The organism is Microbacterium sp. ZXX196 (assembly GCF_009709595.1).
In the GTDB taxonomy this organism is placed as follows: Bacteria; Actinomycetota; Actinomycetes; order Actinomycetales; family Microbacteriaceae; genus Microbacterium; species Microbacterium excoecariae.
The window spans coordinates 1-225,180 of the sequence record NZ_WMEE01000002.1; the positions used below are offsets into that span (position 1 = coordinate 1).

Here is a 225,180-nt window from a genome sequence, read left to right on the forward strand (position 1 = left end):
GAGAAAACCCCCGACTAGGCGGGGGTTTCTTGTGGCTCCGACCGGCGTCGATCCGGTGACCTTTCGATTTTCAGTCGAACGCTCTACCAACTGAGCTACAGAGCCGCACGGCACATTTGCCGCGTCCTACACGAAGAGCCTTCCCGAAAGAAGGCCCGTCGCTTGGAGCGACCCTGACGGGACTTGAACCCGCGACCTCCGCCGTGACAGGGCGGCACGCTAACCAACTGCGCTACAGGGCCAGATGTGCTGATGCACAATATTCAATTATATCAGGTCGTGTGACCCCAACGGGATTCGAACCCGTGCTACCGGCGTGAAAGGCCAGCGTCCTAGGCCGCTAAACGATGGGGCCGTGTGGCGAACCCGGAGGCTCTCGCGCCAACTGTTAAATCTTACGCATGGGCGGGATCGATTCGCAAAATCCTGGCGCGCCCCGCGTGTCTCGGGCGTGTCGCCGGGTCAGAATGGGTGGTCCCGGGTGTTCGAACGCGGCGGATCCGCCCCGGAATCTGTTGCGTATGTGTTGTGTGTTGTTACTGTGACGGATGTGACTATGCCCCCCGAAGTGTCCGCGCGCGCGTCCGTGGAGGACTGCGACTGCGCCCCCACCGCCGAGGAGAGGCGAGCCCTCTGGGGCCCCGTCACGAGGCGCTCCGCGCTCGCCGTGGGCGCGCTCGGCGTCGCCGCGCTCGGAACCTTCGGCGCGATCCGCGGCGCATCCTCGGCGTCGGCCGTCACCTACGACCCCTCCGACTACCCCTCGTGGGATGACGTCGAGAAGGCTCGACAGAACGAGAGCGACAAGGCCGCCCAGGTCTCGCGCATCGAGGGTCAGATCGCGCAGCTGAAGTCCGCCGTCGCGGCCGCCCAGGCCGAGGCGGAGAAGGCGGCCGACGAATACTTCCAGGCGCAGCAGGATCTCAACGAAGCGGCCTATCGCGTCGAGCAGCTGCAGGGCCAGGCCGACGAGGAGGCCGAGCGGGCCACCGAGGCCGCGGACGCCGCGGCGAAGGTCGCGTCCCAGCTCGCGCGCTCGGGCGGGGAGAACACGCCGTACGAGCTACTGTTCGCGGAGTCCTCCGGCGACGCGGACGAGCTGCTGTCGAAGCTCGGGCAGATGGACAAGCTCGCCCAGCGCAACGACTCCATCTACGCCGACGCGATCGCGGCGCGCGATTCCGCGCAGGCCCTCAGCGACCAGGCGGAGGAGGCGCGCAAGGAGCGCGACCGGCTTCAGAAGATCGCCGAAGAGAAGATGGTCGCCGCCCAGGAGGCGCAGGCCGCGGCCGAGCAGGCGCTCGCCGACCAGGAGGAGCACCTCATCACGCTCGAGCAGCAGCTCGCGGCGCTGAAGGACACGACCTCCAAGACGGTCTCGTCGTACCAGGACGGCGTGGAACAGCGGAAGGCCTACGAGGCCGAACAGGCCCGCCTCGCGGAGGAGCGCCGCCAGCGGGAGGCCGAGCGTCGCGCCGCTGAGGCCGCAGCGGCTGCCGCCGCCGCGCAGCCGAGCGGAGGTTCTTCCTCCGGTTCGAGCGGATCCAGCGGATCGAGCGGATCCAGCGGATCCAGCGGATCCTCGGGCGGCGGATCCGCCTCCAGCGGGTGGGCGCGCCCGAGCTCGGGATACCAGACCGCGGGCTACGGGTATCGCTCGCAGATCTGCGGCGAGAGCTACTGCTCGTCGAGCTTCCACGAGGGCGTCGACCTCGCGGCCGGGTGCGGCGCGGGCATCTACGCCGCGACCAGTGGCACCGTCGTGTACGCCGGCTACTACGGCGGCTACGGAAACTACGTCCGCATCGACCACGGCGGCGGCGTCGCCACGGGGTACGCGCACATCGTCAACGGCGGCATCCTCGTCGGCTACGGCCAGCAGGTATCGGCCGGCCAGACGATCGCGTACGAGGGCAATACCGGCAACTCGTTCGGCTGCCACGTGCACTTCGAGGTCTACGTCGGTGGCGCGACGGTCAACCCCACGACGTTCATGGGCGCGCGCGGCATCTCCGTCTGACCCCGCCCACGCGAGAGGCCCCGGTTCGGGATGAACCGGGGCCTCTCGCGTACGTCGCGTTAGTTGCGGGTGTCGGGGAACTCGCCCTCGCCCTGCGTGCGCGTCTCGTGCTCGGCGGCCTCGAAGCGCGCGAAGGCCTCCTCGACGAGGCGCTCGGCCTCGGCGGCGCCCGCCCACTCGTCGACCTTGACCCACTTGTTCGGCTCGAGGTCCTTGTAGTGCTCGAAGAAGTGCGCGATCTCCTTGCGGGTGTACTCCTGGAGGTCCCCGACGTCCTGGATGTGCTCCCAGCGCGGGTCCTTCGCGAGCACCGCGATGACCTTGTCGTCGCCGCCGGCCTCGTCGCTCATCTTTAGCACGCCGACGGGGCGGACCTTCGCTCCGACGCCCGGGAAGACCGAGTGGTCCATGATCACGAGGACGTCGAGCGGGTCGCCGTCCTCGCCAAGCGTGTTCTCGAAGAACCCGTAGTCGGACGGGTAACCGAACGTCGTGTACAGCACGCGGTCCAGGAACACGCGGCCCGTGCCGTGGTCGACCTCGTACTTCACGCGGCTCCCGCGCGGGATCTCGATGACTGCGTCGTACGCGCCCATACCTGTGCTGCTCCTTGAATCCGGGGTGAGGGACGCCTCACACCCTAATCGCTGGCGGTGACAATCGCGGAAGCGATTACCGTGGACCCGTGCTCGATCCCGCCATCGCCGCCGTCCGCCTCGCCGTCCGCCGCGCGCTTGTGCCCTGGCGCGGATCCGGAGCGACGGTCCTCGTCGCGCTCTCGGGCGGGGCCGATTCCCTCGCGCTCGCGGCGGCGGCCGCGCACGAGGCCGCCGCGGCCGGCGTCGAGGTCGTCACCGCCACGATCGACCACGGGCTGCAGGACGGATCCGCGGAGGTCGCCGGCCGCGCCGCCGACGCGGCGCGCTCGGTGGGCGTCCGCGACGCCCGGGTCCTCCGAGTCGAGGTGGGGGACGACGACGGCCCGGAGGCCGCGGCCCGCGCGGCCCGGTACCGGGCGCTGACCCGCGCCGCGCGCGAGGAGGGCGCGGCCGCTGTTCTCCTCGGTCACACCCTCGACGACCAGGCCGAGACGGTGCTGCTGGGCCTGGCACGCGGATCCGGTGCCGGGAGCCTGCAAGGCATGTCGCCGCACCGCGTCGACGACGGCGGGCTCGCGTGGATCCGCCCCCTGCTGGAGCTGCGCCGGGGCGACACGCGCGCCTTCTGCACCGCCTCGGGCCTTGCGCCGTGGACGGATCCGCACAACGCGGATCCGCGCTTTACCCGCGTGCGCGTCCGCGAGAGGGTGCTGCCCGTGCTCGAGCGGGAGCTCGGCCCTGGCATCGCCGAGGCCCTCGCCCGGACCGCGGAGCAGCTGCGCGAGGACACGCAGGCGTTCGCGGACATGATCGACGAGATCATCGAGGACATCGTCGAGCCCGCCGAGGCCGGCATCGCGGTGTCGGCCGCCGCGCTCGCGGCCAACCCGCCGGCCCTGCGCCACCGCATCGTGCGGCACGTCGTCGCCAGCGAGTTCGGCGCGAGCCTCACGCGCGCGCAGACGCTTGAGGTCGCGCGCCTCGCGACCGACTGGGCGGGCCAGGGTCCGATCGACCTACCCGGGTGCCGCGCCACGCGCCACGGGGGGCTCGTCGTCATCGCGGCCCGCGGCGCGCGGGATGTGCCCTCCCGCGCGAGCGCCTAGGCTGAGGACATGCGCGCCGCAGACATTTCGGACGACCTCGACCGCGTTCTCGTCACGGAGGAGGAGATCCACGCCAAGCTCGACGAGCTCGCGGCGCGGGTCGACGCCGACTATGCGGGCAAGGACATCCTCCTCGTGGGCGTGCTCAAGGGCGCGATCATGGTCATGGCCGACTTCGCGCGCCGCCTCACGATCGACGCCCCCATGGACTGGATGGCCGTGTCGAGCTACGGATCCTCCACCAAATCGAGCGGCGTCGTCCAGATCCGCAAGGACCTCGACACCCCCCTCGAGGGCAAGCACGTGCTCATCGTCGAGGACATCATCGACTCGGGGCTCACCCTGCACTGGCTGATGGACCACTTCGCCACGCGCGGCGCGGCATCGATCGAGGTCCTCACGGCCTTCCGCAAGCCGGATGCGATGAAGGTCACGATCGACAGCCGCTACGTCGGATTCGACATCCCGAACGACTTCGTCGTGGGATACGGCCTCGACTACGCCGAGCGCTACCGCGGCCTCCGCGATGTGGCCGTCCTCGCGCCGCACGTGTACTCCTGACCCGCGCCGTTCCGCCCAGGGCGAATCACAGAGCGCCCATAACCACGGGCCGGTAGCCTGAGACGATCCGCGCCGGGCCGGGCCCTGCGCGTCGACCGTCAGGAGGAGGCGGGACGCCCCGCACTTATGAACGCCAAGAAGATCTTCCGCCACCCGCTGGTGTATGTGCTGCTGATCGCGGTCGTCCTGATCGCGGGGTTCTCGCTGTTCACGAGCTTCAGCGGCCCGAGGCAGGTCACGACGCAGGAGGGGCTGCAGCTCCTCGAGGACGGGCGCGCGAGCGAGGTGCTCATCACGGACGGCGACCAGCGCGTCGACCTGACCCTCGCGGACGAGTACGAGGGCGCGTCGAGCGTCCAGTTCTATTACGTCTCGGCGCGCGCGGAGGAGGTCGTCGAGGCGGTCGCGGCCGCCGAGCCCGCCGACGGCTATGACGACGCGGTGCCGCAGGCGTCCTTCTTTGGCAGCCTCCTGTCGATCATGCTCCCGATCCTCCTGCTCGGGCTCCTGTTCTGGTTCCTGCTCTCGAACGCGCAGGGGGGCGGCAAGATCGCCCAGTTCGGGAAGTCCCGCGCGAAGAACGTCACGAAGGAGCACCCCGAGGTCACCTTCGCCGACGTCGCGGGTGCCGACGAGGCGGTGGAGGAGCTCCACGAGATCAAGGAGTTCCTCGCGGATCCGTCCAAGTTCCAGGCGCTCGGGGCGCGGATCCCCAAGGGCGTCCTGCTGTACGGCCCTCCCGGGACGGGCAAGACGCTCCTCGCCCGCGCCGTCGCCGGCGAGGCGGGCGTGCCGTTCTACCCGATCTCGGGATCCGATTTCGTGGAGATGTTCGTCGGCGTCGGCGCGAGCCGCGTGCGCGACCTCTTCAGCCAGGCGAAGGAGAATTCGCCCGCGATCATCTTCATTGACGAGATCGACGCGGTCGGTCGCCACCGCGGCGCCGGCATGGGCGGCGGGCACGACGAGCGCGAGCAGACGCTCAACCAGATGCTCGTCGAGATGGACGGGTTCGACCCCAAGGCGAACGTCATCGTCATCGCCGCGACGAACCGCCCCGACATCCTCGACCCCGCGCTCCTGCGCCCCGGCCGCTTCGACCGCCAGATCGGCGTCGACGCCCCGGACATGAAGGGCCGCCTGCAGATCCTCGGCGTCCACGGCCGCGGGAAGCCGCTCGCCGAGAGCGTCGACCTCGAGGACGTCGCGCGCAAGACGCCCGGCTTCTCGGGCGCCGATCTCGCCAACGTTCTCAACGAGGCCGCGCTCCTCACGGCGCGCTCGGACGCGCAGCTCATCGACAACCGTGCCCTCGACGAGGCGATCGATCGCGTGATCGCCGGGCCCCAGCGCCGCACCCGCGTGATGAAGGACAAGGAGAAGCTCATCACGGCGTACCACGAGGGCGGGCACGCCCTCGCCGCGGCGGCGATGAACCACACGGATCCGGTGACGAAGATCACGATCCTCCCGCGCGGCAAGGCGCTCGGTTACACGATGGTGCTGCCGGTCGACGACAAGTACTCCGTGACCCGCAACGAGCTTCAGGACCAGCTGACGTACGCGATGGGCGGCCGCGTCGCCGAGGAGATCGTCTTCCACGATCCGACCACGGGCGCGTCCAACGACATCGAGAAGGCGACGGACATCGCGCGCCGCATGGTCACCGAGTACGGCATGACGAGCGACATCGGCCCGGTCAAGCTTGCCGGCTCCTCGGGCGAGGTGTTCATGGGCCGCGACATGGGTCATGGGCGCGACTACTCGGACACGATGGCCGAGCGCATCGACCGTCAGGTCCGCGGCCTCATTGAGCAGGCCCACGACGAGGCCTACCGGGTGCTCAACGCCAACCGCTCGGTGCTCGACCGCCTCGCGGGCGAGCTGCTCGAGAAGGAGACGCTCGACCACCGCCAGATCGCGGAGATCTTCCGCGACGTGGAGAAGCTGCCCGAGCGCCCGCAGTGGCTCTCGAGCGACGACCGCCCCGTCTCCGCGCAGCCCCCGATCCCCGTCCCGCCCGCCCCGAACCCCGCCGACGCGGGCCTGGCGCACGCCGATGCGGACGGCTCCGGCGCCGAGGCGCAGGGGCGCCCCGCGCCGGGCGGATCTGCCCGCCCCGCGACCGCGTAACCGGGAGGTGTGATGGCCGTCGACACGCAGCGCGTCGCCTGGCTGACCCGCGAGCTGCTTCTCGCGATCGGCGAGGATCCGGATCGCCCCGGCCTCCGGGAGACCCCGGAGCGCGTCGCGCAGGCCGCCGCGGAGTTCTACGCCGGCATCGACGCGGACCCGCGCGCCCCCCTTGCGCACGCGATCGACGTGTCCCGCGGGCCCGCGCCGGACACGGTCCCCACGGGGGCCGTGCTCGTGCGCGACGTGCTGTTCCGTTCGACCTGCGAGCACCACCTCCTGCCGTTCGAGGGGCGCGCGCACATCGCGTACCTGCCGGGGGACACGGTCGTGGGCCTCGGATCCCTCGCCAAGGTCCTCGACATCGCGGCGGCCCGTCCGCAGGTGCAGGAGCGCCTCGGCGAGCAGGTCGCCGAGGCCATCGAGCAGGGCGTCGGCGCGCGCGGCGTCTTCGTCATGCTCGACGCCGAACACCGGTGCCTCACGGCGCGCGGCGCCCGTCGCCCCGGCGCGTCGACCGTGACGATCGCGGCGCGCGGAGAGCTCGCGAGCGAGGCGGCCCGCGCCGAGATGGCGGCGTACATCATCATCGGCGTGCAGAACCGCGCGACCGAGGCGGATCCGGGCGTCGCGGGGCGCGACGCGTGATCGAGATCATGGGCGTCGTGAACGTCACGCCCGACTCGTTCAGCGACGGCGGCGAGCACTTCGGGGTCGAGCAGGCGGTCGCCCACGGCGCGCGCCTCGCCGCCGATGGCGCCACGATCCTCGACGTCGGAGGGGAGTCGACGCGGCCCGGATCCGAGCCCGTGGGCACCGAGGAGGAGCTGCGCCGGATTCTGCCGGTCGTCGAGCGGCTCGCGGCCGCGGGCCACGTCGTGAGCGTCGACACCTATCGCGCGGACGTCGCGCGGCGCGCGGCGGCGGCGGGCGCGGGCTACATCAACGACGTCTCGGGCGGCCTCGCGGACGCAGGCATGGCCGACGCCGTGGCGGGTACGGACGCCGCCTTCATCGTCGGGCACTGGCGCGGGCCCTCGGCCGACATGTACGCGCGCGCCGAGTACTCCGACGTCGCGGCCGAGGTAGCGGGCGAACTCTCGCAGCGCGTGGAGCGGGCGCTCGCCGCGGGGGTCCCGGAGCGCCGGATCCTCCTGGATCCGGGCGTCGGGTTCGCGAAGGCCGGGCCGCAGAACTGGCGCGTGCTGAAGGGGCTGGGCGCCGTCGTGGAGCTGGGGTTCCCTGTGCTCGTCGGCACCTCGCGCAAGCGCTTTCTCGCGAGCGCGCTCGGGGAGGACGCCTCGCGCGCGCGGCGCGATGCCGCCACGGCCGTGACGAGCGTGCTCGCGCAGCGCGCGGGCGCCTGGGGGGTCCGGGTGCACGACGCCGCGGCGACGCGCGACGCGCTCGCGGTTCTCGACGAATGGGATGGCGCATGACGAGCCTCGACACGATCGACCTCCGCGGGCTCACGGTGTTCGGGCACCACGGCGTGTTCGCGCACGAGCGCCGGGATGGGCAGGACTTCACGATCGACCTGCGCCTCGCGCTCGACACCCGCCCGGCGGCGGCCTCGGACGACGTCGCCGACACCGTGCACTACGGGGAGCTCGCCGAGCGCGTCGCCGCGATCGTCGCGGGCGAGCCCGTGGACCTGATCGAGACCCTCGCGCACCGGATCGCGGACGAGGTGTTGGCTGACGTGCGCGTGGCGCGCGTGGCGGTCACGGTGCACAAGCCGCACGCGCCGATCGCGGTCGCGTTCTCCGACGTCTCGGTCACCGTCCACCGGGAGCGCGCGTGAGCCGCCTGCTCGCGGGCGGCGCGGGCGCCGCACCCACCCCGCGTCCCGCGGTGCCGGCGCGCGCCGTCGTCGCGCTCGGCGCGAACCTCGGCGATACCTCCGCGACGCTCCGGGAAGCGGTCGCCGAGCTATCCGCGCTTCCCCTGACGGACCGCGTCGTGTGCTCGGATCCGATCGCCTCGGTCGCGGTGACGCTCGACGGCCCGGATCCGACGAAGCCCGGCTATCTCAACGCGGTGGCCCTCCTCGACACCCGGCTCGCGCCGCACGTGCTCCTCACGTTCCTGCAGGCGATCGAGACCCGTCACGGGCGCGTCAGGCGCGAGCGGTGGGGCGATCGCACGCTCGACCTCGACCTCGTCGCGTACGGGGAGATCGAGAGCGACGACCCCCGGCTGACGCTGCCGCACCCGCGCGCGCACGAGCGCGACTTCGTGCTCGGCCCCTGGGCCGAGGCGGATCCGGACGCGGTGCTCCCGGGCCGGGGGCGCGTGGCCGATCTGCTCGCGGCGCTGCGGGGTGACGCGTGAGGCGGACCTCGGCCGTCACGCTCGTGGCGTGCGCGGCCGGTGGGATCGTCGCGGGATATGTCCTCGATCTGACGCTGGTGAGCGCGGGGCGGTCGACCTTCTCTCCGTCGGTGATGCTCCCGATCCTCCTCGTGCTGCTCGGCGCGGCATGCGTGGGTTTCGCCTGGAGCGTGCGGCGCGCCGTCACGTCGCCGAAGGCGCCGCGCGTGGATCCATTTCGCGCCGTCCGCATCGCGGTGCTGGCGAAGGCCTCGAGCATGGTCGGGGCGCTCGTCGCGGGGGCGGCGGCGGGCCTGATCCTCTTCCTCCTCACCCGGCCGGTCGTCCCCGGGATAGGGTCGATGGCGCCGGTGATCGCCACGGCGATCGGGGGAGCCGTCCTCGTCGTCCTTGCGGTGATCGCCGAGTACCTCTGCACCCTTCCGAAGGATCCCGATGACCGCGAATCCGACTCCGCCGAGCCCGAGTTCTGACGACGGCGTCCCGGGCCGGGAGCCCTCGGCGTTCCCCGTCCCGGCCCCGCCCGCTGCGGGCGCGTCGGCGCCGCACGAGCCCCCGCCCGCCGCGGGGGAGGGCGACGCGGCGGGGCCGGTCGACGGCGCGGCCCCGCCCGCCCCCGACGATCCGACGGACCCCGTCATGGCCAAGCCGCGCCCGCCGATTCCGGCGCCGCCCGAGCTCGACGAGGGGACGTATGAGGAGCTCATCGAGCCGCGCGGGGCGGGGCTCGCCCTCGACGGGACCTGGCACCAGATCTCGCCGAAGTACGTCGCCTCCCAGTTCGTCCAGGAAGGCCTCGGGCTCGTGGCCGTCGCGGTGGCCGCCGCCGTCGCGCACGCCCTGCTCGAGCAGCCCTGGGTGTGGATCGGTGCGGGGGCGTTGCTCGCGTTCCAGCTCGTGAGTCTCGTCATCATGCCGCGCCAGGCGCGCGCGCTCGGATACATGCTGCGGGGTGACGACATCGTGTTTCGCAAGGGGATCCTGTGGCAGCGCATGGTCGCGGTGCCGTATGGCCGGATGCAGTTGATCGACATCACGCACGGCCCGCTCGATCGCCTGTTCGGGATCTCCAAGCTCAAGATGGTCACGGCGGCCGCGACGACGGGCGTCGAAATCCCGGGGCTGTCGCAGCCGGCGGCCGAGGCGCTGCGGGACACGCTCATTGAGGTCGCCGAGACCCGGAGGACGGGCTTGTGACCGTGTCGGCAGGCGGCGCGCGGCCGGTGCTGCCCGAGGGGGGATCCTCGTCGCTCGCCGACGGCGCGTGGCACCGCATGCACCCCCTCACGCCCCTGTTCAAGGGCGGCCTCGTGCTCGTGGTTGTCGTCGGCATCCTGATCGCGAACATGCGCGATCGCCTGATCTACCTCGCCGTCGGCCTGTTCGGGCCGGAGGATGTGCGCGGCATGGACGTCGATTCCGACGACCCGGTCTCCTGGGCGATCGACTGGACCGTCGGGCACGGGCTCGTCGCGGCCGCCATCGCGGCCGTGTTCGGCGTCGTCGTGCTTGTTGTCGCGGGGTACTGGGCGGTGTGGCGGTTCCACCAGTTCCGCATTACGGGCGAGAACGTGGAGGTCCGCAAGGGCATGATCTTCCGTTCGCAGCGCCGCGCGCCCCTCGACCGCGTGCAGGGCGTGAACCTCACGCGCCCGTTCCCCGCGCGGCTGCTCGGCATGGCCAAGCTCACGCTCGAGGGCGCGGGTTCCGGCGCGGACGTGGCGCTCGAGTTCCTCGCGACGGCCCGCGCCGAGCAGGTGCGCGCGGACATCCTGCGGCTCGCCTCGGGGGCGCGGCGGGCGCGCGACGAGGCGCGTCAGCGCGAGCCGGGCGCGGATCCGGGCATTGCGCGGGCCGTGAGCGAGGGCGTCGCCCACCTCATCGAGGGCGTCGACCGCGACGACGTGGTCCCCGAGAGCGTCGTGCGGATCCCCGTCGGGCGGCTGATCGGATCGCAGGCGATCACGGGCGCCGTGTGGCTGCTGTTCTTCCTCGTCTTGATCGGGGCGTTCGTCGTGGCGCCGATCCTGGTGTTCGAGGACGGGCCGGACAAATGGTTGATTCTCGCCGGCGCGGCGATCGGATCCGGCGTGCCGATCCTTTTCGCGACGATCGCGGTCGTCGGGAGCGCGCTCCAGAAGGGCTTCCGCTATCAAATCGCGCCGACGCCCGATGGGGTGCGCGTCTCGAACGGCCTCCTCACGACGGTCACGCGCACGATCCCGCCGGGCCGCGTGCACGCGGTCGAGATCTCGCAGAGCATCCTCTGGCGCCCCTTCGGCTGGTGGACCGTTCGCATCAATCGCCTGGGCGGGACGAGCGCGTCGCAGCAGAACTCGAGCGGGGCGCAGGCGGCCGCGATCGTCCTGCCGGTGGGCACCCGCGCCGACGTCGATCGCGTGCTCGCGCTGCTGGTGCCCGACGCCCCCGAGCGCGACGCCACCATGACCTGGGAGGACGGCGTCGAGGGCCCCCGCGAGGCGGATCCGTTCACGACCGTCGCGCCGCGCGGCGTCGTGTGGCACCCGATTCAGCGCCGGCGCCTCGGCGTGCGCGTGACGGCGTTCGCCGTGCTGCTGCGCCGCGGCCGGCTCGTCCGGCGCCTCGCGATCTTCCCGCTCGCGCGCCTGCAAGGCGTCTCGCTGCGGCAGGGCCCGCTTGCGCGCGCGGCCCGCCTCTCCGGGCTGCGGGTCCACGTCGTGCCCGGGCCGATTTCCGGATCCCTGAGCGCGCTCGATCGCGACGAGGCGCTGCGGCTCGCGGAGGTCGTTACGCGCGGCGCGCTCGCCGCGGCCGCCGCCGACCACTCGCACCGCTGGGCGGCTGAGCAGCCGACCTCGTAGCGCCCGCGCGTGTGCGACGCTGGGGGGATGCAGCGCGAGGGCCGTCTGGGCGTCGGAATCGTCGGAGCGGGCCGGGTCGGCCCTGTCATCGGCGCGGCGCTCGCCGGCGCCGGCCACCAGATCACGGGGATCACCTCCGGGGCGGACGACGACCGCGCCGGCGCGATCCTGCCCGGCGTCCCTGTCCTCACGACTCCCGAGGTCCTGCGCCGGAGCGAGCTCGTCGTCCTGGCGGTTCCGCGCGAGGAGCTGCCGGGCCTCGTGGCCGGCCTCGCCCAGGCCGGCCACTGGCAGATGGGGCAGCTCGTGCTGCACACGGACGCGGCTTTCGGCATTGAGGTCCTGCGTCCCGCCGCCGAGCGCGGCGCGATCCCGCTCGCCGTGCATCCCGCGATGGCGTTCACCGGCACCTCGATCGACCTGCGCCAGCTCGCGGCGACGTACGCGGCGGTCTCGGCGCCCGCGCCGGTCCTCCCGATCGCCCAGGCTCTCGCCGTCGAGCTGGGGTGTGAGCCGGTCGTGGTCGCCGAGGAGGACCGGGCCTCCTACGCGGAGGCGATCGAGACGGCCAGCGCCTTCTCGCGCCAGATCGTGCACCAGGCGACGGGGATCCTGCGGGGGATCGGCGTCGAGAACCCGGGCGGGTTCCTGTCGTCCCTCGTGCGCTCGACCGTCGACCAGGCGCTCGCCGAGGCGAGCCCCGCGATCCCGGATCTGCCGCCGGACGACGGCGCGTAGTCGCCCGCCCGCGGTCAGCGAGCGCCCGGGCCGGATCACTAGACTGTGAGCGACGTTTCCCGCTTCACCCCGAGGATCTCCCGCATGCCTGATACCCCCGAGACGACCGCCGCGCCGGAAGAGGACATCTTCGAGCAGAAGGCCGTGCGTCTGGCGAAGCGGGAGCGCCTGATCGGCGAGCGCGCGTCGGCCGCGGGCGGGGCGTATCCCGTCACCGTCCCCGTCACGGCGACGATCCCGCAGCTGCGCGCGGAGTATGGCGAGCTGGAGTCGGGCGCCGAGACCGGCGTGACGGCCGGCGTGGCCGGGCGCGTGGTATTCAGCCGTAACACGGGCAAACTCTGCTTCGCGTCTCTGCAGTCGGGCGACGGATCCCGGATCCAGGCGATGGTGTCGCTCGCGAAGGTGGGCGACGAGCGCCTCGCCGCGTGGAAGGAGCTCGTCGACCTCGGCGATCACGTCTTCGTCTCCGGCGAGATCATCTCGAGCCGCCGCGGCGAGCTGTCGATCATGGTCGACGAGTGGCAGATCGCGGCGAAGGCCGTCATGCCGCTGCCGAACATGTACGCCGACCTCAGCGAGGAATCGCGCGTGCGCCAGCGCTACCTCGACCTCCTCGTGCGCGATCAGGCGCGCGAGACGGTGCGGGCCCGGGCGACGACCATGCGCAGCCTGCGCGAGACCTTCGACGCCGACGACTTCCTCGAGGTCGAGACGCCGATGCTGCAGGTGCAGCCCGGAGGCGCGACGGCGCGGCCGTTCGTGACGCACTCGAACGCCTTCGACACGGAGCTCTACCTGCGCATCGCGCCCGAGCTCTACCTCAAGCGGGCGGTGGTCGGCGGCATCGACCGGGTCTTCGAGATCAACCGCAACTTCCGCAACGAGGGCGCCGACTCGACGCACAGCCCCGAGTTCGCGATGGTCGAGGCCTATCGCGCCTACAGCGACTACAACGGCATCGCCGACCTGACGCAGCGCCTGATCCAGAACGCGGCCGTCGCCGTGTCCGGATCCACGACGGTCACGTGGGCCGACGGCACGCAGCACGACCTCGGGGGCGACTGGGCGCGCATCTCGATGTACCCCTCGCTGTCGGAGGCGGCCGGTGTGGAGATCACCCCGGAGACGCCGCTTCCCGCGCTCGTCGCGCTCGCCGAGAAGAACGCGGTCGACGTGCCGCCGCACGCGACGCACGGCAAGCTCGTCGAGGAGCTGTGGGAGCACTTCGTCAAGGCGCACCTGACCGCGCCGACGTTCGTCATGGACTTCCCCGTGGACACGAGCCCGCTCGTGCGCGAGCACCGCTCGATTCCCGGCGTGGTCGAGAAGTGGGATCTCTACGTCGACGGGTTCGAGCTCGCGACGGGGTACTCGGAACTCGTGGACCCGGTCATTCAGCGCGAGCGATTCGTGGAGCAGGCGAAGCTTGCGGACCGCGGCGACGACGAGGCGATGCGCATCGACGAGGACTTCTTGCGCGCGCTCGAGCACGGGATGCCGCCGACAGGCGGAATGGGCATGGGCGTGGACCGCCTGCTCATGGCGATCACCGGGCTCGGGATCCGCGAGACGATCCTCTTCCCCCTCGTGAAGTAGCGCGCTCACAGCGCGTCCCGCGCCGTGCCGTCCTCGGCATAGACCCACTCCGGCAGCATCCCGCCGTCGGTCATGCGCAGGATGAGGTCGGCGAGGCTGAGGAGCGGATCCTCGGCGAGCGCCTGCTCGGCGTAGGCCGCGGCGTGCGTGCTCGCCCCGAGCGCCCACGAGAGCCAGGCGCACGCGACGAGGCACGCGCCGCGCGGGGCTCCGTCGGCGAGGGCCGTGAGCTCGCGCGCGAAGCCGAGCGCCGCGCGGAGTCGGCGCGCGTCCGGCCGTCGGCCCTCGCCGCCCAGGCGCAGCGGAAACGTCGGCGCCTCGGGGGCGCCCTCGTGCCACGCGCGTTGCCACGCGAACGTGCGCACGGCCTCGGCGCGCCCGCCCGCCCACTGCGTCAGCACGATGTCGCGGAGCGCGGGGGAGGCGAGCACCCAGTGCCAGAGCGCGGCCCTCCGCGGGGCGGGCGGCTCGCCCGCGAACGCGCTCTCGAACAGGTCGTGCGGCGCGCGAACCAGCATCGCGAGGTCCGGATCCTCGCCCGGCTCCGTCAGAAGAAACGGATCCCCGAGGAGGCCGAGGCGCGCGTGCCGCTGCCGGGCCTCGGTGCGCTCGAGGAGCGGTCCGGGCGGGATGGTCGTGCCTTCGTGCTGGCTGGCTGCGGCCGGGCGGTCGCCCGCGATCTCCACGAGCGGCCGCGGGGCGGGATCGTCGTAGGGGGCCCACCCGTCGTTCGCGACGCACAGCTCGCCCATCACGCCCAGGCCGCACGCGTCGGCGCGCTCGCCGATCGCGGCGACGAAGGCGTCGTACGCGAGCCCGTCGCCGTCGCGGAGGGGCGCGTCCGTGTACACGATGACGATCATCGCGTCGGCCTCCGCGACGCGGCACACGTGTCCCACGGCCGTCGCGGCGACGGCGTCGAGGTCGACCGGGCCGGGGAGGTCCAGCCGCAGGAATCCGCGGGTCTCGTGCCCGACGAGCGGCGCGATGACGACGCTGTCGCGCGGGTGGAAACCGAGGGCGGAAGGCACGGCGGCCAGGAGCGTGGGGACGAAGGAGCGGGAGATCGTATGGGTCATGCCCACGATCGTCGCGGCGGCGCGGGGCGGGGCGGGCGTCATGCACAGGGCGCGGGCGCGAATTCTGCCTGTGGACGAGGCCGCGCTACCAGGGCTCTCGCGGGACGGCGCGCAGTAGAATCGGCGACATGGACGACTTCTGGACCGCGGCAGCATGGTCGCTCGCACCGACGATCGTGATCGCCGTCCTGTTCTTCTGGGTCCTGCGAAACATCCTGCGCTTCGACCGCACCGAGCGCCGGGTCTACTCGGAGATCGAGGCCGAGGAGCGCGCTCGCCGCGGGCTGTCCGCGCCGAACGATTCCCCCCGCGCCTGAGCGGGTGTCGGACCCGTCCGGCAATATGCTGAGCCTGCGGGCGAGGCTCGCCGGGAGAGGAAGACATGGAGTGGTTGACCTGGTCGAGCGCGTGGACGGTGTTCGTCGTCGCCCTCGACGTCATCATTCGCGTCGCCGCGGTGTTCTTCGTCCCGCCCGGGCGGCGTCCGACGTCGGCGATGGCTTGGCTGCTGCTGATCTTCTTCTTCCCCATTCCGGGAGTGCTGTTCTTCCTGCTCATCGGCAACCCGCGCCTGCCCAAGAAGCGGCGCGACGTGCAGGCCGAGGTGAACGAGTTTCTGCGCGACGCCAACGAGCATCTCGAGTTGGGGACGCTGCTGCCGAACCCGCCCGAGTGGTTCGAGCCGATCGTGAGGATGAACCGCGACCTCGGCGCGCTCCCGCTGTCCGGGGATAACGGCGCGCAGCTGATCTCCGAGTATCAGGAGAGCCTCGACACGATGGCGGAGGCGATCCGGGGCGCGAAGCGCTACGTCCACGTCGAGTTCTACATCCTGAAGGCCGATGCGGCCACGGAGGGCTTCTTCCAGGCGCTGGAGGACGCGGTCCAGCGCGGCGTCGCCGTGCGGGTGCTCATGGACCACTGGGCGAACCTGTCCAAGCCCCTCCACAGCGCGACGAAGGAGCGGCTCGAGCGCATCGGGGCAGACTGGCACCTGCTGCTTCCGCTGCAGCCGCTCCAAAAGAAGTTCCAGCGGCCCGACCTGCGCAACCACCGCAAGCTCGTCGTCGTCGACGGGGACGTGGCGTTCATCGGATCCCAGAACCTCACGGATCCGTCCTACAACGTCCCAAGGAACATCCGTCGCGGCCTGCAGTGGATGGACCTCATGGTGCGGCTCGACGGCCCGGTCGTGCGGTCGGTGGACGCGGTGTTCCTCACCGACTACTACAGCGAGACGGGGACGATTCCCGAGGGCATCGACCTCTCGGAGGAGAAGCCCGGATCCGACGACTTCGATTGCCAGGTCGTGCCCTCGGGCCCCGGCTTCGACAGCGAGAACAACCTCCACCTGTTCCTTAGCCTGCTGTACGCGGCGCAGGACAAGGCGATCATGATCAGCCCGTACTTCGTCCCCGACGAGGCGCTCTTGCGCGCGGTCGCCGCCGCGTGCGCGCGAGGCGTGCAGGTCGAGCTCTTCGTGAGCGAGATCAGCGACCAGGCGATGGTGTACCACGCGCAGCGCAGCTACTACGAGGACCTGCTCCGGATGGGCGTGCGCATCTGGATGTACGAGCCGCCGTACATCCTCCACACCAAGGCGCTGTCGATCGACTCGGAGACCGCCGTGATCGGCTCGAGCAACATGGACATGCGCTCCTTCGGCCTGAACTTCGAGGTGTCGCTGCTCATCCGTGGCGCCGAATTCGTGAGTCAGGTGCGTCGCGTGGAGGACGCGTACCGCGAGCACAGCCGCGAGCTCACGCTCGACGAGTGGCTCCAGCAGCCGCTCCGCTCGCGTGCGCTCGACAACCTCGCGCGCCTCACGAGCGCGTTGCAGTAGCGAGGGAGTGCCCCGCCGGCACCGCGACGACGAGGCCCCCGCGGTCGATTTCGCAGCGGATCCGCTCCGCGCGCCCGAACTCGTCCCCGTCGAGCTCGACGGGGACGAGATCCGGGGCGCCGGCCTCCACGCCTGTGCCCGAGAGATAGCGGATCGACTGGTTGCGGGTGCGCGCCACGACCCGCCTGCCGAGGCGGGTTCGCCGGAGGACGGAGTTGTCCCACCACAGCTTGCGCCACACGCCGAGCCAGCCGAACAGCCCCGTCGGCTGAATCAGCGCGACGTCGAGCAGGCCGTCGTCGACCCGCGCGCCTGGGACGAGATCGATGCCGGCGGGGAGCGCGCCGCAGTTCGCGAACAGCACGCTGTAGGCCTTCGCGGAGTGCAGGCCGTGGCCGTCGAACTGGTAGGCCATCCGGAACGGCGCGGCGCGCGGCAGCGAGCGGGCGGCCCCGTCCACGTACGCCACCCACCCGAGCTGGCGCTTCATGCGCGGGTTCGTGTGCGCGATCATGGCGGCGTCGAGCCCCATACCCGCCATCACGACGAACGCGTGCGATTCGCGCGCCCCGTCCGCGCGGGTGAGGGTCGCGACGCCGATGTCCACCGCGAGTGCGTCCCCCGAGAACGCGGCCTCGACCATCGGATCCATGCGGTCGAGGGGAAGGCGCAGGTTTCGGGCGAGGAGGTTCCCGGTGCCGCTCGGCACGATCGCGAGCGGCACGCCGGATCCGCGCATCGCCTCCGCGACCGCGCGCACCGTCCCGTCGCCGCCCGCGACGAGCACCGACGTCGCGCCCGCGCCGAGCGCCTCCGCCGCCGCGGCCTGCCCCGCGTCGGCCACCGTCGTCTCGAGGATCAGCGGATCCGCCCACCCCGCCCGCGTCGACGCCGCCCGGACGGATGCCGCAAGCGCGGGGACGCTGCGCACCTTGATGGGGTTTACCACGAGCGCGGCGCGGTCGGTGACCCTGGCCCGATCGTCCATGGGCCCACTCTAGGGCGATCGCCAGGGGCGGCCGCGCGGCCGCGCCCCGCGCCCGCATAGACTTGGCGCGTGATTGATCCCGTGCTGCTCCGCGAAAATCCTGAGGCCGTCAAGCGCTCGCAGATTGCGCGCGGCGGTTCGCCCGACGTCGTCGACGACGCGCTCGCCGCGGAGGCAACGCGCCGCCTGTCGCTCACGGCGTTCGAGGAGCTGCGCGCCGAGCAGAATGCGTTCGGCAAGCAGGTCGCGAAGGCGCCGAAGGAGGACAAGCCGGCGCTCGTGGCCGAGGCCAAGATGCTCGCCCACCGCGTGAAGGATGCACAGGCGGCATCGCAGGACGCGGAGGCCGCGTACCGCGGGGCGATCGACAAGATCCAGAACGTCGTGATCGACGGCGTCCCCGCCGGCGGCGAGGAGAACTTCGTCACGCTGCGCGAGGTCGGTGAGATTCCGACCTTCGACTTCGCGCCGCGCGATCACCTGGAGCTCGGCGAGATGCTCGGCGCGATCGATATGGAGCGCGGCGCCAAGGTGTCCGGGGCCCGCTTCTACTTCCTCAAGGGCATCGGCGCCCGGCTCGAGCTCGCGCTCATGAACTACGCGCTGAACACGGCGCTCGAGAACGACTTCACGCCGATGATCACCCCGACCCTCGTGCGGCCCGACATCATGGCCGGCACGGGCTTCCTCGGCGCGCACGCCGACGAGATCTACCACCTCGCCGAGGACGACCTGTACCTCGTGGGCACGAGCGAGGTCGCGCTCGCCGGCTACCACTCCGACGAGATCCTCACCTTCCCCGAGAGCGGATCCGTGAAGTACGCGGGCTGGTCGACGTGCTACCGCCGCGAGGCGGGCTCGCACGGCAAGGACACCCGCGGGATCATCCGCGTGCACCAGTTCAACAAGCTGGAGATGTTCGTCTACTGCCGCCCCGACCAGGCCGAGGCCGAGCACGAGCGCCTGCTCGCGCTCGAGGAGAAGATGCTCGGGTCGCTTGGGCTCGCCTACCGGGTCATCGACGTCGCCGCGGGCGACCTCGGCTCGAGCGCGGCCCGCAAGTACGACACGGAGGCCTGGGTGCCCACGCAGGGCGCCTACCGTGAGCTGACCTCGACCTCGAACTGCACGACCTACCAGGCGCGCCGCCTCGACGTCCGCCACCGCCCCGAGGAGGGCGGCCGCACGCAGCCCGTGGCGACGCTGAACGGCACGCTCGCGACGACCCGCTGGATCGTGGCGCTCCTCGAGACGCACCAGCGCGCGGACGGATCCGTGTGGGTCCCGGAGCCGCTGCGCCCCTACCTCGGCGGGCTCGAGGTCATGGAGCCGATCGCATGACGTCGCCCGAGGCGGGCGCGGCCCCCGTCCCGATGACGGAGCGGGCGGGCGCCCGTCTCGTCGCGCTCGACATCGACGGGACCGTCCTGCTCGAGGACGAGTCCTTCAGCCCCGGCGTTGAGTCCGCCGTCTCGGAGGCCGTTTGGCGCGGGCACATCGTGACCCTCGCGACCGGTCGCAGCTGGGAGGCGACGCACCCCGTGCTCGTCCGCCTCGGGCTCGACCCGGAGTTCGTCGTCTCGGCGAACGGGGCCACGATCATGGAGCGCGACCCGGCGGAGGAGACCGGGTACCGCCGCCACACGATCGAGACCTTCCAGCCGGCCGAGGTGCTCACGCACCTCGAGCAGCACCTGCCGGACGCGAATTACATGGTGGAGCTCGGCGACGGGACGCGGCTGTTCACGAGCTTCATGGACGACTGGGACCTGTCGCGGCCGAACGCCCGCCAGGCGACGATCGCCGAGATGAAGGAGCACGAGGTCACGCGCGTCGTGGTCGTCTCACCCGACCACGACAACGGCCAATTCGTCGACTTTGTCGAGGAGATGGGCCTGCACCAGGTGTCCTACGCCGTGGGATGGTCGGCGTGGCTCGATATCGCGCCGCAGGGCATCGACAAGTCGACCGCGCTCGAGCAGGTGCGGGGTATGCTCGGCGTCCCGCGGGAGAGCGTCGTCGTCATGGGCGACGGGCGCAACGACATCCAGATGCTCGAGTGGGCGCGCGACGGGGGCGGCGCGGCCGTCGTGATGGGCCAGGCGGTCCCCGAGGTCGCGGAGTGCGGATCCTTCCTCACGGGCGACGTGCACGAGGGCGGCGTCGCGCAGGCGTTCGCGCGCCTCGGACTCGCGGGCTGATCGGCCGCGTTCATCGGCTTCCCCTACCGCGCGCTCAGCGTGGTGCGAAACAATCACGCATCACTTCCTCGGTTAGACTCGACCGCTGTTGACGGGATGTTCCCGGCAACGGAGGGTTGTCCGAGCGGCCGAAGGATCTGGTCTTGAAAACCAGCAAGCAGAAATGCTTCGTGGGTTCGAATCCCACACCCTCCGCTGGATGGGCCAGTCCGCCAGAAAGGACACGCGTGACAAGGACGCCGAAGCACGGCCTAAGGGGGCCGGTCGCCCGACACACGAAGTTGCGCTCTGCGGGGCTGATCAGCGGATCCCTCAAGGGGATCGCGTTCGTCGTCTCGGCGGTGATGGTGTCGGTCGCGGGCGTGGCCGCCTACGCGTACACCGACTTCGCGAGCACGCTGCAGAGCAACGCCGTCACGCTCGACGGGCAGGACACGGAGCCGCCGGCGGTCGAGGTGCTGCCGAACGAGGACGTGAACATCCTCATCACGGGCGTCGACATGTGCGAGGCCGAGTACCTGGACTACTTCGGCGGGCGCTGCACGGAGGAGATGGCCGCCGCGCAGGAGGATTCCTACTCCGGCATCCTCAACGACGTGAACATGGTGTTGCACGTCTCCGCCGAGCCGCGGAGCGTGACGGTCATCAGCATCCCGCGCGACATGATGACGTCGCGGCCCGCGTGCACAGACGCGGACGGCAACGAGACTTCGCCCGCGACGGTGGCGGCCTTCAACGAGGCGTACGGCGTGGGCGGCCTCCCGTGCGTCGTCAACACGGCCGAGGAGCTCACGGGGCTCGAGATCGACCACGCGGCGATGATGACGTGGGGCGGCGTGATCGACATCACCGATGCGATCGGCGGCGTCGACGTGTGCGTCGCGGAGCCCATTAACGACCCCACGAACACGGGCCTCGTGCTCGACGCTGGCAACTACACGCTCGAGGGCGTGCAGGCCCTCCAGTTCTTGCGCGTGCGGCACGGCGTCGGCGACGGATCCGACCTGTCGCGCATCAGCAACCAGCAGGTGTACATGGGGGCGCTCGTGCGCAAGCTCGTGAGCGACGAGACGCTGTCGAACGTCGGCGCGCTGCTCCGGCTGTCGAACGCCGTGGTCGACAACGCGACGCTCTCGACGGGGCTGGCGGATCCGATGGCCATGGTGCAGATCGCGAGCGCCGTCGCCGGCGTTCCGCTGTCGGACTACGCGTTCATCCAGTTCCCGGTCGTCGACTACCCGCTCGACACGAACAAGGTCGCGCCGGACACGGCCGCGTGGGCGCAGGTCGCGGCCGCGCTCGAGGCCAACGAGCCGATCGTGTTCGAGGAGGAGGACACCGCGACGGAGACGCCGGCGCCCGAGGAGACGACGGATCCGACGGAGCAGATCGAGGCGTCGCCGACCCAGTCGCCGGAGCCGACGGAGTCTGCGACGGTCGAGCTACCGAGCAACCTCAGCGGGTCCAACGCGGACGACGCGCTGTGCTCGAACCAGTCCGCGCTGTTCTGACACGCGGCCGGACACGCCGTTTCGACGTGCGTCGTGCGACCGGGTAGGATGGACGAACGTGCCCGCGCGAGCGTGCACAAGGAGACGTGCCGGAGCGGCCGAACGGACTTCACTGCTAATGAAGGGTCGGGCTAAAACTCGACCGGGGGTTCAAATCCCCCCGTCTCCGCCATGTGATGTCTCGGGACATCGTGAACGGATGAACCCCCGGCCCCGGGGGGTCATCCGTTTTTTCGTGGGGCGATGGACGCGGATCCGCCAGCAGCGCGCACGCGCCGGGCTTGCCGGGCCGGGTGACCCCCGGGGTGAGAGGGTGTCGCGCGCGGGCGGGGCGCGGTCTGGTTCGAGACCGCGCACGAGTCGGGATTCGCGGGCAACGGGTGGGGCGAGCTGTCGCCCGGCGGCTTCGGCATGCTCGGCGCGATCGTGGTCGAGGTGCTGTTCATCGCGATCTTCCTGTTCATCATCCTGGACGGCGAGAAGTCGGCCTGACGCGTCATGTCGCGCCCGCCATCACGACGCGCAAGGCGAGGTGTGTCTCGAGCCTCCGCGGCGACGCATCCCAGCCCGGCCCGAGTAGCGACCCGATGCGCTCGAGGCGTTGTCGGACCGTATTGCGGTGGACATGAGCCAGCTCGGCCACGCGCGCCACGTGACCGTCGCACTCGAGGAAGAGGAAGGCCGTACGCGTGAGAGCGGTTCCGCGCGCGCTGTCGTAGTCGCGGAGCGGTCGCACGGGATCCGTGAGGCTCGCGGGGAGCTCGCCGCGGCGCGACAGGTCGAGGAGCGCGGCGAGCATCCCGAGCTCCGCGGCGTCGACGACCCCGTCGCGCCCGAGCGTGGCGAGCGAGCCGTGCGCCAGGAGCGCCCGCGAATGCGCGTCGGCGAGCAAGCGCACGTCGTTCACGGGCCCTCCGACGCCGGCTCGGAGGGACCACCCGTGCGCGCGGAAGAGCGCGTCGGCGCGCTCGCCCCAGTCGGCGTCCGGCGTCGCGAAGCACAGGTGGTCCTCGTGGTCGGCGAGGAGGACGGCACCGGCGCCGAGCGCGCGGAGGGCGTGGACGCGCTCAGACCGGCCCTCCGCCGGGGCGTCCACGACGACGACCCGCAGCGCGGCGCCAGCCGGAATGCCCCACCGTCGCAGCCACCTCGCCGCGTGGGGGTGCGGCGCATCCGGTCGGGCGAGGAGGTCGCCGAGCACCTCCGTCTGTAACCGCAGCTCGGCGTCGTCGCGGGCGTGCTCCAGGAGCAGCGCGAGCGACACGTATGCGGCGACGCGCTCCGCAAGTGAGCGCGCGGCGTCGTCGAGTGCGCCGTCGACGTGGAGCGTCCCGAGGCTCTCGCCGCCCGCGGCGATCGCGATCATTGTCGGCTGCGCGACGATGCCGGTCATGGCGAGCGGCGCCCCGGCCGCGTCCCGGACCTCGAGGTCGCGGGCGAGCGCGCCGCGACCGACATCGAGGATCCGCGGCAGCGCCGGTGTCACCGTGACCGCGTCGATGAGCGCGCTGTCGAGCGCCAGCATGTCCGTGATGAGGGCGAGTTCACGAGCGCGCTCCACGCGCTCCGCCTCGAGGTCGGCGGCCGTGCGGGAGAGCTCGGCGAAGCGCATGGACCGATCGAGGGCGACTGCGGCGTGCCTGCCAAGGAGGTCCACGTCGGAGATCTCTTCCGGGGTAAAGACGCGCGGCTGGCGCTCAGCGACGACGAGCGCCCCGAGCGCCCGGCCGCCGACCGTGAGGGGGACGCCCATGATCGCGCGCACGCCCTCCTCGCGCACGATGCGATCGATGCGATCGATGCGATTCAGGCGCGGGTCCACGAGGTAGTCGCGCGTCTGGGCCGGCGCGATCCCCCGGGCGATCTGGCCGAGAACCCCCGTCCCGAGCGGCTGACGGAGCGTGCGGTAGCCGTGCGTCGCCACGCCGTCCGTTTGTCGGATGTAGGTTTCGTTGCTGCGAGCGTCCGTGAAGCTGATGTAGGCCATGTCGGTGCCGAGGAGCGCGCGCGTGCGGCGCACGATTGCCTGCAGGACATCCTCGACGTCGTCGAGCGCGAGGATGTCCGTCGCGGTGTCGAGCAGCGTTGCCAGCAGGTCCTCGCGTGAGCGCCGCGGCGGCGATGGCGTCATGTCCATGGTGCACATCATCCTTCCGCACATATGGCTTGCTGTACATCAACGGGGAGCGCTCGGCCGGATAGCGTCTGTTCGTCAGTTGAGCGACGCGGACCGCAAGGAGGCACCCGTAGCGGCGGCCCGCTCTGTCAGGGAGGAAGGGCGCCATGCGTATCACCGGAGCCGTGCTCGAAGAGATCGGTCGTGCCCGCCCGTATGCGGCGACCACACCGTTGGTCGTGTCGGACCTCGACCTCGGCGAGCCCGGTCCGACCGAGGTCCTCGTCCGCATCGAAGCGGCCGGCCTGTGTCACTCCGACCTGTCCGTCGTCGATGGAAATCGCGTGCGCCCGACGCCGATGCTGCTGGGGCACGAGGCCGCCGGCCGCGTGGTGTCGACCGGCGTCGCCGTCACGGATCTGGCGCCCGGCACACGCGTGACGATGGCGTTCCTACCGCGCTGCGGAGAGTGCGCGGGGTGCCGCACCGACGGCCGGCTCCCCTGCGAGCGGGGGACCGCGAGCAATAACGCGGGGACCCTGTTGCACGGATCCACCTTGTTGAGCCGCGACGGCGAGCCCGTCGCCCATCACCTGGGGGTGTCGGGGTTCGCGACCCACGCGGTCGTCGATCGCGCCTCCCTGGTCCCGGTGGGCGACGACGTTCCGCCCGAGGTCGCGGCCGTGCTCGGCTGCGCCGTGCTGACGGGAGGCGGGGCGCTCCTCAACGCCGTCGCCCGTGCTGAGGGAGAGTCCGTCATGATCGTGGGCCTGGGAGGCGTGGGCGTGTCCGCGCTGATTGCCGCGGTGGCGGAGGGCACAGGCCCGGTGATCGCGGTCGACGCCGTCCCCGAAAAGCTGCAGCTCGCGCGCGAGCTTGGCGCCGACCTGGCACTGACCCCCGCCGAGGTGGCCGCGGACGGTGTCCGCGCGGACCACGCGCTCGAGTGCGCGGGTCATCCGCGCGCCTTCGAGACGGCGTTCGCGGCGACCTCTCCGGGCGGTCGCACCGTCACGGTCGGCCTGCCGCACCCGGACGCCCGCGCCGAGATCTCGCCGCTCACGCTGACAGCGGAGGCGCGAACCGTGATCGGCAGCTATCTCGGATCCGCCGTCCCCGCTCGCGACATCCCGAGGTTCGCCGAGTGGTGGCGCGCCGGGCGCCTCCCGGTCGAGCGTCTCATTAGCCGCCGGATTCGCCTCGACGAGGTCAACGCGGCCATGGACGACCTGGCGGATGGCAAGGCCGTCCGCCAGGTGATCCTCTTCGACTAATCGCGCACCCCTGACCCGTGCGGCAGAGCCGCCGCACCCAACCCAAGGACAGATATCGATGTCACGTTCCTACGCAGCACCCTGGAAGGCCGGTCCCTTCGACGTCCGCCTTCCGTTCGTCCATTACCGATTTGAGTGGCGCGACTACACGCAGGGCCTCGTCATGTGCGCGGTCGACCTGGGCGCGATCCCGCTCATGCAGGAGCTCCTGGGGATGCCCTTCGAGGCAGCGCTGGCGATCGTCGTCCTCAACGGTCTGCTCTACCTGCTCCACCACATGCTCGGGGATCCGGTGATCCCAGGATGGATCACGCCCGCGATCCCGTTGCTCACGCTCTACCTCAACGAGTTCCCCGTCGAGCAGCGCGTTCACGCGCTCATCTCCTTCCAGCTCCTCCTTGGCGCGTTCTCGATCTTCATGGGGGCGACGGGGCTGGCGGCGCGCGTCGTCCGCTTCGTGCCCAACGCGTTGCGCGCCGGCATTGTCATCGGCGCCGGCCTGGCAGCCGTGCAGGGCGTGTTTGCGGCGGGGGGTCGGTTCGAGACCTTCCCGTGGACGATCACGATCGCCGTCGGCATCGCCTTCTTCCTCATGTACTCGGGCGCGTTCAAGCGCCTGCAGGCGCGCAGCCGTGCCGCGGACTTCATCGGGAGCCTCGGTATCCTGCCCGCCATCCTCCTCGCCGTGGTCATCGCGCCGCTGTTTGGCGAGGCGCCCTGGCCCACGATCGAGTGGGGCGTGTCGACGCCGGACTTCGTGACGATGTTCACCGAATACACGGTCTTCGGCGTTGGCCTGCCGCCGCTCATGATGTTCGTGACGGCCGTCCCCACGGTGCTCGCGGCGTACATCGTCGTGTTCGGCGACGTGATCCAGGCGAAGTCCGTTCTCGCCGAGGCGGACGCGTACCGACCGGACGAGAAGGTCGTCTACAACCCCAACCGTGCCCACCTCATCTTCGGCGGACGAAACGTCCTGATGAGCATCTTCGGCCCCGACAACGCGATGTGCGGCCCGCTGTGGGCGGCGATGCACGTGACGACGACCGAGCGCTACAAAAAGGGCCCGGCGTCGATGCAGTCGATCTTCGGTGGCGCGGGGTGGTTCCGCTGGGGGACGAACACGGGGCTCTTCCTGCTGCCCATCGTCTCGCTCCTGCAGCCCATCCTCGGCGTCGCCCTCGCGCTCACGCTGCTCATCCAGGGCTTCGTGTCGATCCGCGTGGGGATCATGGAGGCCGCCAGCCGGACGGACCTCGGCGTGGCGGGGATCATCGCCGCCATCCTCGCGGTCAAGGGCGCCGCGTGGGGTTTCGCCGCCGGCATCATCCTCTGCCTGCTGATCTACACGGTCGACTTCTTCAAGAACGACAGCGACGGGCTCTTCGCCGACAAGCCCGCGTCCGAGGGTGCCCCGCGCGTCTGACGCCTCGCCCCCTGCGCGCCTCGGTTCCGCTTACCGCGGGCCGGGGCGCGCGGTCGTTCGGGAACTGTCACGCCTGCGGTACGGCGGCGACACCCGCGCGAAACAGACGCTTCCTAGCGTGTGAACTAATCGATTCACCTGGTGGATCCCCTTCGCTCGCAGGAAGCCGAGGCCCCGATGACTCTCGCACCCCCGCACGGCGCGCACGACGCGGCGACGGCCGCCGGATCGCGCTCCGCGGTCCGCATCTCGGGCGCCGACAAGCAGTTCGCCCTTGGCCGCGGCAAGACCCTCACCGCGCTCGAGGCGGTCGATCTCGAGATCGAGGAGGGCGAGTTCGTCGCGATCATCGGCCCGTCGGGCTGTGGCAAGTCCACGATCCTGCGCCTGGCGGCGGGGCTCGAGGAGCCCACGAACGGATTCGTCGAGATCTTCGGTGCCGCGCCCGAGAAGCTCGCGGCGGAGCACCGCCTCGGCGTGGCCTTCCAGGAGCACGCGCTGCTGCCCTGGGCGTCCGTGCGCCAGAACATCGCGCTGCCGTTTAAGGTCGCGGGGCGCAAGGTGGACGACCAGCGCGTCGACGGGCTCATCGAGCTCGTCGGCCTGAGCGGGTTCGAGAAGGCCCGGCCCAAGCAGCTCTCGGGCGGCATGCGCCAGCGTGTCTCCATCGCGCGGGCCCTCGCGCTCAGCCCCGACCTCCTGCTGCTGGACGAGCCCTTCGGCGCGCTCGACGCGGTGACGCGGCGGCGGATGAACGCCGAGCTCGCCCGCATCTGGGCGGAGGAGCGGATCACGACGATCCTCGTCACGCACGACGTCGACGAGGCGCTGATCCTCGCGGATCGCGTCGTCGTCATGACGGGGCGCCCGGGACGGGTGCGCACGGTGCGGCCCGTCGACTTCCCGCGGCCGCGCGACCGCGACGTCACACGCCGGGACGACTTCCACGCGATCGTCGACGAGATGACGGGGTTGCTCGACGGGGCCGCGGCGTGAGGCGCCGCCGGGGCGTGGCGGCCGCGTACGTCGTGGCCGGATCCGTGCTCCTCGTCGTGGGCGCCGAGCTGATCGGCCGCCTGGAGCTCGCGGGGCGCGCGTGGCCCCCGCTCACGGACGTCGTGGCGTACGTTGCGACGCCCGCGGGCGGCAGTCTGCTGTGGCGCAACCTCCTCGTGACGCTGGAATCCGCCGCGAAGGGCTTCCTGCTCGGTGCGGCGGTCGCCCTGCTCGGCGCGGCGCTCGCGCTCGTGGTGCCGCTCCTTCGGCCAGGGCTCGACCGGTTCTCCGCGATCCTGAACGCGGTCCCGACGATCGCGCTGGCGCCGCTGCTCATCACGACCGTCGGCCGCGAGGACACCCCCGCCGTCATCGCCGCGCTCAGCGTCGGATTCCTCATGTTCGTGACCATGACCTCGGCGTTCTCGAACGCCAGCGAGGTGTACACCGACGTCTTTACGGTGTTCGGCGCCTCTCGGCTCACGCGGCTTGTGCGGTTCGACCTGCCGCGATCCGTGCCCGCGTTCTTCGACGGCCTGACGCTGTCGGCGCCGGCGGCCGTCCTCGGCGCGACGATCGGCGAGTGGTTCGGCGCGCCGGCCGGGCTGGGGCTGCTCCTCGTGAGCGCGATGCAGAACTATCAGATGGCTCTGCTGTGGGCGGCGGCCATTTCGGCGACGCTCGTCTCGCTCGCCGCCTACCTTCTCTGCACGCGCCTGCAGCGCGTCGTCGCCCGGAGGTTCGCATGACGCGCGCGAAGCGGATCCTCGCCGGCATCGCCCACCTCTGGCCGATCGCGCTCGTCGTCGTGGCGTGGGACCTCTGGGTCGTGCTCAACGGGTACACCTCGACCGTGGCGCCGCGGCCCTGGGCCGTGTTCGCCGACATGATCACGGGGGTCACGGCGTATCTCGCCCCCGCGGCATACACGTTGGGGGTGTCGCTGGTGGGCCTCGTCGGCGGGACACTGGTCGGGTTCGTGTGCGCCATTCTCGTCTGGACGTCGGCCGCGCTGTCGGGCGTCGTCACGCCGGCGGCCCTCATCATCCGCTCCGTGCCGATCACCGCGATGATCCCGATCATCGCCCGGATCGTCGGGTACGGCGATCCCGCCGTGATCGCCTCGACGGTGCTCATCTGTTTCTTCCCCGCCTTCGTCTTCACCCTCTCCGGCCTCGCGTCGATTCCCGACAGCAGCCGCGACCTGTTCCGCGTGCTCGGGGCGGGGCGAGCCCAGTTGCTGTTCCGCCTCGGCGTTCTCTACGCGCTGCCCCAGATGATGGTGTCGGTCCGCATCACGGCGCCGACCGCCGTCCTCGCGGCCATGCTCGCGGAGTTTCTCATGGGCGCCGACGGGCTCGGCGCGATGTTCTCGACGTCGCGCAGCTATTCCGACATGGAGCGCGCGTGGGGCACGGCCCTCGTGGCGACCATCGTCTCTGTTCTTGTGTTCGTGGCCGCCCGTGGCCTCGAACGCCGGGTCGTCGCGCGCGTCGCGTGATCCGCATCGTCCTGCTCCACCCCTTCATCACGTCCCCCAAGGAGACACCATGAATCGCTCGTCCCTGCGCCGCGCTCGAGTCGTGGCCGCGACAGGAGCCACGCTCGTCACCGCCGCCGTCCTCGCCGGGTGCTCCGGCACGTCCGCCGAGGAGGAGACCGCCGAGGGGCTGACGACGGTGCGCGTCGCCCTCGGATGGATCTCGAACGTCGAGTGGGCGGGCTTCTGGATAGCCGATGCCGAGGGCTACTACGAGGAGGAGGGGCTGGACATCGAGTGGATCGGCGGCGGCCCCAACGCCCCGACCACCATGCAGTCGGTCGCGGCGGGCGACGCGGACCTCGGCATCAACGCCGGCGGCGAGCAGTGGATCTCCTCCTTCGCCGACGGCAACGACTGGACCGCGGTCGGCGCGCTGTTCCAGGAGAGCCCGGGGGCGATCGTGTCGCTCGCCGACGATCCGGTGACCTCCGCCGAGGATCTCGTCGGCGAAACCGTCCTCGGCCAGGAGGGTACGCAGATCATCTACGACGCCATGTTCCGCCTCGAGGGCCTCGAGCCCGACTACGAGTTCCTGCCCGTCGGCTTCGACATCGCCCCGCTCGTCGAGGGCCAGGGTAAGACCTACACCGCGTACGCGACGAACCAGCCGATCATGCTCGAGGAGCAGTACGACATGTCGCCCGACGACTACGTCGTGACGATGTACTCCGACATGGGCATGCCGATGTACGGGAACATCGTCTACGGCGACTCGTCGTACGTCGAGGAGAACGGCGACGTCATGGAGGGGTTCCTCCGCGCCTCGATCCGCGGGTGGCAGGAGAACGGCGACGACCCGGCCGTCGGCGCCGAGCTGGCGGTAAACGAGTACGGCGCCGACCTCGGCCTCGACCTCACGCAGCAGACCAAGGAGAACGACCTGCAGCAGGAGCTCGTCGTCGGCTCGTACGGGGACCCGCTGTTCTGGATCGACACGGACCGCCTCGGCGGGGAGATGTACGACGGCATGACCGCGGCCGGGTACGAGGGTATGCCCGACCCGGAGAGCTACGTCGACCTCAGCTACCTCGAGGCCGCCTACGAGGGCCTGGGGGAGTGAGCCGCGCATGACGATCGCGCAGACGGCGGAGACCGGATCCGCCACCCCCACGCGCGACCTGCGCGCGCTGCCGAAGGGTCACCTCCACCTGCACATGGAGGCGGGGATCCGGCCCGCCACGCTCGCCGAGCTGCGCGAGGTGCACGGCGTGCCCGAGAGCGACGTGACCGACTACGAGGGCTTCACGGCCTTCTCCGCGATGTACCGCACGCTCCTCGACGTGATGCCCGACGACGACAGCGTCTCGCGCCTCGTCGACGAGATCTTCGAGGACAGCGCGGCCGACGGCGTCTCGTGGCTGGAGCTCAACGTCAGCCCGGCGTTCTACGCCCAGCGCCTCGGGTCCCTCGAGGCCGCGATTGACATGCTCATCGCGGAGTCGACGGCAGCCTCGCGGCGCCACGGGGTCGCCTTCGGGCTCATGGTGACGGCCGACCGCACGGCGGGCCTCGCGCCCGCCGTCGAGCTCGCGCGGGCCGCGGCGCCCTACGCGGGCCGGGGCGTCGTCTCGATGGGGCTCGCGGCCGAGGAGCGCGGGTTCCCCGCCGCCGACTTCGGGCCCGCCTTCCGCATCGCGAAGGACGCGGGCCTGCAGATCACCCCGCACGCGGGCGAGCTCGTCGGGCCCGAGTCCGTGCGAGGCGCGCTCGACGTCCTGGGCGCCGACCGCGTCCTCCACGGCGTGCGCTCGCTGGAGGATCCGGAGCTGATCGCCGAGCTCGTGCGCACGGGGATCCCCCTCGACGTGTGCCCCACGTCGAACCTCGTCCTCGTGGACTCGGTCACCGATCTCGCGCGGCATCCGATCCGCGAGCTCCTCGACGCGGGCGTGCGCTGCTCGATCAACGCCGACGACCCGATCCTGTTCGGCCCCGGCATCCTCGACGAGTACGTCACGTGCCGCGAGGTCATCGGCCTGAGCGATGAGCAGCTCGCGGACTGCGCGTGGACGTCGATCGAGACGACCCTCGCGCCGGCCGACGTCAAGGCCGACGCGCGCGCCCGGATCGACGCCTGGCTCGCGTAGGACTCTCATGGCGCCGGCCGCGACCGGGAGCGCGGCCGGCGCCCCCCTTTCTCCCGGTGTGAGGAGCATCCCGATGAGTACGCTGCGTTTCGGAGTCTTCGAGGTCATGGGGCCGCAGGTGGGCGGCACCTACAGCTGGGCCCATCCGCTGAGCGCGGGCGAGCGCTACGCGGATCCGGACCATTGGATCCGCTTCGCCCGCGCGACGGAGGAGGCGGGCTTCGACTTCCTCTTCTTCGCGGGAGGATACGGGTACCCGATCATCGACGGCGATCTGTCCGAGATCGCGGCCCTCCGGGGCATCAACTTCGGCGGGATGGACCCGGACTACCTGATCCCGCTCCTGGCGCACGCCACGTCGCACCTCGGGTTTGTCGTCACGATGCCCACCGGCGTCGACCACCCGGTCCAGCTCGCGCGTCGCTTCACGACGCTCGACCACCTCACCGGCGGGCGCGTCGGCTGGAACATCGTCACGGGCGCGTCGCAGAACGCGGTGGCGGACGTCTTCGGCCACGCCGAGATGGTGTCGCACGACACCCGCTACGCGATGGCCGCCGAGTTCGTCGAGCTCGCCGTGCGCATGTGGGAGACGTCCTGGGACGACGACGCGCTTGTGATGGACCGCGCGACCGGGGTGTTCGCGCTCCCCGACCGGATCCATCCGCTCGACTTCGCGGGCGAGCACTACGCATCGCGCGGCTACTTCAGCGCGCCCCCGTCGCCGCAGCGCACGCCGGTGCTGTTTCAGGCCGGCACCTCGCCGACGGGCCGGGCGTTCGCGGCCGGCAACTCGGAGTGCGTGTTCGTCCAGGCGACGACGCCCGAGCGGACGGCCGCCGCGGTCGCCGACATCCGCCGCCGGGCGGACGAGGCCGGGCGCGACGGCGCCGCGCTGCGGCTCATGGCGGGCATGACGGTGTTCGTCGCGGACACCCCCGAGCGGGCGCGGGAGCTTGCGGCCGAGTTCGATGCGCTCCAAACCGACGAGATCGTCGCGTCGCTGTACGCCGGGAACACGGGCATCGATCTGCTCGCGCTTGACCCGGACCGCACGCTGCACCAGGTGCTCGACAAGGGCGGGCCCGTCGGCCAGATGGGGACGAGCAACATCGAGCGCTTCCTCGGCGACGACGCGCCCACGGTGCGGGAGATCCTCGACCAGCTGCGTGGGCTCGGCACGCGCGGATTCCGCGTCGTGGGGGACGGCGTCCAGGTCGCCGATCAGATCGAGGCGCTCGCCGCGGCCACCGGCCTCGACGGTTTCCTCATCGAACCCGCGTTCGACGCGTACGACATCGAGGCGTTCGGTCGGCTCGTGACCCCAGTCCTCCGCGCGCGCGGCCGCATCGCGGATGGCGCGCCCGGCGAGACCCTCCGCGCGCGCATGTCGGGCGTGCCCGGGGCAGCCCGGCTCGGTGGATCCCACCCCGTGCTGTCCGCGGTGTCCGCCTGACGCGGAGCAATATCCTGGGGTAATGACACAGACGTCCGAGCGCGACCGGCTCCTCGGCCTCGTCGCGGACCTGATCCTCCGCGACGGGATGATCGGCGTCAGCCTCAGCGCCATCGCGCGCGGGGTTGGCTCGAACAACCGCATGCTGCTGTACTACTTCGGATCCAAGGAAGAGCTCCTGACGGAGGCCTCCGTCACCGCGTTCAATCGGTTCCCCCGGCTCCGCTCGCTGTTCGCCCAGCTCGCGACGCCGGGGGATCTCGGGACGAAGCTCCTGGCGGTGTGGGAGGACATCGCCGCACCCGAGCACGAGGGGTTCCTGCGCGTCTACTTCGAGCGCTTCGGCGTCGCCGTCAGCGAACCGGACCTCTGGAGGACGTTCATCGAGCAGTCGAGCCGCGACTGGCTGGCGCACACGACGTCCGCGCTCGTCGCGCGCGGACACGCCCCCGTCGTCGCGCGGAACGTGGCGACGTACCTCGTCGCGGTGTGGCGCGGCCTGCAGATGGGGCTCCTCACGGGAGAGGCGCGCGATCAGCTCGCGGCCGCGAACGCCCTCGCCGTCACGGGTGCGGTCGCGGCGCTGGCGGAGGCGCCGCAGACCGCGGCCTGACGGGCCGGTCGCGCACGCGCGGCGAGAGTTCTCGCCCGCGTGACACGGCCGAAACATGTCGCTCGTACCGTATGAACTGATCAGTTCAGATTCGGACGAAGGGCACCCCGTGGCAGAACCGTGGAAGATCGGCATGTTCCAGTGCGCCGGCCTGATGGGCTCGTGGAAGCTGCCCGAGAACCGCTCGACGCAGTTCCTCGATCTGGGCCACTGGATCCGCATGGCCCAGCAGCTGGAGGACGCGGGCGTCGACTTCCTCTTCTTCGCGGACGACTACGGCTACCCGGTCGTTGACGACGGGATCCCGGCCACCGCGATCCGCGGCGGCGTCCAGTTTCCCAAGGGCGACCCGACGATGATCCTCCCGGCGCTCGCGGCCGTGACCTCCCGCCTCGGGCTCGTCACGACGCTGTCGACCCAGGTCGAGCTGCCGGCCATGGTGGCCCGCAAGATGTCCACACTCGACAACCTCACGGGCGGGCGCATCGGCTGGAACATCGTCACGGGCGCGGGGCAGAACGCGTCGGCGCGGCTGTTCGGCCGCGCGCTGACCGACCACGACAAGCGCTACGAGATCGCGGACGATCACGTCGACCTCAGCCTCAAACTGTGGGAGGGGTGCTGGGACGACGGCGCGCTCCGCAAGGATCGCGAGGGCGGCGTCTACGCGGATCCGGAGGGTGTCCGCGAGATCGTCCACGAGGGGCCGCACTTCCGCTCGAACGGCGTGCTCCAGGTCCCGCCGGGGCCGCAGCGTACGCCCGTATTGTTCCAGGCGGGCGCCTCGGCCCCGGGGCGCGCGCTCGCCGCGAAGTACGCCGAAGCGGTTTTCCTGGCCGCCGAGGTCGATGCGCTCACCGCGCAGATCGCGGACATCCGGCGCCTCGCGGACGCGAACGGCCGCGACGGATCCGCGATCTCCTGCCTCATCGCCGGGACGTTTGTGGTCGCCGAGACGACCGAGGAAGCCGAGCGGATCCGTGCCCGTCAGACCGCGACCAAGAGCCTCGACGACGCGGCCGCGCAGTACGCGTTCTTCACGGGGCTCGACCTGTCGAAGATGGACCCCGACCGCCCGCTCGACCCGAGCGCCGGCCTGACCCAGACGGGGCGCACGAACGTGGAGCGCTTCCTCGGGCCCGACGCGCCGACGGTGCGCGAGATCCTCGAGGAGTTCCAGGCCAACAGCGTCATGGGCAAGCCGTTCGTAGGCACGCCCGCCGAGGTCGTCGACCAGGCGGCGGACGTGCTCGCCCGCACGGGGGCCAACGGCTTCCTCGTACAGCCCGACCACACGGGCACCTTCGACAGCTTCGTGGAGCTCGTCATGCCGGAGCTCCGTCGCCGGGGCCTCGCGGGGCACCAGGAGGAGGGCGAAACCCTGCGCGAGCGCCTCACGGGCGGTTCCGCGCACCTCGCGCCGTCCCACCCGGGCGCCGCGTACCGCCGATCCACGGCGCTGGTGTGAGCCGGCGCGCCGACCTTCATCACGCGAGGAGATGACCATGACGGACGAAAAGCCACAGATCACGGAGGCGGAGGCGCGCGCGTTCCGCGACGCCATGGGCGCCTACGCCTCAGGCGTGACGGTCGTGACGGGCCACGACGGCGACGAGCCGATCGGCTTCACCTGCCAGTCCTTCTCGAGCGTGTCCCTCGACCCCATGCTCGTCTCGATCTGCGTCATGAAGTCCTCGACCACGTATCCGCGGATCCGCGAGACGGGCCGCTTCGCCGTGAACGTGCTCACGGACCGTCAGGCTGAGACCTCCACCCGGTTCGCGCGACGGGGGACGGACAAGTGGGCCGGGACGACATGGAGCGCGTCGGGCGCAGGCAACCCGCTGCTCGACGCGGCGCTGATGTCGGCGTGCTGCACCATCTGGCAGGAGCTGGACGCAGGGGATCACTGGATCGTCCTGGGCGAGGTGCGCGAGCTCATCACGAGCGGCGACGCCGCGGATCCGCTGCTCTTCTACCGCGGCGCCTACCGCCGTCTGGCGGCGATCGAGGCCGCCGCCTGAGCGTGCGACACGCCCGGGTGTGGGCGGGAGTTGGCGCGGGGTTTACGTCCGCGTAATGTATTCACTTGTCGCCGCCAAGCGGTGAGGTTGAGCCGGAAGGTTCCTTCGCCCCAGGTCGTGTGACGAACATCACTTTTCTTCTCAGTTCGGGCTCAGGTTCGGGTGGGTAGGTTTGTGGCTTGTCTTCCTGGTCTGGTGTCGGGTGTGGCGGGTTGTGGCTTTCGGGTTACGGCGTGTCGGATTTGACAGTGAGATTCGGACTGATAAGATAGAGAAGTTGCCCCGGAGGGCTCAGCTGGGAGGCTGAGGGCCGGGTGCGTCTGATCCTTGAGAACTCAACAGCGTGCACTTGTCAAATGCCAAATTATCCTCGGCACCTCTTTGTGGGGTGTTTGAGAATTCCTTTGGATCATTTGATGTCAGATGACATCACATTGGTCAGTTTCAAACTCGCTGGTCACACGTTTTCCCGTGTGGTTATGCATTTTTTCTTTTTGGAGAGTTTGATCCTGGCTCAGGATGAACGCTGGCGGCGTGCTTAACACATGCAAGTCGAACGATGAAGCTCCAGCTTGCTGGAGTGGATTAGTGGCGAACGGGTGAGTAACACGTGAGCAACCTGCCCCGAACTTTGGGATAACAGTTGGAAACAGCTGCTAATACCGGATATGCACCGCGAAGGCATCTTCTGCGGTGGGAAAGATTTTTCGGTTCGGGAGGGGCTCGCGGCCTATCAGCTTGTTGGTGAGGTAATGGCTCACCAAGGCGTCGACGGGTAGCCGGCCTGAGAGGGTGACCGGCCACACTGGGACTGAGACACGGCCCAGACTCCTACGGGAGGCAGCAGTGGGGAATATTGCACAATGGGCGCAAGCCTGATGCAGCAACGCCGCGTGAGGGATGACGGCCTTCGGGTTGTAAACCTCTTTTAGTAGGGAAGAAGCCTTCGGGTGACGGTACCTGCAGAAAAAGCGCCGGCTAACTACGTGCCAGCAGCCGCGGTAATACGTAGGGCGCAAGCGTTATCCGGAATTATTGGGCGTAAAGAGCTCGTAGGCGGTTTGTCGCGTCTGCTGTGAAAACTGGAGGCTCAACCTCCAGCCTGCAGTGGGTACGGGCAGACTAGAGTGCGGTAGGGGAGATTGGAATTCCTGGTGTAGCGGTGGAATGCGCAGATATCAGGAGGAACACCGATGGCGAAGGCAGATCTCTGGGCCGTAACTGACGCTGAGGAGCGAAAGAGTGGGGAGCAAACAGGCTTAGATACCCTGGTAGTCCACTCCGTAAACGTTGGGAACTAGTTGTGGGGGCCTTTCCACGGTCTCCGTGACGCAGCTAACGCATTAAGTTCCCCGCCTGGGGAGTACGGCCGCAAGGCTAAAACTCAAAGGAATTGACGGGGACCCGCACAAGCGGCGGAGCATGCGGATTAATTCGATGCAACGCGAAGAACCTTACCAAGGCTTGACATATACCGGAAAGGTCTGGAGACAGATCCCCCCTTGTGGTCGGTATACAGGTGGTGCATGGTTGTCGTCAGCTCGTGTCGTGAGATGTTGGGTTAAGTCCCGCAACGAGCGCAACCCTCGTTCTATGTTGCCAGCACGTAATGGTGGGAACTCATGGGATACTGCCGGGGTCAACTCGGAGGAAGGTGGGGATGACGTCAAATCATCATGCCCCTTATGTCTTGGGCTTCACGCATGCTACAATGGCCGGTACAATGGGCGGCGATACCGTGAGGTGGAGCGAATCCCAAAAAGCCGGTCCCAGTTCGGATTGAGGTCTGCAACTCGACCTCATGAAGTCGGAGTCGCTAGTAATCGCAGATCAGCAACGCTGCGGTGAATACGTTCCCGGGTCTTGTACACACCGCCCGTCAAGTCATGAAAGTCGGTAACACCTGAAGCCGGTGGCCTAACCCTTTTGGGAGGGAGCTGTCGAAGGTGGGATCGGTAATTAGGACTAAGTCGTAACAAGGTAGCCGTACCGGAAGGTGCGGCTGGATCACCTCCTTTCTAAGGAGCTTCGATGGCAATTATTCTTTGGGGTGGTTGTTCAGAGAGCCCGTTCTCCGGCGAATGTTCGGAGCGGGTAGCTCATGGGTGGAACATTTGACAAGAGCCTGATTGGTGCTGTGGTTTGTGAGTACGTCGCTTCGGTGATGGGAAAGCGGATCGTGGGGCTGGTCGGGCTATGCACGTTGTTGGGTCCTGAAGGCTCAGCCGCCTTTTGGTGACTGGGTTTTCTGCCCTCATGCTGCATGCTCCTTTTGGGGTGTGTGGGTGGGGTGCACCCGTACTTTGAGAACTACACAGTGGACGCGAGCATCTTAAAGAAGCGAACATGAATAGATTTTTTCTGTTTGTGGCTCATGTGATTTCAAGTCTTTAAGAGCAAACGGTGGATGCCTTGGCATCTGGAGCCGAAGAAGGACGTAGCAATCTGCGATAAGCCTTGGGGAGCCGATAAGCGGGCTGTGATCCGAGGATTTCCGAATGGGGAAACCCCGCCAGACGCTTTTGTGTTCTGGTGACTCCCGCCTGAATGTATAGGGCGGGTTGAGGGAACGTGGGGAAGTGAAACATCTCAGTACCCACAGGAAGAGAAAACAACAGTGATTCCGTGAGTAGTGGCGAGCGAAAGCGGATGAGGCTAAACCGTGCGTGTGTGAGAGCCGGCAGGCGTTGCACGTGCGGGGTTGTGGGACATGCCTATCATGACTGCCGTTGTGGTGGCCGTACAGAAGCGTATAGACGAATCGGTTTGAAAGCCGGACCAGAGAGAGTGCCAGTCTCGTAGTCGACATGCGTGTTCTGCGGTGGTGTGTATCCCAAGTAGCACGGGGCCCGTGAAATCCCGTGTGAATCTGTCAGGACCACCTGATAAGCCTAAATACTCCCAGATGACCGATAGCGGACAAGTACCGTGAGGGAAAGGTGAAAAGTACCCCGGGAGGGGAGTGAAATAGTACCTGAAACCGTTTGCTTACAAACCGTCGGAGCCTCCTTGTTGGGGTGACGGCGTGCCTTTTGAAGAATGAGCCTGCGAGTTAGTGATACGTGGCGAGGTTAACCCGGGTGGGGTAGCCGTAGCGAAAGCGAGTCTGAATAGGGCGATTCAGTCGCGTGTCCTAGACCCGAAGCGAAGTGATCTATCCATGGCCAGGCTGAAGCGACGGTAAGACGTCGTGGAGGGCCGAACCCACTTAGGTTGAAAACTGAGGGGATGAGCTGTGGATAGGGGTGAAAGGCCAATCAAACTTCGTGATAGCTGGTTCTCTCCGAAATGCATTTAGGTGCAGCGTTGCGTGTTTCTTGCCGGAGGTAGAGCTACTGGATGGCCGATGGGCCCCAACAGGTTACTGACGTCAGCCAAACTCCGAATGCCGGTAAGTGAGAGCGCAGCAGTGAGACGGTGGGGGATAAGCTTCATCGTCGAGAGGGAAACAACCCAGACCACCATCTAAGGTCCCTAAGCGCGTGCTAAGTGGGAAAGGATGTGGAGTTGCTTAGACAACCAGGAGGTTGGCTTAGAAGCAGCCACCCTTGAAAGAGTGCGTAATAGCTCACTGGTCAAGTGATTCCGCGCCGACAATGTAGCGGGGCTCAAGCACGCCACCGAAGTTGTGGCATTGACACTATCGACAAGCCTTCGTGGTTCAGTCGTGTTGATGGGTAGGAGAGCGTCGTGTGCCGGGTGAAGCGGCGGAGTGATCCAGCCGTGGATGGCACACGAGTGAGAATGCAGGCATGAGTAGCGAATGACGTGTGAGAAACACGTCCTCCGGAAGACCAAGGGTTCCAGGGTCAAGCTAATCTTCCCTGGGTAAGTCGGGACCTAAGGCGAGGCCGACAGGCGTAGTCGATGGACAACGGGTTGATATTCCCGTACCGGCGAAGAACCGCCCAAGCTAATCCAGTGGTGCTAAGTGCCCGAATCCATCCATCGTCACCTTCGGGTGGCACCGGGTGGCCTAGCGCACGACCCCATGCTGGTGCGGTTAGCGTATTAACAGGTGTGACGCAGGAAGGTAGCCCAGCTGGCAGATGGTGTCCAGTGTAAGCGTGTAGGCCGAACCATAGGCAAATCCGTGGTTCATGTGGCTGAGACGTGATGCGTATCAAGTGGGTGATCCTATGCTGCCGAGAAAAGCATCGACGCGAGGTTCTAGCTGCCCGTACCCCAAACCGACTCAGGTGGTCAGGTAGAGAATACTAAGGAGATCGAGATAATCGTGGTTAAGGAACTCGGCAAAATGGCCCCGTAACTTCGGGAGAAGGGGCGCCCAGCACTTATAGAAACTTGCTTTCGAAAGGGTGTGTGGGCCGCAGAGACCAGTGGGGAACGACTGTTTATTAAAAACACAGGTCCGTGCGAAGTTGCAAGACGATGTATACGGACTGACGCCTGCCCGGTGCCGGAAGGTTAAGAGGAAGGGTTAACCCTCGGGTGAAGCTCTGAATTTAAGCCCCGGTAAACGGCGGTGGTAACTATAACCATCCTAAGGTAGCGAAATTCCTTGTCGGGTAAGTTCCGACCTGCACGAATGGCGTAACGATTCCCCAACTGTCTCAACCACGAACTCGGCGAAATTGCATTACGAGTAAAGATGCTCGTTACGCGCAGCAGGACGGAAAGACCCCGTGACCTTTACTACAGCTTGGTATTGGTGTTCTGTGTGGCTTGTGTAGGATAGGTGGGAGACTGTGAAGCGATCACGCTAGTGGTTGTGGAGTCGTTGTTGAAATACCACTCTGGTCACTCGGGATATCTAACTTCGGACCGTGATCCGGTTCAGGGACAGTGCCTGGTGGGTAGTTTAACTGGGGCGGTTGCCTCCCAAAGAGTAACGGAGGCGCCCAAAGGTTCCCTCAACCTGGTTGGCAATCAGGTGGCGAGTGTAAGTGCACAAGGGAGCTTGACTGTGAGACTGACAGGTCGAGCAGGGACGAAAGTCGGGACTAGTGATCCGGCAGTGGCTTGTGGAAGCGCTGTCGCTCAACGGATAAAAGGTACCTCGGGGATAACAGGCTGATCTTGCCCAAGAGTCCATATCGACGGCATGGTTTGGCACCTCGATGTCGGCTCGTCGCATCCTGGGGCTGGAGTAGGTCCCAAGGGTTGGGCTGTTCGCCCATTAAAGCGGTACGCGAGCTGGGTTTAGAACGTCGTGAGACAGTTCGGTCCCTATCCGCTGCGCGCGTAGGAAGTTTGAGAGGATCTGACCCTAGTACGAGAGGACCGGGTTGGACGAACCTCTGGTGTGCCAGTTGTTCCGCCAGGAGCATCGCTGGTTGGCTACGTTCGGGATGGATAACCGCTGAAAGCATCTAAGCGGGAAGCCGGCCTCAAGATGAGACTTCCATCACCTTCGGGTGGAGAGGCTCCCAGCAGACTACTGGGTTGATAGGCCAGATGTGGAAGCGCAGTAATGCGTGTAGCTGACTGGTACTAATAAGCCGATGACTTGATAACACTTCGTCTTTTGATGTTGTTCGCGTCCACTTTGTGGTTCTCAGGGTACGGTTGTGCTCTGGGGGCTGGTGATAAGTAAACAGTGTTGTGCTGTTGAAACACAGGTTTACCCGCGCCTTTTGGGGTGTGTGGTTGGTAGGTGTTTCGGTGGTTATAGCGAGAGGGAAACGCCCGGTCTCATTCCGAACCCGGAAGCTAAGCCTCTCAGCGCCGATGGTACTGCACCGGGGACGGTGTGGGAGAGTAGGTCGCCGCCGGACTTCACTTGGTCGAAAGGGCCGCCCAACGCTGGGCGGCCCTTTTGCATTTCTCTGGGCGTGCGGACGCGCCCGCCGGGCGAAAGGGCCCGCGAACCGACTCCGCGCTGACGCGCAGAGACGCTTCGCGGGCCCTTTCGCGCGTCTAGGAACAGACGTCGATCCAGGAGGCCGCCGCCGTCTCGCGGGCGGCGTCGGGCGACGACGGGTGGAAAGCTCCGGCGCGCACGTCGCGGGAGATCCGCTCGAGCTCGTGCCCGCGCCGGTACGCTCCGCCGCCCGCGACCAGCAGCGCGTCCTCGACGACACGGAGCGCGGTCGAGGCGGCGCGGTCCTTCATCCCCGCCAGCAGGCGGAAGGTCGCGGCGCCGTGGTCGGCCCCCGCCTCGACGTCCGCCGTGAGCGTGGCGAGCGCGAGCGGCAGCGCGTCGTACGCGATCGCCATGTCGCCGATTCGCGCGCGCACGAGCGGATCCTCGCTGCGCGCGGACGCGCCCGCGCGCCCGGGGCGTGCGCGCGCCGCGTCCACAGCGAGCTCCAGCGCGCGACGCGCCAGGCCCGTGTAGACGGACGCGACGAGCAACTCGAAGGCGGCGAAGATCGCGACCTGGAGGGGATCGGGGCCGTCGAGCACGCGGCGCACGACGCGATCCGCCGCCGCCTCGGCGCCGGTCAGCACAGTCGTGCGGCTCTGCGTGCCCCGCATGCCCTGCACGTCCCAGTCGTCGCGGGTCTCGATCGCCGGCCCGCGCCCGACGAAGGCGAACACGAGCGCGGGGGCGTCGGGGTTGCTGTCGTCGCGGCCGTGCAGGCCGAGGGACGTCCACACGGGCGCGAGGGAGGTGAAGATCTTCGTCCCGGTGAAGGAGTATCCGCCTCCCGGTAGCGGGCGCGCGGCGGTGCGGCTGTCGAAGAGCACGCGGTCGTTGCCGGGCTCGCTGATGCCGAACGCGAAGATCTCGCCGCGGGCCGCGCCGTCGAGGACGAACGCGAGGGCATCATCGCTCTGGGCCGCGAGCTGCCGCGCGACGGCCGTCCACACGAGGTGCATGTTGACCGCGAGCGCGGTGGACGGCGAGGCAGTCGCGAGGCGCTGCTGGAGAATCGACGCCTGCGGGAGGGTGAGCCCGGCCCCGCCACGGTCTGCGGGCACGAGGATCCGGAGGTACCCGGCCGACGCGAGGTCCGCGAGGTCCTCGTGAGAGAAGGACCCGGATTGGTCGACGGCGGCCGCGCGGGCGCGGATCCGCTCGATGAGCTCGGCGGGGAGGTGGGTGGTCGGATCGAACGCGGCGGTCATGCGCTCAGCCTACGAGCGCCGCCGCGCCCGGCCGGTCGGGCGCGACACGCCGTCGGAGCGGATGCGCAGGATTCCGATGTCGGTGGCCCCGCGTAGCGTCCGGGGTGTGGAAAGCCGGCCCCTTCGCGGGGGCGGAACCGCGCGGTGGTGCCGATCGCGACGGGTGCCGCTTCGGCGGATCCTGTGCACGAATCGGTGGATAACCCTGTGGACGCGGCGGGGAAAGCGGTGGAAAATGACACGTGTGTAACTACTAGCCCTTGTGGTGACCCCGGAGGGGAGCACCTATATGTAGTATTGAGGTCCCGGCGGCGCACCGCTGGACACACCTAGCTTCTGGAGGGGAAACCATGGCGATCACGGTCTACAGCAAGCCGTCCTGCGTGCAGTGCAACGCGACCTACCGCGCGCTCGACGCGAAGGGTATCGAGTACCAGGTGACCGACGTTTCCGAGGACGCCGCGGCGCTCGAGCAGGTCAAGTCGCTCGGCTACCTGCAGGCGCCCGTCGTCGTCGCCGACGAGGAGCACTGGTCGGGCTTCCGTCCCGACAAGATCGACGAGCTCGCCGCTCGCCTCGTCTGATCCGTCGCTGACGCGGCGAGAGAGGAAACGATCATGTCCGCGACAGCGACGCCCTCGCTGCCCGCCCGGCCCGGTTCCGCATCCGCGGAGGCGGGCCGCACGTCCGCCCCGCTCGTGGTCTTCTTCTCGAGCGTGTCGGGCAACACGGCTCGCTTCGTCGAGAAGCTGGGGATGCGCTCCGCGCGCATCCCCCTCTTTCGGGGCGACGGTCCGCTCGAGGTAAACGAGCCGTTCGTGCTCGTGCTCCCGACCTACGGTGGGGGCAACGGAGAGGGCGCGGTGCCGAAGCAGGTCATCCGCTTTCTGAACGACGAGAACAACCGCCGGTGGATCCGCGGGGTCATCTCCACGGGAAACACCAACTTCGGCGAGGCGTACTGCATCGCCGGAGACATCATTAGCCGGAAGTGCCGCGTGCCGCACTTAGACCGGGTCGAACTCTTTGGCACACCCGACGACGTGCTCCGCGTGAGCGAGGGATTGGAAAAATGGTGGAAGCAGCAGTGACCACGCAGCTGGTGGACTACAAGCACAACGCGGCGTTCGAGGGGCTGGACTACCACTCCCTCAACGCGATGCTCAACCTCTACGACGCCGACGGCCAGATTCAGTTCGACGCCGACAAGCGCGCTGCGCGGGAGTACTTCCTGCAGCACGTCAACCAGAACACCGTCTTCTTCCACTCGCTCCGCGAGCGCCTCGACTACCTGGTCGAGAAGGAGTACTACGAGGGCGAGGTCATCGAGAAGTACGACTTCTCCTTCGTCGAGCGCCTGAACGACTTCGCCTACGCGAAGAAGTTCCGCTTCGAGACGTTCCTCGGCGCGTTCAAGTACTACACGAGCTACACGCTCAAGACCTTCGACGGCAAGCGCTACCTCGAGCGCTTCGAGGACCGCGTCGTCATGACCGGCCTCGCCCTCGCGGACGGCGACGAGGACCTGGCGTGGAAGCTCGTCGACGAGATCCTGTCCGGGCGCTTCCAGCCGGCGACGCCGACGTTCCTCAACGCCGGAAAGGCCCAGCGCGGCGAGCTCGTCAGCTGCTTCCTGCTGCGCATCGAAGACAACATGGAGTCGATCGCGCGCGGCATCAACTCGGCGCTGCAGCTGTCCAAGCGCGGCGGCGGCGTCGCCCTGCTCCTGTCGAACATCCGTGAGGCCGGCGCCCCGATCAAGCAGATCGAGAACCAGTCGAGCGGGATCCTCCCCGTCATGAAGCTGCTCGAAGACAGCTTCAGCTACGCCAACCAGCTCGGCGCGCGCCAGGGCGCGGGCGCGGTGTACCTCAACGCGCACCACCCCGACATCATGCGCTTCCTCGACACGAAGCGCGAGAACGCGGACGAGAAGATCCGCATCAAGACGCTGTCCCTCGGCGTCGTGATCCCGGACATCACGTTCGAGCTCGCGAAGAACGACGAGGACATGTACCTCTTCTCGCCGTACGACGTCGAGCGGGTCTACGGCCTGCCCTTCGGCGACATCTCCGTCACGGAGAAGTACCGCGAGATGGTCGACGACCCGCGCATCAAGAAGACCAAGATCAACGCGCGCAAGTTCTTCCAGACGATCGCGGAGATCCAGTTCGAGTCCGGCTACCCGTACGTCATGTTCGAGGACACGGTCAACGACGCGAACCCGATCGCGGGCCGAATCAACATGTCGAACCTCTGCAGCGAGATCCTGCAGGTCAACACGCCGACGACCCTCAACGTCGACCTGTCGTACGACCAGATCGGCAAGGACATCAGCTGCAACCTCGGGTCGCTGAACATCGCGCTCGCGATGGACTCGCCCGACTTCGCCCGCACGGTCGAGACCTCGATCCGCGCCCTGACCGCGGTCAGCGACCAGAGCCACATCACGTCGGTGCGCTCGATCGAGGACGGCAACGACCGCTCGCACGCGATCGGCCTCGGCCAGATGAACCTGCACGGCTACCTGTCGCGCGAGCGGATCTTCTACGGATCCGACGAGGGCGTCGACTTCACGAACATCTACTTCTACATGGTGCTGTTCCACGCGCTGCGCGCGTCGAACGCCATCGCGCGGGAGCGGGGCGAGACGTTCGAGGGCTTCGAGAACTCGACGTACGCGTCGGGCGCGTTCTTCGACAAGTACATCGACGCCGAGTGGGCGCCCGCCACCGCGCGCGTGCGCGAGCTGTTCGCGGGCCACCACATCCCGACACAGGCCGACTGGGTCGACCTCAAGGCCGCGATCCAGGAGCACGGGCTCTACAACCAGAACCTCCAGGCCGTCCCGCCGACCGGGTCGATCTCGTACATCAACAACTCGACGAGCTCGATCCACCCGATCGCGTCGAAGATCGAGATCCGCAAGGAGGGCAAGCTCGGCCGCGTGTACTACCCGGCGCCGTTCATGACGAACGACAACCTGGAGTACTACCAGGACGCGTACGAGATCGGCTACGAGAAGGTCATCGACACGTACGCCGCGGCGACGCAGCACGTGGACCAGGGACTCTCGCTCACGCTCTTCTTCCCGGACACGGCGACGACCCGCGACATCAACCGCGCGCAGATCTACGCCTGGCGCAAGGGCATCAAGACGATCTACTACATCCGCCTTCGCCAGATGGCGCTCGAGGGCACTGAGGTGGAGGGCTGCGTCAGCTGCACGCTGTGACGCCGCCGTCCCGAGAATCTGAGAGAACTTCACGCGATGACTGAAAAGCTTCAGCTCCTGGATCACGTCCAGGCGATCAACTGGAACCGTATCCAGGACGACAAGGACGTCGAGGTGTGGAACCGCCTCACGAGCAACTTCTGGCTGCCCGAGAAGGTGCCGCTGTCGAACGACGTCCAGTCGTGGAACACGCTCACCGAGGAGGAGCAGCGCCTCACGATGCGCGTGTTCACGGGCCTGACCCTGCTCGACACCGTGCAGGCGACGGTCGGCGCCGTGTCGCTGATCCCCGACGCGACGACGCCGCACGAGGAGGCCGTGTACACGAACATCGCGTTCATGGAGTCGGTGCACGCCAAGAGCTACTCGTCGATCTTCTCGACGCTCAGCAACACCCCCGACATCGACGCCGCCTTCCGCTGGTCCGTGGAGAACGAGAACCTGCAGAAGAAGGCCCAGATCGTCATGGAGTACTACCGGGGCGACGAGCCGCTCAAGCGCAAGGTCGCCTCGACCCTGCTCGAGAGCTTCCTGTTCTACTCCGGGTTCTACCTCCCGATGTACTGGTCGAGCCACGCGAAGCTCACGAACACGGCCGACCTGATCCGCCTCATCATCCGCGACGAGGCCGTGCACGGGTACTACATCGGCTACAAGTATCAGAAGGGCCTCGAGAAGGTCGACCAGGCCAAGCGCGACGAGCTCAAGGACTACACGTTCTCGCTGCTGTACGAGCTCTACGACAACGAGGTGCAGTACACGCAGGACCTGTACGACACCGTCGGCCTGACCGAGGACGTCAAGAAGTTCCTGCACTACAACGCCAACAAGGCGCTCATGAACCTCGGCTACGAGGCCATGTTCCCCTCGAGCGTCACGGACGTGAACCCTGCGATCCTCTCCGCGCTCTCGCCGAACGCCGACGAGAACCACGACTTCTTCTCGGGGTCGGGCTCGTCGTACGTCATCGGAAAGGCCGTGTCCACCGAGGACGAGGACTGGGACTTCTGATCCCGACACACTGACCCGACACGGCGGGCGAGAGGCCCGGATCCGCAGGCACCTGCGGATCCGGGCCTCTTCGCGTCCCACGCACCGTCAGCGCCGAGGGGGTGCGGGGAGGCGGGGGCGCAGCACGATCGTCTCGACCTGCGCGTTGGTCGGTGCCGAGATCGCGTATCGCACGGCGTCCGCGAGCTCCTGCGGATCTAGATAGGTGTCCGCGCCGCCGCCCGATCGCCCGGCCTCTTCGCGTAGGCGCTCTCCCATGTCGGTCTTCACGAAGCCGGGGTGGAGGGACGTGACGCGCACGCCGTCGGCGCGAAGCTCCTCGCGGAGGCAGTCGGCGAGGGTGCGGAGCGCGAACTTCGTGCCCGTGTAGACGGATCCGTGCGGGTAGCTCATGAGCCCCGAGCCCGAGTTGATCATGACGATCGTGCCGCGGGCGGCGGTCAGCGCGGGCAGGAGGCGCGAGGTGAGATCGGCGACCGCGAACACGTTGGTCTCGAACGAGTCCCGCCAGTCCTGACGCGTGAACTCGGCGAACCGCCGCTCGTCCGCCACGCCGGCGCTGTGCACGAGCACGTCGAGGCGCTCGATCCCCGCGGCCGCCACGGCCCGCGCCAGCTCATCCTCGTCGGCGAGGTCGGCGATGAACGGCGCGGACCCGGGGATCGCGCGCAGCGCGTCAGCGGCGGCCTCCCGGGTGCGCGCGCCGACGAGCACGCGGTGCGTGGGGGCCAGGGCGGCGGCAATGGCCCGCCCGATGCCACGCGAGGCGCCGGTGACGAGGGCGGTCGGGGTGGTCTCCATGGGGTCCTCCGGGTGCGCGGCCGCTCCGCGCTCATTTAGCTAACGTCTCACGACTTGTATTTCGTATACGTTAACTGTCTTGCAATGCGCGCGGAACCCTCCCTAATGTGCTCTCATGCCTGAAACTGTCATCGTCATCGGCCTAGGCGGCGCCGGATCCTTCGCGGCCGCGAAGCTCGCCGAGCAGGGCCTCGCCGTCATCGGCCTGGAGGCCGACGATCTGATCCACACGCGCGGGGCCTACTCGGGCGAATCGCGCCTGTTCCGCGCCGCGTACCACGAGGGCGCCGACTACGTGCCGCTCCTGCTGGAGTCGCGCGCCGCCTGGCTCGAGCTCGAGCAGGCGGGCGGGCGCCGACTGTTTCACGAGACGGGCGTGCTGTCGATCGGATCCGCGGCCGCGCCGCAGATGGAGCAGGTGCAGCGCTCGCTCGCGCACGCCGGGCTGGCGCACGAGGTGCTCGACACGGAGGAGCTCCGCCGTCGCTACCCGCAGCACAGCGACCTGACCGACGAGATCGGCGTCCTCGACCTCCTCGGCGGCGTGCTGCGCCCCGAGGCGGCGATCTCGGAGATTCAGCGCCGGGCCCGCCTCGCGGGCGCCGACCTGCGCGGCAACCAGCGCGTGGCGGCCATCGACGAGGACGCGCACGGGGTGCGGGTCCGCCTCGCGTCGGGGGAGGAGCTCCGCGCGGACAGGGTCGTCGTCACGTCCGGCATCACCTCCGGCGGGCTCCTGCCGGACCTCGCGCCCCACATGCAGATCCTGCCGATCGCGCTGACCTGGTTCTGCCCGGAGAACCCCGCCGACTTTGCCCCCGACGTCTTCCCCGCGTTCATCCGCGACCAGGGCGACGTCCACATCTTCGGGGCTCCCACGCTCGACGGATCCCTCGTCAAGGCCGGATACGACGCCCGCTTCGGCGCCATCGCCGATCGCTCCGAGCTCCCGCGCGAGCTCGCGCCCGAGGACCGCCACCGCATCGCGCGGGACGTGCATCGCCTGGTCGGGGGCCTCCCGCCGCACATCGCGCGCGAGTCCCTGCACTGCGACATCTTCACGGCGGACAAGCGCCCCATCCTCGGGCGCGTGAGCGAGCGCATCGTGGTCGGCACGGCGTTCTCGGGCCACGGATTCAAGCTCATCCCCGCGTACGGATCCGCGCTCGCCGCGTTCGTGACCGGGGCGCCGCAGGCCCACGACCTCAGCGCGTTTTCGCCCGCGCGTTTTGCCTGAGCGCCGCCACGTCGATGAGCGAGATCACCCTCAAGCAGCTGCGGTGCTTCGTGGCGGTCTACACGGAGCGGAGCTTCACGAAGGCCGCCCAGGTGCTGGACCTGAAGCAGTCCCCGGTCTCCCAGGCGATCGCGGCGCTCGAGCGCCAGCTGGGCGCGCAGCTCTTCGACCGCGGCGGGCGGGAGGTCACCCCCACGGCCGCGGCGGTCGCGCTGTTCCCGGAGGCCGTCGAGATGCGGCGCCGCGCCGAGTCGCTGCCGCAGCTCGTGGCGGCGGCGAAGGCGGGGGACGCCAAGCCGCGGATCCGCCTGGGCGCGGCCAGCTCGGCGTTTCCCCACCTCGTCACGAGCGCGCTCGGCGTGCTCGAGGACTTCGCCGTGGTCGTCTCCGACGGATACAGCGCCCCGCTCCTGCGGGCCCTCGACAACGGCGACATCGACGTGTGCCTCGTGCGCGATTTCGGCGACGACCGCGAGGAGGAGCGCGTGGCGTTCCGGGAGCGGTTCGTCGTCGCCGTCGCGTCCGGCCACCCGCTGGCGTCGCGCGAGGAGGCGACGATCGACGAGATCGTGCGCGAGCCGATCATCACCTTCCGCCGGGAGGTGGCGCCGATCGCGTTCGACCTGATGGCCAGCACCTTCCTCCAGGCGGGCGCCCCCATGCGGGTCGCCTCCTACCTGTCCAGCGAGCAGGCGATGCTCGGCCTGGTCGCCGCCGGCGGCGGGGTCACGCTCGTCCCGCAGACGGTCGGCCTCGGCGACTGGCATGGCGTCACGTTCGTCCCCATCGCCGGCGCGCCCGCCAACTACCCGCTGACCGTGCGCACGTCCCCGGGCGATCCGCTCGGCCTGCTTTCTCCCGTCACCCGCGCCCTCCAGGACTGGGCCCGCGCGGTCGGCATCTCCTGACCTCCCCTCCCGAAAGGAACCCCGGATGGAATTCTCCCCCTGGTCCCTGCTGGTTGACGCCGGCCTCATCGGCGCTCTCCTCGCGATCGGCACGCTCCTGCGCGCCACCTTCAAGCCCCTGCAGGACATGATGATCCCGGCCGGCGTCATCGCCGGCGTGCTCGGCCTGATCCTCGGCCCGAACGTGCTCGGCTGGCTGCCGTTCTCGGACCAGCTCGGCACGTACGGATCCGTCCTCATCGCCGCCGTGTTCGCATGCATGGCGCTCACGAGCGACTTCAACCTGACGAAGATCGGCCGCTCGGTCGGCAGCTTCGCGGCCTATGGCGTGCTGATGTACGCGGCGCAGGTCGCCGTCGCCATGGTGCTCGTCCTCCTCGTCCTCGGCCCGCTCCTCGGCTCGCCCGACTACCTCGGCATCATGCTCTTCGCGGGCTGGGCCGGAGGGTTCGGATCCGCCGCGGCCGTCGGCTCCGCGCTCGGCGACGCCGGCTACCCGGAGGCGGCGTCGATCGCCTTCACGTCGGCGACCGTGGGGCTGCTCGTCGGCGTCGTCGGCGGCATCATCCAGACGCGGTGGGGCGCCAAGCACGGCCACGCCCGCGCCTACGCGGGCACGAAGGAGATCCCCAAGGACCTCCGCACGGGCGTCCTCGACATCGTCGACGGAAAGCAGACCCAGCCGATCGGCAACCACCTCTTCTCGGGTGGCACGATCGAGTCGCTGACGTTCCAGGTCGGCCTCGTTGCGGCCGTCGCGGCGGGTGCCTACGGCCTCAACACGCTGCTCGGGCAGTGGATCCCCGCCGTGGCGTTCCCGCTGTTCACGATCGCGTTCGTCGTGGGCCTCATCGTGCGCGGGCTGTTCTCCGCGGCGCGGGCGTCGCGCTTCATCGACCAGGACTCGATCAACTCGCTGTCCGGTACGGCGACCGACCTGCTCATGGTGTGCGGCATCGCCTCGGTCGTGCTGAGCCTCGTGGCCGACCAGTGGCTCGCGCTCACGATCCTCTTCGTCGTCGGCCTCGCGCTGTGCCTCTTCCTCGGCCTCGTTCTGGCGCCGCGCGTGCTGGGCGAGGGCTGGTTCGAGCGCCAGATCTTCACGTGGGGCTGGTCGACCGGCGCCGTCGCGACGGGCGTCGCCCTGCTGCGCATCGCGGATCCGAAGCTCAAGTCGCGCACGCTGGAGGACTTCTCGGTCGCCTACCTGCCCGTGCTCCCGGTCGAGATCACCGCGGTGACGTTTGTGCCGCTGCTCGTCATCGCGGGCGCGGCCTGGGCGGTCGCGGGGATCTGGGGCGCGATCACGGTCGCGGCGCTGATCGTGTCGTTCGTGTTCCTGCGTCTGAACGCGAGGGACGGCGCGAGGGCGGGGCTGGTGTCCGCCTCCCGCTGACCCGGACACTCGGGCGGACGGGCCGCGCCGCGGGTCATGCGCCCGCGGCGCGGCCCGCGAGCGGTTCCGCGACGTCGACGATCGCTGTCTCGCCGATCTCGACGCCGAGCGCGCCCGAGCTCCACGCCGCGACGTCGGCCGCGAGGGGCGCGAGCTGGTCGGGCGGCGCCCATACGCCGAGCCGGGCCGCGTGGCCGTACTCCGGATCCGCGAGCACCGCGTCGCGCGCGGACGCCCACTCGCGCAGGAGGTTCTCGATCCGCCCCGCGTCGGCGTGCGGGGCCTCGATCACCGCGTGGGTGAGCGCGCGGCGGCGCACGAGCTGCGCGCGGTCGAGGGCCTCCGACACGGCGTTCCCATACGCCCGTACGAGCCCGCCGGCGCCCAGCTTCACGCCGCCGAAGTATCGCGTGACGACCGCGACGACGTCGGTCATGCCGCGGCGCCGAAGCACCTCGAGCATCGGCACGCCCGCCGTCCCCGACGGCTCGCCGTCGTCCGAGGAGCGCGCCTGGTCGCCCGAGACCCCCGTCACCATCGCGACGCAGTTGTGGCGGGCGTCCCAAAATTCCTTGCGGATCCCGGCGATCGCCGCGTCCGCGTCGTCGACGGACGAGACCGGCACGAGGTGCGCGAGGAAGCGCGAACGCTTGATCTCGATCTCGTGATCCACGCGCCGCGCGATCGTCGCGGGGTATTCGGCCATCCCCCGAGCGTAACCGCGCCAGGCCGCGCGCAGCGGCCTGGCGCCCGGCGCCCAGGCGGATCGGGCAGACTCGAGGGGATGCCTTCCCTCCTCGACGCCGCCCGCTCCGCCGGATCCGATTCCGATGCCCTCTACGACGCGTTCCTGGAGTGGACGCTCGAGCGCGGGATCGAGCTGTACCCCGCGCAGGACGAGGCCGTCATGGAGCTCGTGCAGTCGGCGAACGTGATCCTCGCGACGCCGACGGGGACGGGGAAGTCCCTCGTGGCGCTCGCGGCCCACGCGATCGCGCTTGGGCGCGGCGGGCGGACGTTCTACACGGCGCCGATCAAGGCGCTCGTCAGCGAGAAGTTCTTCGCCCTCGTCGAGGCGTTCGGGGCCGAGAACGTGGGCATGGTGACGGGGGATTCCTCCGTTAATCCCGACGCGCCGATCGTGTGCTGTACGGCCGAGATCCTCGCCAACCTCGCCCTGCGCGAGGGGGCGGACGCCGAGGTCGACCAGGTCGTCATGGACGAGTTCCACTACTACGGGGATCCGCAACGCGGCTGGGCCTGGCAGATCCCGCTCCTGCTGTTGACCCGCGCGCAGTTCCTCCTGATGTCGGCGACGCTGGGGGACACGACGGCGATCGAGTCCGACCTCTCGCGGCGCACAGGCCGCCGGACGGCGCTCGTCGCGGGCGCCGAGCGGCCCGTCCCGCTGCACTTCAGCTACGAAAAACGCCCCTCCCACGAGGTCGTCGAGGGCCTCCTCGAGGCGTCGGAGGTTCCCGTCTACATCGTGCACTTCAGCCAGGCGCAGGCCATGGAGCGGGCGCAGGCGCTCGCGAGCATCCAGGTCGCGACCCGCGCCCAGCGTGACGCCATCGCGGAGGCGCTCGGCGACTTCCGGTTCACGACGAACTTCGGCAAGACCCTGTCGCGGCTCGTGCGCGCGGGCATCGGCGTGCACCACGCGGGCATGCTCCCGCGTTACCGGCGCCTCGTCGAGACGCTCGCGCAGCGCGGGCTCTTGCGGGTGATCTGCGGCACGGACACGCTCGGCGTCGGTATCAACGTGCCGATCCGCACCGTGCTCGTCACCGCCCTGTCGAAGTACGACGGCACGCGCATGCGGCGCCTCGGCGCGCGCGAGTTTCACCAGATCGCCGGGCGCGCTGGCCGGGCGGGCTACGACCCGTACGGCAACGTCCTTGTGCTCGCGCCCGAGCACGAGATCGAGAACGAGCAGGCGCTGAAGAAGGCCGGCGACGACCCGAAAAAGCGCAAGAAGGTCCAGAAGAAACAGGCGCCGAAGGGCTTCGTGAGCTGGAGCGAGCAGACCTTCGAGAAGATCATCGAGGCGGATCCCGAGCCCCTCGCGCCCCAGATGCAGATGACGTCGGCGATGCTCATCAACGTCATCGCGCGCGGCGGCGACGTCTTCGCGAACGTGCGCGCGCTGGTCTTCGACAACCACCAGCCTCGCCGCGAGCAGTACGCGCTCGCGCGCCGTGCGCTCGCCATCTTCCGCACGCTGCGGGATGCGCAGCTGGTCGAGGTGGGTCCGGCGGGAGAGATCCGCCTGTTCGTCGACCTGCAGCCGAACTTCGCGCTCAACCAGCCCCTGTCCCCGTTCGCGCTCGCCGCGCTGGACCTGCTGGATCCGGAGGGCGGTCCCGGATCCGCCGGCACGGGTCACTACGCGCTCGACGTCGTGAGCATCATCGAGGCGACGCTGGACGACCCGCGGCAGATCCTCGGGCAGCAGGAGTTCGCGGCGCGCGGCGAGGCCGTGGCGGCCATGAAGCGCGACGGCATCGAGTACGAGGAGCGGATGGAGCTGCTCGAGCAGATCACCTATCCGAAGCCGCTCGCGGATCTGCTCGCGCAGGCGTTCGAGACGTTCGCGTCGTCGCAGCCGTGGGTCCGCGACTTCCAGTTGGCGCCGAAGAGCATCGTGCGCGACATGTACGAGCGCGCGCTCAGCTTTGCCGACTTCGTGCAGGTGTACCAGCTCGGTCGAAGCGAGGGGCTCGTCCTGCGATACCTGTCGGACGCGTTCCGCACGATCCGGCAGACGGTGCCCCCCGAGGCGCGGACCCCCGAGCTCGACGACATCGTCGAGTGGCTGGGCGAGATGGTGCGGCAGGTCGACTCGAGCCTCGTCGACGAGTGGGAGACGCTCTTGGCCGGCCTCGACCAGCCGGACGGCGACGGCCCGGTCGTGCCGCCCTCGCCGCCATCCGTCGTGCAGAACCGGCGCGCGTTCACGGTACTCGTGCGCAACGCGCTATTCCGGCGCGTTCAGCTCGCGGCGCTCGAGCGCGACGCCGAGTTGGTCGCGCTCGACCCGGACGCGGGGTGGCCGGAGGCGCTGGACGCCTACTTCGACCAGCACGACGAGATGCTCGCGGGCGCCGCGGCGCGCTCGCCGCGACTGTGCGCGATCGACGACTCCGAGCCCGGCGTCTGGCGCGTCGAGCAGACCATCGACGACACGGCCGGCGATCACGACTGGCGGATCCGCGCCGAGGTCGACCTGGAGGCCTCGGCGGAGGCGGGCGAGGCCGTCCTCCGCGTCGCCGGCCTCGTGCGCCTCTAGCCCCACCAAGTCCACAATTCTCCGATAAGTCTCACCGGTTCCCGGTGAGACTTATCGGAGAATTGTGGACTTAGGCGCCCGGGGCTTACGCGCCGCCCGCGAAGCCCCGGGCGATCGCGGCGGTGGCGGCGAGCCACGCGCGCTGCGTCGCCGGGCGGAGCGCGCCGTAGTGCAGGTAGCCGTCGATCATCGCCGGGTCGAACGGGATGTGCACGACGTCGCGCGTGAGCTTGCGGTAGCCGTCGACCACCCGGCGCACCTCGTTCATGGGCGCCTTCTGGTCGGCCTGGTTGACGACCGTGACGGCGTTGGCCGCGAGCTGCGCCGAGCGCTCGTCGCGATCGGCGAGCGCCTCGAGCAGCAGCGCGCCCGCCTCGGCGTGCTCGTCGCGCGTCGTCGTGGCGACGACGAGCTGATCCGTGTGGTCGATCATGCGGCGCCACAGCGGATCCGACTCGTCGTTGCCGGAATCCATGACGATCAGCCGGTAATACCGGGCTGCGACGGCGTGGATCCGGTCCACTTCCTTCGCCGAGACCCGCTGCTCCTCCGCGAGCGCGATCGGCTGCGAGCGCAGGACGTCGAAGCGGTCCTGGCGCTGGTGGTGCACGAACTGCGCGACATCGGCGGCCTGCGCGTCGGCCGAGAGCAGGTGCGGCGCCGACTCGAGCATGTCGTGCAGCGTCGCGTCGTGCGGACCCTGCTCGGTGCGCCATCCGAGGGTGCCGCGCGTCTGGTTGTTGTCCCAGGCGAGCACGCCCGCGCCGCCGAAGCGGGCGAACACGGCCGCCGTGAGGATCGTCGTCGGCGTCTTGCCCGACCCGCCCTTGCCGTTCACGACGGCGATCGTCCGCGGTCCGGGCCAGTGCTGGGCGACCGCCATCTGGTCGGACCGCTCCGAGCGCTCTGCGGCGCCCGGGGCCATCTTGATGCCCATGCGCGTCATCGTCCCGCGGAAGCCGCGCGTCGCCGGCTCCTCGGAGTCCTCCCCGCCGCGGTCCGACGTGAGGAAGGTCTCGCGCTGCGCGCGGCGGTCGGCGAACTCTCGGCTCGAGACCTGGGGGGCGGATCCGCTCGCCGGCGCCGAGGCGTCCGGCTCGGCGGGGGCGGCGGGCTTGGACGCCGCGGGCGAGGGGTCGATCGTCGTCATCGCGGGGCGCGACGGCGCCGCCGCGTAGGGGCGTGCGGCGGCCGGGCGCGGCTCGCCGTCGGTCGCGGCGTACTCGACGTGCTCCTCGCCGTCGACGATCAGCGGCCATTCACCATCGGGCTCGCGGACGACGACCCGCGTGGGCTGGCCGAGCTGGCGGGCGATCTCCGCCGTCAGGCGCACGATCTCGCGACGCGCATCCTCCGCGTGGCTCGTGGCGATCTGGCGCGGCGTCTCGTCGATGACGAGGACGGCGGAGCCGTCCGGATGGATTGTGGCGTTGAGCCCGTCGTCGGTCGAGCTGTCGCGCATTGCGCCCCCTTGGTGCCGGAAAGCATCGTGGCCGTCGCCCGTGTGGCGACAGTCTCCTCCAGCTTACCGAGCGGGCGGATCCGCGCCCCCGCGCGCCGCGCTTGCCCAGAGCGAAAGAAAAGGGCTTCTTGTGGTCAGAACGCGCGGAAAATCGCTCCCACGCCGCCATACGCTCGATTCGCCACCAGCCACGCGGGCGAGGACGCCCGCCCAACGTCAGGAGCATTGCCGAGTGAGCAACACGTATGACGAGAGCCGCGCCGAGTGGATCGCGCGCGAGGAGCTGGCCGAGCGGATGATCCCGTTGATCGGCCTCCTCTACCGCCGCGACGGGATCGTGCCGTCGGTGCTCGGGCGCCGCCTTCTCCACCTCTCGCCGATCGAGATCCTGAAGGCCCACCGGTTCACCCGCCGGCTCGGGGTGCAGGCGCTCGAGCCGGAGAAGACGATGGCCGTGCTCGAGTCGCTCTGGCGGATCCAGCCCGGCCCCGCGTCCCTCGACGTCGCGCGCCTCGTGAGCCGCTTCGACGAGGCGGGCGGGACGTACGACGCCGCCTCCCTCGACGCGTTCCTGCGCGGCGAGCTCGCGGGTGTCATGGCGCCGCCTGCGTCGGTGCCCACCGATGTCATCCTCTACGGCTTCGGGCGCATCGGCCGGCTGCTCGCGCGAATACTCATCGCCCACCAGGGCACGGGGCAGGGGCTCAACCTCCGCGCGATCGTCGTCCGCCGCGGTGGCGAGGGGGACCTGCACAAGCGCGCGAGCCTCCTCCGCCGCGACTCGGTGCACGGCGCGTTCGAGGGCACGATCGACGTCGACGAGGGACGGGGCACGATCCTCGCCAACGGCACCCTCATCCAGGTGATCTACGCCGACGACCCGGCGGGCATCGACTACACCGCGTACGGGATCCGCGAGGCCATCGTCGTCGACAACACGGGGCGCTGGCGCGACGAGGAGGGGCTCGGCCAGCACCTGCGCTCCCGCGGCGTCGCGCGGGTGCTGCTGACCGCGCCCGGGAAGGGCGCGATCAAGAACATCGTCTTCGGCGTCAACGGCGACGACATCGCGCCCGAGGACCGGATCCTCTCCGCCGCCTCGTGCACGACGAACGCGATCACGCCGGTCCTCGCGGCGGTGGACGGGGCGTTCGGCGTCGTGCGGGGACACGTCGAGACGGTGCACTCCTTCACGAACGACCAGAACCTCATCGACAACTTCCACACCGGCGAGCGGCGGGGTCGCTCGGCCGCCCTCAACATGGTCATCACGGAGACGGGGGCCGCGAAGGCCGTCGCGAAGGCGCTCCCGCGGCTGACGGGGAAGCTCACGGGCAGCGCGATCCGCGTTCCCACGCCGAACGTGTCGCTCGCGATCCTGGGGCTCGAGCTGGAGCGCGCGACCACGCGCGAGGAGATCTGCGCGTTCCTGCGCCAGACCGCCCTCACCTCGCCGCTGCGGCAGCAGGTCGACTACAGCGAATCCCCCGAGGCCGTCTCCACGGACTTCGTGGGGAGCACGCGGGCGGGCGTCGTCGACGGGCTCGCGACCATCGCGACGGGCGACGAGAACGTCGTGCTCTACGTCTGGTACGACAACGAGTTCGGATACTCGTGCCAGGTCGTCCGCGTCCTCGAGCGGATGGCGGGGGTGCACCCCACGATCCTCCCGGAGCGCGAGCCCGTACGCGTCGCGGAGGCCGTCGCCGAAGAGCTGGCCGCCGAGGCCGAGGCGGCGCTCGCCTGACCCGGGAGGTGCCGTTCCCGTCGTCCCCACCCTCAGCGCATTAGGCTGGTGGGGACGACGGGGAGGTGTCGTGCGACGGAACGCGGAGGCGATCGAGGAGGGCGTGGCCATCGCCCTCGCCGCGGCGCGCCTGCAGGTGAAGAACCGCATCCTCGTCGACACGATCGCCGACGGCGACGACTTCGCGCCCGAGGTGTTCGGCGGCGACGCGCGCGAGGCGCTCCTCGGGCTCGCAGCCGAGCAGGACGAGGCGGCCGCGTCCATGAGCAAGCTGCGCCTCAAGGCGTGGGGGCGCCACAGCGATCCCCACGGCACGCACGACTATCGCGACCGCGACGTGCGCAACCTGCGCCGCCGCGCGAAGCAGTACGCGGGTGTCGCGAAGCGACTCCGCCTCCTCGCCGAGTCCGACGACGAGGTGCACCGCCTCGTCGAGGACGCGCGCGACGCCGCCTGGCACGACGTCGAGGTCAACATCGACAGCCGCCTGCGGATCGAGGCGATGCGGCCGGACGACGACCCCGAGTACGCGCGCATGCGCGAGGCGCGCATGCAGGCCCTGCGCATGGTCGACCTCGAGCGGCTGGCGAGCGAGACGAAGAAGCGGCGCAAGCGGGCGGAATCGTCCGACTGATCCGCGCATCGTTCTCACAGACACGCCCGGGGTGTGCGCGCCGATTTCCTCTCCGCGCACGAGCGTTGTAGGGTAGATGAGTTGCCGCGGCAACGAACGATGCGCCCCTAGCTCAATGGATAGAGCATCTGACTACGGATCAGAAGGTTGGGGGTTCGAGTCCCTCGGGGCGCACCACAGAAACGGCCTCCACTTCGGTGGGGGCCGTTTCCGCGTTCGTGGCAGTTCGTCCGCCCCACCCTCTCAGTTCGGCCGTTCGTCGGAACGTCGCTATCTTGGGGCTCATGTCCTCTCCCACCCCCACTGAGACCCTCGACCTCGTCGGCCGGCTCGAAGCCGAGCAGGAGATGCCCGAGCGCATGCGCGCCGACGTCAGCCTCCTCGGCTCCCTCCTCGGCCAGGTGCTGCGCGAGAGCGGATCCGACGGGCTCTTCGAGGATGTCGAGCGCCTGCGGGCGGCGACGATCGAGGCCTACACGGACCCCGCCTCCGACGCGTTCGATCGCGCCGTCGCCATTGCCGACGGGCTCACGCCGGTGCGCGCCGACGAAGTCGCCCGCGCCTTCACCTGCTATTTCCACCTCGTCAACCTCGCCGAGGAGCGCCACCGCGTGCGCGTGCTGCGCGAGCGCGGCGGCGTGACGGGCCGGGACCCGCGTGGCACGATCGCGGGCGCCTACGAGGCGCTGGCGGGAGAGATCGGCGAGGACGCGGCGCGCGAGCGCCTCGACGGCCTCGTCTTCCACCCCGTCTTCACGGCGCACCCGACGGAGGCGCGTCGCCGCGCCGTCTCGACGAGCATCCGCCGCCTGTCGGGCCTCGTGGACGACCTGTCCGCCGAGCCGCGCGGGGGTGCGGCGGAGGGGCGCACGCGTCGCCACATGCTCGAGGAGATCGACACCCTGTGGCGGACCTCGCCCATCCGGCCCGAGAAGCCCTCGCCGTTGGACGAGGTGCGCACGGTGATGGCCGTGTTCGACGACACGCTGTTCACCTCGGTTCCTGAGGTTTACCGCCGCGTCGACGACGTGCTGCAGGGCGCGTCCGCCGGCGCCGTCCGGCCCGCCGTGCGCCCGTTCGTGCGCGTCGGCAGCTGGGTCGGCGGGGACCGCGACGGCAACCCGTTCGTCACGGCCAAGGTCAGCCGCAAGGCGGCGGGGATCGCGAGCGAGCACGTGCTGCTCGGCCTCGAGCGCGCGGCCCAGCGCGTCGGCCGCAGCATCACGCTGGGGGAGGGATCCACGCCCCCCAGCTCCGAGCTGACCGGCCTATGGGACCGCCTGCGCAGCGCGGACGAGGAGGCGGCCGCCGACGTTGCCAAGCGCTCGCCGGGCGAGCCCCACCGCGCGACGCTGCTCTTGCTCGCCAGGAAGATCACCGCGACGCGCACGCGGAACGCCGACCTCGCCTACCGCGACCCGGAGCACCTCATCGCGGATCTCCGCACCGTGCAGTCGTCGCTCGTCGCGGCGGGCGCCGCGCGCCAGGCGTACGGGGAGCTGCAGAAGCTCATTTGGCAGGTGGAGACGTTCGGGTTCCACCTCGCCGAGCTCGAGGTGCGCCAGCACTCGGCCGTGCACCGCAAGGTCCTCGCGGAGCTGGCGGAGGGCGGTCCCCGGAGCGAGCTGACCGAGGAGGTTCTCGAGGTCTTCCGCGCGGTCGCCTTCGTGCAGGACCGCTTCGGCCCGCGCGCCGCCGGCCGCTACATCGTCTCCTTCACGCAGTCCGCGGAGGACCTCGCGAACGTGCACCGCCTCGCGCGGTACGCGGTCGGCGAGGGGCAGACCCCGCCCGTGCTCGATGTGATCCCGCTGTTCGAGACGTTCGACGACCTGCAGGCGGCGCCGGGGATCCTCGCGGAGATCGTGGATCACCCCGAGTTCCGGTCGCGCCTCGACGCCACGGGGCGCCGCCTCGAGGTCATGCTCGGATACTCCGACTCCTCGAAGGACGTCGGGCCCGTGGCGGCGACGCTCGCCCTCTACGAGGCGCAGGCGAAGATCGCCGAGTGGGCGCGCGCCGAGCGCATCGAGCTCACCCTTTTCCACGGCCGCGGCGGCGCCCTCGGCCGCGGGGGCGGGCCCGCCAACAGCGCGATCCTCGCGCAGCCGCCGCACTCGGTGGACGGCCGCTTCAAGCTCACCGAGCAGGGCGAGGTCATCTTCGCCCGCTACGGAGACCCCGATATCGCGATGCGCCACATCGACCAGGTCGGCGCCGCGATCCTGACCGCCTCCGCTCCCTCCAACGAGGAGCGCAACCGCGGGGCGGCCGACCGATTCGCGGACGTCGCGGCCCGGATGGAGACCGCCTCGCGCGCCCGGTTCTTCGACCTCGTCAAGGCCGATGGCTTCGCGCCGTGGTTCGCGACCGTGACGCCGATGGAGGAGGTGGGCCTCCTCGCCCTCGGGTCCCGCCCGGCGCGCCGCGGCCTCTCCGTGTCCTCGCTCGAGGACCTGCGCGCGATTCCGTGGGTGTTCGCGTGGACGCAGGCGCGCATCAACCTCGCGGGCTGGTTCGGCCTCGGCACCGCTCTCGACGCCGTGGGCGACGAGGCGCTGCTGCGCGAGGCCTACGCCGACTGGCCGCTGTTCCGCACGATGATCGACAACGTCGCGATGAGCCTCGCGAAGACGGACGAGCGGATCGCGCGTCAGTACCTCGCCCTCGGCGACCGGGACGACCTCGCGGGCCTCGTGATCGACGAGATGGCGCTCACGCGCGACTGGGTCGTGCGGATCGTGGGCGGCGACGGCCTGCTCGCGAACAAGCCCGTCCTGCAGCGCGCGGTGAAGCTGCGCAGCCCCTACGTGGATGTCCTCTCGCTCCTGCAGCTGCGCGCACTGCGCGCCCTCCGCGATGCCCCCGAGGGGGCGCCCGCGGACCCCGACCTGCAGCGCCTGCTGCTCCTCGCCGTCTCCGGCGTGGCCGCGGGCCTGCAGAACACGGGCTGATCGGATCCGCAACACGGCACGGCGGGCGGGCGCGAGGCGCCCGCCCGCCGTTCGTTGCGCGTGCGGGGAGGAGAATGTGAGGCATGACCCGCTCCCCGCGCCGCCGCCTCCGCATTCTCGCCTGGACGGGCGGCGCGCTCGGCGCCCTCGTCCTCCTGGCCGTCGCCGGCACGCTCGTCTGGACACAGGTCGGCGTGATGGCGGCCGAACCGGGCCCGCTCGCGGAGGTCACCTCGGACCCCGAGATCGTGTTCGAGGACCTCCCGGAGGCCGTCACGCTGACGCCCACGGACGGCGCCTCGGGAACGGGGCTCGTCTTCGTCCCCGGCGCGAAGGTCGAGGCCGCCGCGTACGCCGCGCGGTTGGCGGACCTCGTGCGCGAAGACGGGGTGACGGTCGTGATCACGAAGCCCGTCCTGAACATCGCCTTCTTCGACCTGCGGCCGCTCGAGACCTTCACGGAGCTTGCCCCGGGCGTAGAGACGTGGGCCGTCGGCGGGCACTCGCTGGGCGGTGTGCGCGCGTGCCAGCTCGCGCCCGATGCCGACGCGCTCGTCCTGTTCGCGTCCTACTGCGCGAACGACCTCTCGGGCAGCGAGCTCCCCGTGCTCAGCCTCGCCGGTTCGGAGGATGGGCTGTCGACGCCCGAGAAGGTGGCGGACGCCCGCGACCTGCTCCCGCCGGGCGCGGACATGGTGGAGATCGCGGGAGCCGCGCACGCGTCCTTCGGCGACTATGGGCCGCAGCCGGGCGACGGGGTGGCGACGATCGACGATGAGGATATGACGGCGCGCGTCACGGACGAGGCCGGCGGACTCCTCGCCTCGCTCGCGAACCGGCCGGCGGGCTGAGCGACGCTCAGCCGCGCCCGCGGAGTTTCTCGGTGAGCGCGTAGAGCGCGGCGAGCTCGTCCGCGGAGAGCACGGCCATGCGGTCCGCGATCCGCTTGCCGTGCTGCACGGCCACGGCGCGGAAGGTTCGCGCCCCGTGCTCGGTCGCGCTGATGAGCGCCCCGCGCCCGTCGTCGGGGTCCGAGCACTTGGTCACGAGCCCCCGCGTCACCATCTTGTCGACGAGGCGCGAGACGCTCGGCTGGCTGATGAGCATGTTCGCCGTGATGTCGCGCAGGCGCGCGGTCTGCTCGGGCCCACGGACGACCGTGAGGAGCACGTCGTACTCCGCCTGGAGGAGGTCGGATCCCGCAAAGTCGCGTTTGACCTCGTCAAAGATCTCGTGCTGGGCGCGAAAGAGGCTCTCCCAGGCGTCAACGGCGAGGCGGCGATCCGACATGCATGCAAGTGTATGCGTCCGGTGTGTCGAAATCGCGAGGCACGCAGAGGGGCCCGGTCGGAAGGACGTCCGACCGGGCCCCATGTCCCTTGCACCAAGAGTGTCCCTGCAATCACATGCCGGTGACCGCCACAGCAAAACGATCACCGTGCTTCGCACTCTATAACGGCGAGGTAACGGCGAACAAGAGCCCGTCGTTACTTTTCCGTTATTCAGGACCGACGCATAAGCGGCTGCCAGGAACCGCGTCGGGCGGGGTCAGGCGAGCGGCTCGCCGTTGTCGCGCGTGCGGCGCTCCGTGATCTGGTCGCCGCTCGCCGGATCCCGCGTCACGCGCTGCTGGGTCACCGTGCTGCGCCGGCGCATGACGAGCACGAGGCTGATGAGGAAGACGACGACGCCGGCCGCCATGAGGATGTAGCCGATGAGGTCGAGGTTGACGGCCCCGCCGAGGTCGACGTTGAGAGCGAAGGCGATAATCGCGCCGATCGCGACGAGCGCGATTCCGGTTCCGATACCCATGAGATGCCCCTTTCGGTAGGCGTCGTGCCGCGGCGCCCGTTCGGGTGTGGCCGGCGCGCGGTGGTGCCACCGTAGTGGAGCCCGGTGCGCGCCGCGAGGGCCCCGTCCGAGCATTCCGGGATCCGTCCGGGTCGATAGAGTTCCCCTCGGGAAGAAAAGGGCACATGCGGAAGCGGTGGGCGGCGTACGTGCGCCGCGACCTCAAGGCGGACACCACGGCCGGGCTCGTGCTGGGCGTGGAGAGCGTGCCCGACGGGCTCGCGTCCGGGCTCTTGGCAGGGCTGAACCCCGTCGCGGGCCTGCATGCGCACCTCTTCTCGGCGCTCAGGGTACCCGCGTCAGGCGCGGCAGGAGCACCGGCGTGCGCTCGCGGTAGGCGACGTAGGCCGGGTCGTCGCCCCAATTCCGCTCCGCCTTCTTCTCGAGCAGGGGGATCCCGCTGACGCGCGTGAGGAGGAGCGTGACGAATAGCGGCGAGATGACGGCGACCCACTGCCAGCCCGACAGCGCGGGGGCGGCGACGAGAAACACGCCGATCCACAGGAGGATCTCCCCGAAATAGTTCGGGTGCCGCGAGCGCGACCACAGGCCCGAGGAGATGAAGCGGCCCGCGTTGCCCCGATCCGCCTTGAACGCCGACTTTTGGGCGTCGGCGACGATCTCGATGAGCATCCCCGCGACCCACACGATCGCGCCGGCCACCCCGAGGGCACCGAACGGCTGCGGCTCGTCGGAGGCGATGGCGATCCAGGCGGCCGAGGCCGTCAGGGAGACCCACGCGCCCTGGAGCACCCAGACGCGGAGGAACCGCACGGGGTTCGCGCGGATCTCGTCGAACCGGTCGTCTCCGCCCGACTCCTGCACGCGCAGGAAGAGGAAGGTGCCGAGGCGCAGGGCCCACAGTACGACCATCCCGCACAGCACGAAGGCCGTGGTTCCCGGGGCGGGGGCGGCCAGGAGCACGCCGATGGACACGGCGGCGAACGTCGCGCTGCCGGTCAGGTCGAAGAAGTGCTCCGTCTGGGCGATCTGGGACGGGATCCACACGAGCACCTGGATGGCGAAGGCGGCGGCGACGGCGAGAGCGAACAGTGGCGCGCCGCCGAGGGTGGCGCCGCCGGCGCTCCCCGCGGCGCCGACGCCCGCGCCGAGCAGGACGGCGATCACGATCGCGACGAGGGAGGCGCGGGTTTCGGAGGTCATTGGGGGCCTTTCGGTGTCAGCGATACAGGGCGTCGACGACGGTCGCGGCCCGGCTCAGGAGCTCGCGCCGCTTGATCTTCATGGTGGGGGTGATGAGTGCCGGATCCGCGAGGTCGACCGAGACGAGGGCGACGCGCCGGACCTGCTCCGCGCCGGAGACGCGGGCGTTGGCCGCGTCGACGAGCGGCTGGAGGTGCGCGCGCAGGTCGGCGTCGGCGACCTCGGTCACGGCGCCGGTGCGGGGCGCGGCCGGGGCGTGGCCGGACCACTCCGCCAGGCCGTCGGGGTCGAGAACGAGGAGGGCGGACAGCGACGAGCGCGCCTCGCCCACCACGACCGCGTGGGCTACGAGCGGGCTCGACGTCACGCGCGCCTCCCAGGCGTGCGGCACCACGGTCTTGCCGGTGCTCGTCACGACCACGTCCTTCAGCCGGCCCTCCAGGATGACGCGGCCGTCGGCGTCGAGGCGCCCGAGGTCGCCCGTCCGGAACCAGCCGCCGACGAACGCCTCGGCCGTGTGCCGGCGGTCGCGGTAGCCCGCGAACACGCCCACGCCGCGGGCGAGGATCTCGCCGGCGTCGCTGATCCGCACGGCGGATCCGGGGAGCGGGAACCCGACGGTGCCGGAGCGGATGTCGCGGGGAAGGTTGCCCGTCAGCGGCGCCGTGGTCTCCGTCAGGCCATACCCCTCGATGACGGGGACCTCGAGGCCGCGGAACAGGAGGGACAAGTGGGGATCGAGCGCGCCGCCGCCCGAGAGGATGTACGCGAGGCGCCCGCCCATGAGAGTGCGCAGGCGGCGGAAGAAGAGGCGGTCGAACGCGGCGTGGCGGATCCGGAGCCCCGCGCCGGGCACGCGCCCCTCCTCCCGCACGCGGCCGACGGCGATGGCGGTGCGCATCGTGGACCGCCACACGGGGCCGAGGTGCGCGGCGGCCGCGCGCTTCGCCGCCGCCTCGCGGATCCGCTCCAGCACGCGCGGGACGACGACGAGGAACGTCGGTCGCAACTCGGCGAGGCTCGGCACGACCTGGGCGGTGTCGGAGACGTGGGCGATGCGCATGCCGCTGGCGAGGCAGATGAGCTGCAGGCCGCGCGCGAGCACGTGCGCGAGGGGTAGGAAGATGACCGTGTTGCCGCCCTCGTGGACGACGTCGCGGTAGGCGGCGGCGATGTTGCGCACCTGGCCGACGAAGTTGCTGTGGGTGAGGACCGCGCCCTTGGGCTCGCCCGTCGTGCCCGAGGTGTAGACGATCGTCGCGGGGTCGTCGGGGCCGGCGTGCGTGCGCCGCCGCTCGAGCTCGGCGTCGACGATGCCGGATCCGGCCGCGGCGAGCGCGGCCAGGTCGCGTTCCCCGGCGTCCATCGTCCGGACTCCGAGCCCCGTGCGGACCCGGCCGATCGCGTCGCGGAGCATCTCGGCCTCCCGCTCACCGCCCCCGATCCCGACGCGCACGCCCGCGTCGGCCGCGATCGCGGCGGCCTGATCCGCGGAGGCCGTGTCGTACACCGGGACGACGACGCCGCCGGCGAACCACACGGCGAGGTCGGCGACCGCCCACCCGTAGCGGCTGGGGCCCATGATCGCGACGCTGTCGCCGGCACCGAGCCCCGCCGCGATCAGGCCCTTCGCGACGCCGCGCACCTCGGCCAGAAACTCCGCGGTGGTCACAGCCGCCCAGGGGCGAACCGGGTCGCCGGTGGGGACGTCGAACGCGGCGTGGGCCGGCGCCTTGTCCGCGCGCCGCACGAGCAGGTCCGTGACGTTCCGGTGGTCCTCGATCGTGGCCAGGGCAGCCGTCGCGCGTTCGTTCACGGAGATCTCCTCCGTTCACGGAGATCTCCTCTCGGCGCGCCCCGCCCGGGGCCGCTCGCGAGAGATTCGGAGCGCCGGCCGAATCGGATGTCGCGTGCTCCGACGGTAGCGGCCGTGCGCGGATATCGGGCGGGGCGCGCGGTGTCGCTACCATGGGGCTCGGCGAAACGGGGGCAGCATGGCGCGGACGGGGCGCGCGACCGGCGTGGTCGCGATCGCGATCACCGCGATCCTGTGGGGCACGACCGGCACGGCCGCCACCTTCGCGCCCGGCGTCGGCCCGCTGGCGATCGGGTCCTTTGCGCTCGGGATCGGCGGGATCCTGCAGGCCGCGATCGCGCTGCCCGTGCTCCGGGCCGAGCGCGCCGCACTGACCGCGCGCTGGCCGCTCGTCGCGATCGGCGCCGCGGGCGTCGCGGTCTATCCGCTCGCGTTCTACAGCTCGATGGACCTCGCGGGCGTCGCGATCGGATCCGTCGCCTCGCTCGCCTCCGCACCCCTCGCCTCGGGCGTGCTGGAGAGGGTCGTCGACGGGCGGGCCCTCTCGCGCAGGTGGCGGCTCGCGGCCGCCCTCGGCGTTCTCGGCAGCGTGCTGCTGTGCGCCGCGAAGCTCGCCGGGGGCGAGGCGTCGCCGACGGGCGCCGCGGCCGTCGCCGCCGGAATCGGGCTCGGCGTCGTCGCCGGCGCCTCCTACGCGACCTACTCCTGGGTGGCGCATACCCTGATCGCCGGTGGTGCGTCGCGCGGGGCGGCGATGGGATCCGTGTTCGGGCTCGGCGGACTGGCGCTGATTCCGGTCTTCGCGCTCACGGGATCCGCGCTGTTCGCCTCGTGGCAGAACGCCGCGGTCGGCGCGTACATGGCGCTCGTGCCGATGTTCGTCGGATACGTGCTTTTCGGCTACGGCCTGACGCGCGTCACGGCGAGCACGGCGACGACCGTCACGCTGCTCGAGCCGGCCGTGGCGGCGGTCCTCGCGGTGGTCATCGTGGGCGAGGCGCTCTCGCCGCTGGGATGGGTCGGGCTCGGGATCATTGCGGCCGTGCTCGTCCTCCTCGTCACGGAGCCTGATCGTGTCCCGGCTCCGGCCGCCCGCGCGACGGCCGGAGGGGACGGCCCCGACCTGAGAGGATCGGACCGTGACGGCGCATAAGTACCGCGCGCTCGCCGATCGGCTGCGCGCGCAGATCCACCGGGCGACGGTCGGTGCGCCCGTCCCCAGCGAGCGTCAGCTGGCCCACGAGACGGGTGTGTCGCGGATGACGGCGCGGCGCGCGATCGACGAGCTCGTGCGCGAGGGCATCCTCACCCGCGAGGCCGGCCGGGGCACGTTTGTCGCGCGCCCGGCGATCCAGGCGCCCATGCAGCTGACGAGCTTCGCGGAGGACATGCGCGGCCGCGGGCGCACGCCCACGAGCACGGTGCTGCACCTCGGGGACGTGCCGGCCGAGTTCGCGCCGGCCGCCTGGTTCGGCGTGGAGCCGGGCGACCCCGTCGTCCTCCTCGCGCGCGTGCGCCTCGCCGACGGCGAGCCCATGGCGATCGAATACAGCCACCTGAGCGCCGAGGCGTTTCCCGGCCTCGAGCGGTTCGATTTCGCGCGGGACTCGCTATACCGGGTGCTCACCGAGGAGTACGGGGCGCGCTTCGACGACGGCGAGCAGACCGTCCGCGCGACGCTCTTTGATGGCGCCGACGCCGCGCACCTCGGCGTCGCCGAGGGCGACGCGGCGCTCGAGCTCGTGCGCCGCGTGTCGTCGTCCGGCCGCCCGATCGAGCGCACGGTCTCGCGCTACCGCGCCGACGCCTTCGAGCTCACCGCGCGCCTCGCGCCCGCGACCGGCGCGTCCGCCGCGGACGGCGGCTCGTTGCGGCCCCGCGCCGCGCGGGCGTAGCCTCGCGCCCGGGGCGGGCCCTCGCCCCGGGACGGAGCGCGCACCACCATGACCTCGCACGAGCACCATCCGAGAGGCGCCGCTGAGCACGGATCCGGCGCCGGACACGAGAACCACGAGGACCACGAAAATCACGACGGCCACGAGGGGCACGACGGCGGCCACGGTGGTCATGGCGGTCACGCGCACCACGTCGCTCGGTTCCGCCGCTTGTTCTGGGTGATGCTGGCGGTCGGGGTCCCGGTCGTGGCGTTTTCGCCCATGTTCGGTCACCTCGTCGGCTACGACGTGCCGAGCGGCCCCGCGTCGTGGGTCGCGCCCGCGCTCGGGACCCTCATGTTCGCGTGGGGCGGATCGCCCTTCCTCGCCGGCGCGGCCCGGGAGATCCGCGGCCGAGCGCCGGGAATGATGCTCCTGATCGCGCTCGCCATCACGGTGGCGTTCGCGGCCTCGTGGGGGTCCAGCCTGGGCCTTCTCGACGCGAGCCTCGAGTTCTGGTGGGAGCTCGCTCTTCTCATCGTCATCATGCTGCTCGGACACTGGGTGGAGATGCGCTCGCTCGCCCAGACGTCCTCCGCGCTCGACAGCCTCGCGAGCCTCCTGCCCGACGAGGCCGAGCGGGTCGAGGGGGAGGAGACCGTGACCATCGCGGCGAGCGATATTGCGGTCGGCGACACGCTCGTCGTACGTCCCGGCGGGCGGGTCCCGGCCGACGCGACGATCGTCAGGGGATCCGCCGCAATGGACGAATCGATGGTCACGGGCGAGTCGCGCCCCGTCTCGCGCGGCGAGGGGGACGCGGTCGTGGCGGGCACGGTCGCGACCGACTCGGGGATCCGGGTCGAGGTCACGGCGATCGGCGACGACACGACGCTCGCGGGAATCCGGAAGCTCGTCGCGGACGCGCAGTCCTCGTCCTCGCGCGCGCAGCGCCTCGCCGACCGCGCCGCCGCCTGGCTGTTCTGGTACGCCCTCGCGGCCGCCGCCGTGACGGCCGTCGTGTGGTGGGCGCTCGGCCGCCCGGACGCCGCAATTGTGCGGACCGTCTCCGTCCTCGTCATCGCCTGTCCGCACGCCCTCGGCCTGGCGATTCCGCTCGTCGTCGCGATCGCGACGGAGCGAGCGGCGAAGGTCGGCGTGCTCGTGAAGGACCGCACGGCGCTCGAGACGATGCGCCGCGTCGACGTGGTCGTCTTCGACAAGACCGGCACGCTCACGGAGGGCGCGCCGCGCGTCGTGCGCGTCGAGGCCGAGGATGAGGACGCGGTGCTTGCGCTCGCCGCGGCCGCCGAGTCGGATTCGGAGCACCCGCTGGCGCGCGCCATCGTGCGGGAGGCCGAGCGGCGCGAGCTCCGCCTCGCGCCGGCGGAAGAGTTCTCGTCGGAGCCCGCCCTCGGCGTCCGTGCGGGCGTGGACGGGCGAGAGATCCGAGTCGGCGGGCCCCGTCTGCTCGCGGAGTCGGGGGTGTCGGATCCGGGCGGCGAGAGCGGCCGCGCCACGCGCCTGTTCGTCCTGGACGACGGCGCCCTCGCGGGGGTCCTGTCCCTCGAGGACGCCGTGCGCGATTCCTCGCATGGCGCCATCCAGGCGCTGCACGACCGCGGCGTCGAGGTGGTCATGCTCACGGGCGACGCGGAGGACGTGGCGGCCGCGGTCGCCGACGAGCTCGGCATCGACGACGTCGTGGCGGGCATTCGCCCCGAGGACAAGGCGGGCGCAATCCGCCAGCGGCAGGAGGACGGCCGGCTTGTCGCGATGGTCGGCGACGGCGTGAACGACGCGCCGGCGCTCGCGCAGGCCGACGTCGGCATCGCGATCGGGGCGGGAACGGATGTCGCCATCGCCTCGGCCGGTGTCATCCTGGCCAGCTCGGACCCCGCGGGGGTGTTGAAGGTGATCGACCTCTCGCGCGCGAGCTATCGCAAGATGGTGCAGAACCTCTGGTGGGCGGCGGGGTACAACCTCGTGGCCGTCCCCCTGGCGGCGGGCATCGCGGCGCCCGTCGGCTTCGTGCTCCCGATGTGGGTCGGCGCCGTCATGATGTCGGCTTCGACCGTCGTGGTCGCGCTGAACGCGCAGCTGCTCCGCCGCGCGCCGCTCGGCGCCCGAGAGTGACGCGAGGGTAAACGGTTCCGGGGGTCGCGGTCGCGGGGGATTCAGCTCGCGGCCGGGGCATTCGACACGCACTCCCAGCGTTCGGCTACCTGTTGTTAACCTGACGTTTATCGCGCGTTCTTCGTCGAAGCGTGGCATCACGGATGGCGCCGCTCGGCGCCGAGATCACAACCCCAGGGAGCATTCGCGGTGGCGATCGAGACCCCTTCCACCCCCGCCCGCGACGACGCGAACCCGCGCGACGATCGGCACGCCGACCGGTGGTGGCACGTCACCTTCGCGGGGCTCCTCGCGATCGCCCTCGTGGCCTTCACGCTGTGGTCCTTCGGGTGGGTGTCGGCGGAGACCAACCGCATCCTCCTCATCACGGCCGTCGTGTTCGGCATCTTCATGGCGTTCAACATCGGCGGCAACGACGTGGCGAACTCCTTCGGCACGAGCGTCGGGTCCGGCACCCTGACGATGAAGCAGGCCCTCGTCATCGCCGCGATCTTCGAGGTCTCCGGGGCGGTGTTGGCGGGCGGATCCGTCACGGACACGGTCCGTAGCGGCATCGTCGACCTCTCGGTCGTGTCGCAGCGCCCCGAAGACTTTGTGTTCATCATGATGTCCGCGCTCCTGGGCGCGGCCGCGTGGCTGTTCATCGCGACCCGCATGGGGTGGCCCGTGTCCACGACCCACTCGATCGTGGGCGGCATCGTGGGCGGCGCGGTCGCGATGGGAATCTCTACTGGCCTCGGCGGCTTCGAGATGGTGCAGTGGGGGGAGATCGGTCAGATCGCGGCCTCCTGGGTCATCTCGCCGCTCCTCGGTGGCGCGGTCGCGTTCGGGGCGTTCTGGCTGATCAAGCGCCTCATCCTCGTGCACCAGGACGATTCGGCCGAGGGCATGCGGGCGCTGCGACGCTGGGGCCCCGTCTTCGCCGCGGTGGGCGCCGTCGTGCTCTCGGGCATGCTGCTCCTCAAGGGCCTGAAGAACCTGCACCTCGAGATGAGCACGGCCGTGACGGTCGTGCTCGTCGTCATGATCGGCGTCGCGGTATGGCTGGTCGTACAGGTGTTCGCGACCTCGTTGCGGAAGAAGAAGTTCACCAAGGCGTCGTTCACGTTGTTCGCGTGGATGCAGGTCTTCACCGCGAGCGCGTTCGCCTTCAGCCACGGCGCAAACGACATCGCCAACGCCGTCGGCCCCTTCGCGGCCGTGCTTGACGTGCTGCGCACCGACGTCGTGGGCGAGGAGGCGGTCGTGCCGCTGCCGATCCTGTTGACCTTCGGCGTGGCGCTCGTCGCGGGCCTGTGGTTCATCGGCCGACGCGTCGTGACGACCGTCGGCAAGAAGCTCACGGAGATCCACCCCGCGTCGGGCTTCGCGGCCGAGCTCGCGGCCGCGTCCGTCGTCATGCTCGCGTCCATGCTGGGGCTGCCGGTCTCGAGCACGCACATCCTCATCGGCGCCGTGCTCGGCGTGGGGCTCGTCAACCGCGCCGCGAACTGGGGCCTCATGCGGCCGATCGGGCTCGCGTGGATCGTGACGTTGCCGGCCGCCGCGGGCATCGGCGCCGTAGGATATCTCGCCCTCAGCGCGATTTTCTGACCCGCGGGCAGCGGTCGCCGATACGCTCGAACCACACCCCGTCGAGAGGACCGCCCCGTGGCTATCTCCATTCCCCGCATCACGCTCAACGATGGTGGCTCGTTCGCCGCGATCGGACTCGGCACCTACAAGCTCACGGGCGAGGAGGGGATCGCCGCGGTCGCCGCGGGGATCGACGCCGGATACCGCGTGCTCGACACGGCCGTCAACTATGGCAACGAGCGCGAGGTCGGCGAGGGCGTGCGCCGCAGCGGCATCGACCGTGACGAGATCGTCGTGACGACGAAGATCCCCGGGCGCCACCACGGCTTCGACGAGGCGATCGCGTCGGGCCGGGAGTCGAACGAGACGCTCGGGCTCGGGCACATCGACCTGCTCCTCATCCACTGGCCGAACCCGAGCATCGACAAGTACGTCGAGACCTTCCGCGGCATGATCGCGCTCCAGGAGGAGGGCATCGTGCGGTCGGTGGGCGTGTCGAACTTCACGGAGCCCATGCTCGAGCGCCTGATCGAGGAAACGGGCGTCACGCCGGCCGTGAACCAGGTGGAGCTCCACCCCTACTTCCCGCAGGCCGACCTGCGCGCATTCCACACCTCGCGCGGGATCCGCACCGAGAGCTGGAGCCCTCTCGCCCGGCGCAGCGAGCTGCTCGCGGAGCCCACGGTCGCGGAGATCGCGGACACCCATGGTGTAACGCCCACGCAGGCCGTGATCCGCTGGCACGTGCAGTCGGGATCCACCCCGATCCCCAAGTCGCAGAACCCCGCGCGCCAGGTCGAGAACGCCGACGTGTTCGGGTTCGAGCTGACCGACGCGGAGATGCACCGCATCGACTCGCTCGAGCGCGGGCGGCTGTGGGACGGCGACCCCGACACGCACGAGGAGATGTAACGGCGCGGCGGGATTAGCCGCCGTGCAGCGCGACCGCCATCAGCCCGATGATCGCGAGGGCGCCCGCGCCGAGGATCGCGCCGCCGACGGCGGACCACGCCCCCGCGGCCCGGCCCTGCTCGTGCCGGCGCACGCCGGCGATGCCCAGCACGACGGCCGCGACCGCGGGGGCGAGCGCGACGAGCTCGCCGATGACCGGCACGACGGCAAACAGCACCGCGACAAAGCCGAGCGCGAGCGAGGCGAGGCCGGGCCCGTTGGCGCGGCGGGAGGGGTCGTGGTCCACCGTTCGATCCTGCCGCATGCGCGCACGCGCCACGGCCTTTCGACACGCGTCGGCCAGCGGCAGAATCGGATCAAGCGGGCGGCCCCATCGCCCGTCACCACGTCGAAAGGACATCCGATGCGCGCTGCGCTGTTCCACGCGAAGGAAGACCTCCGGATCGAAGACGTCCCGGAGCCGTCGCCGGGCCCGGGTCAGGTGAAGCTCCGCAACGCCTTCGCGGGTATCTGCGGATCCGACCTGCACATCTATTACGCGCCCGAGGCGTCGGGCGTCGACCTGACGCAGCCTCACCCGCTCACGGGCGCGATGCCGCCGCAGATCCTCGGCCACGAGTTCTCCGGCACGGTCGTGGAGCTCGGCGAGGGCGTCGAGGGCCTCGAGGTCGGCGACGACGTCGCGGTGTGGCCGGTGTACCACTGCGGAACGTGCGCGGCGTGCCGGCGCGGCATGCCCAACGCGTGCTCGACGATCACGTTCCACGGCATCCAGTCCCACGGCGGCGGGATGGCGGAGTTCACGACGGTCGACGCCGCGAAGGTGCACCGCCTGCCCGAGGGCGTCGACCTGACGATGGGCGCGCTCGTGGAGCCCATGTCGGTCGCCTGGCACGCGGTCACGCACAGCGGCGTGGAGCCGGGCGGATCCGCGCTCGTCCAGGGCGCGGGCCCCATCGGTATCGGCGTGTGGTTCGCCCTGCGCGCGCAGGGCGTCGACCGCGTTCTCGTGTCGGAGCCGAGCGCCGAGCGGCGCGCGATCATCGAGCGCCTCGGGGCGACGACGGTGGATCCGGTCTCCGGCGACCTCGCGGCCGCGGTGGCCGAGCTGACGAACGGCGAGGGCGTCGACGCCGCCTTCGACGCGGCCGGCGTCGGCGCGGCGATCTCCGCGGGCGTGGCGAGCCTCGTGCAGGGCGGCCGCCTCGTCGTGGTCGCGCTCCACGAGCGCCCCGTCGACTTCCTCCCGACCGCCCTCGTCATGCGCGAGACCGAGGTGAAGGGCGTCCTCGGCTACACACAGGACGACTTCGCGGCGGTCATCGACGCGATGGCGGCCGGGAAGTACGACACGACCGGGTGGGTCGAGAAAGTCGGGCTCGACGACGTCGTGGGCGCGATCGCCTCGCTCCGCGGCGGCAGCGGCGCGAAGATCCTCGTCTCCGCGCGCTGACCGCTACCGGCGTAGCCGCGCCCGCACCGCGACGCGGATCCGGCGCGCGAGCTCTTCCGCGAGCTCGCGCGTGCGGATCTGCGCCGTCGCGGCGCGCACGGATCCCTCGCCCGTCGCGCCGGGCTCGGGCGCGCGGAAATCCCACCCCCGGCCCGCGGTCGACGAAACGGCCCCCACCGCCACCGCCTCGGCGACGGCGGCGGGGATCGCCTCCGGCCGGAGCAACTCGGCCGAGGGGACGGGGGTCGCGAGCTGGTCGACGTCGCCGACGACGTGGACGCCCGCGGCGCGGATCCGCTCGGCCTGCCCCCGCGCGATCTCCTGCGCGCGCTCGACCGCCCACGCGGGCGGCAGAATCCGCGTTTCGCCCGGCCCGGGGGAGTGGGCGTGGAGGAGGCGCGCGACGGATCCGTGGCGCAGGGCTCGCACGTAGTCGCGCCAGGGGAGGCCACCCCCGGCCTCGATCGCGGCGTTGACGCGCAGCACGAGGTCGGCCTCCTCCCACGAGAAGCTACGGTTCTGGGCGAAGTCGTCCGGCTCGGCGTCGAGGGCGCCGCGGGACAGGACGAGCATGTCCTCGAAGGTCTCGGGAACGCGCGCGCGATCGTCGCCGTCGAGCACGATCGCCGTCACGCGATCCGCCCCGACGGCCGCGGCCCAGCGGTCGATGACGCCGGCGACGTTCGTGCGGCGCCGGAAGCTCGGCGTGACGCCCTCGACCCCCGTCGGCCCGTCGAGGACGGCCCGGAGCCACGCGTCGAACGGCATCGCGAGGCCCGACTTCAGGTACTGCTGCCAGGAGGACGCCAGCAGGGAGGCCGTGCCGCGCAGGGTCACGACCACGTGGACGGGCCCGCCGAGGTCTTCGACGAGCTCGGATATCCGGCGCGCGTCCGCCGTCGCGCAGAACTCGTGGTCGAGCCACACGCGGTCCCCGCCCGCGCCCCGGACCTCGCGCGCGAGCGCGTCCCAGTGCCGGCGGTCGGGCACGGCGGATCCCTCCCCCCAGCCCCACACGACGCCGAGCTTCGCGAGGAGCCCGGCGCGGTGGTTGATGTCGTCGCCCGGGTAGAGCACGCCCTCGGCCCGGAGCGCGGCGCGGCGCCGGGCCGCGGTCGTCTGCAGCGCGGTCGTGCCGGTCTTCGGCATCCCGATATGCACGAGGCGCGCGCCGGGAGCGATCGGGTCGTGGCGCGTGCCGGGGGTCGTGCGCATCGGCGGATCCGTTCGTCGGGCGGTCGGTGGAGCCCAGGATATGGCCGCGCGGCTATGCCCGGCGTGTGCGCTCCGCCTGGGAACAGCCCGCGAAAGGCGGCCCGCGGACCCGCTCGCGGCGCCCGGCGCGGATCCCGCCGGGAGAATCTTTCCATGGCGAAACGGCGCGGACTCGTTCTCGCGGCCGGGGCGGTCGCGCTCCTCGGCGGCGTGGGCGCGCTCGGCGCGCTGGCGGTGTGGGGGCTCGTCGCCCTCGTCGCGCCGGCCCCGGTCGAGGTGCGCCCCGCGGGCGGCACGGGAGCGGAGCGGCCCGCCTTCGCGCGTCCCGCCGAGGCGGGGGACGAGGCGTGGGTGGCGGACGCCGCGCGCGCCACGGGGATCCCCGAGCGCGCGCTCGCCGCCTACGCCGACGCCGACAGGTGGGCCCGCCGCGAACTCGGCTGCGCGGTCGGGTGGAACACGCTCGCGGGGATCGGGTGGGTCGAGAGCCATCACGGCACGCTGCAGGGCGGCGCGGTGGACGCGGACGGCGTCGCCCGCCCGCACATCCGCGGCATCCCGCTCGACGGGACGAACGAGACCCTGGCGATCCCGGACACCGACGGCGGCGCGCTCGACGGGGACGCCGAGTGGGATCGCGCGGTGGGGCCGCTGCAGTTCATCCCCGAGACCTGGCGCATTTGGGCGTCGGCGGGGGCGGATCCGCACAACATCGACGACGCGGCGCGAACCGCCGCGCGCTATCTCTGCCGCCTCGACGGGACCCTCGACACGGAGGAGGCGTGGATCCGCGCCGTGCGCTCGTACAACGACACGTTGGACTACCAGCAGCGCGTCGCGGCGGCCGCCTCCCGCTACGCAGACGCGGCGTAGCGGGGATCGGGTCCCGGGCGCGCGCGGCGCCCGGGACCGGGGATCACAGCGTGGCCGTGTCGATCACGAAGCGGTAACGGACGTCGCCCGCGATGACCCGCTCGTACGCGTCGTTGATCGCCTCCGCGCCGATGACCTCGACCTCGGGGGCGATGCCCTGCTCCGCGCAAAAGTCGAGCATCTCCTGCGTCTCGCGGATGGATCCGATGTTGGATCCGGCGAAGGATCGCCCGCCCATGATGAGCGAGAACACCTGGATCGGCAGGGCCTCGGGCGGGGCGCCGACGTTGACGAGCGTGCCCTTCGGGCGCAGCGTCGCGAGGTAGGCGTTCATGTCGAGCGCCGCGCTCACGGTGTTGATGATGAGGTCGAACGTGCCGGCCAGCCCGGCGAGCGCGCCCTCCTCGCCCGTCGCGACGTGCCGCGACGCGCCGAAGGCGAGGGCGTCCTCGCGCTTCGCGTCGGTGCGCGAGAGCACCGTGACGTCGGCGCCCATCGCGACGGCGATCTTCACGGCCATGTGGCCGAGGCCGCCCATGCCGACGACGGCGACCTTCTTCTCCGGGCCCGCGCCCCACCGCGCGAGCGGCGAGTAGGTCGTGATGCCGGCGCAGAGGAGGGGGGCCGCGGCCTCGTAGGGGATCGACTCGGGCACCTTCAGGACGAAGCGCTCGTCGACGACGACGTGCGTCGAGTACCCGCCCTGCGTGATCGTGCCGTCGCGATCGACGGATCCGTAGGTCTGCGTGTTGCCGTTCTCGCAGTTGTGCTCGTCGCCCGCGAGACACTCGGCGCACTCGCCGCACGAGTTCACCATGCAGCCGACGCCGACGCGGTCGCCCACGGCGTGCGCGGTGACCTCGGAACCGACCTCGACGACCTCGCCCACGATCTCGTGGCCGACAACCTGCGGGAAGGAGATCGGGCCCCACTCCTCGCGGATCGTGTGAATGTCGCTGTGGCAGATCCCGGCGTAGCGGATCGCGATGAGCACGTCGCGCGGGCCGACGTCGCGGCGCTCGATCGTGAGGGGCTCGAGGGGGGAGGTGGCGCTGTTCGCGCCGTATGCAGTGACAGTGAGCATGGGGTCTCTCCGGTCGTCGCGATAAAGGGCGGGGATTCCCGCCCGCACATAGCGTGCCACGGTGGCGCGCACGCGGGGCCCGCGCCGGGGGGTTCCGCGATACCCCCCGTCGCGCGCCGACGCCCGGCGCGCGACAACGTCGGCTCGTGCACGAGACCTCCCTCCTGGTCGAAAACCTCCTGTCCGTGTGGTGGATCGGTCTCGCGGCATTCCTCGGCCCCGTCCTGGCGATCGCGACGCGGCGCGTGATCCCGGACGTCGTCTGGCTCCTCGCCTTCGGCGCGATCATCGCGCTCGTGCGCGGGCTGCCCGTGTTCCTCCGGGAGACCTGGTCGGATACCGGATCCGGCATCACCGGGTGGCGGCAGCGCGCCGCGCTCGGGCTCTACGCGTCGACGGGCCTGCCGATCATCGTCGCCGTGACCCAGATCGCCGCGCAGGAGGGGCTGATCTCGGACACGGCCGCCGCCGTCATGGTCACGGGCGGCGCCGTCACGGTGCTCGTGTTCCCGCTCGTCGCGTCGCGGCTCGCGCGCACCCCGTAGCCCCTCAGGCGAAGGCGGGCGCGGCGAGCGCGATCACCTGCGCGCCGGCTCCCCACAGCGCGTAGGCCGCGAGGCCCGTGGTGAGCAGCCACTCGCGCCAGGAGCCGGCGTTCCCGAGGAGGGGGAGGGCGAAGGATCCGCGGCGCGGCCACAGCCGCGAGATGAGGAGCGTGCGGCGGAACGCGACGGGCCGGCGCAGCATGAGCGGCCACAGCCACGGCACCCCGCCCGTCGTCAGCGTGTCGCCGACGAGGTGCGCGAGGTACCCGACGCCGACGCACGCCGCGAACCACCCGAACTCGTCGGGGAAGAACCACATCAGCCCGCCGGCCGCCCCGATGCCCACGAGCCAGGCCGCGAACCAGCCCCGGGCGAGGCGGAGGCACTTCGTCCCGATCGCGATCGACGCCGCGGCGCCCACCGCGGGGCCGACGGCGAGCTCGACGCCGAGCGCCTCCGGGACCCACGTGAGGAAGGACAGGGCGATCGCGGCGCAGGTCGCGGCCATGAGCGCGACGAGCGAGTGCATGCCCGCGCGGTGGCCGCCCGTGGCGGTGCCGACCGCGCCCGCGAGCACGCGTCCCCCGGGGAGGCCTGCCGCGATCGTGGACGACGGGTGGTCGATGTCCGGCAGCAGGGCGGCGCCCGCGCACACGGCCGCGCCCGCGAGGACTCCCACGGGATCGAGTGGCGCCCAGCCGAGGCCGGGCGCGGTCGTCGTCACGGCGATCCAGGCGGCCGCGCCCGAGATCGCGTGGCCGTAGCCCATCACGCGAACTGCACCGGGGAGAACCGGCCGGGCGTGGGGAACTCGGCGTAGCGGACGTCGGCGCGATCCGGCCACACGCGGGCGACGCACGCGAGGGTCGACAGCGTGGGGACGCCGTGCGGGCGGTTGTCTCGCACGATCGACCGGTCGTCGCCGGGGCCCCACCGGGCGGTCTCCGCGAGCACGTCCAGCCACGGGGCGTACCAGGCGTCGTCGTCCGCGGTGTCGGCGGCGGCGAAGACTCCGAGCCACGCCGCGATGCGCGCGCTGCGCGGGTCGTCGAGGTCGTCGTGCGCGACCATGTGCGTTCCGGGCGCGGCGACGGCCTGCCGCGCGCGCAGTCCGTCCCAGGAGCGCACGCTCGCGGATCCGTCCGCCACCGTCACGAGGTTGAAGCCGCGCATCCGAGAGCGGTCGCACAGGGGGTGACCCGCCACGGCGTCGAGGGCGACGGATCCGCGCGACGCGATGTGCTCGGGCGAGACGGGCGGGTCGCCCGCGCGGTTCAGCAGGACCGCGACGCGGCCGGCGTCCGGCCGCGCGGCGAGCCACGCGCCTCCCGCCCTGCGGTCCTTCACGCCCACGACCGCGGGCAGCTCGGGCCACGACGCGCCGAGCCGGTCCCAGGGGCGAGCCGGATCCTCGTCCCGCACCGCGAGCAGGTCGATGGGGGCGCCCGGATCGGCGGGGACGCGGAAGACGACGGTGCACATGGGATCGGCTCCTGGGTGGGGCGACGAGGGGACGTTGCGATTCTCGCCGCCCGCGCGCGGGAGTGTGCTGAGAAGATGGGGGCATGTTCGTCGTCGTCGGGGTCACGGGCGGGATCGCCGCGTACAAGTCGGTGCAGCTGGTGCGGCTGCTCGTGAAAGACGGGCACGAGGTGCACGTCGTGCCGACCGAGGCCGCGCTGCGCTTCGTGGGCGCGCCGACGTGGGAGGCCATCAGCCGCCACCCCGTGACGACGAGCGTGCACGAGGACGTCGCGCAGGTGCGCCACGTCGCGCTTGGCCAGCGGGCCGATCTCGTCGTCGTGGCGCCCGCTACGGCGCACACGATCGCGCGCATGGCCGCCGGCCTCGCGGACGATCTCCTCGGCACGACGTTGCTCGCCACGGCCGCCCCGGTCGTGATCGCGCCGGCGATGCACACCGAGATGTGGCAGCACCCCGCGACGCAGGCGAACGTCGACACCCTGACCTCGCGCGGGATCCACATGGTGGGGCCCGTGTCAGGGGAGCTGACGGGCGGCGACAGCGGGCCGGGCCGGATGGCCGAGCCGGAGGACATCTACGCGGTCGCGGTCCGCGAGCTATCCGGCGGATCCTCCGGCGCCGCCGGGCAAGAGTGGTTCGTCGCCGCGGGCGGCACGCGCGAGCCGCTCGACCCCGTGCGCTTCCTCGGCAACCGCTCGAGCGGGCGCCAGGGGATCGAGGTGGCCCGTGCCGCCGCGCGGCGGGGCGCGTCGGTCACGCTCGTGGCCGCGAACGTCGGGGCCGAGGTGCTCGCGCCCGTGGTCGGGGAAGCGCGGATCCGCGTCGTCGAGGTGTCGACGACCGACGAGCTGCAGCGCGCCGCCGAGGAGCATGCGCCGCGCGCGGACGTCGTCGTGATGGCCGCCGCCGTCGCCGATTATCGGCCCGTCGACGTCGCGGACGTGAAGCTCACGAAGGAGACGGCCGACGGCATCCTCCGCCTCGAGCTCGTGGAGACGCCCGACATCCTCGCGGGCCTCGCGGCAGACCGCCGCCCGGGCCAGACGATTGTGGGCTTCGCGGCCGAGACCCCGCGGGCGGGGGAGAGCCTCCTGGACCGCGCCGCCGCGAAGCTCACCCGCAAGGGCGCCGATCTGCTGGCGGCCAACGAGGTCGGATGGACGCGCGGATTCGAGCGGGACGACAACCACCTCCTCGTGGTCGGCACGGGGTCCGCCGTCGTCGCCGACGTGGCCGGGACAAAGCGCGAGACCGCCGACGCGCTCGTGGCGGCGATCCTCGCGCACCGCGCGGGCTGACGCGCGCCCAGGGGGCGTGTGTGCTGGAGGGTTCCGCCCGCGTTCGGATCGCGCGTATGCACGTTCGTGAGCGCTGAGAAGGTGCGTGTGCGCGACCTGGAAGGATCCGTCGGCGTGCGCGTCGCCCATGTGCGCGTTGACGCGGCCAGGACGTGCGTAGGCCCTGGCCTCCCGCGCCCAGGAAACACATTGGAAAACTATAGGGAGCGGCGCGGAAATCTGGCGCTGACAGAGTGCGAGCATCCCGATCCGCGCGCGGCATACCCGTGCCCGCGGATCTCTCCTGCCTGAAGGGAACCCTCCTCGCGTGTCCACACCCCTGCTCGTGCCCCGCGGCCGCCTCGCGCCCGCTCTGGCCATCGGCGCGCTTGTCGCCGGATCCGTGGCGGTGGCGCCCGCCGCGTACGCGGCCGCCCCTGACATCACCGGCCTCGCTGTCTCCGCTGTGTCCTCCGCCGAGATCGGCGAGGAGGTCGCCGTCGATGTGACCGGCGACGCCACCGATCTGTTCGCCTACGAGATCACGGTCGATTTCGACCCCGCGCTGCTCGACTACGTCGGCGCGACCTGGCCCGACGGTGGTGTCGGTGTCGTCGACGAGACGTCCGGCGAGGTGACCGTGAGCTACACGCGCCTGGGAACCTCGCCCGGGCTCGAGGGGGAGGGGCTGACGCTCGCGAGCCTGCAGTTCGAGACCCTGGCCGCCGGTGAGGCCGCCGTGACCGTCTCCGGTGCCACGGCCGTGAGCTCGACGACCGAGACCGTCGCCCTCGACGCCGGCGCGAGCGCCCGCATCGCGATCGCGGCCGAGGTCCCGCCGACCGTGGAGCCGGATCCCGAGGACGACGTCGTGGCGTCCCCGACGCCGTCCGTGGCCCCCGCAGGGTCGGGGTCCGACGACGACGGCGCCGCGAGCGCCGGCGACGAGGCCGCCGCGTCCGACGATCTTCTCGCGACGGGTGGCGACAGCGGCGCGTGGATCCTCGCCGCCGGCCTCGGCGTCGCGATTCTCGCGCTCGGCGCCACGCTGCTCGTTCGCCGACGGGCGGTGCAGCGATGACCGCCGACCGCCGCACGATGCGTTCTTCGACCCCCAGGAGCCTCCACATGGGATCCCGTACCCGACGCGCCACGGCAATTGCCGCCGCCGGCCTGACCACGGTCGCCACGCTGGGCGCCCTCCCCGCCGCCGCGGCGGCCGAGCCCGCCGCGGACGCCGCCATCCTGGCGCCCTACTACACCGAGCTCGACGTGACCGGCGACCGCCAGGTCACCGCCGACGACGTGCTCCTGGTCGCCGAGTCGCTCGGCCAGACGCCAGGCGATGCCGGCTGGATCCCCACGGCGGACGTGGACGGCGACGAAGTCCTGACGATCACGGACGTCGCCGCGGTGTCGCAGCGCATGATCTACGACGATGGTCCCTTCGAGCTGCTCGAGGCGTCGGTTGTCGACATGCAGGCCGCGATGAACGCGGGCGCGACCACCTCGGTGGACATCACGACGCAGTATCTCGACCGCATCGAGGCCTACGACACGGCGCTCATCGAGGAGGGCGGCCGGCCGCTGCACTCAATCATCTCGGTCAACGACGCGGCGCTCGCCGCCGCGGCCGACGCCGACGCGGTCCGCGCGGAGCAGGGCATGACGAGCATGCTGCTCGGCGTTCCCGTCGCCATGAAGGACAACTACGACACCGCCGACATGCCCACGACCGCCGGGTGCGGCTGCTGGAACGACAACCAGACGGCGACCGACGCTTTCATGGTCTCGGGGCTGCGCGCGGACGGCGCCGTGATCGTCGCCAAGGCGAGCCTCGACGAGTTCGCGTACGGCTTCGCGTCGGAGTTCTCCGCCTTCCAGGAGGTCGGCGACTCCGTCCTCGTGGCGAGCCCTTACAACACGAACCAGACCGCGGGCGGGTCGTCGGGCGGCACGGGCGCCGCCATCGCCGCGAACCTCGCCGGCATCGGCTTCGGTACCGACACAGGCGGATCCATCCGCGTGCCGTCGTCCTACAACCAGCTCGTCGGGATCCGCCCGACCGTTGGCCTCGCGAGCCGCGACGGGATCGTCCCGCTGGCGCTCTCGCAGGACACGGGCGGGCCCATGGCGCGCAGCGTCCTCGACGCGGCCGTCGCACTCGATGCGGTGGTCGGCATCGACGAGGCGGACCCCGCGACCGCCGCGCAGGCGGGCCTCGTCCCCGAGTCGTACACGGAGTTCCTCGATGACGACGCGCTCGACGGCGCGCGCATCGGCTACATCGGCTCGATGTTCGACACGACGAGCCAGTGGAGCCCGACGCCGAACGCGACCGTCGAGCGCGTCTGGTCCGACGCGCAGGCGACGATCGAGGGCCTCGGGGGCGAGGTCGTGCCGATCGAGGAGCCCGAGTGGTTCGCCGGCCTCCTTGCCGAGGGCAGCGGTTCCACGAACGAGTTCCGCCACGACCTCGACATCTACATCGAGAACCACCTGTCCGAGGACGTCGAGGCGCGCTCGCTCGACGCGATCATCGACACGGGACACTTCGTCGTGAGCCGCCAGGGCACGTACGAGACGCGCGCCGCCGTGACGGAGGAGCAGTACGAGGCATGGATGGACAGCCACACCGCCGTCCTCGCCCAGGGCAAGGTCGACGTGCAGGCGCTGCTCGATGAGTACGACGTCGACGCGCTCGTGTACCCCAGCGGATCCACCTACGGCACCATCGGGCGCAACCTGCGCCTGAGCCCGAACACGGGCCTCCCGGCCGTGACGGTGCCGATGGGGGTCTCGATCCCCGAGGACGGCACGGCGGCGAACGCTGGCGTGAACCTCGAGTGGCTCGGGCGTGACTTCGGCGAGGGCACGTTGCTCGGGCTCACCTACGCGTTCGAGCAGGCGACCGGCGCGCGCACGTCCCCGGAGCTCTACGGGGCGCTGGCGGGCTGACCGTCGCTCGGCCGAGGGGCCGGAGGGATCCGCGGATCCTTCCGGCCCCTTGTCGTGGGTGGGCGGTGTGCGGGACCCGTCCGGATCGTGCATATGCACGTTCGTGTGGCCGGGAGGGTGCGTTTGTGCGACCTGGGTGGATCCGCTGGCGTTCGGATCGCGCATACGCACGTTCGCCAGCGACCGGAGGGTGCGTATGCGCGATCCGGCCGCCCGAGGCAGCGCGGACGCGGGCGTCGTCGCGTTCGCGGCGGACCGGGCCGGGGAGCGGACCCGCCTGACCGTGACCCACGAAAAGCTGCCGGCCGAGGGGGTCGAGGCCTGGAAGGCGCACTGGGCCGAGGGGCTGCGCGGGGTCGAGTTTTCCTGACACCCGCGCGTCAGCGCGCGAGCCGGCGGTCGATCCGCTCGGCCGCGAGCACGTGGTCCAGGATCATCACGGCCGCCCCGCGCACGCCGCCGGCCGCGTCGGCGACCGACGGCTCGATCGCGAGGTGCTGCGTCGCGAGCGGGATGGAGCGGCGGTAGACGACCTCGCGGATCCCCGCGATGAGGTGGTCCGACGCGCGCCCCAGGCTCCCGCCCACGACCACGAGGGAGGGCCCGAGGAGGTTGACGACGATCGCGACGGCCTCGCCGACGATGCGGCCCGCGTCGCGCGCGAGCTCGATCGCGGTGCGGTCGCCCGCCGCGACGAGCCGGATGGCGTCGGCGCTCGTCTCGGCCTTCACGCCCCGCTCGCGGAGCGCTCGCGCGAGGGCGGCGCCGCTGGCGACGTCTTCGAGCTCGCGGTCCTCGCCGGCGCGCGTCAGGGCCGTGTCGGGGAGCTGAACGTGGATGTGCCCGAGGTCCCCGGCGGATCCGAGCGCCCCGCGCTGGAGCGCGCCGCCCGCGATGATGCCCGCGCCGATGCCCGTGGCGACCTTGACGTACACGAGATCGGCCGTGTCGCTCGCCCGCGCCACCTGCTCGCCGAGGGCGAGGAGGTTCACGTCGTTGTCGACGAGGACCATATCGGCCGTGAGCGCGCCCTCGCCCCACCGCTGGGCGACGTCGCCGGGGATGTCGTGCTGGTCCCAGCCGGGCATGATGGGCGGATTGACGGGACGCCCCGTGGAGTGCGCGACGGGGCCGGGAATCCCGATGCCCGCCCCCCACACGTCGCCCGCGCCGTACGGCGTCTCCGCGAGGAGCTCGCGCGCCGCGTCGAGCGCGCGCCCGAGGCAGGCGGCGGGGCCCGCCGCGATGTCGATGTCGAGCGCGCGCGTCGCAAGCGGCTCGCCCGCCAGGTCGCACACGGCGACCGACGCGTGGCGCGCGCCGAGGTCGATCGCGAGGACGGCGCCCGCCTCCCGGCGAAAACGCAGCGTGCGCGGCGGCCGACCGCCCGTTGACGTCGCCGCCGCGCCGGGGGCGAGCAGCCCGTCGGCGACGAGCGCGTCGATCCGCGCCGAGGCCGCGGCGCGCCCGAGGCCGGTCGATCGGGCGACCTCCGCCCGCGTGCGCGGCGCGGCGTCGCGGAAGCGCTGAAAGAGCTCCCCCGGTGTCACGGGGAGCGGGCCTGTCGGGGCGTCGTCGGCGTCGGTCATGCTGTCCTCCGCCTGCATCCTATGTTCTCGCGCTGCCCCGCACACTTGAGGTTCAAGAATGACAACTTTTGCTTGTGTGTCGACAGAACCGCTGTTAGCGTCCCTCTGTCGGCACCAACGAGGGCGCCGGCAGAGGACCAGGGACGAGGACCTTATGACGCGCGATGTGGCGCTCCAGCTGTATTCCGTTCGCAACGCGATGTCCGAGGACATCGATCGCACGCTCGAGCGCGTCGCCGAGATCGGCTTCCGCTTCGTCGAGCTCTACAACTTCGCCGCGTGGCACGCCCCGCTGCGCGAAGGCCTCGCCGCTCACGGCCTTGCGGCGCCCACCGCGCACGCGCGGCTCGTCGAGGGTGACAACGCCGAGGAGCTGATCGACCTCGCCGCCGAGCTCGGCGTCCAGACCCTCATCGACCCCATGGTTCCGGCGGAGCGCTGGGCGAATCCCTCCGACATCGCCCGCACGGCGGATCGGCTCGCGGAGCTCAGCGACATCGCGCGTGAGCGCGGGATGCGCATCGGTTACCACAACCACTGGTGGGAGACCGAGTCGCGCGTCGACGGCGCGACGGCCCTCGAGGCGCTCGCGGAGCGCCTCCCCGAGGAGGTCCTCCTCGAGATCGACGTGTACTGGGCCATCGTCGGCGGCGAGACCGACGCCGCGGGCCTGCTGCGCCGCCTCGGCGACCGCGTGCGCTTCCTGCACGTCAAGGACGCGCCGGAGCAGGACGGATCCCTCAGCACGGATCGCGAGGACCAGCTCCCCGTGGGCGAGGGATCCATCGAGTGGGGCGGCGTGATCGAGGCCGCGCCCGCCGCCGATCTGCTCGTCGTCGAGTTCGACGAGTTTCGCGGCGACATCTTCGACGGCATCGCGCGCGGCCTCGCCGGCGCGCGCCCGCTCGCGGGCTGACGCCGTCCCCGCGGGCCGCCCCTCGCGGCCCGCGCCCCGACCATCCGCAATGACGCGAATGACACAAGGAGAACACAGCATGAAGCGCACAATGAGGTTCGCAGGCACGACGGCCGCCATCGGCGCGACCGCCCTCGTGCTGTCCGGTTGCAGCGGGCAGGCAGACGGCGGCGGCGACTCGATCACGTGGTGGGCGACGCAGGAGGCGTCGTCGATCTCCGCGACCGAGGACGTCTACCAGCCGGCGATCGACGCCTTCGAGGAGGAGACGGGGATCTCCGTCGAGATGGAGGTCGTCCCGTGGACGGACCTCTACAACAAGATCCTCACCGCGGTCAGCTCGGGCACCGGTCCCGACGTTCTGAGCATCGGCACGACCTGGGTCGCGTCGCTGCACGACACCGGCGCGCTCGCCGAGGTCGACGGCGAGAACCTCGAGTGGATGGGCGGCAGCGACCGCTTCGTGCCCGCCGTGTGGGACGCGGCGCAGGTTCCGGGCGAGACGCACACGGCCGTGCCGCTGCACTCGACCCTGTACTCGCTCTACTACAACGTCCCGATCTTCGACGAGGCCGGCGCGACGCCGCCCGCGACGTGGGACGAGTTCGTCTCGCTCGCCGAGGAGCTCACCGTCGACACGGACGGCGACGGCTCGACCGACCAGTACGGCTTCACCTTCCCGACGGGCGCGGCCACGGGCAACGCCCACCTGTCGTTCATCTTCGGCGCGCAGAACGGCGGATCCTTCGTGGACGACGCGGGCGAGGTCACGATCGACAGCCCCGAGATGACCGAGGCCGTCGAGGCGGTCGTGGGTCTCATGAGCGATCAGGAGGTGATGCCGCCGAACGACGCGGAGTTCGACCAGAACGCCGACAGCGTCGATCAGCTCATCAACGGTCGCGCCGCGATGATGTTCCAGCAGAACCCCATCGAGCAGTTCGACAACCGTGGCTTCACCGACTGGGGCATCGCCGACATGCCCGTCATCGAGGGCGGCGAGCCCGTCATGTCGATGGTCGCCGGGACCGACATCACCGTGTTCGAGGACTCCCCGAACAAGGAGCAGGCGTTCGACTTCATCGAGTTCCTCACGAGCCCCGAGTGGAACGCGACCACGAGCGCGGGCTTCTCGAAGCTTCCCGTCGTGACCGACGGCTACGAGGAGGCGGTCTACCAGGAGGTCGACCCCGAGCTGCTGGAGGTGCGCCGCAACATCCAGGAGAACCACTCGGAGCCGTTCCCGATGGTGCCGAACATCGGCGAGATCGAGGCGGGCATCGGCAACGCCGTGCGCGAGATGTTCCAGGCCGCGGCGCTGGGCGAGGATCCGGACGTCGCCGGACGCCTCCAGGAAGCGGCGGCGCAGCTGCGCTGAACCGCCTGATCCGGGCCGCCCGCCGGGCGGGCGGCCCGGTCGGCGGGATCGGAGGATCCGCATGACCGATGCCACCACGACCACCGTTCACACCGCGGGGCGCAAGTACCGCGGGGTGCAGGGACGTAAGGACAGGCGCCTCGCCTACGCCCTCATCGTCCCGGCGGCTCTCCTCGAGCTGCTCATCCACATCATCCCGATGGTGTTGGGCCTCTACATTGCGTTCATCGAGCTCGACCAGCGGACGCTCCGCAACTGGCTGAGTGCGCCGTTCATCTGGTTCGACAACTTCGCCCGGTCGCTTGAGCCGACCTCGGCGCTCGGATCCCAGTTCTTCGACACCCTCGGGCGCACGGCGCTGTACGTCGTGCTCGTGCTCGCGTTCTCGTGGGCCCTCGCGATGGCGGGCGCCGTCTTCCTGCAGAAGAAGTTCCGCGGCCAGGGACTGCTGCGCACCCTCTTCCTCGTGCCGTACGCGGTCCCGCTCTACGTGGGCTGCATCGCGTGGGCGTTCATGTTCAACCAGCGCGACGGGGTCGTCAATCAGCTGATCTTCGACGTCTTCGGGGCGAGCGGGGACCGGACCTTCTGGCTCATCGGCGACAACGCGTTCTTCGTGCTCGTCATCGTGAGCGTGTGGTCCTATTGGCCGTTCGCCTTCCTCATGCTCATGGCCGCGCTCCAGAACGTGCCCGACGAGGTGTACGAGGCGGCGTCGATCGACGGCGCGGGCCCGTGGAAGCAGTTCGTCAGCATCACGCTGCCGATGATCCGGCCGGCGAACGCGGCGCTCCTGCTCATGCTCGGCCTATGGATGTTCAACCAGTTCAACATCCCCTACGTCCTGTTCGGCCCGTCGTCGCCGGATCCGGCCCTGCTCGTGTCGCCGCTGATCTACCAGAACTCCTTCCAGAACTGGGACTTCGGCGCCGGCGCCGCCATGAGTGCCCTGCTGCTCCTGGCGTTGCTCGTGGTGTCGATCTTCTACATCCGACTCGTCTTCCCGAAGGGAACGGACTCGAACGATGCGTGAGACACGCGGTTTCCAAATCACCCGGGTCGTCGTCCTGACGTTCCTGTCCCTGTTCGTCCTCGTGCCCCTGTGGGTCATGGTGTCGACGTCGCTGAAGCCCCTGGAAGACGTGCGCACGCTCTGGCCGAGCTCGCTCACGATCCAGCCGTACATCGACATGTGGTCGACGGTCCCGCTCGCGGACTACTTCGTGAACTCGATCATCGTCACGACCACGGCGACCGTCTTCTCGGTCACGGTGTCGCTGTTCGCCTCGTACGCCCTCGCGCGGTTCACCTTCCGCGGGAAGCGGCAGTTCAGCCTCGTGATCCTGTCGACGCAGATGTTCCCCGGGATCCTGTTCCTCCTGCCGCTGTTCCTCATCTTCACGCAGATCCAGCGGACCATCGGACTGCAGCTCAACGGCAGCTATCTCGGCCTGATCATCACCTACATGACCTTCACGCTGCCGTTCTCGATCTGGATGCTCACGGGCTACTTCCAGGCGATCCCGGGCGCGCTCGAGGAGGCGGCGATGATCGACGGCACGGGGCGGATGGGCGCGCTCTTCCGGGTCGTCATCCCCGTGGCCCGGCCCGGCATCATCGCGGTCGCGGTCTACTCCTTCATCACGGCGTGGAGCGAGGTCCTGTTCGCCTCGGTGCTCACGAGCAACGAGACGCGCACCCTCGCGATCGGCCTCCAGGCGTACTCGAGCGAGGCCGACGTCCTCTGGAACGAGCTCATGGCCGCGTCCGTGACCGTCTCCCTCCCGGTCGTGTTGGCCTTTATGTTCGTTCAGCGATACCTCGTCGCCGGCCTCTCCGCCGGCGCCGTCAAATAACCCCAGGAGCTCTCGTGGCACACCATACTCCCCTCGGCGTCGGCTTCATCGGCGTCGGCATGATCAGCGACACCTATCTCGAGCACCTCGCGACCTTCCCCGGCGTGCGGGTCGTCATCCTCGGCGACCTCGACACCGAGCGGGCGCGGTCGCAGGCCGCCAAGCACGGCATCGCGGCGCACGGATCCCCCGACGACGTGCTCGCCCACCCGGGCGTGGACCTCGTCGTGAACCTCACGATTCCCGCGGTGCACGCCGACGTCTCGCTCGCCGCGATCGAGGCGGGCAAGCACGTGTGGAGCGAGAAGCCGATCGCGACCGACCTCGCCTCGGCGCGGGCCGTGCTCGAGGCCGCCGACCGCAAGGGGCTCCGCGTCGGCATCGCGCCGGACACCGTGCTCGGCAACGGCGTGCAGACGGCGCTCAGGGCGTTCGAACGCGGGGAGATCGGGGATCCGCTGTTCGCCACGACTGCCATGCAGTGGGCGGGGCCGGACTGGTTCCACCCCGGTCCCGAGTTCCTGTTCGCGCCCGGCGCGGGACCCGTGCTCGACATGGGGCCGTATTACGTCACGACCCTCGTGAGCGCATTCGGATCCGTCGCCTCGGCGTACGCGACCGCGCAGACGGGCCAGGCGAACCGCACGAAGAAGGTCGGCGATCGCGCGGGGGAGGAGTTCCCCGTGCTCGTGCCGACGACGGTCCAGGCGACCCTCTCCTTCGAGGCGGGCGGATCCGCCCAGCAGCTCTACAGCTGGGACTCTCCGATCCGGCGCATGGGCTTCGTGGAGCTCGTCGGGACCGAGGGGGCGCTCCGGATCCCGGATCCGAACTTCTTCACGGGGGCGGTGCGGCTCGCGCAGACCACGGCCGAGAACGCGCGCGAGGACACCCCGTGGCGGGACCTCGCCGTCGAGGGCGTGCAGGGCGGCCGCGGCCTCGGCATCGCCGATATGGCCGAGGCGATCCGCGAGGACCGCGCCCACCGCGCGTCGGGGGAGATGGGGGTGCACGTGCTCGAGACCCTGCTCGCGATCGAGGAGTCGACGCGGTCGGGCGCGATCGAGCGCGTCGCCTCCCGCGTGGCGCGGCCCGCGACCGTGCCCGTCGAGTGGGACCCGACGCTCGCCGCATAGGGCGGGTCCGCCCGCGCCGCGGATCCCTTATGCTGGCAATCAATGAACTTTTGTGTATTCTCGTGCAAAAGTGGCGTGCGTCGAGAGGGCGCGGCCGCCGGCGCACGCAGGTGAAGGGATGTACCCCATGAATGCGCACATCGTGCGGGCCGAGGCCGCTCGAACGGCGCGCTCGTGAGCGCGCCGGAGCTGGGCGCGGCGTTCATCGGTGCGGGGATGATGGGCCGCGCGCACACGTCGGCCGCGCGCCAGATCGGCGCCGACCTCGTCGCCGTGGTCGCTTCGACGCCCGAGCGGTCGGTCCGCGCCGCGCGCGACCTCGGCGTCCGCGAGGGCGCCGCGTCCCTCGACGACGTGCTGGGCCGGCGAGACGTCGACGTCGTGCACGTGCTGAGCCCCAACGCCCTCCACGGCGCCCAGGCGCGCGAGGTGATCGCGGCCGGGCGCCACGTGATCTGCGAGAAGCCGCTCGCGACGACGGCGGGCGAGGCGCGGTCCCTTGCCGACGCCGCGCGCGCGGCGGGCGTCGTCGGCGCCGTGCCGTTCGTGTACCGCTACCACCCGATGATGCGGGAAGCGCGGGCGCGGATCGCCGCCGGTGGATCCGCCGTGGTCTCCGTCGACGCGCACTACCTGCAGGACTGGCTGCTCTCGCCCGACGACGACAACTGGCGCGCGTCGAGCGAGGCGGGCGGCGCCTCCCGCGCGTTCGCGGACATCGGCTCGCACCTGTTCGACGCGATCGAGTTCATGACGGGCCAGCGCGTCGCGCGGATCCAGGCGCTCACGTCGCGCGTGTACGACGAGCGCGGAGGGCGCCCCGTCGCGAACGAGGACATCGCGGCCGTGCTCTTCCAGCTCGACGGCGGCGCCCCGGGAACGGCGCTCGTGTCGCAGGTCGCGGCCGGCCGGAAGAACGGCCTCGTCGTCGAGGTGCACGCGCGCGAGGAGGCGTACCGGTTCGAGCAGGAGGACCCCGGGCGCCTGTGGCTGGGGCGCCGCGAGGGATCCGTGCTCCTCGAGCGCGACCCGGCGATCCTCTCGCCGGACGCGGCGCGGCTCTCGCTCGTGCCGTCCGGGCACCCGATGGGGTACCAGGAGGCGTTCACGGCGTTCGTGCGCGACGCGTACGACGCCGTCCGCGGCGGCGCACCCGAGGGGCTGCCGACGTTCGAGGACGGCGCGCGCGCGGCGCAGCTCACCGAGGCCGTGCTCGCGTCGGCCGCATCGGGCCGGTGGGTCGACACCACCGCGGCCCGCGCGTAACACTTCACCAACGATCACAGGAGACGACGATGGCGGATCAAGGACGACTTCCGGTCACCCTCTTCACGGGGCAGTGGGCGGACATGCCCTTCGAGGAGCTCTGCGCGAAGGCCGCGGCCTGGGGATACGACGGGCTCGAGATCGCCGCGAGCGGCGACCACCTCGACCTGCGGCGGGCCGACGAGGACGACGCGTACGTGCAGGAGCGCCTCGAGATCCTGAAGCGGCACGGGCTCGGCGTGTGGGCGATCTCGCACCATCTCGGCGGGCAGGCTGTGTGCGACGACCCGATCGACTTCCGGCACCGCGCGATCCTGCGCGACTACGTGTGGGGCGACGGGGACGAGGAGGGCGTGCGCCGACGCGCGGCCGAGGACATGCAGCGGGCGGCCCGCGTGGCCCGCAAGCTCGGCGTCGACACGATCGTCGGCTTCACGGGCTCGAGCATCTGGAAGTACGTCGCGATGTTCCCGCCCGTGGGGCAGGACGTCATCGACGCGGGCTACGAGGACTTCGCGGCGCGCTGGAAGCCCATCCTCGACGTGTTCGACGCCGAGGGCGTGCGCTTCGCGCACGAGGTGCACCCGTCCGAGATCGCGTACGACCACTGGACGACGGTGCGCGCGCTCGAGGCGATCGATCACCGCGCGGCCTTCGGGCTCAACTGGGATCCGTCGCACATGGCATGGCAGGGCATCGACACGGTCGGCTTCATCTCGGACTTCGCGGACCGGATCTACCACGTCGACTGCAAGGACACGCGGATCCGCGCGGCGAGCGGGCGTCAGGGGATCCTCGGGTCGCACCTGCCGTGGGGAGACCCGCGCCGCGGCTGGGACTTCGTCTCCACGGGCCACGGCGACATCCCGTGGGAGGACGCGTTCCGGGCGCTGTCGTCGATCGGCTACGCCGGCCCCATCTCGATCGAGTGGGAGGACGCCGGCATGGATCGCGAGCACGGTGCCGCCGAGGCCGTGGGCCGGATCCGCGACATGCTCTGGCCCCTGCCCGCGACGGCGTTCGACGCGGCGTTCAGCAACCAGTGACGCCGTGCGTGCGGGGCGGGGCCGGGCGGCCCCGCCCCGCACGCGTCAGTGGGCGGCGTGGTACTCGGTGTCGCCCGACTTCCAGTACCCCTTGATGACACGGCGGTCGAGGTCGAGCCCCCAGCGGTCCGCCACGAGCGCGCGGGCGGGCTTCACGATCGCCTGCTCCGCCGCGATGAACACGAACGGATCCTCGCCCGGCCGGTCGTCCTCGTCCATCTGCCCGAGGGCGTCGGCAAGCGCCGTGCCCGGGAATGCCCCGCCGCGGTTGACGAACTCGACCGGCACGGGCGCGTCGATCTTCAGCTGGTGCGCGGCGCCGCGCACCTCGACGAGGATGAGCGCCGGCGCGTCCTCCGGGATGAGTTCGGCGTAGCGCCGGATCTGCGGGATGGCCGTCTCGTCGCCCGCGAGGAGCCACCCGTCCGGCTCGCCCTCGATGCGCAGGGCGCCGCGCGGGCCCCCGACGCCGCAAAACGCGCCGAGGGGTGCGCTCTGCGCCCAGACGCCCGCGACGCCCTCGTCGCCGTGCAGGGCGAACTCGAGGTCGAGGTACGGCGAGCCCGCGGACGTCGTGCCCCACGCGAGCGGCGTAAATTCGCGGCTCGGCGCTTGGCGCAGCTCCTCGATCGTGCCCGGGCGCTCGTCCGGCAGGAAGATCCGGATGTGGTCGTCGTGCCCCGTGGATCCGAACCCCGCGAGCTCCTCGCCCTCCACGCGGACGCGCACGTAGTGCTCCGAGAGCCACGCGCGCTCCGTGAGCGTCGCGGAGCGGAAGCGCAGCTCGAGCGATTCGCGCTCGAGCCGGTAGGTCGCGGTGTCGGTGTTGGACGAACTCATGAAAGTTAGGCTAACCTACCTCGAGCCGGGTAAGGCATGCCTTACACGCAGCGCCTCGTCCAACGGTGCGACGCACCCGGCATCTCCGCGCGGAGGGTCCGTCTTCCGTCGCGCCCGTTCCACACGCAGGAGTTTTCATGACGCTCACCCGCCCGCTCGCCGCGCTGTCGCTCGTCGCGGCGTCCGCCCTCGTCCTCGCCGGTTGCTCCTCCACGTCGGGCGCCGAGGCGAACGCCGACGGCGACGCCGAGACGATGCCGTTCACGTTCGAGTACAACACGGCGGGCGAGGACGAGGAACCGGCCTACGAGGAGGTCACGGTCGACGTGCCGCTCGCACCCGAGAACGTCGTCATCTTCGACATGGCCTCCCTCGACACGTGGGGTGCCCTCGGCGGCGAGGTCCAGGGCGCGCCGCTGGACTCGGTGCCGGACTACCTGCAGGGCTACCTCGCGGACGACGCGATCAACGCCGGGTCGCTGTTCGAGGCCGACCTGCTCGAGGTCGAGGCGGCCCAGCCCGACCTCATCATCGTGGGCGGCCGCTCCGCCGCGCTCTACGAGGACCTCAGCGAGATCGCCCCGACGGTCGACCTCAGCTCGAGCGGATCCTTCGAGGACACCCTCGAGCGCAACGTCACCTTCCTCGGCGAGGTGCTCGGGGCCGAGGACGAGGCCGCGGCCGCGCTCGAGACGCTCGAGGCCGGCATCGCCGAGGCGCGCGAGGTCACGACCGGCATCGGCACGGGCCTCAGCGTCATGGTGTCGGGCGACAGCGTGAGCGCGCTCAAGCCCTCGGAGGGCGACTACTCGGGCCGCAACCTCCGCGGCGGCATCGTCTATGACGTGTTCGGCGTCGAGCCCGTCATCAGCGACATCGAGGAAGCGACGCACGGCGAGCCCGTCTCGTTCGAGTTCCTGCTCGAGACCGACCCGGACTACCTCTTCGTCACGGACCGCAACGCGGCCACCGGTGAGGAGGGCGCCGAGGCCGCCGAGGTCGTGCTCGACAACGAGATCGTCCACGAGACGACGGCGTGGCAGAACGACCAGATCGTCTACCTCGACCCGATGGCGTGGTACATCGTGTTCGGCGGCATCGACACGACGCAGATCATGATCGACAACATCCTGTCGATCGGCGCCTGAGCCACACACCCCGTCGTGAAGGCCCCCAGATCGTGGCTGTGACGACCGCCGCAGCCACCGCGAGCACCCCCGCCCCCACGCGTCCCCGTCGCGCCTGGGTGGGGGTGCTCATCGGCGTGCTCCTCGTGCTGCTCGCGGCCGTCAGCCTGTTCGTCGGCGCCTCCAGCGAGGTGTCCGTCTCGGCGCTGCGGGACGGATCCGCCGACGCGGTCTTCCTCCTCGCGGCCAGCCGGATCCCGCGCACGCTCGCGCTCGTCCTCGTCGGCGCCTCGCTCGGCATCGCCGGGCTCATCATGCAGATGCTCGTGCGCAACCGCTTCGTCGAGCCGTCCACGACGGGCGTGACCGAGTTCGCGACGCTCGGCATGCTCGTGGCGATGGTGTTCTGGCCGGGCATGGCCATTCCGGTGCGCATGGCGCTCGTCTCCGTGTTCGCGCTCTGCGGCACGTGGGTCTTCCTCCGCATCGTCCGCCACGTGCCCGTGCGCTCCCTCGTGCTCGTCCCGCTCGTCGGCATCATGCTCGGCGGCGTCGTCGGGGCCGTCACGACGTTCTTCGCCTACCGGCTCGACCTGCTCCAGTCGCTCGGCCAGTGGTCGCAGGGATCCTTCGCGACCGTCATGCGCGGGCGCTACGAGTTCCTCTTCATCGCGGCGGCGATGGTGATCGTCGCCTGGGTGGCCGCCGACCGATTCAGCGTCATCGGCCTCGGCGAGGAGTTCTCCACCAACCTCGGCCTGAACTACCGCCGCGTCGTCGCGATCGGCATGGTGATCGTCTCCGTGATCACGGCGTGCGTGCTCGTGACGGCGGGGGTCCTGCCGTTCCTCGGCCTCGTCGTGCCGAACATCGTGAGCCTCATCATCGGCGACAACGTGCGCCGGTCGATCCCGTGGGTGGCGGGCCTCGGCGCGGTCTTCGTCGTCGCGTGCGACCTCATCGCGCGGCTCGTGCGCTTCCCCTACGAGATCCCGCTCTCGGTCGTCGTGGGCGTCGTGGGCGCGGGCCTGTTCCTCTGGCTCCTGCTGCGACGGAGGTCGCGTGTCCACTGAACTTCGCGCGGCGCCCGTCGCCGCCAGCTCCGCCCCCGTCCGCGCGTCAGGCGTCGCGGCCGCGTGGGCGCGCCCGGGCGTCCGCCTCGGGGCCCTCGGCGCGGTCGTTGTGCTGCTGGCGGTGGCGTACCTCGTCTACGACGTGCCCGGATCCTTCCTGTTCGCCGCGCGGATCCGCGGCCTGACGATCGCGGCCATGGCGGTCGTGGCGACGGCCGTCGGCGTCTCCACCGTCGTGTTCCACACGATCACGCAGAACCGGATCCTCACTCCGTCGATCATGGGCTTCGACGCGTTCTACGGCCTCATCACGACCGTGATGGTCTTCGCGTTCGGCGCCGCGGGCTTCCTCGCCGCCGACAGCCTCGTGCTGTGGGCCCTGCAGGTCGCCGTCATGGTCGGCTTCAGCGTGCTCCTGTTCACGTGGATGTTCGGCGGCAAGCGCCGCTCGATCCACCTCATGCTGCTCGTGGGCATCGTGCTCGGGACGTTCTTTCGCAGCTTCACCGAGTGGATGCAGCGCATGCTGGATCCACTCGATTTTCAGGTCGTGACCGACGCGATGTTCGCATCGCTCACCCGGCCCGACCCCGTGCTGCTGGTGTTCACGGCGGCCCTCGTGGCCGCGGGGTGCGCCGCGCTCGTGCCGCTGGTGCGGACCCTCGACGTCTTGACGCTCGGCGAGCCCGTCGCGGTCGGGCTCGGCGTCGCACACCGCCGCGTCGTCATGGCGCTCTTCCTCGTCGTGTCGGTGATGGTCGCCGCGTCGACCGCGCTCGTCGGCCCGATCCTCTTCTTCGGCCTGATCGTCGCGAACCTCGCCTACTCGTACGCCGGGAGCTTCCGGCACGGCTGGACGCTGCCGACGGCGGTCCTGCTCGGGATGGTGTGCCTCCTCGGCGGCCAGCTCGTCGTGGAGCAGCTCCTCGGGTTCCAGGGCACGCTCTCGACCGTCATCGAGTTCGCCGGCGGACTCTTCTTCCTCTTCCTCGTCCTCAGAAAGGGGGCGCGATGATCGCGCTGACCGGAGCCACCAAGCGCTACGACGGGCAGACCGTGCTCGACGACGTCACGATCGAGCTCGGCGGCGAGGGCGTCACGGCGCTCATCGGGCCGAACGGCGCCGGCAAGTCGACCCTGTTCGGGCTCGTGGGGCGCCTCATCGCGCCGGACGCCGGATCCGTGCACATCGACGGCCTGGACGTCGCCCGCGCGCCGGCGCGCGACATCGCGCGGGCGCTGGCCGTGCTGCGCCAGGACAACGTCGTCGCGTCCCGGCTGACGGTCCAGGACCTCGTCGAGTTCGGTCGCTTCCCGCACTCGCAGGGGCGGCTGACCGCCGTCGATCGCGCGAAGATCGACGAGGCGATCGGCTACCTCGATCTCGACGCGCTGCGCGGCCGCTTCCTCGACGAGCTCTCGGGCGGCCAGCGCCAGCGGGCGTTCATCGCGATGGTGCTCGCGCAGGACACGAAGTACGTGCTCCTCGACGAGCCGCTCAACAACCTCGACCTGCGGCACATGACCGAGATCATGAAGCTCATTCGGCGCATGGCCGACGAGCTCGGCAAGCGCGTCGTCGTCGTGCTCCACGACATCAACTTCGCGGCGACCTACAGCGATCGCATCATCGCGATGCGGGACGGCCGGATCGTCGCCGACGCGGGGCGCGACGCCATCATGCAGCCGGACGTGCTGCGCGAGGTGTACGACACCGAGGTCGACGTGCGCGAGATCGACGGCCGACCGGTCGCGCTCTACTACGCCTGACGCGCGAGCGCGGCGGCGCGCCGCGTGGGCGCGCCGCCGCGGGGCGGGCCTGAGGGCTCAGTACCAGTTCACGGCCTGCGAGTGGGCCCACGCGGAGCACGGCGTCCCGTAGGCGCGCGCGATGTAGTCGAGGCCCCACGTGATCTGCGTCGTGGCGTTGGTCTGCCAGTCGGCGGCGACCGTCGACATCTTGCTGCCCGGGAGCGACTGCGGGATCCCGTACGCGCCGCTCGAGGCGTTGGAGGCCTGGTAGTTCCAGCCCGACTCCTTGGTCCACAGCGAGTCCAGGCAGCTGAACTGGTCGGATCCCCAGCCGTAGGTGTCCGCGGCGAGGGAGGCGGCGGTCGCCTTCGCGCCCTCGACCGTGTTGGCGGCGGCGAGCGCCTCGGCCTCCGCCTCGGCGGCGGCTGCGGCCTCGGCCTTCTTCTTCGCCGCGATCCGGTCCTGCTCCTCCTCGTAGTCCGTGATCGCGACCGTGACGGCGTCGATCTCGGCTCCAGCGTCCGCCGTGCGCTCGAGGACGATCGGCTCCGGCAGCTCCTCGTAGGAGGCGAGGGACGCGATGAAGCCCTCGAGGGCCTCCGTGTCGACTTTGCCCTCCGCGCGATCGAGCAGGCTCTCGGCCTGCCCGAGCGTCTTCTTCGCGTCGCTCGCCGTGTCACCCGTCGCGAGCGCGACCGCGTTGGCCGTCTCGCGCTCGGGCTGCGGGATCGACGCGTAGGCGGCCGTGCCGCCGCCGAGGGCGATCGCGGCGACGAGGGTGGCGGCGCCGAGCGCGATGCGCTTGCGGCGGCGCTCGGTCGCCTGGCGGAGCAGGGCCACGTGGTTCGCGCGGGGGAAGGGCTCGGGCAGGGGGGCGTCGTTCATCGTCATAGCCAGGGAGATCCAGTTCGCTCGGGAGCGGCGCGGTCGTCTCACGCGCCGAGGCGCACTCGGGTGGCTGACGGTTCGGGGGAGTCAGCGCGAGCGCCGACGACGAGGATGGTTCGCGAGTCTGGGCGTCGCGTCAGGAAGTGCCCCGTGCGACCCCGAAAGCACCTTTTTCGGCCGGGAGGAGCGCCCGAACCTGAGAGCGCCGCACGGGGCGCACGGATCCGCGCCCTGGTGCGGATCGCGGGCTACGTCGAACCTTTGGTAACGAACCGGTAACGGGGGTGACCTCAGAGTCTCCTGCGAGACCGGTGGGAGCGGCGAAAATGACCGCCTACAGCTCGGCCCCGTTGTCGTCCCGGTCGGTGAGGCCCTGCTGCCCGCCGCGCCGCGATTCGAACGCGATGAGCGCCCCGATCCCCACGAGCACGCCGAGCGCGGCCCCCAGCCACACGCTGCCGAGGATGGCCCCGACGAGCAGGGCGAGGGCGAACAAGCCGACGGCGATGAGTGTGTGGCGAGCGCGCGGGGACATGCGGCCATTGTGTCGCGAATCCGCTCGGCCCGTCACCTTTCGCGGTGATCCTCCGGGGCGAGCTTCGGCCCGCGCCGCGGCTCGCGCGGCCCCGCGGCGCCGAGTAGGCGAATCACCCGCTGGCGCTGCCCGCGCCACGGCTCGAGCAGCGCGAGCATCCCGTCGTCGTCGGTGCGCGAACCGGTGAGCGCGTACCCCACGTGGTGGGCGAGGTGATAGTCGCCGACGCTGACGGCGTCGGGGTCGCCGAGGGCACGGATCCGCGTCTCCGCCGCCGTCCACGGACCGACGCCCGGCAACGACACGAGCGGATCGGGGGCTCCAGCCGCGGCCACCGCGCGGCGCACGGCCCCCCACCGGGCCGCCGCCCGGACGAGCGTGCGGGCCTGCGGCGGCTCGAGGCCCGCGCGGTGCCAGGACCACGACGGGATCGCGCGCCAGGCGTCGTCGGAAGGCGGGGCAAAGAGCGCGCGGGGCGTGGGGCCGGGCGCGCGCTCGCCGTGCCGCGTGACGATCCGGCGCCACGCGCCGAACGCCTGCGCGACGGTGACCTTTTGCTCCATGACGGCCTGCGCGAAGGCGGCTGGCACGTCGTCGGTGCGCGCGAGGCGGAGGCCGGCCAGGCGCCGGTGCGCCTCGCGGACGAGCGGGTGGCGGCTGGCGTCGAACCCCCGCGGGTCGTCGCGCCTGCCGCACAGGTCGGGGGCGTGCGCGAGCGCGTGCTCGCGGCCGGGGCCCCACGCGGCCGCGAGCACGCGCCCGTCGGGCGCCTGGCGCACCGCGAGCGTCGCGGGCCCGGCGGGCGTGCGGCTCGCGCGCCAGAACACGCCTCCGGACCGCGCGAACGTCGGGTCGCCGGGGCCGCGCCCGATGACGCCGAGGGTGCGGGCGAGGTCGACCGGCGCGGCCGGCGCCCACGCCGAGCGCATGGGCTCCTCGGCGGAGCGGGGCGGGGCGACGGTGGTCATGCCCCACACGCTACGCGGGACCACCGACAGCGCCGGGCCGCGGCGTCAGAAGCGGTCGGGGGAGGGCGCGCCCGCGCCGTAGCGGATGGTCACGTCGGCGTGGCGGTCGAAGCGGTAGCCGACGCCGCGGACGGTGCGCACGATGTCCTCGTACCGGCCGAGCTTGGAGCGCAGGCGCCGCACGTGCACGTCGATCGTGCGCTCGCCGGGCGCCTGGTCATCGCCGGCCTGCCACAGCGAGTCGACGAGCTCGCCCCGCTCGATCGTGCGACCCTCGCGCAGGACGAGGTACTGGAGCAGCTCGAACTCCTTGTAGGTGAGCTGGGCCGAGTCTCCGTCGATCGCGACGCGCTTGCGCGAGATGTCCACGACGACGCCCGCGCCGCGGTCCGCCTGCGGGGCGCTCGACTGGGCGCGCTGCACGGCGCCCGGCTCCTTCAGCGCGAGGCGGACAACGTCGATGTCGCGCCCGCCCGCCTGCTGGGGCGCGAGGGCGACGGTCGCGTAGGTCTCGGCGTGCGGCGAGAGCTCGGAGATTGTCCGGCGCAGCGCGTCGACGAGGACGTTGAGGCTAACGCCGTCGGCGGCGGCCGCGGCCTCGTCGAGCCCGACGTACAGCGCGAAGCCGCGCGGCTCGGTGCCTGCGGGCAGTCCGGCAGCGCGATCGGAGGGCTGAGCGATGTTCACGGGGCGTCGACCTGAGGGGTGCGCAGCGCGCGCTTCGCGCTGCTCCTGAAGTGAGGGTACCGGGCGCAGGTGCGCGGGGCGGGGAGCGCGGGCGATCTGGGGGAGCGTGGCGAGGGAGGTCATGAGAGGAAGGGTCCTTGCGGGGAGGGATCCGGCGGATCCGGGGTGCTGTGAGGGGGGCGCGTAGCGCCGGGCCGCGAGCGATGCGCTCAGCGGACGATCGCGCGCGGGTGCGCGGCGGATCGGTGAGGGGCGTCGGGGCGTGGTGCTCAGCGACACATTCGACAGCACATGACCTGGCGCCCGGGCATCATCATCCCGGTCACTCCGTTCGCCTCCAGGGCGGACGAAAGGCGCGTAAAAGTGGTCATGGGGAAATTGTTGCCGCGCGTCTCGCGAGAAGTCAAACAATTTCGCCCGCGGTCGCCCCGCATGTCGGAATGTGACGCCGGGAGGCGTCGCCGCGGGATCCGCGCCCGGGCATCCGCGCCCGCGACCCTCCGCAGGAATCGCGGGGCGGATCCGCGTGTTGAATAGGGGCGTGGACGATCGATTCAGCTTCCAGGACGCGCCCGCCGCATCGCGGTTCGAGCTACGCCGCGACGGCGCGCTCGTGAGCGTGCTCGACTACCGCGTGAACGGGGACACGATCGCGCTGACGCGCGCGTTCACGAACCCCGCGCACCGCGGCGAGGGGCTCGCCGCCATCGTGACCGAGCGCGCGGTCGATGAGATCGCCGCGCGCGGCGGGCAGAAGGTCCTGCCCGTGTGCTGGTACGTCGCGGACTGGTTCCAGGCCCACCCGGAGCGGGCGGGCCTGGTCGCCGCGCGCTGAGGGTCTACTCGGCGGCCTCGAACCACTCGAGCTTGAGCTCTGCGGCGGGGCCCACGGGGTTGACGACGAGCCCCACCATGCCGTCCTCGCGGGCGGAGGCCACGATCTTGTCGAGCGAGGTGGGCTGGGCGATGGCGCTCGGCTCCCACGCCCACAGCTCCGCGGGGCTCGTGAAGACCGCGTGCAGCGTCTCGCCGTCGGCGCGGGTCGCGCTGGCAACGTGATAGCCGGTGGTCTCGCCCGCGTCGTCCTTCACGGGGATCCCGCCGACGTAGACGACGGCGCCCGAAAGCATTCGCACGAACTCGTCGAGCTGTACGCCGCCGTCGACGAGCGCGCCGGCGAGGGAGGCGGCGTCGGCCGAGCTGTCGCCGAACGCGCGCTGCAGCTCGTCGCGGTAGGCGATGAAGGCGCCGGGCGTTCCGGCGTCGATCGCGATGCCGTCGTGGTGATCCATCGCCTGCTTGAGCGCGGCGGCCGCGGGCTGCGCGAGCGAGGTGGCCTTCTCGGTCGGCGCGAAGGCCTCGAGGCGCGGGTTGTCCGTGAAGGCGAGCAGCAGATCCTTGCCGTCCTCGTCCCGCACGGAGGTGACGATCAGCTTGTCGCCCTCCTGCATCGGGTTCTCCGGATCCGCGAACTCCGACGGGCTGATGTCGAGCAGCAGCTGCCCTGCGGCCGCGCGGCGGAGCACCTCGCTGTGCGTCCGCGGATCCTTCGTCTCGGCCCACACCCCGAGCGCCTCCTGCACGCGGGCGTTGTGGACGATGTTCTTCGGCTGCTCGGCATCCGTCATGCCCGCCACGCTACGCGGCGACGGTGCGGGACGCGAACGGGGGCCGCCCCCGTTCCCGGGTTTCGTGGAATGTCGGGGGTCCGCTCTAGCGTGAGGGCATGCGGATCCTGCACACCTCCGACTGGCACATCGGCCGGTCATTTCACGGGCACTCGACGCTCGAGGCCCTCAGCGGGGTGCTCGACACCCTCGCGGGCCAGGTCGCGGAGCACGACGTCGACGTCGTCATCGTCGCGGGCGACGTCTTCGACTCCGCGACGCCCGCCGCGGCCGCATACACCCTCCTCAGCGACACGCTGGCGGCGATCCGCGAGGCGGGCGCGCGCGTCATCGTCACGAGCGGCAACCACGACTCCGCCGCCCGCCTCGGGTTCCAGTCGCGCTTCCTCGGCGCCTCCGGCGTGCACGTCGTGACGGATCCGCTGTCGGTCGGCGAGCCCGTCACGCTTGAGGACGCGCACGGGCCCGTGCACTTCTACGGCATTCCCTACCTTGAGCCGGCGCTCGTCCGCCACCTCTGGCCCGACGCCGAGCTGCGCACCCAGGAACACGCCGTGCGGCATGCCATGGGCCTCGTCGCGGCCGACCACGCCGAGCGGGGCGGGCGCCACGTCGCCATCGCGCACTGCTTCGCCGCGGGCGTCGAGCCGACGCCGCAACTTGAGCGCGAGGTGCGGCAGGACCTCCGCCAAGGATCCCTCGACGTCGTCCCGCTCGCCGACCTCGCGGGCCCCGACTACGTCGCGCTCGGCCACATCCACGGCCGCGCCGAGCTCGCCCCCGGCATCCGGTACTCCGGCGCGCCCCTGCACTACAGCTTCGGCGAGGCGGCCAAGCCCCGCGGATCCTGGCTCGTCGACCTCGGCCCGGGCGGCGTCGAGAGCGTCGCCTGGCTCGACCTCCCCGTGCCGCGCCGGCTCGTCACGCTCCGCGGTGATCTCGCCACCCTGCTCGAGGATCCCGACCTCGCCCCGCACGAGGACGACTGGGTCTGCGCCGTCCTCACCGATGCCACGCCGCAGCCCGACCCCATGCGGCGCCTGCGCGCGCGGTTCCCCTTCTGCGCCACGATCCAGCCCGCGCCCGAGCGCGGGTCCGACGGCCCCGCCCGCACGTACCGCGACCGCGTCGGCCGCGGCACCCCCGACGCCGAGATCGTCGACGACTTCCTCGGCTTCGTGCGCGCCGGAGAGGGCGCATCCGACGCCGAGCGCGCCGTGATCGCCGAGATCGTCTCCGCCCACGCTGGGAAGGAGCAGGCATGAGGATCCATCGGATCGAGATCGAGGGGTTCGGCCCCTTCCGTGCGCGGCAGGACATCGACCTCGACGCGTACGCCGCCGACGGGCTCTTCCTCATCTCCGGCCGCACCGGCGCCGGCAAATCCAGCATCCTCGACGCCGTCTGCTTCGCCCTGTACGGCACCACGCCCCGGTACGAAACCAGCGAGAAGCGCCTCCGCAGCGACCACGCCGGGCTCGACGACCCCACGCGCGTCGCCGTCGAATTCTCCGTCGACGACGCGCGCTGGCGCATCGTGCGCACGCCCGAGTACGAGCGCCCGAAGCGCCGCGGCACCGGCACCACCAAGGCGGCCGCCACCGCCGAGATGTTCGAACGCGTCGGAGACGCGTGGGAAGGCCGGGCCGCTCGTGCCGTCGACGTCGGCCACCTCGTCGCCGAGATCATCGGCCTCAGCCACCAGCAATTCCTGCAGGTGATCCTCCTGGCCCAGGGGCGCTTCGCGCAGTTCCTCCTCGCCGGGAACGACGACCGCCAGAAGCTTCTGCGCACCCTCTTCGGGACGCGGCGATTCGAGGACTACGAACAGGCTCTCGAAGAGCGCCGCCGCACCGCCCAAGAGGCCGTCGCCGACCGCACGCGCGCCCTCGACGCGCTCCTCGCGCAGGCCGAGCCCGACATCGTCCGCGCGCTCGAGGCCGAAGCGGGCGCGGACCCCGAGCCGGCGGCCCTCGCCCTCGACCGCGCCGCGCGCGTCGCGCGGGCCGCCGCCGACGCGGCGCGCACACGCGAGGACGAGGCGCGGGCCGAGCGCGACCGGCAGGAGGCCGTCGTCGCCGCGCAGCGCGCCGCCGCCGACGCGCAGCGACGCCGCGACGACGCCCGCGCGCGGCTCGCGGCCCTCGACGCCGCGGCCGACGACCTTGCGGCCGCGGAGCGCGAGCGGGACGCCGCGGCCCGCGCCGACGGCGTCCGCGAGCGGATCCGCGCCGCCGCCGTCGCGGACACCGCGCTCGCCGAGGCAGGCGCCGCTGCCGACGCCGCCGTCGCGGCGTGGGGCGCCGCGCGCGACGAGGCCCCCGCCGACGACGCCGTCGCGAGCGTGCCCGGCCGCGACGCCGACCCCGAGGCTCTCGACGACTTCGGCGCGGAAATGCACGGGGTCATCGGCGCGTGGGAGCCGATCCGCGAGCGCGAGACCGGCCTCGCCACCCGCGCCGACGACGCCCGCGCCGAGCGCGAACGCCTCGCGGCCGCCCGCGCCCGCACCGCCGCCCTGCGGGCCCAGCGCGAGGCGCTCCCGGAGCGGATCCGCACCACCCGCGCCGCGCTTGAGGAGGCCGCCGAGCGCGCCGCGCGCCGAGAGACCGCCGAGGCCCACATCCGCGAGCTGGAGCAGCAGATCGCCGCGGTGGTCGAACGCGGCACGCTCGCCCGCGCCTACGAGGCCGCTGCGGCCGACGCCGCGGCACGAGCCGACGAGCGCCACGCCGCCGAGCGCACCCTCGACCGGCTCCACAGCCTGCGGCTGTCCGGCTTCGCCGGCGAGCTCGCCCAGACCCTCGCCGCAGACGAGCCCTGCCCCGTCTGCGGTGCGACGAGCCACCCCGCGCCCGCAATCGTCCCCGACGGCCACGCCACGGCCGAGGCGATCGACGAGGCTTCCGCCGCTCGCGACGCGGCCGTCGCCGCGCACGACGAGAGCGTCGCCCGCCGCGGCGAGGCCGAGATTGCGCTGCGCTCCGCCGAGCAGCGCGCCGGCGGGCGCACCGAAACCGAGGTGAACGGCGACCTGCTCGCCGCCCGCGGCGCGCGCGACGCCGCCGCGGAGGCCGCCCGCGAGAAGATCGCGCTCGAGCGCCAGCGCGACGATCTCGAGGGTGCCCAACGCCGCCTCGAGGACGACGAGCGGCAGGCGATCGCCGACGAGGCCGACCTCGCCACGCGCGTCGCGCGGACCGCGGCCGACCTCGCCGCCGAGGAGGAGGCCGTCGCCGCCGCGCGCGGAGCGTTCGACTCGGTCGCCGAGCGCATCGGCTGGGCACGCCGCCTCGCCTCCCGCGCCGCCGCCACCGCCGAGGCCCGGCGCGAACGCGACCGCGCGGCGGGCGCCCAACGCGCCGCCACCGCCGAGCTCGCCCGGGGCGTCCAGGACGCTGGCTTCGACAGCGAAGATGCCGCCCGCGCCGCGCTGCGCGACGCCGCCCGCCGCGCCGAGCTCGACGCGCTCATCCGGCGCGCCGGCGAAGAACGCGCGGCCGCCACCGCCGCGATCGCCGACACCCCCGCCGATCTCCCCGACACCCCCATCGACCTCGCCCCGCACGAGGCCGCGCTGAGCGAGGCGCGCGCTCGCCTCGACGCCGAGGTGGCCGCGCGCGCCGACCTGGGGGCGCGCGCGGAGCGGCTCGCGACGGCCCAAGATCGCGCCCGCGCCCTCCGCGACGACATCGCGGGCGGCGCCGACGACGCCGACGCCATGACACGCCTCGCCGACACCGTCGCGGGGCGCGCGCCCAACTCCAAGCGCATGAACCTCGAGACGTTCGTCCTCGCAGCCGAGCTTGAGGAGATCGTCGAGGCGGCTAACCTCCGGCTTGCCGACATGAGCGACGAGCGCTATAGCCTCCAGCACACCGACGCGCTCGCCCGACGCGGCGCCGCATCCGGCCTCGGCCTCGAGATCATGGACCGATTCACGGGGCAGGCCCGGCCGCCCCACTCGCTGTCCGGCGGCGAGACCTTCCTCGCCTCGCTGTCGCTGGCCCTGGGCCTCGCCGAGGTCGTCACGCGGCGCGCGGGCGGGATTCGGCTCGACACGCTCTTCATCGACGAGGGCTTCGGATCTCTCGACGCCGAGACCCTCGAGACGGCCATGCGCACGCTCGACGAGCTGCGGCAGGGCGGCCGGACCGTCGGCGTCATCAGCCACGTCGAGGCGATGAAGGAGCAGATCCCCGCGCAGCTGCGCGTGCGGCAGACCCCGGGCGGGTGGAGCGAGATCGACCAGTAGGCTGGGACGCATGAACAAGGGCACGCTCTGGACCGTTCTCGGCGTGATCGCGGCGATCGTCATCGCCTGGTGGCTCGTCAACCTGCTCTTTAGCGTGCTGTTCTGGCTCTTCAAGCTCGTCGTCGTGGCCGTCGTGGCGCTCATCGTCTTCGGCGTGCTGAAGTACCTCTTCCGCTCGCGCGAGCGCGGCTGACCGGCGCGCCGCGCGGCGTGCGATTTCGCGTAACACGCGCCGCCTAGGCTCGCGGCATGAACTTTCCGCCGCTTGCCACCTCGTTCACCCTCGAGCTCCCCGCCTGGGTCGCCGACGAGATCGCCGACGTCCCCGACGCGCTCCCGACCGTCGAGGAGCGCGTGGCGCTCGTCAACCGGCTCGCGGACCGCAACTGGCGCGAGGGCAACGGCGGCCCGTTCGCCGCCCTCGTCGCCGAGCGCGACACGGGGCGCATCGTCTCCGTCGGCGTCAACGTCGTGCTCTCCACCGGCATCTCCTCGGGGCACGCCGAGGTCACCGCCCTCGGCCTCGCCCAGGCGCGCCTCGGCGCGTGGGACCTGGGCGGCGACGGGCTCCCGGCGCACGAGCTCGTCGTGAACTGGCGCCCCTGCGTGCAGTGCTACGGCGCCGCCATGTGGTCGGGCATCACCTCCCTCGTCCTCGCGGGCCACGGCCCCGAGTGCGAGGAGATCACGACCTTCGACGAGGGCCCCATGATCGAGACGTGGCCCGAGGCGTTCGAGGGGCGCGGCATCTCGGTGACCCGCAACGTCGCCAAGGCCGAGGCGATCGCCGTGTTCGAGGCGTACCGCGCCTCCGTCGACTCCGGCGCCGTCACGGTCTACAACGCGCGCGCCGCCGAGTAGCTCACACGAGCCGGTAGCCCGCCCCGCGCACCGTCTCGATGCGCGCCTGCCCCAGCTTCTGGCGCAGGTAGCCGATGTAGACATCCGCGACGTTCGAGCCCGGGTCGAAGTCGTATCCCCACACGCGGCTGAGGAGCTGCTCGCGGCTGAGCACCTGTCCGGCATGCCGGATCAGCTCTTCCGCGAGCGCGAACTCGCGCGCGGAGAGCTCCACACCCGCGTCCCCGTCGACGTGCGCGCGCCGCGTGCGCACGTCGAGCAGGAGATCCCGGTGGCGTAGCTCGGCCGGCGACGTGCTCTCCGGCGAGCGGCGCATTCTGATCCGGATCCGCGCGAGCAACTCGTCGAACCGGAAGGGCTTGCCGAGGTAGTCGTCCGCGCCGCCCTCCAGGCCCGTGACCGTGTCGCCGAGGTCGGTGCGCGCGGTGAGCATGATGATCGGCAGCGTCGCCCCCTGACCCCGGAGCTGCTCGAGGACCTCGAAGCCCGTGAGCTTCGGCATGTTCACGTCGAGCACGAGCAGGTCGAACTCGCCCGTGAGGGCCAGGTCGAGGGCCTCGGCGCCGTCCGAGGCGATGCGCGTCGCGAACCCCGCCGCGCGCAGGCCCTTCTCGATGAACCCCGCGATGCGGGCCTCGTCGTCGGCTATGAGGATGGATGCCATGGGCGCTCTCCTGAGGGGCGGATTGACGGCGTCGCCGTCGCGGTCGGTGCGGTCGGGACCCCGCCGCCCGCGCCCGGGAGCGGCGGGCGTGGCGGCACGCCGCCGTGGCCCGTCGGGGGCGACGCCGGGGGACGCGCGCCGGGGGCGGGCAGGGACAGGACGAAGACGGATCCGGGGCCCTGCCGGGCGTCGCGCACCAGCGCCTCGCCGCCGTGGGCCTGCGCGATCATCTGCACGATGTTCAGGCCCAGGCCGCTTCCCGGGGCCTCGGCGCCCGGCCCGCGCGTGAAGCGCTCGAAGATCGTCGACCGTGCGTCGGGGGGCACGCCGGGGCCCGCGTCGCGCACCCACATCTCGAGCCGGTCCTCGGCGAGCGTGCTCCCGATCACGAGGCGCCCGCCGCCGTGCGTGACGCCGTTCTGCGCGAGCTGCAGCATTGCCTGCGTGACGCGGGCCGGGTCGAGCACGGCGACCGTCTCCGCGGCGGGACCCGCGGTCACCTCCGACCCCACGATGGCGCCGGCCTTGCGCACGATTTGCGCCGTGAGGTCGGCGACGTCGACGGCGACCGGGTGCACCGGGGAGGGGCCGTGCAGGGCGGCCGCCTCCGACAGCCCCTTCACGAGCTCGCTCATGCGGTCGAGCTCGTCGAGCGCGAGGGTTTGCGTTTCGCGGACGTCGCGTGGATCCGTCGGATCCATCAGCTCGAGGTGACCGCGGACGATCGTGAGCGGGGTGCGCAGCTCGTGGCGCACGTCGCTCAGGAGCTGCTTCTGCGAGTCGAGCGCGGTGTCGAGCCGGTCGAGCATGTCGTTCATGGTGCCGGCGAGCTGCGAGACGTCGTCGCGGCCCTCGACGGGGAGGCGCTCGCCGAGGGACTGCGCGGACACGCGCTCCGCGGTGGTGCGCATGAGGCGCAGCGGGCGCAGGAGGCGGCCGGCGACGATGCCCGCGATCACGCCGACCGCGACGATGACGATCGCGGAGACCGTGAGGTACGCGTCGCGCGCGTCGTTGATCTCGGCCAGCTCGGCGTCGATGTCGAACGCCATCACGAACAGCGCGCTCGCGGGGGCGGGCGAGTCCGGGATCTCGATCGGCACCGCGAGGTAGCGCCACCGCACGCCCTCCTCGGCGTAGGTCGCGCCGATGACCGCGCCCGCCTCATCCGTGAGCGCGACGACGTGGTCGATGAACCCGGGGGCGTCGCGCACGAGGTCGAGGTCGAGCGGAACGCCGGGCACGCGCTGCGCCTCGCTGTCCCACACGCCGACGACGCCCGTGTTGTCGTCGGGGCTCATGCGCTGGACGACCGCGTCGAGCGCGTCCTCGCTCGACGTCCACGCGCGCCCGTCGAGCCCCTCCGAGACGAGGTACCGGGCCGAGGCGAGGTTGTCCTCGAGCCGCTGATCGATCTGGTCGATCGTGCTCGCCCGCTCCACGAGGTACACGGTCGCCCCCACGGCCAGGAGCCCGAGCGCGACCGAGATGACGATCGCGACCACCAGGCGCACCCGCACCGAGATCACGGGGCGCCGGGTGGCGGTCGGGTGGTCGGTCACGCCTCAAGTATCCCGGCAGCGCGGCGCGGGAGTGGGCAGGATAAGGACGGTCTCATCGTCCGCTGTGGCCCGCTTCATCCGCCCGCAGTGTGCTGGGGTGACACCGACAGGGGAGAAGGCATCGTGGCACGCAAGGCATGGATCGGATACGCGCTCGTCGCGGCGGCGGGTCTCGGCATCGCGGCAGTGGGAGCGACGGCTGCCGCGCACGCGATGGAGGTGCGCACGGACGCCGGACGGGTCGTCGAGGACGGCGCGCTCACGGGCGAGCCGGCGGGCGCGGCGAAGGCGGTGGGCGATCCCGTGGATCCGTCCGCGACGCCCACGCCCGAGCCGACGGAGAAGCCCCGCGAGACCGCGCGCCCCGCCGAGGACGACGCGCCGACGGGCGGCGGCCAGGGCGCCACCGCGCCGGAACCCGCGCCGCTGCCCGAGCCCGAGCCCGCTCCGGCCCCCGTGGACGATGACGATGACGATGACGATGACGACGGGGACGATGACGATGATGACGACGATGACGGGGACGACGACGACTGAGTTGCGCTAGAGCCCGAGCGGCGCGACCGCGCCGTCGAGCTCCGCGCGCCAGGCCCGCGCGTTGCCGTCGCTCGGCGCCCGCCAGTCGCCGCGCGGCGAGAGGGATCCGATCGCCGAGACCTTCGGGCCGTTCGGCACCGCCGAGCGCTTGAACTGGGCGAACCCGAAGAACCGGGCCACGAACACGCGCAACCACTGGACGACCGTCTCGAGGTCGTACTCGGGCCGCTCGCCCGCGGGGAACCCGGGGGGCCAGGATCCGCGGCCCGCGTCGGAGAACGCGTGCTCGGCGAGGAAGGCGATCTTCGACGGGCGCGCGCCGCGGCGCAGCACGTGCGCGAGAGCGAAATCGTGCAGCGCGTAGGGGCCGATCGTGTCCTCGGTGGACTGCGCCTTCCCGTCCGCGCCGACGGGCACGAGCTCGGGCGAGATCTCCGTGTCGAGGACGGAACGGAGGATCCGGGCCTCTTCGTCGGTCACGCCCTGGCGCTCGCCCTCGGACGCCACCCAGCGGATGAGGTGCTGGATGAGGGTCTTGGGCACGCCGCTGTTGACCGCGTAGTGGCTCATCTGGTCGCCGACGCCGTAGGTCGCCCAGCCGAGCGCGAACTCCGACAGGTCGCCCGTGCCGATGACGATGCCGCCGTGGTGGTTCGCGAGGCGGAAGAGGTAGTCGGTGCGCAGGCCCGCCTGGACGTTCTCGAAGGTGACGTCGTAGACCGGTTCGCCGGATCCGGCGGGGTGGCCCATCTCGGTGAGCATCGCGGTGGCCGCGGGCCGGATGTCGATCGTCTCGATCCGCGCGCCGACCGACTCGGCGAGCGCGATCGCGTTGCGCTTCGTGTGGTCGCTCGTCGCGAAGCCGGGCATCGTGTAGGCGAGGATGTCGCTCCGCGGCCGCCCCATCCTGTCCATCGCGCGCGCCGCGACGAGCAGCGCGTGCGTCGAGTCGAGCCCGCCGCTGACGCCGATGACGGCCTTCGGCCCGTCGATCGCGCCCATGCGCTGCACGAGCCCCGAGACCTGGATGTGGAACGCCTCGAAGCAGTCCTGCGCGAGCCGGGCGGCGTCGTTCGGCACAAAGGGGAAGCGATCCACCTCGCGGCGCAGGCCCACGTCGCCCATCGGCGGCGCGAGCGTGAACTCCACGGTGCGGAAGCGGGCGCGCTCGTCGTTCGCGCGCCGGTTGTCGTCGAAGGTGCCCTGGCGGATCCGGTCCTGGCGGATCGCGTCCAGGTCCACGTCGGCGATCGACGCGGTGGGGCCGTCCGGGAATCGCTCGGTCTCGGCGAGCAGGCGGCCCGCCTCGAAGATCATCGTCTGGCCGTCCCACGAGACGTCGTTGGTGGACTCGCCGAGGCCCGCCGCGGCGTAGGCGTAGGCGGCGAGGCAGCGCGCCGAGGCGGACTGGGCGAGCGCCCTCCGGTCCTCCGCGCGCGCGACCGTGATGGGACTGCCCGAGAGGTTCAGCAGCACGCTCGCGCCGGCGAGGGCGGCGAGCGACGACGGCGGTACGGGAACCCACATGTCCTCGCACACCTCGGCGTGCACGACGAGGCCGGGGACATCAGTGGCGGTGAACAGCAGGTCGGGGCCGAACGGGACGTCGGCGCCGCCGAGGGTGATCGTGCCGCGCTGGTCGTCGCCGGGGGCGTACCAGCGCCGCTCGTAGAACTCGCGATAGGTGGGCAGGTGCGACTTCGGGACGACCCCGAGCACGCGCCCGCGGTGGATCGCCACGGCGGTGTTGTAGACGCGGCCGCCGCGCGCGAGCGGCGCGCCCACGACGAGGAGGGGCATGAGGTCGGCGGAGGCGGCGCGGATCCGCTCGATGGCGTCGCGCGCGGCGTCGAGGATCACGTCCTGCAGGACGAGGTCGTCGATCGCGTACCCCGTCAGGCACAGCTCGGGGAAGACAGCGACGGCGACCGCGTCCGCGTCGAGCCCGCGCGCCGCCTCGATGACGGCCGCGGCGTTGGTCGCGGGGTCGGCGACGGCGACGGGGACATGGCAGGCCGCGACGCGCGCGAAGCCGTGGCGGTAGGCGCTGCGGAAGTCGAAAGCGGTCACCGCCTCAGTCTCCCACCATCTCCGCTCGCCCCGCGCGGGCCGATGTCGGGGGTGGGAATTACCGTGGAGGCATGAGGATCATCCGAGACGCCGGCCGCCTGGTGTGGAGCGCGAGCGACCTGAAGGCCTCCGCCGACTGCGAGTTCGCGTGGATGCGCCAGGTCGACGCGAAGCTCGGCCGCTGCCCCCTCGTGGAGGACCCGGCCGACGAGATGCTCGAGCGCGCCGCGCGCCTCGGCGACGCGCACGAGGCGCGCACCCTGGATGCCTACCGCGCGGCGCACCCCGGGGCGGTCGTCGAGATCGAGCGCGCGTCGTCGGCCGACGCCGACGCGCTGGCGGCGGCCGTGGAACACACGGCCGCCGCGCTCGCGGATCCGGCGGTCCGCGTCGTCTTCCAGGCGGCGTTCTCGGCCGAGGACTTCGTGGGGTTCGCCGATTTCCTTGTCCGCGACGAGGCGGGGCGCTGGCGGGTGCAGGACACGAAGCTGGCGCGCACGGCGCGGGTGTCCGCGCTCATGCAGCTCGCGGCATACGTCGATCGCCTGCGCGCCGCGGGCGCCGACACGTCCGACCAGGTCGACCTGCTCCTGGGCGATGGGTCGGTGTCCACGCACGAGGTGGCCGATCTCCTGCCGCTCTTCGAGGTGCGCCGGGCCCGGTTGCGGGCGCTCGTCGCCGACCGCGACCTCGCGGCCGGCGCGGGTGCCGAGCCGATCGCGTGGGGCGATGCGCGGGGCGCGCTCAACGTGCGCGCCTGCGGCCGGTGCGCGACCTGCGAGGTCGAGGTGCTCGCGCACCGCGACGTGTTACTCGTCGCGGGCATGCGGCCTGCAGCGCGCGAGCGGATCCGGCGCGCGGGGATCGAGACGATCGACGCGCTCGCCGCGGCGACTGCGCGCCCGGAGCGGATGAGTGAGGACGCGTTCGACGCGCTCGTCGCGCAGGCGCGGCTACAGATCGAGACGGAGCGGTCGGGCGACGCCGCGCCGCGTTACGAGGTCGCGGGGCCCGAGGCGCTCGGCACGATGCCGCGCCCGGACCGCGGCGACATCTTCTTCGACTTCGAGGGCGACCCGCTCTTCAGCGAGCGCGCCGAGGACGGCCGCCTCGCCTGGGGCATCGACTACCTGTTCGGCTGGGTCGACATGGCCGAGAACTACACGGCGATCTGGGCGCACGACCTCGCCGCCGAGAAGCGGGCGCTCGAGCGGTTCTGCGACTTCGTCGCCGCCCGGCGGCGGGCGCACCCCGACATGCACATCTACCACTACGCGCCGTACGAGACGTCGCACCTCACGGCGATGGCCGCCCGGCACGGCGTGCGCGAGGCCGACGTGGACCGCATGCTCCGCGACGAGCTGTTCGTCGACCTGTATCCGATCGTCAAGCGCGCGATCCGCGTCGGGTCCCGGTCGTACTCGATCAAGAAGCTCGAGCCGCTGTACATGGGGTCCGAGGTGCGCACGCAGGACGTGACGAAGGGCGATCAGTCGATCGGGCGTTACGTCGAAGCACGGCGCCTCGCGGCGGCGGGCGAGGAGGGTGCCGCGCGCCGCATCGACGACGACCTGGCCGACTACAACCGCTACGACTGCGTCTCGACGAGGCGCCTGCGCGACTGGCTCGTCGAGCGGGCGCGCGAGGCGCGGGTGCTCCCCGCCCCGCCGGAGGACCGCCCGCGCGGCGCCGACGAGCCCTCGCCCCGCGCGCTCGCCCTGACCGCGCGTGCCGAGGATCTCCGCGAGGCGCGCGAGGCGGCGGATCCGCGGGCCGAGCCGACCCGCGACGAGCGCGCGCTGCGCCTCGCGGCCGCCGCGATCGATTACTACCCGCGCGAGGCGCGATCGTTCTGGCAGGCGCACTTCGAGCGGCTGCACCAGCCCGTCGCGCTCTGGGGCGAGACCCGCGACGTGCTCGTCATCGACGCGGCCGAGACGGCGCTCGTCTCGGGCTGGCACACGCCGGAGGGGGCCCGTTCCGAGCGGCGCCGCCTGCTCCTGCGCGGCGACCTCGCGCCGGGAAGTCGCCTGGCGCCGGGGAGCACGCCGTTCGCGCTGTATGCGGCGCCGGCGCCGTTCCCGTCCGAAGCCTCAGCGCGCTGGCTCCACGTGGCGCGACAGGTGACCGTCGTCGAGCACGCCGATGACGGCATCGTCGTCGACGAGTACGCCGCCGACGGCCGCACCTGGGGCGAGCTCCCGCTCGCGCTCACCCCCGCCGCGCCGCCCCGCGCCGGCGCCCAGCAGGGTGCGATCGACGAGTGGGCCGACGCCCTCCTCCGCGGCGAGCGCAACGTGGGCGCGGCCGACGGCGCATTCCCCATCGACCCGGCCACCGACATCCTCCGCGGCCTTCGCGCCGACCACCACGCCGGCCGCGTTGTGAGCCAGGCGATCGGCAGCGACATCGACGCGATCGTGCTCTCCCTCCTCAGCGTGCCCACCTATCTCGCGGTGCAGGGCCCGCCCGGAACCGGCAAGACCTACGTCGGGTCCCACGTCATCGCGCGGCTCGTGAACGACCATGGCTGGCGGGTCGGCGTCGTCGCGCAGTCCCACGCGGTCGTCGAGAACATGCTCGACCGCGTGGTCGGCGCGGGCGTGGCCCGCGAGCGGGTGGGGAAGGTGCCCAAGCGGGGGGCGGACGCAGGCGCCCACGCGTTCCAGGCGCTGCCGTATCAGGGGCTTGCGGAGTTCCAGCGCCGGGCGCGCGGCGGGGTCGTCATCGGTGGCACGGCGTGGGACCTCGCGAACGTCGCGCGCGTCGAGCGGCGCTCCCTCGACCTCCTCGTCATCGACGAGGCGGGGCAGTTCTCGCTCGCCTCGACGATCGCGGTGTCGATGGCGGCCCGCCGGCTCCTCCTCCTGGGAGATCCGCAGCAGCTGCCCCAGGTCAGCCAGGGCACGCACCCCGCGCCGATCGACACCTCCGCGCTCGGCTGGCTCATGCGCGGCGCGTCCGTCCTCCCTGACGGGCACGGGTACTTCCTCGAGCGCACCTGGCGGATGCACCCGGAGCTCGCGCGCCCCGTCTCCGAGCTGTCGTACGGCGGGCGGCTTCGTGCGCGCGACGGCGCCGAGCTCCGCACGGTCGAGGGAGTGGAACCGGGCCTGCACCCGCGCCCCGTCGTCCACCGCGGAAACGCCACGGAGTCGGTGGAGGAGGCGGCCGAGGTCGTCGCCATCGTGCGCGACGTCCTGGGGCGCGGCTTCGTCGACATCGACATCGACGACGACCAGAACGCCACCCCGCGGGCCGAGCGGCCCCTCGAGGAGCGCGACGTCATCGTCGTCGCCCCGTACAACGCCCACCAGCAGGCCGTGGAGCGGGCGCTCGCCGCGGCCGGTTTCTCCGCCGTGCGCGTGGGGACGGTGGACCGCTTCCAGGGCCAGGAGGCGGCGATCGCGATCCTCACGCTCGCGGCCTCCTCGGGCCGCGACGCGCCGCGCGGGCTCGAGTTCCTCCTCCTGCCCAACAGGCTCAACGTGGGCATCAGCCGCGCCAAGGTCGCGGCCTTCCTCGTGCACAGCCCCGCGCTCCTCGACGACCTGCCGTTCGCGTCCGAGCAGGTCGCCGCGCTGAGCGGCTTCGCGCGGCTGACGGCCGCGGCCGCGGCCGCGCGTCAGCCGGCGGTGCCGTAGAGGCGGTCGCCGGCGTCGCCGAGCCCGGGCACGATGTAGCCCTTCTCGTTGAGGCGCTCGTCCATCGCGCCGAGGACCAGGCTCACGTCGCGGTCGCCGACGAGAGCGTCGATCGCCTGCACGCCCTCGGGCGTGCCGAGCAGGCACACGGCCGTCACGTCGTCGGCGCCCCGGTCGAAGAGGAACTTGATGGCGGCGGCGAGGGAGCCGCCGGTCGCGAGCATGGGGTCGAGGACGAAGCACTGGCGCCCCGCGAGGTTGTCGGGGAGGCGTTCAGCGTACGTCGTCGGCTTGAGCGTCTCCTCGTTGCGCACGATGCCGACGAACCCGACCTCGGCGGTCGGGACGAGCTTCGTCATCCCCTCCAGCATGCCCAGCCCGGCGCGCAGGATCGGAACGACGAGCGGCTTCGGATCCGCGATCTTCACGCCGCGGGTGGTCGTGACGGGGGTCTCGACCTCGCACTCCGCCACCCGCACGCCGCGGGTCGCCTCGTAGGCGAGGAGGGTCATCAGCTCCTCCGTCAGCTGGCGGAAGACGGGGGAGGGCGTCGTCTTGTCGCGGAGGACGCTCAGCTTGTGGGTGACGAGGGGGTGGTCGGCAATGTGCACGCGCATGCGACCAGGGTACGGTGCCCACCCGCGAGAGCGCTCGATCGGTTTTCCGCGCCCGGCCGACCCCCGCGACAGGTGTCGATCTCTGGGGGATAATGAAGGCGCGTCGCCCCTTCGGCGCGTACCCCGTCGTTCAGTAAGGAGACACCAATGAAGGCGTTGCAGTACGTGAGCATCGGTCAGCCGCCCGAGGTCCGTGAGGTTCCCACTCCCGAGCCCGGCCCCGGCCAGGTGCGCCTGAAGGTCACCGCCGCGGGCGCGTGTCACTCCGACGAGTTCCTCATGAGCCTGCCCGAGGAGGTCTACACGGCCGCGTACCCGCTGCCGATGACCCTGGGCCACGAGGGCGCGGGCATCGTCGACAAGGTCGGCGAGGGCGTCACCGAGGTCGCGGTCGGCGACGCCGTCGCGGTGTACGGACCGTGGGGCTGCGGCCGCTGCTACCCGTGCTCGCAGGGCAAGGAAAACTACTGCGAGCGCGCCGCCGAGCTCGGCATCACGCCTCCCGGCCTCGGGCACGATGGGTCGATGGCCGAGTACATGATCGTGGACAGCCCGCGCTTCCTCGTGCCGCTCGGAGACCTCGACGCCGTGAAGAACGTCGCGCTCACGGACGCTGGCCTGACGCCGTACCACGCGATCAAGGGCTCCCTCGACAAGCTCGTCGCCGGGTCCACGGCCGTCGTCATCGGCACGGGCGGCCTCGGCCACGTCGCGATCCAGATCCTCCGCGCGCTGACGCCGGCCACGGTAATCGCGCTTGACGTGAGCGACGAGAAGCTGCAGCTCGCGAAGGACGTGGGCGCGCACCACGCCTTCGCGTCGAACCCCGAGGCGGTGGACCGGATCCGCGAGGCGACCGGATCCGCGACCGTCACGGCCGTCTTCGACTTCGTCAACATCCAGCCGACCGTCGACCTCGGATCCGCGCTCAGCGGCGTCGAGACCGATCTCGTCCTCGTCGGCGTCGGCGGCAACACAGCCCAGGTCGGCATGATGGCCCGCCCGTACGACGCGACGATCCGCTCGCCGTACTGGGGCTCGCGCCCCGAACTCATGGAAGTCCTGAACCTCGCGCGCACCGGGCTTGTCGGCGTCGAGACCGAGACGTTCTCGCTCGACGACGCGCCCGAGGCGTACCGCCGCCTCCACGAGGGGTCGCTCCGCGGCCGGGCCGTCGTCACGCCGTAACCTGGAGCGCGTGCACCCGTCCCCCGTCGACACCGCCCTCGTGCGGCGAGCCCTCGCGCTCGCCGGCGAGGCCGGCGCGGCGGGGGACGTTCCCGTCGGCGCGGTCGTCGCGGGCCCGGACGGGCGCATCCTGGGGGAGGGGCGCAACCTGCGCGAGGAAATCGGCGACCCGACCGCGCACGCCGAGGTCGTCGCGATCCGCGCCGCCGCGCGCGCGATCGGCGGCTGGAACCTCGACGGCCTCACCCTCGCCGTCACGCTCGAGCCCTGCCTCATGTGCGCGGGCGCGATCCTGCAGGCCCGGCTCTCGCGGGTGGTCTTCGGCGCCTGGGACGACAAGGCGGGCGCCGCCGGATCCGTCTACGACGTGCTGCGCGACCGCCGGCTCCCGTACCGCGCGGAGGTCGTCGGCGGCGTGCTCGAGCGCGAGGCCCGCGCGCCCCTCGCCGCGTTCTTCGAGCGGCGCCGCTGACGGCCGATCAGCGCAGCTGCGGGAGGACCTCGTCGCCGAGGTAGGCGACCTGATCGAGGTCGGCCATGTCGAGCACCTGGAAGTAGATTCGGCGGGCGCCGGCCTCGATCAGCCTCCCGGCGCGATCGGCGATCTCGGCGGCGGACCCGCAGAAGGTGTGATCGGCGCGGAAGCCCGCGAGGTCGACGCCCGTGGCGGCGGCACGGCGGGCGACGTCCCGCTCGGTGGGACCCGCGAGGGTCGTGAGCCCGACCGTCGTCTTGAGGGTCTCGGGGTCGCGCCCGATCTCCTCGCACGCGGCGCGGGCGCGCGCCCACCGATCGACGACGACGTCCTCCGGCTGGAAGACGATGTTGAACTCCGAGGCGTACCGGGCCGCGAGGCGCGGCGTGCGCTCGAGACCCGCGCCCCCGACGATGACGGGCGGCGGGTCCTGCACGGGCTTCGGGAGCGCGGGGGATTCGCGGAGGTGGTAATGGGATCCGTCGAACGAGAAGGCCTCGCCGGCGGGCGTCGTCCACAGCCCCGTGATGATCGCGAGCTGCTCCTCGAGGAGGTCGAACCGGCGCCGCGGGAACGGGATGCCGTAGGCCTCGTGCTCGTCCGGGTACCACCCCGTGCCGAGCCCGAGCTCGACGCGGCCGCCCGACATCTGGTCGACCTGCGCGACCTGGATCGCGAGGATCCCCGGCACGCGGTACGTCACCGACGAGACGAGCGTGCCGAGGCGGATCCGCTCCGTCTCGCGCGCCAGGCCCGCGAGCGTCGTCCACGCGTCGGTCGGTCCGGGCTCGCCCGAGAAGAAGCCGCCCATGCGGAGGAAGTGATCGGATCGGAAGAAGCCGTCGAAGCCCGCCGCCTCCGCCGCGCGCGCGAACGCCAGCTGCGTGTCGTAGGTCGCCCCCTGCTGGGGCTCGGTGAAGACGCAGAACTCGGTGCCGGGCATGGATCCATCCTGGCACCGCTCCGGCGGCGTCAGTCGCTCGAGGGGAAGACGAAGGCCTCGGTCGTCGGCTGCTGCGCTGTCGGCGCGCGGTACACGTCCGGCTCGAGGTAGACGACGCGCGCCTGCGGGACGGCGTCGCGGATCCGCTTTTCCACCTCGTCGATGTCGCGCGCGACCGAGCCGAGGGGTTTGTCGAGCGGGAGCGCGATCTTCGCCGCAACGAGCATCTCCTCGGGCCCGACGTAGAGCGACTTGATGTGGATGAGGCGCTCGACCTCGGGGCCGTCGGTGATGGCCCGCATCACGGCGTCCAGCTGCGCGCGCGTCGCGCCCTCGCCCACGAGGAGGCTCTTCATCTCGACGCCGACGACGATCGCGATGACGATGAGGAGGACGCCGATCGCGAGCGTGCCGAGCGCGTCGTACAGCGGGTCGCCCGTGATCACGGTGAGCGAGACGCCCGCGAGCGCGAACACGAGGCCCACGAGCGCGCCCGAGTCCTCCAGCAGCAGCACGGGCAGCTCGGGCGAGCGCGAGCGCCGGATGAACGACCACCACGACTGCCCGTGGTCGCGCACGGCGTTGGCCTCCTTCACCGCGGTGCGCAGCGAGAACGACTCGAGCCCGATCGCGAACACGAGGATGACGATCGGCAGCCACCACCAGGTCTCGCTGAGCGCGTGCGGGTGGGTGATCTTCTCGACGCCCTCGTAGACGGAGAACAGGCCGCCGACCGAGAAGAGGATGATGCCCACGACGAACGCGTACACGTAGCGCTCGCGGCCGTACCCGAACGGGTGCTCCGTGTCGGCCTCGCGCTTCGCCCGCCGGCCGCCGAGGAAGAGCAGGATCTGATTGCTCGAGTCGGCGACCGAGTGAACGGCCTCCGCGAGCATCGACGCGGATCCGGACAGTAGCCAGCCGACGAACTTTGCGGCGGCGATCCCCATGTTCGCGATGAACGCGGCGAGAATCGCCTTGCCGCCCCCGTGTGCACTCATGTGACGGAGTCTATTGCGGCCGGTAGCGTGGCACGCATGGCCACGTCACTTCCCTCTGTCGCGTTCATCGGTGCTGGTTCGATGGGAGGCGCCATCCTGCGCGGCCTCGTCGCCAGCGGGATCCCCGTCGACGGCGGGATCCACGTCACGAACCGCACCGCCGCCAAGTCGCGGGATCTCGCGGGGCTCGACGGCGTGTCGAGCATCGCGCTTGAGGAGACCCCCGACGGCAACCAGCGCGCCGCCGCGGCCGCGCGCATCGTGCTCGTGGGCGTCAAGCCGTACATGGTCGCCGACCTCCTGGATGAGATCGGCCCGCACCTCGCCGACGACGCGATCGTCGTGAGCCTCGCGGCGGGCATCACGCTCGCGCAGTTCGAGGAGAAGCTCCCGGGCGCGCGCGTGATCCGCTCGATGCCCAACACCCCCTCCACGGTGGGCCGGGGCGTGACGGGCCTCGCGGCCGGCGCGCACGCCGACGCCGAGGACCTCGCCCTCGTCCGGCGCCTGTTCGAGACGGTCGGGGTGACCGTCGAGGTCGACGGCGACGACGGGATCGACGCGATCTCGACGATCTCCGGATCCGGCCCCGCCTACGTGTTCCTGTTCATCGAGATGCTCGCCGGCGCCGCGCGCCACCAGGGCTTCGACGACGCCACGGCCCGCCTGCTGGCGGAGCGCACGTTCCGCGGCGCGACCGAGCTGCTCGCGGCCGAGGATCTGCCGGCCGAGGAGCTCCGGCGCCGCGTGACGAGCCCGAAGGGCACGACGGAGCGCGCCGTCGGCGTGTTCCAGGGCTCGGGCCTGGACGCGGTCTTCCGCGACGCCACCGACGCCGCCTACGCGCGCGCCAAGGAGCTCAGCGCGGAGGGCTGAGGCCGCCCGCGACCCGCCGCGCGGGAGGGGCTTGCGCGCCGGGCGAATCGGCGTACTGTCGTCCCTCGTGAGTCGCTTCGCGCCCTCGTGGCGCGGCCTTGCGCCCGCGCAGGCCATCGTCCTCGGATTCGGCTCCGCCCTCGCTGTCGGCACCCTCCTCCTCTGGCTCCCGATCTCGTCCGCTCCCGGCAACCGCACGAGCATCGTCGACGCGCTGTTCACCGCGACATCGGCCCTGTGCGTGACGGGGCTCGTGACGCTCGACACCGCCACGCACTGGAGCGGTTTCGGCCTCGCCGTGATCCTCCGCCCTCATCCAGCTCGGCGGCCTCGGCATCATGGTCTGCGCCGCGCTCGTGGGCATCGTTCTCGCGCGAAAGGTGTCGGTGCGCGCCCGCATGAACGCGGTCGCCGAGACCCGGGCGGTCGGGCAGCCGAGTATCAAGCGGATCGCGGGCGGCATTTTCCTCACCTCCGTCGCGATCGAGGCCGCCTGCGCCGCCATCCTGTTCGTGCGCTTCCTCGTGGCGTACAACTACGGGGTCGGGCGCGCCGCGTGGTCCGCCGTGTTCCACGCGGTGTCGGCGTTCAACAACGCGGGCTTCGCGCTGTACTCCGACAGCATGATGGGCTTCGCGTCGGACGGCTGGATCCTTCTGCCGCTGTGCGCGGCGATCATCGTCGGCGGCATCGGGTTCCCCGTCCTGCGGCAGCTGCGCCGCGAGCTGCGCACGCCGCTGCACCGGACGATGAACACCCGCATCGTCCTGATCGTGACGGCCGCGCTCCTCGTCATCTCCACGCTCGCGATCACGACGATGGAGTGGTCGAACCCCGACACCCTGGGGAGCGAGGGCTACGGCACGCGGATCCGCGCTCGCCCTGCGGGAGCGCCGGGTTGCCTACGAACTGCCCAAGGAACGCCCGGCCATCGGCTGAGGCGCACAAGGAGACACGCACTATGGGATCTTTTCTGTCGTTCGGTGAGAGCTCGCGGCGCATCGCCGAGGCCGACTCCGTCGTGGTGATCGGGCTCGGCCGCTTCGGCGGATCCGTCGCCCTCGAGCTGATGGCGTCGGGCACCGAGGTGTTCGGAATCGACGCGGACCCGGACCGCGTGCAGGAGATGAACGGCCGCCTCACGCAGGTCGTGCGCGCTGACGCAACGAAGGAGGAGGTGCTCCGGCAGCTCGCGGTGCACGAGTTCGATCGCGCGGTCATCGCCATCAGCGGAGACCTCAAGGTCTCGATCCTCGCCGCGTCGCTGCTCCTGCAGCTCGACGGCCCCGTGATCTGGGCGAAGGCGACCGACGAGCAACACGGGCGGATCCTCGAGCAGCTCGGCGTGCACCACGTCATCTACCCGGAGAAGGACATGGGGCGCCGCGTGGCGCACCTCGTGCGCGGGGCGGCGAAGGACTACCTCGAGGTCGACGAGGGGTACGCCCTCGTGAAGGTGAGCGCGCCCCGCGAGCTCCACGGCACGCCCCTCGGCGCGACGCAGCTGCGGGAGCGCCACGGCGTCACTATTGCGGCGCGCCGGGATCCGGCGGGCGCGTGGGAGCACGCGGACACCGCGACCGTCCTGCGCGAGGGCGACACGGTGCTCGTCATCGGCCCGACGAAGAAGGTCGAGCGCTTCGCGCAGCTGCGGTAGGTCAGCGATCGAGCGAGCTGAAGCGCTCGACGTCCTGGTTCGTTCCCGAGACGATGATGAGGTCGTGGTTGGTGACGATCGTCTTCGCCTCGGCGTACCGGAAGGGCTTGCCCGGCGCCTTGACCCCCACCACCGTGACGTTGTACTTGCTGCGCACGCTCGTGTCGGCGAGGGTGGCGCCGCGGATGAACTTCGGCGGGAACATCTTCGCGAGCACGAAGTCGTCGTCGAACCGGATGAAGTCGAGCATCCGGCCGCTGACGAGGTGCGCGACGCGCTCGCCGGCCTCGCGCTCGGGGTAGATGACGTGGTTTGCGCCGACGCGCGAGAGGATCTTGCCGTGCGACTGCGACGTTGCCTTCGCCCAGATCTGCGGCACCTTGAGGTCGACGAGGTTGGCCGTGATGAGCACCGACGCCTCGATCGAGGATCCCGTAGCGACAACGGCCACCTGGAAGTCCTGCGCGCCGATCTGCTTGAGCGCCTCGAGGCTGCGTGCATCCGCCTGGACGGTGTGCGTGACGCGATCGGCCCACTTCTGCACGAGGCCGAGGTTCGCGTCGATCGCGAGGACGTCGCGGTCGAGGCGGTCGAGCTCCCCGGCGCAGGCGGCGCCGAAGCGGCCCAGCCCGATCACGAGGACGGGGGCGTCGCTGCGGATCTGCTCAACCAACAATCGGCCTTTCGACGGGAAGCGAATAGTGCTGCGTGCGGGAGGTCGCGGCGACCGCCGCGGCCAGTGTGACTGTACCAACGCGGCCCATGAAGATGGTCACCGCGAGCACGTAGAGCGCGTGGTCCGGGAGAGTTTCCGTCAACCCGGTCGACAGGCCGACCGTGCCGAACGCGGAGATGACGTCGAAGAGCACCTGGGCGATCGGCGCGTGCGTGATCTGCGCGATGACGATGGTCGCGACGGCGACGATCGTCGCCCCCCACGCGAGAACCGCGACGGCCACGCGCTGCACGTCCGAGGGGATCCGCCGCCCGAACGCCTCGACGGACTGCCGACCCTTCGCCTCGGACAGCACACCGAGGGCGAGCACCGCGAGCGTCGTCACCTTGATCCCGCCGGCCGTGGACGCGGATCCGCCGCCCACGAACATCAGCATGGATCCGACGACCATGCTGGATCCGTACAGCTCGCCGATGTCGACGACGGAGAAGCCGCCCGAGCGCGTCATGGTCGACAGGAACACCGACTGGAAGATCGTGTCCCACGCGTTCATGCGCCCGAACGTGCCGGGGTTGCCGTACTCGAGGATGAGGAAGGTGCCGGCGCCCGCGAACAGCAAGATCGTCGTCGTGATGAGCGTGAGCTTGACGTGCAGGGCCCAGGTCGAGGGCCGCAGGAGCGTCGCCTTGCGGGGGTTCGTGATGTGGCGCGAGAGCGCGAAGATGACGGGGAAGCCGACGCTGCCGACGAACACGCTCAGCATGATCACGCTCATGAAGAAGTAGTCGTGTTGGAAGACCGCGATGCCGCCGTCGTTGAGGGTGAAGCCCGTGTTCGTGAACGACATGGCCGCGTAGATCGGCGCGATCCAGAGCGCGTCGAACCACGGGTACTTCGCAGCGACGCTCGGGAAGATGAGGAGCGTCACCGCGAGCTCGATGAGGACGGTCGACAGCGCGACGGTGCGCAGGAGCATGCCGACCTCGCCGAGCCGCACCGCCTGCGACTCGTTCACCGCGCCGCCATGCGCGCGCAGGGGGTTCGTGTCGCCCGCGGCGATGAGCTTGGCGCGCAGCCCCATGCGCTTCGAGATCACGAGGCCGAGGAGGGAGGCGAGCGTGAGCGCGCCCATGCCGCCGATGTTGACGCCGACGAACAGCACGACGTCGCCGAACGGGGACCAGTGCGCCGCCATGTCGACGCTCGTGAGCCCCGTGACGCAGATCGTCGACACGGCGGTGAACAGCGCGTCGGCGAGCGGGGTGACCTCGCGCGTCGTCGACGCGATCGGCAGCGACAGGAGCGCGGTGAACAGCAGCACCAGGGCGATGAAGACGCTGAGCGCGAAGCGCGACGGCGAGTGCGTGGTCATGACGCGGAACCAGTGCCACACCGCGCCGGGGATCCGCCGAAACGGTGCGGCGGCGTTCGCGGCAGGAGTGCCTGGCATCGCGGATGCGCCTCTCGTTGGCCTGCGGGACAGCCGCCATCGTACCGCCGCGGCGGCCCGCGCACCGTGTCGAATATTCCCGCCATGCCATACGCTGTCGGCTATGGCCGACATCTTCGACGTGATCGCCGACGGCACCCGGCGCGAGATCCTCCAGCTCCTGCTCCGCCGCGCCCCGCAGTCGGACGGCGGCACCAGCGTGTCGCAGATCGTGGCGGACCTCAGCGTGAGCCAGCCGACCGTCTCCAAGCACCTCAAGGTGCTGCGCGAGGCCGGGCTCGTCACGGTCCGCGAGGAGGGCCAGCATCGCTACTACCGGATCGAGCCGGGGCCGCTGGAGGAGGTCGACGACTGGCTCGTGCCCTTCTTCGTGGACGAGAGCGAGCTCGCGGCGGAGGCGGCGCAGTCGGTCTACGCGCCGCTCCCGGAGCCCGCGACGAAGTTCGCCGAGTCGCTCGGTCGGACGGCGGCCGTCGTGCAGACGGCGCTCAAGCGCCTCGGCGCGTAGCGGCGCGCGCCGCCGGCGACGGCCCCGCGGGGATCCGCGGTTTCACACGCGTCACGCGGGTTTACACGAGGCTCGATCTACCCCTAAGGTGAACGGGAAGCGCCAATATCCCGGGGGAGTACACGATGGACCAGATGCCCGACGTGCGGTTTCTGACCGTCGCCGAGGTCGCCGACATCATGCGCGTGTCGAAGATGACCGTTTATCGCCTCGTGCACGCCGGCGAGCTCCCCGCCGTGCGGTTCGGCCGCAGCTACCGCGTGCCCGAGAGCGCGGTCACCGAGATGCTGCAGAACCCCGACGCGGGGCAGGCGCACGCAGGCTGAGAGCCCGCCGAGTTCGCCCGCGCGGCGGCACAGTGTAAGGTAGGACGAGGCACTTTTTCTGCCGTGCCCGTACTCGGACGCCGGCACCTGTCCGTGCCCGGCATCCAAGCCCCAGACATAGCGAGGTTCGACGTGGGTTCTGTCATCAAGAAGCGCCGCAAGCGCATGGCGAAGAAGAAGCACCGCAAGCTGCTGCGCAAGACGCGCCACCAGCGCCGCAACAAGAAGTAACAGGCGCGGTATGCGAGGCGCCGGTCCACCGCGGTGGACCGGCGCCTCGCTGTGTCCGGTCGGATCCGTCCCCCGCCGCGTGCGGGAGAATGGACGCATGCAGGAGATCACCGTCGCCGAGCTGAAGGCGCGTCAGAAAACCCCGCTCATCGACGTGCGCGAGGCCGACGAATTCGCGGCCGGACGCGTGCCGGGCGCCGTGAACATCCCCCTCTCCGAGCTCGGCGCTCGGCTCGACGAGCTTCCCTCGGAGTTCGACGTCATCTGCCACCTCGGCGGTCGCTCGGCGCAGGCCGCGGCGGCGCTCGAGTCCCGCGGGTACGACGCGACGAACGTCGCGGGCGGGACGGCCGCGTGGATCGAGGCGGGCTACGAGGTGGAGCGGTGACCGCGCTCACGCTCATCAGCAAGCCCGACTGCCACCTGTGCGACGTCGCGCGCGAGGTCGTCGACCTCACGATCGCGGATCTGCCGGACGCTGTCGCGGACGGCGTCGAGGTGACGGAGCTGTCGATCCTCGACGACCCCGAACTCTACGACGCGTGGTGGGAGAAGATTCCGGTCGTGCTGATCGACGGGCAGCTGCACGCGCACTGGCGCGTCGCCCCCGACCGGCTCCGCGGCGCGCTCGGCGGATGAGCGGCACGCGGCCCGCGCGCCCGCGTGGTGCCACGCCTGTGCGGGCCCTACGATGAGGGAAACCGTTCCGACGAGGGAGCCCGCATGATCCGCCACATCGTGATGTTCGGCGTCGACGCCGACGACAAGAACGCGTCGATCACGGAGGCCGCCCAGCGGCTGGAGGCGCTCGTCGGGGTCGTCCCGGGCCTGCGCGCCATGACGGTCGGCGCGAACGCCGTGGACATCGAGGGCAACTACGACTTCGCGCTCGTCGCCGACTTCGACGACGCCGACGCGCTCGCCGTCTACACGACCCATCCCGCGCACGTCGCCGTCGCGGAGTTCATTGGCACCTTCAAGTCGTCCCGCGCCGCCGTCGACATCCACCTCTAGGCTCAGGGCCTACGGGCCGTAGAGGTCGGCGAGCACCGTCTCACCGAGGGCGAGCCCCATGCTCATCGCGCTGTCGCCGCCCGCCGCGGACACGTGGATCCCGTCGCCCGCCCGGGCGCGCAGGGTGTCGCCCGGAACCGCCGCGGCCACGGCGCGCCAGCGCTGACGGACGTCGAGCCGCTTCTGACCGAACAGGCGCCGCGCCTCGCGCGAGAGGACGTCGAAGGCGACCTCCTCCTGGAACGGCCAGGCGTCGTCCTCGTCCCGGTGGGCCGCCCCGATGAGCACGCCGAGCCCCGACACCTCCGCGTACGTCTGCCCGACGCCCAGATCGATGATGTCCGGCCGCTCGCGCTCGAATCGCGACAGCAGGTCCGCGTGCGCGGGGGTCTCCCGGAAGACCTCGTGCCGCAGCATCGTGGATCCGGTGATGACGGGAAACTCCAGGCCCACGCCCGTCGCGAGCATCATGTCGGTGGCCCGGCGGCGCACGCCGTGCCGGGCCGCGAGGTCGGGCCACAGCGACTCCAGGTCGACCCCGACGCAGAAGACGATGTTGTCCGCGCGGATGTCGCCGCGCGAGGTCGCGAGGGATCCGGGATCCGCGCCGAGCGCCGTCGTGCGCCACCGGAAGTCGACCCCCTCCGCGGCGAGCCAGGCGGCGAAGGCCGGCGCCATCTCGCGGGGGTTCAGCTGCATGTCGTCGCGGTAGAGCGCGCCGCCGATCGCGCCCGCGACGGGCGCGAGGTCCGTGACCTCGCGCCCGCTGAGGATCCGCCCCGTGCCGGCCCCGCGCAGCACCTCGAGCTCGTCGTCCGCCGTCGCGACCGCGAGCGTGCCGCGGCGCGCGAGCCAAAACCGGGCCCGCGGCGCGTAGGAGAGGAACAGCTCGCGCGTGCGGGCGGCGAGAGCGCGATGCGCGTCGACCTGCAGCGTCGTGCCAACGTGCCCGGACCCGCGCACGGTCGCCCCGCGCGCGCGAGGCGAGCGCTCCACCACGACGGTGCGCAGCCCGCGCGCGTGCGCGGCGGCGGCGTGGCCGAGCCCGACGATGCCGGCGCCGACGACGGCGACATCGTACGCGTTGTTCACCCTCTCACCGTAGGCAGGCCCGCGCCCGTACCCCGGCCACTTCACCAGCCCGTCACGACGCGTCTGCCAGGTGTTCACGTCCCGACGCGCGCCGCCGGGTCCCGGGTGTCTGGCGTGTGCGGATCCGGCTCACGCACCGAGCAGCGCGCGGAGGTCCCGCGCCGCGAGCCGGCCCGCGCGGTTGGCCCCGACCGTCGACTGCGAGGGGCCGAAGCCGACGAGGTGAATCCGCGGATCCGTCGCCACCCGGGTCCCCTGGACCGGGATGCCTCCCGCGGGGCCCGTGAGGTGGAGCGGGTCCAGGTGCCCGAGCGCGGGCCGGAACCCCGTGGCCCAGAGCACGTGATCGACGCGGGTGGCCGAGCCGTCGGCCTCGACGACGCCCCGCTCGGTCATCTCGACGAACATCTCGCGCCGGACGAGGATGCCCCGATCGCGCGCCGCGCGCGCCGCGGGGAACCACGTCAGGCCCGTGTAGCCGACAATGCTCGTGACCGGCCGTCCCGCCTCGGCGTCCGCCGTGACGCGCGCGATCGTGGCGCGGCCCGTCGTCTCGGGGCGGAACGGGCCGTCCGCGAAGACGGGCTCCCGCCGCGTGTACCAGAGGGTGTCCGCCACGCGCGAGACCTCCTCCAGGTGCTGGATGGCCGAGATCCCGCCGCCGACGATCGCGACCCGCGCGCCGCGAAACTCCTCGAGCGACCGGTAGTCCCGCGTGTGGAGCTGTCGCCCCGCGAAGCGGTCGGATCCGGGGAGGGAGGGGCGGAGCGGGTTGTCCCACGTGCCGGTGGCGTTCACGATCGCCCGCGCGCGCCAGAGTCCGCCGGCGGTGTGCACGGCGAGGCCGCCCGCGCTGTCCTCCTCCACGCGCGTCACGCGCGCGGGGCGCAGGATCGGCACGCCCTCAGCGGCCTCGAACTCCGCGAAGTAGCGCGGCACCGCGTCCCGGCTCGGCTCGGACGGATCGAGCGCGGGCGCGTCGGCGCCGGGGAGGGCGAAGATGCCGTTGAGCGTCGCCACGGTGAGGGACTCCCAGCGCTCCCGCCACGCGCCGCCCGGGCCGTCCGCCGCGTCGAGCACGACGAAGGTGGGTCCGGAGCCGCCGTCTCTCGCGGCGCGGAAGCCGGCCCGCGCGAGGTGATGGGCGGCCGAGAGGCCGGCCTGGCCGGCCCCGATCACGACGACGTCGGCGAAGGTGGTCACGGGATCCGCAACCGGCCCGGCCCGCAATTCATTCCTGTGAATGGAACAGTCCTAGATCGTCGGGATCGACGCGATGAGCCGCCGGGTGTACGCCTCGCGCGGGTGGAGCAGGACCTGGGTGGTCGGCCCGTGCTCCACGACCTCGCCCGCGTGCATGACGACCGTCTCGTCGCAGAGGTTCTGGACGACGCCGATGTCGTGGCTGACGACGAGAAGTGTCAGGCCCGATTCGCGCCGCAGCTCGGCGAGCAGGTCGAGGATCTGGGCGCGGACCGTGACGTCGAGCGCGGAGAGCGGCTCGTCGCCCACGAGCAGGTCCGGGCGGTGCGCGATCGCCCGCGCGATCGCGATCCGCTGGCGCTGGCCCCCCGAGAACTCGTGCGGGTAACGGTCCGCGGCGGCGGCGTCGAGCCCCACCCGCGCGAGCACCTCCCGCACCCGCGCCCGGTGGTCGCCGGGCACGTCGAGCGCCCAGAGCGGCTCGCCGACGATGCGCCCGACGCTCATGCGCGGGTCGAGCGAGCCGTGCGGATCCTGAAACACGATCCCCGTGCGGCGGCGTAGCCAGCGCAGCGACCGGGCGGAAGCCGCGGCGTCGACGGGGCGCCCGTCGAACGCGACCGTGCCCGCGGTCGGCCGGTCGAGCCCCGTGAGAAGGCGCACGAGCGTCGACTTCCCGGATCCGGATTCGCCGATGATGCCGACGGCGTCGCCGGCGCGCACCGCGAGATCGGTCGGGCGCAGGGCCCATGCGCGCGCCCGCCGCGCGAACGGGTGCGGCCGGTCGCCGGGGTACGCCCGGGCGAGGCCGCGCGCCTCGAGCAGAACGTCGGTCATGCGGATCCCTCCGGGCGCCAGAGCGAGGCCGTCGCGTCGCGCACGAGCCCGCGCGTGACGGGGTGGGCGGGGCGCGCGAGGAGCTCCGCCACGGCGCCCGACTCGACCGCGCGGCCGCCGGCGAGGACGACGGCGTGCGTGGCGACCTGCGCGAGCACGGCCAGGTCGTGCGTGATGAACACGAGCGCCATGCCCTCGTGCGCGACGAGATCGCCCAGCAGGGCGAGCACCTCGGCCTGCACGGTCACGTCGAGCGCCGTCGTCGGCTCGTCCGCGATGAGGAGACTCGGCCCCGCCGCGAGGGCCATCGCGAGCGCCGCGCGCTGCCGCTGGCCGCCCGACAGCTCGTGCGGGTACCGGCGGATGACGCGCTCCGGATCCGGCAGCGCGACCCGCGCGGCGAGCCGCACGGCCTCGGCGCGCGCGGCTCGCCGCGATGCGCCGCCGTGGATCCGCAGCGGCTCGGCGATCTGGCGGCCGATGGTCCGGATCGGGTTGAGCGCGGTCAGGGGCTCCTGGAACACGACGGCCAGCTCGGATCCGCGCACGCGCGCGAGCTGCCGGTCCGGGATCCCGAGGATCTCCCGCCCGCGCCAGGTCACGGATCCGCTCGCGACCGCGCCGTCCGGCAGGAGGCCGAGGATCGCCAGGGCGGTCAACGACTTGCCGGAGCCCGACTCGCCGATGAGCCCGAGGCGGCCGCCGTCGGGGACGGCGAACGAGACGCCGTCGACGACGACGTCGCCGCCTATCTCGACGCGCAGGTCGGTGACGACGAGGCTCATGCGACGACCTCCGGGACGTGCGCCACGCGGCGCCGGGCGCCGAGGGTGGGGTCGGTGGCCTCGCGCAGGGCGTCGCCGAGGAGGTTGAGGCTCAGCACCGTCGCGGTGATCGCGATGCCGGGGGCGAGCACGCTGGTGGGGTGCACGGCGATGTACGCCTGCAGCTCGCTGAGGAGCAGGCCCCAGCTCGGCTGCGTGACGGGGGCGCCGAACCCGAGATAGGACAGGCCCGCCTCCGCGAGCACGGCCGCCGCCATCGACCACGACAGCTGGACGATGAACACGGGCGCCGCGCCGGGGAGCAGGTGGCGCACGAGCACCTGGCCGGGCGTGAGCCCCGCCGCGCGCGCGGCGAGCACGTAGTCGGCGTGGCCGAGTCGGCGCAGCTCGATGCGCGCGACGCGGGCGATGTTGACGCCGTAGCCGATTCCCACGCTCCACACGACGACCCACAGGGATCCGCCCCACACGGCGGAGATCATCATTGCAATGAGGAGGACGGGGAAGGCGATGAGGATGTCGATGAGGACCGCGACGGCCTCGCGCACGGGGCGCGCCGTGAGTGCGCCGAGGGACGCGAGGGCGACGCCGACGATCGTCGCGACGAGCCCCGCGCCGACGGCGACGAGCACGGTCGTGCGCGCGCCGGCCATGAGGAGCGAGGCGATGTCGCGCCCCGTCTGATCGGTGCCGAGGACGTGTGGCCACGACGGCGCGCTCCACGTCGCGTAGGCGTCGGTCGCGCGGGGGTCGAACGGCGTCCACAGGAGCGAGACCGCGGCGACGGCGAGCACCAGCGCGAGGACGATGGCGGCGGCGCGGCCCGTTGGGATCCGCAGGAGGCGGGCGGCGGCGTTCACGAGCGCTCCCTCTGCCGCGGGTCGATGCCGCGGTGCAGCAGGTCGACCGCGAACCCGACGACGAGCACGACCCCGGTGAGGACGAACAGCTCGCCCTGCACCTTCGCGAGGTCGCGCGCGCCGACGTCGGCGACGAGCATGCGCCCGATGCCGGGCAGCGCGAAGACCTGCTCGATGACGACGGCGCCGACGAGGATCCCCGCGATCTGCAGGCCGAGGACCGTGACGATCGACAGGCCCACCGTCGGCAGGCCGTGGCGGACGAGCGCCTGCGTGCGCGTGCGGCCCTGCGCGGCGGCGGTGCGGACGAAGTCCTCGCCCGCCGCGGCGAGCGTCGCGCTGCGCACGAACCGCAGGAGCATGGCCCCCTCGACCACGCCGATCGTCACGGCGGGCAGCGCGAGCGCGGCGAGCGCCGCCCCCGGATCCGCCCATCCCTCCCGCGGGAAGCCCTGCGCGGGCAGCCAGCCGAGCCAGACGGCGAAGACGACCACGAGCATCATGCCGGCCCATACGACCGGCACCGCGGCCGTCAGCTGCGCGCCCACGCTGATCGCCTGACCGATGGCGCGCCGGCGGTAGACGGCTGAGGCGATTCCGCTCGGCACCGCGATCGCGAGGGCGACGAGGAGCGAGAGCACGCCGAGGGGGAGGGTCACGGCGGCCTTGTCGGCGATCTCGGCGGCCACGGGCGTGCCCGTGACCAGCGAGGTGCCGAGGTCGCCGCGCAGGAGCGCCCCGACCCAGTCGGCGTACTGTTCCCACGCCGGGCGGTCGAGGCCGAGCTGCTGGCGGATCCGCTCGGCCTGCGCGGGGGTGCCCTCCGTGCCGAGGATCATCTGGGCGACGTCACCCGGCAGCACCCGGAGCGTGAAGAAGATGAGCGCGCTCGCGACCGCGAGCCCCACCACCAGCAGGGCCGCGCGCGTGAGGGCGTACCGCGCCACGGGGGATCAGGACCCCGCGACGTGCACGCGCGCGAGCGGCAGGCGCGTGCTGGTCTCGCTCGTGGGGAAGCCCTCCACGCCCGTGGCGACCGCGACGACGTCCTCGCGCGTGTACAGCCAGTCCGCCGGGTGCTGGGCCGCGACGAGGCGCGCGGCGTCGGCGATGAGCGCGGCCGAGACGTCCGGATCCGTCTCGCGCATGGCCTCCGCGTAGGTGTCGGCGATCTCCGCGCGCGCGTCGTCGTCCGCGATCGCGTAGTAGTAGTCCGCGTCCGTCCACGTCGAGAAGTCGCGCGGCTCGACGTGGTTGACGTAGCTCAGCTCGTAGTCGTGGTTCGTGAAGACGTCCTGGAGCCACGTGGAGAACTCGACGGGGGAGACCTCCAGCTCGACGCCGATGTCGGCGAAGGCCGACACGAGCAGCGTCGAGGCCGTCGTGCCGTACGCCGACGGGATCGTGAGCTCGAGCGAGAGGTCCTGGACGCCGGCCTCGGCGAGGAGGTCGCGGGCGCGCTCCGGGTCGAACGAGATCGTGTTCGAGAGATCCTCGTATCCCGGATCCAGCTCGGGCACGGGGCCGAACTGCGTCACGCCGGCGCCGACGACCTCGACGATCGCGTCGTGGTCGATCGCGAGGCGAAGGGCCTCCCGCACGCGCACGTCGTCGAGCGGCGCCGCCTCGTCGTTGAACGCCAGGATGAACTTGTCGGTCGTCGGCCCCGAGGTCACCGTGAGGGATCCCTCGAGCTGCGGCGCGAGCTCCGCATCGATGCCGGTGAGCGCGTCGAGGGATCCGTCGAGTCCGGCCGCGACGAGCGCGGTGGGCTCCGGGATATAGCGCAGGACGACCTCGGCGACGCCGGCCGGGTCGCCCCAGTACGCGTCGTTGCGGGCGAGGACGATGCTGTCGCCCTGGTTCCAGCTCTCCAGCGCGAACGGGCCGGTGCCGTTCGCGTCCGAGAGCATGTCCGTCTCGTCGTCCGCGTCGAGCACGAGCCCGGCGGGGCCCGTCAGCGCGAACAGGAAGCCCTGGTCGGGCTCGGCGAGCGCGACCCGGACCGTGCCCTCGTCGATCGCGGCGACCTCGGCGACGCCCGCGAGCTCGTCGTGGCCGATCGCCGTCTCGTCGCCGCGGACGGCCTCGAGCGACGCCACGACGTCGTCCGCCGTCATGTCCTGGCCGCCGTGGAAGGTGACGTCGCCGGCGAGCGTGAACGTGTACTCAAGGCCGTCGTCCGAGACGGACCACGCGGTCGCGAGCGCGGGCACGATGTCGGCGCCCGAGCGGGCGACGAGCCCCTCGTAGACGTTGCCGATGAGCGCCTGCTCGAGGGCGGCGCCGGCGGTGTGGCGAATGTCGAGGTTGGTTGGCTCGAGGACGAGGCCGACCTCGAGCGTGGCCCCGGAGGCGTCCTGCGGCGCCTCGTCGCCCGGCGCGGAGCAGGATGCGAGGGCGAGCGCCGACGCGGCGAGGACGGCGGCCGCGGCGCGGCGGGCGTGGCGGGGTTCGGGGGAGGCCATCGGGGGTCCCTTCGTGAGCGCCTAGGCGCGTCCAAGGATCGCGCGAACGACCCGCGCGATGTCGGTGGGGGCGACGTCCTGCACGTTGTGCGGGGCGTCGATCAGGTGCACGGCATCGCCGGGCCGGGCGGCGCGGAACGCCGCGAGGTCGCCCTCGTCGAGGAACCCGCGGGTACCGGCGATGAGCGTGACGGGCGCGGCGATCGCCGCGAGCTGCTCGCGGAGCGCGCCGTGGTCGGTCGCGGCGGGGCGTTCGTCCGGCGCGGCGGAGGACATCAGGCGCGCCATGTGGTGCTTCCACTCGACGGATCCGTCCGCGCGCGTGCGCGTGTTGAGGAGGACGCCGCGCCGGGCCTGCTCCCGGTCGCCGCCGAGGCCGAACGCCTGGGCGTGGTCGAGGACGTCGTCGACCGAGTCGAACGCGAGCCGCTCGTAGAAGGCCTGAAGGCCCGTCGCGCCGTCGCTCCCCGCGCCCGGCGCGATGTCGAGGAGCACGAGGTGGGAAACGAGGTCGGGACGCTCGGCCGCGAGAGCGATCGCCGCGAGCCCGCCGAGGGAGTGCCCGACGACAACGGCCGGAGCGCTCGCCCAGGCCTCGATCGCGCGGGCCGCGTCCGGTGCGAGCGCGGAGGGGGCATAGTCGGCGTCCGCGCGCCAGCTCGAGTCACCGTGACCCGGCAGGTCGAGCGCGACGGCGGGCTCGCCGAGCGCGAGCACCGTGCGATCCCACGTGTGGGCGTTGAGTCCGGCGCCGTGGAGGAACGCGACGCGCGCCCCGCCCCGGCCGTATCGCAGCGCCGACAGGGTCCGGCCGTCGCCGAGCGCGACCGCGTCGCGCGACGCCGGCACAGCGGCGACGCCGAGCTCGCGCGCCTGATCCGGCAGGAAGGCGAACTCGTCGGCAGAAGAGGGGGTGACCATGGGATCCTCGGGGTGGGTCCGGGAGGTGTCCCGGAGCGTGACCATTGTGGAGCCTCGCGCGAGCCGCTGCGAAATCCGTCGACATATCGCGCAAGATTTCTTCCACTTTTTGATCATAAATACTGATCCTTCGTGCAAATGTCGTGCACAGTGATTTTTGGACCCCTCGGCGCGGGTCCGAGTAGGGTTCTCGTATGACCGAGACGCGCGTGCACCTGGCCCGGTCGGCGAAGCCCGCCTACAAGGCCCTCGACGAGTTCTCGCGGGAGGTGGGGCGCATCGCGCGCGACGCCGGGGTCGACGATCGGCTCAAGGAGCTGATCATGCTCCACGCGTCCCAGCTGAACGGCTGCGCGTACTGCGTGCGGGTGCACATGGAGCGCGCCGGCGCCGCCGGTATCTCCGCCGACGACGTCTCCCAGCTCCCCGCGTGGCGCGAGTCCGGGGTGTTCTCGGATCGCGAGCGGGCGGCGCTGGAGCTGACCGAGGCCCATACCTTCATCCACCGCGCGGGCATCTCGGACGACCTCTATCACCGCGTGGGGAGCGTGCTCTCCGAGCCCGAGTACGTCGGCGTGAGCTGGCTCGCGATCTCCATCAACGCGTTCAACCGCCTCACCATCGCGGGGCGGTACCCCGTCCCGCCCGCGACCGGTTAGGCAAGCCTTTCCTTCCGGCGTATAGTGGAAGCATCATGACCGCTCCCACCTCGCTCCCGACGCACGACGGCCACGCGTGCCGCGCCCGCCGTCACGCGCGCGCACAGCACCTTGTGGTGGCCGACGAGACGACGCTCGTCGAGCTCGAGACTCTCCTCGCGACCCTCCCGCTCTGCGCGAGCGGGCGCGTGTTCGTCGAGGTGCCGGACGCGTCGTGGATCGGCCGCATCGCGGCGCCCGCGCGCATGCAGGTGACGTGGCTCGACCGCGCCTCGCGGCGCGGCGCGCCCGGATCAGCGGCGCTGTGCCGTCCAGGCGAGGCCATGACGCGCGCGGCGATCGCGTACGCCGACGAGACGCTCTGCGACGACGCCGCGGCCGAGACCCGCGTCACGCTGCTCGGGGGATACGTCGCGACGGCCGACATCGTCGAGCACCTCACGTCGCGGCGCGGGGTCGCCCGCGAGCACATCACGGTGCGCGACGCACTCGCGGCCTACGTCTGAGCACCCTCGCGGCGTACGGCTAGGGGCGCGCAAGCGCCCCGACGACGCGCAGGATGGTTCCGAGGTCGTCGACCGCGGCCTCCGGCGTGCGGGGTGCGAACCCCGTGACCGACGCCCCCGCGAGGGGCGCCACCTCGCGGACCGCGGCGATCGCGTCGACGAGTGCGGCGGCGGCGAGCCCGAACGGCTGCGCGTCCTGCACGCCCGCGATGTGCGCCGGGTCGAGGACGTCCAGGTCGACGTGCACGTAGAGGCGGCGCGCGCCGGTGGCCGCGACCGCGGCGGCGAGGTCCTCCGCGACCCGGTCGGCGCGGACGTGGCGGATCCCGCTCTCGGCGACGCTTTCGCGCTCGGCGTCCTCCAGCGCCCGGGCCCCGGCCAGAACGACCCGGGAGGGGGCGATGGCGCCCGGCGCCAGCGAGAGCCCGCCCGGCACGCGGCCGAGCACCCCCGCGAGCGCCATGCCCGCGAAGGCGCCGGAGGGGGAGCTGTCGGGGGTGTGGAGGTCGCCGTGCGCGTCGAACCAGACCACGGCCAGGTCGTCGCCCGCGACGCGGCCGACGGAGGGGACGGCGACGCCGCAGTCGCCGCCGATCGTCACGACCGGGCCCTCAGGCTCCGCCGCCAGGGCCTCGTCGACGCGCTCCCGTAGCCGCCGGAGAGCGCTGGCGCGCCGCACGCCGGTGTCGAGGCTCTCGCCGGCCTCGAACGGCACCTCGACGCGCTGGACGGCGGAGCGGGGCAGATCGCCCGCGATCGCGTCGGCGCCGTCGATGAGGGACATCGCGCGGGTCGAGGGGGACCCCTGCCACTGCGGGACGACAACGAACCGAGTCATGTTCCGATCATCCGTCCTGTGTGGGTCAAACGACAAGACGGGCGCCGCCCCGGTCTGGGGCGGCGCCCGTCTTGTCGTGAGCTCAGCCCGCGGTAATCGAGCCGGAGGTGCCGCCCGACTTCAGGGCGGCGAGGCGGGCCTCGACCTCCGTGAGCTCTCCGACGTCCTCGAGCGACTCGAACTGCGCGTCGAGGCTCGACGAGGCCAGCTCGGCCTTGCCTGCGGCGAGCGCCTCCTGGCGGCGCACCTTCTCCTCGAAGCGGCCCAGCTCGCTCGTCGGGTCCATGACGTCGACCGACTTGACGGCGTCGTGCACCTTGTTCTGCGCCTCGGCGATCTTCGCGCGCGAGACGAGCTCGTTGCGCTTGCCCTTCAGCTGCTCGAGCTTGACCTTCATGCCGTTCAGGCCGTCCTTGAGCTTGTCGACGACGACCTGCTGTTGCTGGATCTGCGGCTCGACCGCGCGCACCTCGTTCTCGGTCTGGACCTGGCGCTGCAGCGCGACCTTCGCGAGGTTGTCGAACTTGTCGCCGCCCGCGACATCCCCCGCGGCGCGCAGCTCGTCGCCCTTGCGGCTCGCCGCGAGGGCCTTGTTGCCCCACTCGGCCGCGGCTTTGCGGTCCTCCTCGGCGTCGCGCTCGAGCAGGCGCAGCTGGCCGATCGTCTCGGCGATCGCGGCCTCGGCGTCGGCGATGTTGTTCGTGTAGTCCCGGACGAGCTGGTCCAGCATCTTCTGCGGGTCCTCGGCCTCGTCGATCAGCGAGTTGACGTTGGCGCGGATCAGCGTCGAGATCCGCCCGAAAATGGACTGCTTGCTCATGGTGGCGCCTTTCGAAGGGGGTCCTGCGTCGTGTGAATGTCGGGGGCACTCGCAGTCTACGAGCGCCGGTTATGCGTCGGCTATGGGTCCCCGCCGTCGGCTCAGAAGCGGCGCCCGCCGCCCGACCGCCCGCGCCGGCCGCCCCCGCCGAAGCTCCGAGGCGAGCGGGAACGTGAGCGCGACGAGGAGCGCGACGACGACGCCCAGCCCGACCCGCGGCGGGAGGACCCCGACAGCGAGCTCCCGATGATGCCGCCGAGGATGCCCGCGAGGAGTTGGTCGCCGCCCGAGGACCCGGATCCGCCCGCGCGGAAGCCCGCCACGTCTCGGTGCGCGGCCGCCGATGCGTGATCCGCCAGCGAGAGCGCGCGTCGGGCCTGGGCGAGCGCCGCGTCGGTCTCGCCCGCGACGAGCTGCCCGTGTGCCGCATCGAGCGCGCGGCGCGCCTCGGCGATCGCCTGGCGCGGCTCCGCGCCCACGGCCCCGCGCCGCGCCGCCAGGTAGCTATCGGCGCTCTGGATCCGCACGGCCGCCTGTTCGGAGATCCGCGCGAACTCCGCGCGGTCCTGCCGCGCCTCCTCCGCCGCGCGGCGCTCCGCCTCGGCGAGGCGATTGGCCAGCGCGCGTACCGCGTCGGCCATCTCGCGGGCCTGGCCGAGCGCCTGCTCGGCGTCCTGAATGTCGAGCGCGGCCTCGGCGGTCTCGCCCGCGTCGAGATGCCCCTGCGCCTCCGCCAGCGCGGCCCGCGCGAAGGCGAGGCGTGCGCGGGCCTCGTCGGGGTCGTCGGCGACGTCGGCGAGGGCGGGGGAGTCGTACGCGGCGGTCAGCCGCTCGACCTCGGCGGCGATGCGTCCCGGGAGGGCGCCTGCCTCGTCGAGCTCCGCCGCGATCGTGCGGAGGAGCTCCGGCGCGCGGCGCTCGATGCCGCGCAGTCGCTCGAAGCCGGCCGCCTGCGCGTCGAGGCTCTCGTCAGCCGCGGTCACGAGCGCGATGATGCGCTCGAGCTCGCCCGCCCTCGTATGGGAGGTTGCCTCGGGTCGGTCGAGGTGCTGGCGGATCTCGAACGCCTCGGCGAGATCGTCGCGCGCCTCCCGGAGCGCGGTCGCGTACTCCGCGGTCGCCTCCTGTCCGAACTGCGCGATCGCGAAGCCCAGCTCCTGGCTGGCCGTGCGCACCGCGTCGTCCATTTCGACGAGGAGCTCGGCCGCGCGGGTCTCGAGCCGCGCGAGCTCGGCCGCGCTCGCTTCCTGCGCCGCCTTCCGGCGCCGCGCGGCGCGCACACGCGAGAACAGGACGAGGCCGGCCACGGCGAGCGCCGCGGCCACGACGATGGCGCCGATCGCCCAGCCCCACAGCGGGTTCGGGGTGGTCCGGTCGGCGAGCGCGTCGGCGGCCGCGGCGGCCGCCTGTGCCCACTCCCCGTCGCCGGCGGGGCCCGCCGCGGCGGTCTCGATCGCCACGAGCTCGGCCTCGGATAGCGAGCCGTCCGCCGGCGCCGACAGGTAGAGCTGGCGTCCCTCGGTGGCGATGGCCAGCAGGTACTGACTGCTGCCGAGCCCGCCGGCCTCGGCGGTCTGGTCGGCCCACGCGCCGGCGTCCGACGGATCCGTGAAGGTGTCGACGAACACGACCCACAGCTCGGCCTTGCCGCCCGCGGCGAGCTCGTCGAGCCGCGCCTCGGCCGACGAGAGCTCGTCCGTCGACAGCACTCCCGCGTCATCGACGACGTATCCGGCCTGGAGCGCGACGGGCGGCGTCGCCGTCGCGCTCACGGCCGCCCCGGAGACGAGGGCGACCGCGCCCAGGAGCGCGGCCAGCCCGATGACAAGACGACGCATGCGTTTCCCCCTCGCGCGGCGATCTTCCGACGCGTCGATCCTACGAACCATCCCCGACACGCGGCGACACCGCGGCGTGCGATGTGCGCCCCGGCCCCCTGCCTACCCTGGGTGGGTGAACTCCGACCGATACGGATCCGACGTCCTCGCCCCCGGCTGGCGCACGCGCGGAACGAAGACCTCCCGGACGATCCCCGCCGAGCTCGACCTCGTCGTCGAGGTCGTCGGCGACGGGTGGTGCGGGGCCGTCACGCGCGTCGAGGCGGGCACCGTCGAGCTGGAGGATGGGAAGGGGCGCCGCCGCGCGTTCCCCCTGGGCGGCGGCTTCCTCCTCGAGGGAGAACCCGTCATCCTCGAGCGCCCGCGCCAGGCTCCGCGGGGCCGCACCCGCACCGCGTCGGGATCCTTCGCCGCGGCCGACGACCGCGCGCGCGTCGCGCTCCCGAGCCGGATCCTCGTCGAGGGCAAGCACGACGCGGAGCTCGTCGAGAAGGTGTGGGGAGCGGACCTGCGCGCCGAGGGCGTCGCCGTCGAGCTCCTCGCGGGCCTCGACCACCTGGACGAGCTGCTGGCGGCCGAGCCCCCGGGTCCCGGGCGGCGCTATGGGGTCCTCGTCGATCACCTCGTGCCGGGCTCGAAGGAGAGCCGCATCGCGGAGGGGATCCTCCGTGGCCCGCACGGCGCGCACCTGCGCATCGTGGGGCACCCGTACGTCGACGTGTGGCAGTGCGTCAAGCCGCAGGCCGTGGGGATCCGGGCCTGGCCCGTGGTGCCCCGCGGGCAGGACTGGAAGACGGGGATCTGCCGCGGGCTCGGCTGGCCGGCGGAGTCGGCCGAGGACATTGGGCGCGCCTGGCAGCGGATCCTGGCGCGCGTGACGACGTTCCGCGACCTCGAGCCGGCGGTGCTCGGCCGCGTCGAGGAGCTCATCGACTTCGTGACGGTCGGGGAGAGCTGAGGCGCGGCCCCGTACCCTGGGGGCATGTCTGAGCCGGGTACCCACCGCACGTCGCCGCTCTCCTTCGTCCGCCGCGGCGGACGCATGTCCGAGGGGCAGGAGCGCGCCTGGGAGGAGCTGTCGCCCCGGTACCGGTTCGACGTGCCGCGCGAGCACGCCTCGACGTCGGTACACCCCGACGCGCGGTTCATTCCTGCGGAGGAATACGGCCGCACCGCGCCCCTCGTCGTCGAGATCGGATCGGGCCAGGGGCATGCCATCGTCAGCGCGGCCGCGGCCCGCCCCGACACCGACTTCCTCGCGGTGGAGGTGTACATCGGCGGCCTCGCGCGCACGATGCTCGACGCCGATCGGGCCGGGATCGATAACCTCCGGGTCGTCGAGGCGAACGCGCCCGAGGTGCTCGAGACCCTCCTGCCGGAGGGCGCGGCCGACGAGGTGTGGATCTTCTTCTCGGATCCGTGGCACAAGACGCGTCACCACAAGCGCCGCATGATCAAGGAGGGCTTCGGCGCGGTCGTCGGGCGCGCGCTCCGCGACGGCGGCCTGCTGCGGCTCGCGACCGACTGGGAGGACTACGCGCTCCAGATGCGCGAGGTCATGGACGACGCTCCCGAGTTCGCGCGCGCCTACGACGGCGAGTGGGCCGAGCGCTTCGACGGACGCGCGATGACGGCCTTCGAGCGCAAGGGCCTGGACAAGGGGCGCGCGATCCGCGACCTGACGTACCGCCGCGTGGCGCGCTGACGCGCGCCCGGGCGCGCCCGGGCCGGCGCCGATGCGGTCGAAGCTGGCCGCGGCTGGTAGTGTCGGTTCGTCCGCCTCCGTAGCTCAGGGGATAGAGCGCCGGTTTCCGGTACCGAAGGTCGGGGGTTCGAATCCCTCCGGGGGCACGTGGATTTCTCGCCCCGGGTCGCGTATGCGACCCGGGGCGAGATCCGTATGGGCGAGTAATGACGACGGGGGCTGTTATGACGGAAGAGGGCGACGCGGCGCACGTCGTGTGGGCCAGGGTGGATGACGGCTTCTACGTCGCCAGCACGCCCGGGGCGTTTCTCGGGTGCGTCGATGCCGGAAGCGACGGCACGTTCGCCGCGCGCAACGTGCTGACGGAACTCATCGGCTCCTACTCGACCCTGCGCGCGGCGATGGACGCCGTCGTGCAGCACGACTCCGCGGAGGCGGCTGACGCATGATGAGTTCCGGCCCCGTGTTCTCCCTGGCCTATTCGAGCGTGGCGGTGCGGCCCTTCGACGACCTGGCGCTCGCGGCGCTCCTCGCCCAGAGCCGGGAGGCGAACGCGCGGGCCGGCGTCACGGGCATGCTGCTGTTCCGGGCCGGCAGCTTCGTGCAGGTCATCGAGGGGGACGAGGAGCGGGTGCGCGCCCTCATGGCGCGCATCAGCCGGGATCCGCGCCACACCCGCGTGCGGGTGCTCGTCGAGGGGACCGCCCCCGACCGCGCGTTCGCCGACTGGACGATGGGGTATGAGCCCATCACGGCGCCGACCGGGCCGGCGCCGGCGGGTTTCCGCAGCACCTTCGACGATCTCGACAACCTCGAGGATCCGACGCTCGTCGCCCGCGCGGTGCGCGAGCTGAGCCTCTGGTTCCGCGTCCGCCAGGCGCGCCGCGCGGCCTGATCAGGCCACGTACGGTGGGCTCATGCCCTCCGCCGCGCGCCGCCCGCACCTGTCGCCGTCCCTCGGGCCGGCCGCGGTCGTCGCGTCTGCCGCGGTCGCGCTCCTGCCGTTCGAGAACCGCCCCGTGGGATACGCGCTGCTCGTCGCGGGCGTGGCCCTCGCGGTCGTGCTGGGCCGCGCGGGCGTCGTCGCGGCCGCGCCGCGCGGGGAGGGGTCGAGCCTCGCGCGGGACCTCGCGCTCGTCGCGCTCGGGCTCGTGATTGCGAGCTCGATCCCGCTCGAGGCCCAGCTCGACGACGCGTCCATCGCGCGATTCGGCGTCGCGCTCGGCGCGGCCGTCGCGGCGCCGTACGCCGTGTCGCGGTTCGTGTTTCGCGATCGCGCGATCCGCTTCCCGTGGCGCGGCGGCGGATCCTGGCGGCGCTGGCAGTGGGGATGGCTCGCGGCCGTGATCGCCCTCGGGTGGCTGATCCTGCCGTTCTACTTCGTCGAGAGCGGCGTCTACCGGAACTGGCCCGTCGTGGACGACGCCGGGCTCGTCGCGCGCCTGTTCGTCGGGGTCGGCGCCGTGGGCATCTGGGACGAGCTGTTCTTCATCTGCACAGTGTTCGTTCTGCTCCGACGCCACCTGTCCGACCTCGCCGCGAACGCCCTGCAGGCCGTCGTGTTCGTATCGTTTTTGTGGGAGCTCGGGTACCGCGCCTGGGGTCCGGCGCTCACGATCCCGTTCGCGCTGCTGCAGGCCGTCATCTTCCTGCGCACCCGCTCGCTCGCGTACGTCGTCACCGTGCACCTGCTGTTCGACGCCGTCGTCTTCCTCGTCCTCGTGCACGCGCACAACCCTGGCGCGCTGGACGGGCTCTTCCTCGTGTCGCCGCGGTCCTAGCGTGCCGCTTCGACCGGCACGGCGACGAGGTCGGGAAAGAGCGCCGCGAGGTCGTCCGCGAGCGCCTCGGCCAGGTACGCGTGCCCCGCATCGCCCGGGTGGTTCGCGCCCTGCTCGGAGGTGTCGATCACGGTGTCGTAGTTCGCCGGCGTGATCCAGTCGTCCGCGAGCGGGGAAATGTAGGTCAGGCCGTCCGTGGCCGCGGCGCGGGCGAGGATCTCGTCGATCCGCTCGATCTTCTCCTCGACGGGGAGCACGTGCGGCGCGGGGCCGAGCACGACGATCTCGGCGTCCGGGAAGCGCTCCGCGAACCCGTCCCACACGGCCTCCGCCGCCCCGTCGAGCCCCGCGAGGGCGTCCTTGCGATCGTTGATGGATCCCTGGATCACGATGACGTCGAAGTCGTCGGTCGCGGCGAGGCGCGCGAGTCGAGATCCGTAGGTGCCGCCGGCGGATCCCTCGTGCAGGTATCCGCTGCCGTTCTCGCCGTCGACCGTCGTCTTCCAGCCGAGCGCCTCCCCGGTGAGCGCGGCGTAGCGGTTCTCGGCGCTCGTGGCGGCCATGCCGTTCGTCCACGAGTCCCCGAAGACGAGGAGGGCGGGGGAGCCGTCCTCCGACAGCTCGCGCCCGTCGGCGGCGGCGGTCGCGCCATTCCCGGCGGGGGAGCACGCGGCGGTGGCCGCGACGGCGGCCACGGTCGCGGCGAGGACGGCGAGGCGTGCGGCGGTCCGGGGCATGCTCCAAGCCTAGGTCGTTCTAGGATGGGGGCCCTATGAACCCCGATGCCCTCGCCTCCGCTCTCGCCGAAGTCCTCGCGTCGATCGCCGAGGCGAAGCGCCCCGGCGAGACGCTCGCCGTCGACGCCTCCGACATCACGGTGGAGCGCCCCCGCAACCGCGACCACGGCGACTGGGCGACCAACGCCGCCATGAAGTTCGCGGGCCGGCTCGGCACGAACCCGCGCGAGCTCGCGCAGGACATCGCCGCCGCGCTGGCGTCGACGCCGGGGATCGCCTCGGTCGAGGTCGCGGGCCCCGGTTTCATCAACGTTCGGCTCGACGCCGCGGCCGCCGGCGCCCTGGCGAAGACCATCGTCGAGGCGGGCGAGGCCTACGGGCGGAACGACTCGCAGGCCGGAAACAGCATCAACCTCGAGTTCGTCAGCGCGAACCCGACGGGCCCGCTGCACATCGGGCACACGCGCTGGGCCGCGCTCGGCGACGCGATCGGGCGTCTGCTCGAGGCCTCCGGCGCGCGCGTGGCCCGGGAGTACTACATCAACGACGCAGGCGCGCAGATGGATCGCTTCGGCGCGAGCGTCGTGGCTGCCATGCTCGGCGAGCCCACGCCCGAGGGCGGGTACCCGGGCTCGTACATCGCCGACCTCGGTGAGCGGGTCGCCGCGGAGCGTCCCGGCGTGCTCGACCTGGACCCGGCCGAGCGCGAGGCCGTCGTGCGCGACCTCGCGTACGGCTTCCAGCTCGCCGACATCCAGGAGTCGCTCAAGAAGTTCAACGTGCACTTCGACGTGTTCTTCTCGGAGCGGATCCTGCACGCCGCGGACAGCGGCGAGCCGAGCCTCATCGACCGCGCCGTCGAGCGCCTGCGCGAGCAGGGCCACGTCTACGACGCGGACGACGCGGTGTGGGTCAAGACGACCGACTTCGGCGACGACAAGGATCGCGTCATCCGGCGCGGCAACGGCGTGTACACGTACTTCGCCGCGGACGCCGCGTACTACCTCAACAAGGGCGACCGGGGCTTCCGCCACAAGATCTACCTCCTCGGCGCCGACCACCACGGGTACGTGCACCGCCTCAAGGCCCTCGCGGGCGCCGCCGGCGACGACCCCGAGAAGGACATCGAGGTCCTAATCGGCCAGCTCATCTCGATCAACGGCGCGCGGCTGTCCAAGCGCGCGGGCAACATCATCGAGCTGGACGACCTGCGCGACTGGATCGGCACGGACGCCCTGCGCTATTCGCTGGAGCGCTCGCCCGCCGACTCGCCGCTGTCGCTGGATCCGGAGCTCCTGCGCAAGCGGACGAACGACAACCCCGTTTTCTACGTGCAGTACGCGCACGCGCGCACCGTCAACGTCGGCCGCAACGCGGCGGACGCGGGGGTGACGCGCGCCGTGTTCCGGCCCGAACTGCTCGTCGACGAGACCGAGGCGGCCCTGCTCGGGGCGCTGCAGGAGTTCCCGCGCGTCGTCGCGTTCGCGGCCGAGGTGCGCGAGCCGCACCGCGTCGCGCGCTACCTCGAGGAGCTGGCGGGCCTGTACCACCGGTGGTACGACACGTGCCGCGTCACGCCGAAGGGCGACGAGGAGATCGACGACGTCCACGGCACCCGCCTGTGGCTGAACGACGCGACCGGCCAGGTGCTGCGCAACGGCCTCGGGCTGCTCGGGGTGACCGCGCCCGAGCGGATGTGATTCGCGCGGCGGGCGCGCGACCCGAAGCGCCCGCGCGGATCCCCTAGACTCGGGGCATCGGCGACGCCCTCGCGCCTCCGACGCTCCACGTCATGAACCCGTAAAGGTCCGCCTCCCCGATGGTCACCTCGCCCGTTCCCGCCCACCCGCTCGCGCCCGCCTGGCTCGCCGTTCCCGCCGACGCGAACGACCTGGCCGAGGGCGTCTGGCCCGCCGGTGCGCGGCGCCAGGCGGACGGCGAGATGACCTTCGCCGGGATCCGCGTGACCGCGCTCGCGGCGCGCTGGGGCACGCCCGTCGTCCTCATCGACGAGGACGAGGTGCGCGCCCGGGCCGCGCGGACCCGCGCCGCGTTCCAGGCGGCCGCCGCCCGCCACGGCGGCGCGGCCCGCGTGTACTACGCCGGCAAGGCGTTCCTGTCGGCCGAGATCGCCCGATGGGTGCGCGCCGAGGGCCTCGGCGTCGACGTCTGCTCCCGCGGCGAGCTCGAGACCGCGCTCGCCGCGGGCGTGCCCGCCGGCGAGATCGGCTTCCACGGCAACAACAAGAGCGCCTCCGAGCTCGAGCGCGCGGTCGAGGTGGGCGTCGGCACGATCATCGTCGACTCCCCGCTGGAGATCGAGCGCCTCGCCGCCATCACGGAGCGGCTCGGCCGGCCGCAGCGCGTGCTCGTACGCGTGCGCAGCGGCGTCCACGCCGACACCCACGCCTTCCTTGCCACAGCGCACGAGGACCAGAAGTTCGGCTTCTCGCTTGAGGAGGCCGAGGGTGCCGTGGCGCGGATCCGCGAGCTGGCGCACGTCGAGTTCTCGGGCCTGCACTGCCACATCGGCTCGCAGATCTTCGGTGTCGACGGCTTCCGGGAGTCCGCCGCGCGCGTGCTGGAGCTGCACGAGCGCCTCGCCGCGTCGGGGCCCGTGCCCGTGCTCAACCTCGGCGGCGGGTTCGGCATCGCGTACACCCGGGTCGACGACCCGGCGCCCATCGAGGAGCTCGCCGACGGCATCGTCGACGCCGTGGCCGCCGAGTGCCAGGCGCGGGGCATCGCGCTCCCGACGCTGTCGTTCGAGCCGGGCCGCTCGGTGGTCGGCCCTGCGGGCATGACGCTGTACGAGGTCGGCACGACCAAGCCCGTCCAGGTCGCCGCGGGCGAGTCGTCGGCCACCCGCCTGTACGTCGCCGTGGACGGCGGCATGAGCGACAACCCGCGCACGGCGCTCTACGGTGCCCAGTACTCCGCGCGCATCGCCTCGCGCGCCGGCGACGGCGAGCCGGCGCTCGCGCGGGTCGTCGGGATGCACTGCGAGTCGGGCGACATCGTCGTCGACCACGAGTTCCTGCCGTCCGACGTCGCGCCGGGCGACCTCGTGGCGGTCCCCGCGACGGGCGCCTACTCGGCGGCCATGTCCAGCAACTACAACCACGTCCCGCGCCCGCCCGTCGTGGCGGTGCGCGGCGGCGAGGCGCGCGTCATCGTGCGCGGCGAGACGATCGACGATCTGCTCGCCCGCGACGCGGGCCTGGCCGCCCCCGCCCCGACCAAGGGAGAGAAATGATCGATCACCGCACCCTGCGCGTCGCGCTGCTCGGCGCCGGTTCCGTGGGATCCCAGGTCGCGCGCCTGTTGATCGAGCGCGCCGACGAGCTGGAGGAGCGCACGGGCGCGCGCCTCGAGCTCGCGGGCATCGCCGTGCGCGACGTGGACGCGCCGCGCGACGTCGCGCTCCCGCGCGAGCTGTTCACGACCGAGGCGCACGAGCTGATCGTGGGCAGCGACATCGTCATCGAGCTCATGGGGGGCATCGAGCCCGCGCGCACGCTCATCCTCGACGCGCTGCGCTCGGGGGCGGACGTCGTGACGGGAAACAAGGCCCTGCTCGCGACGCACGGCGCCGAGATCTTCGACGTGGCCGACCAGGTCGGCGCATCCGTCTCGTACGAGGCCGCCGTCGCCGCGGCGATCCCGATCATCCGCCCGCTCAAGGACTCGCTCGCGGGCGACCGCGTCGACCGCATCTTCGGGATCGTCAATGGCACGACCAACTACATCCTGGACCGCATGGACAAGGAGGGCGCCGCCTTCGACGCGGTCCTCGCCGACGCCCAGCGGCTCGGCTACGCGGAGGCCGACCCGACCGCCGACGTCGAGGGGCACGACGCCGCGCAGAAGGCCGCGATCCTCGCGAGCCTTGCGTTCCACACGAACGTGCCACTCGAGGCCGTGCACTGCGAGGGCATCACCGGCGTCGACGCCGACATGATCGAGAACGCGCGCGGCGCGGGCTTCGTCATCAAGCTGCTCGCCACCTGCGAGCGCCTCCCCGCCGAGGGCGACGAGCCCGAGGCGATCTCGGTCCGCGTGTACCCGGCGCTCGTCAGCCGCGAGCACCCGCTCGCGAGCGTGCACGGCGGCAACAACGCGGTCTACGTCGAGGCGGAGGCCGCCGGGCCGCTGATGTTCTACGGCGCTGGCGCCGGCGGCGTCCAGACGGCGTCCGCGATCCTCGGCGATGTCGTTTCCGCCGCGCGCCGCCACATCGCGGGCGGCGTTGGCGTGGGCGAGTCGGCACGCGGCGACCAGCCAGTCGCGCCGATCGGGCGTATCACGACCCGCTACCAGATCACGCTCGAGGTCACCGACGAGCACGGCGTGCTCCAGACCGTCGCGGGCCTGCTCGCGGAGGGCGGCGTCTCGGTCGCGACGATCGAGCAGACGCTGTCGCACGACGCGGACGGCGCCTCGCGCGCCCGCCTCGTCATCGGCACCCACCGCGCGCGCGAGCAGGCGCTCAGCGACGCGGTCGCGCGGCTCGACGCGTCCGACGTCGTCGAGCGCGTCGTCAGCGTGCTGCGCGTCGAGGGCGACTGACGATGACCACCGCACCGCGCACGGTGCACGTGCGCGTCCCGGCCACGAGCGCAAACCTGGGCCCGGGATTCGACACCCTGGGGCTCGCGCTTAGCGTGTACGACGAGCTTGAGGTGACGGCGCTCGCCCCGGGTCAGCTCGAGATCGAGGTGTCGGGATCCGGCGCCGAGGACATCCCGCGCGACGAGTCGCACCTCATCGCTCGGACCATCCGCTACTGCTACGAGTCGGTCGGCGTGCCGGCGCCGGGCTTGCGGATCCGCGCCCGCAACGGCATCCCCCACGGCAAGGGCATGGGATCCTCGGGGGCCGCGGTCGCCGCGGGCGTCCTCGCCGCGCGCGGCCTCCTCGCGGGCCGCGCGGAGCTGAACGACACGGACCTGCTGCGGCTCGCGACCGAGCTCGAGGGGCACCCCGACAACGTCGCCCCCGCGCTGTTCGGCGGGCTCACGATCGCGTGGACCGAGAACGGCGCCCCGCAGCACAAGAAGCTCCTCGTCCACCGCGGCGTCGCGCCCGTCGTGTTCGTTCCCGACCGCACGATGTCGACGTCCACGGCCCGCAGCGTCCTCGGCCCCGAGGTCTCGCGCGAGGACGCGGTGTTCAACGTCTCGCGCTCGGCCCTGCTGATCGCGGCGCTCACGCAGAGCCCCGACCTGCTGCTCTCGGCGACCGAGGACCGGCTGCACCAGGAGTCGCGGTCTGTCGCGATGCCCGAGACGTTCGCTCTCGTGGGCGCGCTGCGCGAGCGCGGCTTCGCCGCCGTCGTGTCGGGCGCGGGCCCCAGCGTTCTCGTGCTTGCCGACGGCCCGGGCGGGCGCCTCGAGGCGGCCGAGGTCGCGCGCGCGGCGACAGACGGATCCTGGACCGCCCTGATGCTCGCCGTCGACTTCCTCGGCGGCACCGTGCGCGACCAGATCGACGCAAGAATGGAGCCTGTCGGTGACGGATCGTGACGTGAGGACCCCCATGCAGTACATCTCCACCCGTGGCGGCGGCGAGCCGATGACGTTCTCCGAGGCGCTGATCGAGGGTCTCGCGCGCGACGGCGGTCTCGCCGTGCCCGCCGAGATGCCCGAGGTCTCGCCCGAGACCCTCGGGTCGTGGCGCGGCCTGACATACGCCGAGCTCGCGGCCGAGGTCATCGGCCTGTTCGCGACCGACATCCCGCGCGCCGACCTCCAGCGCATGACGCGCGACGCGTACGCCGGCTTCCCGGACGAGGTCGTGCCGCTCACGCCGCTCGACGGCGGGCTGACCCTCGTCGGCCTGTCCGAGGGGCCCACCCTCGCGTTCAAGGACATGGCGATGCAGTTCCTGGGCCAGGTGCTCGAGTACCAGCTGGAGCGGAGCGGATCCGTTCTCAACATCCTGGGCGCGACATCGGGCGACACGGGATCCGCCGCCGAGCACGCCCTGCGGGGCAAGGACCGCGTCTCGGTGTTCATGCTGTCGCCGAAGGGGCGCATGAGCGCGTTCCAGCGCGCGCAGATGTTCTCCCTCGACGACGAGAACATCCACAACATCGCCGTCGAGGGCGTCTTCGACGATTGCCAGAACCTGGTTAAGCGCCTCGCGGGCGACGTCGTGTTCAAGCAGGAGAACCACCTCGGCGCGGTGAATTCGATTAACCTCGCGCGCATCACGGCGCAGGTCGTCTACTACGTCTGGGCGTGGCTACGCGCGACCGACGAGTCCGGTCCGCGGGCCGTGTCCGTGACGGTGCCGTCGGGCAACTTCGGCAACATCCTCTCCGGCTTCTACGCCGCGCGCCTCGGCGTGCCGCTCGCGCGGCTCGTGCTCGCCACGAACGAGAACAACGTCCTCGACGAGTTCTTCACGACGGGCGTGTACCGTCCCCGCGCGGCCGCCGAGACGCTCGCGACCTCGAGCCCGTCGATGGACATCTCCAAGGCGTCGAACCTCGAGCGCTTCATCTTCGAGCTGTTCGGGCGCGACCCGGAGCGGGTCGTGGCGGCCTGGGCGCAGCTGGACGAGGACGGATCCTTCGACATCGGATCCGATCTGCCGCGGCTCTCGGAGGAGTTCGGTTTCGCGAGCGGGACGTCGACCCACTCCGACCGGGTCGCGACGATCCGCCAGGTGCACGACGCGGTCGGCGAGATCATCGACCCCCACACGGCCGACGGCGTGAAGGTCGCGCGCGAGCACGTCGAGGACGGCGTGCCGATGCTCGTGCTCGAGACGGCCAAGCCGCAGAAGTTCGCGGAGACGATCCGCGAGGCGCTCGGGATCGAGCTGGAGTACGGGCCGGAGGTGCGCGAGATGCTCGACGCCCCGCAGCACGTGACCACGCTCCCTGACGACGCGGAGGTGCTGGCCGCCTTCATTCGCGACCGCGCGCTCGGCTGACCTGCCGGGTGATACAGTGAGGGCACAGCGGAGGGTGCCTCGTCGCACACACTCTTTCACCTCCGTCGCAACTCTGCGAAGCCCCGCACGGATCCCCGACGGTCCCTCGTGAGCGTTCTGCCCGCGAGGAGCAACCGGGTGGTCACCGCGCCGTGTCTCGGCGCGGATCCCTTTCCCTGTGCGGATCGGCTCTGACATCCCTAACCCAAGGAGCACTCGTGGCATCCACCACCGAGAACGGCGGCGACGCCGCCGCACAGCAGCACCAGGACGACATCGCGCAGGCGATCCGGGCCGCCGAGGAGGCGACCTCGCCGAAGCGCGCGCCGCGTAAGCGCGCGCCGCGCCGCGCCACCACGGCGTCCACCGCCGAGGCGCAGGAGGCCGCGGCCGCCGCGCCCGCCGAGGCCGCCACGGCCGAGACCGCCGCCGAGCAGCCCGCCGCGGAGGAGGCGCCCGCGGCCGCCCCGCGCAAGCGCGCGCCGCGCCGTACCAAGGCGCAGATCGAGGCCGACAAGGCCGCCGCCGCGGCTGGAGAGGCCCCCGCGGCCGACGCCGCCGAGGGCGAGCCCGCGGCGGAGAAGCCGGCGGCGAAGAAGCCTGCTCGCAGCCGCGCGAAGAAGGCCCCGGAAAAGGCCGCAGAGTCGGCCGAGGACGCGCCGCAGTCGGACGCCGCCGCGGCGACCGACGCGCCCGCGGAGCCGGCCGCCGAGGAGAAGCCGGCGGCGAAGAAGCCCGCCCGCAGCCGCGCGAAGAAGGCGCCCGCGGCCGCCGAGACGACCGAGGCCGCCACCCCGGCCGCCGAGGCGACGTCCGAAAAGACGTCGGCCGAGGACACGGCCCCGGCCGCCGAGAAGGCGCCGGCGACCGAGGCCGCGCCGGCCGCGGAGAAGGAGTCCGCCGGTGAGGCGGCCCCGACCGTCAAGCCCGCGCAGGAGCTCGGCGACGCCGAGGCGTCCGCCGGGACCGAGAAGGCCGACGCCGAGGGCCCCGCCGAGGGATCCGAGGGCGCGGACGACGAGCAGGAGGGCTCGGGCCGCAGCCGCCGCAGCCGCTCGCGCAACCGCCGCAAGAAGTCGGGCCAGGACGGCGACGGCGAGGACGCCGCGGGCGAGTCGCGCCAGAACGGCTCGCGCCAGAACGGCCAGAACGGCTCGCGCCAGAACGGTCAGAACGGCTCGCGCCAGAACGCCGACCAGAACGCCGACGCCCGCGGGCGGGGCAAGCGCGGCCGCGGCCGCGGCGGCCAGGACGAGTTCGAGCCGGAGATCCACGAGGACGACGTCCTCATCCCGATCGCGGGCATCCTCGACGTGCTCGACAACTACGCCTTCGTGCGCACGACGGGCTACCTCCCGGGGCAGCAGGACGTGTACGTCTCGCTCGGCCAGGTGAAGAAGCACAACCTCCGCAAGGGCGACGCGGTCGTCGGCGCGATCAAGCAGCCGCGCGAGGGCGAGCAGGGCGGGCGCCAGAAGTACAACGCGCTCGTCAAGGTCGACTCGGTCAACGGTCTCTCGGTCGACGACGCCGCGGGGCGCGTGGAGTTCTCGAGCCTCACGCCCCTGTACCCGCAGGAGCGCCTCCGCCTCGAGACCGCGCCGGAGAAGCTCACGCAGCGGATCATCGATCTCGTCGCGCCGATCGGTAAGGGCCAGCGCGGCCTCATCGTCGCGCCGCCCAAGGCGGGCAAGACGATCGTCCTGCAGCAGATCGCGAACGCGATCGCGCAGAACAACCCGGAGGCGCACCTCATGGTCGTCCTCGTGGACGAGCGCCCCGAGGAAGTCACCGACATGCAGCGCTCGGTGAAGGGCGAGGTCATCGCCTCGACCTTCGACCGTCCCGCCGAGGACCACACGACGGTCGCCGAGCTCGCGATCGAGCGGGCCAAGCGCCTCGTCGAGCTGGGCCGCGACGTCGTCGTGCTGCTCGACTCGATCACGCGCCTCGGCCGCGCCTACAACGTCTCCGCGCCCACCTCGGGCCGCGTGCTCTCGGGCGGCGTGGACGCGTCGGCCCTGTACCCGCCGAAGAAGTTCTTCGGCGCGGCGCGCAACATCGAGAACGGCGGATCCCTCACGATCCTCGCGACGGCGCTCGTCGAGACCGGGTCGAAGATGGACGACGTGATCTTCGAGGAGTTCAAGGGCACCGGCAACTCCGAGCTGCGCCTGTCGCGCCAGCTCGCCGACAAGCGGATCTTCCCGGCCGTTGACGTCAACGCGTCCTCGACGCGTCGAGAGGAGATGCTGCTCAGCTCCGACGAGGTGCAGATCACGTGGAAGCTGCGCCGCGCCCTTGCCGGCATGGACCAGCAGCACGCGCTCGGCGTGATCCTCGAGAAGCTCAAGGAGACCGGCTCGAACGTCGAGTTCCTTGTGCAGATGCAGAAGAGCATGCCGACGGGCGGGGGTCGCGGCTCCGGCCACGACAACGAGATCCGCTGATCGGCCGCACGTGTTCGAATCCGTTCAGTCGCTGATCGACGAGCACCGCCGGGTCCAGGAGGAACTCTCCGACCCGGCGGTGCACGCCGACGCCGCGCGCGCTCGCCGCGTCAACCGCCGCTACGCCGAGCTCTCGAAGATCGTCGCCGCCCACGAGCAGTGGGTCTCGGCGGGCGAGGACCTCGCGGCCGCCCGCGAGCTCGCGCGGGAGGACGAGGCGTTCCAGGACGAGGTCCCGGGGCTCGAGGATCAGCTCGCCCAGGCGCAGGAGCGCCTGCGCCGACTGCTCGTTCCGCGCGACCCCGACGACGCGCGCGACGTGATCATGGAGATCAAGGCGGGCGAGGGCGGCGCGGAGAGCGCGCTGTTCGCGGCCGATCTGCTGCGCATGTACTCGCAGTACGCGACCTCGCGGGGCTGGAAGACGGAGATTATCGAGTCGGACGCGTCCGACCTCGGCGGTTACAAGAACGTGCAGGTGGCGTTCAAGGGTTCCTCGAACGATCCCGCGCAGGGGGTGTGGGCGCATCTCAAGTTCGAGGGCGGTGTCCACCGCGTCCAGCGCGTGCCCGCGACCGAGTCGCAGGGGCGGATCCACACCTCGACGACGGGCGTGCTCGTGTTCCCCGAGGTGGACGAACCGGGCGAGCTGGAGATCAACCAGAACGACCTGAAGATCGACGTGTATCGCTCGTCGGGACCCGGCGGGCAGTCGGTCAATACGACCGACTCGGCCGTGCGCATCACCCACGTCCCCTCGGGGATCGTCGTGTCGATGCAGAACGAGAAGTCCCAGCTCCAGAACCGTGAGGCGGCCATGCGCGTGCTCCGGGCGCGCCTGCTCGCCAAGCAGCAGGAGGAACTCGCGGCGGTGGCCGCCGACGCGCGCAAGAGCCAGATCCGGGGAATGGACCGCTCGGAGCGGATCCGCACCTATAACTTCCCCGAGAACCGGATCGCGGATCATCGGACGGGCTTCAAGGCCTACAACCTCGACGCCGTCATGGACGGCGCGCTCGAGGCCGTGATCACGAGCTGCATCGAGGCCGACGAGGCCGAGCGGCTCGCCGCGGTCGGCGACCAGGCCTGAGCGGCCCGGCGCGCGGCAGACTGGGGGCATGGTGCTTCCGGAACGCCCCCTCGCCGAGCTGATCGCGACCCTCGCCGCGGGGGAGGCCTCGCCGACCTCGGCGGTCAGCGTCGCAATCGCGCGCGCCGAGGAGGGCGCAGCGCTCGGCGCCTTCGTGCGCCTCACGGGCGAACGCGCGCTCGAGCGCGCGCGGGCACTGGAGCGCGGCGCGCCGGCCGGCCTCCTCTGGGGCGTGCCGCTCGCGGAGAAGGACCTCACGGCGCGCGCCGGCGTGGAGACGGAATACGGATCCCGGGCGTTCGCCGGCCACGTGCCGGAGGTCTCGGATCCGCTCGCGGCGGCCCTCGACGCGGCGGGCGCCGTGAGCATCGGCAAGACGAACACGCCGGAGTTCGGCCTGACGGGATACACCGAGTCGGCCGTCGCGCCGCCCGCGCGGAACCCGTGGGATCCGGTGACGGGCGCCGGCGGGTCGAGCGGGGGTGCGGCCGTGGCCGTGGCGACCGGGATGTTGCCGGCGGCCCCAGCCTCCGACGGCGGCGGGTCCATCCGCATCCCCGCGGCCACCGTGGGCGTCGTGGGGCTCAAGCCCTCGCGCGGCCGGCTGCCGTTCGCGAACGGGCTCGAGACGCCGGGCGGGCTCTCGACGGCGGGCGCGATCGCGCGCAGCGCGGAGGACGCGGCGATTCTCCTCGACGCGCTCGTCGCCGGCGGGCCGCACCACTTCGCGACGCGACCGCCCGGCCACGGTCCGTTCGCGCCCGCGGCGCGCCAGGATCCGCCGCGCTCGCGGATCGGCGTCACGCTCGCGACGCCGTGGGACGGCTGGACCTCGACCGACCTCGACCCCGCCGCGCGCGCGGCGTTTGACCGCGCGATCCGGATCCTCGGCGGCGCCGGCCACGACGTCGCCGACGCGGCGTGGCGGCCAGTCGGCTATCCGGAAATGTTCCTCACGCTGTGGCGCGCGTCGGCGGCGCGGATCCCGATCGCCGATGGCGACCTCGACGCGCTCGCCGAGCCCCTGACGGCGTGGCTGGTCCGGGAGGGGCGCGCCCTCGGCGCCGCGGAGCTGCTCGCGGCGCAGCAGCGCCAGGCGGCGTTCGAGCGGCGAACGATCGCGGACTTTGCCGCGTTCGACGCGGTGCTGACCCCCGCGCTCGCCCTGCCGCCGCGGCCCGTCGGCTGGTACGCGGGGGTTACCCCGGAGGAGAATTTCGCGCGCCAGTGTAGCTACGCGCCGCACACGAGCTTCGTGAACGTGGCGGGGCTCCCCGCGATCACGGTGCCGGTCGGCGGCGAGGGTCGGCCGTGGAGCGTGCAGCTCGTCGGGCGCCCGGGCGGCGAGGAGCGGATCCTTCAGCTCGCTCGCCAGCTGGAGGACGCCCGCGGCCCCCTCCCATATCCACAATTCTCCGAGAAGTCCGCCCGGAATCCGGGCGGACTTCTCGGAGAATTGTGGACTTAGATCTGGTACTCGGGGGCGCTGAGGAGGTCGCGCGTGCGCTCGTGCGGCCCGCGGGCGCGGACCTTGGCCGGCACGCCCAGGAGGACGCTGTCGGGCGGTGCGTCTCGGGTGACGACAGCGTTCGCGCCGACGGCGCTGCGCGCCCCGACCACGACGGGACCGAGCACCTTGGCCCCCGCGCCGACGACGACCCCGTCCCCGAGCGTGGGGTGGCGCTTGCCCTTCTCCAGCGAGCGGCCGCCGAGCGTGACGCCGTGGTAGAGCATGACGTCGTCGCCGACCTCGGCGGTCTCGCCGACGACGACGCCCATCCCGTGGTCGATGAAGAAGCGGCGCCCGATCGTGGCGCCCGGGTGGATCTCGATGCCCGTCAGCCAGCGCACGAGCTGGGACAGCGCCCGCGCCGGGAAGCGCAGGCCGCGCCGCCAGAGCGCGCTCGCGACGCGGTGGGCCCAGATCGCGTGCAGGCCGGGATACAGGAGCGCGATCTCGACGAAGCCGCGCGCGGCCGGATCCCGGCGGCGCGCGGCTTCGAGGTCCTCGCGGAGGTGCAGTGCCATAGAGAGGTGCGAGTCCCGTCGAGGGTCAGTCGTCCTGCAGGTGCTCCCAGAGGAACGTGGAGATGTAGCGCTCGCCCGTGTCGCAGATCACGGTGACGATGTTCTTGCCCGCGTTCTCGGGGCGGCGGGCCAGCTCGAGCGCGGCCCACACGTTGGCGCCCGACGAGATGCCGCCGAGGATGCCCTCCTTCGAGGCGAGATCGCGGGCGGACTCGACCGCCTTCTCGAGCGGCGCCTGGATGACCTCGTCGATGACGTCGCGGTCGAGGATGGCCGGCACGAAGTTCGCCCCGATGCCCTGGATCTTGTGGGGGCCCGCCGTGCCTTCGCTGAGCAGCGGCGAGTCGGTCGGCTCGACGGCGACGATCTGCACGCCGGGGACCTTCTCCTTGAGGGCCTGGCCGACGCCCGTGATCGTCCCGCCCGTGCCGACGCCCGCGACGAAGATGTCGACGGCGCCGTCCGTGTCGGCGAGGATCTCCTCGGCCGTCGTCGTGCGGTGAATCTGCACGTTGGCGTCGTTCTCGAACTGGCGGGCGAGGACCGCGCCCGGCGTCTCGGCCACGATGCGCTTGGCCTCCTCGACGGCGCCGTTCATGCCCTTGGCGGGCTCCGTGAGCACGAGCTCGGCGCCGAGGGCGCGCAGCAGCACGCGGCGCTCCTTCGACATGGAGGCCGGCATCGTGAGGATGACCTTGTAGCCGCGCGCGGCGCCCACGAGCGCCAGCGCGATGCCCGTGTTGCCGGAGGTGCCCTCGACGATCGTGCCGCCGGCGGGAAGCTCGCCGGACGCCTCGGCGGCGTCGACGATGGCGACGCCCAGGCGGTCCTTGACGCTGGAGCCGGGGTTGAAGAACTCGAGCTTGCCGAGGACGTTCGCGCCGACGCCCTCGGTCACGCGGTTGAGCCGCACGAGCGGCGTGCCGCCGAACGTGCTCGTGATGTCGGAGTGGATCGCGGACATGGTGTGCCTTCCTCGGGGTTCGGGTGAGGGATCCGGGCGAATCGGCGGACCTGTCGTCAGCCTAGGGGGGAACGCGGGGGAGCGGGCCGGTCTGTGACGGAGGATTTCATCGGGGGAGGGGCAATAGGCTCGCGGGTGTGACCGACACCCCCGATCGCGTGCCCCTGCGCGAGGCTCTCCGCGGCGCCGCCGACGTCCTTGCCCGCGCCGGCGTCCCGGACCCCGTCGTCGACGCCGAGCTGTTGGTGGCCTGGGTGCTCGGGCCCGACACCTCGCGCGGATCCGTCCAGGCCGCGGCGATCCGGGGGGACGCCCTGGACGCCGCCGCGCACGCGCACCTCGTCGGCCTCGTCCGCCGGCGGGCGACGCGCGAGCCCCTGCAACACATCACGGGGTTCGCGCCGTTTCGTCACCTCATGCTGCGGGTCGGGCCGGGCGTCTTCGTGCCGCGACCCGAGACCGAGCTCCTGGCCGAGATCGCGATCGGGGCGCTGCGCGCCGCGGCCGAGCCCGAGCCGATCGCGATCGACCTCGGCACCGGCAGCGGCGCCATCGCGCTCGCGATGGCCACGGAGGTGCCGCACGCGCGCGTCGTCGCCGTCGAGCGCTCCGACGAGGCGATCGTGTGGACCCGCCGGAACATCGACGCGCTCGCGCCCCGCGTCGACCTCCGCCACGGCGACCTCGCGGACGCCGGCGCCGACCTCACCGGTCGCGTCGCCGTCGTGGCCTCGAACCCGCCCTACGTGCCGGACGACGCCATCCCGCGCGACGAGGAGGTGCGGCGCTACGATCCCGCTGCCGCGCTCTACGGCGGCGCGGACGGCCTCGACGTCGTGCGCGTGATCAGCCGCGTGGGTCGGCAGCTCGCGCGGCCCGGCGGATCCCTCGTCCTCGAGCACGGCGAGTGGCAGGGCGAGGTCATCCGGGACATCCTCGCGGGCGACGGGTGGGACGCCGCCGCGACGCACCGCGATCTGACGGGTCGAGACCGCGTGACGACGGCGCTTCGTCCCGCGGAGACGGGATCCGCGGGCGGGCGAACGTAGAATCGAGTCCGTGATGTCCCCCGTCTTCGACTGCCGCAACCGCGACGAGATGCTCCCCGGGATGCGCCAGGCGCGCCAGGCGATCGCCCGCGGACAGGTCGTCGTCCTGCCGACCGACACGGTGTACGGCGTCGCGGCCGACGCCTTCAACCCGGCGGCCGTCCAGCGCCTCCTCGACGCCAAGGGCCGCACGCGGCAGCAGCCGCCTCCCGTCCTCGTTGGGTCGGTCGACGCCCTTGCGGCGCTCGTCGAGTCCGTCCCGGCCGAGGTCACGGCGCTCGTCGAGGCGTTCTGGCCGGGCGGCCTCACGATCGTGCTGCCCGCCCAGCCGTCCCTCACGTGGGACCTCGGCGAGACGCACGGCACGGTCGCAGTGCGCCAGCCTGACCACGCTCTGGCGCTCGAGCTCCTCGCGGAGACCGGGCCGCTGGCCGTGTCTAGCGCGAACCTCACGGGGCAGGACGCGGCGGTCGACGTCGATTCCGCGCGCGCGATGCTCGGCGACTCCGCCGCCGTCTACCTCGACGATGGGCCCGTCTCGACGGGCGTCGCCTCGACGATCATCGACGCGACCTCGCTCGTGCCGGGCCGCGGGGAGCGCGCCGTGCGCGTCCTCCGCGAGGGCGCGATCTCGCGCGAGCGGCTCCGCGAGGTGCTCGGTGACCTGCTCGAGGCGGATCCGGATCCGCACCAGGGCGAGGACGCCGGCGAGTGAGGCTCTACCTCCTCACGATCCTCCTGACCGCCGCGGTCACCTTCGTCCTGTCCGTCGTCGTGTGGCGCATCGCGCTGCGGTATCGGCTGCACCCGCCCGTCCGCGAGCGCGACGTGCACACGCGGCCGACGCCCCGCCTCGGCGGCGTCGCAATGTTCCTCGGCATCGTCGTGGCCTTCCTCGTCTCGCGCACGGTCGACTATTTCGACATCTTCTGGGTCGAGCCGCGCGTGGTCTGGTCGATCCTGGCCGCGACCTTCCTCATCGCGCTGGTCGGCGTGGCCGACGACCTCTGGGACCTCGACTGGATGCTCAAGCTCGGCGCCCAATTCCTCGCCGCGGGCATCGTCGCCATCGGCGGCGGGGTGCAGATCTACGCGCTCCCCGTGGGCGGCATCGCCGTGTGGTCGGGCTGGGTGAGCATCTTGCTCACGATGTTCTCGATCGTCGTCGTCATGAACGCCGTGAACTTCATCGACGGCCTCGACGGGCTCGTCGCGGGCGTCTGCCTCATCGCGAACGGCGTCTTCTTCGTCTACTCCTACATCCTCGTGCGCGACGCGGGGGCGACGAGCTACGCGAACCTCGGGACGTTCATCGCGGCCGTCGTCGTCGGCGCGTGCCTGGGCTTTCTTCCCATCAACTGGAACCCCGCGAAGATGTTCATGGGCGACACGGGCGCGCTCGTGCTCGGTCTGCTCATGGCGACCAGCGGCATCGCGATCACGGGCCAGCTGCCGCCCGCCGCCCTGGATCCGGACATGACCGGCCGCTCCCAGATCCTCGGGACGCTCCTGCCGATCCTCCTGCCACTCATCGTCGTGCTCCTGCCGCTGCTCGATTTCGGCCTGGCCGTCGTGCGCCGCATGAGCCGGGGCAAGTCGCCGTTCTCGCCCGACCGCGAGCACCTCCACCACCGCATGCTCGACATGGGTCACTCGGACCGCGACGCGGTGCTGATCTTCTACGCCTGGACGGCGATCGCCTCGCTGACGGTGCTCCTGATGTATCTCTTCACGGGAGCCAACTGGTTCGGGGGGCACTGGTTCGGCGAGTACTGGTTCGCCGTCGCGTTCGGCGTGATCGGCATCGCGGCGTGCCTGGTGCTGGCGTTCGTGCCCTCGCGGCGCCCGGCGCGCGCGCCCGAGAAGGCCGGCTGACGCGTGGCGCCCTCGCTGCGGGGAACGCCCAACGGGGGCGTCTGGGTGATCGGCGCGTGCGCGATCATCGCGTCGGGGGCCCTCGGCGCCGTCGTCTCCGGCGCCGTGGCCGGGCCGGCCGGCGCGTGGAGCGCGCTCGCCGGGGCGGCGGTCGCGGCGGTGTTCCCCGCGACCACGACCCTCGCGCTCGTCCTCTCGGCACGCGCGCGGGGGACGGGACGATTCCCCGCCGCGCTGTTCGGCGCGTGCCTCGCCGCGGTCGTGGCCAAGGCGCTGCTGTTCGCCGGGATCCTCGCGGTCGCCGTGGGGCAGTTCCCGGTCGTGCCGCAGGCGTTCTTCTGGCCCCTCGTGGCCGTCGCGGTCGCGAGCCTTGCGGTCGACGTCGCGATCGCCGGCCGGCTCCGGGTTCCGGTGCGCGTCAGGGCATCCACAGGCGGGCACGGGATACGCTCCTAGGAGCGCCGGGCACGACCCGCCCCGCCGCTCCACGACACCCGCCCAGGAGACCGCAATGGCCCCCTCGCCCGTATCCAGCAACCCGATCATGCGATCGGTCCTCGTGTGGAGCGCGATCGCGTGCGCCGTGATCCTCGTCGGCGCGGCCGGAATCGGGCTCGCCGTGGCGGGATCCGCCGGGCTGCTCAGCGGGCTGGCGGGCGCCGTCATCGGGTTCGCCTTCCCCGCACTGTCGGCCGCGAGCATCCTGTTCGCCAACCGGTACTTCGGGTCGCCGAACTACCCCGTCATCTTCTTCGGGGTCTTCATGGGCGTCTTCCTCGTGAAGCTCGTCGTCCTCCTTGTGGCGCTGAACGTGCTGTTCGGTCTGGCGTGGGTCGTCCCCGGCGTTCTGTACGGCGCGCTCGTCGCCGCGGCGGTCGCCTCGCTCGTCGCCGACGTCGTCGTCATCTGGAAGATGCGGATCCCCGCGGTCAGCGACGTCTCCCTCCCGGGCGACAACGACGCGGACGACCGCCCCTAGCGACTTCTACACGGCGTCAAAACGCGCCCGCCATCTTTGGTAGGCTGTCCGTGGTCCTGCGGATACGACCGGCACATTGAGGCGCCGGGCTCGCAGCGAACGCCCTCTCACCACCACATACCCACGCAGTCCTCCGGGTCTGCGCGAGAAGCTGGAGCCATGCGTTGACTCAGGCGAGCACGATCGCACCGATGGCCGACGAGGTCGAGTTCCACCCGCCCTCGATCGGGGAGTTCTTCCCCGAGGCGATCCTCTTCGAGGGGACTCCCTTCGAGTTCACGCGGATCAACCTGGCGCAGGTCATCGCGACCGCGATCCTCGTGATCATCCTCGTGTTCGGCACGCGCAAGATGCGCGTCGTCCCGGGTCGCGGGCAGCAGGTGCTCGAGTTCCTGTTCGGCTTCGTGCGCGAGCAGGTGGTGTTCCAGGTCATCGGCCGCAAGGACGGCAAGCGGTTCGTCCCGCTGCTCACGGCGATGTTCTTCGGCATCCTGTTCATGAACATCACGGGCGTGATCCCGGGCATGAACATCGCGGGCACGAGCGTCATCGGCGTTCCCCTCCTGTTCGCCGTCATCGCGTACGTGACCTTCATCTACGCGGGCATCCGGCGCCACGGCTTCGGCCGGTTCATGAAGAACTCGCTGGTCCCCGGCGGGGTCCCGGGATATCTCGTCCCGATCATCTCCGTGATCGAGTTCATCTCGACCTTCGTGTTCCGCCCGATCTCGCTCACGCTGCGACTCCTGCTGAACATGATGGTCGGCCACCTCATGCTCGTGCTGTTCTTCGCGGCGACGCACTTCTTCCTCCTCAGCTTCAACTGGCTGACGCCGCTCTCGGTGGGTTCGCTCGCCCTCGGCTTCGCCTTCACCCTGTTCGAGATTTTCGTCGCCTTCCTCCAGGCGTACGTTTTCACGATCCTCACCGCGGTCTACATCCAGCTCGCGGTTGCGGAAGAGCACTGACGACCAGCCGCCCGGCTGTTCGCCCTACGAAAGGAAATAACCAGTGGACGCTACGACGGTTCTCGCCGAGATCACCGGCAACATCGCGACCATCGGCTACGGCCTCGCTGCCATCGGTCCGGCCATCGGCCTCGGCATCGTCGTCGGCAAGACGATCGAGTCGACGGCGCGTCAGCCGGAGCTCGCCGGCCGCCTGCAGACCCTGATGTTCATCGGTGTGGCATTCATCGAGATCCTCGCCTTCATCGGCATCGCCACGCCGTTCATCTTCGGCTAATCCCTTCCCGCGACCCACAAGTAAGGAGACAGGATGCTGAACGCTCTTGTCACTGTCGCGGCTGAGGAGGGGGCGACGCAGAATCCCCTCTTCCCGGCGGTATACGACATCATCTGGTCGGCGGTGTGCTTCGTCATCATCGTTGGCGTCGTGGTGTTCGTCGCGCTTCCGCGGCTGAACAAGGTGCTCGACCAGCGTTCGGCGGCCATCGAGGGCAACATCGAGAAGGCCGACGAGGCCCAGCGGCAGGCCGAGGCCGCGCTGGCCGAGTACACGCAGCAGCTCGCCGACGCGCGCCGCGAGGCGGGCGAGATCCGCGAGGCCGCGCACGTCGACGGCAAGAAGATCGTTGAGGAGGCCAAGGCGCAGGCCCAGGCCGACGCCGAGCGGATCACGGCCTCTGCGCACACGCAGATCGAGGCCGAGCGCCAGGCGGCGATGGTGTCGCTCCGCGGCGACGTGGGCACGCTCGCCCTCGACCTCGCGGGCAACGTCATCGGTCAGTCGATGACGGACGACCAGAAGGCGCAGGCCGTGGTCGACCGCTTCCTGGCCGACCTCGAGGCATCCGAGAAGGCGGCCAAGTAGTGGGTAGCGCGACGACTCAGGCGCTCGTGGCGAGCGCGTCCGCGCTCGCCACGACGCCGGTCGACCTCGACACGGCGCGTGAGCTCTTCGCCGCCGCGCGTGCCGCGGGCCAATCGCCGGCACTGGGCGGCGCGCTCGCCGATCACGCCGCCGAGCCCGGTGCCCGCACCGCGCTCGTCGGGCGCGTCTTCGGGTCCCTCTCCGAATCGGCTCGTTCTCTCCTCGCCGCGGTCGCCGCGGAGCGGTGGTCGAGCGCGGCCGATCTCGTCGCCGGCATCGAGGAGCTCGCGATCCGGGCCGCCGCCCAGGCCGACACGGCCGACGTGGAGGGCGAGCTCTTCCAGGTCACGCGCGTCATCGCCGAGAACCCCGAGCTCGAGCTCGCGCTCGGCGCGCGACTCGGCGACGCGGGCAAGAAGGGCGACCTCGTCGAGCGGATCCTGCAGGGATCCGTCGGCGCCGGCGCGCTGCTGATCGCCCGCTCGGTCGTCGAGCAGCCGGGCGAGCGCAGGGTGCGCCAGGCGCTGGAGCGGGCCATCGCGATCGTCGCCGCCCAGCGCGGCCGCTCGGTGGCCACGGTGCACACGGCGACGCCCCTCACGGATGCGCAGCGGGATCGCCTCGCGTCCTCGCTGTCCCGCACGTACGGCACGCCGGTCACGATCAACGCGGTCGTGGACCCGGAGGTCGTCGGCGGTATCCGCGTCCAGATCGCCGACGACGTCATCGACGGCAGCATCTCGTCCCGCCTCGCCGATCTCCGGTCGAGGCTCGCAGGCTGAACGCTTCCCCCGGGAAGCACGGGGGCCCACGAGGCCCCGCACAACGAAGGAAGACAATGGCAGACATCACCATCAGCCCCGACGTCATCCGTGACGCGCTGAAGGACTTCGTCTCCGCCTACGAGCCCACCGGTTCTGGCGCGAGCGAGGTCGGCACCGTCACGGACGCGGCCGACGGCATCGCTCACGTCGAGGGCCTCCCCGGCGTCATGGCGAACGAGCTCATCCGCTTCGAGGACGGCACGCTCGGCCTCGCGCAGAACCTGGACGAGCACTCGATCGGCACGATCGTGCTCGGCGAGTTCTCGGGCATCGAGGAGGGCCAGCAGGTCACGCGCACGGGCAAGGTCCTCTCGGTCCCCGTGGGCGAGGGCTACCTCGGCCGCGTGGTCGACCCGCTCGGCGCTCCGATCGACGGCCTCGGCGAGATCACGGGCATCGAGGGCGACCGCGAGCTCGAGCTCCAGGCCGCCGGCGTCATGGACCGCAAGAGCGTCCACGAGCCGATGCAGACCGGCATCAAGGCGATCGACGCCATGATCCCCGTCGGCCGCGGACAGCGCCAGCTGATCATCGGCGACCGCCAGACGGGCAAGACGGCTATCGCGATCGACACGATCATCAACCAGAAGGACAACTGGGCGTCGGGCGACCCCCAGAAGCAGGTCCGCTGCATCTACGTCGCCATCGGTCAGAAGGGCTCCACGATCGCCTCCGTCAAGGGCGCGCTCGAGGACGCCGGCGCGATGGAGTACACGACGATCGTCGCGGCCCCCGCCTCCGACCCGGCCGGCTTCAAGTACCTCGCGCCCTACACGGGCTCCGCGATCGGCCAGCACTGGATGTACCAGGGCAAGCACGTCCTCGTCATTTTCGATGACCTGACGAAGCAGGCCGAGGCCTACCGTGCCGTGTCGCTCCTCCTGCGCCGTCCGCCGGGCCGCGAGGCGTACCCCGGTGACGTCTTCTACCTGCACTCCCGCCTGCTCGAGCGTTGCGCGAAGCTCTCGGACGAGCTGGGCGCGGGCTCGATGACCGGTCTGCCGATCATCGAGACGAAGGCCAACGACGTCTCGGCCTACATCCCGACCAACGTGATCTCGATCACCGACGGCCAGATCTTCCTGCAGTCCGACCTGTTCAACGCGAACCAGCGCCCCGCGGTCGACGTGGGTATCTCGGTCTCGCGTGTCGGTGGCGACGCGCAGCTGAAGCACATCAAGAAGGTCTCCGGCACGCTCAAGCTCGAGCTCGCCCAGTACCGTTCGCTCGAGGCCTTCGCGATGTTCGCGTCCGACCTCGACGCCGCCTCGCGCCGCCAGCTGGCGCGCGGCGCCCGCCTCACCGAGCTCCTCAAGCAGCCGCAGTACTCGCCGTACTCGGCCGAGGAGCAGGTCGTCTCGATCTGGGCCGGCACCAACGGCAAGCTCGACACGATCGAGGTCGAGGACGTCCTGCGGTTCGAGCGCGAGCTGCTCGACTACATGCGGCGCAACACCGGGGTTCTCGACGCGCTGCGCGCGTCGGGCAAGCTCGAGGACGACGTCGTGGCCGAGATGGAGAAGGCGATCGACACCTTCGTCCTGGAGTTCCAGGCCAGCGGCGCGCAGGGCATCGGCGCACCGGGTCACGAGGAGTTCTCCGCCGCGGGTCACGAGGACGTCAGCCAGGAGCAGGTCGTCAAGGGCCGCAAGGCGTAACGCCCGCGAGGAAGACGCATCATGGGCGCACAACTCAGGGAGTACAAGCAGAAGATCTCTTCTGCTCAGACCACCAAGAAGATCACGAAGGCGATGGAGCTCATCGCGGCTTCGCGGATCCAGAAGGCGATGGCGCGCGTGCGCGCGTCGTCGCCCTTCTCCCGCGCGGTCACGCGAGCGGTGTCCGCCGTCGCGACGCACACCTCGATCGACCACCCGCTCACGCGGGAGCCGGAGCAGGTGACGCGCTCGGCCGTGCTGTTGCTCACGAGCGACCGTGGCCTGGCGGGCGCGTTCAACTCGCAGGTCATCAAGGAGGCGCTGGAGCTCGCCGAGCTGCTGCGATCGGAGGGGAAGGAGGTCGTCTTCTACCTCTTCGGTCGCAAGGCGGTCGGCTACTTCCAGTTCCGGCAGATGACCGCGGCGGCCGACTGGGTCGGGGAGGCGGATACGCCGACCTTCCAGACGGCGACCGAGATCGCGGACGCCCTCATCGAGGCGTACTCGGCCGACGAGGCGGAGGGCGGCGTGGGCGAGATCCACGTGGTCTACAACCGCTTCGTCAGCATGATGACGCAGTCGCCCGAGTCGGTGCGCCTGCTGCCGCTGGAGGTCGTGGAGGCCGACGCCTCGGGCGACCAGGCGTCCGCGGAGACGTACCCGCTGTACGAGTTCGAGCCGGAGGCCGGCGACGTGCTCGACGCGCTCCTGCCCGTCTACATCCGTAGCCGCATCTTCAACGCGCTCCTGCAGTCGGCCGCTGCCAAGCAGGCCGCGACGCAGAAGGCGATGAAGTCGGCGTCGGACAACGCGGACAAGCTCATCACCGACTACACCCGCCTGCGCAACAACGCGCGCCAGGCCGAGATCACGCAGCAGATCGCCGAGATCGTCGGCGGCGCGGACGCTCTGGCGTCCTAGAACCCCAGGAAAGAGACGAAATTCATGACCACCACGGTTGACACGACCACCGCGGTCGTCGGGCGCGTCGCGCGCGTCACGGGCCCGGTCGTCGACATCGAGTTCCCCCACGACTCGCTGCCCGACATCTACAACGCGCTCAAGACGACGATCACCATGGGCGAGCAGTCCACGGAGATCACGCTTGAGGTCGCTCAGCACCTGGGTGACGACATGGTCCGCGCGATCTCACTCAAGCCGACGGACGGCATGGTCCGCGGCCAGGAGGTGCGCGACACGGGCGAGGCCATCTCGGTCCCGGTCGGCGACATCACCAAGGGCAAGGTCTTCGACGTCACGGGCACCCCGCTGAACCTCGCCGAGGGCGAGACCTTCGAGGTGACCGAGCGCTGGCCGATCCACCGCAAGGCGCCGAACTTCGACCAGCTCGAGTCGAAGACGACGATGTTCGAGACCGGCATCAAGTCGATCGACCTCCTCACGCCGTACGTGCAGGGTGGAAAGATCGGGCTGTTCGGCGGCGCGGGCGTCGGCAAGACCGTCCTCATCCAGGAGATGATCCAGCGCGTCGCGCAGGACCACGGCGGCGTGTCGGTGTTCGCCGGTGTCGGCGAGCGCACGCGTGAGGGCAACGACCTGATCGCGGAGATGGACGAGGCGGGTGTCTTCGACAAGACGGCCCTCGTGTTCGGCCAGATGGACGAGCCGCCGGGAACGCGTCTGCGCATCGCGCTGACCGGTCTCACGATGGCCGAGTACTTCCGCGACGTGCAGAAGCAGGACGTCCTCCTCTTCATCGACAACATCTTCCGCTTCACGCAGGCGGGATCCGAGGTGTCGACCCTGCTCGGGCGCATGCCGTCAGCGGTGGGCTACCAGCCGAACCTCGCGGACGAGATGGGCATCCTGCAGGAGCGCATCACCTCGACGCGCGGTCACTCGATCACGTCGATGCAGGCCATCTACGTCCCCGCGGACGACTACACCGACCCGGCCCCGGCGACGACCTTCGCGCACCTCGACGCGACGACCGAGCTGTCTCGCGAGATCGCGTCGAAGGGTCTGTACCCCGCGATCGACCCGCTCACGTCGACGAGCCGCATCATGGACCCCCGCTACCTCGGCGAGGACCACTACCGCGTCGCGACGAGCGTGAAGCAGATCCTGCAGAAGAACAAGGAGCTGCAGGAGATCATCGCGATCCTCGGTGTCGACGAGCTGTCGGAGGAGGACAAGATCGTCGTGTCGCGTGCACGCCGCATCCAGCAGTTCCTCTCGCAGAACACCTACATGGCGAAGAAGTTCACGGGCGTCGAGGGCTCGACCGTCCCGCTCAAGGAGACCATCGAGTCGTTCGACGCGATCGTCAAGGGCGACTTCGACCACGTCGCCGAGCAGGCCTTCTTCAACGTCGGTGGCATCAGCGACGTCGAGGCCAACTGGGCGCGGATCCAGAAGGAGAACGCCTGATCATGGCGCTCAACGTGAGCCTGGTTTCGGCGGAGGCCGAGGTGTGGTCCGGCGAGGCGACCCTCGTGGTGGCCAAGACGGTCGAGGGCGAGATCGGCTTCATGGCCGGTCACGAGCCGACGCTCGCGGTCCTCGCCGAGGGCCAGGTCCGCATCACCCAGGCCGACGGCACGAAGGTGATCGCCGACGCGTCGGACGGCTTTGTCTCGATGGAGATCGGAAACGACCTCAACATCGTGGCGGGCGAGGCGCGCCTGGTCGCCTGACTCACCCTTACGAGCGGGGCGGGGATCGCACAGATCCCCGCCCCGCTCGCGTTCGCCCTGACGAAAGGACCGCGTTCGCGTGAAGATCCTCCTGCCGCCGTCGGAGACCAAGCGCCCGGGCGGATCCGGAGCGCCGATGGATCTCGGTAGGCTCGCCCTGCCCGCCCTGACGCCCCAGCGCGAGGAGGCGGTCGCGCGTCTGACCGCGCTGGCGGCGGATCCGGGCGAGATGGCGCGGGTCCTGCGGCTGACGCCACGCCAGGCGGAGGACGCCGAGCCCAACGCGCGCGTGCGCACGTCCCCGACGATGCCCGCGATGGACCGCTTCACGGGGGTCCTGTACGACGCGCTCGACGCCCGCGGGCTGCCCGAACGCGCGCGGGCGTGGCTCGCCGACCACGTGCTCATCCAGACCGCACTCCTCGGCCCGGTCGGGGCCGCGGATCCGCTGCCTGCGTTCCGCCTTTCCGCGGGCCATCGTCTGCCCGGCCTGCCGCCGGCGAAGCACCACTGGGCGCACGCCGCGTCGGGCGCGCTTCGCGACCTCCCAGGGCCCGTCGTCGACCTCCGATCGGAGGCATACCGCGACCTCGCCCCCGTGCCGGCCGGCGCGGAGCAGACCTTCGTGCGCGTCGTCGAGGAGGGCCCCGGCGGCGCGGTGCGCGCGCTGAACCACTTCAACAAGAAGACCAAGGGGCTGTTCGTGCGCGCGCTGGCCGAGAAGGCCGCGCGCGTGGGAACGCTGGCCGAGCTCGTCGCGTGGGGCGCCGAGCACGGGTTCGCGCTCCGGCCGGGCGCACCGGGCGAAACCCTCCTCGTCGCGGGGGGCGCTGAGGCGAGTCCGATCCGCGGCGGGGCGGGGGCAAGCCCCCTCGCGCCGGCCGGGCCGTGATCGCTAGTCTGGAACCCAGAGACGCGCGCGGGCGCGTTCCATTGGAGGGGAAATGATCATGGATCCGTATTACGACCCGTACGGTGGTGCATTCGCCGCGGTGATGGTGGCGGTCATCGTGGGATCGCTTCTGTTCGCGGCGCTGGGCTACGTGCTCACGGCGTGGTTCCTCATGAAGCTGTTCGACAAGGCCGGCGTCGAGGGCAAGTGGCGCGCCTGGGTGCCGTTCTACAACGGCATGGTCTTCTTCAAGCTCGGCGACATCAACCCGTGGCTGACCTTCTTCGCGTTCGCCGGCGTGATTCCGATCATCAACTACATCGGATGGATCGGTTCGATCTTCGTCGCGGTCCTCGCCGCCATGGCCGCGTACCGGATCGGCCTCAAGCTCGGCAAGCAGCCCGCGTGGGTCGTGCTCTACATCTTCCTGCCGATCGTGTGGCTCGGCATCATGGCCTTCGACAGCTCGCGCTGGGACGCCTATCGCGTGCCGGCCGCCTCGTGGTCGACGAACGGCTTCCTCGGCGACCGCACGGCATGGAGCGGAATCCCCGCGCAGCCCGTCGCCGCGCCCGCCCAGCCGGGCTACGCCCCGCCGCAGCCCGGCTACGCGCCGCCGCAGGCGCAGCAGCCGCCGGCACAGCAGCCGCCCGCGGGCGCGCAGCCCCCGGCGCCCCCCGCACCGCCGGCGCCTCCGGCGCCGCCTTCCCCGCCCCAGCAGTAGCGCGAACCGCGAGGACCCCTCCGACGCCCGGTCGGCGGGGTCCTCGCCGTGTTCCGTACGTTCTGCCCATAGACTGGGCACACGCGCCGCGCGGTCCGCGGTGCGAAGCGCCCCGAAAGGCCCCCTGTGCCCGACGACATCACCCCCGCCGCGCCTGAGCGACCCGAGACGCACCGTCACTCGGTCACGCTCGCGGACGGGACCCCGCTCACTGTCCGCTGGGCGGGCCAGACCGACCCCGGGCGCAAGCGCGAGAACAACCAGGACGCGTTTCTCGCCCACTTCCCGCTGTTCGTCGTCGCCGACGGCATGGGCGGTCACGTCGGTGGCGAGATCGCGAGCCAGAGCGTGGTGGGCCGGCTCGGGCCGGTGGCCGAACGGGGTGCCGTGTCTCCCGAGGCCATCGACGAGGCCCTGACGCTCGCCGTGCACGACATCACGGACCACCCGGACGCGACGGACGAGGGCACGGGGACGACGCTCACGGGGATCTACCTCGACGAGACCGACGATGGGCCGACCTTCGTCGCGCTAAACGTGGGCGACTCGCGCGTGTACCTGCAGCGCGGTGACCAGCTCATGCAGGTCACGACCGATCACTCCCTCGTGCAGGAACTCGTCGCGGCGGGCCGCCTCAGCGAGGAGGAGGCCGAGACCCACCCGTACAGCAACGTCATCACGCGCGCCGTCGGCCCCACCGAGGCCGTCACCCCCGACTACGTCCGCGTCGACGTACAGCAGGGCGACCGCTACGTGATCTGCTCCGACGGATTGACCAAGGAGCTCACGGACTACGGGATCCTCCACTTCCTCCACGAACACGCGGATCCGGCCGACGCCGTCCAGCAGATGATGACCGCGGCGCTCGAGAACGGCGGCCGGGACAACGTCTCGATCATCGTCGTCGACGTCGAGGAGTTCGCGGGGGCGTCCGAGGCCTGACCGCCTCGTCCCCACGCGGGATATCGCGGGGGTTGTCCCCATCGCGCGCCGCGCGCCGCCCGGCCGGCCGCGGGCGCCGGTCTACTGGACGCATGCCGTCCGAGCCCTCGCCCCTGACCTCGCGCCTCGCCGAGCCGATCGTCCTGCCCGACCTCCCGGATCCGCCGGGCCGGCGACCGTTCCCGCTGATCGCATCCCTCGTTCCCGTCGTCGGCGCCGTCGTGATGTGGCAGGTGTTCGGCTCGGTGTACCTGCTGTGGTTCGCCGCCCTCGGGCCGGCGATCGCCGTGGCCAGCCTCGCCGACCAGGCCCGCGGGGCGCGCAAGGCCCGCACGCGCGCCCTGCGCGAGCTGGAGGCCGCGGCCGAGCACGCGGCGGCCGAGATCGATCGGCGACACGACGACGAGCGCGGGCTGCTCCGTAAGGCGACGCCGGACGCGTGGCGGGCCGCCGCGCAGGACGGCGCCACCTGGCGCCGCCCGGGCGCCCTCGTGCTCGGCACGGGGGTGACCGGCAGCGTCGTGCGGGTGACGGGCGGCGAGGGGGAGCGCTGCGAGATGCTGCGGTCCCGTGCGCAGACCCTCGAGGACGCCCCCGTCGTCGCGGACTGGCGCGGGGGTGTCTGCGTGCGCGGCCCCGAGGTGCTCGCGCGCGCCGTCGCGCGGGCGTTCGTCGTGCAGCTCGCCCTGCGGCACCCACCCGAGGCGCTGCGGCTGTGCGCGGCGCCGCGCGACGAGGCGTGGGCGCGGCGCCTGCCGCACTGGGGTGAGGGGCACGCCCCCGCGCTCGTCCTCGTGCGCGCGGGCGAGGCCGCGGGGTCCGACGGCGCGGCCGTGATCGCCTGGGCCGACCAAGGCGACGCCGTGCCGCACGCGTGCCGGACCCTCGTCGAGGTCGGCGACGGTCTCGTCGGGCGGCTGGTCGCCGACGACGGTGACGTGGCGCTCGCGCTCGAGGGCATCGGTCGCTCGCAGGCGGAGGACGTGGCCCGCGTGCTCGCCGGCCGCCAGGTCGTCGCGGACGACGCGCTGCCCGACGGCCCTCTCCCGGCGCGCCACGTCGCGCGCCGGGACGCCGAGGAACACGACCGCGACGCGGCGCCCGCGGGTCTGCGCGCGGCGATCGGCCTCGGCGACGCGGGCCCGGGGGAGGCGCCGCGCGTCGTCGCCGTCGATCTGGTGCGGGACGGCCCGCACGCCGTCGTCGTGGGGACGACGGGCGCGGGCAAGAGCGAGCTGTTGACGACGTGGATCACGGCGCTGGCCGCGGCGCACCCCGCGAGCGACCTCGTGTTCCTTCTCGCCGATTTCAAGGGGGGAACGGCCTTCACTCACCTCGCGGGGATCCCGCACGTGTCGGGCCTGGTCACGGACCTCGACGGCACGGGAGCGCGCAGGGCCGTCGCGGGCCTCGGCGCGGAGATCCGGCGGCGCGAGCGCGCGCTCGCCGCGGCCGGCGCGCGCGACGTCGACGATCCGCGGGCTGGCCTCGCGCGGCTTGTCATCGTGGTCGACGAGTTCGCCGCTCTCCTGCAGGAGCACCCCGACCTGCACGCCGTGTTCACCGACATCGCCGCGCGCGGCCGGGCGCTCGGGATCCATATGATCCTTGGGACGCAGCGCGCGTCCGGCACGGTGCGCGACGCGCTGCTCGCGAACGCCCCGCTCCGCATCGCGCTGCGCGTCGCCGAGCGGCGCGAGAGCTCCCAGATCATCGGCACGGAGGCGGCGGCGGAGCTGCCGGGGACCGCCCGGTTCCGCGGCGTCGGGTTCGTCCGGCGCGCGGGCGACGCGGCCCCGGAGCGCGCGCGGTTCGCGCTGACGCGCGAGGCCGACGTCCGCGCGGTCGTCGACCGCGACGGTCAGGGAGTCCCGGCCGACGGGCCCCTCCTCGCGCCGCTCCCGCGGGTCTGGCGCGCGCCGGAGGACGCCCCGGCACGCGGGCGGGTCGAGCTCGCCCTCGCCGACGACCCCGGCGAGCAGCGTCAGCCCATCCTCGCGCTGGCGCCGGGCGAGCGCGGCCTCGTCGTCCTCGGCCAGGCGGCGTCGGGGAAGACGTCGATCACCCGGCACGTCGCGACCCGCGCGCGTGCGGCGGGCCGATCGGTCGTGGAGGTGCCGCGGGGGCGGGAGGAGGCTTGGGACGCGCTCGAGCGCGCCGAGGCACACCCGCCCGACATCCTCCTCGTCGACGACGCGGACGCCCTCCCGCAGCGCTTTCCGCCCGAGTACGCGCAGGCGGCGGCCGCGCGCCTCGACCAGATCGTGCGCGACGCGGGCCAGACGGGGACGACGGTGGTCCTCACGGGCGCTCGCCTGGTCGGGCCCCTCGCGCGCGCCGCCGAGCTGCTCCCGCGACGGGCGGTGCTCGCGTTCCCGACGGCGCAGGAACACGTCGCGGCGGGCGGCGAGCGGGGGCTCTTCGCCGCGGGCCGAGGCCCCGGGCGCGGCACCCTGGACGGGCTCGAGGTCCAATTCGCCGCGCCGGTGGGCGACGAGCGCGAGCGCCCGGAGCGCGTCCCGGCGCCGTGGCGCCCTGCGGCGGCGGCGACCGCCCTCATCGCGCGGGCGCCGGCGCGCCGCGCGCGCGACCTGGCTGCGGCGTGGGGGAGCGGGGTCCGCGTCGTCGCCGTCGACGACTCGGCGCCGGGGCGCAGGCTCTCGGACATCGCGGGCGAGGACCCGCGCCCGCTGGTCCTCGTCGGCGACCAGGAGGGCTGGCAGCGCCGTTTCTCGTTGCTCCAGGAGGTCCGCGGCGAGGCCGACGTCGTGGTCGGCGCGGACTGCGCCACGGAGATGCGGGTGCTGCTCGGCGAGCGCGAACTCCCGCCGTACGCCCGCCCGCGCGCGGCGCGGGCCTGGCTGTGTCGCGGCGGCGAGGCGCCCCGGCGGGTCGTGCTCCCGTGACCGGAAGGCCTTACACGACCGCGCGGATCACGCCGACGGGGCGGCCGCCGCCGAGCACGCGCAGGCCCGGTCGCTCCGCGGCGGCCTCGGCGACGTCCGCCACCGAGACCACGCCGGCGCGCGCCATCAGCGCGAGCGCGACGAGGGAACCGGCGCGGTTCGAGCCGTCGAGCATCTTCAACGCCACGGTCGTGCCGTCCGGCGCGACCAGCACCTGGACGCCCTCCGCGCCCTTCTTCGAGAACAGCCCGAAGCGTTCGATCGTCGCCGTGTCGTCGCCCCCCGGGCCCTCGACGACCCACGCGTTCTCACGCACCGCGCGCAGGAGGGTCGCCGCGACGCGGTGCAGAGCGAAGGGCGACGACTCGGCCGAGGTACCGGCGCGGTGCAGGCCGCGCGCGAGCGACTCGAGCGACATCGCGTGCACGGGGGCGCCGCAGCCGTCGATGACGGAGCCCGCGATCCGATCGCCGGTCAGGCGCTCGACCACCTCGCGGATGTGCACCTGGAGCGGGTGGTCCGCGTCGAGGTAGGTGGCGGTGTCCCATCCGCTCGCGCGGCACGCCGTGAGCATGGCGGCGTGCTTTCCCGAGCAGTTGTGGAACAGGCGCGAGGGCTCCCCGTGGTCCGCCGTGAGGCGGGCGCGCGCGTCGCTGTCGGCGGGCCAGGCCGGCGGGCAGAGGAGGGCGTCCTCGGTCAGGCCGACATCGGCGAGCATACGGCGTACGAGGTCGGCGTGTCGCTCGGTGCCGTTGTGGCTCGCGGTCGCGGCGGCGAGCTTCTCGCCCTCCAGCGCAGCGCCGGCCGTGACGCACGCGATCGCCTGCAGCGGCTTCAGCGAGGAGCGGGGCAGGATCAGCGCCTGCGGATCGCCGTGGCTCGCGATCACCTCGCCCGACGGGGCGAGCACGATGGCGGATCCGGCGTGGCGGGACTCGACGAAGCCGCCGCGCTCGACGACGGCGAGCTCGGCGGCGGAGGAGGAGGAAAACGTCTCTGCGGTCGGCACGTCCTCCAGCCTAAACGGGGCTAGCGTGGCGACATGAGCACCCACCGATACGCCGTCACGACGACCTGGACGGGCGACAGGGGGACCGGTACGAGCGGATACCGCGACTACGCGCGGGACGTCTCCATTCGCGTCGCGGGGAAGCCCGAGCTCGAGGCTTCGGCCGACCGCCCGTTCCGCGGGGATCCCGCGAAGTGGAACCCCGAGGACATGCTCATGGCGGCCCTCAGCGAATGTCACCTGCTGTCCTATCTGCACGCGGCCACGACGCGCGGCGTCGTCGTCACGGGTTACGAGGACGCAGCCGAGGGGGACATGGAGCTGGCGGGCAACGCCGGGCGCTTCACGCGGGTCGTCCTCCGGCCGCGCGTCGTGATCGCCGAGGAGGGAATGCGCCAGGCCGCGGCGGACGCGCACCACGACGCGCACGAGTGGTGCTTCATCGCGAACAGCGTCGCGTTCCCCGTCGAGGTCCGCCCCGAGATCGTCGTCGCCTAGGGCGAGCCGCGCTCGTGCGGAGGATCAGCGGCGCTCGTGCGGCAGGGCCCGCTTGATCTTCTCGACCGTGCTCTGCGCGGGCAGCTCGTTGTAGACCCCCGCGAGCTCCTGGCCGGAGAGCGCGTGGATCGCCGCCATGATCTCGTCGGTCGCGCCGCGCCGGGCGCGACCCGAGGTCGCCGGGCCGTGGTGCGCGAGGTCGAGCGGCGCCCCGAACCGCACCGTCACGCGCTCACGGAGCGACGGCAGCTTCTGGCCCACGGGCATGACCTTGTCGGTGCCGATGAGCCCGATCGGCACCACGGGCGCGCCGGTCTCGAGCGCGAGATACGCCACGCCGGTGCGCCCCTTGTAGAGCCGCCCGTCCCGCGAGCGCGTGCCCTCGGGGTGCAGCGCGATCGCCGCGCCGGAGTGGAGGATCCGCTTCTGCTGGTCGAGCGCGTCCATCGCCGCCTGGCCGACGCCGCGCTCCACGGGCGTGGCGCCGACGGCCGTGAAGAACGTGCGGGACAGCCAGCCCTTCAGCCCCGCGCCCGTGAAGTACTCCGCCTTCGCGAGGAAGTGGACGGGGCGAGGGGCGGCGGCGATCGGGATCGCGATCGAGTCGATGAAGGAGAGGTGGTTGCTCGCGAAGATCACGGGCCCCTCGCGGGGAATGAGATCCTTGCCCTCGACCTGAGGCCGGTAGAGCGCTCGCGCGACGGGGGCGAGGACCATGCGGCCGAAGGTGTACGCCCAGCTCGGCGTCTCTGGGCGGTTCCCCGTCGAATCGGTCATCCCTCCAGGGTACGTCGCGCGCATGCCGCGACAGGAATCCACTCCGGCGCCGAATCGCGGCGGGTCAGCCCATGCATAGCCACAATGCGGCAGGATGGGCGCGTCCGTCCACGAATTGAGGTTTCCGTGCGCCGCCGCTCCCTTGCGATTCTGTCCACCGCCGCCGTCGCGGCGCTCGCCCTTGCCGGGTGCTCCGGCGAGACGCCCGAGGAGGAGCCGGCGACCGAGGCCGCGACGGACCTCTGCGATGCCGCCGCCCCCGCGGGCGACGCGATCGACGCGGTCGAGGTCGACGGCGACTTCGGGTCCCAGGCCACCGTCACGTTCGACGCGCCGCTGGAGATGGACGAAATTGAGACGAAAATCATCACGGAGGGCGAGGGGGACCCGCTCGAGACCGGCGAGTACATCAGCTACGCCGCGACCGTGTTCGACGCCGAGACAGGCGAGAAGGTCGGGGCCGAGGGGTACGAGGCGGGGTCGGCGCTGCCGGCCGCCGTCTCGGCGGACAACATCTTCGGGATGGCGCTCGGCTGCGCGACGCCGGGAACGCGCGTCGCCTTCACGTTCCCCGGTCAGACGACGTCGGACGGCACGGCCTACGCCTCGCAGGTCTACGTCCTGGACTTCTTCGAGACGGTCCCTACCTCCGCGACGGGCGAGGAGCAGGATCCGGTCGACGGCTTCCCGACGGTCGACGTCGCCGAGGACGGGACGCCGAGCGTGACCCTGCCCGAGGACTTCTCCGAGCCCGACGAGACGGAGATCGCCGAGCTCAAGGCGGGCGACGGCGAGACCGTCGAGGACGGGGACACGGTCTTCGTGCAGTACCTCGGCGTGAAGGGATCCGACGGATCCGAGTTCGACTCGAGCTGGTCCCGCGGCGAGCCGACCCAGTTCTCCACGTCGGGCGTCATCGAGGGCTTCACGAAGGCGCTCGTGGGGCAGAAGGTCGGCTCGCAGGTGATCGCAGTGATCCCGCCCGCCGAGGGCTACGGCGCATCGGACGGCAACGAGCTGCAGGACGAGACGCTCGTCTTCGTCGTCGACATCCTCGGCACGCTGCACGCCTCGGAGTCCTGAGCCGTGCGGCGGGTCATCGTCCTCGGGTCGAGCGGCTCGATCGGCACGCAGGCGCTCGACGTTATCCGCCGGGCGGGCGACCGCTTCGAGCTCGTCGGGCTCGCGACCGGCTCGAACGCCGAGGTGCTCGCGCAGCAGGCCGCGGAGTTCGGCGTCGAGCACACGGCCCTCGGCGCCGCCGAGGCCGCGCAGCTCGTGCGGGACGTCGACGCTGACATCGTGCTCAACGGCATCACGGGATCCGTCGGGCTCGGCCCGACCCTCGCGGCGCTCGAGGCGGGCCGCACCCTGGCGCTCGCCAACAAGGAGTCCCTGATCGTGGGCGGGGCGCTCGTGAAGGAGCGCGCCGCGCCCGACCAGATCGTCCCGGTCGACTCCGAACACTCGGCGATCGCCCAGGCCCTCCGCGCCGGCGAGCGCGGCGAGGTCAGCCGGCTCGTCGTCACGGCGTCGGGCGGGCCGTTCCGCGGGCGCACGCGCGCCGAGCTGGCGGACGTCACGCCCGCCGAGGCGCTGCGCCACCCCAACTTCGCGATGGGGCGCGTCATCACGACCAACTCCGCGACGCTCGTCAACAAGGGCCTCGAGGTCATCGAGGCACACCTGCTGTTCGACATCGCGTATGACCGCATCGACGTCGTCGTGCACCCGCAGCAGATGATCCACTCGATGGTCGAATTCCGCGACGGGTCCACGATCGCGCAGGCCGGGCCGCCGCGCATGCTCGTGCCGATCGCGCTCGGCCTGTCCTGGCCCGAGCGCCTGCCCGACGTCGACGTGCCCATCGACTGGACGGCCGCGCAGACGTGGGAGTTCGCACCCCTCGACGACGACGCGTTCCCCGCCGTCCGGCTTGCGCGGCGCGTCGGGCGGGAGGGGCGCACCTTCCCCGCCGTGTACAACGCGGCCAACGAGCAGGCCGTGGAGGCGTTCCACGACGGGGCGATCCGCTTCACCGATATCGTCGACACGGTCGAGGCCGTCGTCGACGCGCACGACGCGCCGGCGGAGCTGACGCTCGACGCGCTCGCCGACGCCGAGGCGTGGGCGCGCCGCGCGGCCGATCAGCGGATCCGCGGGCGGCGCTGAGAGAATCGACCCCGTGACGAGCGAGATCGACCTCACCCAGTTGCCGCGCGTGCGGCGGACCCCTCCGACGATGCTGCGCCCCGAGCGACCCGTCCGGCGTACGCTCGGCGGGCTCGCGGAGCGGGTGGGTGGCGAACTCGTCGGCGCGGCCGACACGCCCGTCACGGGGATCACGCTCTCCTCGACCGACCTCGCCGCCGGCGAGGTATTCGTCGGGGTGCGCGGCGCGAACCGCCACGGGGCGGAGTTCTCCGCGCAGGCCGCCGAGCGCGGCGCGTGCGCGGTGCTCACCGACGCAGACGGCGCCGGCCTCGCCCGCGACGCCGGGCTGCCGGTCGTCGTCGTCGAGGATCCGCGGCTCGTCCTGTCCGACGCCGCGGCGTGGGTCACGGCGACGACGCCCGCGGATCCGCTCCCCCTCCTGCTCGGCACGACGGGGACGAACGGCAAGACGAGCGTCTCCCACCTGCTCGAGGGGCTGCTCACGCAGATCGGCGTCGTCGCGGGCGCCTCGACGTCGGCCGAGCGCGTGGTCGCCGGCGAGCGCGTCGTCGCCGGCCTCACGAGCCCGGAGGCCACCGAGTTTCACGCGCAGCTCGCGCGCATGCGCGAGGCGGGCGTGGAGGCGGTCGCCGTCGAGGTGAGCGCCCAGGCGGTGACCCGGCATCGCGTCGACGGCGTGGTCTTCGACGTCATGGCGTTCACGAACCTCAGCCACGACCACCTCGACGACTACGGCGACATGGAGTCGTACTACCGGGCCAAGGCGCCCCTGTTCGGCGCAGACCGCGCCCGCCGCGCCGTCGTCTCGCTCGACTCGCCGGCGGGCCTGCGCATCGCGCGGGAGGCGGCCGTGCCCGTGACGACGATCGCGTCGCCCGACATCGCGGCGGACGAGGCAGCGGCGCGGTCGGCGGACTGGATCGTCGAGGTGACGCGCGAGCGCCAGCGCGGCACCTCCTTCCGGCTCTCGGGCCCGGGCGGGCGCGTCCTCGAGACGACCGTGCCCGTCATCGGCGCGCACATGGCGGCCAACGCCGGCCTCTGCGTCGTCATGCTGCTGGAGGCGGGGTATGACTGGGAGCGGATCGCGCGCGCACTCGAGCGCGACGGCGGGTTCGTCGCGTGGGTACCGGGCCGCACGCAGCTCGTCTCGGGGGATCGCGGCCCCGCCGTATACGTCGACTTCGGCCACACGCCCGACGCGTTCGAGAAGACCCTCGCGGCGGTGCGGCGCGTTACGCCGGGCCGCGTCGTCATGCTCTTCGGCGCGGACGGCGACCGCGACGCGACCAAGCGCGCGGACATGGGACGCATCGCGGCGCGGGACAGCGACGTCGTGGTCGTCACGGATCACCACCCGCGCCACGAGGACGCTGCGTCCATTCGCGCGCAGCTGATCGCGGGCGCGCGCGCGGCGGATCCGGACCGCGAGCTACACGAGGTCTCGCCGCCCGAGCGCGCGATCGTCCGCGCAGTCTCCCTGGCGGGCGAGGGGGACGCGATCCTCTGGGCGGGTCCGGGGCACCAGAACTACCGCGACATCGAGGGCGTCCAGTGGGGGTACTCGGCACGCGAGCTCGCCCGCCGCGCGCTCGCCGCGGCGGGCTACCCCGCGCCCGCGCGCGTCTGGCCGAACCCGTACGGGGACGACTGACCGATGACCGCCCTCGCCTTCGTCGTCGGCGTTCTCGTGATGCTCGTCGGGCTCGCCCTGTCGATCGCGCTGCACGAGCTCGGCCACATCCTCCCCGCCAAGGCGTTCGGCGTGCGTGTGGGCCAGTACATGATCGGGTTCGGGCCGACGCTTTGGTCGAGGCGCGTGGGCGAGACCGAGTACGGGTTCAAGGCCCTTCCGCTCGGCGGGTTCATCTCGATCGCCGGAATGTACCCGCCGAGCCCCGCGCACGACGCGCGCCGCACGCGGATCTGGTCGGCGCTCGTGCAGGACGCGCGCGCGGCGAACGACGAGACGATCGCGGAGGCGGGCGAGCGCACGCTCTACCGGCAGGCGACGTGGAAGCGCGTCGTCGTCATGCTCGGCGGGCCCGCCATGAACCTCGTGCTCGCGATCGTGACGTTCTCCGTGCTCTTCAGCGGAATCGGCGTCACCCAGTCCACGACGACGGTCGCGTCCGTGTCCGAGTGCGTGCTGCCGGCCGGATCCGCGCAGACCGCGTGCACCGACGCGGATCCCGCGTCCCCTGCCGCGGCCGCGGGCCTCGAGCCGGGGGACGAGATCGTGTCCGTGAACGGCACGGCGACCGCGACGTTCGCCGAGGCGTCAGCCATCATCCGCGACCACCCGGGCGACACGATCGAGGTCGTCGTCGACCGCGACGGCGCGCGAGAGACGCTCCGCGTGACGCCCGTGCTCGCGACCAACACCTACACGAACGCCGCGGGCGACGAGGTCACGGACGAGGTCGGTTTCGTCGGGTTCTCGCCGACGACCGAGCGCGTGCGCCAGCCGCTGACGGCGGGCGCCGAGGCGGCCTTCGAGAACGTCGGGTCGGTCGCGGAGATCATCGTGCAGCTTCCCGTGCGGCTGTACGACACGGCCGTCGACCTGTTGACGGGCGGCGAGCGCGACGCGGACGGCCCGATCAGCGTGATCGGTGTCGGGCGCATCGCGGGCGAGGTAGCGGCGACGGAAGCGCCCATCGTCGATCGCGTCGCGGTCATGCTGGGGCTCATCGGATCCCTCAACATCGCGCTGATGGTGTTCAACCTCATCCCGCTCCTGCCGCTGGACGGCGGTCATGTCGTCGTGGCCCTGTGGGATGGCGCGAAGCGGCTGTTCGCGCGCCTCACGGGGCGGCCCGCGCCGCAGCCGGCCGACGCGACGCGCCTGGTCCCGCTCACGCTCGTCGTCGTCGTGCTGATGATCGGCATGGGCGCGCTGCTGTTCGCGGCCGACATCTTCAACCCGGTCGACCTCTTCGGGTCGGGCTGACCTCAGCCGAGCCGCGCGAGCACGGTGCGGGCGGCGTGCCAGCCCGCCATGCCGTGCACTCCGGGGCCCGGCACCGTCGACGCGGACGTGAGGAAGAGCTGCGGATCCGGCGTCGCCCAGGGCGAAAGGGAGGCGACGGGGCGGGCGAGGAGCTGGCGCATGTCCGCCAGGCCGCCGTCGATCGATCCGCCGATCTCGTTGGCGTTGTGCGCCTCCATCTCGCGGGGCGACATCGTGTGGCGCGCGAGGATCCGCTCGCGGAAACCGGGTGCGAACCGCTCGATCTGATCCTCGATGGCGGCGGTCATGTCCACCTCGCACCCCGCGGGGACATGGCAGTAGGCCCAGAGCGTGTGCTTGCCCGCGGGGGCGCGCGTCGGGTCGGCGGCGGAGGCCTGCGCGGCCAGGACGAAGGGGCGCTCGGGGACGCGGCCACGCGCGACGTCGCGCTCGGCGCGGACGACCTCCGCCGCCGTGCCGCCGAGGTGGACCGTGCCGGCCCTCGCCATGCGCGGATCCGTCCATGGCACGGGGCCGTCGAGCGCCCAGTCGAGCTTGAACACGCCCGCCCCGTAGCGAAAGCGCGCGAGCCGGTGGGCGTAGCGGGCCGGGAAACGGTGGCCCCCGAGCTGCAGCGCCTGGCGGGGCGTGACGTTTAGCAGCACGGCGCGCGCGGAGGGCAGGTCGTCGACGCTGCGGACCCGGTGGCCCGTGACAATCTCCCCGCCGTGGGCGGCGAGCCGGGCGGCGAGCGCGTCCGCGATCGACTGGGAACCGCCGACCGCGACGGGCCAGCCGACGCCGTGCGCGAAGGCGGCGAGGGCGACGCCGACGAGCGCCGTCGCGGGGGCGTGCAGGTCGTTGACGGCGTGCGCCGCCACGCCCGCGATCAGCGCCCGCGTGCGTTCCTCGCGGAGTGCCCGGGTGATCCAGGTCGTCGGCCATACGCTCGTCGCGCCGAGCGCGATGAGATCGGGCGTGAGGTGCAGCGGATCCCCGATCGCGCGCGCGAGCTGCGGCCAGCGCGCCCCGAACGTTCCCATGACCGCGCGCCAGGCTCCGGCGTCCCGGCCGAGGCCCGCGGCTGTGTCGCCCGCGTCGCGGAGGAGGTACGCCGTCTCGCCCGGGCCGACCGGGTGGGCGAGGGGGATCTCCGGGTGGGCGAACGCCAGGCCCTCGCGCTCGAGGCCTAGGCCGCGGAAGGCCGGGCTCGCGAGCGCCATTGGGTGCACCGCCGAGCACACGTCGTGGCGGAAACCGGGGAGCGTGAGCTCCTCGGTGCGCAGGCCGCCGCCGATCCGGTGCTGCGCCTCGAGGACGAGCACCCGCCAGCCGGCCTGCGCCAGCGTCACCGCCGCGACGAGCCCGTTCGGGCCGGCCCCGACGACGACCGCGTCGACGTCGTGTGTCATGCCCTCACGATATCGCTCGGCTCAGGCCGCGGCGTGGGCGACGAGGCGCTCGAGCGTGCGGATCCCGTCGCGCGACAGGATCGACTCGAGGTGCCCCTGCACGCTCGCGAACGCGGGGCCGCGCAGGGCGAACACGTCGCCCGTCGGGCCCGCCGCGATCTCGACCTCGCCCCGCTCGTCGTCGACGAGGAGCGTCTCGCCGGGGCCGACCCGGGCCGTGAAGGTGTTGTAGAAGCCGATCGCCGCCGGCTCGCCGAAGACGTCGATCTCCAGCTGCAACCCCTGGTGCGGGCTGTCGAGCGGCACGACGGGGATCCCGAGCTCGCGGGCGAGCAGCTGGTGGCTGAGGCAGACGGCCACGAGCGGTGCGCGGGCGTCGAGGCGGCGCGCGACGACCTTCCGCAGCCGCGCGATACGCGCGCTCTCGGCGTCCTCGGGGTCGCCGGGGCCCGGGCCCGCGAGCACGATCTCGGCGGCGTCGACCTCCGCATCGGTGGCGGCGTCCCACGGCACGATGCGCACCTCGAGGCCGAGGTGGCGCAGCTGGTGGGCCAGCATCGTCGTGAAGCGGTCCTCCGCGTCGATCACGAGCGCGCTCCGGCCCGCGAGCGGGCGGGCGGCGCCGGGCTGCTCGTCGAGCCAGAAAGGCGCGAGCCGCGCATTCCGCGACGCGAGCAGCTCGGCGATCTCGGGATCCTCCGCGAGCGGGGTGCGCGCGGATCCAGGCGCGTCGTCGTCGCTCCCCGCGACGGTCGTGACGGCGCGCGGGATGGCGCCGATCGCGCCGAGCACGCCCGCGGCCTTGCCGTGCGTCTCGGCCACCTCGCCGTAGGGGTCGCTGTGCCGCACGAGGGTCGCGCCGGCGGGGACGCGGAGCGTGCCGTCCACGACGTAGGCCGTGCGGATGAGGATCGGCGCGTCCAGGTCGTGCCCGCCCGCGCGGGGCGTGAACAGCGCGGCGACCCCCGAGTAGTACCCGCGCGGGGTCGTCTCGTGGCGGCGGATGACGGCGCACGCGTTCTGCATCGGGGATCCCGTGACCGTCGGCGCGAACATCGTCTCGCGGAGGATGTCGCGCGGGTCGAGCCGCGAGGTGCCGCGCAGGACGTACTCGGTGTGCGTCAGGCGCGACATCTCCTTGAGGTGCGGTCCTGTGATGCGGCCGCCGTCGCTGCACACGGCGCTCATCATCTTGAGCTCCTCGTCCACGACCATGAAGAGCTCCTCCGTCTCCTTCGCGTCGCGGAGGAACGCGCCGAGGCTCTCGCGCGTCGCCCCGCCGGCGGGGTGACGGAAGGTGCCGGAGATGGGGTTCATCGTCACGACGCGGCTGTCGCCCGAGCGCTCGGCCGTGACGTGCGCCTCGGGGCTCGCGCCGACGGCGACGTGGCCGTCCGTGACGATCGCGAAGGTCCAGTACGCGCCGCGCTCGTGCTCGAGGAGGGCGCGGAACCACGTGAGCGCGGCGACGCGCGGATCCGCCTCCACGCGCGCGGTGTAGTCGCGGCGGATGACGAAGTTGGCGCCCTCGCCCCGCCCGATCTCGTCCCGGATGACGGTGCGCACGATCTCGGCGTAGGACTCGTCGTCGATGTCGAAGCCCGCGTCGGCGAGGGGGACCTCCTCCGACGGGAGGGCCGCGATGACGTCGGCCGAGCGGAACTCCTCGCGCGAGCGCACGACGAGGCAGCGCAGCGGGGCGCCGTCGTCGTGCGCGTCGTACCCGCGCTCGGTGACCTGGCGGAACGGCACCATCGCGAGCACCTCCTGGCCGGCGCCGTCGGGCGCGGTCAACGGGATGTCGGCGAGGGCCGGCACATCGATCACGTCGCCGCGCAGCAGCTCGACGGTGTCCGCACCGTCCCGCGCGATGAGCGCGAACGGCTGGGAGGGATCCGCGGCGAGCGCGGCGAACAGGTCGGCGGTCTCAGAAGACATCGGGTGCTCACTTCGATAGCGGGGCGGAGGTCCCGCACATACGCGAAACGACCGCCGGATGGACGGTCGTTCTCGACATTCGCGAAAAGGGGGCCGCCGTCTTAGGCGGGCCACCAGGCAGTCTTCGCGAACACGTGACAGACGCTACACACTCGCTGTGGATCCCTGCAACTGAGGAGCCGCTCCGCCCTCCCGGCGTAGTCTGGTTCCGTGCCTGCAGTCAACATCGGAATGCCCCGCGTCCCCGAGACCCTCGCCCCGCGGCGGAAGTCGCGGCAGATCAACGTCGGCAAGGTGAAGGTCGGCGGCAACGCCCCCGTCTCCGTGCAGTCGATGACGACGACGAAGACGCACGACATCAACGCGACGCTGCAGCAGATCGCGGAGCTCACGGCGTCCGGGTGCGAGATCGTGCGCGTTGCGTGCCCGACGGACAAGGACGCCGAGGCGCTGAAGATCATCGCGATGAAGAGCCAGATTCCGGTCATCGCGGACATCCACTTTCAGCCGAAGTACGTCTTCGAGGCGATCGACGCGGGCTGCGGTGCGGTCCGCGTAAACCCCGGCAACATCCGCAAGTTCGACGACAAGGTCGGCGAGATCGCGAAGGCCGCGAAGGACGCGGGAGTCAGCCTGCGCATCGGCGTAAACGCGGGCTCGCTCGACCGCCGGCTCCTGGAGAAGTACGGCAAGGCGACGCCCGAGGCGCTCGTCGAGTCGGCGGTGTGGGAGGCGTCGCTGTTCGAGGAGCACGACTTCCACGACTTCAAGATCTCCGTCAAGCACAACGACCCGGTCGTGATGGTCAAGGCCTACCGCCAGCTCGCCGAGCGGGGCGACTGGCCCCTGCACCTCGGCGTCACGGAGGCCGGGCCGGCGTTCCAGGGCACGATCAAATCGGCGACCGCCTTCGGGATCCTCCTCAGCGAGGGCATCGGCGACACGATCCGCGTCTCGCTCTCGGCCCCGCCGGCCGAGGAGGTCAAGGTGGGTCACCAGATCCTGCAGTCGCTCAACCTGCGCGAGCGCACGCTCGAGATCGTGTCGTGCCCCTCGTGCGGGCGCGCCCAGGTCGACGTCTACACGCTCGCGGAGAACGTCACCGAAGGCCTCAAGGACATGACGGTGCCGCTGCGCGTCGCCGTCATGGGGTGCGTCGTGAACGGCCCGGGCGAGGCGCGCGACGCAGACCTCGGCGTCGCGAGCGGCAACGGCAAGGGCCAGATCTTCGTCAAGGGCGAGGTCATCAAGACCGTCCCCGAGGCCGACATCGTGCAGACCCTCATCGAGGAGGCGAACCGGATCGCCGACGAGATGGGGCCGGACGCCCAGGTCGGCACCGCTCAGGTCATCACGAGCTGACGCCCGCGTCGCCGGGCCCGGCCGGAACATTGGCGTCCGCGACGAACGGCCGGGCGACCTCCGCGAAGAACCAGCCGCCCGCGTCCGCGACCTCGGCGGCCGAGGAGCACGCCGTGGCGGGCAGGATGAACTCGTCCACGCCCGCCTCCCGGTAGGCGCCCATGGCGTCCACCAGCTGCGCCGCGGATCCGCCGATCGCCGGGCGGCCCTTCTCGGCGACGGCCTGGGCGCGCTCCGCGTCGCCCGGGAACACGAGGGCCTGCGTCGAGCGGTGCAGGGAGCGTGGCTCGCGCCCCGCGGCCTCGAGCGCGTCGGTGAAGATCGCGTTCTTGGGGCCGTACTGCTCGGGCATCGACCAGAAGTTCCACTCGTCGGCGTACCGCGCGACGAGGCGGGGCATGACCTTCTCGCCCTTGCCGCCCACGAGGATCGGCAGGCGCGCGTGCGGCCGCGGGTGAAGGCTCGCGCGCTCGAGGTGGTAGCGCTCGCCGGAGAATGACACGCTCTCCTCGTCGCGGAGGCCCGTCCAGATCTCGAGCGCCTCGCGGAACCAGCGGATCCGGCTCGGCACGTCGCCGTAGTCGATGCCGAAAGCGCGGTGCTCGTTCTCCTGCCACCCCGCGCCGACGCCGAGGACGAAGCGACCGTCGGCGATGTCGGAGAGCGCCGCCGCCTGCTTCGCGACGACGCCGGGGTGGCGGTAGGTGTTGCCGAGCACCATCGAGCCGATCCGCACGCGCTCCGTCACGGCGGCGAGCGCGGCGAGCTGCGTGAGGCACTCGCCGCGCGCCCCGTCGTTCGGCTCGGGGGTGTTGTCCATGAAGTGGTCCTCGAGCCAGAGGCCGTGCCAGCCGGTGCCCTCCGCGTCCAGGGCAGCGGCGCGCAGCTCGGACCAGGGCAGGTGTGCGGGCAGCCAGAGCGAGAACTTCATGCGCTCAGGCTAGCCGCCGGCACGGCCTAGACTCGGTGCGTGGTCACCCGTCTCTCCCAGCTCTTTGTCCGCACCCTCCGCGAGGACCCGTCCGACGCGGAAGTGCGCAGCCATCGCCTCCTCGTCCGCGCCGGATACATTCGGCGCCAGGCGCCGGGCATCTTCGCGTGGCTCCCGCTCGGGCTGCGGGTGAAGGCCAAGCTCGAGCAGATTGTGCGCGAGGAGATGGCCGCCGCGGGCGCGCAGGAGGTGCACTTCCCGGCCCTCATGCCGCGCGAGCCCTATGAGCAGACGGGCCGGTGGGATGAGTACGGCGACGCGCTGTTCCGCCTGAAGGACCGCAAGGACGCCGATTACCTGCTCGCGCCGACGCACGAGGAGGCGTTCACCCTGCTCGTGAAGGACCTGTACACCTCGTACAAGGACCTGCCGCTGACGCTGTTCCAGATCCAGGACAAGTACCGCGACGAGGCGCGCCCGCGCGCCGGCCTGCTGCGCGGCCGCGAGTTCACGATGAAGGACGCCTACTCGTTCGACTACACGGACGCGGGGCTCGACGCGAGCTACCAGGCCCAGCGCGACGCGTACGAGCGCATCTTCACGCGCCTCGGCGTCGAGTACGCGATCGTCCAGGCCGACGCCGGCGCGATGGGCGGATCCCGGAGTGAGGAGTTCCTGCACCCGACGCCCGTCGGCGAGGACACGTTCGTGCGCAGCGCGGGCGGGTACGCCGCCAACGTCGAGGCGTTCACGACGCTCGCGCCCGAGCCGCGCTCCGTCGAGGGGCGCCCCGAGGCCGTGGTGTTCGATTCGCCGGGAACGAGGACGATCGACACGCTCGTCGCGCATGCGAACGAGGTCGTCGACGGCGCGCCCGAGGGCGGCTGGACAGCGGCGGACACCCTGAAGAACGTCGTCCTGGCCCTCGTTCACCCGAACGGCGAGCGCGAGCTCGTCGTCGTGGGCATTCCCGGCGACCGCGAGGTCGACGACAAGCGCGCCGAGGTCGCCTTCGCGCCCGCCGAGGTCGAGCCCGCCACGCCCGAGGACTTCGCGCGTCACCCCGGCCTCGTGCGCGGCTTCATCGGGCCGTGGTCGGCCGCCGGTCCCGTCCTCGGCGAGACGTCTGCCACGGGGATTCGCTACCTCGTCGACCCGCGCGTGGTCAGCGGATCCGCCTGGATCACCGGCGCGAACACGCCGGACGCCCACGTGCACGGGCTGATCGCGGGGCGCGATTTCGTCGCCGACGGCACGGCCGAGGTGGCGAGCGTGCGCGCCGGCGACCCTGCTCCCGACGGATCCGGACCGGTGGAGCTCGCGCGCGGCATGGAGATCGGTCACGTCTTCCAGCTCGGCCGCAAGTACGCCGAGGCGCTGGGACTCAAGGTCCTCGACGAGAACGGCAAGCAGGTCACGGTCACGATGGGCTCCTACGGCATCGGCGTGACGCGCGTGCTGGCGATCCTCGCGGAGCTGCTGAGCGACGACCGCGGCCTCATCTGGCCCGAGCAGATCGCGCCCTTCGACGTTCACGTGGTCGCCACGGGTAAGGGGCAGGAGGCCTATGACCTCGCCGAGGAGCTGGTCGGCGCGCTCGAGGCCGCCGGCCGCGACGTGCTCCTCGACGATCGGCCCAAGGCCTCGCCCGGCGTGAAGTTCGGAGACGCGGAGCTCATCGGTGTACCGCAGCTCGTCGTCGTGGGCCGCGGCGCCGCGAACGGCGAGGTCGAGCTGTGGAATCGCCGCTCGGGCGATCGCGAGACGATGCCGCTCGCCGAGGCCGTGTCGCGCCTGACCGCGTGACACGCCCGCGGCGGGCGGGCACCACCCGCCGATAATCCCCCGTGACCGGGGGAGTTTCCCTCGCGTCCATATCGCGGAAAGGCGCCGGAAACGATTCGCTGGAACGCTCGGCGGGTCGCCCGATTGCTCCGGCGCCACTTCCGTCATCGACACGAGGGATCCCTTTCGTATGTCTTCGAAGACCCGTCTTCACGCGCGCCGCGGCGCCGCGGTCCTGGCCGGCGCCGGGCTCGCGGCGGGCGGCGCGCTCGCCGTTCCCGCAGTGGCCGCGGCCGACACCACCGGCACCGGCCTCGTCATCAGCGAGGTCTACGGAGGGGGCGGCAACAGCGGCGCCCCGCTCTCGAACGACTTCGTCGAGCTGTTCAACCCGACCGGCGACGCGATCGAGCTGTCGGGCCTCAGCCTCGAGTACAAGTCGGCGTCGGGCGGCTCCGGCGGCTCGCTCGCGCTCGAGGGCTCCGTCGCCGCCGGAGGATACTTCCTCGTGCAGCTCGCGTCCGGCGCGAACGACCCGCAGTCGTTGCCGACCCCGGACCAGACCGGATCCCTCGCGCTCGCGGGCGCGAACGGACGGGTCTATCTCTACGAGGGCACGGGCGGCTTCTCCGACGCGACGGGCGACATCGCGGGCGAGGCGGGCCTCGTCGACATGGTCGGCTACGGCTCGGCGGCCTCGTTCGAGACGGCGGCCGCGCCGGGCCTCAGCAACTCCACGAGCGCGGGCCGGGCCGCCACGGGCGCGGACACGGACGACAACTCGGCCGACTTCACGGCGGGCGCGCCCACCCCGGTCAACTCCGCCGGCGAGACCGTCGGGGATTCCTCGGGCGAGCCGGAGGACCCGGAGGAGCCGACCCCCGCGACCGAGGCGACGATCGCCGAGGTGCAGGGCACGGGCCAGGCCTCGCCGATGCAGGGGCAGACCGTGACGGTCGAGGGCGTCGTGACGGCCGACTGGCGCGAGGGCGGCTTCAACGGCTTCACGATGCAGGATCCGGCGGGCGACCCCGACGACGGCGCGTCCGACGCGATCTTCGTCTGGGGCAACAGCGCGCGCGCCGAGATCGGGCAGAGCGTCCGCGTGACGGGGGCTGTCAGCGAGTACAACGGCCTCACGGAGATCTCGGTCGACCAGATCGAGGTGCTCGGCGAGGACCTCGGAGAGGTCGTGCCGGTGACCGACTGGGCGATGGTCGCCACCGAGGAGGGCAAGTCGGCGCACCAGAGCGAGCTCGTGCAGCTCGACGCGCCCTTCACGGTCACGGACAACTACGACGCCAACTTCTACGGGTCGTTCGGCCTCGCGTACGGCGAGGACACGCTCGTCCAGCCCACCTCGTACATCGACCCGCACGACACGGACGCGATCGACGCGGCCTACACGGAGATCGCGAACGCGTCGATCACGCTCGACGACGCGCGCAGCACGAACTTCTCGAGCAACGCCGACCAGCCGCTGTCGTACCTCACGCTCGACAACCCCGTGCGCGTCGGATCCGCCGTCACGTTCGAGGCGCCGCTCGTGCTCGACTACCGGTACGGAGCTTGGTCGCTCCAGCCCACGACCCCGATCTCGGGCGACGGATCCGAGTTCGTCACCTTCAGCGACGAGCGCGCGGCGAACGCCGCGCCGGAGAGCGTCGGGGGCGACATCACGTTCGCGACGTTCAACGTCCTGAACTACTTCCCGACCACGGCCGAGGAGTTCGTGGCGGAGGGGCTCGGCACCTGTACCACCTACGACGACCGCGAGGGCACCCCGATCGGCGCGAACCGCTGCGAGCCGAACGGCCCGCGCGGCGCCGCGACCGAGGAGAGCTTCGAGCGTCAGGAGGCGAAGATCGTCGACGCCATCAGCGCGACGGGCGCCTCGATCGTCTCGCTCGAGGAGATCGAGAACTCGGTGCACTACGGCAAGGACCGCGACTTCGCCGTCGCGACCCTTGTCGACGCGCTCAACGAGAAGGACGGCGCGGGCGTCTGGTCGTACGCACAGAGCCCGGCCGAGGTGCCCGCGGACGAGGACGTCATCCGCAACGCCTTTATCTTCCGCACGGCCGACGTCGACCTCGTCGGCGAGTCGCACATCCTCGTGGACGACCCGGCCTTCGACAACGCCCGCGAGCCGCTGTTCCAGGCCTTCACGGCCGAGGGGGCGTCCGAGGACGAGGCCTTCCTCGTGTCCGCGAACCACTTCAAGTCGAAGGGATCCGGCACTGACGACGGCACGGGCCAGGGCAACGCCAACCCGGACCGAGTGGCGCAGGCCGAGGCGCTTGTCGCCTTCACAGCCGAGGTGCAGGACGCCACGGGCATCGACGCCGTGTTCCTCGCCGGTGACTTCAACGCCTACGCGGCGGAGGACCCGGCCCGGACCATCGAGGCGAGCGGGTTCACGAACCTGAACTACGCGCTGAACGGCGGCGAGGCGACGTACAACTACGACGGCCTCGACGGATCGCTCGACCACGTGTTCGCGAACGAGGAGGCGCTGGCGCTCGTCACGGACGTCGACGTGTGGCAGATCAACGCGCAGGAACAGGTCGGCTTCGAGTACAGCCGCTACAACTACAACGCCACGCTCCTGTACGACGACTCGGTCTTCCGGGCGAGCGACCACAACCCGATCATCGTCGGCCTCGACCTCGCGGCCCCGTCCGACGGCGGCGCCGGGTCCGGCTCGGACGGTACGGCCGAGGGCTCCGGCACGGCCGAGGGCTCGGGATCCGCGGACGGTTCCGGCTCGGCCGAGGGCTCGGGATCCGCGAACGGTTCCGGCGCGGCGAACGGCTCGGGCTCCGCGAACGGGGCGGGCTCCGCGAGCGGGTCGGGCCAGGGTACGACCCCCGGCGCCGCGGTGCCGCCGTCGGTCGCCGACCTGACTGAGGACGCGCGCGGGGTCGCCGAGCAGGCCCTCGAGGCCGCGCCGGGGCAGGATGTGTCGATCACGGTCGGCCGCGCGTACGCCGGTCAGACGGTCGCGGGCTGGCTCTTCAGCGACCCGATCGCCCTCGGCGAGGCGATCGTGACCGCCGACGGTCAGGCCACCTTCGCGATCCCCGCGGACGCGCCGGCGGGCGAGCACCGCCTCGTCGTCACGGACGCCTCGGGCGAGGTCATCGCGTGGGCGGATCTCACGATCGCCGAGCCGGGCGACCTCCTCGCCACGGGCGGCAGCGTCTCGCTCGCCGCGGGCATCGCCGGCCTGCTGCTCCTAGCCGCGGGCGCGACGCTCGCGATCCGTCGCCGCCTCGCCTGAGCCGAGCGACACCGCGCCCCGTCTCCCCGACCCGGGGAGGCGGGGCGCGCCGCGTAGGGCGGGCGCTCGGGAACGGTCGGGTATCGTCGTGGGGTACGGCGTCGCTGACCTTGCGCGCGCCGGGAGAGCTGAATAGGGAGGCTGTACATGGACATCGACCTCGCACTTCTGCGCTCGATCGAGCGCGAGAAGGAGATCCCGTTCGATGAGCTGGCCGAGATCGTCGAACAGGCCGTGCTCACCGCCTTCGCGAAGCACGTCACGCAGACGGGCGACCTCCCGGAGGGCGCGCGCGCCGAGCTGGACCGCAAGACCGGCCACGTGGCCGTGCTCGTCCCCGTCACGGACGACGAGGGGGCGGTCGTCGGCGAGGAGGAGCAGAATCCCGAGGACTTCGGGCGCATTGCGGCGTACGCGGCCAAGCAGGTCATCAGCCAGCGCCTCCGTGACATCGCCGACGACGCCGTCCTCGGCGAGTTCCGCGGCAAGGAGGGCGACATCGTCGCCGGCGTCGTGCAGCAGGGCCCGAACCCGCGCATGATCCACGTGGATCTCGGCACCGTCGAGGCCATCCTCCCGCCCGAGGAGCAGGTGCCGGGGGAGGAGTACGCGCACGGATCCCGGATCCGCGTCTACGTCACGAGCGTCTCGCGCGGCACGAAGGGGCCGGCGATCACGGTCTCGCGCACGCACCCGGGCCTGGTCCGCAAGCTGTTCGCCATGGAGGTTCCCGAGATCGCTTCCGGCCTCGTGGAGATCACCTCGCTGGCGCGCGAGGCGGGCCACCGCACGAAGATGGCGGTGACGGCGCGCGACGAGTCCATCAACGCCAAGGGCGCGTGCATCGGGGAGCTCGGTCGGCGCGTGCGCGCGGTGCAGGACGAGCTTGCCGGCGAGAAGATCGACATCGTCGACCACGACGACGACCTCGCCACCTTCGTCGCCCACGCGCTTTCACCCGCCAAGGTCACGTCGAGCTTCGTCCTCGACGAGAAGACCAAGGCCGTGCGCGCCCTCGTGCCCGACTACCAGCTGTCGCTCGCGATCGGCAAGGAGGGGCAGAACGCCCGCCTCGCCGCCAAGCTGACCGGCGCGAAGATCGACATCCAGCCCGACAGCATCCTCGAGGACGATTGACCCCCGGGCGGGGCCGCCCCGGCGGGGGCGTGTAGGATGGATCCCGTACGAACGTGCGTCGGTTGTCGCGCGCGTGCCTCCCGATCCGCCCTTCTGCGGGTCGTTCACACCGAATCCCGCCTCGTCGTCGACGACGGTGGATCGATGCCGGGGAGGGGCGCGTGGGTGCACCCTCGGCGCTCGTGCGTGGAGCTGGCTCTCCAGCGCCGCGCGTTCGTGCGAGCACTCCGTGTGCCGGGGCCACTCGACACGCAGACACTCGAGGAACGGCTGAATAGCTATGGAAATCAAGTGAACGGCTCGAAATGAGACCCGTCCGCCTCTAGAGGTCTGCCCTGTCTGGGGCAGATCGCCCAGACAGGAGAATTGTGGCAAAACCACGCGTACATGAGATCGCGGCCGAGCTCGGCGTCGACAGCAAGACGGCGCTCGCGAAGCTGAAGGAGCTCGGCGAGTTCGTCAAGAGCCCCTCGTCGACCGTCGAGCCGCCCGTCGCCCGCAAGCTGCGGGCCGCCTTCGCGACGGAGGGCGACGCGAAGCCGGCCGCCGCCGCGCCGAAGCCCGGCGCCCGTCCGACCCCCGCGCGCCCCGGCGCGCAGCGGGGTCCGAAGCCCGGCGCCCCGAAGCCGGGCGCGCAGAAGCCGGCCGCCGCGACGCCCGCGCCGCAGGCGGAGGCGCCCGCGGCGCCGAAGCCCGACGCCCGCGGCCCGCGCCCCGGCCAGGGCGCCCCGAAGCCCGGCCAGGCCGCGCCGTCGGCCCCGAAGCCGAGTTCTGCCCCGAAGCCGGGCCAGGCCCCGGCCTCCTCGGCTCCCACGCCCGGTTCGTCCGCGCCCTCCCCGGGCCAGCCGCGCCCCGGCAACAACCCGTTCGCGTCGTCGCAGGGTATGGGCAAGCGCCCGGGCGGCCCCCGCCCCGGCAACAACCCGTTCGCGTCGTCGCAGGGCATGGGCCAGCGTCCCTCGCCCGGCAACATCCCGCGTCCCCCGAAGCCGCAGGCCCCGCGCCCCGGCGCGCCGAAGCCGGGTCGTCCCGGCGGCGGCCGCGGTCGCCCCGGTGCCGGCGGTGGCCGTCCGGGCGGAGCCCCGTTCCAGCAGCGCCCGGGTGGCGCGGGCGGGAGCCTCCCGGGTCGTCCCGGCGGCGGCTTCGCCGGTCGTCCCGGCCCCGGTGGCCGCCGCGGCGGCACGGCGGGTGCGTTCGGAAAGGGGGGCGGCAAGTCCAAGCAGCGCAAGTCGCGCCGGGCCAAGCGCCAGGAATTCGAGATGCGGCAGGCGCCCGTCGTCGGCGGCGTCAAGGTCCCGAAGGGCGACGGCAACACGATCGTTCGCATGCGCCGCGGCGCCTCGATCGCGGACTTCGCCGAGAAGCTCGAACAGATGCACGGCGTGCCCGTGCAGCCGGGCAACCTCGTCACGGTGCTCTTCCACCTCGGTGAGATGGCGACCGCGACGGAGTCGCTCGACGAGTCGACGTTCGAGGTGCTGGGCGCCGAGATCGGCTACAAGGTCGAGATCGTCTCGCCGGAGGACGAGGACAAGGAGCTCCTCGAGAGCTTCGGCCTCAACCTCGAGCAGGAAGAGCTCGAGGAGGACGACGAGAACCTCGAGATCCGTCCCCCCGTGGTCACGGTCATGGGCCACGTCGACCACGGTAAGACGCGACTGCTGGACGCGATCCGGAACACCTCGGTGATCGAGGGCGAGGCCGGTGGCATCACGCAGCACATCGGTGCGTACCAGATCTGGACCGAGCACGACGGTCACGACCGCGCGGTCACGTTCATCGACACCCCGGGTCACGAGGCCTTCACGGCCATGCGCGCCCGCGGTGCCGACGTCACCGACATCGCGATCCTCGTGGTCGCGGCCGACGACGGCATCATGCCGCAGACGGTGGAGGCGCTGAACCACGCCCAGGCGGCGAACGTGCCGGTCGTCGTGGCCGTCAACAAGGTGGACAAGCCGGACGCCAACCCCGCCAAGGTGCGCTCCCAGCTCACCGAGTACGGGCTGGTCGCCGAGGAGTACGGCGGCGACGTCATGTTCGTCGACGTGTCGGCGATCAAGGGCCAGGGCATCCAGGACCTCCTGGACGCCGTGCTCCTGACGGCCGACGCCGGCCTCGACCTGCGCGCGAACCCGAACAAGGAGGCGCGCGGCGTCGCGATCGAGGCGAAGCTCGACAAGGGCCGCGGATCCGTCGCGACCGTCCTCGTCCGGGGCGGCACGCTGCGCGTCGGCGACCCGATCGTGGCCGGCACGGCGTACGGCCGCGTGCGCGCCATGATCGACGAGCACGGCGAGCGCGTGCAGGAGGCGGCTCCGTCGCGTCCCGTCCAGGTGCAGGGCCTCAACTCGGTTCCGCGAGCGGGCGACCTGTTCCTCGTCACCGAGGACGACCGCACCGCGCGTCAGATCGCCGAGAAGCGCGAGGCGGTCGAGCGCAACGCGGCCCTCGCGAAGGCCCGCAAGCGCATGTCGCTCGAGGACTTCACGAAGGCGCTCGAGGAGGGCAAGGTCGAGTCGCTCAACCTCATCATCAAGGGTGACGTGTCGGGTGCCGTCGAGGCGCTCGAGGAGTCGCTCATGAAGATCGAGGTGGACGACAGCGTGCAGCTGCGGATCATCCACCGCGGCGTCGGTGCGATCACCGAGAGCGACATCAACCTCGCCACCATCGACAACGCCATCGTGCTGGGCTTCAACGTGCGGCCCGACACGAAGGCGCGCGAGGCCTCGGCCCGCGAGGGTGTCGACGTGCGCTTCTACAACGTCATCTACAACGCGATCGACGACGTCGAGGCATCGCTCAAGGGCATGCTCAAGCCGGAGTTCGAGGAGGCCCAGGCGGGTCTCGCCGAAATCCGCGAGGTGTTCCGTTCGTCGAAGTTCGGCAACATCGCGGGTGTCATCGTCCGCAGCGGAACGATCACGCGCAACGCCAAGGCGCGCATCATCCGCGACGGCGTCGTGCTCGCCGATGGCCTGGCGATCGAGTCGCTGCGCCGCTTCAAGGACGACGTCACCGAGGTCCGCACGGACTTCGAGGCGGGTATCGGCCTCGGCAAGTACAACGACATCCAGGTCGGCGACGAGATCGAGACGATCGAGATGGTGGAGAAGCCGCGCGACTGATCGCGTAGCCTCTCACTCAGCTGAAGGATCCGCCGGGCGGCCCGCGAGGGCCGCCCGGCGCGACCGTCCCGGAAGGGGAACATTATGGCCGGATTCGAGCGTCGCGCCCGCGTGGCCGACCGCATCAGGGTGATCCTCTCGGAGCGTCTCCAGAAGGGGCTGCGGGATCCCCGCCTCGGCTTCGTGACGATCACCGACGTGCGGGTGACGGGCGATCTCCAGAACGCGAGCGTCTTCTACACCGTGTACGGCACCGACGAGGAGCTGGCGGGCACGCAGGCCGCGCTGAACGCGGCGACGGGCATGCTACGCAGCGAGGTGGGCCGCCACCTCAACACGCGGCTCACGCCGAGCCTCGAGTTCATCCCGGACGCCCTCCCGGAGGAGGCGTCGCACCTGACCGAGCTCCTGCGTCGCGCGCGCGAGCAGGACGAGCAGGTGCACGGGCTGGCGCAGAACGCGACCTACGCCGGCGAGGCGGATCCGTACCGTCACGAGGACGAGGACGAGGACGAGGCCGACCCAGACGCCCGCGAGGGCTGAGGTCGCGCCCTACGACGGCAGGCCGACGAGCTCGCCGTCAGCGACGAGGAGCCCGTCGCGGAGGAGGGATCCGATCGCCCGCTCGCGCTGGGCGTCGTCGTGCCAGTCCACGAGCATGGCGGCGCGCGGCATCGGCTCGGGCGCGGCGTCCCGCACGGCGCGCATCGCGGCGCCGCGCGCCTGCCGGTCGCTGCCCTCGTATCGCGCCTGGCGCCGGCGCGCGTCGGGGGTGACGGGCGAGCCCGCGCGCACCCACGCGCACGCGTCTCGGATGGGGCACGCGTCGCAGCGCGGGGCGCGGGCCGTGCAGATTGTCTGACCGAGCTCCATCACTGCCGCATTCATGACGGCCGCGTCGCCGTCGTCCTCGGGGAGCAGCGCGGACATGGCCGCGAGGTCGCGGCGGTGGGCGGCGTCGGGGTGCTGCCGCCCGGTGACGGCGCGCGCGATGACGCGGCGCGTGTTCGTGTCGACGACGGGGTGGCGGTCGCCGTAGGCGAACACCGCGACCGCGCGCGCGGTGTAGTCGCCGATTCCGGTGAGCGCCAGCAGCTGGTCGACGTCCCGCGGCACCACGCCGTCGTGGCGATCGCGGATCTCGCGCGCCGCGGCGTGCAGCCAGAGCGCGCGCCGGGGGTAGCCGAGGTTCTGCCACATCGCGACGGCCTCGCCCGCCGGCGCGGCCGCGAGCGCGCTCGGCGTCGGCCAGCGCTCCAGCCAGGCGTCGAGGAGCGGGATGACGCGCGCGACGGGCGTCTGCTGCAGCATGAACTCGCTGACGAGCGTGCCCCACGCGCCGAATCCCTCCCGGCGCCACGGCAGGTCCCGCTGCGCGTCGCGATACCAGGGAACGAGGACCGCGGCGAGGTCGGGGGAGGGCATCCGTCCATCGTATGCGCAGGCGATCGTGACCGAACGGTTGCCAAATCGAGGGCGTTCGTGATCGTCCTGTTGTCTTCGCCGCGTAACGTCTGCGGGGCAGGATTTTTGGACGAGCACTCTCGGAGGACGCATGGCGACGGGCTGGACACGGCAGGCTGCGGTGTGGACCGCGGCGCTTGTTGCCGGATCCGCCGCGCTGGCGGGATGCTCGTCCTCCGTCCCCGCCGTTCCCGACGCCCCCGCGAGCACCATGGTCTCGCCGCCCGTGACGGGCGCGGCGCCCTCGCCCACACCGTCCGAGGAGCCGGGCCCCGCGAACGACCCGAGCGACGCGGACAGCTGGGTCGTGACGACGGCGGGGGTCGGGCCCATCGAGGTCGGCGGCTCGTTCGCCGACACGCTCGAGGAGATCCGCCAGACGGGCATCGGCACGCTGAACGACTGCGACGGCGTCGCGTACGGCTACGCCGCGGACAACGCCTACGACGTGCTGATCGTCGCGGGCACCACGGACGAGGTCGTCGAGGTCAGCGTCGGCTGGAACGGCGACACGATGGGCGTCGGGCCGCGCACGGAGGAGGGCCTGGGCCTCGGGTCCACGAAGGCCGAGGTTCTCGGCGCGTACGAGGACGCGGCCGAGGCGCAGGCGACCGTGGGAGACACCGAGCTCCTCGAGGTCGACGGCGGCGAGACCGATCTCGTGTTCAGCTTTGTCTCCGGGTACGACGGCGCCGTCGGGGTGTCCGTCGTCACGGCGGGCCGCGAGCCCGCCTACGAACCCTGCGCCTGACCGGATCCGCCGGCGGGTCGGCGCATCGGGACGTGGGGGATGCCGTCTTCGAGGAACTCCGCGCCCGACACGGCGAAGCCGAACCGGCCGTACCAGGCCGCGAGGTGGGCCTGCGCGTCGAGGACGATCTCCTCGCCCGCGTGCGCGGCCACCGCGTGGCGCATCAGCGCGGCGGCGAGTCCGTGCCCGCGCGCCGCGCGGCGCGTCGCGACGCGTCCGATCCGCCAGCCGGCCGGCTCGCGCAGGACCCGCACGGTGGCCGCGACGGCGCCGTCCTCCTCGATCCAGGCGAGCACCGCGTCCGGCTCGGCGTCGCGGCCGTCGAGCTCGGGATAGGGGCACTCCTGCTCCACGACGAACACGTCCACGCGCAACCGAAGGATCTCGTACAGCGTGGCGGGGTCGAGCTCCGCGAGCGGGGCGGTGCGAACGGTGGGCTCGGAGGAACTCATCACGCCCCCAGAATAGGCTGGGAGGCATGGCGGAATCCGGGATCCTCCTCGTCGACAAGCCCCAGGGCGTCACGAGCCACGACATCGTCGCGCGCGCTCGCCGGGCGCGCGGGACGCGCAAGGTGGGGCATGCCGGCACGCTCGACCCGATGGCGACCGGCCTGCTCCTCATCGGGGTCGAGGGCGCCACGCGGCTGCTGACCTATCTCGTGGGGCTCGGGAAGACCTATGAGGCGACCATTCGGCTGGGCCAGGCGACGACGACCGACGACGCCGACGGCGACGTCTCCCGGTCGGCCGCGGCCGCCGACGTGGCGGCCGTCGCCCCGGAACGGATCGCCGAGGAGATCGCGCGGCTCACGGGCGCGATCTCGCAGGTTCCGAGCGCGGTCTCGGCGATCAAGGTCGACGGTCGGCGCGCATACGATCGCGTCCGCGCGGGCGAGGACGTGCAGCTCAAGGCGCGCGACGTGGTCGTGTCGCGCTTCGACGTCCTGGCGCGGCGCGACGCGGCCGGGGTAATCGACCTCGACGTGATCGTCGACTGCTCGTCGGGGACGTACATCCGCGCGCTCGCGCGCGATCTGGGCGAGCGGCTCGGCGTCGGCGGCCACCTCACGCGGCTGCGGCGCACGGCGGTCGGCCCGTTCTCCGTCGACGACGCGGCGGGCGCCGACGCGCTGGAGAACGCGAGACTGGCGGATCCGGCGGACGTCGCCGGGCGGGTGCTCGGACGGCTCGCGGTGCCGCCGGAGATCGCGCGCGACCTCCGGCACGGCAAGCGCGTCCCGGCGTCTGAGGCGTTCGCGGGGCTCCGCGCGGCGATCGACGAGGGGGGCGTGCTCGTGGGCGTCGTCGAGCGTCGCGGGCGCGAGATGAAGAGCGTCATGAACATGCCGGAGGTGCAGGCGTGATCGCGTGGTTCACGGTCGCCGAGGTGGGCGTCGCGACGCTCGCGGGCCTCGTGTGCATCGTGCTCGGCCTGGCGGGCCGCCGCCCGGGGGACGTCTCGGTCGGCCTCCTGGCTCTCGTCGAGCTCCTGCTCATCGCGCAGATCGTCGTCGCGATCGTGCAGCCCCTCGTCGGGAACCCCCCGACGGGGGACCTGCTCGAGTTCTGGACCTACCTCGTGTCGGCCGCGCTGCTCCCGCTCGGGGGCATCGTCTGGGCGTTCGTCGATCGCGGTCGCTGGAGCGTCGTCGTCATGGGGGTCCTCGCGCTCGCGGTCGCCGTGATGGTCTATCGGATGCACGTGATCTGGACGATTCAGGGCGCCTGAGCCTGGGAACCATACACTGGCTTCGATATGTCTGATTCCCCCTCGAGGCGCCGCATCACGGGCGCCGGCACGGTCCTCGCCTTCGTCTACGCCATCATGGCGCTCGCGGCCACGGGCCGTTCGTTCGTCCAAATCGCGACGCGCTTCGGCGAGGCACCCGTGCCGTATCTCCTCAGCGCCGCCGCCGCCGTGGTCTACATCGTTGCGACCGTGGCGCTCCTGCTGTCCGCCAGCGCGCGGTGGTTCCGGATCGCGCGCGTCGCGGTGATCTTCGAGCTCGTGGGGGTGCTCGTCGTGGGGACCCTCAGCTGGGCCGTGCCCGACGTCTTCCACGCGGACGCCACGGTGTGGTCGTACTACGGCCAGGGGTACGTGTGGATCCCCCTCGTCCTCCCGATCGTCGGCATCTGGTATCTCCAGTCGCACCGTCCGGTCCCGAGCGAGGTCGCGGCGTGATCGTCTTCCGCTCCGCGGCCGAGATCCCCGACGACTTCGGCCCCTCGGTCGTGGCGATCGGCAAGTTCGACGGGCTGCACGCGGGGCACCGCGCGATCGTCGACAAGCTGCTGGTCGACGCGGCGTCGCGCGACGTCGCGACCGTCGCGGTGACCTTCGACCGGAACCCGCTCCAGACGATCGCGCCGGAGCGGTGCCCCGAGGCCGTCGTCGGCGTCGAACAGAAGATCGATCTGCTCGCCGACACGGGCCTCGACGCCGCTCTGGTGCTTCCGTTCGACGAGGCGCTGGCCGCCGTGAGCGCCGAGGACTTCGTCACCCGTTTCCTCGTCGAGGGGCTCGCGACGCAGCGCGTCCTCGTGGGGGAGGACTTCCGGTTCGGCCGCGGCGGCGCGGGCGACGCGGCGCTCCTCGCGCGCATCGGAGAGGAGCACGGCTTCTCGGTCGAGGTCGTGGGCGACGTCGCCAGCGCGGCCGTTCCGGGCGGCGAGGGCCGCCGCGTCTCCTCGACGTGGATCCGTGAGCTCCTCGCCGCGGGCGAGGTCGAGCGGGCCGCGAAGCTCCTCGGGCGCAGCCACGCCGTGCGCGGCACGGTCGTGCGCGGTCTCCAGCGCGGCCGCCAGCTGGGCTTCCCGACCGCGAACCTCGCGCCCGATGTCTCCGGCTTCGTCCCGGCGGACGGCGTGTACGCGGGCTGGCTCGTCGTGCGCCGCCCCGAGGGGGAGCTGGGATCCGGGGCCCGGTACCCCGCCGCGATCTCCGTCGGGACGAACCCCACGTTCGACGACGTGCCCGAGCGCGTCGTCGAGGCGCACGTCATCGATCGCGAGGGGCTCGACCTCTACGACCGCCACGTCGACGTGGAGTTCGTGGGGCGGATCCGCCCCATGACGGCGTTCGACGGCATCGAGGCGCTCGTCGCCCAGATGACGCTCGACGTGCACAGGGCGCGCGACCTCCTGCGCGGCGCGCGCCCCTGACGCGTCAGTAGCTCGAGGCGTCCTCCGCGCCGGTGGCCGCGCCGCCGGCGAGGCGGGCGCGCAGCTCGCCGAGGATCGTCGCGCTCGCGCTCGTGCCGAGCCGCGTGGCGCCGGCGGCCAGCATCGCCGCGGCGCCGTCGAGGCCGCGGACGCCGCCCGAGGCCTTCACCTGGACGGCGGGGCCGACGCTCGACCGCATCAGGGTGACGTGGGGCACGGTGGCGCCGCCGCCCGCGAACCCGGTCGACGTCTTCACGAAGGTCGCGCCGCCCCGCTCGGTCAGGCGGGATCCGCGGGCGATCTGCTCCTCGTCGAGGAGGCTCGTCTCGAGGATGACCTTCGTCACGGCGCCCTCGGCCGCCGCGACGACGGCGCGGATGTCCTCGACGACGCGCTCGTCCTCCCCGCCCCGTAGCGCGCCGATGTGGACCACCATGTCGAACTCCGTCGCGCCGTCCGCGGCCGCCTGGCGCAGCTCGGCGACCTTCGCGGCCGTGGAGGTCGTGCCGTGCGGGAACCCGATGACGGTACCGACCGCCACGCCCGTGCCGGCCAGCCGCGCGGCCGCGTACGCCACGTCCGACGGCCGTACGCACACGCTGAAGACGCCCCATTCGGCCGCGATGTCGAGCTCGCGGTCGACGTCGGCGCGGGTGAACTCGGGCTTGAGGATCGCGTGATCGATCGCTCCGGCGACGAGATTTTCGGTGAGCTCGAGAGTCATGCGCCCAGGGTACCCAGAGGAAATCCGGGGACACGCCGGACGGATGGCGTAGACTGGACGCGATATCCGCGGCGCGCCCGTTCGAGTCACGTGGGATCTCTCCGATCACACCGGGTCACAGCCTCGCAGAGCGATCCGCGATACACGACCTCACGGCCCGCCGGCTCCTTTCCGCCCGCGGTGATTTTGGCTCAGGAGGAGCATGCCGACCACGGCGCCCGCGCGACAGCGCAAGAAGTCCTCGTCCGCACGTCGCGACGACGAGGCCCCCATCATCCCGATCCTCGCGCGCAAGGTGCGCGAGGTCGAGGCCAAGGCCCAGCGGAACAAGCTGGGCCCGACCAACCGCGTGAAGTTCCAGGTCATCGCCTTCCTCGTGCGCGAGGAGCGCGCGCGGGTCAAGGCCGACGAGTCCGTCGGCGACCAGGCCCGCGCGGAGCTGCTGAAGCGCCTCGACGGCGTGGCGACGATTCTCGCCAAGACGGCGGCGCGCGACACCTCGCTCATCCAGCTGCTCGAGGTCGATCAGGCGACGAGCCCCGTCGCGCGCCGGATGCGCCGCGACTGGCTCCTCGACGCCGGCGTCGAGCTCGCGGCCGAGGAGCTCGTGATCGATGACGCGAAGCCCGCCGCGCCGGACACCGTCGTCCCGGCCGTCGCGTCGGAGCGCGCCGTGCGCCCCGTGCAGGTCGACGCGCGCATCGAGTCGAACCCGTTCCTCGCCCCGGACTTCGCGCGCTACACCCCGCGCCCGAACCCGCGCCGCCGGCTCGACGACTGGGAGCTCATGGGCCCCCTCTACAAGTCGTTCGCGCAGGGCGCCGGGGGTGGATCCGCGTCCATGACGCTGCCCGAGGTGCCCGAGTTCGACCGGCTCTCGCCGCGCGGGCTCGAGGTTATGCCGCACCAGTCGCGGTTCCTCGAGGCCGTCCGCCAGGGCCACCGCAGCTTCCTCCTGGCCGACGAGCCCGGCCTGGGCAAGACGGCGCAGTCGGTGCTCGCGGCGTCGGTCGCGAACGCGTACCCGCTGCTCGTGGTCGTCCCGAACGTCGTGAAGATGAACTGGGCCCGCGAGGTCGAACGCTGGACGCCGCACCGGCGGGCGTCCGTGATTTCGGGCGACGGCGCCGACGTCGACGCGTTCGCCGACGTGTTCATCGTCAACTACGAGATCCTCGACCGCCACCTCGCGTGGCTCGCGGACCTCGGGCTCGGCGGCATGGTGGTCGACGAGGCCCACTTCATCAAGAACCTCTCGTCGCAGCGCTCGCAGAACGTGCTCGCCCTCGCGCAGCGCGTGCGGCAGGTGCCGGGAGCGGATCCGCTCATGCTCGCGCTGACGGGAACACCGCTCATCAACGACGTCGAGGACTTCGACGCGATCTGGCGATTCCTCGACTGGACCGACGGCACCAAGCCCGGGCCCGAGCTCATGGAGCGCCTCGACGGCACGGGGTACACGCCGGCCGACAAGGCGTTCTACCCCGCGGCGCGTCAGGCCGTCATCGACATGGGCATCGTGCGCCGCCGCAAGAAGGACGTCGCGCGCGACCTCCCGGACAAGCTCGTCGCGGACATGCCCGTGCAGCTGGACGACGAGGTCGGTCGCTCGATCGCCCAGGCCGAGAAGGAGCTCCAGCGCCGCCTCGCCGACCGGTACCGCCGGATTCTTGCCGCGCGCGGCGACCGCGGCCTCGCGCCGGGCGAGATCGACGAAGACATCGTCGACCTCGTCGCGACGGGCGAGCTCGAGGAGTCGCGGGCGGCCGGCACCGACGGGGACAACGTGTTCTCGATGGTGCGCCGCATCGGTCAGGGCAAGGCGGTCCTCGCGGCCGACTACGCGGCCCAGCTGCAGCGCTCGGTCGGCAAGGTCGTGTTCTTCGCCAAGCACGTCGACGTCATGGACCGCGCCGAGGAGCACTTCCGGCAGGCGGGGATCCGCGCGGTCGCGATCCGCGGCGAGCAGAGCCAGGCCGCGCGCCAGCAGGCGATCGACAGCTTCAACGACGACCCCGAGGTCGGCGTCATCGTGTGCTCGCTGACCGCGGCGGGCGTGGGCGTCAACCTCCAGGCGGCCTCGAACGTTGTCCTCGCGGAACTGAGCTGGACCTCGGCGGAGCAGACGCAGGCGATTGACCGCGTGCATCGCATCGGTCAGGACGAGCCCGTGACCGCGTGGCGCATCATCGCCGCGCACACGATCGACCAGCGCATCGCCGAGCTCATCGATCGCAAGGAGGGGCTCGCGTTGCGCGCCCTGGACGGCGAGCGCACGGGAGACGAGCCGGCCGAGTCGGTGCAGCTTGCGGCGCTGAAGTCGCTCCTGCGCGACGCGTTGGGCGCCTGAGCGCGCGCCCGGCGCGCGGGCGCGGTGCGCGAGTGCGGCCGGAGGGAATAGTCTCGGACGTATGAAGATCGGGATCCTCACCTCGGGCGGCGACTGCCCCGGACTGAACGCCGTCATCCGCGGCGCCGTGCTGAAGGGCGCGCGCAAGTACGGCATCGACTTTGTCGGCATCAGGGACGGGTGGCGCGGTCTCGTCGACGCCGACTTCTTCCCGCTCCAGCGTCGCGACGTCAAGGGCCTGTCGAAGGTCGGCGGGACGATCCTCGGCACGAGCCGCACCAACCCGTACGAGGGCGACCGCGGCGGCGCCGAGAACATCAAGAAGACTATGTGGGGTCACAAGCTCGACGGCGTCATCGCGATCGGTGGCGAGGGGACCCTCGCGGCCGCCAACCGCCTCTGGAACGACGGCGTCCCCGTCGTGGGCGTGCCCAAGACGATCGACAACGACCTGCGCGCGACCGACTACTCCTTCGGCTTCGACACGGCCGTCAACATCGCCACCGAGGCGATGGACCGGCTCCGCACGACGGGCGACTCGCACCAGCGGTGCATGGTCGCCGAGGTGATGGGGCGCCACGTGGGGTGGATCGCGCTGCACTCGGGCATGGCGGCGGGCGCGCACATCATCTGCATCCCGGAGGTGCCGCTCACCCTCGACGACATCATCGAGCAGGTCGAGGCGGCGCGCGAGCGCGGTCGCGCGCCGCTCGTCGTCGTCGCGGAGGGCTTCACGCTCGCGGGCATGGACGAGGCATACAGCGACAAGGGGCTGGACGCGTTCAACCGACCGCGCCTCGGCGGCATCGGCGAGGTCCTCGCGCCGCTCATCGAGAAGGCCGCGGGGATCGAGACGCGCGCGACCGTCCTCGGCCACATCCAGCGCGGCGGTTCGCCGTCGGCCTTCGACCGCGTCCTCGCGACGCGCCTCGGCCTGCACGCCGCGGACGCGGTCATGGAGGGCGCCTGGGGGCAGATGGTCTCGATGCGCGGGACCGAAATCGAGCGGGTCTCGTTCGAGGACGCGCTCGGCGAGCTCAACGCCGTCCCGCGCGAGCGGTACGAGGAGGCCTCGGCCCTGTTCGGCTGACCCAGGGCGCAGTCAGAGCGGCGCCCCTCCCCGCGCGGGGAGGAGCGCCGCTCTGTGCGTTACTCGGTGATGCCCACCGTGTCGAGCATCCACGCGATCTGGAACGCGCGCTCGCGCCACGCGTTGTAGCGCCCGCTCACGCCGCCGTGACCGGCGACCATCTCGCAGTGCAGCAGGGCGTCCGCCCCCGCCTCCCGCAGGCGCTGCACCCACTTCGCCGGCTCGACGTAGTACACGCGCGTGTCGTTGAGTGACGTCATCGCGAGGATCCGGGGGTAGGTCACGTCGTCGCGCACGTTCTCGTACGGGGAGTAGGAGCGCATGTATGCGTAGGCCTCGGGGTCATGGAGCGGGTTCCCCCACTCCTCCCACTCGATGACGGTCAACGGCAGCGACGGATTCAGGATCGTCGTGAGCGCGTCGACGAAGGGCACGTCGGCGAGCACCCCCGCGAACAGCTCCGGGGCGAGGTTGGTCACGGCGCCCATGAGGAGCCCACCCGCGGATCCGCCCTCCGCCACGAGCGTCTCGGGCGTCGTGAACCCCGCGTCGACGAGGTGGCGCGCGACGTCGACGAAGTCGGTGAAGCTGTTGCGCTTGGCGCCGAGCTTCCCGCCCTCGTACCAAGCGCGGCCGAGCTCGCCGCCGCCACGCACGTGCGCCACGGCGAAGACGACGCCGCGGTCGAGGAGGGACAGGCGCGCGGTCGAGAACGCCGGATCGATCGAGTGCTCGTAGGCGCCATAGCCATACAGGTGTACGGGTCGCGGGGGCGCGCCCAGCTCCCCGAACTCGCGCTTGAACACGAGCGAGACGGGGATCCGCGTGCCGTCGGCGGCGGTGACCCACAGGCGCTCCTGCGCGTAGTCCTCGGGCCGGTACCCGCCGAGCACGCTCGCGCGCTTGATCATCGTCAGTTCGCCTGAGCGCACGTCGTAGTCGTAGACGGTGCCCGGCGTCGTGAACGAGCCGTAGTGCAGCCGCACGGTCGGCTGCGCCCACTCCGGGTTGCCCGCGGCGCCGGCCGCGTAGAGCGGCTCGTCGAACGCGATCTCGCGCACGGCGTGGTCGGCGTAGTCGAGGATGCCCAGGCGCGGGATCCCGCCTTCGCGGTACTCCACCACCGCGAAGTCGCGCAGGCAGTCCACGTCCTCGAGTCGGATCCCCGGGCGGTGCGGAATGACCACCTCGGGATCGGCGGTCTCGTCGTCGGCCGGCAGGCGCACGAGCTCGAAGTCCTGCGCGCCCGAGTTGTGCAGCACGTAGAGCCAGTCGCGCCCGTCGACGACGGCGTGGTCGACCGAATACTCCACGTGATCCTCGCGGTCGAACACGGTCACGGTGTCGACGTCCTCCTCGCCCGCGTAGAGGCGCTCGACGTCTGCGGCGCGGATCATGTCGATCGACGTCGTCGTGTTGGAGGCGGACACGATCTCGAGGAAGCGGTCGCTGCGCGTGAAACCCGCGCCCACCCAGAATGCCTCGTCGGGCTCGTGGAAGATCTCGACGTCGCGGTCGCGACCGGGCTCGCCCACGCGGTGCAGCCACACGCGGTCGGGGCGCCACGCATCGTCGACCGTGGAGTAGAGGATGAACGCGCCGTCGGGCGTGAAGCTCGCGCCCGCGCCGATGCCCTCCAGCACGTCGGGCAGGGCCTCGCCCGTCGCGATATCGCGCACGCGCACGGTGTAACGCTCGTCGCCGCGGGTATCCGCGCCCCAGAGCATGCGGGTCCCGTCGGTGGTGACGCTGAAGGCCCCGAGCGAGAAGAACTCGGCGCCGTCGGCCTCGACGTTGGCGTCCAGGAGCACCTGCTCGCCCGGCACCTCGTCCTCGGCGCGCAGCCGCGGCGGCGTCCAGTCGTCGGGCGAGGAGATGGGCGCGCGGCACTGGAGCCCGTACTGCTTGTCCTTGATGGAGCGACCGTAGTACCACCACTCGCCCTGCCGCACGGGCACGGAGAGGTCGGTTTCGCGCACGCGGCCCTTGATCTCGTGGAAGATGCGCTCGCGCAGCGGCTCGAGGTGGGCCAGAGTGGCGTCCGTGTGCGCGTTCTCGGCCTCGAGGTGCGCGAGGACTTCGGGGGAGTCCTTGTCGCGGAGCCACTCGTACGGATCCGCGAAGGTTTCGCCGTGGTGCGTGCGGGAGGTGGGGATCCGCTGTGCCAGCGGGGCGGGCGGGATGTCGGTCGTCGCGGGTGCGTCGGAAGTCACCCCACCCACGCTAATCGCTTCGCGCCCGCGCGGGGCGAGGCGGGCTATCCTGGCGCGATGCAGTACGGCCAGCACGCCCCGGCGTCCCGCACGATCGTCCACATCAGCGACACGCACCTCCTCGCGGCGGGCGCGCGCCTGTACGACCGCTACGACACCCAGGCGGGCCTCGAGCGCATGCTGCGGCGCGTCGAGCTCCTGGGCAGCGCCGACGCGCTCGTGTTCACGGGGGACCTCACCGACCTCGGCGAGCCCGACGCGTACGCCGCCGTCGAGCGGGCGGTGCGCCCCGTCGCGGAGCGCCTGGGGGCCCGCGTCGTGTGGGTGGCGGGCAATCACGACGAGCGGCCCGAGATGCGGCGTGACCTCCTCGGTCTCGAGGCCTCCGAGGCCCCCATCACGAGCGTGACGGATCTCGACGGGCTGCGCATCGTCGCGCTCGACTCGACCGTCCCCGGCTGGCACCACGGCGCGATCGACGCCGAGCAGCTCGCCTGGCTCACGGACGTCCTGCGCGAGCCCGCCCCGCTCGGCACGATCCTCGCGCTGCACCACCCGCCGCTCCCGAGCCACCTGCCCGTGTTCGACATCCTCGAGCTCCAGGGCCAGGACGCGCTCGCCGCGGCGATCGCCGGATCCGACGTGCGCGCGATCCTCGCCGGTCACCTGCACTACGCCATGAGCGGGGTGTTCGCCGGCCTGCCGACCTTCGTCGCCTCGGCCTCGTGCTACACGATGGACCTCGCGGCCCCCGCCCGCAGCGTGAACGGCATGGACGCGGGGCAGTCGTTTCACCTCGTGCAGGTCTTCGACGACGTCGTGACGGCGAGCGTCGTCCCGGTCGACTCGGCCGACGCGGGCGGCATCTTCTCGGAGGAGTGGTACGCGCGCCTGGACGCGATGACGCCCGCGGAGCGCCTCGAGTTCTTTTCCCGCAAGCGGCCCTGACGGCGCGCGTCCTGTGACTTCGCCGTGGGGGTCGCCACTCTCCGCGCGCGCGGGAATAGCCTGAGCGGCATGGAATCCGCGACGACGCGAACAGAATCCGACTCCCTGGGCGCGCGGGAGATCCCCGCCGACGCCTATTGGGGGATCCACACCCTCCGCGCGATGGAAAACTTCGACATCACGAAGCGCCCCATCTCCGTGTACCCCGAGCTCGTGACGGCGCTCGCGATGGTCAAGCAGGCCGCGGCGCGCGCGAACCGCGAGCTCGGCGTCCTCGACGACGAGCGCGCGCTGCTGATCGACCGGGCGGCGCAGCGCGTGATCGATGGCGACTTCCACGACCAGTTCACGGTGGGCGTGATACAGGGCGGAGCGGGAACCTCGACGAACATGTGCGCCAACGAGGTGATCACGAACGTCGCCCTCGAGCTCGCGGGCCGGGAGAAGGGCGACTACGCCTACCTCTCGCCGACGGACCACACGAACCGGTCGCAGTCGACGAACGACGTCTACCCCACGGCCGTGAAGATCGGCATCCTCCTCGCGCACGTCGCGGGTCTGGAGGAGCTCGACGAGCTGCGCCGGGCGTTCGCGCGCAAGGGCGACGAGTTCCACGACATCCTCAAGGTCGGCCGCACCCAGCTACAGGACGCGGTGCCCATGACCCTGGGCCAGGAGTTCCGCGGGTTCGCGACGTCGCTGGGTGAGGACTGGCACCGCCAGACCGACAACTCCAATCTGCTGCTCGAGATCAACATGGGCGCGACGGCGATCGGTACGGGCATCAACGTCACGCGCGGCTACGCCGAGGCCGTCCGGGCGCACCTCGCCGACATCTCGGGGCTCCCGCTGCGCACGGCGCACGACCTCATCGAGGCGACGAGCGACACCGGCGCGTTCATGTCGTTCTCGGGATCGATCAAACGCACGGCGATGAAGCTGTCGAAGATTTGCAACGACCTGCGCCTGCTCTCCTCGGGCCCGCAGGCGGGGTTCGGCGAGATCAACCTGCCCGCGAAGCAGGCGGGATCGAGCATCATGCCCGGAAAGGTCAATCCCGTCATCCCGGAGGTCGTCAACCAGGTCGCCTTCGCCGTCGCGGGCGCCGACACCACCGTGACGATGGCCGTCGAGGCCGGTCAGCTCCAGCTCAACGCGTTCGAGCCGGTGATCGCCCACTCGCTGTTCCAGTCCATCATCTGGATGCGCCAGGCGATGCGCACGCTGCGCGTGAACTGCGTCGAGGGGATCACGGCGAACACCGAGCGCCTCGGCGCGATGGTCGGCGTCAGCGTCGGCGTCATCACGGCGCTGACGCCGTTCATCGGCTATTCGTCGGCGGCCGCGCTCGCGAAGACCGCCCTGTTGACACACAAGAACGTCGCGGACCTCGTCGTCGAGGCGGGCCTCATGGACCGCGAGCAGGTGGAGAAGCAGCTCCGCCCCGAGCGCCTGTCGGGGCTCGAGCCCGTGACGACCGCGATGCCCGTCATCGCACGGGAGGACCTCCCGTAGGGGCGGCGTCCCCCGGCCGCGCGGGCCGGGGGACCGCCTGTCACGGCGTGGTGACGCAGTGCGTCGTGAGCTCGCCGATGCCCTCGACGCCGACGGTCACGGTCGAGCCGTCCTGGAGGAGCACCTGCGGCGTGCGGGAGTATCCGGATCCGCCCGGCGAGCCGGTCGAGATCAGCGTGCCCGGAAGGAGCGTGATGCCCTGCGAGAGGTGCGAGACGAGCTTCGCGACGGAGCGGATCATCTGCCCCGTCGTCGCGTCCTGGAGGAGCTGGCCGTCCACGCGCGTCCAGATGCCGAGGTTCTGCGGATCCGCGATCTCGTCGGCCGTGACGATGTACGGGCCCACGGGCGTGAACCCGTCGAGCGACTTGCAGCGGCACCACTGCGCCTCGGAGTACTGGATGTTTCGCGCCGAGATGTCGTTGACGACGGTGTAGCCGAAGACGTAGTCGAGGGCGTCCTCCTCGGAGACGTTCTTGGCCGCGCGCCCGATGATTACGCCGAGCTCGGCCTCGTAGTCGACCGATTCGGTCTGCGCGCGCGACCACGTCGTCGTGCCGCCGTGGCCCGCGAGGGAGTTCGGCCACAGCGTGAAGACCGTGGGGGTGTCGTCGCTGGCGAGGCTCAGCTCTCCCGCGTGCGCGGCGTAGTTCAGGCCGACCGCCATGATCGAGGGCGGTGCGAGCACGGCGGGGGCGAACTGCGCGCCGTCGACGGACGTCCGGGGCCCCGCGTAGGAGGCGAGCGCCGCGCGGATCGCGTCCCGCTGCGCGGGCGAGGCGGCGAGCAGCTGCTCGAGCGTGTCGGGGCCGCCGTCGACGACGTCCGCGACGGGGACGACGCCGTCATCGGCGACGTCGACGAGCACGGGCGAGGCGGCCTCGGGGAGGCGGACGTGGGCGAAGCGCATGCGTCCCAGCCTATCCGGGCACGTTCCCCCTTGACACGGGCGTGCGAGGGGGCGATCCTTTTCCCATAGACCAGCGCCCGACGGCTTCTCCGGCCTCGCCGAGACCCGGGCGCTGGTTCTTTGCGTCGGGCGGGGGCGTGTCTCCCGCGTGATCGCCTCCTGCGCAGGCCCCGAGCCCGCGGCGGTGCCGATGCCCGACCCGCTCAGGCCGGCACTCCTGGCCACGGGCGGAAGCCGCTTCTGGCCGTGGCTCGCGGGCGGCGCCATCGCCGCGCTGCTCGCCGGACTCGTGACAGTGGCCCTCTCTCGCCGCCGGTCCTCGGGCGGCACGAAGTAACGCGGCCACGCACGGGACGGGTTTCGCCGAGAGCGCAAGCCCCTCCCGCGCGGCGAGACGATGGGGTTGGATGAGGGTATGACCGCAGATCGCACCAAGCCCGAGTTCGATGCCCCCGACGGGCCGGCCCCCGCCGAGCTCGAGGTGGTGGACATCATCGCCGGTGACGGCGCCGAGGCGAAGCCCGGCGCGACCGTCACGATCCATTACGCCGGGGTCGACTACGACACGGGTGAGGAGTTCGACTCCTCCTGGAACCGGGGCGAGCCCGCCCAGTTCCCCCTCGGCATGCTCATCCAGGGGTGGCAGCGCGGCATCCCGGGGATGAAGATCGGCGGGCGCCGCAAGCTCACGGTGCCGCCGGAGCTGGCCTACGGGCCCGCGGGCGGCGGGCACTTCCTCAGCGGGAAGACCCTCATCTTCATCATCGATCTCATCGACGCCGCGTAAGGTCCGTCCACGCGGGGCGGGTCCGGTTTTCCGGCCCGCCCCGCGGCGTCCGCGCACCCGACAGCCGGCGTTCACGGCGTCGTCACGCGACTTGATTTACATGCATGTGAATGTTTAAATGAGGGGTCGCGTTTTCGCGACCCGGAATCTCACGCAAGGAGCACGCATGACCATCACGATCCCCGGTTACCAGCCCGGCACCTACGTCCTCGACCCGTCGCACAGCGAGGTGGGCTTCGAGGTGCGCCACATGATGATCTCGAAGGTGCGCGGCACCTTCGCCGTCAAGGAGGCGACCATCGTCCTCCCGGAGAACGTGCTCGAGGCGAGCGTCACCGCGACGGCCGACGTCGCGTCCATCGACACGAAGGACGAGGGGCGCGACCAGCACCTCCGCAGCGCCGACTTCTTCGACGCCGAGGCCTTCCCGACCATCACGTTCGTCTCGACCGGCGTGCGCGAGGCCGGCGCGGACCTCCTCGTCGACGGCAACCTGACGATCAAGGACGTCACGAAGCCCGTCACCTTCGAGCTCGAGGTCGGCGGCTTCGGCACGGATCCGTGGGGCAACTACAAGGCGGGCGCGACGGCCACCGGCACGATCGACCGCGAGGACTTCGGTCTGACGTGGAACGCGGCGCTCGAGACCGGCGGCGTGCTCGTCGGCAAGGACGTCAAGATCACGCTCGACCTGCAGGCGGCCCGGCAGGCCTGATCCGTGGCGTGGCCCCGTCGCCCCTCGTGGGCGGCGGGGCCACGCGCGTGTCCGGGCGATTCGCCACGGGCTCCCTCGTGGGGTATGATTGCGAGGTTGCCGTGATCACGGCCGCGGATAAAGAGAGCTCACGCATCGGGCGTCGGGCGCCGCGCAGCGAGGAGAAGGGAATCGAATATGGCTCTGGAAGCAGACGTCAAGAAGTCGATCATCGAAGAGTACGCAACGCACCCCGGTGACACCGGTTCCCCCGAGGTGCAGGTGGCCATGCTGTCGCGTCGTATCAAGGACCTCACTGAGCACCTCAAGGAGCACAAGCACGACCACCACTCGCGTCGTGGCCTGTTCCTGCTCGTCGGTCAGCGCCGTCGCCTGCTCGGTTACCTCCAGCGCGTCGACATCGAGCGCTACCGCGCGCTCATCGCGCGCATCGGTCTGCGTCGCTAAGACCCGGCCGACGGAGCGCCATCCGCGTTCAATCGACTTCTCGAAAGCCCGTCCCACGGTGTGGGGCGGGCTTTCACCGTGTCGGGGAAGAAAATCGCACCGCACGCGTTCCCTCATGTATATTCAGATGCATGAAGATCCGCGGCCCGCCGCGGCGCGAAGGAGGAACCCATGAGCGAAGAGCGCACGACCCCCGAGCCCTGGTCGGGCATGCAGTTCGGTCTCTTCTCGGTCAGCGACATCACGCGCGATCCCGTGACGGGGCGCACGCCGAGCGAAGCCGAGCGGATCCGCGACATCGTCACCATCGCGACGCACGCCGAGGAGGTCGGGCTCGACGTGTTCGCGATCGGCGAGCACCACAATCCGCCGTTCTTCTCGTCGTCGCCCACGACGACGCTCGCCTACATCGCGGCGCAGACGGAGCGCCTCATCCTGTCGACCGCGACGACGCTCATCACGACGAACGATCCGGTGAAGATCGCCGAGGACTACGCCATGCTGCAGCACCTCGCGGGCGGGCGCGTCGACCTCGTGATGGGCCGCGGCAACACCGGCCCGGTCTATCCGTGGTTCGGGCAGGACATTCGCCAGGGCCTGCCGCTCGCGATCGAGAACTACGCGCTCCTGCACCGCCTGTGGCGCGAGGACGTCGTGGACTGGGAGGGCAAGTTCCGGTCGGCGCTGAACGGCTTCACCTCGACGCCGCGCCCCCTCGATGGCGTCCCCCCGTTCGTGTGGCACGGGTCCATTCGCACGCCGGAGATCGCCGAGCAGGCCGCCTACTACGGCGACGGGTTCTTCGCGAACAACATCTTCTGGCCGAAGGAGCACTACCAGCGCCTCATCGCCCTGTACCGGCAGCGCTTCGCCCACTACGGCCATGGCACGCCGGAGCAGGCGATTGTCGGCCTCGGGGGGCAGGCGTTCATGGCCAAGCGCTCGCAGGACGCGGTCGAGAAGTTCCGCCCGTACTTCAACGCCGCCCCGGTCTACGGCAACGGGCCCGCGATGGAGGACTTCACCGAGATGACGCCGCTCACGGTCGGATCCCCGCAGCAGGTGATCGACCGGTACGCGTCGATGCGCGAGACCTTCGGCGACTACCAGCGCCAGCTCTTCCTCGTCGACCACGCCGGCCTGCCGCTAAAGATGGTGCTCGAGCAGATCGACTTCCTGGGTCTCGAGGTCGTGCCGGTCCTGCGGCGCGAGCTGCAGGCGGCCCGACCCGCGGCGACCCCCGACGCGCCGACGCACGCGGCGCGCGTGCGGGCCGCGTACGGCGACGGGGAACCGCGCCAGTCCCGCCCGAACGCGAACCGCGGCGACAACGTCACGGGCGGGTCCCCGTACCAGGACGCGCCGGCGCCGCAGGGGTCCGCGTTCGGAAAGGCCGCGGCGCGATGAGCGCTCAGGAGGCCCGCATCGCGGTCGTGTCGGCGGGGCTCGGGGAGCCGTCGTCCACGCGGATGCTGGCGGACCGGATCGTCACCGCCACCAGGGCGGCTCTGGCCGAGCGCGGCGGCGCGGCGAGCGCCCGCGTGTTCGAGCTGCGGGACGTCGCGCACGACATCACGAACAACCTCCTGACCGGCTTCGCGCCCAAGCCCCTCGCGGAGCTGAACGCCGCCGTCGCGGAGGCGGACGCGCTCGTCGCCGTGACCCCCGTGTTCTCGACGAGCTACTCGGGCCTGTTCAAGAGCTGGGTCGACGTGCTCGACCGCGAGGCGCTCGTGGGAACGCCCGTGCTCCTGGCCGCCACGGCCGGCACGGCGCGCCACTCGCTCGCGATCGATTACGCGATGCGCCCGCTGTTCACTTACCTGCACGCCGAGCCGCTCTCGACCGGGGTCTTCGCGTCGAGCGACGACTGGGGCGCCCAGGCGGATCAGGTCGCGCCGCTCGCGAAGCGGATCGATCGCGCCGCGGCCGAGCTGGCCGATCGGCTGGCGGGCGCGGGGCGCACCGAGCGCGCCGATCCGTTCAGCCCCGAGGCATACCTCGGCGGCGGGTCCTTCGAGGACCTTCTCGCGCACCCTCCGCGCGGCTGAGTGCGCCCGGACCCGCGCCCCGGTGAACGCGGGGGGCGCGGGCCGTGAACGCTGGAGGCGGACCGGTGAACATCGGGCGAAACCGGCCCGCGCGCGCCCCGGGCCGCGCGGGCCGGGCGCGATCCTGGTCGCATGCGAGTCGCGATCGTCGCGGAGAGCTACCTCCCGCACATGAACGGTGTCACCGGATCCGTGTTGCACGTCGCGCGGCACCTCGAGGACCTCGGGCACGAGGTGCTCGTCGTCGCCCCGAAGGCGCCGGGCCAGCCCGAGGGTGTCGCGGGCGTCGACGTGCCCGCCCGGGCGCGCCTGATCGCCTCCGTGCCGCTGCCCAGCTACCCGGACGTGCGGGTCGCGCTCGCGCCGGTGCCGCAGATCCGGCGCATCCTGCAGGAGTTCGCCCCCGACGTCGTGCACCTCGCCTCGCCGGCGGTGCTGGGCTGGCAGGGCCTCGTCGCGGCGGACGGGCTCGGGATCCCCACGATCGCCGTGTACCAGACCGACGTGATCGCCTATACGGCGCGCTACGGGGTCCCGGCGGTGGCCGCGCTCGCCGAGTCGCACATCGCGCGCCTGCACCGCCGCGCGACCCTCTCGCTCGTCCCGTCGTCGGCCGCCGAGCGGCAGCTCGCTGCCCTCGACGTCGATCGCCTGTGGCGGTGGGGGCGCGGCGTCGACGCCGATCGCTTCTCGCCGGCGCGGCGCGACGAGGCGTGGCGCGCGCGCGTCGCCCCGGGCAAGCGGATCGTCGGCTACGTGGGTCGCCTCGCGCCCGAGAAGCAGGTCGAGGACCTGCGCGCGGTAGCGGACATCCCGGGCACTCAGCTCGTCATCGTCGGCGACGGCCCCGAGCGTGCGCGCCTCGAGCGCGAGCTCCCGGGCGCCCACTTCGCGGGCTTCCTGTCGGGCGACGCGCTCGGAGCCGCGGTCGCGAGTTTCGACGTGTTCGTGCACCCGGGGGAGTCCGAGACCTTCTGTCAGACCGTGCAGGAGGCGCTCGCGAGCGGCGTCCCCGTCGTGGCGACGGGCGCGGGCGGCCCCGTCGACCTCGTGCGATCCTCGATCGACGGCTGGCTGTACTCGCCGGGCGACCTCGACGATCTGCGCGCGCGCACGCGGGACCTCCTGGGCGACGAGGCCAAGCGCGCGTCGTTCGGGCGCGCGGCCCGCGCGAGCGTGGGGCGGCGCACGTGGCGCGCGCTCACGGAGCAGCTCGTCGACCACTACCGCGAGGCGGCGCGCCTCCGGCGCTTCGACGACAGCCTCGTCGTTCGATCCGCGACCCGCCCGCTCGCGCCCGTCGCTCCCCACCGGCCGCCGGCGTGGCGGCGGTTTGTCGCCCTCGGCGACTCCCTGACCGAGGGGCTGTGTGACTCCTCGCGCATGGCGGCGGGGGAATACCGCGGGTGGGCCGATCGCCTCGCGACGATGCTGGCCGAGAGCGCGGGCGGCGACTTCCGCTACGCCAACTTCGCCGTGCGTTCGCGGCGGACCCGCGATCTCACGGCCGAGCAGGTGCCCGCGGCGCTCGCGATGTCGCCCGACCTCGTGGCGGTGTTCATGGGGTCCAACGACCTCGTCGGGCACATGGCGGATCCCGTCGAGACGGCGGCCGAGCTCGAGCGCAACGTGGCGGCCCTCCGCGCCGGCGGCGCGGACGTGCTCCTCGTGACGCCCTTTCTCCCGCGCCGGGCCGCGGTGCGGGTGTTTGCCGGTCGGTTCGCGCGCTTCGCGCACGAGCTGCGCCGCATCGCGCGGACGCACGGGTGCTATCTCGTGGACGTCGAGGCGCTGCCCGAGCTCTCGGACCTCGAGATGTTCGCCGCCGATAAGGTGCACCTCGCCTCGCGCGGGCACCGCCTGCTCTCGTACCGGGCGGCCGAGGTGTTGGGGATTCCGGACGCGTCGCGCCTCGGCGAGCTCGACGACGCCTTCCACACGGAGGACGACACGGCCTCCGGCGCGTGGCTCACCCGCCACGCGCTCCCGTGGATCTGGCGCCGGCTGCACGGGCGCACGGCCGGCGACGGCCTCGTCGCCAAGCACAGCGCTTACGTCGTGGTGCCGGGGCGCGGATCCCGCGAGCGCGCGGAGTCGTAGGCCCCCGCGCGGGCGCCGCTGATAGGGTGGATCCGGGCACGCCGTGCCCGCAACTGAACACGATCGAAGAGCTGACGGGGAGCTGGTCCCTAGAAGTGATCTCCCGGAGCGTCCGGTGGATTTCTCCTGGTGGCCAGCACGAACCTCCTCGTCGCTCGCCCCGCCCGCACGCGCGGGCCGCAACGCACAAAGGAGAGACCTCGTGGAAGGTCCTGAAATCACCGCAGCCGAGGCCGTACTCGATAACGGCCGCTTCGGCACCCGAACGATCCGGTTCGAGACCGGCCGCCTCGCGCAGCAGGCGCAGGGCGCGGTCGCCGCGTACCTCGACGAGGAGACGATGCTCCTCTCGGCGACGAGCGCCGGCAAGCACCCGCGCGAGGGCTTCGATTTCTTCCCCCTGACGGTGGACGTCGAGGAGCGCTCCTACGCCGCGGGCAAGATCCCCGGCTCGTTCTTCCGCCGCGAGGGCCGCCCCTCGACCGAGGCGATCCTCGTCTGCCGTCTCATCGACCGCCCGCTGCGCCCGTCCTTCGTGGGCGGCCTGCGCAACGAGGTGCAGATCGTCGTGACCGTGCTCTCGATCGCGCCGGGTGAGTTCTACGACGCCCTCGCGATCAACGCCGCGAGCGCGTCGACCCAGATCTCGGGTCTGCCGTTCTCGGGCCCGATCGCCGGCGTGCGCCTCGCGCTCATCCCGGGCATGGGCCAGCACGACGACCAGTGGGTCGCGTTCCCGACGGCCGCTCAGCTCGAGGAGGCCGTCTTCGACCTCATGGTCGCGGGCCGCGTGCTCGACAACGGCGAGGTCGCGATCATGATGGTCGAGGCCGAGGCGACCGAGCACAGCTGGAACCTCATCAAGGGCGGCGCGACGAAGCCCAACGAGGAGATCGTGGCGGGCGGCCTCGAGGCCGCAAAGCCCTTCATCACGCAGCTCGTGAAGGCGCAGGCCGAGATGGCCGCGCAGTCGTCGAAGGCCCCCATCGAGTTCCCCGTGTTCCCGCCCTACGCCGACGAGACGTTCGCCGTCGTGAACGGCGAGGCGCTCGGCGAGCTCGAGAAGATCTACCAGATCGCCGACAAGCAGGAGCGTCAGGACGCCGACGACGCGCTCAAGGCGCGCGTCAAGGAGACCGTGGCGGCGAAGGTCGAGGCGGGCGAGCTCCCGGCCTCGGCGAACGGCGAGGTGTCCGCGGCCTACAAGTCCGTGACGAAGGCCGTCGTGCGCGGCCGGATCCTCACGGAGGGGGCGCGCATCGACGGTCGCGGGCTGGCGGACATCCGCCCGCTCGACGCCGAGGTGCAGGTCATCCCGCGCGTGCACGGATCCGCGATCTTCCAGCGCGGCGAGACGCAGATCATGGGCGTGACGACACTGAACATGCTCAAGATGGAGCAGCAGATCGACTCGCTGTCGCCCACGACGAGCAAGCGCTACATGCATCACTACAACTTCCCGCCCTACTCGACGGGTGAGACGGGCCGCGTCGGCAGCCCGAAGCGTCGCGAGATCGGCCACGGCTTCCTCGCCGAGCGCGCGCTCGTTCCGGTCCTGCCCTCGCGCGAGGAGTTCCCCTACGCGATCCGCCAGGTCTCCGAGGCGCTCGGGTCGAACGGTTCGACCTCGATGGGCTCGGTCTGCGCCTCGACGCTGTCGCTCCTGAACGCGGGTGTGCCGCTGCGCGCGCCCGTTGCGGGCATCGCGATGGGCCTCGTGTCGGAGGACGTCGACGGGGAGACCCGCTACGCGGCCCTCACCGACATCCTCGGCGCCGAGGACGCGCTGGGCGACATGGACTTCAAGGTCGCTGGCACGAGCGAGTTCGTCACGGCCCTGCAGCTCGACACGAAGCTCGACGGCATCCCGTCGTCGGTCCTCGCGGGCGCGCTGACGCAGGCCAAGGACGCGCGCCTGCGCATCCTCGACGTGCTGAACGCCGCGATCGACGCGCCCGACGAAATGGCGCCGACGGCGCCGCGCGTCATCAGCGTACAGATCCCGGTCGACAAGATCGGCGAGCTGATCGGCCCGAAGGGCAAGACGATCAACGGGATCCAGGACGAGACGGGCGCGACGATCTCGATCGAGGACGACGGCACGGTCTACATCGGCGCAACCGACGGCCCGACGGCGGAGGCCGCCCGCGCGCAGGTCAACGCCATCGCGAACCCGACGAACCCCGAGGTCGGCGAGCAGTACCTGGGCACGGCGGTCAACATCGCCAAGTTCGGCGTGTTCGTCTCGCTCCTGCCGGGCAAGGACGGCCTGCTGCACGTCACCGAGCTGCGCAAGCTCAACGGCGGCAAGCGCGTGGAGAACATCGAGGACGTGGTCTCGGTCGGCCAGAAGATCCTCGTGAAGATCTCCAAGGTCGACGACCGTGGCAAGCTCTCGCTCGAGCTCGTCGAGGAGAACGGCGCTCCGGCCGCCGAGGAGGAGGCCGCGGAGGCCTGACCCTCGCGCACCGGCGGCGGCCCGGCGACCCCTCGGGGCGCCGGGCCGCCGTGTTGTTCGTGACCGAACCGTGACCGGGCGCGTTCCGCCGCGGTCCCGGAATGCGGTGGGATGGTGCGCAGGGGGAAATCATGACGCTGCAGGACGACGACACGCCCGCTCTGGCGCAGGTCACGCGCCGCGCACCGGCGGCGGGGGCTGACGCGCCGCCCGCGACGGCCGCCCTCGCACCGCACCCCTCGGCGCCCCTCCCGGAGGTGGGGCCGCCGCTCGGCGCCGGCGTGCGGCGCGCGCTCGGGCGCACGGGGATCGACGTGTTCCCCCTCCTGCTCGGCACCGCCGGGTTCGCGACCCTCCCGGATCCGCGCGAGGCTACCGCCCTGCTCGACCGGTACGCACAGGCGGGCGGCAACGCGATCCAGGTGGCCGAGGCCGAGGGCGACCCCGCGCCCGACCTCGTGGGCGGCTGGATCCGCGGGCGCGGTCTGGACGGCGAGCTGGTCGTGTCGGCGCGCGTAAGCGCCGCGGTGGGCACCGCGAACGACGCCGACCGCATCCTCCAGGCGGTCGAGCGCGTGATCGCGCGCCTGGCCGTCTCGCGCACCGATGTGCTCGTCCTCGACCTGTCGCGGTCCGCGCCCGGCCCCGCGGCGCTCGAGGAGACCCTCGCGGTGTCCGAGCGGATCCTCCAGGCGGGCCTCGCGCGCTCCATCGGCGCGCGCGGGCTGGACGGCCCCGGCCTTATCGAGGCACGCGTGCTCGCGTCGGCCGGGTATCCGCGCATTGACGTCGTCGACGTCGCGTACGGGCTGGGCGCGCGCGCCGCGTTCGAGGAGACCGTCGCCCCCATCGCGCTGCCGCAGAAGGTCGCGGCCGTGACGTCGCTCGCGGTCCCGCGCGGGCTGCTGGAGGCCCCTGCACGCGCGCGCGGCGTGCGCCGCGTCGTCGGGGGGCGCAGCCGCCTCCGGCGGGCGCTCGACGCGACCGCGGTCGAGGCCGGCACGACGGCCGCCGGTGTCGCCCTCGCCTGGGCGCTCGCGCAGCCCGGCGTCGCCGCGGCAGCCGTCGACGCCGTGGTGCCGCGCCACGTCGACGAACTCGGGGTGGCGCTCGCGGTCGATCTGACCCGGGCCCAGGTGTCGCGGCTCGATCGCGCGGCCGCGCGATAGGCTGGAGGGGCAAGGGGGCGTTGTCGTAGCGCGCCCTGCCCTTTTTGACATCGACGAAGCGAACGGCTGTGACGCACTACATCTATCTTGTCCGCCACGGCGAGCATCAGCACGCAGAGCACGGGCTCGAGGATGGTCCGCTCTCGCCGCGCGGGGTGCGGCAGGCGGCGCTCTTGGCCGACCGCCTGTCGGGGATCCCGCTCGACGCCGTGTGGCACTCGCCGCTCGTGCGCGCCGCCGAGACCGCGCGGATCCTCGCCGAGCGAATGCCCGCCATCGACCCGCAGCCCCACGCGCTCCTGTTCGATTGCGTCCCGACGGGGATGACGGAGGAGACGCCCGCGGTGTTCGAGCCGTTTTTCGGGGGGATCAGCGAGGCCGAGATCGAGGCCGGCCAGGCGCAGATGGCCGACGCGATCGGGGAGTTCCTCGTGCGCAAGCCGGGCGACGTGCACGAGCTCATCATCACGCACAACGCGGTCATCGCCTGGTTCGTGCGCGAGGTTCTCGGTGCCGCGGAGTGGCGCTGGATGACCCTCAACCAGGCGAACTGCGGGCTCACCGTCCTCGCGCAGAAGCAGGGCCGCCCCTGGAGCCTCGTGAGCCACAACGACGCGGCGCACCTGCCGTTCGAGCTGCGCACGGGCCTGCCGGAGGCGCCGCCCGTGTGAGCGCGGCGGGATCCGTAGGATGGGTGTCATGACTCTCGTGGCACTCGTCGGCGGATCCGGCAAGCTCGGCAGGATCATTCGCGACATCGTCGAACGGGAGCCGGGGTTCGAGATCCACGCGGTGCTCGGATCCGCGAGCGCGATGAGCGAGCTGGACGGCGCCGACCTCGTCATCGACGCCACCCACCCCGAGGTCAGCGAGCGCGTCGTGCGCGCCGCGACCGAGCGGGGGATGGACCTCCTCGTCGCCACGAGCGGCTGGTCGGCCGAGCGCGTCGCCGCCGTGCGCCCCCTGATCGAGGCCGCCGGCACGCGCGCGGTGTTCATCCCGAACTTCTCGCTGGGATCCGTGATCGGATCCGCGATCGCCGCCGCCGCGGCCCCGTTTTTCGAGTTCGCGGAGATCGTCGAGGCGCATCGCGACACGAAGGTCGACTCGCCGAGCGGCACCGCCGTGCGCACCGCGGAGCTGATCACCGCGCGTCGCGAGGGACCCGTGTCCGCCCCGCACGTCGACCAGCGCGCGCGTGGCCAGCAGGTCGCGTCGGTCCCCGTGCACTCGCTGCGCCGGCCCGGCGTGATCGCGCAGCAGCAGGCGATCCTCTCCGGGCCCGGGGAGACGCTCACGGTCGTGCACGACACGTCCGACCCCGCCGCGGCGTACGCCCCGGGGATCCGGCTCGCGCTGGCGGCCTCGCGCGGGGGGCGCGGCGTGCTGGTCGGTCTCGAGAACTTCCTCGACATCGGTCTCGGCGCGGCCGGATCGCGCGCGCCGGAGGCCGGCCTCGACGAGGGCGGCGTCACCGGTCAGGTTGGCCGGGCCACGAGCGCCTGAGCGTGACGACCCGCATCGGGGTGGCCGTGATGGCCGCCGTCTTCGCCCTCTACATCTGGCTGCTCGGCGGTCGCGCCGTGGCGCTGATCGGCGCGGGCCTGGACGAGTCCGAGCCCGTCGCGCTCGTGATGGGCGTCGCGATTCTCGTGTTTCCCGTGCTGGGCGCCTGGGCCCTCGCCCGCGAGCTGCTGTTCGGCTGGCGGGCGGACCGGCTCGCGCGGCGCCTCGCGACCGAGGGCACGCTGCCGGACGACGACGTGCGCCTCACCCCGTCGGGGCGCGTCGTGCGCCAGGATGCCGACCAGGCGTTCCCCGCCTACCGCCGCGCCGTGGACGACGCTCCGGACGACTGGCGCGCGTGGTTCCGCCTGAGCGTCGCGTACAGCGCGGCCGGCGACACGCGGCGCGCCCGTCAGGCGGCGCGCACCGCGATCCGGCTCGAGCGCGGCGCCTGAGACGGCGGGAGGGCGCCGCCCGGCGCGGAGCCCGGCGACGCCCTCCGGCGCGCGACGACCGCGCGTCAGTTGAGGGTCGCCTCGATCGTGATGTCGATGCCCGCGAGCGCCTGCGAGATCGGGCAGCCCGCCTTCGCCGCCTCCGCGATCTCCTCGAACTTCTCCTCCGTCAGGCCCGGCACGCGGGCGGCGACGTTGAGGTGGCTTCCCGTCACGCCCGTGCCGGGCACGAACGTCACGGACGCGGTCGTGCGCACCTGCTCGGCGGGCGTTCCCGCCTCCGCGAGCGCGTTCGACAGCGCCATGTTGAAGCAGGACGAGTGGGCCGCGGCGATGAGCTCCTCGGGCGTCGTCGTCGACGCCGCGCCCTCGCTGCGCGCCTTCCAGTTCACAGGGAACGTGCCGATGCCCGAGGCGGGCGTGACGGATCCGGATCCCTCGAAGAGCGTTCCGGACCAGGTGGCGGTGGCTTCGCTGGTGACAGACATGGTGTGACTCCTCCGTGTTGGTGAGCGGGTCGCGGCCAGCCTAGCGATCCGGCGCGCCCCGGGGAACGGTACGGCCCGCGCGGCGCGCCGCGGCCGTCCTCAGCCCGCGGCCGTACCCTGGGGGCATGGCCGACACGATCCCCACGCCCTACGAGGACCTGCTGTGCGACGTCCTCGCGAACGGAACGCACAAGTCCGATCGCACGGGCACGGGGACGACGAGCGCGTTCGGCCGGCAGATCCGCTTCGACCTCCAGGCGGGCTTTCCGCTCATCACGACGAAGCGGGTCCACTTTCGCTCCGTGGCGCTCGAGCTGCTGTGGTTCCTCCGGGGAGACTCGAACGTCCGCTGGCTGCAGGAGCGCGGGGTGACAATCTGGGACGAGTGGGCGGACGAGAACGGCGACCTCGGGCCGGTGTACGGCGTGCAGTGGCGCTCGTGGCCGACGCCCGACGGCGGGCACATCGACCAGATCGCCCGGGTGATCGACCAGATTCGCGCGACCCCCGACTCGCGCCGCCTGATGGTGACGGCCTGGAACCCCGCGGAGGTGCCGGACATGGCCCTCCCGCCCTGCCACGCGATGTTCCAGTTCTATGTCGCGGACGGCCGGCTCAGCTGCCAGCTCTACCAGCGCAGCGCGGACCTCTTCCTGGGCGTGCCGTTCAACATCGCGAGCTACGCGATGCTCACGATGATGATCGCGCAACAGACGGGGCTGGAGCCGGGCGAGTTCGTGTGGACGGGCGGCGACTGCCACATTTACGACAACCACCGCGAGCAGGTCGCCGAGCAGCTCTCGCGGGAGCCGTTCCCGTACCCGCGGCTGGAGATCCGTCGCGCGGCGGACATCTTCTCGTACGCGTACGAGGACTTCGTGGTCCACGACTACGCGCACCACCCGGCCATCCGCGGCGCCGTGGCGGTCTGAGCCGTGCCCCTGCGCGCGATCTGGGCCCAGGCGCGGGGCGGCGTCCTCGGCGCCGGCGGCGGCATTCCGTGGCACGTGCCCGAGGACCTCGCGTACTTCCAGCGGGCGACGATGGGCGCGCCCGTCGTCATGGGGCGGCGCACCTGGCAGTCGTTCCCCGAGAGATTCCGTCCGCTCCCGGGCCGCGCGAACATCGTCGTCACCCGCGACGCGACCTTCGCGGCGCCGGGCGGCGAGACGGCGCCGTCGCTCGAGGCCGCGCTCGAGCGCGCGGCGGCGCTCGCCGCCGACGCATGGGTCCTCGGCGGCGGGCAGATCTACGCGCGCGCCATGGATCTCGTCGACGAGCTGTGGGTGACGGAGATCGACCTGGACGCCGAAGGCGACACGACCGCGCCCGCGATCGGGCCGGCGTGGCGCGTCGCCTCGCGCGACCCGGCAGCGGGCGGGTGGCACACTAGCCGCACGGGCGTGCGGTATCGCTTCGTGGTGTACGAGAGGGCGAGCGAGCCCCGCTGAGGCCCGCCCGCCGGCTCAGGCTCCGAGCGTCAGCTCGACCGTGACGTACGCGTGCGCGGGGAGCTCGACGACGAGCCCGCGCTCGTGAGCGCGCACACCCGCGTGCGCGACGGGCGCGACGGCGTCGGGTGCGTCCGGCGTGTTGTGCGCGGCCGTCGTCGCTCCCGTGAGGATGCGCGCCTCGAACCCCGCGACGGCGCGGCCCCGCAGGTCCAGGACGACGGATCGATCCGCGGCCTCGTCGAGGTTCGAGAGCGACACGAGCGCGGTGTTCCCCGTCGTTGACGCGGAGGCCGACAGCAGCGGGAGCTCGCGCCCATCCGCGGTCATGGTCTCGGCCCCCACCACGTGCGCGTCGAGGTGCCTGGCGTCGTGGTGGCCGCGGTTCATGGCGAACACGTGGAACGTCGGGGTCTTCACGAGCGCGCCCGTGTCTGGATCCGTGAGGAGCATCGCCTGCAGCACGTTGACGGTCTGCGCAATGTTCGCCATCACGAGGCGGTCGGCGTGGCGGTGGAAGGCGTCGAAGTGCACGCTCGCGACGAGCGCGTCCCGCATGGTGTTCTGCTGGTACAGGAACCCGGGGTTCGTGCCGGGCTCGACGTCCCACCACGTCCCCCACTCGTCGAGCACGAGGCCGACGCGGCGGGCGGGGTCGTAGCGGTCCATGACGGTCGAGTGGCGCGTGAGGAGCTCCTCGATCCGGAAGGCCCGGGAGAGCGTGCGGTACCACTCCTCCGAGGTGAAGTCCGTCGCGGACCCCTTCGCCTGCCATTCGCCGGACATCGTGTAGTAGTGCAGCGACATCGCCTGGAACGGGCCGACGTCGCCGTCGCCGCAGGAGACGCAGCCCAGGGCGCGCATGAGCGCGTCCGTCCAGGCGTAGTCGTCGACGTTCGCGCCCGCC

The 225,180-nt window shown here is 71.8% G+C and carries 208 protein-coding genes, 7 tRNA genes and 3 rRNA genes (1 of these 218 only partly in view); 157 read left to right on the plus strand and 61 right to left on the minus strand.

Features of this window, described 5'->3' with window-relative positions:
- Positions 1 to 32: 32 nt before the first annotated feature.
- The 3 genes from GJQ66_RS01610 to GJQ66_RS01620 form a co-directional block, all read right to left on the minus strand.
- Positions 33 to 105, minus strand: a tRNA-Phe gene (locus GJQ66_RS01610).
- Positions 106 to 168: 63 nt separating this feature from the next.
- Positions 169 to 242: transfer RNA gene (locus GJQ66_RS01615), tRNA-Asp, on the minus strand.
- Positions 243 to 282: 40 nt separating this feature from the next.
- Positions 283 to 355, minus strand: a tRNA-Glu gene (locus GJQ66_RS01620).
- A gap of 201 nt (positions 356 to 556) precedes the next feature.
- Between GJQ66_RS01620 and GJQ66_RS01625 the strand changes: the two genes are divergently transcribed.
- A complete protein-coding gene (locus tag GJQ66_RS01625) occupies positions 557 to 2,020 on the plus strand; it encodes a M23 family metallopeptidase (protein WP_155047632.1) in 1,464 nt (487 codons plus the stop codon).
- A 59-nt stretch (positions 2,021 to 2,079) separates the two neighbouring features.
- Here GJQ66_RS01625 and GJQ66_RS01630 read toward each other — a convergent pair whose 3' ends face one another.
- Entirely contained in the window at positions 2,080 to 2,616 is a 537-nt protein-coding gene (locus GJQ66_RS01630) for an inorganic diphosphatase (protein ID WP_155047633.1), read from the minus strand.
- A gap of 89 nt (positions 2,617 to 2,705) precedes the next feature.
- Here GJQ66_RS01630 and tilS point away from each other — a divergent pair, with 89 nt between their 5' ends.
- From tilS to lysS, 12 genes are all read left to right on the plus strand, one after another.
- Complete coding sequence (tilS, locus tag GJQ66_RS01635) at positions 2,706 to 3,725, plus strand: tRNA lysidine(34) synthetase TilS (RefSeq protein WP_368732542.1); 1,020 nt, start codon at positions 2,706 to 2,708, stop codon at positions 3,723 to 3,725.
- Between the two features lie 9 nt (positions 3,726 to 3,734).
- Positions 3,735 to 4,286, plus strand: a complete 552-nt coding sequence (hpt, locus tag GJQ66_RS01640) for a hypoxanthine phosphoribosyltransferase (protein WP_155047634.1) — start codon at positions 3,735 to 3,737, stop codon at positions 4,284 to 4,286.
- A gap of 126 nt (positions 4,287 to 4,412) precedes the next feature.
- Complete coding sequence (gene ftsH, locus GJQ66_RS01645; protein WP_155047635.1) at positions 4,413 to 6,419, plus strand: ATP-dependent zinc metalloprotease FtsH; 2,007 nt, start codon at positions 4,413 to 4,415, stop codon at positions 6,417 to 6,419.
- A gap of 12 nt (positions 6,420 to 6,431) precedes the next feature.
- Complete coding sequence (gene folE / locus GJQ66_RS01650; protein ID WP_155047636.1) at positions 6,432 to 7,067, plus strand: GTP cyclohydrolase I; 636 nt, start codon at positions 6,432 to 6,434, stop codon at positions 7,065 to 7,067.
- Positions 7,064 to 7,858: a dihydropteroate synthase gene (gene folP / locus GJQ66_RS01655; protein ID WP_368732543.1), complete on the plus strand. Its 795-nt coding sequence runs from the start codon at positions 7,064 to 7,066 to the stop codon at positions 7,856 to 7,858. The genes folE and folP overlap by 4 nt, the downstream gene beginning before the upstream one ends.
- A complete protein-coding gene (gene folB / locus GJQ66_RS01660) occupies positions 7,855 to 8,223 on the plus strand; it encodes a dihydroneopterin aldolase (protein ID WP_155047637.1) in 369 nt (122 codons plus the stop codon). Before folP ends, folB begins: the two co-directional genes overlap by 4 nt.
- A 5-nt stretch (positions 8,224 to 8,228) precedes the next feature.
- Positions 8,229 to 8,753: a 2-amino-4-hydroxy-6-hydroxymethyldihydropteridine diphosphokinase gene (gene folK, locus GJQ66_RS01665; RefSeq protein ID WP_155047884.1), complete on the plus strand. Its 525-nt coding sequence runs from the start codon at positions 8,229 to 8,231 to the stop codon at positions 8,751 to 8,753.
- On the plus strand, positions 8,750 to 9,226 hold the full coding sequence (locus GJQ66_RS01670) for a DUF3180 domain-containing protein (protein WP_368732544.1): 477 nt from the start codon (positions 8,750 to 8,752) through the stop codon (positions 9,224 to 9,226). Before folK ends, GJQ66_RS01670 begins: the two co-directional genes overlap by 4 nt.
- 166 nt (positions 9,227 to 9,392) lie before the next feature.
- Positions 9,393 to 9,950, plus strand: coding sequence for a PH domain-containing protein (locus tag GJQ66_RS01675; RefSeq protein WP_155047885.1), 558 nt, complete (start codon positions 9,393 to 9,395; stop codon positions 9,948 to 9,950).
- Positions 9,947 to 11,596 carry a PH domain-containing protein gene (locus tag GJQ66_RS01680; protein WP_368732545.1) on the plus strand — a complete coding sequence of 550 codons (1,650 nt, stop codon included), beginning with the start codon at positions 9,947 to 9,949 and terminating at the stop codon, positions 11,594 to 11,596. Before GJQ66_RS01675 ends, GJQ66_RS01680 begins: the two co-directional genes overlap by 4 nt.
- Before the next feature lie 27 nt (positions 11,597 to 11,623).
- Positions 11,624 to 12,334, plus strand: a complete 711-nt coding sequence (locus GJQ66_RS01685; RefSeq protein WP_155047638.1) for a Rossmann-like and DUF2520 domain-containing protein — start codon at positions 11,624 to 11,626, stop codon at positions 12,332 to 12,334.
- Positions 12,335 to 12,418: 84 nt separating this feature from the next.
- Entirely contained in the window at positions 12,419 to 13,933 is a 1,515-nt protein-coding gene (lysS, locus tag GJQ66_RS01690; RefSeq protein WP_155047639.1) for a lysine--tRNA ligase, read from the plus strand.
- Positions 13,934 to 13,938: 5 nt separating this feature from the next.
- Here the strand turns inward: lysS and GJQ66_RS01695 are convergent, their stop codons facing one another.
- Complete coding sequence (locus tag GJQ66_RS01695) at positions 13,939 to 15,012, minus strand: DUF4192 family protein (protein ID WP_196215774.1); 1,074 nt, start codon at positions 15,010 to 15,012, stop codon at positions 13,939 to 13,941.
- Positions 15,013 to 15,140: 128 nt separating this feature from the next.
- On the opposite strand from GJQ66_RS01695, the gene GJQ66_RS01700 reads away from it, so the two are divergent.
- Together GJQ66_RS01700 and cls are read left to right on the plus strand one after the other, a co-directional pair.
- Positions 15,141 to 15,329 carry a hypothetical protein gene (locus GJQ66_RS01700; protein ID WP_155047641.1) on the plus strand — a complete coding sequence of 63 codons (189 nt, stop codon included), beginning with the start codon at positions 15,141 to 15,143 and terminating at the stop codon, positions 15,327 to 15,329.
- Positions 15,330 to 15,394: 65 nt separating this feature from the next.
- Positions 15,395 to 16,855, plus strand: coding sequence for a cardiolipin synthase (cls, locus tag GJQ66_RS01705; protein ID WP_155047642.1), 1,461 nt, complete (start codon positions 15,395 to 15,397; stop codon positions 16,853 to 16,855).
- Here cls and GJQ66_RS01710 read toward each other — a convergent pair.
- The gene (locus tag GJQ66_RS01710; protein ID WP_155047643.1) at positions 16,836 to 17,843 is read right to left on the minus strand and encodes a diacylglycerol kinase family protein; all 1,008 of its coding nucleotides are present in this window, start codon (positions 17,841 to 17,843) and stop codon (positions 16,836 to 16,838) included. The genes cls and GJQ66_RS01710 overlap by 20 nt on opposite strands.
- 69 nt (positions 17,844 to 17,912) lie before the next feature.
- Between GJQ66_RS01710 and serS the strand changes: the two genes are divergently transcribed.
- The 5 genes from serS to GJQ66_RS01735 all read left to right on the plus strand — a co-directional run bounded on the left by serS (position 17,913) and on the right by GJQ66_RS01735 (position 21,727).
- On the plus strand, positions 17,913 to 19,184 hold the full coding sequence (serS, locus tag GJQ66_RS01715; protein WP_368732546.1) for a serine--tRNA ligase: 1,272 nt from the start codon (positions 17,913 to 17,915) through the stop codon (positions 19,182 to 19,184).
- Positions 19,181 to 20,044 (plus strand): HAD-IIB family hydrolase, encoded by an 864-nt coding sequence (locus tag GJQ66_RS01720; RefSeq protein ID WP_230379226.1) that lies wholly within the window; start codon positions 19,181 to 19,183, stop codon positions 20,042 to 20,044. The genes serS and GJQ66_RS01720 overlap by 4 nt, the downstream gene beginning before the upstream one ends.
- 110 nt (positions 20,045 to 20,154) lie before the next feature.
- A tRNA-Ser gene (locus GJQ66_RS01725) sits at positions 20,155 to 20,239 on the plus strand.
- Between the two features lie 86 nt (positions 20,240 to 20,325).
- Entirely contained in the window at positions 20,326 to 21,555 is a 1,230-nt protein-coding gene (locus GJQ66_RS01730; protein WP_155047644.1) for an LCP family protein, read from the plus strand.
- An 80-nt stretch (positions 21,556 to 21,635) separates the two neighbouring features.
- Positions 21,636 to 21,727 (plus strand) — tRNA-Ser (locus GJQ66_RS01735).
- A 324-nt stretch (positions 21,728 to 22,051) separates the two neighbouring features.
- On the opposite strand, the gene GJQ66_RS01740 is transcribed toward GJQ66_RS01735, so the two are convergent.
- A complete protein-coding gene (locus tag GJQ66_RS01740) occupies positions 22,052 to 23,692 on the minus strand; it encodes a GAF domain-containing protein (protein WP_196215775.1) in 1,641 nt (546 codons plus the stop codon).
- Positions 23,693 to 23,838: 146 nt separating this feature from the next.
- On the opposite strand from GJQ66_RS01740, the gene GJQ66_RS01745 reads away from it, so the two are divergent.
- The 14 genes from GJQ66_RS01745 to rrf all read left to right on the plus strand — a co-directional run bounded on the left by GJQ66_RS01745 (position 23,839) and on the right by rrf (position 40,828).
- Positions 23,839 to 24,945 carry an alcohol dehydrogenase catalytic domain-containing protein gene (locus GJQ66_RS01745; protein WP_155047646.1) on the plus strand — a complete coding sequence of 369 codons (1,107 nt, stop codon included), beginning with the start codon at positions 23,839 to 23,841 and terminating at the stop codon, positions 24,943 to 24,945.
- A 58-nt stretch (positions 24,946 to 25,003) separates the two neighbouring features.
- A complete protein-coding gene (locus tag GJQ66_RS01750) occupies positions 25,004 to 26,371 on the plus strand; it encodes a hypothetical protein (RefSeq protein WP_155047647.1) in 1,368 nt (455 codons plus the stop codon).
- A gap of 177 nt (positions 26,372 to 26,548) precedes the next feature.
- Positions 26,549 to 27,367: an ABC transporter ATP-binding protein gene (locus GJQ66_RS01755; protein ID WP_155047648.1), complete on the plus strand. Its 819-nt coding sequence runs from the start codon at positions 26,549 to 26,551 to the stop codon at positions 27,365 to 27,367.
- Entirely contained in the window at positions 27,364 to 28,116 is a 753-nt protein-coding gene (locus tag GJQ66_RS01760; RefSeq protein WP_368732547.1) for an ABC transporter permease, read from the plus strand. Before GJQ66_RS01755 ends, GJQ66_RS01760 begins: the two co-directional genes overlap by 4 nt.
- Positions 28,113 to 28,868: an ABC transporter permease gene (locus tag GJQ66_RS01765; protein WP_155047649.1), complete on the plus strand. Its 756-nt coding sequence runs from the start codon at positions 28,113 to 28,115 to the stop codon at positions 28,866 to 28,868. The genes GJQ66_RS01760 and GJQ66_RS01765 overlap by 4 nt, the downstream gene beginning before the upstream one ends.
- 49 nt (positions 28,869 to 28,917) lie before the next feature.
- Entirely contained in the window at positions 28,918 to 29,970 is a 1,053-nt protein-coding gene (locus GJQ66_RS01770; RefSeq protein WP_155047650.1) for an ABC transporter substrate-binding protein, read from the plus strand.
- Positions 29,971 to 29,977: 7 nt separating this feature from the next.
- A complete protein-coding gene (gene add, locus GJQ66_RS01775; RefSeq protein WP_155047651.1) occupies positions 29,978 to 30,997 on the plus strand; it encodes an adenosine deaminase in 1,020 nt (339 codons plus the stop codon).
- A 73-nt stretch (positions 30,998 to 31,070) separates the two neighbouring features.
- On the plus strand, positions 31,071 to 32,453 hold the full coding sequence (locus tag GJQ66_RS01780; protein ID WP_196215776.1) for an NtaA/DmoA family FMN-dependent monooxygenase: 1,383 nt from the start codon (positions 31,071 to 31,073) through the stop codon (positions 32,451 to 32,453).
- Positions 32,454 to 32,475: 22 nt separating this feature from the next.
- Complete coding sequence (locus tag GJQ66_RS01785; RefSeq protein WP_196215777.1) at positions 32,476 to 33,066, plus strand: TetR/AcrR family transcriptional regulator; 591 nt, start codon at positions 32,476 to 32,478, stop codon at positions 33,064 to 33,066.
- Positions 33,067 to 33,175: 109 nt separating this feature from the next.
- Positions 33,176 to 34,534 carry an NtaA/DmoA family FMN-dependent monooxygenase gene (locus GJQ66_RS01790; protein ID WP_196215778.1) on the plus strand — a complete coding sequence of 453 codons (1,359 nt, stop codon included), beginning with the start codon at positions 33,176 to 33,178 and terminating at the stop codon, positions 34,532 to 34,534.
- Between the two features lie 37 nt (positions 34,535 to 34,571).
- Positions 34,572 to 35,090, plus strand: a complete 519-nt coding sequence (locus tag GJQ66_RS01795) for a flavin reductase family protein (protein ID WP_155047655.1) — start codon at positions 34,572 to 34,574, stop codon at positions 35,088 to 35,090.
- A 491-nt stretch (positions 35,091 to 35,581) separates the two neighbouring features.
- Positions 35,582 to 37,108 (plus strand): 16S ribosomal RNA (locus tag GJQ66_RS01800).
- A 362-nt stretch (positions 37,109 to 37,470) separates the two neighbouring features.
- Positions 37,471 to 40,568 (plus strand): 23S ribosomal RNA (locus GJQ66_RS01805).
- Between the two features lie 143 nt (positions 40,569 to 40,711).
- A 5S ribosomal RNA gene (rrf, locus tag GJQ66_RS01810) occupies positions 40,712 to 40,828 on the plus strand.
- Together the 16S, 23S and 5S rRNA genes form the textbook arrangement of a ribosomal RNA operon.
- 142 nt (positions 40,829 to 40,970) lie before the next feature.
- Here rrf and GJQ66_RS01815 read toward each other — a convergent pair.
- Positions 40,971 to 42,125, minus strand: a complete 1,155-nt coding sequence (locus GJQ66_RS01815; RefSeq protein ID WP_155047656.1) for an acyl-CoA dehydrogenase family protein — start codon at positions 42,123 to 42,125, stop codon at positions 40,971 to 40,973.
- 350 nt (positions 42,126 to 42,475) lie between these two features.
- Here GJQ66_RS01815 and nrdH point away from each other — a divergent pair, with 350 nt between their 5' ends.
- From nrdH to nrdF, 4 genes are read left to right on the plus strand one after another with little or no spacing between them, the layout of a single operon-like run.
- Positions 42,476 to 42,709: a glutaredoxin-like protein NrdH gene (nrdH, locus tag GJQ66_RS01820; RefSeq protein ID WP_155047657.1), complete on the plus strand. Its 234-nt coding sequence runs from the start codon at positions 42,476 to 42,478 to the stop codon at positions 42,707 to 42,709.
- A gap of 33 nt (positions 42,710 to 42,742) precedes the next feature.
- Positions 42,743 to 43,216, plus strand: coding sequence for a class Ib ribonucleoside-diphosphate reductase assembly flavoprotein NrdI (nrdI, locus tag GJQ66_RS01825; RefSeq protein WP_155047658.1), 474 nt, complete (start codon positions 42,743 to 42,745; stop codon positions 43,214 to 43,216).
- A complete protein-coding gene (nrdE, locus tag GJQ66_RS01830; protein ID WP_155047659.1) occupies positions 43,198 to 45,360 on the plus strand; it encodes a class 1b ribonucleoside-diphosphate reductase subunit alpha in 2,163 nt (720 codons plus the stop codon). Before nrdI ends, nrdE begins: the two co-directional genes overlap by 19 nt.
- 36 nt (positions 45,361 to 45,396) lie before the next feature.
- Positions 45,397 to 46,371 (plus strand): class 1b ribonucleoside-diphosphate reductase subunit beta, encoded by a 975-nt coding sequence (gene nrdF, locus GJQ66_RS01835; protein ID WP_155047660.1) that lies wholly within the window; start codon positions 45,397 to 45,399, stop codon positions 46,369 to 46,371.
- A gap of 87 nt (positions 46,372 to 46,458) precedes the next feature.
- Here the strand turns inward: nrdF and GJQ66_RS01840 are convergent, their stop codons facing one another.
- Positions 46,459 to 47,172, minus strand: a complete 714-nt coding sequence (locus GJQ66_RS01840) for an SDR family oxidoreductase (RefSeq protein ID WP_155047661.1) — start codon at positions 47,170 to 47,172, stop codon at positions 46,459 to 46,461.
- Positions 47,173 to 47,287: 115 nt separating this feature from the next.
- On the opposite strand from GJQ66_RS01840, the gene solA reads away from it, so the two are divergent.
- The 3 genes from solA to GJQ66_RS01855 are packed head-to-tail and all read left to right on the plus strand — an operon-like array spanning position 47,288 to position 50,713.
- Positions 47,288 to 48,409: an N-methyl-L-tryptophan oxidase gene (solA, locus tag GJQ66_RS01845; RefSeq protein WP_155047662.1), complete on the plus strand. Its 1,122-nt coding sequence runs from the start codon at positions 47,288 to 47,290 to the stop codon at positions 48,407 to 48,409.
- A 14-nt stretch (positions 48,410 to 48,423) separates the two neighbouring features.
- Entirely contained in the window at positions 48,424 to 49,317 is an 894-nt protein-coding gene (locus tag GJQ66_RS01850) for a LysR family transcriptional regulator (protein ID WP_155047663.1), read from the plus strand.
- A gap of 25 nt (positions 49,318 to 49,342) precedes the next feature.
- Entirely contained in the window at positions 49,343 to 50,713 is a 1,371-nt protein-coding gene (locus GJQ66_RS01855; RefSeq protein WP_155047664.1) for a sodium/glutamate symporter, read from the plus strand.
- A gap of 34 nt (positions 50,714 to 50,747) precedes the next feature.
- Here the strand turns inward: GJQ66_RS01855 and GJQ66_RS01860 are convergent, their stop codons facing one another.
- Positions 50,748 to 51,419, minus strand: a complete 672-nt coding sequence (locus tag GJQ66_RS01860) for a YigZ family protein (RefSeq protein WP_155047665.1) — start codon at positions 51,417 to 51,419, stop codon at positions 50,748 to 50,750.
- Between the two features lie 78 nt (positions 51,420 to 51,497).
- Between GJQ66_RS01860 and GJQ66_RS01865 the strand changes: the two genes are divergently transcribed.
- On the plus strand, positions 51,498 to 54,005 hold the full coding sequence (locus GJQ66_RS01865; RefSeq protein WP_155047666.1) for an RNA helicase: 2,508 nt from the start codon (positions 51,498 to 51,500) through the stop codon (positions 54,003 to 54,005).
- Positions 54,006 to 54,090: 85 nt separating this feature from the next.
- On the opposite strand, the gene GJQ66_RS01870 is transcribed toward GJQ66_RS01865, so the two are convergent.
- On the minus strand, positions 54,091 to 55,467 hold the full coding sequence (locus GJQ66_RS01870; RefSeq protein WP_155047667.1) for an AAA family ATPase: 1,377 nt from the start codon (positions 55,465 to 55,467) through the stop codon (positions 54,091 to 54,093).
- Between the two features lie 232 nt (positions 55,468 to 55,699).
- On the opposite strand from GJQ66_RS01870, the gene GJQ66_RS01875 reads away from it, so the two are divergent.
- From GJQ66_RS01875 to GJQ66_RS01895, 5 genes are all read left to right on the plus strand, one after another.
- A complete protein-coding gene (locus tag GJQ66_RS01875) occupies positions 55,700 to 57,214 on the plus strand; it encodes a glyceraldehyde-3-phosphate dehydrogenase (protein ID WP_368732548.1) in 1,515 nt (504 codons plus the stop codon).
- 70 nt (positions 57,215 to 57,284) lie between these two features.
- Positions 57,285 to 57,848: an asparagine synthase gene (locus GJQ66_RS01880; protein ID WP_368732549.1), complete on the plus strand. Its 564-nt coding sequence runs from the start codon at positions 57,285 to 57,287 to the stop codon at positions 57,846 to 57,848.
- Positions 57,849 to 57,949: 101 nt separating this feature from the next.
- A tRNA-Arg gene (locus GJQ66_RS01885) sits at positions 57,950 to 58,025 on the plus strand.
- Positions 58,026 to 58,132: 107 nt separating this feature from the next.
- Positions 58,133 to 60,802 (plus strand): phosphoenolpyruvate carboxylase, encoded by a 2,670-nt coding sequence (locus GJQ66_RS01890; RefSeq protein ID WP_155047669.1) that lies wholly within the window; start codon positions 58,133 to 58,135, stop codon positions 60,800 to 60,802.
- 83 nt (positions 60,803 to 60,885) lie between these two features.
- On the plus strand, positions 60,886 to 61,653 hold the full coding sequence (locus GJQ66_RS01895; RefSeq protein WP_155047670.1) for an alpha/beta hydrolase: 768 nt from the start codon (positions 60,886 to 60,888) through the stop codon (positions 61,651 to 61,653).
- 7 nt (positions 61,654 to 61,660) lie between these two features.
- Here the strand turns inward: GJQ66_RS01895 and GJQ66_RS01900 are convergent, their stop codons facing one another.
- Positions 61,661 to 62,092, minus strand: coding sequence for a MarR family winged helix-turn-helix transcriptional regulator (locus tag GJQ66_RS01900; protein ID WP_155047671.1), 432 nt, complete (start codon positions 62,090 to 62,092; stop codon positions 61,661 to 61,663).
- Between the two features lie 258 nt (positions 62,093 to 62,350).
- Positions 62,351 to 62,614, minus strand: coding sequence for a DUF6458 family protein (locus GJQ66_RS01905; protein WP_155047672.1), 264 nt, complete (start codon positions 62,612 to 62,614; stop codon positions 62,351 to 62,353).
- Between the two features lie 164 nt (positions 62,615 to 62,778).
- Here GJQ66_RS01905 and GJQ66_RS15330 point away from each other — a divergent pair, with 164 nt between their 5' ends.
- The gene (locus tag GJQ66_RS15330; RefSeq protein ID WP_368732550.1) at positions 62,779 to 63,057 is read left to right on the plus strand and encodes a SulP family inorganic anion transporter; all 279 of its coding nucleotides are present in this window, start codon (positions 62,779 to 62,781) and stop codon (positions 63,055 to 63,057) included.
- On the opposite strand, the gene GJQ66_RS01910 is transcribed toward GJQ66_RS15330, so the two are convergent.
- Together GJQ66_RS01910 and GJQ66_RS01915 are read right to left on the minus strand one after the other, a co-directional pair.
- Positions 62,939 to 63,817, minus strand: coding sequence for a DUF1295 domain-containing protein (locus GJQ66_RS01910; RefSeq protein WP_155047673.1), 879 nt, complete (start codon positions 63,815 to 63,817; stop codon positions 62,939 to 62,941). The genes GJQ66_RS15330 and GJQ66_RS01910 overlap by 119 nt on opposite strands.
- A 16-nt stretch (positions 63,818 to 63,833) precedes the next feature.
- Complete coding sequence (locus tag GJQ66_RS01915; RefSeq protein ID WP_368732551.1) at positions 63,834 to 65,633, minus strand: long-chain fatty acid--CoA ligase; 1,800 nt, start codon at positions 65,631 to 65,633, stop codon at positions 63,834 to 63,836.
- 178 nt (positions 65,634 to 65,811) lie between these two features.
- On the opposite strand from GJQ66_RS01915, the gene GJQ66_RS01920 reads away from it, so the two are divergent.
- From GJQ66_RS01920 to GJQ66_RS01940, 5 genes are all read left to right on the plus strand, one after another.
- Complete coding sequence (locus GJQ66_RS01920; RefSeq protein WP_155047674.1) at positions 65,812 to 66,786, plus strand: DMT family transporter; 975 nt, start codon at positions 65,812 to 65,814, stop codon at positions 66,784 to 66,786.
- Positions 66,773 to 67,528 carry a GntR family transcriptional regulator gene (locus GJQ66_RS01925; protein ID WP_155047675.1) on the plus strand — a complete coding sequence of 252 codons (756 nt, stop codon included), beginning with the start codon at positions 66,773 to 66,775 and terminating at the stop codon, positions 67,526 to 67,528. Before GJQ66_RS01920 ends, GJQ66_RS01925 begins: the two co-directional genes overlap by 14 nt.
- A gap of 48 nt (positions 67,529 to 67,576) precedes the next feature.
- Positions 67,577 to 69,643, plus strand: coding sequence for a copper-translocating P-type ATPase (locus tag GJQ66_RS01930; RefSeq protein WP_155047676.1), 2,067 nt, complete (start codon positions 67,577 to 67,579; stop codon positions 69,641 to 69,643).
- 195 nt (positions 69,644 to 69,838) lie between these two features.
- Entirely contained in the window at positions 69,839 to 71,236 is a 1,398-nt protein-coding gene (locus GJQ66_RS01935) for an inorganic phosphate transporter (protein ID WP_368732613.1), read from the plus strand.
- A 57-nt stretch (positions 71,237 to 71,293) separates the two neighbouring features.
- Entirely contained in the window at positions 71,294 to 72,130 is an 837-nt protein-coding gene (locus tag GJQ66_RS01940) for an aldo/keto reductase (protein ID WP_368732552.1), read from the plus strand.
- 13 nt (positions 72,131 to 72,143) lie between these two features.
- On the opposite strand, the gene GJQ66_RS01945 is transcribed toward GJQ66_RS01940, so the two are convergent.
- Positions 72,144 to 72,416, minus strand: coding sequence for a hypothetical protein (locus tag GJQ66_RS01945; protein WP_155047677.1), 273 nt, complete (start codon positions 72,414 to 72,416; stop codon positions 72,144 to 72,146).
- A 117-nt stretch (positions 72,417 to 72,533) separates the two neighbouring features.
- On the opposite strand from GJQ66_RS01945, the gene GJQ66_RS01950 reads away from it, so the two are divergent.
- A complete protein-coding gene (locus tag GJQ66_RS01950) occupies positions 72,534 to 73,583 on the plus strand; it encodes a 2,3-butanediol dehydrogenase (protein WP_155047678.1) in 1,050 nt (349 codons plus the stop codon).
- Between the two features lie 3 nt (positions 73,584 to 73,586).
- Here GJQ66_RS01950 and GJQ66_RS01955 read toward each other — a convergent pair whose 3' ends face one another.
- Complete coding sequence (locus GJQ66_RS01955; protein WP_155047679.1) at positions 73,587 to 74,798, minus strand: hypothetical protein; 1,212 nt, start codon at positions 74,796 to 74,798, stop codon at positions 73,587 to 73,589.
- A gap of 153 nt (positions 74,799 to 74,951) precedes the next feature.
- Here GJQ66_RS01955 and GJQ66_RS01960 point away from each other — a divergent pair, with 153 nt between their 5' ends.
- Positions 74,952 to 75,671 (plus strand): hypothetical protein, encoded by a 720-nt coding sequence (locus GJQ66_RS01960; RefSeq protein WP_155047680.1) that lies wholly within the window; start codon positions 74,952 to 74,954, stop codon positions 75,669 to 75,671.
- A gap of 43 nt (positions 75,672 to 75,714) precedes the next feature.
- Here the strand turns inward: GJQ66_RS01960 and GJQ66_RS01965 are convergent, their stop codons facing one another.
- Positions 75,715 to 76,755 (minus strand): NAD(P)-dependent alcohol dehydrogenase, encoded by a 1,041-nt coding sequence (locus GJQ66_RS01965; protein WP_155047681.1) that lies wholly within the window; start codon positions 76,753 to 76,755, stop codon positions 75,715 to 75,717.
- Positions 76,756 to 76,901: 146 nt separating this feature from the next.
- Here GJQ66_RS01965 and GJQ66_RS01970 point away from each other — a divergent pair, with 146 nt between their 5' ends.
- A complete protein-coding gene (locus GJQ66_RS01970) occupies positions 76,902 to 77,300 on the plus strand; it encodes a hypothetical protein (RefSeq protein WP_155047682.1) in 399 nt (132 codons plus the stop codon).
- Between the two features lie 4 nt (positions 77,301 to 77,304).
- Here GJQ66_RS01970 and GJQ66_RS01975 read toward each other — a convergent pair whose 3' ends face one another.
- The gene (locus GJQ66_RS01975; RefSeq protein ID WP_155047683.1) at positions 77,305 to 78,069 is read right to left on the minus strand and encodes a metal-dependent hydrolase; all 765 of its coding nucleotides are present in this window, start codon (positions 78,067 to 78,069) and stop codon (positions 77,305 to 77,307) included.
- Positions 78,069 to 78,782 carry an NRDE family protein gene (locus tag GJQ66_RS01980; protein WP_155047684.1) on the minus strand — a complete coding sequence of 238 codons (714 nt, stop codon included), beginning with the start codon at positions 78,780 to 78,782 and terminating at the stop codon, positions 78,069 to 78,071. Before GJQ66_RS01980 ends, GJQ66_RS01975 begins: the two co-directional genes overlap by 1 nt.
- An 83-nt stretch (positions 78,783 to 78,865) precedes the next feature.
- Here GJQ66_RS01980 and coaBC point away from each other — a divergent pair, with 83 nt between their 5' ends.
- The 4 genes from coaBC to GJQ66_RS02000 all read left to right on the plus strand — a co-directional run bounded on the left by coaBC (position 78,866) and on the right by GJQ66_RS02000 (position 83,390).
- Positions 78,866 to 80,083 (plus strand): bifunctional phosphopantothenoylcysteine decarboxylase/phosphopantothenate--cysteine ligase CoaBC, encoded by a 1,218-nt coding sequence (gene coaBC / locus GJQ66_RS01985; RefSeq protein ID WP_155047685.1) that lies wholly within the window; start codon positions 78,866 to 78,868, stop codon positions 80,081 to 80,083.
- A gap of 307 nt (positions 80,084 to 80,390) precedes the next feature.
- Positions 80,391 to 81,143, plus strand: coding sequence for a cohesin domain-containing protein (locus GJQ66_RS01990; protein ID WP_155047686.1), 753 nt, complete (start codon positions 80,391 to 80,393; stop codon positions 81,141 to 81,143).
- Positions 81,144 to 81,190: 47 nt separating this feature from the next.
- Positions 81,191 to 83,020 (plus strand): amidase family protein, encoded by a 1,830-nt coding sequence (locus GJQ66_RS01995; protein ID WP_155047687.1) that lies wholly within the window; start codon positions 81,191 to 81,193, stop codon positions 83,018 to 83,020.
- 196 nt (positions 83,021 to 83,216) lie between these two features.
- Positions 83,217 to 83,390, plus strand: a complete 174-nt coding sequence (locus GJQ66_RS02000; RefSeq protein ID WP_155047688.1) for a hypothetical protein — start codon at positions 83,217 to 83,219, stop codon at positions 83,388 to 83,390.
- Between the two features lie 10 nt (positions 83,391 to 83,400).
- Here GJQ66_RS02000 and GJQ66_RS02005 read toward each other — a convergent pair whose 3' ends face one another.
- The gene (locus tag GJQ66_RS02005; protein ID WP_155047689.1) at positions 83,401 to 84,609 is read right to left on the minus strand and encodes an ROK family protein; all 1,209 of its coding nucleotides are present in this window, start codon (positions 84,607 to 84,609) and stop codon (positions 83,401 to 83,403) included.
- 154 nt (positions 84,610 to 84,763) lie between these two features.
- Here GJQ66_RS02005 and GJQ66_RS02010 point away from each other — a divergent pair, with 154 nt between their 5' ends.
- The 7 genes from GJQ66_RS02010 (at position 84,764) to GJQ66_RS02040 (ending at position 92,207) form a co-directional block, all read left to right on the plus strand.
- Positions 84,764 to 85,525, plus strand: a complete 762-nt coding sequence (locus GJQ66_RS02010; protein ID WP_155047690.1) for a sugar phosphate isomerase/epimerase — start codon at positions 84,764 to 84,766, stop codon at positions 85,523 to 85,525.
- A 79-nt stretch (positions 85,526 to 85,604) separates the two neighbouring features.
- Positions 85,605 to 86,903 (plus strand): ABC transporter substrate-binding protein, encoded by a 1,299-nt coding sequence (locus tag GJQ66_RS02015; protein ID WP_196215779.1) that lies wholly within the window; start codon positions 85,605 to 85,607, stop codon positions 86,901 to 86,903.
- Positions 86,904 to 86,964: 61 nt separating this feature from the next.
- A complete protein-coding gene (locus GJQ66_RS02020) occupies positions 86,965 to 87,936 on the plus strand; it encodes a carbohydrate ABC transporter permease (RefSeq protein ID WP_155047692.1) in 972 nt (323 codons plus the stop codon).
- Positions 87,929 to 88,759, plus strand: coding sequence for a carbohydrate ABC transporter permease (locus GJQ66_RS02025; protein ID WP_155047693.1), 831 nt, complete (start codon positions 87,929 to 87,931; stop codon positions 88,757 to 88,759). Before GJQ66_RS02020 ends, GJQ66_RS02025 begins: the two co-directional genes overlap by 8 nt.
- Positions 88,760 to 88,773: 14 nt before the next feature.
- Positions 88,774 to 89,895 carry a Gfo/Idh/MocA family protein gene (locus tag GJQ66_RS02030; RefSeq protein ID WP_368732553.1) on the plus strand — a complete coding sequence of 374 codons (1,122 nt, stop codon included), beginning with the start codon at positions 88,774 to 88,776 and terminating at the stop codon, positions 89,893 to 89,895.
- Positions 89,896 to 90,069: 174 nt separating this feature from the next.
- Positions 90,070 to 91,161 (plus strand): Gfo/Idh/MocA family protein, encoded by a 1,092-nt coding sequence (locus tag GJQ66_RS02035; RefSeq protein WP_368732554.1) that lies wholly within the window; start codon positions 90,070 to 90,072, stop codon positions 91,159 to 91,161.
- A 29-nt stretch (positions 91,162 to 91,190) separates the two neighbouring features.
- The gene (locus GJQ66_RS02040) at positions 91,191 to 92,207 is read left to right on the plus strand and encodes a sugar phosphate isomerase/epimerase (protein WP_155047694.1); all 1,017 of its coding nucleotides are present in this window, start codon (positions 91,191 to 91,193) and stop codon (positions 92,205 to 92,207) included.
- A gap of 45 nt (positions 92,208 to 92,252) precedes the next feature.
- Here the strand turns inward: GJQ66_RS02040 and GJQ66_RS02045 are convergent, their stop codons facing one another.
- The gene (locus GJQ66_RS02045; protein WP_155047695.1) at positions 92,253 to 93,047 is read right to left on the minus strand and encodes a siderophore-interacting protein; all 795 of its coding nucleotides are present in this window, start codon (positions 93,045 to 93,047) and stop codon (positions 92,253 to 92,255) included.
- 137 nt (positions 93,048 to 93,184) lie between these two features.
- Here GJQ66_RS02045 and GJQ66_RS02050 point away from each other — a divergent pair, with 137 nt between their 5' ends.
- The 4 genes from GJQ66_RS02050 to GJQ66_RS02065 are packed head-to-tail and all read left to right on the plus strand — an operon-like array spanning position 93,185 to position 97,017.
- Positions 93,185 to 94,195, plus strand: a complete 1,011-nt coding sequence (locus tag GJQ66_RS02050; protein ID WP_230379227.1) for a siderophore ABC transporter substrate-binding protein — start codon at positions 93,185 to 93,187, stop codon at positions 94,193 to 94,195.
- A 32-nt stretch (positions 94,196 to 94,227) separates the two neighbouring features.
- The gene (locus tag GJQ66_RS02055; RefSeq protein WP_368732555.1) at positions 94,228 to 95,247 is read left to right on the plus strand and encodes an ABC transporter permease; all 1,020 of its coding nucleotides are present in this window, start codon (positions 94,228 to 94,230) and stop codon (positions 95,245 to 95,247) included.
- Complete coding sequence (locus GJQ66_RS02060; RefSeq protein WP_368732556.1) at positions 95,237 to 96,262, plus strand: iron chelate uptake ABC transporter family permease subunit; 1,026 nt, start codon at positions 95,237 to 95,239, stop codon at positions 96,260 to 96,262. The genes GJQ66_RS02055 and GJQ66_RS02060 overlap by 11 nt, the downstream gene beginning before the upstream one ends.
- The gene (locus tag GJQ66_RS02065) at positions 96,259 to 97,017 is read left to right on the plus strand and encodes an ABC transporter ATP-binding protein (protein ID WP_155047696.1); all 759 of its coding nucleotides are present in this window, start codon (positions 96,259 to 96,261) and stop codon (positions 97,015 to 97,017) included. The genes GJQ66_RS02060 and GJQ66_RS02065 overlap by 4 nt, the downstream gene beginning before the upstream one ends.
- Before the next feature lie 57 nt (positions 97,018 to 97,074).
- On the opposite strand, the gene GJQ66_RS02070 is transcribed toward GJQ66_RS02065, so the two are convergent.
- The 4 genes from GJQ66_RS02070 to GJQ66_RS02085 form a co-directional block, all read right to left on the minus strand.
- Complete coding sequence (locus GJQ66_RS02070) at positions 97,075 to 97,884, minus strand: hypothetical protein (protein ID WP_155047697.1); 810 nt, start codon at positions 97,882 to 97,884, stop codon at positions 97,075 to 97,077.
- Between the two features lie 337 nt (positions 97,885 to 98,221).
- Complete coding sequence (locus GJQ66_RS02075; protein ID WP_155047698.1) at positions 98,222 to 98,422, minus strand: hypothetical protein; 201 nt, start codon at positions 98,420 to 98,422, stop codon at positions 98,222 to 98,224.
- A 32-nt stretch (positions 98,423 to 98,454) separates the two neighbouring features.
- Positions 98,455 to 99,390, minus strand: a complete 936-nt coding sequence (locus tag GJQ66_RS02080) for a DNA-3-methyladenine glycosylase (protein WP_155047699.1) — start codon at positions 99,388 to 99,390, stop codon at positions 98,455 to 98,457.
- Between the two features lie 45 nt (positions 99,391 to 99,435).
- Positions 99,436 to 100,200: a winged helix-turn-helix domain-containing protein gene (locus GJQ66_RS02085; protein ID WP_155047700.1), complete on the minus strand. Its 765-nt coding sequence runs from the start codon at positions 100,198 to 100,200 to the stop codon at positions 99,436 to 99,438.
- Positions 100,201 to 100,618: 418 nt separating this feature from the next.
- Here GJQ66_RS02085 and GJQ66_RS02090 point away from each other — a divergent pair, with 418 nt between their 5' ends.
- Positions 100,619 to 100,912 carry a GNAT family N-acetyltransferase gene (locus GJQ66_RS02090; protein ID WP_368732557.1) on the plus strand — a complete coding sequence of 98 codons (294 nt, stop codon included), beginning with the start codon at positions 100,619 to 100,621 and terminating at the stop codon, positions 100,910 to 100,912.
- Between the two features lie 4 nt (positions 100,913 to 100,916).
- On the opposite strand, the gene GJQ66_RS02095 is transcribed toward GJQ66_RS02090, so the two are convergent.
- On the minus strand, positions 100,917 to 101,705 hold the full coding sequence (locus GJQ66_RS02095) for an SseB family protein (RefSeq protein ID WP_196215780.1): 789 nt from the start codon (positions 101,703 to 101,705) through the stop codon (positions 100,917 to 100,919).
- A 98-nt stretch (positions 101,706 to 101,803) separates the two neighbouring features.
- Between GJQ66_RS02095 and GJQ66_RS02100 the strand changes: the two genes are divergently transcribed.
- The 4 genes from GJQ66_RS02100 to GJQ66_RS02115 are packed head-to-tail and all read left to right on the plus strand — an operon-like array spanning position 101,804 to position 106,821.
- Entirely contained in the window at positions 101,804 to 102,970 is a 1,167-nt protein-coding gene (locus GJQ66_RS02100) for an exonuclease SbcCD subunit D (protein WP_155047703.1), read from the plus strand.
- A complete protein-coding gene (locus GJQ66_RS02105) occupies positions 102,967 to 105,960 on the plus strand; it encodes an AAA family ATPase (RefSeq protein WP_155047704.1) in 2,994 nt (997 codons plus the stop codon). The genes GJQ66_RS02100 and GJQ66_RS02105 overlap by 4 nt, the downstream gene beginning before the upstream one ends.
- Positions 105,961 to 105,970: 10 nt before the next feature.
- On the plus strand, positions 105,971 to 106,153 hold the full coding sequence (locus tag GJQ66_RS02110; protein ID WP_155047705.1) for a hypothetical protein: 183 nt from the start codon (positions 105,971 to 105,973) through the stop codon (positions 106,151 to 106,153).
- Between the two features lie 56 nt (positions 106,154 to 106,209).
- Positions 106,210 to 106,821 (plus strand): nucleoside deaminase, encoded by a 612-nt coding sequence (locus GJQ66_RS02115; RefSeq protein WP_155047706.1) that lies wholly within the window; start codon positions 106,210 to 106,212, stop codon positions 106,819 to 106,821.
- A 1-nt stretch (position 106,822) separates the two neighbouring features.
- On the opposite strand, the gene GJQ66_RS02120 is transcribed toward GJQ66_RS02115, so the two are convergent.
- Together GJQ66_RS02120 and GJQ66_RS14555 are read right to left on the minus strand one after the other, a co-directional pair.
- Entirely contained in the window at positions 106,823 to 107,485 is a 663-nt protein-coding gene (locus GJQ66_RS02120; RefSeq protein WP_155047707.1) for a response regulator transcription factor, read from the minus strand.
- Positions 107,467 to 109,047 (minus strand): HAMP domain-containing sensor histidine kinase, encoded by a 1,581-nt coding sequence (locus tag GJQ66_RS14555; protein WP_155047708.1) that lies wholly within the window; start codon positions 109,045 to 109,047, stop codon positions 107,467 to 107,469. The genes GJQ66_RS02120 and GJQ66_RS14555 overlap by 19 nt, the downstream gene beginning before the upstream one ends.
- Before the next feature lie 123 nt (positions 109,048 to 109,170).
- Between GJQ66_RS14555 and GJQ66_RS02130 the strand changes: the two genes are divergently transcribed.
- Positions 109,171 to 109,584: a hypothetical protein gene (locus GJQ66_RS02130; RefSeq protein WP_155047709.1), complete on the plus strand. Its 414-nt coding sequence runs from the start codon at positions 109,171 to 109,173 to the stop codon at positions 109,582 to 109,584.
- Between the two features lie 6 nt (positions 109,585 to 109,590).
- On the opposite strand, the gene GJQ66_RS02135 is transcribed toward GJQ66_RS02130, so the two are convergent.
- Entirely contained in the window at positions 109,591 to 111,654 is a 2,064-nt protein-coding gene (locus tag GJQ66_RS02135; protein WP_368732558.1) for an NAD(+) synthase, read from the minus strand.
- Between the two features lie 71 nt (positions 111,655 to 111,725).
- On the opposite strand from GJQ66_RS02135, the gene GJQ66_RS02140 reads away from it, so the two are divergent.
- Positions 111,726 to 115,298, plus strand: coding sequence for a bifunctional RecB family nuclease/DEAD/DEAH box helicase (locus tag GJQ66_RS02140; RefSeq protein WP_155047710.1), 3,573 nt, complete (start codon positions 111,726 to 111,728; stop codon positions 115,296 to 115,298).
- Here the strand turns inward: GJQ66_RS02140 and upp are convergent.
- Positions 115,280 to 115,915 (minus strand): uracil phosphoribosyltransferase, encoded by a 636-nt coding sequence (gene upp, locus GJQ66_RS02145; RefSeq protein WP_155047711.1) that lies wholly within the window; start codon positions 115,913 to 115,915, stop codon positions 115,280 to 115,282. The two genes, GJQ66_RS02140 and upp, sit on opposite strands and share 19 nt — an antisense overlap.
- Before the next feature lie 147 nt (positions 115,916 to 116,062).
- Between upp and GJQ66_RS02150 the strand changes: the two genes are divergently transcribed.
- On the plus strand, positions 116,063 to 117,103 hold the full coding sequence (locus GJQ66_RS02150; RefSeq protein WP_155047712.1) for an NAD(P)-dependent alcohol dehydrogenase: 1,041 nt from the start codon (positions 116,063 to 116,065) through the stop codon (positions 117,101 to 117,103).
- A 10-nt stretch (positions 117,104 to 117,113) separates the two neighbouring features.
- Positions 117,114 to 117,575: a nucleoside deaminase gene (locus GJQ66_RS02155; protein WP_368732559.1), complete on the plus strand. Its 462-nt coding sequence runs from the start codon at positions 117,114 to 117,116 to the stop codon at positions 117,573 to 117,575.
- Positions 117,576 to 117,582: 7 nt separating this feature from the next.
- Here the strand turns inward: GJQ66_RS02155 and GJQ66_RS02160 are convergent, their stop codons facing one another.
- Both GJQ66_RS02160 and GJQ66_RS02165 read right to left on the minus strand, forming a co-directional pair.
- Positions 117,583 to 118,521: an LLM class F420-dependent oxidoreductase gene (locus GJQ66_RS02160; protein ID WP_155047713.1), complete on the minus strand. Its 939-nt coding sequence runs from the start codon at positions 118,519 to 118,521 to the stop codon at positions 117,583 to 117,585.
- 29 nt (positions 118,522 to 118,550) lie between these two features.
- Positions 118,551 to 119,522, minus strand: a complete 972-nt coding sequence (locus GJQ66_RS02165) for a cation diffusion facilitator family transporter (protein WP_155047714.1) — start codon at positions 119,520 to 119,522, stop codon at positions 118,551 to 118,553.
- A gap of 36 nt (positions 119,523 to 119,558) precedes the next feature.
- On the opposite strand from GJQ66_RS02165, the gene proC reads away from it, so the two are divergent.
- From proC to GJQ66_RS02180, 3 genes are all read left to right on the plus strand, one after another.
- Positions 119,559 to 120,398 (plus strand): pyrroline-5-carboxylate reductase, encoded by an 840-nt coding sequence (gene proC / locus GJQ66_RS02170; RefSeq protein WP_155047715.1) that lies wholly within the window; start codon positions 119,559 to 119,561, stop codon positions 120,396 to 120,398.
- 338 nt (positions 120,399 to 120,736) lie between these two features.
- A complete protein-coding gene (locus tag GJQ66_RS02175; protein WP_155047716.1) occupies positions 120,737 to 121,426 on the plus strand; it encodes a potassium transporter TrkG in 690 nt (229 codons plus the stop codon).
- Positions 121,360 to 122,055, plus strand: a complete 696-nt coding sequence (locus GJQ66_RS02180; protein ID WP_155047717.1) for a TrkA family potassium uptake protein — start codon at positions 121,360 to 121,362, stop codon at positions 122,053 to 122,055. Before GJQ66_RS02175 ends, GJQ66_RS02180 begins: the two co-directional genes overlap by 67 nt.
- Position 122,056: 1 nt before the next feature.
- On the opposite strand, the gene GJQ66_RS02185 is transcribed toward GJQ66_RS02180, so the two are convergent.
- Both GJQ66_RS02185 and GJQ66_RS02190 read right to left on the minus strand, forming a co-directional pair.
- Positions 122,057 to 122,728 carry a TrkA family potassium uptake protein gene (locus GJQ66_RS02185; protein ID WP_155047718.1) on the minus strand — a complete coding sequence of 224 codons (672 nt, stop codon included), beginning with the start codon at positions 122,726 to 122,728 and terminating at the stop codon, positions 122,057 to 122,059.
- A complete protein-coding gene (locus GJQ66_RS02190; RefSeq protein WP_230379241.1) occupies positions 122,721 to 124,103 on the minus strand; it encodes a TrkH family potassium uptake protein in 1,383 nt (460 codons plus the stop codon). The genes GJQ66_RS02185 and GJQ66_RS02190 overlap by 8 nt, the downstream gene beginning before the upstream one ends.
- A gap of 181 nt (positions 124,104 to 124,284) precedes the next feature.
- Here GJQ66_RS02190 and GJQ66_RS02195 point away from each other — a divergent pair, with 181 nt between their 5' ends.
- The 6 genes from GJQ66_RS02195 (at position 124,285) to GJQ66_RS02220 (ending at position 126,260) form a co-directional block, all read left to right on the plus strand.
- Complete coding sequence (locus GJQ66_RS02195; RefSeq protein ID WP_155047720.1) at positions 124,285 to 124,689, plus strand: helix-turn-helix transcriptional regulator; 405 nt, start codon at positions 124,285 to 124,287, stop codon at positions 124,687 to 124,689.
- A gap of 125 nt (positions 124,690 to 124,814) precedes the next feature.
- A complete protein-coding gene (locus GJQ66_RS02200; RefSeq protein ID WP_155047721.1) occupies positions 124,815 to 125,015 on the plus strand; it encodes a helix-turn-helix domain-containing protein in 201 nt (66 codons plus the stop codon).
- A 132-nt stretch (positions 125,016 to 125,147) separates the two neighbouring features.
- Positions 125,148 to 125,246: an AURKAIP1/COX24 domain-containing protein gene (locus GJQ66_RS02205; protein ID WP_003792170.1), complete on the plus strand. Its 99-nt coding sequence runs from the start codon at positions 125,148 to 125,150 to the stop codon at positions 125,244 to 125,246.
- Between the two features lie 97 nt (positions 125,247 to 125,343).
- Positions 125,344 to 125,634 (plus strand): rhodanese-like domain-containing protein, encoded by a 291-nt coding sequence (locus GJQ66_RS02210; protein WP_230379228.1) that lies wholly within the window; start codon positions 125,344 to 125,346, stop codon positions 125,632 to 125,634.
- Positions 125,631 to 125,885, plus strand: a complete 255-nt coding sequence (locus GJQ66_RS14560; protein WP_368732560.1) for a glutaredoxin family protein — start codon at positions 125,631 to 125,633, stop codon at positions 125,883 to 125,885. Before GJQ66_RS02210 ends, GJQ66_RS14560 begins: the two co-directional genes overlap by 4 nt.
- Positions 125,886 to 125,969: 84 nt before the next feature.
- Positions 125,970 to 126,260 (plus strand): Dabb family protein, encoded by a 291-nt coding sequence (locus tag GJQ66_RS02220; protein ID WP_155047722.1) that lies wholly within the window; start codon positions 125,970 to 125,972, stop codon positions 126,258 to 126,260.
- A gap of 9 nt (positions 126,261 to 126,269) precedes the next feature.
- On the opposite strand, the gene GJQ66_RS02225 is transcribed toward GJQ66_RS02220, so the two are convergent.
- The 8 genes from GJQ66_RS02225 to GJQ66_RS02260 all read right to left on the minus strand — a co-directional run bounded on the left by GJQ66_RS02225 (position 126,270) and on the right by GJQ66_RS02260 (position 134,471).
- Positions 126,270 to 127,352 carry an FAD-dependent oxidoreductase gene (locus GJQ66_RS02225; RefSeq protein ID WP_196215781.1) on the minus strand — a complete coding sequence of 361 codons (1,083 nt, stop codon included), beginning with the start codon at positions 127,350 to 127,352 and terminating at the stop codon, positions 126,270 to 126,272.
- Positions 127,353 to 127,481: 129 nt separating this feature from the next.
- A complete protein-coding gene (locus tag GJQ66_RS02230; protein WP_368732561.1) occupies positions 127,482 to 128,555 on the minus strand; it encodes an NAD(P)-binding domain-containing protein in 1,074 nt (357 codons plus the stop codon).
- Positions 128,556 to 128,606: 51 nt separating this feature from the next.
- Positions 128,607 to 129,392: an ABC transporter ATP-binding protein gene (locus GJQ66_RS02235; protein ID WP_155047725.1), complete on the minus strand. Its 786-nt coding sequence runs from the start codon at positions 129,390 to 129,392 to the stop codon at positions 128,607 to 128,609.
- On the minus strand, positions 129,389 to 130,177 hold the full coding sequence (locus GJQ66_RS02240) for an ABC transporter ATP-binding protein (RefSeq protein WP_155047726.1): 789 nt from the start codon (positions 130,175 to 130,177) through the stop codon (positions 129,389 to 129,391). The genes GJQ66_RS02235 and GJQ66_RS02240 overlap by 4 nt, the downstream gene beginning before the upstream one ends.
- Entirely contained in the window at positions 130,174 to 131,037 is an 864-nt protein-coding gene (locus GJQ66_RS02245) for an ABC transporter permease (protein ID WP_368732562.1), read from the minus strand. The genes GJQ66_RS02240 and GJQ66_RS02245 overlap by 4 nt, the downstream gene beginning before the upstream one ends.
- Positions 131,034 to 131,984 (minus strand): ABC transporter permease, encoded by a 951-nt coding sequence (locus GJQ66_RS02250; protein WP_368732563.1) that lies wholly within the window; start codon positions 131,982 to 131,984, stop codon positions 131,034 to 131,036. Before GJQ66_RS02250 ends, GJQ66_RS02245 begins: the two co-directional genes overlap by 4 nt.
- 6 nt (positions 131,985 to 131,990) lie before the next feature.
- The gene (locus GJQ66_RS02255) at positions 131,991 to 133,505 is read right to left on the minus strand and encodes an ABC transporter substrate-binding protein (protein ID WP_155047727.1); all 1,515 of its coding nucleotides are present in this window, start codon (positions 133,503 to 133,505) and stop codon (positions 131,991 to 131,993) included.
- Between the two features lie 21 nt (positions 133,506 to 133,526).
- On the minus strand, positions 133,527 to 134,471 hold the full coding sequence (locus GJQ66_RS02260) for an alpha/beta fold hydrolase (RefSeq protein WP_230379229.1): 945 nt from the start codon (positions 134,469 to 134,471) through the stop codon (positions 133,527 to 133,529).
- Between the two features lie 149 nt (positions 134,472 to 134,620).
- On the opposite strand from GJQ66_RS02260, the gene GJQ66_RS02265 reads away from it, so the two are divergent.
- Both GJQ66_RS02265 and GJQ66_RS02270 read left to right on the plus strand, forming a co-directional pair.
- The gene (locus GJQ66_RS02265; protein ID WP_155047728.1) at positions 134,621 to 135,085 is read left to right on the plus strand and encodes a carboxymuconolactone decarboxylase family protein; all 465 of its coding nucleotides are present in this window, start codon (positions 134,621 to 134,623) and stop codon (positions 135,083 to 135,085) included.
- A gap of 35 nt (positions 135,086 to 135,120) precedes the next feature.
- Positions 135,121 to 135,591 (plus strand): SIP domain-containing protein, encoded by a 471-nt coding sequence (locus GJQ66_RS02270; RefSeq protein ID WP_155047729.1) that lies wholly within the window; start codon positions 135,121 to 135,123, stop codon positions 135,589 to 135,591.
- A gap of 19 nt (positions 135,592 to 135,610) precedes the next feature.
- Here the strand turns inward: GJQ66_RS02270 and GJQ66_RS02275 are convergent, their stop codons facing one another.
- The 3 genes from GJQ66_RS02275 to GJQ66_RS02285 form a co-directional block, all read right to left on the minus strand.
- Positions 135,611 to 136,429, minus strand: a complete 819-nt coding sequence (locus tag GJQ66_RS02275) for an arginase family protein (protein ID WP_155047730.1) — start codon at positions 136,427 to 136,429, stop codon at positions 135,611 to 135,613.
- An 82-nt stretch (positions 136,430 to 136,511) separates the two neighbouring features.
- On the minus strand, positions 136,512 to 137,249 hold the full coding sequence (locus GJQ66_RS02280; RefSeq protein WP_155047731.1) for a PspA/IM30 family protein: 738 nt from the start codon (positions 137,247 to 137,249) through the stop codon (positions 136,512 to 136,514).
- 101 nt (positions 137,250 to 137,350) lie between these two features.
- Entirely contained in the window at positions 137,351 to 139,087 is a 1,737-nt protein-coding gene (locus GJQ66_RS02285) for a TPM domain-containing protein (protein WP_196215782.1), read from the minus strand.
- A gap of 115 nt (positions 139,088 to 139,202) precedes the next feature.
- Here GJQ66_RS02285 and GJQ66_RS02290 point away from each other — a divergent pair, with 115 nt between their 5' ends.
- From GJQ66_RS02290 to GJQ66_RS02315, 6 genes are all read left to right on the plus strand, one after another.
- Positions 139,203 to 140,045, plus strand: coding sequence for a DUF3097 domain-containing protein (locus GJQ66_RS02290; protein WP_368732564.1), 843 nt, complete (start codon positions 139,203 to 139,205; stop codon positions 140,043 to 140,045).
- Positions 140,046 to 140,069: 24 nt separating this feature from the next.
- Complete coding sequence (gene trmB, locus GJQ66_RS02295) at positions 140,070 to 140,792, plus strand: tRNA (guanosine(46)-N7)-methyltransferase TrmB (RefSeq protein WP_155047734.1); 723 nt, start codon at positions 140,070 to 140,072, stop codon at positions 140,790 to 140,792.
- A 73-nt stretch (positions 140,793 to 140,865) separates the two neighbouring features.
- Positions 140,866 to 140,938 (plus strand) — tRNA-Arg (locus GJQ66_RS02300).
- Positions 140,939 to 141,016: 78 nt separating this feature from the next.
- Positions 141,017 to 141,241 carry a hypothetical protein gene (locus GJQ66_RS02305; protein ID WP_155047735.1) on the plus strand — a complete coding sequence of 75 codons (225 nt, stop codon included), beginning with the start codon at positions 141,017 to 141,019 and terminating at the stop codon, positions 141,239 to 141,241.
- Positions 141,238 to 141,687, plus strand: coding sequence for a BLUF domain-containing protein (locus GJQ66_RS02310; protein ID WP_155047736.1), 450 nt, complete (start codon positions 141,238 to 141,240; stop codon positions 141,685 to 141,687). Before GJQ66_RS02305 ends, GJQ66_RS02310 begins: the two co-directional genes overlap by 4 nt.
- Before the next feature lie 22 nt (positions 141,688 to 141,709).
- Positions 141,710 to 142,573: a CPBP family intramembrane glutamic endopeptidase gene (locus GJQ66_RS02315; protein ID WP_155047737.1), complete on the plus strand. Its 864-nt coding sequence runs from the start codon at positions 141,710 to 141,712 to the stop codon at positions 142,571 to 142,573.
- Here GJQ66_RS02315 and GJQ66_RS02320 read toward each other — a convergent pair.
- A complete protein-coding gene (locus GJQ66_RS02320) occupies positions 142,570 to 143,310 on the minus strand; it encodes an SGNH/GDSL hydrolase family protein (protein WP_155047738.1) in 741 nt (246 codons plus the stop codon). The genes GJQ66_RS02315 and GJQ66_RS02320 overlap by 4 nt on opposite strands.
- Positions 143,311 to 143,345: 35 nt before the next feature.
- Here GJQ66_RS02320 and GJQ66_RS02325 point away from each other — a divergent pair, with 35 nt between their 5' ends.
- The 8 genes from GJQ66_RS02325 (at position 143,346) to GJQ66_RS02360 (ending at position 155,260) form a co-directional block, all read left to right on the plus strand.
- The gene (locus GJQ66_RS02325; protein WP_155047739.1) at positions 143,346 to 145,010 is read left to right on the plus strand and encodes an arginine--tRNA ligase; all 1,665 of its coding nucleotides are present in this window, start codon (positions 143,346 to 143,348) and stop codon (positions 145,008 to 145,010) included.
- A gap of 119 nt (positions 145,011 to 145,129) precedes the next feature.
- Entirely contained in the window at positions 145,130 to 146,566 is a 1,437-nt protein-coding gene (lysA, locus tag GJQ66_RS02330; protein WP_155047740.1) for a diaminopimelate decarboxylase, read from the plus strand.
- Entirely contained in the window at positions 146,563 to 147,879 is a 1,317-nt protein-coding gene (locus tag GJQ66_RS02335) for a homoserine dehydrogenase (protein ID WP_155047741.1), read from the plus strand. Before lysA ends, GJQ66_RS02335 begins: the two co-directional genes overlap by 4 nt.
- A gap of 2 nt (positions 147,880 to 147,881) precedes the next feature.
- Positions 147,882 to 148,835 carry a homoserine kinase gene (gene thrB / locus GJQ66_RS02340; protein ID WP_155047742.1) on the plus strand — a complete coding sequence of 318 codons (954 nt, stop codon included), beginning with the start codon at positions 147,882 to 147,884 and terminating at the stop codon, positions 148,833 to 148,835.
- 13 nt (positions 148,836 to 148,848) lie between these two features.
- Positions 148,849 to 150,252: a threonine synthase gene (thrC, locus tag GJQ66_RS02345; protein ID WP_155047904.1), complete on the plus strand. Its 1,404-nt coding sequence runs from the start codon at positions 148,849 to 148,851 to the stop codon at positions 150,250 to 150,252.
- 218 nt (positions 150,253 to 150,470) lie between these two features.
- Positions 150,471 to 152,702 carry a transcription termination factor Rho gene (gene rho, locus GJQ66_RS02350; protein WP_368732565.1) on the plus strand — a complete coding sequence of 744 codons (2,232 nt, stop codon included), beginning with the start codon at positions 150,471 to 150,473 and terminating at the stop codon, positions 152,700 to 152,702.
- A 10-nt stretch (positions 152,703 to 152,712) separates the two neighbouring features.
- Entirely contained in the window at positions 152,713 to 153,792 is a 1,080-nt protein-coding gene (gene prfA / locus GJQ66_RS02355) for a peptide chain release factor 1 (protein ID WP_368732566.1), read from the plus strand.
- 28 nt (positions 153,793 to 153,820) lie between these two features.
- Positions 153,821 to 155,260 carry an amidase gene (locus GJQ66_RS02360; protein WP_155047744.1) on the plus strand — a complete coding sequence of 480 codons (1,440 nt, stop codon included), beginning with the start codon at positions 153,821 to 153,823 and terminating at the stop codon, positions 155,258 to 155,260.
- Here the strand turns inward: GJQ66_RS02360 and epsC are convergent.
- Both epsC and cysK read right to left on the minus strand, forming a co-directional pair.
- On the minus strand, positions 155,257 to 155,820 hold the full coding sequence (epsC, locus tag GJQ66_RS02365; RefSeq protein ID WP_155047745.1) for a serine O-acetyltransferase EpsC: 564 nt from the start codon (positions 155,818 to 155,820) through the stop codon (positions 155,257 to 155,259). The genes GJQ66_RS02360 and epsC overlap by 4 nt on opposite strands.
- 25 nt (positions 155,821 to 155,845) lie before the next feature.
- Entirely contained in the window at positions 155,846 to 156,784 is a 939-nt protein-coding gene (cysK, locus tag GJQ66_RS02370) for a cysteine synthase A (protein WP_155047746.1), read from the minus strand.
- 137 nt (positions 156,785 to 156,921) lie between these two features.
- Between cysK and prmC the strand changes: the two genes are divergently transcribed.
- From prmC to GJQ66_RS02455, 17 genes are all read left to right on the plus strand, one after another.
- Positions 156,922 to 157,833 carry a peptide chain release factor N(5)-glutamine methyltransferase gene (gene prmC / locus GJQ66_RS02375; protein ID WP_368732567.1) on the plus strand — a complete coding sequence of 304 codons (912 nt, stop codon included), beginning with the start codon at positions 156,922 to 156,924 and terminating at the stop codon, positions 157,831 to 157,833.
- Positions 157,834 to 157,846: 13 nt separating this feature from the next.
- Positions 157,847 to 158,548, plus strand: coding sequence for an L-threonylcarbamoyladenylate synthase (locus tag GJQ66_RS02380; protein WP_155047907.1), 702 nt, complete (start codon positions 157,847 to 157,849; stop codon positions 158,546 to 158,548).
- On the plus strand, positions 158,545 to 159,708 hold the full coding sequence (locus GJQ66_RS02385; RefSeq protein WP_368732568.1) for an MraY family glycosyltransferase: 1,164 nt from the start codon (positions 158,545 to 158,547) through the stop codon (positions 159,706 to 159,708). The genes GJQ66_RS02380 and GJQ66_RS02385 overlap by 4 nt, the downstream gene beginning before the upstream one ends.
- Positions 159,709 to 159,711: 3 nt before the next feature.
- A complete protein-coding gene (locus GJQ66_RS02390; RefSeq protein WP_155047747.1) occupies positions 159,712 to 160,164 on the plus strand; it encodes a hypothetical protein in 453 nt (150 codons plus the stop codon).
- A 55-nt stretch (positions 160,165 to 160,219) separates the two neighbouring features.
- Complete coding sequence (locus GJQ66_RS02395) at positions 160,220 to 160,687, plus strand: hypothetical protein (RefSeq protein WP_155047748.1); 468 nt, start codon at positions 160,220 to 160,222, stop codon at positions 160,685 to 160,687.
- Between the two features lie 191 nt (positions 160,688 to 160,878).
- Complete coding sequence (atpB, locus tag GJQ66_RS02400) at positions 160,879 to 161,655, plus strand: F0F1 ATP synthase subunit A (protein WP_155047749.1); 777 nt, start codon at positions 160,879 to 160,881, stop codon at positions 161,653 to 161,655.
- Positions 161,656 to 161,698: 43 nt separating this feature from the next.
- A complete protein-coding gene (gene atpE, locus GJQ66_RS02405; protein WP_166316309.1) occupies positions 161,699 to 161,932 on the plus strand; it encodes an ATP synthase F0 subunit C in 234 nt (77 codons plus the stop codon).
- Positions 161,933 to 161,965: 33 nt separating this feature from the next.
- The gene (locus tag GJQ66_RS02410; protein WP_155047750.1) at positions 161,966 to 162,520 is read left to right on the plus strand and encodes a F0F1 ATP synthase subunit B; all 555 of its coding nucleotides are present in this window, start codon (positions 161,966 to 161,968) and stop codon (positions 162,518 to 162,520) included.
- Positions 162,520 to 163,302, plus strand: a complete 783-nt coding sequence (locus GJQ66_RS02415) for a F0F1 ATP synthase subunit delta (protein WP_368732569.1) — start codon at positions 162,520 to 162,522, stop codon at positions 163,300 to 163,302. The genes GJQ66_RS02410 and GJQ66_RS02415 overlap by 1 nt, the downstream gene beginning before the upstream one ends.
- A 56-nt stretch (positions 163,303 to 163,358) precedes the next feature.
- Positions 163,359 to 165,002 (plus strand): F0F1 ATP synthase subunit alpha, encoded by a 1,644-nt coding sequence (gene atpA / locus GJQ66_RS02420; RefSeq protein WP_155047751.1) that lies wholly within the window; start codon positions 163,359 to 163,361, stop codon positions 165,000 to 165,002.
- Positions 165,003 to 165,023: 21 nt separating this feature from the next.
- Complete coding sequence (locus GJQ66_RS02425) at positions 165,024 to 165,923, plus strand: F0F1 ATP synthase subunit gamma (protein WP_155047752.1); 900 nt, start codon at positions 165,024 to 165,026, stop codon at positions 165,921 to 165,923.
- A 24-nt stretch (positions 165,924 to 165,947) separates the two neighbouring features.
- Positions 165,948 to 167,393, plus strand: a complete 1,446-nt coding sequence (gene atpD, locus GJQ66_RS02430; RefSeq protein WP_155047753.1) for a F0F1 ATP synthase subunit beta — start codon at positions 165,948 to 165,950, stop codon at positions 167,391 to 167,393.
- A 2-nt stretch (positions 167,394 to 167,395) separates the two neighbouring features.
- Positions 167,396 to 167,659 (plus strand): F0F1 ATP synthase subunit epsilon, encoded by a 264-nt coding sequence (locus GJQ66_RS02435; protein WP_155047754.1) that lies wholly within the window; start codon positions 167,396 to 167,398, stop codon positions 167,657 to 167,659.
- Positions 167,660 to 167,738: 79 nt separating this feature from the next.
- Positions 167,739 to 168,551 (plus strand): YaaA family protein, encoded by an 813-nt coding sequence (locus GJQ66_RS02440; protein ID WP_368732570.1) that lies wholly within the window; start codon positions 167,739 to 167,741, stop codon positions 168,549 to 168,551.
- A gap of 58 nt (positions 168,552 to 168,609) precedes the next feature.
- Complete coding sequence (locus GJQ66_RS14045) at positions 168,610 to 169,275, plus strand: DUF5684 domain-containing protein (protein WP_196215783.1); 666 nt, start codon at positions 168,610 to 168,612, stop codon at positions 169,273 to 169,275.
- A gap of 126 nt (positions 169,276 to 169,401) precedes the next feature.
- The gene (locus GJQ66_RS02450) at positions 169,402 to 170,217 is read left to right on the plus strand and encodes a PP2C family serine/threonine-protein phosphatase (protein ID WP_368732571.1); all 816 of its coding nucleotides are present in this window, start codon (positions 169,402 to 169,404) and stop codon (positions 170,215 to 170,217) included.
- A 92-nt stretch (positions 170,218 to 170,309) separates the two neighbouring features.
- Positions 170,310 to 173,123, plus strand: a complete 2,814-nt coding sequence (locus tag GJQ66_RS02455) for an FtsK/SpoIIIE domain-containing protein (protein ID WP_155047756.1) — start codon at positions 170,310 to 170,312, stop codon at positions 173,121 to 173,123.
- Positions 173,124 to 173,133: 10 nt separating this feature from the next.
- On the opposite strand, the gene GJQ66_RS02460 is transcribed toward GJQ66_RS02455, so the two are convergent.
- Positions 173,134 to 174,132 (minus strand): asparaginase, encoded by a 999-nt coding sequence (locus tag GJQ66_RS02460; protein ID WP_368732572.1) that lies wholly within the window; start codon positions 174,130 to 174,132, stop codon positions 173,134 to 173,136.
- A gap of 33 nt (positions 174,133 to 174,165) precedes the next feature.
- Between GJQ66_RS02460 and GJQ66_RS02465 the strand changes: the two genes are divergently transcribed.
- On the plus strand, positions 174,166 to 174,630 hold the full coding sequence (locus GJQ66_RS02465) for an OsmC family protein (protein WP_155047757.1): 465 nt from the start codon (positions 174,166 to 174,168) through the stop codon (positions 174,628 to 174,630).
- 24 nt (positions 174,631 to 174,654) lie between these two features.
- Here the strand turns inward: GJQ66_RS02465 and GJQ66_RS02470 are convergent, their stop codons facing one another.
- On the minus strand, positions 174,655 to 175,407 hold the full coding sequence (locus GJQ66_RS02470; protein WP_230379230.1) for a 1-acyl-sn-glycerol-3-phosphate acyltransferase: 753 nt from the start codon (positions 175,405 to 175,407) through the stop codon (positions 174,655 to 174,657).
- 126 nt (positions 175,408 to 175,533) lie between these two features.
- Here GJQ66_RS02470 and GJQ66_RS02475 point away from each other — a divergent pair, with 126 nt between their 5' ends.
- From GJQ66_RS02475 to GJQ66_RS02490, 4 genes are all read left to right on the plus strand, one after another.
- On the plus strand, positions 175,534 to 176,490 hold the full coding sequence (locus tag GJQ66_RS02475; RefSeq protein WP_368732573.1) for an FKBP-type peptidyl-prolyl cis-trans isomerase: 957 nt from the start codon (positions 175,534 to 175,536) through the stop codon (positions 176,488 to 176,490).
- 3 nt (positions 176,491 to 176,493) lie between these two features.
- Positions 176,494 to 177,579: a 1-deoxy-D-xylulose-5-phosphate reductoisomerase gene (gene dxr, locus GJQ66_RS02480; RefSeq protein WP_368732574.1), complete on the plus strand. Its 1,086-nt coding sequence runs from the start codon at positions 176,494 to 176,496 to the stop codon at positions 177,577 to 177,579.
- Between the two features lie 70 nt (positions 177,580 to 177,649).
- Positions 177,650 to 179,236, plus strand: coding sequence for a Mur ligase family protein (locus GJQ66_RS02485; RefSeq protein WP_155047912.1), 1,587 nt, complete (start codon positions 177,650 to 177,652; stop codon positions 179,234 to 179,236).
- A gap of 3 nt (positions 179,237 to 179,239) precedes the next feature.
- Entirely contained in the window at positions 179,240 to 180,535 is a 1,296-nt protein-coding gene (locus tag GJQ66_RS02490; protein WP_155047760.1) for an RIP metalloprotease, read from the plus strand.
- Between the two features lie 2 nt (positions 180,536 to 180,537).
- On the opposite strand, the gene GJQ66_RS02495 is transcribed toward GJQ66_RS02490, so the two are convergent.
- Together GJQ66_RS02495 and GJQ66_RS02500 are read right to left on the minus strand one after the other, a co-directional pair.
- The gene (locus GJQ66_RS02495; protein ID WP_155047761.1) at positions 180,538 to 181,947 is read right to left on the minus strand and encodes an NAD(P)/FAD-dependent oxidoreductase; all 1,410 of its coding nucleotides are present in this window, start codon (positions 181,945 to 181,947) and stop codon (positions 180,538 to 180,540) included.
- Positions 181,948 to 181,968: 21 nt separating this feature from the next.
- Positions 181,969 to 183,885, minus strand: coding sequence for an anthranilate synthase family protein (locus GJQ66_RS02500; RefSeq protein ID WP_155047762.1), 1,917 nt, complete (start codon positions 183,883 to 183,885; stop codon positions 181,969 to 181,971).
- Positions 183,886 to 184,095: 210 nt separating this feature from the next.
- Between GJQ66_RS02500 and ispG the strand changes: the two genes are divergently transcribed.
- On the plus strand, positions 184,096 to 185,247 hold the full coding sequence (ispG, locus tag GJQ66_RS02505) for a flavodoxin-dependent (E)-4-hydroxy-3-methylbut-2-enyl-diphosphate synthase (RefSeq protein WP_368732575.1): 1,152 nt from the start codon (positions 184,096 to 184,098) through the stop codon (positions 185,245 to 185,247).
- On the opposite strand, the gene GJQ66_RS02510 is transcribed toward ispG, so the two are convergent.
- Entirely contained in the window at positions 185,237 to 186,178 is a 942-nt protein-coding gene (locus GJQ66_RS02510) for an LLM class flavin-dependent oxidoreductase (protein ID WP_155047763.1), read from the minus strand. The genes ispG and GJQ66_RS02510 overlap by 11 nt on opposite strands.
- Positions 186,179 to 186,217: 39 nt before the next feature.
- Between GJQ66_RS02510 and GJQ66_RS02515 the strand changes: the two genes are divergently transcribed.
- The 6 genes from GJQ66_RS02515 (at position 186,218) to rbfA (ending at position 196,057) form a co-directional block, all read left to right on the plus strand.
- On the plus strand, positions 186,218 to 187,984 hold the full coding sequence (locus GJQ66_RS02515; protein ID WP_368732576.1) for a proline--tRNA ligase: 1,767 nt from the start codon (positions 186,218 to 186,220) through the stop codon (positions 187,982 to 187,984).
- A gap of 169 nt (positions 187,985 to 188,153) precedes the next feature.
- Positions 188,154 to 191,246 (plus strand): ExeM/NucH family extracellular endonuclease, encoded by a 3,093-nt coding sequence (locus tag GJQ66_RS02520; protein WP_155047764.1) that lies wholly within the window; start codon positions 188,154 to 188,156, stop codon positions 191,244 to 191,246.
- Between the two features lie 147 nt (positions 191,247 to 191,393).
- Positions 191,394 to 192,383, plus strand: a complete 990-nt coding sequence (gene nusA, locus GJQ66_RS02525) for a transcription termination factor NusA (RefSeq protein WP_155047765.1) — start codon at positions 191,394 to 191,396, stop codon at positions 192,381 to 192,383.
- Positions 192,384 to 192,419: 36 nt separating this feature from the next.
- On the plus strand, positions 192,420 to 192,692 hold the full coding sequence (locus GJQ66_RS02530; protein WP_155047766.1) for a YlxR family protein: 273 nt from the start codon (positions 192,420 to 192,422) through the stop codon (positions 192,690 to 192,692).
- A gap of 59 nt (positions 192,693 to 192,751) precedes the next feature.
- On the plus strand, positions 192,752 to 195,514 hold the full coding sequence (gene infB / locus GJQ66_RS02535) for a translation initiation factor IF-2 (RefSeq protein WP_368732577.1): 2,763 nt from the start codon (positions 192,752 to 192,754) through the stop codon (positions 195,512 to 195,514).
- Positions 195,515 to 195,598: 84 nt separating this feature from the next.
- Complete coding sequence (gene rbfA / locus GJQ66_RS02540) at positions 195,599 to 196,057, plus strand: 30S ribosome-binding factor RbfA (RefSeq protein ID WP_155047768.1); 459 nt, start codon at positions 195,599 to 195,601, stop codon at positions 196,055 to 196,057.
- Between the two features lie 9 nt (positions 196,058 to 196,066).
- On the opposite strand, the gene GJQ66_RS02545 is transcribed toward rbfA, so the two are convergent.
- Complete coding sequence (locus tag GJQ66_RS02545; protein WP_155047769.1) at positions 196,067 to 196,939, minus strand: A/G-specific adenine glycosylase; 873 nt, start codon at positions 196,937 to 196,939, stop codon at positions 196,067 to 196,069.
- Positions 196,940 to 197,069: 130 nt separating this feature from the next.
- On the opposite strand from GJQ66_RS02545, the gene GJQ66_RS02550 reads away from it, so the two are divergent.
- Positions 197,070 to 197,729: a hypothetical protein gene (locus tag GJQ66_RS02550; protein WP_155047770.1), complete on the plus strand. Its 660-nt coding sequence runs from the start codon at positions 197,070 to 197,072 to the stop codon at positions 197,727 to 197,729.
- Here the strand turns inward: GJQ66_RS02550 and GJQ66_RS02555 are convergent.
- Positions 197,711 to 198,181 (minus strand): GNAT family N-acetyltransferase, encoded by a 471-nt coding sequence (locus GJQ66_RS02555; RefSeq protein ID WP_155047914.1) that lies wholly within the window; start codon positions 198,179 to 198,181, stop codon positions 197,711 to 197,713. The genes GJQ66_RS02550 and GJQ66_RS02555 overlap by 19 nt on opposite strands.
- Positions 198,182 to 198,207: 26 nt before the next feature.
- Between GJQ66_RS02555 and truB the strand changes: the two genes are divergently transcribed.
- The 4 genes from truB to GJQ66_RS02575 are packed head-to-tail and all read left to right on the plus strand — an operon-like array spanning position 198,208 to position 200,896.
- Complete coding sequence (truB, locus tag GJQ66_RS02560) at positions 198,208 to 199,095, plus strand: tRNA pseudouridine(55) synthase TruB (protein WP_155047771.1); 888 nt, start codon at positions 198,208 to 198,210, stop codon at positions 199,093 to 199,095.
- Positions 199,092 to 199,460, plus strand: coding sequence for a hypothetical protein (locus GJQ66_RS02565; RefSeq protein WP_368732578.1), 369 nt, complete (start codon positions 199,092 to 199,094; stop codon positions 199,458 to 199,460). Before truB ends, GJQ66_RS02565 begins: the two co-directional genes overlap by 4 nt.
- Positions 199,461 to 199,487: 27 nt before the next feature.
- Complete coding sequence (locus GJQ66_RS02570) at positions 199,488 to 199,916, plus strand: hypothetical protein (RefSeq protein WP_155047772.1); 429 nt, start codon at positions 199,488 to 199,490, stop codon at positions 199,914 to 199,916.
- Positions 199,913 to 200,896 carry a bifunctional riboflavin kinase/FAD synthetase gene (locus tag GJQ66_RS02575; protein ID WP_368732579.1) on the plus strand — a complete coding sequence of 328 codons (984 nt, stop codon included), beginning with the start codon at positions 199,913 to 199,915 and terminating at the stop codon, positions 200,894 to 200,896. Before GJQ66_RS02570 ends, GJQ66_RS02575 begins: the two co-directional genes overlap by 4 nt.
- 4 nt (positions 200,897 to 200,900) lie before the next feature.
- Here GJQ66_RS02575 and deoC read toward each other — a convergent pair whose 3' ends face one another.
- Complete coding sequence (deoC, locus tag GJQ66_RS02580) at positions 200,901 to 201,620, minus strand: deoxyribose-phosphate aldolase (RefSeq protein WP_155047773.1); 720 nt, start codon at positions 201,618 to 201,620, stop codon at positions 200,901 to 200,903.
- Between the two features lie 202 nt (positions 201,621 to 201,822).
- On the opposite strand from deoC, the gene GJQ66_RS02585 reads away from it, so the two are divergent.
- Both GJQ66_RS02585 and GJQ66_RS02590 read left to right on the plus strand, forming a co-directional pair.
- Positions 201,823 to 203,970 (plus strand): DEAD/DEAH box helicase, encoded by a 2,148-nt coding sequence (locus GJQ66_RS02585; protein WP_155047774.1) that lies wholly within the window; start codon positions 201,823 to 201,825, stop codon positions 203,968 to 203,970.
- 61 nt (positions 203,971 to 204,031) lie between these two features.
- Positions 204,032 to 205,060 (plus strand): 6-phosphofructokinase, encoded by a 1,029-nt coding sequence (locus tag GJQ66_RS02590; RefSeq protein ID WP_155047775.1) that lies wholly within the window; start codon positions 204,032 to 204,034, stop codon positions 205,058 to 205,060.
- Positions 205,061 to 205,119: 59 nt separating this feature from the next.
- Here GJQ66_RS02590 and GJQ66_RS02595 read toward each other — a convergent pair whose 3' ends face one another.
- On the minus strand, positions 205,120 to 207,273 hold the full coding sequence (locus GJQ66_RS02595; RefSeq protein ID WP_368732580.1) for a S9 family peptidase: 2,154 nt from the start codon (positions 207,271 to 207,273) through the stop codon (positions 205,120 to 205,122).
- Between the two features lie 57 nt (positions 207,274 to 207,330).
- Here GJQ66_RS02595 and GJQ66_RS02600 point away from each other — a divergent pair, with 57 nt between their 5' ends.
- Both GJQ66_RS02600 and GJQ66_RS02605 read left to right on the plus strand, forming a co-directional pair.
- Positions 207,331 to 208,221, plus strand: a complete 891-nt coding sequence (locus tag GJQ66_RS02600; protein WP_155047776.1) for a metallophosphoesterase — start codon at positions 207,331 to 207,333, stop codon at positions 208,219 to 208,221.
- A gap of 69 nt (positions 208,222 to 208,290) precedes the next feature.
- The gene (locus GJQ66_RS02605; RefSeq protein ID WP_155047777.1) at positions 208,291 to 209,736 is read left to right on the plus strand and encodes an aspartate ammonia-lyase; all 1,446 of its coding nucleotides are present in this window, start codon (positions 208,291 to 208,293) and stop codon (positions 209,734 to 209,736) included.
- Positions 209,737 to 209,776: 40 nt separating this feature from the next.
- Here the strand turns inward: GJQ66_RS02605 and GJQ66_RS02610 are convergent, their stop codons facing one another.
- Positions 209,777 to 210,646, minus strand: coding sequence for a fumarylacetoacetate hydrolase family protein (locus GJQ66_RS02610; protein ID WP_155047778.1), 870 nt, complete (start codon positions 210,644 to 210,646; stop codon positions 209,777 to 209,779).
- Between the two features lie 148 nt (positions 210,647 to 210,794).
- Here GJQ66_RS02610 and GJQ66_RS02615 point away from each other — a divergent pair, with 148 nt between their 5' ends.
- From GJQ66_RS02615 to GJQ66_RS02670, 12 genes are all read left to right on the plus strand, one after another.
- A complete protein-coding gene (locus GJQ66_RS02615) occupies positions 210,795 to 210,983 on the plus strand; it encodes an LAETG motif-containing sortase-dependent surface protein (protein WP_155047779.1) in 189 nt (62 codons plus the stop codon).
- A gap of 78 nt (positions 210,984 to 211,061) precedes the next feature.
- A complete protein-coding gene (locus GJQ66_RS02620) occupies positions 211,062 to 211,433 on the plus strand; it encodes an FKBP-type peptidyl-prolyl cis-trans isomerase (RefSeq protein ID WP_155047780.1) in 372 nt (123 codons plus the stop codon).
- A 166-nt stretch (positions 211,434 to 211,599) separates the two neighbouring features.
- The gene (locus GJQ66_RS02625) at positions 211,600 to 212,148 is read left to right on the plus strand and encodes a YceI family protein (protein WP_155047781.1); all 549 of its coding nucleotides are present in this window, start codon (positions 211,600 to 211,602) and stop codon (positions 212,146 to 212,148) included.
- 177 nt (positions 212,149 to 212,325) lie between these two features.
- Positions 212,326 to 212,595 (plus strand): 30S ribosomal protein S15, encoded by a 270-nt coding sequence (gene rpsO, locus GJQ66_RS02630; RefSeq protein ID WP_155047782.1) that lies wholly within the window; start codon positions 212,326 to 212,328, stop codon positions 212,593 to 212,595.
- 171 nt (positions 212,596 to 212,766) lie between these two features.
- A complete protein-coding gene (locus GJQ66_RS02635) occupies positions 212,767 to 214,002 on the plus strand; it encodes an LLM class flavin-dependent oxidoreductase (protein WP_196215784.1) in 1,236 nt (411 codons plus the stop codon).
- Positions 213,999 to 214,646, plus strand: coding sequence for a CE1759 family FMN reductase (locus tag GJQ66_RS02640; RefSeq protein WP_155047783.1), 648 nt, complete (start codon positions 213,999 to 214,001; stop codon positions 214,644 to 214,646). Before GJQ66_RS02635 ends, GJQ66_RS02640 begins: the two co-directional genes overlap by 4 nt.
- 132 nt (positions 214,647 to 214,778) lie before the next feature.
- Positions 214,779 to 216,746: a glycosyltransferase gene (locus GJQ66_RS02645; protein WP_155047784.1), complete on the plus strand. Its 1,968-nt coding sequence runs from the start codon at positions 214,779 to 214,781 to the stop codon at positions 216,744 to 216,746.
- A 202-nt stretch (positions 216,747 to 216,948) separates the two neighbouring features.
- On the plus strand, positions 216,949 to 219,204 hold the full coding sequence (locus tag GJQ66_RS02650) for a polyribonucleotide nucleotidyltransferase (RefSeq protein ID WP_338100740.1): 2,256 nt from the start codon (positions 216,949 to 216,951) through the stop codon (positions 219,202 to 219,204).
- Positions 219,205 to 219,335: 131 nt separating this feature from the next.
- Positions 219,336 to 220,373: an aldo/keto reductase gene (locus GJQ66_RS02655; RefSeq protein ID WP_196215785.1), complete on the plus strand. Its 1,038-nt coding sequence runs from the start codon at positions 219,336 to 219,338 to the stop codon at positions 220,371 to 220,373.
- A gap of 68 nt (positions 220,374 to 220,441) precedes the next feature.
- Positions 220,442 to 221,044: a histidine phosphatase family protein gene (locus GJQ66_RS02660; protein ID WP_368732581.1), complete on the plus strand. Its 603-nt coding sequence runs from the start codon at positions 220,442 to 220,444 to the stop codon at positions 221,042 to 221,044.
- A 28-nt stretch (positions 221,045 to 221,072) separates the two neighbouring features.
- Positions 221,073 to 221,879 (plus strand): 4-hydroxy-tetrahydrodipicolinate reductase, encoded by an 807-nt coding sequence (gene dapB, locus GJQ66_RS02665; protein WP_155047787.1) that lies wholly within the window; start codon positions 221,073 to 221,075, stop codon positions 221,877 to 221,879.
- A gap of 2 nt (positions 221,880 to 221,881) precedes the next feature.
- Complete coding sequence (locus GJQ66_RS02670; protein WP_368732582.1) at positions 221,882 to 222,334, plus strand: tetratricopeptide repeat protein; 453 nt, start codon at positions 221,882 to 221,884, stop codon at positions 222,332 to 222,334.
- A gap of 65 nt (positions 222,335 to 222,399) precedes the next feature.
- Here the strand turns inward: GJQ66_RS02670 and GJQ66_RS02675 are convergent, their stop codons facing one another.
- Positions 222,400 to 222,822 carry an OsmC family peroxiredoxin gene (locus tag GJQ66_RS02675; protein WP_155047788.1) on the minus strand — a complete coding sequence of 141 codons (423 nt, stop codon included), beginning with the start codon at positions 222,820 to 222,822 and terminating at the stop codon, positions 222,400 to 222,402.
- A gap of 125 nt (positions 222,823 to 222,947) precedes the next feature.
- Here GJQ66_RS02675 and GJQ66_RS02680 point away from each other — a divergent pair, with 125 nt between their 5' ends.
- Positions 222,948 to 223,754 carry a thymidylate synthase gene (locus GJQ66_RS02680; RefSeq protein WP_155047789.1) on the plus strand — a complete coding sequence of 269 codons (807 nt, stop codon included), beginning with the start codon at positions 222,948 to 222,950 and terminating at the stop codon, positions 223,752 to 223,754.
- A 3-nt stretch (positions 223,755 to 223,757) separates the two neighbouring features.
- On the plus strand, positions 223,758 to 224,273 hold the full coding sequence (locus GJQ66_RS02685; protein WP_368732583.1) for a dihydrofolate reductase: 516 nt from the start codon (positions 223,758 to 223,760) through the stop codon (positions 224,271 to 224,273).
- A gap of 15 nt (positions 224,274 to 224,288) precedes the next feature.
- On the opposite strand, the gene GJQ66_RS02690 is transcribed toward GJQ66_RS02685, so the two are convergent.
- Positions 224,289 to 225,180, minus strand: partial view of an alpha-N-arabinofuranosidase gene (locus GJQ66_RS02690; RefSeq protein ID WP_155047790.1) — the 3' portion only. 632 nt of this gene lie beyond the right edge of the window; the window shows 892 of its 1,524 coding nt (coding positions 633–1,524); its start codon lies beyond the right edge, outside the window; its stop codon occupies positions 224,289 to 224,291.

Bases quoted from the DNA above. Each gene is read 5' to 3' on its own strand.
- GJQ66_RS01625 (WP_155047632.1), top strand. From the start codon at position 557: ATGCCCCCCGAAGTGTCCGCGCGCGCGTCCGTGGAGGACTGCGACTGC.
- GJQ66_RS01630 (WP_155047633.1), bottom strand. From the start codon at position 2,616: ATGGGCGCGTACGACGCAGTCATCGAGATCCCGCGCGGGAGCCGCGTG.
- hpt (WP_155047634.1), top strand. From the start codon at position 3,735: ATGCGCGCCGCAGACATTTCGGACGACCTCGACCGCGTTCTCGTCACG.
- ftsH (WP_155047635.1), top strand. From the start codon at position 4,413: ATGAACGCCAAGAAGATCTTCCGCCACCCGCTGGTGTATGTGCTGCTG.
- folE (WP_155047636.1), top strand. From the start codon at position 6,432: ATGGCCGTCGACACGCAGCGCGTCGCCTGGCTGACCCGCGAGCTGCTT.
- folB (WP_155047637.1), top strand. From the start codon at position 7,855: ATGACGAGCCTCGACACGATCGACCTCCGCGGGCTCACGGTGTTCGGG.
- GJQ66_RS01675 (WP_155047885.1), top strand. From the start codon at position 9,393: ATGGCCAAGCCGCGCCCGCCGATTCCGGCGCCGCCCGAGCTCGACGAG.
- GJQ66_RS01685 (WP_155047638.1), top strand. From the start codon at position 11,624: ATGCAGCGCGAGGGCCGTCTGGGCGTCGGAATCGTCGGAGCGGGCCGG.
- lysS (WP_155047639.1), top strand. From the start codon at position 12,419: ATGCCTGATACCCCCGAGACGACCGCCGCGCCGGAAGAGGACATCTTC.
- GJQ66_RS01695 (WP_196215774.1), bottom strand. From the start codon at position 15,012: ATGACCCATACGATCTCCCGCTCCTTCGTCCCCACGCTCCTGGCCGCC.
- GJQ66_RS01700 (WP_155047641.1), top strand. From the start codon at position 15,141: ATGGACGACTTCTGGACCGCGGCAGCATGGTCGCTCGCACCGACGATC.
- cls (WP_155047642.1), top strand. From the start codon at position 15,395: ATGGAGTGGTTGACCTGGTCGAGCGCGTGGACGGTGTTCGTCGTCGCC.
- GJQ66_RS01710 (WP_155047643.1), bottom strand. From the start codon at position 17,843: ATGGACGATCGGGCCAGGGTCACCGACCGCGCCGCGCTCGTGGTAAAC.
- GJQ66_RS01720 (WP_230379226.1), top strand. From the start codon at position 19,181: ATGACGTCGCCCGAGGCGGGCGCGGCCCCCGTCCCGATGACGGAGCGG.
- GJQ66_RS01740 (WP_196215775.1), bottom strand. From the start codon at position 23,692: ATGGACATGACGCCATCGCCGCCGCGGCGCTCACGCGAGGACCTGCTG.
- GJQ66_RS01745 (WP_155047646.1), top strand. From the start codon at position 23,839: ATGCGTATCACCGGAGCCGTGCTCGAAGAGATCGGTCGTGCCCGCCCG.
- GJQ66_RS01750 (WP_155047647.1), top strand. From the start codon at position 25,004: ATGTCACGTTCCTACGCAGCACCCTGGAAGGCCGGTCCCTTCGACGTC.
- GJQ66_RS01755 (WP_155047648.1), top strand. From the start codon at position 26,549: ATGACTCTCGCACCCCCGCACGGCGCGCACGACGCGGCGACGGCCGCC.
- GJQ66_RS01765 (WP_155047649.1), top strand. From the start codon at position 28,113: ATGACGCGCGCGAAGCGGATCCTCGCCGGCATCGCCCACCTCTGGCCG.
- GJQ66_RS01770 (WP_155047650.1), top strand. From the start codon at position 28,918: ATGAATCGCTCGTCCCTGCGCCGCGCTCGAGTCGTGGCCGCGACAGGA.
- add (WP_155047651.1), top strand. From the start codon at position 29,978: ATGACGATCGCGCAGACGGCGGAGACCGGATCCGCCACCCCCACGCGC.
- GJQ66_RS01780 (WP_196215776.1), top strand. From the start codon at position 31,071: ATGAGTACGCTGCGTTTCGGAGTCTTCGAGGTCATGGGGCCGCAGGTG.
- GJQ66_RS01785 (WP_196215777.1), top strand. From the start codon at position 32,476: ATGACACAGACGTCCGAGCGCGACCGGCTCCTCGGCCTCGTCGCGGAC.
- GJQ66_RS01795 (WP_155047655.1), top strand. From the start codon at position 34,572: ATGACGGACGAAAAGCCACAGATCACGGAGGCGGAGGCGCGCGCGTTC.
- GJQ66_RS01815 (WP_155047656.1), bottom strand. From the start codon at position 42,125: ATGACCGCCGCGTTCGATCCGACCACCCACCTCCCCGCCGAGCTCATC.
- nrdH (WP_155047657.1), top strand. From the start codon at position 42,476: ATGGCGATCACGGTCTACAGCAAGCCGTCCTGCGTGCAGTGCAACGCG.
- nrdI (WP_155047658.1), top strand. From the start codon at position 42,743: ATGTCCGCGACAGCGACGCCCTCGCTGCCCGCCCGGCCCGGTTCCGCA.
- nrdE (WP_155047659.1), top strand. From the start codon at position 43,198: ATGGTGGAAGCAGCAGTGACCACGCAGCTGGTGGACTACAAGCACAAC.
- nrdF (WP_155047660.1), top strand. From the start codon at position 45,397: ATGACTGAAAAGCTTCAGCTCCTGGATCACGTCCAGGCGATCAACTGG.
- GJQ66_RS01840 (WP_155047661.1), bottom strand. From the start codon at position 47,172: ATGGAGACCACCCCGACCGCCCTCGTCACCGGCGCCTCGCGTGGCATC.
- solA (WP_155047662.1), top strand. From the start codon at position 47,288: ATGCCTGAAACTGTCATCGTCATCGGCCTAGGCGGCGCCGGATCCTTC.
- GJQ66_RS01850 (WP_155047663.1), top strand. From the start codon at position 48,424: ATGAGCGAGATCACCCTCAAGCAGCTGCGGTGCTTCGTGGCGGTCTAC.
- GJQ66_RS01855 (WP_155047664.1), top strand. From the start codon at position 49,343: ATGGAATTCTCCCCCTGGTCCCTGCTGGTTGACGCCGGCCTCATCGGC.
- GJQ66_RS01860 (WP_155047665.1), bottom strand. From the start codon at position 51,419: ATGGCCGAATACCCCGCGACGATCGCGCGGCGCGTGGATCACGAGATC.
- GJQ66_RS01865 (WP_155047666.1), top strand. From the start codon at position 51,498: ATGCCTTCCCTCCTCGACGCCGCCCGCTCCGCCGGATCCGATTCCGAT.
- GJQ66_RS01870 (WP_155047667.1), bottom strand. From the start codon at position 55,467: ATGCGCGACAGCTCGACCGACGACGGGCTCAACGCCACAATCCATCCG.
- GJQ66_RS01890 (WP_155047669.1), top strand. From the start codon at position 58,133: ATGTCCTCTCCCACCCCCACTGAGACCCTCGACCTCGTCGGCCGGCTC.
- GJQ66_RS01895 (WP_155047670.1), top strand. From the start codon at position 60,886: ATGACCCGCTCCCCGCGCCGCCGCCTCCGCATTCTCGCCTGGACGGGC.
- GJQ66_RS01900 (WP_155047671.1), bottom strand. From the start codon at position 62,092: ATGTCGGATCGCCGCCTCGCCGTTGACGCCTGGGAGAGCCTCTTTCGC.
- GJQ66_RS01905 (WP_155047672.1), bottom strand. From the start codon at position 62,614: ATGGGTATCGGAACCGGAATCGCGCTCGTCGCGATCGGCGCGATTATC.
- GJQ66_RS15330 (WP_368732550.1), top strand. From the start codon at position 62,779: ATGCGGAAGCGGTGGGCGGCGTACGTGCGCCGCGACCTCAAGGCGGAC.
- GJQ66_RS01910 (WP_155047673.1), bottom strand. From the start codon at position 63,817: ATGACCTCCGAAACCCGCGCCTCCCTCGTCGCGATCGTGATCGCCGTC.
- GJQ66_RS01920 (WP_155047674.1), top strand. From the start codon at position 65,812: ATGGCGCGGACGGGGCGCGCGACCGGCGTGGTCGCGATCGCGATCACC.
- GJQ66_RS01930 (WP_155047676.1), top strand. From the start codon at position 67,577: ATGACCTCGCACGAGCACCATCCGAGAGGCGCCGCTGAGCACGGATCC.
- GJQ66_RS01950 (WP_155047678.1), top strand. From the start codon at position 72,534: ATGCGCGCTGCGCTGTTCCACGCGAAGGAAGACCTCCGGATCGAAGAC.
- GJQ66_RS01955 (WP_155047679.1), bottom strand. From the start codon at position 74,798: ATGCGCACGACCCCCGGCACGCGCCACGACCCGATCGCTCCCGGCGCG.
- GJQ66_RS01960 (WP_155047680.1), top strand. From the start codon at position 74,952: ATGGCGAAACGGCGCGGACTCGTTCTCGCGGCCGGGGCGGTCGCGCTC.
- GJQ66_RS01965 (WP_155047681.1), bottom strand. From the start codon at position 76,755: ATGCTCACTGTCACTGCATACGGCGCGAACAGCGCCACCTCCCCCCTC.
- GJQ66_RS01975 (WP_155047683.1), bottom strand. From the start codon at position 78,069: ATGGGCTACGGCCACGCGATCTCGGGCGCGGCCGCCTGGATCGCCGTG.
- GJQ66_RS01980 (WP_155047684.1), bottom strand. From the start codon at position 78,782: ATGTGCACCGTCGTCTTCCGCGTCCCCGCCGATCCGGGCGCCCCCATC.
- coaBC (WP_155047685.1), top strand. From the start codon at position 78,866: ATGTTCGTCGTCGTCGGGGTCACGGGCGGGATCGCCGCGTACAAGTCG.
- GJQ66_RS01995 (WP_155047687.1), top strand. From the start codon at position 81,191: ATGGGATCCCGTACCCGACGCGCCACGGCAATTGCCGCCGCCGGCCTG.
- GJQ66_RS02000 (WP_155047688.1), top strand. From the start codon at position 83,217: ATGCGCGATCCGGCCGCCCGAGGCAGCGCGGACGCGGGCGTCGTCGCG.
- GJQ66_RS02005 (WP_155047689.1), bottom strand. From the start codon at position 84,609: ATGACCGACGCCGACGACGCCCCGACAGGCCCGCTCCCCGTGACACCG.
- GJQ66_RS02010 (WP_155047690.1), top strand. From the start codon at position 84,764: ATGACGCGCGATGTGGCGCTCCAGCTGTATTCCGTTCGCAACGCGATG.
- GJQ66_RS02015 (WP_196215779.1), top strand. From the start codon at position 85,605: ATGAAGCGCACAATGAGGTTCGCAGGCACGACGGCCGCCATCGGCGCG.
- GJQ66_RS02020 (WP_155047692.1), top strand. From the start codon at position 86,965: ATGACCGATGCCACCACGACCACCGTTCACACCGCGGGGCGCAAGTAC.
- GJQ66_RS02025 (WP_155047693.1), top strand. From the start codon at position 87,929: ATGCGTGAGACACGCGGTTTCCAAATCACCCGGGTCGTCGTCCTGACG.
- GJQ66_RS02040 (WP_155047694.1), top strand. From the start codon at position 91,191: ATGGCGGATCAAGGACGACTTCCGGTCACCCTCTTCACGGGGCAGTGG.
- GJQ66_RS02045 (WP_155047695.1), bottom strand. From the start codon at position 93,047: ATGAGTTCGTCCAACACCGACACCGCGACCTACCGGCTCGAGCGCGAA.
- GJQ66_RS02050 (WP_230379227.1), top strand. From the start codon at position 93,185: ATGACGCTCACCCGCCCGCTCGCCGCGCTGTCGCTCGTCGCGGCGTCC.
- GJQ66_RS02065 (WP_155047696.1), top strand. From the start codon at position 96,259: ATGATCGCGCTGACCGGAGCCACCAAGCGCTACGACGGGCAGACCGTG.
- GJQ66_RS02070 (WP_155047697.1), bottom strand. From the start codon at position 97,884: ATGAACGACGCCCCCCTGCCCGAGCCCTTCCCCCGCGCGAACCACGTG.
- GJQ66_RS02075 (WP_155047698.1), bottom strand. From the start codon at position 98,422: ATGTCCCCGCGCGCTCGCCACACACTCATCGCCGTCGGCTTGTTCGCC.
- GJQ66_RS02080 (WP_155047699.1), bottom strand. From the start codon at position 99,390: ATGACCACCGTCGCCCCGCCCCGCTCCGCCGAGGAGCCCATGCGCTCG.
- GJQ66_RS02085 (WP_155047700.1), bottom strand. From the start codon at position 100,200: ATGACCTCCCTCGCCACGCTCCCCCAGATCGCCCGCGCTCCCCGCCCC.
- GJQ66_RS02095 (WP_196215780.1), bottom strand. From the start codon at position 101,705: ATGACGGATGCCGAGCAGCCGAAGAACATCGTCCACAACGCCCGCGTG.
- GJQ66_RS02100 (WP_155047703.1), top strand. From the start codon at position 101,804: ATGCGGATCCTGCACACCTCCGACTGGCACATCGGCCGGTCATTTCAC.
- GJQ66_RS02105 (WP_155047704.1), top strand. From the start codon at position 102,967: ATGAGGATCCATCGGATCGAGATCGAGGGGTTCGGCCCCTTCCGTGCG.
- GJQ66_RS02110 (WP_155047705.1), top strand. From the start codon at position 105,971: ATGAACAAGGGCACGCTCTGGACCGTTCTCGGCGTGATCGCGGCGATC.
- GJQ66_RS02115 (WP_155047706.1), top strand. From the start codon at position 106,210: ATGAACTTTCCGCCGCTTGCCACCTCGTTCACCCTCGAGCTCCCCGCC.
- GJQ66_RS02120 (WP_155047707.1), bottom strand. From the start codon at position 107,485: ATGGCATCCATCCTCATAGCCGACGACGAGGCCCGCATCGCGGGGTTC.
- GJQ66_RS02140 (WP_155047710.1), top strand. From the start codon at position 111,726: ATGAGGATCATCCGAGACGCCGGCCGCCTGGTGTGGAGCGCGAGCGAC.
- upp (WP_155047711.1), bottom strand. From the start codon at position 115,915: ATGCGCGTGCACATTGCCGACCACCCCCTCGTCACCCACAAGCTGAGC.
- GJQ66_RS02150 (WP_155047712.1), top strand. From the start codon at position 116,063: ATGAAGGCGTTGCAGTACGTGAGCATCGGTCAGCCGCCCGAGGTCCGT.
- GJQ66_RS02160 (WP_155047713.1), bottom strand. From the start codon at position 118,521: ATGCCCGGCACCGAGTTCTGCGTCTTCACCGAGCCCCAGCAGGGGGCG.
- GJQ66_RS02165 (WP_155047714.1), bottom strand. From the start codon at position 119,522: ATGAGTGCACACGGGGGCGGCAAGGCGATTCTCGCCGCGTTCATCGCG.
- proC (WP_155047715.1), top strand. From the start codon at position 119,559: ATGGCCACGTCACTTCCCTCTGTCGCGTTCATCGGTGCTGGTTCGATG.
- GJQ66_RS02175 (WP_155047716.1), top strand. From the start codon at position 120,737: ATGGTCTGCGCCGCGCTCGTGGGCATCGTTCTCGCGCGAAAGGTGTCG.
- GJQ66_RS02180 (WP_155047717.1), top strand. From the start codon at position 121,360: ATGGGATCTTTTCTGTCGTTCGGTGAGAGCTCGCGGCGCATCGCCGAG.
- GJQ66_RS02190 (WP_230379241.1), bottom strand. From the start codon at position 124,103: ATGACCACGCACTCGCCGTCGCGCTTCGCGCTCAGCGTCTTCATCGCC.
- GJQ66_RS02195 (WP_155047720.1), top strand. From the start codon at position 124,285: ATGGCCGACATCTTCGACGTGATCGCCGACGGCACCCGGCGCGAGATC.
- GJQ66_RS02200 (WP_155047721.1), top strand. From the start codon at position 124,815: ATGGACCAGATGCCCGACGTGCGGTTTCTGACCGTCGCCGAGGTCGCC.
- GJQ66_RS02210 (WP_230379228.1), top strand. From the start codon at position 125,344: ATGCAGGAGATCACCGTCGCCGAGCTGAAGGCGCGTCAGAAAACCCCG.
- GJQ66_RS02220 (WP_155047722.1), top strand. From the start codon at position 125,970: ATGATCCGCCACATCGTGATGTTCGGCGTCGACGCCGACGACAAGAAC.
- GJQ66_RS02235 (WP_155047725.1), bottom strand. From the start codon at position 129,392: ATGACCGACGTTCTGCTCGAGGCGCGCGGCCTCGCCCGGGCGTACCCC.
- GJQ66_RS02240 (WP_155047726.1), bottom strand. From the start codon at position 130,177: ATGAGCCTCGTCGTCACCGACCTGCGCGTCGAGATAGGCGGCGACGTC.
- GJQ66_RS02255 (WP_155047727.1), bottom strand. From the start codon at position 133,505: ATGGCCTCCCCCGAACCCCGCCACGCCCGCCGCGCCGCGGCCGCCGTC.
- GJQ66_RS02260 (WP_230379229.1), bottom strand. From the start codon at position 134,471: ATGGTCACGCTCCGGGACACCTCCCGGACCCACCCCGAGGATCCCATG.
- GJQ66_RS02265 (WP_155047728.1), top strand. From the start codon at position 134,621: ATGACCGAGACGCGCGTGCACCTGGCCCGGTCGGCGAAGCCCGCCTAC.
- GJQ66_RS02270 (WP_155047729.1), top strand. From the start codon at position 135,121: ATGACCGCTCCCACCTCGCTCCCGACGCACGACGGCCACGCGTGCCGC.
- GJQ66_RS02275 (WP_155047730.1), bottom strand. From the start codon at position 136,429: ATGACTCGGTTCGTTGTCGTCCCGCAGTGGCAGGGGTCCCCCTCGACC.
- GJQ66_RS02280 (WP_155047731.1), bottom strand. From the start codon at position 137,249: ATGAGCAAGCAGTCCATTTTCGGGCGGATCTCGACGCTGATCCGCGCC.
- GJQ66_RS02285 (WP_196215782.1), bottom strand. From the start codon at position 139,087: ATGCGTCGTCTTGTCATCGGGCTGGCCGCGCTCCTGGGCGCGGTCGCC.
- trmB (WP_155047734.1), top strand. From the start codon at position 140,070: ATGTCTGAGCCGGGTACCCACCGCACGTCGCCGCTCTCCTTCGTCCGC.
- GJQ66_RS02305 (WP_155047735.1), top strand. From the start codon at position 141,017: ATGACGGAAGAGGGCGACGCGGCGCACGTCGTGTGGGCCAGGGTGGAT.
- GJQ66_RS02310 (WP_155047736.1), top strand. From the start codon at position 141,238: ATGATGAGTTCCGGCCCCGTGTTCTCCCTGGCCTATTCGAGCGTGGCG.
- GJQ66_RS02315 (WP_155047737.1), top strand. From the start codon at position 141,710: ATGCCCTCCGCCGCGCGCCGCCCGCACCTGTCGCCGTCCCTCGGGCCG.
- GJQ66_RS02320 (WP_155047738.1), bottom strand. From the start codon at position 143,310: ATGCCCCGGACCGCCGCACGCCTCGCCGTCCTCGCCGCGACCGTGGCC.
- GJQ66_RS02325 (WP_155047739.1), top strand. From the start codon at position 143,346: ATGAACCCCGATGCCCTCGCCTCCGCTCTCGCCGAAGTCCTCGCGTCG.
- lysA (WP_155047740.1), top strand. From the start codon at position 145,130: ATGGTCACCTCGCCCGTTCCCGCCCACCCGCTCGCGCCCGCCTGGCTC.
- GJQ66_RS02335 (WP_155047741.1), top strand. From the start codon at position 146,563: ATGATCGATCACCGCACCCTGCGCGTCGCGCTGCTCGGCGCCGGTTCC.
- thrB (WP_155047742.1), top strand. From the start codon at position 147,882: ATGACCACCGCACCGCGCACGGTGCACGTGCGCGTCCCGGCCACGAGC.
- thrC (WP_155047904.1), top strand. From the start codon at position 148,849: ATGCAGTACATCTCCACCCGTGGCGGCGGCGAGCCGATGACGTTCTCC.
- GJQ66_RS02360 (WP_155047744.1), top strand. From the start codon at position 153,821: ATGGTGCTTCCGGAACGCCCCCTCGCCGAGCTGATCGCGACCCTCGCC.
- epsC (WP_155047745.1), bottom strand. From the start codon at position 155,820: ATGGCACTGCACCTCCGCGAGGACCTCGAAGCCGCGCGCCGCCGGGAT.
- cysK (WP_155047746.1), bottom strand. From the start codon at position 156,784: ATGTCCGCGATCCACTCCGACATCACGAGCACGTTCGGCGGCACGCCG.
- GJQ66_RS02380 (WP_155047907.1), top strand. From the start codon at position 157,847: ATGTCCCCCGTCTTCGACTGCCGCAACCGCGACGAGATGCTCCCCGGG.
- GJQ66_RS02395 (WP_155047748.1), top strand. From the start codon at position 160,220: ATGGCCCCCTCGCCCGTATCCAGCAACCCGATCATGCGATCGGTCCTC.
- atpB (WP_155047749.1), top strand. From the start codon at position 160,879: ATGGCCGACGAGGTCGAGTTCCACCCGCCCTCGATCGGGGAGTTCTTC.
- GJQ66_RS02410 (WP_155047750.1), top strand. From the start codon at position 161,966: ATGCTGAACGCTCTTGTCACTGTCGCGGCTGAGGAGGGGGCGACGCAG.
- atpA (WP_155047751.1), top strand. From the start codon at position 163,359: ATGGCAGACATCACCATCAGCCCCGACGTCATCCGTGACGCGCTGAAG.
- GJQ66_RS02425 (WP_155047752.1), top strand. From the start codon at position 165,024: ATGGGCGCACAACTCAGGGAGTACAAGCAGAAGATCTCTTCTGCTCAG.
- atpD (WP_155047753.1), top strand. From the start codon at position 165,948: ATGACCACCACGGTTGACACGACCACCGCGGTCGTCGGGCGCGTCGCG.
- GJQ66_RS02435 (WP_155047754.1), top strand. From the start codon at position 167,396: ATGGCGCTCAACGTGAGCCTGGTTTCGGCGGAGGCCGAGGTGTGGTCC.
- GJQ66_RS14045 (WP_196215783.1), top strand. From the start codon at position 168,610: ATGGATCCGTATTACGACCCGTACGGTGGTGCATTCGCCGCGGTGATG.
- GJQ66_RS02455 (WP_155047756.1), top strand. From the start codon at position 170,310: ATGCCGTCCGAGCCCTCGCCCCTGACCTCGCGCCTCGCCGAGCCGATC.
- GJQ66_RS02465 (WP_155047757.1), top strand. From the start codon at position 174,166: ATGAGCACCCACCGATACGCCGTCACGACGACCTGGACGGGCGACAGG.
- GJQ66_RS02470 (WP_230379230.1), bottom strand. From the start codon at position 175,407: ATGACCGATTCGACGGGGAACCGCCCAGAGACGCCGAGCTGGGCGTAC.
- GJQ66_RS02485 (WP_155047912.1), top strand. From the start codon at position 177,650: ATGCTGCGCCCCGAGCGACCCGTCCGGCGTACGCTCGGCGGGCTCGCG.
- GJQ66_RS02490 (WP_155047760.1), top strand. From the start codon at position 179,240: ATGACCGCCCTCGCCTTCGTCGTCGGCGTTCTCGTGATGCTCGTCGGG.
- GJQ66_RS02495 (WP_155047761.1), bottom strand. From the start codon at position 181,947: ATGACACACGACGTCGACGCGGTCGTCGTCGGGGCCGGCCCGAACGGG.
- GJQ66_RS02500 (WP_155047762.1), bottom strand. From the start codon at position 183,885: ATGTCTTCTGAGACCGCCGACCTGTTCGCCGCGCTCGCCGCGGATCCC.
- GJQ66_RS02510 (WP_155047763.1), bottom strand. From the start codon at position 186,178: ATGAAGTTCTCGCTCTGGCTGCCCGCACACCTGCCCTGGTCCGAGCTG.
- GJQ66_RS02520 (WP_155047764.1), top strand. From the start codon at position 188,154: ATGTCTTCGAAGACCCGTCTTCACGCGCGCCGCGGCGCCGCGGTCCTG.
- nusA (WP_155047765.1), top strand. From the start codon at position 191,394: ATGGACATCGACCTCGCACTTCTGCGCTCGATCGAGCGCGAGAAGGAG.
- GJQ66_RS02530 (WP_155047766.1), top strand. From the start codon at position 192,420: ATGGATCCCGTACGAACGTGCGTCGGTTGTCGCGCGCGTGCCTCCCGA.
- rbfA (WP_155047768.1), top strand. From the start codon at position 195,599: ATGGCCGGATTCGAGCGTCGCGCCCGCGTGGCCGACCGCATCAGGGTG.
- GJQ66_RS02545 (WP_155047769.1), bottom strand. From the start codon at position 196,939: ATGCCCTCCCCCGACCTCGCCGCGGTCCTCGTTCCCTGGTATCGCGAC.
- GJQ66_RS02550 (WP_155047770.1), top strand. From the start codon at position 197,070: ATGGCGACGGGCTGGACACGGCAGGCTGCGGTGTGGACCGCGGCGCTT.
- GJQ66_RS02555 (WP_155047914.1), bottom strand. From the start codon at position 198,181: ATGAGTTCCTCCGAGCCCACCGTTCGCACCGCCCCGCTCGCGGAGCTC.
- truB (WP_155047771.1), top strand. From the start codon at position 198,208: ATGGCGGAATCCGGGATCCTCCTCGTCGACAAGCCCCAGGGCGTCACG.
- GJQ66_RS02570 (WP_155047772.1), top strand. From the start codon at position 199,488: ATGTCTGATTCCCCCTCGAGGCGCCGCATCACGGGCGCCGGCACGGTC.
- deoC (WP_155047773.1), bottom strand. From the start codon at position 201,620: ATGACTCTCGAGCTCACCGAAAATCTCGTCGCCGGAGCGATCGATCAC.
- GJQ66_RS02585 (WP_155047774.1), top strand. From the start codon at position 201,823: ATGCCGACCACGGCGCCCGCGCGACAGCGCAAGAAGTCCTCGTCCGCA.
- GJQ66_RS02590 (WP_155047775.1), top strand. From the start codon at position 204,032: ATGAAGATCGGGATCCTCACCTCGGGCGGCGACTGCCCCGGACTGAAC.
- GJQ66_RS02600 (WP_155047776.1), top strand. From the start codon at position 207,331: ATGCAGTACGGCCAGCACGCCCCGGCGTCCCGCACGATCGTCCACATC.
- GJQ66_RS02605 (WP_155047777.1), top strand. From the start codon at position 208,291: ATGGAATCCGCGACGACGCGAACAGAATCCGACTCCCTGGGCGCGCGG.
- GJQ66_RS02610 (WP_155047778.1), bottom strand. From the start codon at position 210,646: ATGCGCTTCGCCCACGTCCGCCTCCCCGAGGCCGCCTCGCCCGTGCTC.
- GJQ66_RS02620 (WP_155047780.1), top strand. From the start codon at position 211,062: ATGACCGCAGATCGCACCAAGCCCGAGTTCGATGCCCCCGACGGGCCG.
- GJQ66_RS02625 (WP_155047781.1), top strand. From the start codon at position 211,600: ATGACCATCACGATCCCCGGTTACCAGCCCGGCACCTACGTCCTCGAC.
- rpsO (WP_155047782.1), top strand. From the start codon at position 212,326: ATGGCTCTGGAAGCAGACGTCAAGAAGTCGATCATCGAAGAGTACGCA.
- GJQ66_RS02635 (WP_196215784.1), top strand. From the start codon at position 212,767: ATGAGCGAAGAGCGCACGACCCCCGAGCCCTGGTCGGGCATGCAGTTC.
- GJQ66_RS02640 (WP_155047783.1), top strand. From the start codon at position 213,999: ATGAGCGCTCAGGAGGCCCGCATCGCGGTCGTGTCGGCGGGGCTCGGG.
- GJQ66_RS02645 (WP_155047784.1), top strand. From the start codon at position 214,779: ATGCGAGTCGCGATCGTCGCGGAGAGCTACCTCCCGCACATGAACGGT.
- GJQ66_RS02655 (WP_196215785.1), top strand. From the start codon at position 219,336: ATGACGCTGCAGGACGACGACACGCCCGCTCTGGCGCAGGTCACGCGC.
- dapB (WP_155047787.1), top strand. From the start codon at position 221,073: ATGACTCTCGTGGCACTCGTCGGCGGATCCGGCAAGCTCGGCAGGATC.
- GJQ66_RS02675 (WP_155047788.1), bottom strand. From the start codon at position 222,822: ATGTCTGTCACCAGCGAAGCCACCGCCACCTGGTCCGGAACGCTCTTC.
- GJQ66_RS02680 (WP_155047789.1), top strand. From the start codon at position 222,948: ATGGCCGACACGATCCCCACGCCCTACGAGGACCTGCTGTGCGACGTC.